Here is a 225,118-nt window from a genome sequence, read left to right on the forward strand (position 1 = left end):
GGTGAGCAGTTCGGGGAGGCTTTCCTGGAACTGGTGAGCATCACGTGATCAAGGCGCCACCGCGCAGCGGAACCTCGGATACCGCACCATCGCCGAACTGGAGTGCCCGGTGGCCGGGTCCGGCGGGTGCTTTCCGTGTTCCCCGGGGCAGGCCGGGTACACGGGGGCGGTCCGCGTCCGATGGAGGTCGCCCATGTCGCAGGGTCCCGATGAGGAGAACCCCAGGCTCGACGAGGAGGTCCGGGAGGCCGAGCGCCGGCTCGCCGACCTCGTCGACTCGACGGAGGACGCGCTGACCGACGACGACGCCCGCGTGCCGGACGACGCCCTCTCTGAGCAGGAGCCGGAGTAGGGCCTGTCCGGCAGACAAAACCGGACAGGCCCGTGGTCCGGGACGGGCTCAGCGCTTGAATGTGAAGGTGAAGTCGCCGGAGAGCTTGCCGCTCAGGCGAACCGTCGAAACGATCTTCCCCTCCTCGCTCAGCCTGTCGACCTCGGCCCGGGAAAGACCGAAGCCCTCGGCGATCAGTCGCGCGGGCCGGACCGGGATGCGCGCCGCGAAGCGGACCGAGACGTCGACCATCTCGCGGTCCAGGTGCGCCGATCCGTTGGTGTCGAGACGCCAGGCGCCGTCCCAGTCCAGGACGAATCGATTGCGGCCCTGCACGGCCGGATCCTGAAGCAGTTCGGCGATCAGGCGACGGTCGTTGTCGTGCAGCCGGTCGAGCAGCTCAGGTCGGATGGTGCGGACTGTCGTCCGCTCCAGGACCGTGAGCTTCACCGTGTCCCCGCACCCGGTGCAGAGCGCGAGGAGCCAGATGTCGATCAGCTTCTGGTTGGCGTTGACGCGGAATTTGCCGCTCGGCCGGAGGTGCGCGGACGCGCACGCGTGGCAACGGCGGCGAACGATGGGCAGGCAGGTGGGCACGACGGCCCATTGAGAGAGCACAGAAGTACACCGTTTCCAGTGAGAAGTCCGCAGCAAGAAGGAGCGCGGCGCACAGGCGCGACGCGCGAATCAGCGCTCGGGAGGTCTCACAGGGTGTACAACGGCACGTCCTCGCCTCGACGACAGGTTGAGGCAGGACGCTAGCGGCGCAAGCGCCGCCACTCCACTGGTTTTCGCGTACCTCTGAGGGCTCGGCCGTCTCAGGCGGCCGGGACCGGCAGCACCACGCCCTCAGCCGCCGATCGGTGCGCCAGCTCGATCAGCTCGACCGTGGCGACCGAGTCGCGCGGGTCCACCGGCATCGGCGTGCCGTCGCGCAACGCCGCCGCCACCTGGGCGTAGAAGCTCTGGTACGCCCCGGGCACGGTCGGCGTCGGGCGCAGGTCACCGTCGACGCCGAGCAGGCCGTACCGCTCCGGCGGGACCTCGCCCCAGCCGGGCTGGTCCGGTCGGCCGCCGTCGTGCAGCGCGGCTTCCTGCACGTCCAGCCCGTAGGTGGTGTAGCCGGCCCGGTCGCCCAGCACCCGCAGCCGCGGCCCGAGCTGAGCGGTGATCGCCCCCATCCACAGGTGCGAGTGCACGCCGTTGGCGTGGGTCAGCGCCACGAACGCGTCGTCGTCGACCTCGGCGCCCGCGCGGCGGCGGTCGACCTCGGCGTAGACCCGCTCGACCGTGCCGAAGAGCTGCACGGCCTGGTCGATGAGGTGCGCGCCCAGGTCGAACAGCGCGCCACCGGCCTCCTCCGGGCCGGCGAGCTCCCGCCAGCCCGGCTTGATCGCCGGACGGAACCGCTCGAACCGGGACTCGAAGCGCAGCACCCGCCCCAGCTCGCCCCGCTCCACGAGCCCGCGGACGGTCAGGAAGTCGCCGTCCCAGCGGCGGTTCTGGAACACCGTCAGCGGCACTCGGAGACGGTCGGCCTCCTCGACCAGCGCCCGGGCGTCGGCGGCGGTGGGGGCCAGGGGCTTGTCGACGACGACCGGCAGGCCGGCCGCGAGGGCCGCCCGCGCCATCGGCACGTGCTGCCGGTTCGGCGTCGCGACCACGACCAGGTCCAGAGCTTCCGGCGTACGCCACAGCTCGTCGGCGTCGTCGACCAGGCGGGCGTCCGGGAAGTGCTGGTGCGCCTGCTCGCGCCGTTGCGGATCGCGCGTCACGATGGCGTCCAGCCGCAGCCCGGGTGTCGCGGCGATCAGCGGTGCGTGGAACACCCGGCCCGCCAACCCGTATCCCAGCAGACCGACCCGCAGCGCCTCCGCCATGCCGTACTCCCATCTCCTGGCCCGCGCCCTGGACCGGCGGCGGTGCCGGTGCTCGAATCTACGCCGCGCCCGGTCGGGCCCGATCGGGGCCCGGCGCTGGTCAGCCCACCGGGTCGGCGCGCAGATAGGTGAGCACGGCGAGCACCCGGCGGTTGGTGTCGTCGCTGGGTGGCAGGTCCAGCTTCAGCAGGATGTTGCCGACGTGCTTGCCGACGGCGGCCTCGGTGACGTGCAGCCGGGCGGCGATCGAGGCGTTGGAGCGCCCCTCGGCGAGCAGCGCCAGCACCTCCCGTTCCCGGGCGGACAGCGCGGCGAGCGGGTCGCGGGGGCGGTGCAGCAGCTGCCGGACCACGTCCGGGTCGATGGCCGTGCCGCCGCCGGCGACCCGGCGCAGCGTGTCGACGAACTCGGTGACCTCGGCGACCCGGTCCTTGAGCAGGTAGCCCACCCGTTGGCCGTCGCCGCTGTCCAGCAGCGCCGCCGCGTACCCGGTCTGCACGTACTGGCTGAGCACCACGACCGGGAGGTGGGGTCGCTCGCCGCGCAGCGCGACGGCCGCGCGCAGCCCGTCGTCGCGGCGGCCCGGCGGCATCCGGATGTCGGTCAACACCAGGTCCGGTTGGTGTTCACGGACCGCCGTCAGCAGCTCGGGCGCGGAGCCGACAGCCGCGCAGACCGCGAAGTCGAAGCGGGTCAGCAGCGCGACCAGGCCCTCGCGCAGCAGCACCTCGTCCTCGGCGAGCACCACCCGGGTCACCGACGACATGGCAGCTCCACCCGGACCACTGTAGGGCCGCCGGACGGGCTGGACAGCAGCAGCCGGCCGCCCACGGCGGCCACCCGGTCGGCGAGCCCGGTCAGGCCGGTGCCCCGGGCCGGGTCGGCGCCGCCGTGGCCGTCGTCGGTCACCTCGACGACGAGGTCCGCGCCGGCCCGGGTGAGGCGTACGTCGGCGCGGGTCGCGCGGGCGTGCCGGGCCACGTTGCCCAGCGCCTCGGAGACCACGAAGTAGGCGGTGGTCTCCACGATCTCCGGCAGCTCACCGGGCAGGTCGGCGTGCACGGTGACCGGGATGGTGGCGGCATCGGCCAGCTCGCGTACCGCGCCGGCCAGGCCGAGGTCGGTGAGGCTCTGCGGGCGGATGCCGTGCACCAACTGCCGCAGCATCACCATCAGACCTCGGGCCTGGTCGTGCGCCACGGCGAGAGGCCGGGCGGCGGGGGATTCCTCGGGTACGTCCAGCCGGGCCAGCCCCAGCTGAAGGCTGAGGCTGGTCAGCCGGGGCTGCGCGCCGTCGTGCAGGTCCCGCTCGATCCGGCGCCGTTCCGCCTCGTACGCGCCGACCAGCCGGGTGCGGGAGCGGGTGACCTCGCGCAGCGCCGCCGCGTCCACCGGGTGGGCCAGCAGCCAGCGGGCCACCGCCGCCTGAACGGCGGCGAGCAGACCGACGGCGTAGCAGAGCACCGGGATCAGCAGCACCCCCACGATCGCGTACGGGACGGCCTCGCCGGTGCTGTCGATCGGCTGCCAGATCACCACCGGCTGGTTGGCGTCGCCGGCCAGCCAGGGGCTGGAGATCATCCCGAGGTCGAGCAGCACCAGCACCAGGAACACCCAGTACGCGACCGGCACGAACCCGCCCAGCCAGAACAGGTATGCCACCTCCCGCCAGGTCGCGGGGCTGCGGTAGCGGGCGGCCAGGCCCGGCCACGGCGACGAGGGCAGCGGACGGTTGTCGACGAGCCGGACCCGCCACCGCTCGACGGCGGCGACCGCGAAGCTCAGGATCGGGGCCAACGCCACCAGGATGACGCTGCCGGAAATCAGGAACAGCATCAGCGCGATGCTCGGCGGTCGGCCCTGCCGCCGGAGCGCGTTGACGGCGGGCAGCATGGGTCCGCCGATGACGAGCAGGCCGACGCCGAGCACCCCGGCGATCGGCACGGTGGTCACCAGGTAGGCCAGCGCGCGCCAGGGCCAGGCGGAGAGCAGCCAGCGGCGCTGGCGCAGCGCCCCGGCCAGGTGCGAAGGGTGTTCCGGAGTCATGCAGCAGACGCTAATCGGGAGCGACCGGGTGCCCCAGCCGTCCAGATCCACTCTTCGGGTATGCCCAGCACTACCGCCGTAGCGGGTGTGCGGGGTCCGGAAACGGGAAGAACGCGCCATCACGCGATCCGTGTGACCTGTGGCGGCGGCGGCTGGAGAGACATTGGGTGCCAGAACCTTCGTGGTGGTCGGCGGTACCAGCGGGCTGGGCCTCGCGGTGGCCCGGCTGCTGGTCGACGAGCACCGCGTCGTGGTGTTCGGCAACGTACCGGCCGAGGTAGCCGCGACGACCGACGAGCTGGGGTGCGACGGCGCGGTCTGCGACGTCTCCTCCTACGAGCAGGTCCGGGACGCGTTCGCCGAGGTGGTGGGGCGCTACGGCACCGTCGACGGGGTCGCGGCCTGCGCGTCGATGTGGGCGGGCGGCGACCTCGGTGACCTGCCCGTGGAGCACATCCGGCGGGCCGTGGAGATCAACGTCCTGGGTACGACGTACCTGCTGCGGGAGGCGCTGGAGCATCTGCACCGGCAGGGCTACGGGAACGTGGTGTACATCGGCGCGATGGCGCTGGCGGCGCCCCGGCCCGGCATCCCGGTCTACCGGGCGACCAAGAGCTACGGCAGCAGCCTCGTCGAGTCACTGGCCCAGGCCCAACACAGCAACCGAATCAAGGTGATGGAGCTGGATCCCGGGCCGATGCCGACCCGCTTGCAGGAACGCGTCGGCGCGGAGTTCCTCGACGAGGTGTACGCCCTGCCCGAGCAGGTCGCCGCCGAGGTCGTCCGGCTGTTGCTGCTGCAACCCGACGACCTCTACGTCTCCGGCGAGCGCGTGCTGCGCGCGGACGGGCGGTGGTGACGGCGGCAGCCGGACCGGGGGATCGTCCGGCCTCCGCGTGGGCGCCCCTGCGCGGCGCCGTCTACCGCAATCTCTGGCTGGCCCTGCTCGCCGCCAACATCGGCACCTGGATGCAGACCGTCGGCGCGCAGTGGCTGCTGATCCACCACTCCAACGCCTCCACGCTTGTCGCGTTGGTGCAGACCGCCAGCCTGCTGCCGGTGCTGCTGCTGGCGCTGCCCGCCGGGGTGCTGGCCGACAGCTTCGACCGTCGGCGCCTGCTGATCGCCGTCCAGCTGTTCCTGGTGGCGGTGGCGGTGGCGTTGACCCTGCTCACCCTGACCGACCGGATGCCGCCGGCCCTGCTGCTCACCCTCACCTTCGCGTTCGGGGTCGGGCAGGCGCTCACCCTGCCGGCCTGGGCGGCGGTGATTCCGGAGCTGGTGCCGCAGGAGCAACTGCGGTCGGCGTCCGCGCTCGGCTCGATAAGCGTGAACGTGGCGCGGGCGGTCGGGCCCGCGGTGGCCGGCGTGCTGATCGCCCGGGCCGGCGTCGCCCCGGTCTTCGGGCTCAACGCGGTGGCGTTCGCCATCTTCGCGGCCGCGCTGTGGCGCTGGCGGCCGGGAAGCGCCCGCGCCGTCGAGGTGCCCGAGCGGTTCACCGCCGCGCTACGGGCGGGCAGCCGCTACGTACGCCACTCGCCGATCGTGCGCCGGCTGCTGCGCCGCGCGTTGGTCTTCGTGATCCCGGCCAGCGCGCTGTGGGCGCTGCTGCCGCTGGTGGCGGCCCGGCGGCTCGGGCTGGGCTCCGGCGGGTACGGGCTGCTGCTGGCCGCCCTCGGGGTGGGCGCCATCGCGGGCGGGGTGCTGCTGGCCGTGATCCGCGCCCGGCTGTCGGCCAACCAGCTCCTGCTGATCGCCGGCGCGCTGTTCACCATCGCGCTGGCGGTCCTCGGCACCGTACGGGTGGTGCCGCTGGTGCTCCTCGCCCTGTTGCCGGCCGGGATGGCCTGGGTGACGGTGCTGGCCAACGTCAACGCCGAGATACAGCTCTTTTTGCCGAGCTGGGTACGGGCCCGGGGGCTGGCCGTCTACCAGGTGTGTTTCGCCGGCGGGCAGGCCGTCGGCGCCCTCGTGTGGGGTCTGGTGGCCGACGTGGGCGGGCTGGTCCTCGCCTACCTCGCGGCGGCGGCGTTGATGTTCGTCGGGACCGTGACGAGCCGGATCTGGCCGCTTCCGGACCTGCGCTCGGTGAACCGCGAACCGTCGGCCTACTGGCCGCAACTGCACCTCGCGCACGAGCCGGACCCGGGCGTGGGACCGGTGCTGGTGACGGTGCAGTACACCGTCCGGCCGGAGCGGACGGGACCGTTCCTCGCGGCCATGGACGTGGTGCGCGGCGCCCGGCAGCGCACCGGCGCGATGCGTTGGGGGCTGTTCCGGCCGGCCGAGACGACGGACCGGTTCATCGAGGTGTACCTGGTGCCGTCCTGGGGCGAGCACCTGCGCCAGCACGGTGGCCGGTTGACGGGTGAGGACCGCGAGGCCGAGGCGCGGGCCCGGGAGCTGACCGACGGCGAGCCGGAGGTGCGCCACCTCGTGCCGGCCGCCGCCGGGCCGGCGCTGACCGACGACCGCGAAGGACTCTGATCTCCGTACGCCCCATCTCGTGGGCGAATTCTGCCCGCGTCATGTGCAGGACGTGACCCCCGTGCTGCGCCACATCGAGGACGGCGAGCTGGATCCCACCCGGGTGAAGCCGTGACGGGTCGGTGCCGGCGCGGTGGCAGAACGGCCTCGCCGGCACCGCCTCGCGGTCGACGTACGTCGTACGACCGCGTTGTTAGGATGGCCGCACCATGGCGAGTGAGCGCAAGGCGACCGCGGATCCGGCCCGCAGCCTGGCCATTCTCTGGCGCACCCGGGAACCGACCAGCCGCAGCGCCGGGCCGGGCCTCAGCGTCGACCGGATCGTCCGGGCCGCGATCGACATCGCCGACGCCGAGGGCCTGGACGCGTTGACCATGCGCCGGGTCGGTGAGGCGTTGGGTGTCGGCACCATGTCCGTCTACACCTACGTGCCGGGCAAGGCCGAACTCGTCGACGTCATGATCGACACCGCGTACGGCGAGATGCCGCGTTCCGCCGTCGAGGGCGACTGGCGGGCCCGGTTGGAGCGGATCGCCCACGACAACCTGGCGCTCTACCAGCGCCACCCGTGGATGCTGCGGGCCGAGACGACCCGTCCGGTGCTCGGCCCGCACCTGGTGGCCAAGTACGACCACGAACTCGGCGCGGTCGCCGACATCGGGCTCACCGACGTCGAGATGGACGCGGTGCTCACCCTCGTCCTCGGGCACGTGAAGAGTTCCGCGCGCGCCGCGTCCGAGGTGGTCGACCTGGAGCGGGAGACCGGCATGACCGACGGCCAGTGGTGGCAGTCGCACGCGCCCTGGCTGGAGACGTTCCTGACGGCCGACAGCTATCCCACCGCGTCCCGGGTCGGCACGGCGGCCGGCCAGCAGCACGGCGGGGCGTACGGCCCGGAGTACGCCTTCGAGTTCGGCCTGCAACGCGTCCTCGACGGCATCTCCGTGGTGGTCGCCGAGCGGGCGGCCAACCGGTAGCCCCGACTTCTGGTGCTATCCGTGCGCCTCCGGCGCTGAGGCGGCGGCCCCGAGCCGAGCGAGGGAGCGGGCGGACGGGCTGCCCGGCTCGGCGTGGTAGACGACCAGCGACTGTGTGGTGCCGCTGATCGTGAACTTCTCGTAGCGCAGCTCCAACTCGCCGACCTGCGGATGGTGAAACACCCGGCGCCCGCCCCCGGCGCGGACGGTGACGTCGTGCCGCGCCCACAACCGCCGGAACAGCTCGCTGCCGGTCGTCAACTCCGCAACCAGCTCGGTGAGCCGTGGATCGTCCACCTCGACCCCCACCTGCGCGCGCAGGCCGGCCACCGCGCTGGCGGCGACCGCCTCCGGCGCCGGATAGAGCGCCGGCACGCTCGGGCCCAGGAAGACCGCACGCAGCAGGTTCACCCCGACCCGGTAGATCGGTGCCAGCGCGGTCGCCATCGGGTTGGCGAAGAGCACGTCCAGGTGCCGGCCGTGCACGAAGGCGGGCGTCCCCGCCCACGAACCCACCAACTGTCGGATGCCCACCGACACCCGCTCCGGGCGCCGTGCCGGGCGGCCAGGAAAACCGGTAACCCGGATATCGCCCGCCGGCCGAGTGACAGTGGGTCACGTAAGCGTGATCGAGAGATGGGACAGAGATGACCGAGCGAATCACGACGCCATTCGGTTTCGCCTCGACCGCCGACGAGGTGCTCGCCGGAGTCGACCTGACCGGTAAGCGGGCCGTCATCACCGGCGGCGCCGCCGGGATCGGCGTCGAGACCGCCCGCTCGCTGGCCGCCGCCGGCGCCGAGGTGGTGCTCGCGGTGCGTCGGGTCGGTGCGGGCGAGCAGGCCGCGGCCGACATCGCGACCAGCATCGGCGCGGACCGGGTCACGGCCCGCGAGCTGGACGTGGCCAACCAGGATTCGGTACGCCGATTCGTCGCCGGCTGGGACGAGCCACTGCACATCCTGGTCAACAACGCGGGGATCATGGCGCTGCCGGAGCTGGAGCGCACCGCCGAGGGCTGGGAGATGCAGTTCGCCACCAACTTCATGGGGCACTACGCGCTGACCGTCGGCCTGCACGACGCCCTCGCCACGGCCGGTGGCGCCCGGGTCGTGTCGGTGAGCTCCAGCGGCAACCTCTTCTCCCCGGTGGTCTTCGACGACCTGCACTTCGCGTTCCGGCCGTACGACCCCCTGCTGGCGTACGGGCAGTCCAAGAGCGCCGAGGCCCTGCTCGCCGTCGAGGCCGACCGCCGCTGGTCCGGCGAGAACATCCACGCCAACGCGTTGAACCCCGGCGCCATCGCGACCGGGCTGCAGAAGCACACCGGCGGGCTGCGTACCCCGAAGGAGCGGCAGAAGACCCCGCAGCAGGGCGCCGCCACCTCGGTGCTGCTCGCCGCGTCCCCGCTGCTCGACGGCGTGGGTGGCCGCTACTTCGAGGACTGCGCCGAGGCCCCGGTCCGGACCGAGCGGCCCGCCGACTACAGCGGCGTGGCGGCGTACGCGGTCGACGCGGGCAACGCCGAGCGGCTCTGGGAGGTGGCGGCGGACCTCGTCGCCGCCGGTGGCGCCGCCCGCTGACCTCGACGGCCCGGCCCCGGCGGAACCCACCCGGCCGGCCGTCACCGGGGGGAGCGCCGGCCGCCACCGGTGCGCGGACACCACCCGGGCGAGTCCGACCCCGAGTTCCGGGCGGCGGTACGCGACCTCATCGCCCGGCTGCGCTCACCGGACGGCGGATGAGCCGGCGGTGGCCGGTCACTGGTCCTCGGGCAGCTGCTCGGACTCCGCGACCACCGCGCGGATCTTGCGTAGGGTGGCGTCCGGGGCGTGCACCGCGGCACGCCACCGGTCGAGCGTGCGGGTTAGCACCCGGACGTGAAACTGCAACTGGTTGACCTGCTCGCGCAGCAGCCCCAGCTCCGATCGCGCGCTCACCGCCTGGCCCTCCAACTCGGTGATCCGTAGCTGCAGCGGCTGCACGAGCGTCAGGGCGGCCTCCGTCAGCGTGTCGGCGGCGTCGGCCTTGAACTTGCCCCGCTGCGACACGACCGTGGCGATGGCGGCCAGACCTGTCGTCCCGCCGAGGATGCCGAGCAGGCTGAGCAGCACCTGAACCCAGTGCGGCGCTTCGGGTGTCGGTGCAGAGATCACGTGACACCTCCCACGACGCGTCGGTGAGTCGCGCACTGGTGGCCGTAGGCGGCCAGACAGCGGAGGTCGACGGCGATCAGGGCGGCCCGCCAGAAGGCGCCCAGTGGCACGGCGCTGATCAACGACGCCGCGACGAGGCCCTGCGAACCGGTCACCGCCACCGCGTACATGCCGATGATGGTGCCGAGCACCAGCACGGACGCGAGCTCGATGCCGAGGCTGGTGGAGAGCCGACCAGGCCACAGGATGCCGAGCAGACCGCCCACGCCGACCACGATCAGCGCGACCTCCCAGCCGAGCTGGACGGGTTCCGGCATGGACAGCTGGACCGACGGTGCTTGAACGTCGAGCACGAGCAGGAGGAACCCACAGATGGGCGTCGTCACCAGGGCGGCGACCTCGAACGGCTGGCTCTTGGCCCGGGAGCGGGGATGTCCCACGGTGACTCCTTGGTCGAGACCGGAACCGTTGGCCCGCCACCGGCCACTGTCGTGTCAGGTCGCACGCGCGATCCGGTTCGCGGGTGGCGATGCTTGTGGACGGTCGATGGTCGAGGCGGTCAGCGACTCGCCGTCGTTGGCTGCCGGTAACTGTCTGTGTAGCATCGGTGACCGGCTCTCGTCCACCTGGTGTAAGGTAGCCCGTTCGCAGGTCAGAGCTGGTTTGCGGGGCGTGTGCGCGGCCTACGCGCGAGGGATCGCCGGCACGGCGGCACCCCTCGCGATCAGTGACGAATAGTGTCGGATATCTTACTTTCAGCGGGTGTCTTCGTCCGACCCGCGTATCAGCGCAGGAGCAGGTCCCGCAGCGCCCGGACCACCACGGTCGGCGCCTCCTCCGCCATGAAGTGGCCGCAGGTGACCGTCTGGTGCTCCAGGTCCGGGGCCCAGGCCCGCCACACCCCCGCCGCGTCGTAGCCGAGCGCCGCGCCCCAGTCCTGCGCAAGCACGGTCACCGGCATCCGCAGCAGGTTGCCGGCCGCCCGGTCGGCCGCGTCGTGGACGACGTCGATGCCGGCCGACGCCCGGTAGTCGGCGACGATCGAGGTGACCGCGTTGCGGGACGCCCGCAGGTACGTGGCACGTACCTCGGCCGGCAGCGCGTCCGGGTCGCGGGTCCAGACGTCGAGGAAATGGTTGAAGAACGCGTCCGGGCTGGCGCTGATCAGTTCCTCGGGCAGGCCCGGCGGCTGCGCCATGAGGTACAGGTGGAAGGCGACCGCGGCGCTGGCGCCGTGCAGCACGTCCCACATGTCCAGGGTGGGCAGCACGTCGAGCAGGGCGAGCCGGCTGATCGCCGCCGGGTGGTCGAGGCCGGCGCGGAACGCGACCAGGGCACCCCGGTCGTGCCCGGCCAGGGCGAAGCGCCCATGGCCGAGCGCGCCGGCCAGCGCCACGACGTCGGCGGCCATGGTCCGCTTGGCGTACGCCGTGCCGTCGCTGTCCAGGGGCTTGTCGCTGTCGCCGTAGCCACGCAGGTCGGGGCAGATGACCGTGTGGTCGGCGGCCAGGTCGGCCGCCACGTGCCGCCACATGAGGTGGGTCTGCGGGAAACCGTGCAACAGCACGACCGGTGGTCCGGAACCACCCACGGCGGCGGTGAGCGTCACGCCGTCGGCGACGGTGACGCGCTGGTAGTCGAATCCGTTGATCCTCGGCTGCACGGAAACCTTCCTGGTGAGCGGGGTCGGCGGGCGGGGCGCCCGTCGCCGCCGTACGTCATCGAGGCTGCCCGGTGGTGATCAGCAGACGGTCAGCGCCGGATCAGTGCGGGCCGGCACGGCCGCCTAGATTGGTGCCATGACCAGGCAACCGACGCCGCCGGTGGGGGTGACGTTCGGCGTACTCGGGCCGGTGACCGCCACCGCCGCGGGCGGCCCGGTCCCGCTGCGGGGACACCGGCAGCGCCTGGTGCTCGCCCGGTTGCTGATCGCCCACGGCCGGGTGGTGCCGGTGGAACGCCTCGTCGACGACCTGTGGGAGGTCCCGCCGGACGGCGCGGTGGGCGCGATCCGCACCTTCGTCGCCGACCTGCGCCGGGCGTTGGAGCCCGACCGGCCGCCCCGGCAGCCACCCCGCCTCCTGGTCACCGAAACCCCGGGGTACGCGCTGCGGGCCGCCCCGGACACGGTGGACGCCGACCGCTTCGAGGCGGCCGTCGGCGAGGCGGGACGGCTGCTGGGCGGGGAACTGCCCGCGCCGGCCCTGACCGCGCTGGACGCGGCGCTCGGGCTGTGGCGGGGTCCCGCGTACGCGGACTGCGCGGGCGCCCTCTGGGCCGTCGCGGAGATCAACCGGTTGAACGAGCTGCGGATGCTCGCCGTCGAGCGGCGCGCCGAGGCGCTGCTCGCGCTGGGTCGTCCGGACGAGGCCGCCGCCGACCTGCCCGCCCACCTCGCCAGTCATCCGCTGCGGGAGGACGCCTGGCGGTTGCTCGCGCTGGCCCGGTACCGCGCCGGCCGGCAGGGCGAGGCGCTGGCCGCGCTGCGCGAGGCCCGCGACGTCCTGGTGGCTGAGCTGGGTCTGGACCCGGGGCCCGAGCTGCGCCGGCTGGAGGGCGACATCCTGGCCCAGGCGCCGCACCTGACCCAGGCCCCCGCCGTGGCCGTGGCAGACCGTGCCGGACCCGTTCGGGACGGTGGGTCCGCAGCGGCGCCGCAGCGACAGTTCGTCGGGCGGGACGCGGAGCTGGAGCGGCTGCGGCACGCGGGCCAGGTCGCCGCCCGGTCCGGCCGGCCCACGCTCGCCCTGCTCAGTGGGGAGCCGGGCGCCGGCAAGACCGCCCTGGCCGAGGCGCTGACCCGGCAGCTCGCCACCGAGGGCTGGACCACTGCCTGGGGCCGCAGTCCCGAGTACGAGGGCGCCCCGGCCGCCTGGCCGTGGACCCAGATCACCGACACGCTCACCGAGCCGTCCGGGTCGGGCGGGCCGGCGGGACCGAGCGAGCTGTCGGGGTCGGGCGAGCCGCTGGACGGCGGTGGGACGGCCGGGACCGGTGGCGCGGGCGACCCCGCCGTGGCCCGGTTCCGTCGGCACCGCGCGGTGGCGTCGTTGGTCTCCGCCGTCGCCGACCGGGGGCCCCTCCTGCTGGTCCTGGACGACCTGCACCGCGCCGACGGCGACACGCTGGATCTGCTCACCGCCCTGCTCGCCGGGCCGCAGCAGGCCACCGGGCCGGTGCTGGTCCTGGGCACCTACCGGGCCACCGAGATCAACCCGGAGCTGACCGCCGCCCTGGCCCGCGCCGCCGGGCTCGAACCGGTGCGCGTATACCTCGGCGGCCTGTCTCCCGAGGCGACCGGCGAGCTGGCCCGCGCCCTCGTCGGAGGGGACCTGGACCCGCCCACCGTCGGGCTGATCCATCACCGCAGCGGCGGCAACCCGTTCTTCGTCCGGGAGCTGGCCCAGTTGTACGCCGGTGCGGGCGGCGCGGCGCTGGCGGCGGTGCCGCCCGGGGTGCGTGATGTCATCCGGCACCGCCTCGCCCAGTTGCCCGCACCGACCCGTACCGTGCTGCGGCAGGCGGCGATGCTCGGCCGGGACGTCGACCCCGCGGTGCTCGGCGCGCTGACCGGCGACCCGGCGGCGCTGCTGGACGCCGTGGATCGCGCGTTGCAGGCCGGGTTCCTGACCGAGCGGGAGCCCGACGGGCGACTGCGGTTCACCCACATCCTGGTCCGCGACACGCTCTACGCGGACCTGTCCGCGGCGCGTCGCGCGGCCTGGCACGCCGCCGTCGCCGAGGCGTTGCGGCGGCGCCAGCCCGTCGACCCCGCCACGCTCGCCCACCACCTGCTGCGTGCCGGCGGCCCGGCAGCCGCCCACCAGGCCGCGGGCTACGCCCGTACCGCCGCCGAACAGGCCGAACGCGCCGGCAACCCGCACGAGGCGGCCCGGCTGTGGGCGCAGGTCATCGACGCGTACGACCGGGCCGGGGGGACCGAGCGGCGCGAGCGGTTGAGCGCGGTGCTGGGTCTGGGGCGGGGGCTGGCGGTGACGGGCCGGGTGGCCGAGGCACGGACGTACCGCGCCGAGGCGATCGCCGACGCCGAGGCGGTCGGTGACCCCCGGCTGACGGCGGAGGTGCTGGCCGGTTTCGACGTGCCCGCCATCTGGACCCGCAACGACGACGACAGGCTCTCCGCGCGGATCGTCGGCGCCGCCGAAAACGCCCTGACCGGCCTCGGCCCGACCGGCTCGGCGCAGCGCAGCCGGCTGCTGAGCACGCTCGCGCTGGAGCTGCGCGGCACCACCGGTGACCGTGGCCGCCGGGCCGCCGCCGAGGCCGAGCGGATCGCCCGGACCGTCGCCGACCCCGGGTTGCTGGCCTTCGCGCTGAATGCGCGTTTCATGCACGCCTTCCACCGCGTCGGGCTGGCCGCCGAGCGGGCCCGGATCGGCGCGGAGCTGATCGACCTGGCCACTGCGCGCCAATTGGTGACCTTCGAGGTGCTGGGTCACCTCATCCTGGTCCAGTCGGGCTGCGCGCGAGCCGACCGGGCCGGCGCGGACGAGCACGCCCGTGCCGCCGACCGCCGCGCCCAGCGGTACGAGTTGCCGCTGGTCGGGGTCTTCACCGGCTGGTACGCCGCGCTGCGCCGGGCGTTGGGCGGCGACCGGGAGGCGGCGGCGACCGCGTACCGGGCGGCCGCCGAACGGCTCCCCGGCGACGCCATGCCGGGTCTGGCCCACGGACTGCTGCCCCTCGCCCTGCTCGGCCTGCGCCTGGCCGAGGCCGTCAGCGCCGATTCGCTGGCGCACGCGCCGACAGGTGCGCGCCGAACGGGCTACGACCAGCCGGTCTCCGGGTCGGCCGGTTAGCGGCCGATCCCCGGGCCGGACGACGAGGACTGGGCGGGCCTGGACTGGGGGCCGCACGAGCCGTGGGTCCGCCCGCTGCTGGTCGCGGCCGAGGGGGACCTCGGCGCCGCCCGAGCGGCCCTGCGGGTCCTCCCGGACGGGCCGCACGACCTGCTGCGGGAGGTGCGGCTGTGCCTCACCGCGCGGGCCGCCCTCGCCGTCGGCGACCGGCCCACCATGGAGCGCGTCGCCGCCGCGCTCCGGCCGGCCGCCGGCGAACTGGCCGCCGGCAGCGGGGTGCTCACCGTCGGCCCGGTGGCCGGGCACCTCGCCGACCTGGCCACCGCCCTGGGCCGCGACGAGGAAGCCGCCGTGCACCGTCGTACCGCCCGCCTGCTCACCGCGCGCGTCCGCACCGCCGATCCGGCCTGACCCGGCCGGGGGCGCGTCCCCCGCGCTCGGACGCCCGGCGACTTGCCCGTTCCTGTGGAACCGGCAACCGGGGTGCGATCAGATGGAACAACCCGGCGTTCGTCGTCGGCCGGGGATCGAGGGGGTACGCCGTGCAGGTGCTCGTCCTGATCGTGGTGGTGGGCGTCACCGTCCTGGTCGGCACCACCCTCGGCGGCCGGTACCGGGTGGCGCCGCCGGTGCTGCTCATCGGGTTCGGGGTGCTGCTCGGGCTGGTGCCGCCGCTGTCCGAGGTGACCCTGGAGCCGGACCTGGTGCTGCTGATCTTCCTGCCCGCGATCCTCTACCGGGAGAGCCTCACCATCAGCCTGCGCGAGATCCGGGCCAACCTGCCGGTGATCGGGCTGCTCGCCGTGGTGCTCGTGGTGCTCACCATGGTCACGGTGTCCCTGACCGCGCAGGCGTTCGGCGTGCACCCGGCAGCCGCCTGGGTGCTCGGCGCGGTCCTCGCGCCGACCGACGCCGCCGCGGTCACCGGCCTGGCCAAGCGCCTGCCCCGGAAGCTGCTCACCACCCTGCACGCGGAGAGTCTGATCAACGACGGCACCGCCCTGGTGATCTTCGGGGTGACCGTGGGTCTGCTCACCCAGAGCGAGAAGCCGGGGGTGCTGGGCATCGGCGAGGAGTTCGTCGGGGCGGGCGTCGGCGGGGTGGTCGCCGGTCTGCTGGTGGGCGCCGCCGTGGTGCTGATCCGCAAGCGGCTCGACGACCCGCTGCGCGAGGGGGCGCTGAGCGTGCTGACACCGTTCGGCGCGTTCCTGCTCGCCGACTCGGTGCACGCCAGCGGTGTGCTGGCCGTCGTGGTCGCCGGCCTGGTGCTGGCGTACGCCGGTCCGCGGGTGATCCGCGCCCGGTCCCGGGTGCTGGCGTACGCGTTCTGGGACCTGTCCACGTTCCTCATCAACGGCGGGCTGTTCGTGCTGCTCGGCACGCAGATCCCCCGGGCGGTGAAGGACATCTCCAGCACCTCGCCGGGCCGGGCCCTGGCGATCGTGCTGGTGGTCACCCCGGTCGTCGTCGCCACCCGGCTGCTGTTCCTCTACCTGACGGCGGAGTCGGCGAAGCTGCGCCGCCGGATGCTGGACGAGGACCAGTCGGCGTCCAACTGGCGGGTGGGGATCGTGGCCGGCTGGTCCGGTTTCCGGGGCGCAGTGTCGCTCGCCGCCGCGCTGGCCGTCCCGACGATGACGGCCGCCGGTACACCGGTGGTCGAACGCGACCTGATCATCTTCGTCACCGCGCTGGTCATCGTCGTGATCATGCTCGTGCAGGGCACCACCCTGCCGCTGGTGGTGCGCTGGGCGGGGCTGACCGGCGACCCCGAACGCGTCGACGAGGCCCGGCAGGCCCGCCTGCGCGCCACCCAGGCCGGCCTGGACGCGCTGCCGCAGGTCGCCGCCGAGGTCGGCGTCGAGGGGGAGGCGGTACGTCGGCTACAGGCCGAGTACCAGCGGCACCTGGCGGACGTCAACGACAGCGGTGGGCGTACCGCCGAGGAACGCCGGCTGGACCGCCGACTGCGCCTCGGCGTCCTGGCCCACAAGCGGCGGGAGCTGACCCGGCTGCGCGACAACCGGGAGATCGACGACCTGGTGCTCCAGGAGCTTCAGGCCGCCCTGGACAACGAGGAGATCCGGCTGCTGGGGCGGGGACCCAACGAGTGAACACCCGCCGGTGCGGCCCGGTCCGGGCCTGACGGATTGGTGACACCGCCCGCCACGCGTGCGGGACATTCGGCCACGTCGTCGGCGGGTACGGTAAGAACCGGTTCGGCGTCCGTCGATGTGTTCGGTCCGCGAGGGGGTGCCCATGACCACCGGAGGGAGCGAGGCCGACCTGCGGGCGGTCACCGAGCGGGAGTTCCTCGACGAGCTGGTGGCGGTCACCCGCGAACGCGTCGCCACCGAGTTCCTCTACCTGATGGCGCAGGACGACGCCGTCATCGGCGTCCAGTGGGAGCAGCCCGGCGTGGACCACCTCCGCCGCTACCGGGTGCGTGACGCCTGCCCGCACTGCGTCGTCCTCGCGGGGGTGTTGGCGCTGGCGCCGATGCTGCCGCTGGACGTGCTGCGCGCCGGGCGCACCCGAGGGCAGTACGAGACGGTGCTTCGCACCGGCCGGCTGCCCCACCTGGCGTTCGCCCGTCCGGCCGGTCCGCCCGGCGCGAGCTGGCTGGGGGACTGCCACGCGGTCGACGGTGACCCGCACTCCGCCGCCGACTGCCCGAGGCACGCCGTGGCCTCGCCCACCGGCGACCCGCTGGAGCTGCGCCTCGGGTCGCTGCCCCGGGCCGTCCGGGAGCTGTACCCGCACGACGGCGCCGCGACCGCCGACCTGGCGCAGCGGTTGCGGATCGCCCAGGACTGGCGGGCCGACGCGCAGGCGGTGGCGAGCGGCATCCGCGAGGCGGCGGCGACCTGGGCGTTCCTGCGCACCTCCTGCGTGCTGGGCGTGCCGGTGCCCGGCGTCAACGGTCTCGTGCTCACCCTGCCACCGGGCCCGGCCCCGGACGACCGGCCCCTGTCCGAGCTGCACGCCGCGACGGTGCGCGCCGTGCCCACCGGTGGCCCGCTGCCCTACCAGGAGCGGGCCTGCCTGCTGCCGGAGCCGGCGTCGGGAACGCACCGCATGCCGACGTACGCCGGCGCAATGGACCTGACCGCCGCGGCGCCGGTGCGTACGCTGCGGCTGCCGTCGCCCCGCCGGCCGCTGAGCACCACCGGCCGGGGCGTGCTGCTGCTCTACGAGGCCCGGCACGCCATGGGCCGGCACGTCGCGAGCGCGCCGGTGCGCGACGCCGCGTACTGGGATTCCGAAGCGGCGTTGAACGTCTTCGAGTTCACTCTGCTGGAGCGGGTCGCCGGGCGGCACTACCAGGAGGCGGTGGCCGCCTACCTTCAGGCGCTGCGCCGGGAGGGCGACCTGCTCACCCGCCCGCACAAGGTGCTCGACCGGCGCCGGCGCAAGGCGCTCTCGCTGGTGTTCGGCGGGCTGGACGACGAGGAGCTGCACCTGTGGGCGTCGGTCGCGTACCGCAACGCCATCCTGGAGCTGCTCGGCGACCTGAAGGCGTTTGCGGTGCACCTGCGCCTCCAGGCCGGCTGAGCGGTCGTCTCAGAGCACCTGGGCGAGGAAGCGGCGGAGCCGGGGATGCTCGGCGCCCTCGAAGATCCTCTCCGGCGGGCCGGCCTCCAGCACCACACCCCGGTCCATGAAGGCGACGGTGTCGGCGACGTGCCGGGCGAAGCCCATCTCGTGGGTGACCACCACCATCGTCATTCCGGCGGCGGACAGGTCGGCCATCACCCCGAGCACCCCCTTGACCAGTTCCGGGTCGAGCGCCGAGGTGGCCTCGTCGAAGAGCATCACCTCGGGCCGCAGCGCCAGCGCCCGGGCGATCGCCACCCGCTGCTGCTGACCACCGGAGAGCTGCGCCGGCCGGGCATCGGCCTTGCCGGCGAGCCCCACCAGCTCCAACTGGGCGCGGGCGACGGCCACCGCCTCGTCCTCGCCGAGCTTGCGCAGCCGGCGCAGCGCCAGGGTGACGTTGCGCAGCACGCTCATGTGCGGGAAGAGGTTGAACTGCTGGAAGACCATGCCCACCCGCTGGCGCAGCGCGTCCGGATCGTCGCGCAGGACGCTGCGCCCGTCCAGCAGCACGTCGCCGCGGTCGGGCTCGATGAGCCGGTTGAGGGTACGCAGCAGAGTGGACTTGCCCGACCCGGACGGCCCGATCACGCAGGCGGTCCCACCGCGCTGCACGGTCAGGTCGACGCCGCGCAGCACGCGGTTCGGCCCGAAGGCCAGGTGGACGTCGCGCGCCTGGAGGCTGACCGAGGTGGTGGTCGCGGTGGTGGTCATCGCCGGTCTCCTTCCGGGGCCCCGGTCAGCGCCGGGTCGTCCTCGTCCTCGTCGTCGGCGGGTGCGGTGGCTGGCCGGCCGTGGCGCAACCGCCGGTCGATCGCGTTCACGACGTGCGTCAGCGGGACGGTCAACGCCAGGTAGAAGAGTCCGGCGAGCAGCAACGCGGACTCGTTGCCGGTGGTGGCCGCATAGTCCTGCCCGATGCGGAACAGCTCCCGCTGGCTGGCCACCAGGCCGAGGAAGTAGACCAGGCTGGAGTCCTTGATCAGCGCGATGAGCTGGTTGACCCAGGCGGGCAGCACCCGCCGGATGCCCTGCGGGATGATCACCAGCCGCATCGCGTCGGCCCAGGAGAAGCCGAGTGCTCGCGCGCCCTCCAACTGGGCCGCCTCCACCGACTGGATGCCGGAGCGGAAGATCTCCCCCATGTACGCCGCCGCGATCAGCGACAGCGCGAGGATGCCCAGCGGGTACGGGTCCGGTCCCCAGACCTGCATGCCGAGTGGTGCCAGCCCGACGCCGATCAGCAGGATCGTCGCCGCGGCCGGCAGCCCTCGGAAGACGTCGGTGTAGACGCGGGCCGGCCAGCGCAGCCACCGGCTGCGGGAGATGCCGGCCACGGCCAGCAGCAGGCCGAACACCGTGCCGAGCAGGGCGGCGGAGACCGCCAGGATCAGCGTGTTGGGCAGCCCGACGGTCAGCATCTCGGGCAACGCCTCGCGCATCGCGTCGGCGTCGAAGAAGGTCTCCCACAGGGTGCTCAACGGATCCATCGGTCGCCTCTCCTACCGCCCCGCTCGCTCGTCACCGGTTCAGGACGCGGCCGACGCCGACGCCGACGGCGCGGCGGACGCCGACGGCGCCGCCACGGTGCCGCTGCCCGGGGTGAAGTCCGCCGGGATCGGGCGGCCCGGGTAGTACTGGGCCTGCAACCGGCTCCAGGTGCCGTCGGCGATCACCTCGTCGAGGCCCTTGTTCAGCGCCTCGCGCAGCTTGTCGCTGCCCTTGGCCACGGCGTACGCGGTCGGCGCCGGGCTGAGCTGCTTGGCCGCCACGGTGATCTTGCCGTTGCTGTCGGCGGCCGACTTCTCGCCGATCTCCGCCGGGGCGATCCACGCGTCGGCGGTGCCCGCCTTGAGCTGGTTGAGCGCGCCGTTGTAGTCCGGCACCCGCACCGGGTCGAGCTGCTTGCCGGTGGCGTAGTCGTCCTGGACGGTGCCCTGCACCACCACGACCCGCTTGCCGGCGAGCTGGTCGAACCCGGTGATCGGCGAGCCGGCCGGCACGTCCAGCCCGAAGTAGCCGAAGTCGTAGCCGTTGCCGAAGTCGACTGTCTTCTTCCGCGCCTCGGTGATCGTGATCGAGGAGCTGCCGACGTCGAACTTGTGGTTGTTGACCTGGGAGAGCAGCGCGGAGAAGTCGGTGCCGACGAACTCGACCTTCAGGCCGAGCTTGCCGGCGACCGCGGTCAGCAGGTCGTTGTCGAAGCCGGTGAACTTACCGTCCTTGAGGTACACGTTCGGTGGGGCGTCGGTCAGCGTGCCGGCCCGCAGCACGCCGGCCTGCGCCAGGCCGTACGGGTTGCCGGCGGTGTCGTTCGAGGCGTCGTCGGTGCCGCAGGCGGTCAGCGCGCCGGCAACCACAAGGGCCGCCCCAACGGCAACGGCACGGCTCAAGCCAGAAGAAAATCGCACGGGTGTCTCCAAAAGGGTGTGTCGACCCGGTCGATCATGAAGTTGTTGCCCCGACACGCCGGTCGGGCGGGCAACAACATCATGATCGACGCGAGGGGTGGGGTGGGCGTGGTGCGCCCGGGGGAGGGAGGGGAGGGGAGGGGTTAGCGCGTGGGGCGGTGGTTACACGCCGCGCTGCACATTCGCATCAGGTCCACGTGGCGACGCCGGGTCAGGGGCGGCGTGAGCCGACCGGCCGGTGGCGTGGGGCTGAGGTTGCGCATACGGTCTCCCGGGTCTGTTGCTGACCTGGGTGCCAGGCCACGCTTGCGCCGGCGTCCTGCCGGTGCCTGGTCTTCACCCGGGGCACCCCACCGCGGAGGAGGGTTGCCGGCCAGCGAGCCGGGGCTTCGCGCTGGCACTCATGACCTGCGCCGAGGCTAGCAGCTCCCACCGGTGGATCGTCCAGCCGTTATGACCACGCTCACCGCCGGCGCCGGTTCGACCGGCAGGTCAACCGGCGTGCACGTGCGGCCGGCGGCGCGGGTCGGGCTCTTGGCGACGCAGGATCTCCCGGGTGACCGAGGCGATGGCGCCCTGCCCGAACGCCAGGTAGCGCAGGAGGTTGCGACCCGGGCCACCCTCGCTCCATTCGAAGTAGATGTGTGGGCGTCGCCTGCTCCGGTCGCGGATCTCCAACAGCAGGGCGGCGAGCGCGGTGGGCACCGAGGAGCCGGTCAGGCTGAGCACCGGGTAGCTGTCGTGCGCCACGCTGCCGCGCACCGGCAGCTCGGTCTCGAAGTCCGACGGGTCGGTGACGTGGACCTCGACGAAGATGACGTCGCTGTCGTCGGGGAAGTCGTTGTCCGCCATGGTCTGTGCCAGCTTGGCGCGGTATTCGGCCGGGTCGCGGCGGTCCGGCTCGTGCGCGATGAGGCGGATCCGACGGGTGGCACGCTCGTCGATCATCCGGGCGGCGACCGGATCCAGCTCGACGTGGTCGACTCGCACCTCGTAGGCCCGTACGAGCCGGGACAGCACCGACACCAGGATCATCCCGCCGATGAAACAGGCGGCGATCTTGACGCCGTCGGGGCGTTCCACGACGTTCGCCAGGGTGGTGTAGACGAAGATCAGCGCGATGGCCCCGAAGGCGTACATCCGCCCCCGCTGCCGCCGTCGTCGCGCCGCGAGGGTCACGGCCGTCGCCGCCGAGGTGATCAACACCAGGACCCCGGTGGCGTACGCGCCGCCCTGCGCGTCCACGCTGGCGGAGAAGATCACCGTGATCAGGAATGCCACCGAGGTGAAGACCAGCACCAGCGGCCGGACCGCCCGCGCCCAGGTAGGGGCCATGCCGTAGCGCGGCAGATACCGGGGTACGAGATTGAGCAGCCCGGCCATCGCCGACGCGCCCGCGAACCACAGGATCCCGATCGTGGACAGGTCGTAGACGGTGCCGAAAACGCCGCCGAGGTGCTGGTGCGCCAGGTAGGCCAGCGCCCGGCCGTTCGCCGGCCCGCCCGGTTTGAACGCCTCCGGCGGGATCAGCACGGTGGTGGTCACACTGCTGGTGATCAGGAAGACGCTCATCGTCGCGGCGGCGGTGGTGAGCAGCCGCCGCGCCCCCCGGATCCGGCCCAGCGGCCGGTCCTCCGAGTCCTCGCGATCCCCCCGGATGTGCGGCATCACGGCCACCCCGGTCTCGAAACCGGACAGGCCCAACGCCAGCTTCGGGAACACCAGCAGGGACAGCCCGACCACCAGCAGGGGATCGCCGTGTCCGGTGCTCAGCGCGGTGGTCCAGTCCCCGACCGCGCTCGGGTGGGTCACCACCCGCCACAGCGCGTCGGCGATCACCACCGCGTTCAGCGCCAGGTAGACCGCGACCAGGACGACGGCGATCCCGATGGCCTCGCCGAATCCCTTGAGGAACACCGCGCCCAGCAATGCCACCAGCAGCAGCGTGATGGCCACCTCGTGTCCCTTGAGCCCGCTCGGCCAGAACGGGTTCTCGTCGAGGTGGGCGGTCGCGTCCGCCGCCGAGAGGGTGATGGTGATGATGAAGTCGGTGGCCGCGAAACCGAGCAGCACCAGCACCAACAGCTTGCCCGGCCAGTAGCTCAGCAGGCGTACGAGCATCGCGATCGAGCCCTCACCGTGCGGGCTCTCCACCGCCACCCGCCGGTACACCGGCAGCGCGCCCAGCAGCGTCACCAGCACCAGCACCAGCGTCGCCACCGGCGACAGCGCCCCGGCCGCGAGCGCCGCGATGCCCGGCTGGTAGCCCAGCGTCGAGAAGTAGTCGACACCGGTCAGGCACATCACCTTCCACCACGGGTGGTGCCGATCCTCAGGCGGGCGGCCGCCCGGGCCGGAATGCCGCGCGGCCCGCTCCGTACCGCCGTCGAGCAGCCAACCGCGCAGCCGCCCGGCGCGCCTGTTGCCCTGCACCGGCGCTTCCCCCGTCCTCCGCCCATGGTCACCGCGAGTATCCGCCCGGCCACACGCGCCCGTCCCCAGGTACGCCGAACCCGCCCGTACCGGGTGGGGACGGCCGGCGAGTCGGAGGGTTTCGGGCCGGGGGCAGGGGGGATGCAGCGCCTCCGGCGCGCCTCGCACCGAATCGTCCGGTCGGGCCGGGAGGCCGCCGGATCGGATGCCACCGGGGAAGGAGCGGGTCATGGTCGGCGGCCGTCGCTTCCGCCCGGGTGGTGGCTTCGGCCGTCAGCTCGACGAGCACGAGACCCGCGTCGGCGTGCCGCCGCCGGAGCCGCCCCCGCCCGCCGGTGGCATGGTGGACAGTGCCGTCTACATCCGGGGACACCGGATCGCGTCGCCGGCCGGCCTCGCCGAGACGTACTCCTGCCTACAGGAGCAGGACGACGCGATGGCCTGGATCGGGTTGTACCGGCCCGACATCGACCAGATCTCCTCGCTGGCGCGCGAGTTCCGCCTGCACGACCTGGCGGTGGAGGACGCGATCAACGCCCACCAGCGACCCAAGCTGGAGCGGTACGGGCACACGCTGTTCGTGGTGTTGCGTGCCGCCCGCTACGACGACCTGCGGGAGGAGGTCGAGTTCTCCGAACTGCACCTGTTCATCGGGCCCGGTTTCGTGGTGACGGTCCGCCACGGGGAGGTCCCCGACCTGGCGGCGGTCCGGCGCCGGATGGAGGCCGACGCGCCGATGCTCGCCCAGGGGCCCGAGGCGGTCCTGTACGCGATCCTCGACCAGGTCGTCGACGGGTACGCGCCGGTGGTCGCCGGGTTGGAGAACGACATCGACGAGATCGAGACCCAGGTCTTCGGGGGTGACCCGAACGCCAGCCGGCGCATCTACGGGCTCAGCCGGGAGGTCATCGAGTTCCAGCGGGCCGCCCGGCCGCTGCTCACCATGCTCGACGCGTTGGCCACCGGCGCCGGCAGCTACGGCACGGACGAGGAGCTGCGCCGCTACCTGCGTGACGTGACCGACCACCTCACCCAGGTTGTCGAGCGGGTGGACGGGTTCCGGCACCTGCTGCAGAACATCCTCACCGTCAACGCCACACTCGTCTCGCAGCAGCAGAACGAGGAGATGCGCAGCCTGACCGCGGCCAGCTACGCGCAGAACGAGGAGTTGAAGAAGGTCTCCTCGTGGGCCGCGATCCTGTTCGCCCCCACGCTCATCGGCACCGTGTACGGCATGAACTTCGTCCACATGCCGGAGCTGAACTGGCGCTTCGGCTACCTGTTCGCGCTGCTGCTGATGCTGCTGGTCTGCGGAACCCTCTATCTGGTCTTCAAGCGCCGCGGCTGGCTCTAGCAGCGGGGCGCGAGGCTCACTCGATGCCGCGCAGGATGTGCCGCTCGTCCTCGCTGTCGTCGTCACCGGCGCCGATGCGACCGAGCAGCACGGCGGCGGCCCAGATGGTCAGGGGCGTGGCCGCCCCGGTCATCCCGCCACCGGTCCGGTCGTGGCTGGTCTGGCTCCGCTCCGTGCGCGGTGGCCTGCGCTGAGCCTGCATGGGCCCTGCCTCTCCTCGTCGAAGCCGCCGCGGGCGGCCCGCTCGCGCGGGTCACCACCGGTACGGCATCCACGTCGAACCATCCCACGCCCGGCCGCATCCGCACCCCCTGTTTTCGGTTTCCCGACTGTCGCCCGCCAAACCGGACATTTCGCCTCGATGGTGCACCCACCGGTCGAGTGGGTAGCGAGGTACAGGTGAGCGGATCTCTCGACACCGGGTCGCCACCGGACGTGGCGCCCTGCCTCGCTACCTCGTCGCGGCGACGCTCGCCTGCGGCGCGGACGCCGGCGCGACCGTGGGAGTGGTGTTGCTGGCCACCGTGTCGCAGGTCGGGGCGACCCGGCCGGCGCTGCTCGGCGTACGCGCCGGACGCCGTGCGGACGCAGGTGTTCGTGTCGACGGCGGCCCTGAAGGTGGCCGCCGGCTCGCTCGGGACCGGGCTGGCCGGTGCGCTCGCCCCGCTGGGTCCGCGTCTGCTGCTGGTGGCCGGGGCATCCATCGCGCTCGCCGCAGCGGTGGCGGCGAGCGTGTCCGCGCGGCGGCGCGTCGACCGCCAGGACGGCTGGGACGTTGACAAACCCTAGGCCAGCGGATGGGTGATGCCGCGGGCGTGGTCGGTGAGGGCCGCGCCGACCACTGTCGCCGCCAGCGGCAGCACCTCCAGGCAGCGGCGCACCGCGGCGGCCATCAGCGTGTTCGGCACCCGCATGGACAGCGTGCAGTGCGGCACCCAGCGCCCCGGCTGGTAGTGCTCGACCAGGGTGATGCCGGCGGCGGCGAGCCGGCCGTGCACCAAGCGGTGGTGCGCCAACAGTTCCGGGGTGGGCGCCGGGCCGAGCCAGAGCACCCGTCCGACGAACTGCCCCGCGTACTGGAAGTCCAGTCGTAGTGGGGCCGCCACGACCGTTCCGCGCAGCGCCTCGGCGACCTGTTCGGGGTCGAAGCGGGGCGCGACCGCGAGCGACACGTGCGGGCGGTGGCGCTGCTCCAGCAGCGAGCGCATGCTCTGCACGCCCTCGGCCTCCAACGCGTCCCACAGCACCCGGATCCGCCGGGTGGCATCCGGGTCCAGATACAGCTCCAGCGCCGCGACCACGTGATCACCGTAGCGGCCGAGATCTGGCTGTCGGTGTCGGGCGGTACGGTGATCGGAAACCGACCAGGAGGCGTGCCCCGTGGACGTGAGTGACCTGTTGACCGAGACGTACGACCGGCTGCCCGACCTCGTCCGCGCGGCGGTCGACGGCCTCACCCCGGAGCAGCTGCGTCGGGCGCCCGGCGAGGGCGCCAACCCGGTCGGGTGGCTGGTCTGGCACCTCACCCGTGTCCAGGACCACCACGTCGCCGACCTGCTCGACGCCGAGCAGATCTGGGTCAGCGGGGACTGGGCGGGGCGGTTCGGGCTCACCGCCGACCCGCACAACACCGGCTACGGCCACACGCCCGCGCAGGTGGCGGAGGTGCGCCCGGAGAGCGCGCAGGCGCTGATCGACTACTACGAGGCGGTTTCGGCGCGTACCGGATCGTTCCTGGCGGGGCTGCGCCCGGCGGACCTGGACCGCGTGGTGGACGAGTCGTGGGACCCGCCGGTCACTCTCGGCGTGCGGCTGGTCAGCATCGCCGACGACGACCTGCAACACGCCGGGCAGGCCGCCTACGTCCGCGGCCTCGTCGAGGCCGTCTGACCCGCGTCCCCCGGTTCACCCGGTTCGGGTGACTCCCGCTCACCCCGCGCCGGGTGATTCTGCGGGGATGCGGGAGGTGACCTGATGGGTACGACGGCGGCGCGGTTCCTGCAGGACCTGGACGCCGGCCGGCGCCCCGACCTGTCCGAGACCACCGCCGGGACGCTGCGGCTGGACATGCGCGGCGACGGCTGTACCGATCACTGGTACCTGACCGTCGCTGACCAGCACGTCCAGGTGACTCGGTCGGCCGACGACGCCGACCTGCTGGTCCGCGCCGATCGGGCGGTCTTCGACGAGTTGGCCAGCGGTCAGCTGCACCTCGCCGAGGCGTTGCTGCGCAACGAGCTGACCGTGCGGGGCGACATGGCACTGCTGTTGCTGCTGCGGCGGATCTTCCCCGGCCCGGCCGACGCCCGGCATCCCCGTGCGCTGGGCCGGGCGGCCCTCGCGAGACAGGAGGGGTCGCGATGAGGCAGGAGCAGGTGCACGTGATCGCCGGCAACGTGTTCGCGATCAGCGACGCCCAGGGCGACATGGAGGTCGACCCGCAGGCGCCGGTCGGGCTCTTCTCGTTCGACACCCGCTTCCTGTCCCGGTGGGTGCTCAGCGTCGACGGGGAACGCCTCAACGCGCTCTCCCGCGACGACATGACGTACTTCGAGACCCGGTTCGTCCTGGTGCCCGGTGCGGCGAGCCACTACGTGGACGCCGACGTGTCGATCATCCGGCACCGCTCGGTGCACGACTGCTTCCACGAGCAGATCACCGTGCTCAACCATTCGCCGAAGCCCGCCGACTTCACCGTGCGGATGGAGGTGGGCGCTGACTTCACCGACATCGCCGAGATCGCCGACGTCGCACGGCCCCGACCGCGGGCCGTCCACGTCGCGGTCGACGCCCACCGTGCGGCACTCGTGCTGCGCTACGAGCGGGAGCGGTTCGGCCGCGTCACCACGGTGCACAGCACCGCCCCCGCCGAGGTCGACGAGGAGGGGCTCACGTTCCGGATCAGCGTTCCGCCCGAGGGGAAGTGGGAGACCACCCTGCACGTCAGCATGACGATGCGGGGCGAGGGTGACCGGGACATCCGCGCCGATCTGGAGTCGCACCAGCAGATGATGCGGCGGGGAATGGGTGACGACCTGACCGCGTGGTTGGCCCGGGCCCCGCAGTTGGTGGCCGAACGGGCGGGCCTGGAGGAGACGTACCAGGGCGCTCTGGCCGCCCTGGCGGCGCTGCGGTACCAGCCGCTGGCGTACACCGACCGGGTGCCGGTCGGCGGCCTGCCGTGGGCGATGGGAATGTGCGGGCGGGACAGCATCATCACCTGCCTGCAGAGCCTGGCGTTCACCCCCGAACTGGCCCGCGCGACGCTGCGGATGCTGGCGCTGCTGCAGGGTGGCCAACTCGACGACGAGCACGACGAGGAGCCGGGCAAGATCCTGGTCCAGTTGCGCTACGGCGAGTTGGCCGCGTTCGGGGAGCGGCCCAACGCGCTGTACTACGGCGCGGCCGACACCACCCCGCTGTTCGTGGTCCTGCTCGACGAGTACGAGCGCTGGTCCGGCGACGCGGAGCTGGTCCGCGAGCTGCGCCACCCGGCCCGGCGGGCGCTGGACTGGATCGACGAGTACGGCGACATGACCGGCGACGGTTACGTGCGCTACCAGCGCCGCAACGAGCGGCACGGCGCGGTGAACCAGTCCTGGAAGGACTCCCGGGACGCGATCGTCGACGCGCACGGGCGGTTGCCCGCGTTTCCCCGCGCCACCTGCGAGTTGCAGGGCTACGCGTACGACGCGAAGCGGCGCGGCGCCCGGCTGGCCCGCGAGTTCTGGGGCGAGCCCGAGTACGCCGACCGGCTCGATCGGGAGGCGGCGGCGCTCAAGGAGCGGTTCAACCGGGACTTCTGGTTGCCGCACCGGGAGTACTACGCGTTGGCGCTGGACCCGTACGGCGAGCAGGTCGACGCCCTGACGTCCAACATCGGGCACCTGCTGTGGAGCGGGATCGTCGCGGACGATCGCGCCGAGGCGGTCGCCGAGCACCTGCTCGGGCCGCGGCTGTTCAGCGGCTGGGGGGTGCGGACGTTCGCCACCGGCCAGCGCCCGTACAACCCGGTGGGCTCGCACCTCGGGGCGGTGTGGCCGTCGGACAACGCCCTGATCGCCGCCGGTCTGCGGCACTACCGTTTCGACACGCACGCGGCCCGGATCGCGGCCGGCATCTTCGACATGGCGCAGACGCTCGGCGGAGCGGTGCCGGAGCTGATCGCCGGCTACGAGCGGAGCCTGACCAAGTATCCGGTCCAGTTGCCCTCGGCCGGTCGTCCCCAGTCGTGGTCCTCGGGCGCGCTGCTGATGTTGCTGGGCACCCTGTTGGGCCTGCGGCCCACCGGCGAGAACCTGCTGGTGAATCCCGCCCTGCCGAGCGGCTTCGGCGGTATCGAGCTGCTCGACATCCCCGGCCGTTGGGGGCACACCGACGCGTACGCCGGTGATCGCTCCACCCAGGCGGAGGCCCGCCCGCGGACCCGGCGGCGACCGTGACTCAGCGGCCGTCGCTCCGGGCTGTCGCACCGCCGGCGTCCTGATCGAGGGACGGGGACACGTGGGCCGGGGGAGGCCGCCGGCGGTGCGCCTGGGCGCGACGGAAATCCTGCACGGCGAGGCTCAGGCCGGCCAGCTCGTCGGGGCGCGGCGCGGCACGCACCGCCGTCAGGAGCAGCACGACCGGACGCGTGTCGGTCGACGGATCGACGGGGAAACCGCCGAGCAGCCGCTCGGCGGTTTCCTGGTTCATCCGGTCCGCGTTCATCTCGTGTCCCTCAGCGCCCACCCCGCGGGCGATGTCACATCGGCGCCCGGAGCGGGAACCGGTGGTGACAGCACGAGGCGAAGCGCCCGAGGGCGGGCCGGGGCTCAGCCCATGGTCTTCGACCCGTCGATCGCCTCACGCAGGATGTCGGCGTGCCCCGCGTGCTGCGACGTCTCGGCGATGAGGTGCAGCAGCACCCGGCGGACCGTCCAGCTCGCACCCGGCTCGAACCAGGGCGCCTGCGGCAGCGGGTGGGCCGCGTCCAGATCGAGGGTGGCGATCAGCTCGTCGGTGTGGGCGGCCACCGCCTGGAACCGCTCGACCAGCCCGGCCAGGGTCTCGCCCGGCGCCATCCGGAACTGACCGACCCAGTCGATCTCCTCGCGCTGCATGGCCTCGGCGCCACCCACGGCGAACAGCATCCACCGCTCCTCGGTGCCGGCGACGTGCTTGATGAGCCCGCCCGGGCAGAGCTCGCTCACGGTGCTGCGGGCGGCGGCCTGCTCGTCGGTCAGCCCGTCGACGGTCTGCAGGAGGAAGCCCCGGTGCCGGCGCAGCGTCTGCAGCAGGTCGGCCCGTTCCCCGGTGAGCTGCGCGGTGCTGGTCATGGTGTTGCCCTTCGGTCGAGGTCCGTCGGGCGCCAGCCTAGGACCGGGCACCGACACTTCGGGGTCGGACACGACGGGAGCGCCGGCCGCCAGCGGTTGCCGATCGGGGCGCGGGACTGTCCACTGAATGACATGGGTGTGATCAAGGTGGGCACGTCGTCCTGGGCGGACCAGACGTTGCTGCGCTCCGGCTGGTATCCGCGCTCGGCCAACACGCCGGCCGGCCGGCTGGCCTACTACGCGGGACGGTTCCCGCTGGTCGAAGTGGACACGTCCTACTACGCCGTTCCGGTGCCGGAGACGACACAGGGCTGGGTCGACGCGACACCCGACGACTTCACCTTCAACGTCAAGGCGTTCAGCCTCTTCACCGGGCATCCCACGCCGGTCGCCGTGCTGCCCCGGGATCTGCGGCCGGCCGGCGGCCCGAGCCGGGTCCGCCGTCGCGATCTGCCCGAGCAGGCGTACGACGAGCTGTGGGCCCGCTTCCGGGCGGCGCTGGACCCGATCGCGGCCGCCGGCAAGCTCGGCGCGGTGCTGTTGCAGTTCCCGCCCTGGTTGGCGCGCGGCGCCGCCGCCGAGCGCCGCATCGTGGAGCTGGCGCAGCGGTGCCGGCAGTGGCGGGTGGCGGTGGAGCTGCGGCACGCCTCCTGGTTCGACGGCGCCGCCGCGGCGGCGACCCTGGACCTGCTACGCGCGCACGACCTGTCCCTGGTCTGCGTCGACATGCCACAGGGGCACCCGTCGTCGGTGCCGCCGATCCTGACGCGGACGGCGGAGCCCGCGATCGTCCGCTTCCACGGCCACAGCGACGCGTGGGGCGACGGCGACAAGCAGGACAAGTTCCGCTACGCGTACGACGAGTCGGAGCTGCGGGACTGGGCCGCGCGGCTGGCGGAGCTGGCCGGCGACGTCGACGACCTGCATGTGCTGTTCAACAACTGCTGCGCCGGGCAGGCCCAGCGCGACGCCACCCGGCTGGCGCAGTTGCTCGCCGAGACCATGCTCGCCGATCCGCGGGTGCCGCCCGGGCCGCGTGGACCGGCCGACGGTCAGACCGTCGCGGCGCGGGCCAGGTCGAGCGGCTGACGGACCGCTGCCCGCGTGCACCCCGTTTGGAGCGGGCACGCGGGCAGCGCCGTTGATCAGGAGCGTCGACCCCGGGTGCGCAGCGCGTCCTGGGACCGCTCGTTGACGTCCGCGTCGTCGGGGAAGCTCCGACCGCTGGGCGCCGGATCCGGTGGCGCTCCCGGCCCGGCCGTCGTCGTACGGGTGGGTTCGACCGAACCGAAGCCGTGCCGTCCGGCCGGACCGCTCCGGCCGGCCGGAGCGCCCGCGCGCCGCTCACCGCGCCGTCCCTCGGGCACCGCTGTCTCCTCGCTGCCCTCGTCCATCGGCGAGTCGTCGTCCGCGCCCCAGGGCGCGTCGGCGTCGAAACCGTCGTCGGCGCGCCACGGTTTGACCGCCTCCGGGACCGGCCGGTCACCGCCGCCTCTGCTGCGTCTCTCGTCTGCCGCCATGGCCACCTCGCTCGTCGGTCCGCCGCTGCCGGCGGACGGATTGCCCGTCCCCGGGCCGGTCCTGCCCGCTCGGCACGCCATAGCGCGTGGCGGGCGCGTGGGGTCGGCCGGCGCCCCGCCGTCGACGGTCCGGTGGGAAGCCGGCCGGCCCGACGCTCAGCGTCCGGCCATGGCCATCTGCCGCTTTCCCATGCCCATGCCCATCTTGCCCATGCCCATCTTGCCCATGCCCATCTTGCCCATGCCCATCTTGGCCATGCCCATCGGCGCGCTGCGCATTCCGCTGGTGCGGCTGAGGATCCCGCGCAGCACCTGACCTGGCTTCTGCTGCTCACTCATGTACGCCGTGACCACGACCAGTGATCCCGTCAGCGCCGGAATCGCCCACTGGAGCAGCTTCATCTGCCGCTGCGAGGAGGCGACGCTGGCCGGCGTCTGGTGGCTGGGTTCCGTGGCGCCGTTCACCGGCGGGCCGCCCGCCTTCTCCAACCGCATGCCGACCAACCGGCTGTAGCCGGTGACCGCGAGCGCGCCGATCGTCAACGCCGTCTTGATGGCGCTGGCCCGGCCGACCCCGCGCTGGGCCACCACCCGTGGGCTCTCCGTGACCAGTTCCCCGACCGCACCGGCCAGGTGCGCGCCGATCGCGGCCGCGTTGACCGGAGTCCACTTCGACCAACCGGCCGAGGCGACCGGAAGTCGCTGGGTCGAGTCGTTGATTTTCGCCGCTGCGCCGTTGACGCCGAAGGCACCCATGAGGGAGCCGCCGAACCAGGCCGCCAGACCCAGATCGTGCATCGAGCGCAGTGCGGTGTGTCGTTCGGACATGTGATCCCCTTCCGCCGTGTCGGGCGAAGCGGCTTACCCGCCGCCCGGGCGGCTAACCCCGTCGCCCGCCGGTCGATCCCCGTCGCGCTGACACGACGGGGACGTACGGGCGTCGCGGTCGGAGACCGCCGCCGGGAGGAGTCGTCCGCGCGGTGGCGGGTAGATCCGTCCGACGCCGACGGAGAGGGGAACGCGATGTCGCAGCCGGATGAGGTCCGCGAGAAGACCCCCAAGACCGACGCGGTGCTCATGCACCCGAACAACGATCCGCACCGGAACACCGCGGAGGTCGCGCCGCGCAAGGACCACGCGCAGATCCAGGTGGAACGCGACGACGAGCTGGTGCCGCTGGACCCGGAGGAGTGAGCGGGGCGGGCCGCCCCGAGCAGCCGGTACGGCTCAGCGGGGCGGCAGGTCCGCGGCGAAACGGGCGATCCGCCCGGCCAGCGGCGCGCTGGCGCGGACCCAGGTGAAATGGTCCAGCGGCGCCCCGGCGTCCGCCACCGTGTACCGCTCGCGGGTCACCGGTGCCGCGGTGAGCTTCGCGCAGAGGTGGTCCATGGTCTCGTGCGGGGTGTACTGGTCGTCGTCCACGCTGATCGCCAGCACCGGTGTGCGCACCGCGCGTACCGCCGCTTCGGTGTCCGTGCCGTCGAGCCGGGGAAAACGGCCGGTCCGCGCGGTGTGTGCCCAGTCGCGGATCACGCCGCGCGCCTGCCGGCCGCCGAAGCCCCAGCCCGGCCAGACGCCGAGCAGCGCCGCGGTGGCGGCGATGCCCTGGGTGTACGGCAGCACGCCGAGCCCTCGGCGACCCGGATAGGTGCGCCAGTACGGGACGCCCACCGCGATCAGCGCCAGAGCGTCCACCGCGTCGCCGCCGTGGCGGGCGAGGTGCAGCAGGGCGGCCTGCCCGCCGAGGGAGTGACCGAGCAGCACCCGGGTACGCCCGTCCAGCCGCGGCTTGAGCGCCGCCAGGACAGCGCCGACGTCGCTGGCCAGCTCGGCGTAGCCGTGCCGGTCGGCGCGGCTCGGGGCGGGCGTGCTCGCTCCGGTGCCCCGCAGATCCGCGACGACCACGGCCAGGCCGGCGGAGCGCAGCGCGGCGGCGAACGGCCGGTAGTAGCGGGCGCGGACCCCCATCGCGGGCCAGATCACCACCACGGGCGCGCCGGGCGGGCCGGCCGGCTCGGGATAGACCTGCATGCCGAGCCGAGCGCCGTCGACGTCGACGAACTCCTGCGCGTACTCCGGATCCCCGTTCACCGGCCCAGCCTACGGCCCGACGTTACCGGCGGGTAGCCGAGGCGGTCCGGACGCGGCGGAGGCCCCGCCGGGTGGCGGGGCCTCCGGTGGCGCGCGACCGGTCAGGAGACGGAGATCGTCCCGTCACCGGCGCGGACACACGACACCGCGCGGGCGGCGGTCACGGCCGCGCCGGCGAGGCACCGGCCGAGCACCTGGTGCCCGGTGGCGTTCGGGTGCCACGACTCCTGGCAGGTCTGGAAGTAGCTGACGCACGTGTTGGCGATCCGCTGAATGGCGATCTTGTCCTTGCCGGCGAGGCTGGTCACGAAGGTGCCGGTCGCGCCGTCCTGCAGCCGGATGGGAGTGGCCAGCGCGCCGGTCGGGCTGGACGTCGACTCGCACAGCCGCGCGCCGTCGAAGGCCCGCTGCACGTTGAGGTAGACCAGGTCGTCGGCGGGGAACTCGGCGGCCAGGGTGTCCCGAGTGGACTTCACGATGCCACCCAGGCCCTGCGAGAAGCGGTGCCCGGGGGCGAGGCTGGCCCGGTGGATCGGGCAACCGGCGGCGTACCGCTCCGCGCCGAGGTCACGGAACTTGTCCCGGGTGTCGTCCCGGCCGTCCTCCTCGTAGTACACCGGGTTCAGGTCCAGCGGCAGCGGGTTGGTGTAGTCCTGGAACACCACCCGGTGCTGGCCGTCCGCGTCCACCTGGTCGAGGGTGGTCAGGATCTGGCGTACGGCGGCGGTGGTCTCCGCGGTCGCGGCGCTGAGCTGTGCGGCGGTGGCCAGGTCGGCGTCGCTGCACGGCTTCTGCTCCACCGGCCCGTTCAGGTACGCCCAGAACTCCCACCAGCCCGTCCAGGCGTCGGCGATGAAGCGGTTGGCGCACGTCTCCGCGACGCTGCCGAAGGTGAACGAGCTGTTGTTGGAACCCAGGCCGATCAGCACGAGGTCGATGTCCTGCGTCTGCGCGACGGCGCGCAGTTGATCGAGCTGGGCGGCCACGGTTCGGCCGTTGGCCCGCGCGCCGGAGGCGGTGGCGATGTCGTGCGGCTGGCCGCCCGAGCAGGCCAGGTTGAACCGGTTCTGGATACCCGGCAGGTTCGCCTGGTTGAGCGAGGCGTTCGCCGACCGGTGGCAGAAGTACGCGTTGTTGTTCGGCGCCGTCCAGCCGGGGAAGCCCTGGGCGACCCCGTTGGCGTCGACCACCGGGGTGTACGCCCCGGCGCCCTCGCCGCTGATGAAGCTGTCGCCGAGCGCCACGGCGGCGGTGGGCAGCGCGGCGGTCGCGGGGGCGGGCAGCGCGACGGCGGTCGACAGCGCTGCCGTGACGATCGTGAGTGCCGCGGCGAGCGCGGTACGGCGGAACCTGGGCATGGGGCTCCCATCCAGCGAAAGATGAAAGATTCTCTGAGAGCGCGATCAGATCACCCCTGTGCGACGGGCGTCAATGGCCCGTAACGGAACCGTTCGATGAAAGACACACACGCCTGGTGCGCGCGGCCGTCGGTTGGTCGGTCGGGCTGCTAGCGGCGGCGCAGCGCGGCGGCGCCGACCGCGTTCAGACCCACACCCCAGATCAGCAGTACGCACAGCCACTGCACCCACCGCAGCACGCTCATCTCGCCGGAGAGCAGGTTGCGCACGCTGCCGAACGGGGTGAGCCACGGCTGCGCCGGGCGCAGGGCTTCCACGGCCCCCAGCAGCGCGAACAGGGCCAGCGGCAGGACGATCGTGGCGAGGAACGCGACCACCGGCGACCGCAGCAGCAGGCCCAGCCCGGTGCCCACGAAGCCGGCGACGATCTGCACCAGCACGCTGCCCACCGCGACAGTTCCGGCGAGCCGCCAGGGCTCGTCCGCGACGTCGGCGGGAGTGAGGGCCAGCGTCGCGGCGCAGATCAGCACTCCCACGACGCCGATCACCGTGGCCGGCAGCACCACCGCGAGCACCGTCGGGACGACGTGGACGGTGCCGGACGCCCGACGCAGGTCGCGCACGAGCAGGATGCCGAAGAGTGGCGTGAGGACCGACATCACGCTCTGCACCGTGCCCGAGAGAGCGGCGAACGTCCGGTCGGTGGGCGCCGCGGCAGCGACCAGCGCCACGGCGCAGAACAGCCCCGCCACCAGGGTGCCCACGAGCAACCACCGCCGGGCCCGCGTGCCGAGGGACCGTCGCAGGGCGTCGCGTGTCGGCTCGTCCACCACGATCACCTTCCGACGGCTGGTCGGGTAGGTGAGCCTACCGTCGACGGTATCCGTGCGTGGTCCCGTGATCACCGCTGTGCCGTATACGGCACCTCGCTCCATTTGTGCTCACCGGATGTGACAGACGTGGACAGTGGCCGATATCGCTCTCTAGAGTTCCCCCGTCTGGCTGTCTTACATCCACGGGGGTTGCGGTGGCCACTGGCCGCTCCATGCATGCTGTCCACATCCAGAGACCGTCCACTCATCACCGACCATCCACGCACCGCCTGCTCGCCGCCGGGATCGCGGCGTCCATCGGCGTCACTCTGCTCGCCGCGCCTGCCTCGGCCGCGTCGGCGACGGTGACGGAGGGCACCGCCCCGCGCGGCACGGCCGGCCGGGAGGCCGTCCAGGCAACCACCACGGCCACGCGTACCGGCCAGCGGGTGGAGGTCGTCTCCGCTCGCACCGAGCTGACCCAGGTCTTCGCCAAGCCGGGCGGAGGCTTCGTGGCCGAGACCGCCGCCGTTCCGCAGCGGATCCGTCAGGGCGACGGATCCTGGTCCGACGTCGACCTGTCGCTGCGGCGCGACGCCACCGGCTTGCGGCCGGCGGTCTCCCCGGCCAATGTGCTGTTCTCGGCCGGTGGGCGCGGTCCCGCGGCCACGTTGACCACCGGGAAGAGCACGATGACGTTGGGCTGGCCGGGCGGGCTGCCCGCGCCGACCGTGTCCGCGGACGCGGCCACCTACCCCGAGGTGCTGCCCGGTGTGGACCTGGTGCTGACGGCCACCCACACCGGCTTCACCCACGTTCTCGTGGTGAAGACCCCGCAGGCCGCGACGAACCCGGCGCTGCGGGAAATCCGCTTCGACCTCGGCGGTGACGCGCGGGTCCGGCGGGAGGCTGACGGCTCGCTGCGGGCGCTCGCCGGTGGTGCCGAGGTGGCACGGGCCGCGACGGCGGAGATGTGGGACTCAACCGGCTCCGTCGGCGCGCCTCGTGCGGCGGCGGCCTCCTCGCCGTCCGGTCCCGGCGTCGCCGCCCGTACCGCCCCCGTGTCGACCGCCGTCGACGAGGCCGGTGACCTCGTGCTGCGCCCGTCGGCAGGCCTGCTCGATCCGGCGAAGGCGACCTTCCCGGTCTACATCGACCCGGCCTGGTCCGCCAGCCCTTCCCGCTGGGCGTACGCCACCAGCAACAACTCCACCAACAGCGACACCACGGCCGCCCGGGTCGGTAAGGACGCCGACTCCGGAGTCACCTACCGCTCCTACTTCGAGTTCCCGATCAGCGCCCTCAGCGGCAAGATCATCAGGTCGGCGTACGTGCAGGTGGTGGCGACCCACACCTGGTCCTGCTTCGACACCCCGACCTACCTCTACCAGTCCGGCGCGATCACGAGCACCCCCCGCACCGCCTGGGCGCCCGCGCTGACCACGCTGCGCGCCTCCGCGAGCTCACACGTCCGCGCAACGGGCTGCATCGACTCGCCGCAGCCGCCGATGAACGTGCGCTTCGCCGGCAGCGTCGCCGCCGGCCTCAGCAGCGCGGCGGCCGCTCACCAGACCTCGATCACCTACGGCCTCTGCGCGTGCAGCGACTCGTCCGGGACCGGCGAGAGCACGGTGGACCGGTGGAAGAAGTTCGATCCGAGCACGGCACGCCTGGTGGTCGACTACGACACCGCGCCCAGCCAGCCCACCGCACTCCAGGCCGGCGGTGCGGCCTGCGTCACGGGCGGCCGCGTCACCCTGGGCACCGCGCCGACCCTCTCCGCCGTCTTCCCCGACGCGGATGCCGGCCAGGTCCTCCAGACGGCGTACGAGCTGTTGGAGATCCCCGCCTCGGGCACCTACGACAGCACCACGCCGCGGATGACCGCGCCGACGGGCTCGACCGTCACGGCCGGCGCCCGGTCCACCACGGCTGCGGTGACCGGCACGGCCAATGGAAAGTCGTACGCCTTCCGGACGCGCAGCGATGACGGCTACCTGCTCAGCCCGTGGTCGGCGTGGTGCGAGTTCTCCATCGACAACCAGCCGCCCACGGTGAGCGTCGACGCGGTCACCAGTCCCGCCCCGCCCGGCCAGCTCTACACCTACAAGCTGCGCTCGCCGGACCTGGACGTGGTCAGCTTCCGCTACGGCTGGAGCAGCCCGCCCACCGAGGAGGCGGAGGCGGGCACCAGCCTCGGCTGGACCGGCAAGACCGTCTCGGTGACCCTGGCCACGCCGGCCTACGGCACCAACACGCTGTACGTCGCCGCGGTGGACAGCGTCGGGAACGTCGGCTACGGCTCGCTTGTTATCCAGGTGCCGACGCCGTAGGGCGGCCGACCACCAACCGGTCACGGCGCGGCTGAGGCGTCGAAACCGGACAACACCACACCGCGTCGAGGCCCGCATCCGCAACGAGGATGCGGGCCTCGACTGCGGGGTGCCGTCGTCGTGTCGCATCTGCCGGTTAGGCTCGCTGCGGCGCGCGCCGGCCGACCGACAGTTCGGACGCGGCAACCACACCGCCGAGACCGGGGAGTACGACCAGTTGACCGCAGAGCCTGACACCCTGTACGGGGCCGATGACCTCACCCACCTTGAGGGGCTGGACGCCGTCCGCAAGCGGCCCGGCATGTACATCGGTTCCACCGACAGCCGTGGCGTGGGTCACCTCGTCAACGAGATCCTCGACAACTCCACCGACGAGGGTGTCGCCGGTCACGCCACCACCGTCGAGGTGATCCTGCACGCCGACGGCTCGGTGCAGGTCGACGACGACGGCCGCGGCATCCCCACCGACGTGCACGCCAAGTCCGGCATCTCCGGCGTCGAGCTGGTGCTGACCCGGCTGCACGCGGGCGGCAAGTTCGGCGGCTCCGGCTACAAGACCTCCGGCGGCCTGCACGGCGTCGGCGCCTCGGCGGTCAACGCGCTGTCCCGCCGCTTCGACGTGACCGTCCGCCGAGCCGGCAAGGTCCACGCGATGTCGTTCCGGCACGGCGTTCCGGGGATCTTCGACGGCGACGGGCCGGACGCGCCCTTCACCGCCGGCCCCGGCCTGCAGGTGGTCGGCGCGATGAAGCGCGGCCAGCGCACCGGCACCTCGATCCGCTGGTGGCACGACGCCCGCTACTTCGAGACCGGCGCGGCGCTCGACGTCGACGCCGTGCGGATGAAGCTGCGTAACACCGCGTTCCTGGTCCCCGGCGTGACGTACCTGCTGCGCGACCTGACCGGCGAGGCCCCCGCCGAGGAGCGGTTCCACTACCCCAACGGGCTCAGCGACATGGTCGAGTTCCTCGCACCGGCCGGCGACCGGCCGGTCTCCGGCATGCTCCTGGTCAACGGCGAGGGGACGTACCGGGAGAACGCTGCCGACGCCAACGGCGTCATGCAGTCCAACGTGCAGCGTCGCGCCGAGGTCGAGGTGGCGTTCCGGTGGGGCACCGGCTACGAGCGCACCGTCGAATGCTTCACCAACACCATTCGCAACGCCCACGGCGGCACCCACCGCAAGGGCTTTGAGCGGGCCCTCGTCCGCACCCTCGCCGACGCCGTCCGCAACACCCGCGGCCTGCTCAAGGCCAAGGAGGAGCCGCCCACCCTGGACGACGTCCTGGAGGGGATGACCGCCGTGGTGCACGTGCGGATCCCCGAGCCGCAGTTCACCTCGCAGACCAAGGACGAGCTGTCCACGACCGGCATCACCAAGGTCATCCAGACCCTGGTCGACGCGCACGTCAAGGCCTGGCTGGAGGACCGGCGCACCAAGGCCGAGGCGCGCGTCGTCCTGCAGAAGATCGTCGACGCGGCGCGGGTGCGGCTCACCCAGAAGCAGCAGAAGGACGCCGCCCGGCGCAAGACCGCCCTGGAGGGCGCGTCCATGCCGCCGAAGCTGGTCGACTGCCGTGCCACCGGGATCGACCGCAGCGAGCTGTTCATCGTGGAGGGCGACAGCGCCCTCGGCACGAGCCGCATGGCCCGCTCCTCGGAGTACCAGGCGCTGCTGCCGATCCGGGGCAAGATCCTCAACGTGCAGAAGGCCAACCTCCAGCAGGTTCTGGACAATGCCGAGTGCGCCGCCATCGTCCAGGTGCTCGGGGCCGGCTCGGGGCGGACGTTCGACCTCGCCGCGCTGCGCTACGGCCGGGTGCTGATCATGGCCGACGCCGACGTGGACGGCGCGCACATCCGTACGCTGCTGATCACCCTCTTCGCCCGTTACATGCGGCCGTTGATCGAGGCCGGTCGGCTCTACGCCGCCATGCCGCCCCTGCACAAGATCACCACCAAGGGGCGCAACCCGCAGACCGTCTACACCTACACCCAGGCCGAGATGGAGGCGACGGTTCGCAAGCTGGAGAAGGCCGGCAAGCAGATCGTCACGCCCATCCCACGCTTCAAGGGCCTCGGTGAGATGGACGCCGACGAGCTGTGGGACACCACGATGAACCCCGCCACCCGCGCCGTCCGCCGGATCACCCTGGACGACGTGGACGCCGCCGAGCGCATCCTCGAACTGCTGATGGGGGAGAAGGTCGAGCCGCGCCGCAACTGGCTCATCGACTCGGCCGACCGCGTCGACCGCGATGCGATCGACGCATGAGCGAGCGGCAGCGAGCGAATATTCGGAACAGTGCGACGGTGCCTCAGGGCGTCGCGCAGCGAAGCGGAGCGACGGCATGAGCGCCGCTGCCGTCCGAGGGGAAAGCTGATTCATGGCACGCCGTAAGGAAAACAAGGTCGACCTCTCCTCGTTCGACCAGGCCGGCGCGCGGGTCTTCGACAACCCGCTGGTCACCGAGGTCTCCGACTCCTACCTGGAGTACGCGTTCTCGGTCATCCACTCCCGCGCCCTGCCCGACGCGCGCGACGGCCTCAAGCCCGTGCACCGGCGCATCCTCTGGTCGATGTACGAGCAGGGCTACCGCCCCGACCGAGGGCATGTGAAGTCCGCACGCATCGTCGGCGACTGCTTCGTCGCCGGCACACTGGTCTCCACGCCCGATGGCCTGCGGCCAATCGAGGAGATCGAGGTCGGAGACCTCGTGCTGGACGGCGAGGGCGCGTCGGTCCCGGTTACCACCGTCTTTCGTAATCCGAATTCTGACCTCGTTCGCGTCACCTGGAGCAATGGGCACACGATGCTCGTCACCCCGGGCCAACGTTTCCGGGTGGTCGCGGATGACCTCTCCGTGCAGTGGGTCGAGGCTCGGGACCTTGCGGGACGCCTTGCGCTGGCCTATGGGAGCCGCCGTACCGAGGTGTCGCCGCATCCTGGCGACGTCTACGACTACGTGCGCGGGCTGCTGGTAGCCGAGGGTTTCCCGGTCGACCGGCACCGCACAGCGGACGGCCGGGTCCGCATCCACATGTGTGACATCGAGCCGCTTGATGTCGCTCATGGCTGGGCTATCGCCAGTGGATTGAACGTCTCCCGCGGAAAGCGTGAGGCTGCCAACCCCCGTCATCGCGACCAGCACATTTTGACTTTCAGCCGTAACCAAGGGCTGTTGGAGGTTACTGAGCCGCTCAGCCGTGACAAGCACGTGCCGCGCGACATCCTGGGCAACCGATCGGCGTGGGCGCCGTTCCTCGCTGGCTTCTTCGATGGCGACGGCTACGTCCGCAAGCGGTTCCGAGAGATGGTTTTCGTCAGCACCAGCAAGCTACTGGTGCGGCAGATATACGCCATGCTCGCCGACCTAGGTCTACACGGGCACTACTGGACCAGCGGTCGTCATTCTGATGGACACCCGCTTCACGGGCTCTCCGTATCCGGACGTGACGCCGCTGATCTCGCCCGGATGTTCCTGCCGTGGGTGCGAATCGGCTACAAGCACGATGGCCTGCAACGGGTTGCGAACATCGACTATCGGTATAGCGGCAAACAAGGCAATGACCGGTTGCCGTACGGCCCGGTGATGGCGGAGCTCACCGCAGCGCATCAGGGTGGCGGATGGTTTCGGGATCAGGCCGGACAGGCGTTTCGTGCCTCGCTCTCGGCAAGCGGCGGCCCGAAGGTGCGGTATGGCAAGGACCGCAACGGCAATCCGCTCGCCGAGCGGTCGTTCCAGTTGGAGCGGGCGGCCCGGGACGGCTGGGTCCAGAAACTCCACCGGCTCGGCTCGCCGCTCGCCGCTCGGCTGGATGCGCTGGTCGGTAGTGCTTTTCTGCGGGTCACCTCGGTCGAGGTGGTGCCGCCCGACGTCACGTACGACATCCAGGTGGGCAGTGACGAACACGCCTTCGTTGCTGAGGGCTACGTGGTGCACAACTGCATGGGTAAGTACCACCCCCACGGTGACACGGCGATCTACGACGCGATGGTCCGCCTCGCGCAGGACTTCTCGCTCAACGTGCCGCTCATCGACGGCCACGGCAACTTTGGATCCCAAGACGACGGTCCGGCTGCCTCAAGATATACAGAAGCGCGGATGTCCCGCGAGGCGATGCTGCTCGTCGGGGAGCTGGGCGAGGACACCGTCGACGTCGAGCCCAACTACGACGGGTCGTTGACGCAGCCCACCGTGCTGCCGGCCGCCTTCCCCAATCTGCTGGTCAACGGCGCGTCCGGGATCGCGGTCGGGATGGCCACCAACATGATCCCGCACAACCTCGCCGAGGTCGTCTCGGCGGCCCGCTGGCTGATCAACCACCCGGACGCCACCCTGGACAAACTCATGGAGTTCGTTCCCGGCCCCGACCTGCCCACCGGAGGCGTGCTGCTCGGCCTGGACGAGGTGCGCCGCGCGTACGAGACGGGGCGCGGCGTGGTGCGGATGCGCGGCAAGGTGGAGATCGGCCCGATCGAGGGCAGCCGGGGCCGCCAGGCGATCACCGTCGTCGAGTTGCCCTACGGCGTCGGCGCGGAGAAGGTCATCGCGGCGATCACCAACGAGGTCACCAAGACCAAGCGGCTGACCGGCATCGCGGACGTCAAGGACCTCACCGACCGGGAGAGCGGCACCCGGTTGGTCGTCGAGTGCAAGGTGGGGGTCAACCCGCAGGCGCTGCTCGCCGACCTCTACCGGTTGACCCCGCTGGAGCAGTCCTTCGGTGTCAACAACCTGGTGCTGGTCGACGGCCAGCCCCGTACCCTCGGGTTGAAGGCGCTGCTGGAGGTCTTCCTGGCCCACCGGTACGACGTGGTCACCCGGCGCAGCTCGTACCGCCGCCGTAAGCGCGAGGAGCGGCTGCACCTGGTCGACGGCCTGCTGATCGCTCTGCTGGACATCGACCGGGTGGTCCGGTTGATCCGCGGCAGCGACGACGCGCAGGCTGCCAAGGACGGGCTGATGAGTCAGTTCGGCCTCTCCGACATCCAGGCGACCTACATCCTGGACACTCCGCTGCGCCGCCTGACCAAGTACGACCGGATCGAGCTGGAGGCGGAGCAGGAGCGGCTGCGCGCCGAGATCACCGAGCTGTCCACGATCCTGGATGACGAGCGGGTGCTCAAGAAGCTGGTCTCCGACGAGCTGGCGGCCGTGGTCAAGCAGTTCGGCACCGAACGGCGGACGACGCTCGTCGACGGCGACCTCAAGGAAGTGCTCGCGGCGTCCGCGCCGGCCGGCCCGCTGGAGGTCGCCGACGACCCGTGCCAGGTCATCCTCTCCGCGACCGGGCTGGTCGCCCGGACCGCGGCCGAGTCGGAGGAGAGCGCCGAGGGGCGCCGGCGCAACGGCCGGGTCAAGCACGACACGGTACGCGCGATCGTGCACTCCACCGCCCGTGGTCGGGTGCTGCTGGTCACCAGCGCGGGTCGCGCCTTCAAGATCGACGTACTGCCGCTGCCGGTGCTGCCCGAGCAGGCCGGCACGGTGTCGCTGCGCGGCGGCATGTCCGCCGCCGAGCTGGTGCCGCTGGAGGCGGGGGAGACCGTGGTCGGTCTGGCGCCGCTCGGCGGTGCGGCGGACACCTCACCCGGGCTGGCGCTGGGCACCCGACAGGGCGTGGTGAAGGTGTGCGCGCCGGAGTGGCCGGTGCGGTCCGACGAGTTCGACGTGATCGGCCTGCGCGACGGTGACGAGGTGGTCGGGGCGACCTGGCTGACCGACGGCGCCGAGACGCTCACCTTCGTCACCTCGGAGGCGTCGTTGCTGCGTTTCGCCGCCGGGCTGGTGCGCCCGCAGGGCCTCAAGGGCGGCGGGATGGCCGGTATCAACCTGCCGGCCGGCGCCCGGGTGGTGTTCTTCGGCGCGGTACGCACCGACGACGCGGGGCACGGCGAGCCGATGGTCGTCACGTCCACCGGTGCGACGGTCAAGGTGACGCCGTTCAAGGCGTACCCCGCGAAGGGCCGGGCGACCGGCGGCGTCCGCGCGCACCGCTTCCTCAAGGACGAGACCGACGTCGCCGTCGCCTGGGTGGGGCCGCGCCCGGTCGGCGCGACCGGCACCGGCGAACCGGTGGAGCTGCCGGCAGCCGACCCCCGCCGCGACGGCAGCGGCTTCGCCGTGATGCTGGGCCCAACGGTGGTAGGCCACCTCATCGAACGCGACTAACCCCACCCCCCAACTCGTTGATCATGAAGTTATTGCCGCGACACGCCGATGGCGGTGGCAACAACTTCATGATCAACGCCGGGGGTGGGGTGGGGTGGGGTGGGGTTAGGCGACGTTGAACGGGCGGAACTGGACGCTCACCCTCGGGCCTACCGGGCGGGTGGTCTTGGGGATGGCGTGTTCCCAGGTGCGCTGGCAGGAGCCGCCCATCACGATCAGGTCGCCGTGGCCCACCGGGAACCGCAGGCTGTCGCCACCGCCGCGCGGGCGCAGCAGCAGCGGCCGAGGTGACCCGAACGAGACGATCGCGACGACGGTGTCGCTGTGCGCGGAGCGGCCGATGGTGTCGCCGTGCCAGGCGACGCTGTCCCGGCCGGAGCGGTAGAGACACATGCCGGCGGTGACGAACGGCTCGCCCAGCTCGGGCGTGTAGTGCCGGGTCAGCGCCGTCCGCGCCGAGGTGAGCACGGGGTGCGGCAGTTGCCGGTCGACGCCGTACCAGCAGAGCAGGCGGGGCACGTCGACCTCGCTGTCGTACATGGTGCGTCGCTCCGCGCGCCACGGCACCTCGGCGAGCAGGGTGTCGAGGACCGCGTCGGAGCCGCGCACCCAGCCGGGGAGGTGGTCGACCCAGGCGCCCCGGCTGAGCTGGTGCCGCCGGAGCTGGCCGGGCAGGGGCCCCAGGGTCGGCTCCGTGTCGGTCAGGTCGAGCATCGACGGCTGGTAGGCGGCCTGCGTCATGCAGCCACCCTAGCAGCACTTTCGTACACCCGTGCTAGGCCGCTGCTGCCGCGTTGTGCTTGGCCACCAGGTCCGGAAGGTCGTCCAGCGCGTCGATGCGGAACAGGCACTGCTCGGCCACGGCCGGCATGTCGAGGATGTGCCCCCACGGGCCGCGCCGGATCAGGCACGTCTTCATGCCGGCCTCGACGGCCGGGCGTACGTCGTTGTCGGGCCGGTCGCCGACGTACAGGATCGACGACGCGTCGCCACCGCCCGCCCGGACGACCCGGTCGAAGAAGGCCGGTGACGGTTTCGCCACGCCCCAACCGGTCGAGGTGCCGATCATGTCCACGGGAAGGTCGAGGGCGTGCAGGAGCGCCTCGGCGTGGGCGGGTTGGTTGCCGGCCAGGCCGACGAACAGGCCCTGCTCCTTGAGCGCGGTCAGGCAGCCGCGCGCGTCGGGGTAGAGATCCTCCTCGCCGAACCACTCGGGTTCGCCGGCGGCGGCGCGACGTTCCAGCTCGGCGGTGAGGTCGAAGTCGGGCCGGAAGGCCCGGAACGTGTCCTGGTAGTCCTGGCCACGGGCGATCACGGCACCGAGGACCGCCGAGAGCGTGTGCCGTGGAACGCCGAACCAGTCCGCCCAGCCCGCGAACTCGCGGGACTCGTCGAGAATCGTCCCGCCGACGTCGAAGAAGACCGCTCTGATCACGTGCGTCCCCCGTTCGCCTGGTCGACGGATCATAAGCGGGAGAACGCGCGTCGTCAGTCCGCGACGGCGGCCGGGCGTACGGCGTCGAACACCGCGTCCACGACCCGAGCCCGGCCCCGGCCGTCCACACCGGACCAGGCCCGCGCGGCCAGCGCCGCGCGGCGCTGCGGCGAGCTGAGCAGCCCGTTGAGGGTCCACGCCGCCGTCGCCCGGGCGGCCCGCCCGGGCACTCCGGGCCCGGTCAGCTCCGGCAGTTCGCCGAGGCCGGCGGCCAGACCGTGCTGGACCACCCGGGCGTACGACTCGCGTTGGTTGTCGACCACGCAGACCAGCGCGGCGGGCGCCCCGAGGCAGCACAGTTCCCAGGTGGAGGTGCCAGCGGCGCTGACCACTAGGTCCGCCCCGGTGATCAGGGCCGGCAGCGAGCCGGTGGGCGGGACGGGACGGACGATCTGCCCCCGCCCGGGGGTGATCGTCTCCAGCTCGGCCTCGATCTCGGGTCGGCCGACGACGACCGTGAGGTCCATCGGGTGTCCGGTGGCCAGCAGCACCCGGGTCAGCACCGGGGCCGCGCCGACCGCGTCGGTGCCGCCGAAGAAGGCCAGCACCCGGGGCCTGCTGACCGCCGTGGCGGGCCGGGGCGTCGCCGGACGGGCGGTCACGACCGAGTCGCGCAGCAGGGCGTACCCGCTGCCGGCGAGCAACCGCCCGGGCAGCGCCGGGAGCTGGGCCCCGAAGTTCTGGTCGAGGTAGAGGTCGGCGTCCTGGCCCCGGCTGTCCCCGTCGATGACGGCGAGGGTGAACACCCCGGCCGCGCGCAGGGCACCCGCGCCGGCCGGGTCCAACTCGTAGGAGTCGACGACCATCACGTCGAGGTCGTGTCGTCGGGCCGCCTCGACCAGCTCGGCCGGCGACTCGGGGCCGGGGTGCAGTCCGATGCCCCGCGCGGCCAGTTCGGCGGTGGCCCAGCCGAGCCGTTCCACAGTGCCGAACACCGCGACGTGGGCGCCTCGGGCCAGGAACTCCTCGGCGAGCGCCAGGCAGCGGACGAGGTGCCCGACTCCGCGCCGCGGCCCGGCGTCGCAGCGCAGTCCGACCCGTAGCGTGCTCAGGACTCCTCCAGCCGCTTCTGGCGTACGTCGGCGTTGAGCGCGCGCAGCCGCGGCTGCCCGTCGAGCCAGTCGGCGAGCTTGGCCAGCGGCACGCTGACGTCGCCGAAATGGTCGGCGACGGCGCTCACCAGCGCCCAGTCCTGCTCGGTGTCGAGGGTCAGCCGCAGCGCCGAACGGTCCGGGGTGAGGGTCACCCCGAGCACCCGGAACACATCCGGATGGGTGTACGCGTACGAGGTGACGTGCACCCGGTGGTGACCGGTGGCGAGCCGGTCGAGGGTCCGCAGGGTCTCCGCGCGGATGATCTCGACGTCCAGCCCGCGGGGCAGGGTCCGGGCGATCGACGTGCTCGCGTAGTCCAGGCCGGGCACGGCCCGGTACACCGAGGCGACCAGCGTGATGATCTCCGGGTCGAGCAGCGGACAGTCGGCGGTGAACCGCATGACCGCGTCGCCGGGGTGTGCGGCGAGCGCGCCCACGAACCGGCCCAGCACGTCGTCGACCGGCCCGCGGTGACACGGCACGCCGAGCCGCCGGCACTCGTCGACCACCGCGTCGTCGACGGTGTCCGTGCTGGTCGCGACCACCAGGTCGGCGAGGACGCCGCTGTCGCGGGCGGCGCGGGCGGCGCGGCCCAGCACGGACCGCCCGGCGAGCGGGCGGAGCACCTTGCCGGGTAGCCGCGACGAGCCCATCCGGGCCTGCACGATCCCGACGATCCGGGGCCCGACGGCCGCTCCCGTGTCGGCCGTCGGGTCCGGTCGGCTCGCCGTCACGGACGCGTTGTCGTCGCCGGTCACTGCTGCTCCTCCTGCCTCGGCGCGAGCGCCGCCCGAGCTCGCCGCTTGGCGGCACGCGCACCCCGCTTGGCCAGCCGGGCCGGGGTGATGGCGAGCCGGCCGACGCGGTAACTGATGGACCCGCTGAGCAGGCCGATCTTCGCCTCGGCCCGGCGCAGCGCCCGCTCCCGGGAGGTGAGCAGCTCGTCGGTCCATCGGGTCAGGGCGGCGAGCCGGCTGATCTCCTCGCGTTGCCGCAGCCACGCCTCCCGCAGCTGCTGGTAGCTGCGCGCGCCGACCGGCGGGTCGGTCGGCTCGACGGCCTGCAGCTCGGCGGCGAGGGTCGCGCGGCCGTTGGCGTCCAGGCCGTGCAGCGTGGCCGCGATCGCCGCCTCGGCCTGCACCGCCTCGGCCACGGTCGCCCGGTCCAGGTCGTGGCCGGCGAGCCCGCCGAGCACCACGGTCAGGCCCGCGACGTCGAGAGTGGACGACCACGGGTGGGCGTACCCGCCGGTGAGCAGGGCCGCCGCGAAGCGCCACAGGCCGCGGGCCAGCACCACGTCGCCGGGCAGCGTGTCGGTGGCCCGCCAGCTCGGGTCGAGCACCGCGTACCGTTCCCCGCTGACCACCATGTTGTCGGTGCTGGCCAGCGCCGCCGCGCCGGCGAGTCGGCCGTCGGCGTCGGCCTGGCCGGCGAGCCAGCCCGCGTACCCGTGCAGCAGCGTGCGCAGCGTCGCCAGGTCGCGGCGCAGCGCGGCGTCGAGCAGCAGGGTGTGCAGCAGCCGCCCGGTCGGCACCGGCCCGGACAGTGCGGCGGGGTCCCGGTACGCGGCTTCGCGGCTGGCGAACGGCGCGGCCGGCGCGCTCGTGCCGGCGCCAGTGCCGGCGGTGTGGCTCCACCGCCAGCCCGACGGGCCGTCGAGCACCTCCAGCACACCGATCCCGGGCTGGCCGGACTGCCCGGTCTGCGCCAGCGCCACCGGCAGGTCCCCGTCGACGGTGGCGTCCGTGGGCCCACCCGGTCGACGGGCCAGCATCAGCCAGGCCGGCGCGAGATCGGCGGCACGCCCGGCGTGCAGGGCGTCCACCGCCAGCCGGGCCGGGTCCTGGAGTACGGTCGCGGTGCCGAAGGCCCCGGCGCAGGCGCCGTGCAGCACCGCGTCGAACAGCCCGCAGCCCGCGCCCCGGTCGAGCTGGTCGGCGTCGAGCAGCGCCGTCGCGGTCGCGCCGTCGGGGTACGCGGCCCAGCAGGCGACCGAGCGCAGCCCGGCGCCGGTGAGCCGCTCGCGCAGTTGGTCCCGGTTGGCGGGGTGCGCCTGGTCCAGCACGCCACCGATCACCCAGGCGGAGTCGTCGCGGGCGGCGTACCAGGGGGTGGTGGCGACCAGCCGGTGCAGCCCGAGCGGGTTGTCCAGGCGCAGCAGCAGCGCGCCGCCGGGGCGTACCGCCGCGACCAGTCGTGCCAGCACGCCGTCCCAGCCCAGCCGGGTGCCCTCCACCGACTCCACCGGGTCCAGTCCGGCGGCGGCGATCACCACGTCGTACGTCTCGTCGTCGGGCAGCCCGGCCGGGCCGCCCACGACCACGCGGGCGGCCCGCTGAGCCAGCGCCACCGCGTCCGGGTGGCTGCGCAGCAGGCAGGTCACCTCGGCGTGGGCGAGCCGGACGAGCAGCGCCGGGTCGTGCGGGCCGGCCAGCAGGACCCGGGCGCCGGGCGGCACGATCCGGGCGGCCAGCGCGGCGAGGGGCCCTCCGTCGGCCAACCGCTCCTTCGGCAGGTCGGACCAGGCCAGCATCTCGCCGCCCGGCAGGGTGATCCGGCCGGCGGGTGCCGTCTCAGTCGTCACTGTCGTCCTCTTCTTCTTCCGGAAGGTTCGCCCAGCCGAGCAGCTCCCGCAGCTCGGGCGGTGTGCAGCGGTGGTCGGTGCCCAGCTCCGCGCGGGCGATCGAGACGGCGGTGGGCAGGTCGACAGTCGCGCCGTGCAGTTCCGGCCACTGCCGCCGGATGCGGGCGGTGCCGCCGAAGGTCGGGTCCTCGTTGGACAGGATCATCGGGTCGCCGTAGACCGCCGGTTCGCAGCCGGCCGCGATGCCGTAGAAGATCGCGCTGGTCAGCCGGTTGGATGCTACCCGCCGGTGCCGGCGCAGCTCGGTCAGCTGCTTGTCGAGGAACTCCGGGTCGGTGTCCTTCCACCAGTGCCCCCGGTAGCCGTGGCAGATCACCCGGAACCCGGCGCGTTCGTAGAGCCGCCGGACGTGGCGCATGCCGTACTCGTGCCAGTAGAGGCACACCGTGACCGGGCCGGGCTCGGTGTCGCGGATGCGGGCGATCAGCTCCCGGTGGTCGCCCTTGACGTGCTGGCCCTCCCAGCCGTGGAACGGGTACCAGATGGTGCCCTCCCGCTCCTGCGCCGGCGGGTTCTCCGGCCGCATGGCCAGCAGGTAGGTGAACGGGGCGCCGATCACGACGACGTTGCGCCGCCCCACCGACCAGGCCCGGCGGCGGGTCTGCTCGGACCAGAGCAGGCTCGGGGTGCCCTCGGCGTACGGGTGGCCCGGCGCCAGGCCGTCGCCGATGTTCCAGCCGTGCTGCACGTACCCGTTGATCCGCGGGGGATGCCGGTCGCCGAGGCCGGCGTAGCGGGCCAGCACGTGGGCGTGGCCGTAGAAGTGGTTCGCGTGGTGCATCAGGTTCCCATCAGGCGGCGGTACGCACCGAGCCGGCCCGCAGGGCCACGGCCAGCGCGTCGATGACGCGGTCCTGGTCGGCGTCGCTGAGTCCCGGGTACAGCGGCAGCGACAGCTGCTGGGTGTAGAACGACTCGGCCACCGGGCACGATCCGCGCCGGTAGCCCAGGTCGGCGAAGGCGGGGTGCCAGTGCACGGGCAGGTAGTTGACCTGCACGCCGATTCCGGCGGCCCGCATCCGGTCGTACACCTCGCGGCGACGCCCGTCGAGCACCCGGATCGGGTAGAGGTGCCAGGCCGGGTCGGCCCACGACTTGCGGGTCGGCAGCAGCACGCCGTCCAGGTCGGCCAGCGCCTCGTCGTAGCGGGCGACCAGTGCGCTCCGGCGGGCCTTGAACGCGGCGAGCCGGCGGAGCTGGCTGCGGCCCAGGGCGCACAGCACGTCCGGCAGGCGGTAGTTCAGCCCGAACTCGTGCACCTCCTGGTGCCAGCCACCCTCGTCGGCGAAGCGCAGCTCGGCGCGGTCGCGGACGACGCCCACGCCGCGGAACCGGCGGGCCCGCTCCAGGATGCGCGGATCCAGCGCGGCGACCGCGCCGCCCTCGGCGGTGGTCAGGTTCTTCGTGGGGAAGAACGAGAACGTGGTCAGGTCGGCGAGCGAGCCCACCGGACGGCCGTGGTACGTCCCGCCGATCGAGTGCGCCGCGTCGGCGAGCAGCACCGCGTCCGAGCCCTCGACCGACGTGCGCAGGGCGTCGTAGTCGGCCGGGTGGCCGGCGTAGTCGACAGCGGAGACGACCTTGGTACGCGAGGTGACCGCCGCGGCGGCCGCGGCCGGGTCCAGGCAGAACGTCTCGTCCTCGACGTCGGCGAACACGATCGTCGCGCCGAGGGCGACGGCGCTGCTGGCGGTCGCCACGAACGTCATCGGCGGGACCACCACCTCGTCGCCCGGTCCCACCCCGGCGGCCGCGTACGCCACGTGCAGCGCCGCGGTGCCGTTGGAGACGCTGGCGACGCCGACCCCGCCGGTCCACCTGGCGAGGTCGGCCTCGAACGCGTCGACCTGCGGCCCGGTGGTGAGCCAGTCGCCGCGCAGCACGTCGGCGACGGCCGCGATGTCGTCCTCGCTGATGGACTGTCGGCCGTACGGGAGCATCGCTGTCATGCGGTGAGGCCGAGCATCTCGCGTAGCTGCTGCACGCTGAGCCACTCGTCGTTGGTGTCCGACTGGTAGGCGAAGCCGTCCGGCACGGGCTCGCAGTCGACCGGCGGCTGGTAGCCCCAGCCGGCGATGGTCGGCTGGACGATGTAGCGGTCCTTGGCGCGCAGCGTCCGCCGGCTGTCGTCCGGGGCGATCATCTCCTCGTGCAGCTTCTCGCCAGGCCGGATGCCGATCTCGTGGGTGGTGGCGTCCGGCGCGACGGCCTCGACCAGGTCGAGGATGCGCATGCTGGGAATGCGCGGCACGAACAGCTCGCCGCCCTGCATCTGGTCGAACGAGTCCATGACGAACTGGACGGCCTGCTCCAGGGTGATCCAGAACCGGGTCATCCGCTTGTCGGTGATCGGCAGGCTCTTGCCCTCGGCGGCCAGCCGGTGGAACAGCGGGACGACCGAACCGCGGCTGCCGACCACGTTGCCGTAGCGGACGACCGCGAACCGGGTCGGGTGGTGCGCGGCGTAGTGGTTGGCCGAGACGAACAGCTTGTCGCCGACCAGCTTGGTGGCGCCGTACAGGTTGATCGGGCTGGACGCCTTGTCCGTGGAGAGCGCGATGACCTTCTTGACGCCGGCCTCGATCGCGGCGTCGACCACGTGCTGCGAGCCGGTGATGTTGGTGGCGATGAACTCCGACGGGTTGTACTCCGCCGTGTCCACCTGCTTGAGCGCGGCGGCGTGCACCACGTGGTCCACGCCGTGCATCGCCCGGGTGAGGCGGTGCCGGTCCCGGATGTCGCCGATGAACCAGCGCAGGCGCGGGTCGTCGCCGAGCTGCTGGCGCAGCTCGTACTGCTTGAGCTCGTCGCGGGAGAAGACCACCACCCGGGCCGGGTCGGCCTCGGTGAGGATGTGCCGGAGGAAGGTCCTGCCGAAGGAACCCGTTCCCCCGGTGATCAGAATGGACGATCCATTCAACTCACTCAATTTGGTGCTCCCGTGATCGTGGATGAACCGGCGGCCCTCGGCCGGCCGACCGGGGTGAGACGCTAACCCCGGCGGGTTAACGCCTCGGCGCTCGCGGGTTAACCGCTGCCCCTGCCGTCGTGAATGGCGAGCAGCGCGCGGGCGAACACTTCCAACCGTCCGGAAAGCGGGCTGACCAGGCCGGAAACGGCCGCTACAGTGGCCGCGCGAGCGACCCGCAGCCTCTGCGCGCCGTCGTTTCCCGCGTTCACCCGACATCCGCACCGCCTCGGTGCGAGCGGGTCATCCCCGAGCGTCACCGGCCGGTAGGCGTGCCCACCGGTGGGCACGCCCGTCCGGCACGGCCGGCAGTTCAGGAGGCGTTGATGACATCCGGCAGCGACGTGATGGAACGGCCCGCGGTCCCGACCGGGACACCGCCCGCGACACCCGCGCGCCGGTGGCTGATGCCGCTGCTGCTGTTCGTCGGCTGGGTGCTCAGCGTCGCCTGGCGGATGTGGCTGTCGCGGCACATCGCACTGCCGATCGCCCACACCGACGAGGACAGCTATCTGAACACCGCCCGCGCCCTCGCTGGTGGACCGGGCGGGTTCAGCAGCGAGAACGACCTGCTCCGCCGCGTCGGCTACCCGATGCTGATCTCGCCCGCGTTCCTCGGCGACCGGGACTTCACCGACAGCTACCGGCTGGTCCAGCTGATCAACGCGATGGTCAACTCGGCGCTGCTGCCACTGGCGTACCTGCTCGGCCGGCGGGTGCTCCGACTGCCCCGCGCGTCCGCGCTGCTCGCGGCGGTGGTGGCGGCCACGCTGCCGGCCACCGCCTTCTACGCCGGTGTCGCCATGATCGACACGGTGATGGCGCCGCTGGTGGTCGCCTGGCTGCTCGCCGTACACCGCTGGATCGAGCGTCCCGGCCCGCTGGCCGCAGCCACCGTCGGCCTGCTGGTGGGCGCGTTCCACCTGCTGCACTCGCGCGGCCTGGTGATCGTGGCGGTGCACGCCGGGCTGGTCCTGCTGCTGTTCGTCCGCCGCCGGATCACCCCCGTCGCGGTGCTCGCGGCGCTGCTGCCGGTGTTGGCCATGGCGCTGGTCAACCAGGCCGGCATCCACGTCCTCGGGGACAAGGTCTACCTGCTGGGCAGCACCCCGGGCGGCGGCACGGTCGCCGCGGTCGCCTCGGCGCAGGGGGTGGTCCGCGTCGCGGCGGCCGTCACCACCCAGCTCTGGTACCTCGTGGTGATCACGTTCGGCCTGGCCGGGGTCGCCTGGGCCGCCGCCGTCCGGGAACTGTGGCGCCCGCGCCACGGCGACGCCATCCGCTGGACGATGGGTGTGGCGGTGGTGGTCACTGTCGGGGTGGCCGGCGGCGCATCGGTGATCCTCGCCGGGATCACCGGCAAGCCGCTGGACGCGATCTACGGCCGCTACGTGCAGATGCTGGCCCCGTTCTGGCTCCTGGTCGGGCTCGGCGTGCTGCTCACCGCGGAGCGTCGGGTGGTGCTGCGCCGGGCGGCGGTCGCGGTGGGCCTGTTGGTCGCCGGTGGCGCGTTGGTCGCCGTCCGACTCGCGTACGTGGCCAGCCGGGGGCACTCGCTGCGCTACGGCGGCTTCGGGGCACCGGACCTGACGGCGTTGACCGGCGGCTGGCGGGAGATGCGCCCGGTGGTCGGGTCGCTGCTCGGCATCGGCGCGTGCGTGCTACTCGTGGCCGCGGTCCGGGTGCCCCGGCTGCGGTTGCCGGTGCTCGGCGCCCTGGTCGTGGTCAACCTCGTCACCATGCAGGTGATCGACCAGCGGCTGGTGCGGCCGATGGCGGCGAGCACCGCGCCGACCCCCCGGGTCGCCGACGTCGGGGTACGCCCCGGCGAGCGCGTCTGGGCCTCCACCGGCGTGCACTACATCCTGCGGTTCAATCTCAGCCACCAGGTGACCTGGACCGATGTGCGGTGGTTCCGCGAGCAGCCGCCCGCGGCCGCGCAGGTGGTGTTCACCCGCTGGGCGCCCGGCCAACCGGACGACTGGGACGGCGCGAAGTACGGCTTCGTCCGGCTCGGCGGCAACGCGCAGCAGCACTGGGCGGCCTGGCGCCGAATCTGACCCGTGGACCCCTTCCGCCCCGGTGGACATCGTGTTTCGTGAACGGCGGATGTCCACCGGGCGGACGGGCGGTTAATAGTGTCGGGCCGGTCCGGAAATTGCGCCGACAATCAGCGCTGGCGGCGGTCCTCGCGCGCCAACGAAATCGGGATGACGGTGATTTCCCGACCCTCGGACAGTTCCTGTCGCGGTGTGCCCTCGACGAATCGGAAACGCCGGTTCATCTGCCGCACCACGGTGTTGTGTTCCAGCACCTCCCCGTCGAGCCGCGCCAGGTGCAGCCCGTCGAAGGCGTACTCCACTGCCTCGGACATGACCCCGAGCCAGGCCGGCAGCGTCTCGCCCCGCTCGGCCAGCCCGTCAGCGTCCAGATAGAAGCCCCACGCGCCGGTACGAGGGCCGTCCAGCCGCAGGTCGAAGAAGGTGACCACGCCGCAGGGCCTGTCGTCGCGGACGTACACCAGCACCCGCCGCGTCGGGTCGTCGCGCACCGCCGACCACCACCGGGCGTGCTCCTCGGCGGTGATTTCGTGGCTGGTCTTGCTGACCTGACGGTTGGTTTCCTGATTACGCCAGGACAACATCAGATGAACGTCGTCCGCCGTCGCTTCGCGCAGCACGTGCTCTCGCTTTCCTGTCTGTTCACGTCCGGTCGGAGCACCTTACCCGGGCCTACCGGGAAAGCAGTTATCCATTCGCTGGGTTGTAGACTCCGGCGCATGAACGAATTGAGTCGCGCGCAGATCCGCGACCTCATGGCTCAAGTGCTGAAGAACCAGGACAAGGAGCTGCCCGCCGACGACGCGGCGCAGCTGCGGGACATCGGCTTCCGGTCACTGGACTTCTCCGAGCTGGCCCTGCGGGTGGAGGACGAGACGGGGGAGGAGCTCAACTTCGACGCCCCTGGCCTGCGCCGCATCGCCACCGTCGGCGACGTCCTCGACTTCCTCGTCGAGCTCCAGCAGCAGTGACCGTCGCGACACCCCGTCCGGCCGCCGCGGGCTCAGAGCCGGCCGGCGTCGACAACCGGCTCGTCGTCGGCGGCGCCCCGCTGACCTGGCGGACGTTGCCGACGCCGACGCTGCCCGACACCGCCGCGGTGCTGGCGCACTCCGCCGGGCACGCGCTCGCCGCCGCGCGGCAGCACGCCGTGCACGGCACCGAGCTGCTGCTCAGCACCGCGAGTCGGGTCGACGCGACGATGCGCGCCGAGCTGCTGGACGCCGGGTTCACCGTCACCGTCCTCGACGACGACGGCGCGCATCCGAGCATGCCGACCCACCCTCGGGCCGCCGAGCCCGGCCGGCTGTGGCTGCTCACCTCCGGGTCGACGGGCCGCCCCAAGCGGGTCGGCCACACCCTCGACACGCTGACCACCGTGCGGGCCGACCAGCCCGACCGGACCTGGCTGTGCCCCTACGCCCCCGGCACGTACGCCTGGTGGCAGGTGGTGACCCTGTCGCTGACCCAGCCCGGTCAGCACCTGGTGGTGGTCGAGCCGGACGAGCTGGACGACTGGCCGGCGGTCGCGGCCGCGCACGGGGTCGACGCCGCGTCCGGCACGCCGACCTTCTGGCGGCGCACCCTCTACCGGGACGCCGCCGCGCTGGCCCGGGTGCCGCTGCGCCAGCTCACCCTGGGCGGGGAGCCGGTGGACCAGGCGATCCTGGACCAGCTGCGGGACGTCTTTCCCGCCGCCCGGATCTCCTGGATCTACGCGTCCTCCGAGGTCGGAGCGTCCATCGTGGTGCACGACGGGCGGGCCGGGTTCCCGGTCGAGTGGCTGGATCGGGAAACCCCGGGCCGACCCACCCTCTCCGTTCACGACGACGAGCTGGTCGTCACCTCGCCGTACCACGGGGCCGGGTTGGCCGGCCCGGTCCGCACCGGGGACCGGGTGCAGGTGGTCGACGGGCGGGTGCTGATCACCGGCCGACTGGACTCCGACGAGATCAACGTCGGCGGCAGCAAGGTCTCCGCCGGTGTGGTCCGCGGCGTGCTGACCGGGCATCCGAACGTGGCGTGGGCCCGGGTCACCGGCCGCCGGGCCCCCGTGCTCGGGCGGATGGTGGTCGCCGACGTGGTCCTCACCCCGGCCGTCGCCGACGGCCTCGCCAACCCGGCCGACCCTTCCGTCAGCGTGCCGGACGAGGCGGCGCTGGTCCGCTGGTGTGCCGACCGGCTGCCCGAGCACGCGGTACCCCGCAGGATCCGCGTGCTGTCCGAGATTCCCGTCAAGGAGACCCTGAAGAGCGATGTCTGACCCCGCCGACACCCAGCTCGTTCCCCCCAGCTCAGTGGTCCTCGTCTCCGGCGGTTCCCGAGGGCTGGGCCTGGCCATCGTCACCGACCTGCTCGACGCGGGCGTACGGGTGGCCGCGTTCGCCCGTACCGTCACCCCGGAGCTGGAGAAGCTCGCCGCCGAGCACCCCGACCGGGTGCACGTCGGCTCGGTCGACGTCACCGACCTGCGTGCCGCCCAGGGCTTCGTCCGCGAGGTGGAGCAGCGTCTCGGCCCGATCGACGGCATCGTCAACAACGCCGCCGTCGGGCAGGACTCCCTGCACGTGCACACCGCCACCGACGACATCGCCCGGATCATCGAGACCAACCTGACCGCGCCCCTGCAACTGACCCGGTTGGTGATCCGCCGGATGCTCGGCAAGGGCCTGCGGGGGCGGATCGTCAACATCACCTCGATCTGCGCGCAGCGCGGCTTTCCGGGCCTGGTCGCGTACTCGGCCACCAAGGGCGGCATGGACGCCGCCACCCGCTCGCTCGCCCGGGAGCTCGGTGGCCGGATGCTGGTCAACGCGGTCGCGCCCGGCTTCTTCGCCTCGGAGATGTCCGCCGTGCTCGGCCCGACGCAGCTCGACCAGATCGTGCGCCGCACCCCGTCCGGCCACCTGACCGAGCCGGTGGAGGTCGTACCGGTGGTGCGGATGCTGCTGCGTGAGCACACCAACATCAACGGCCAGGTCATCGTGGTAGACGGTGCCGCCTCCATCTGACCTGCGGCCGGTACTGCCGCCGGCGCCCGGCCCGGTCGACGCTGGCCCGGTCGACGCTGGCCCGGCCGCGCCGCCGCCGTCGTCCGGGACGGCACGCCCGGTGCCGGGACTGCTCGCCAGCGCCGAACGGCATCTACGGATCGGTACGCCCGCCGAGCTGGCCGACGCGACGACCCGCAGTCACCTCGACGACGGACGCTGCGTCGGCTGGTACGGCCCGCTGGTGCCGGGCTGGCGCGCGGCCATCGACGCGGAGCGCGCCGACGCCCCGGTGCCCCCGGCACTGGCCCGGCGCTTCGGCGCGGGTGACTTCTGGGCCCGGTGGACCCGGGCCGAGTGCTGCTGCAAGTTGGCCGACGTGCCGATCGCGACCTGGTGGCGCCGGCACGGCCTGGGCACTCCGGTGGACGGCACCATCCTCTGGCGCACCCTGCGCGTCGCCGACCTGGTGGTCACCGTCGGCTTCGCCCCCCGCCAGTCCGCCGGACCAACCGGCCGCGACTGACGCTCGGGACGCCGCAGCTGTCGGCCTGTGTCGGTGGCGTCGCGGCTGTTGGTGTTTTGCCGGTGGCGTCGCAGGTGTCGGCGTGCGTCGGTGGCGTCGCGGCCGTTTGGTGTTTTGCCGGTGATGCCGCGGCTGTCGGTGTGCGGCGGTGATGCCGCGGCTGTCGGTGTGCGGCGGTGCTGCCGCAGGTGTCGGTGGTGCCTGTCGAGCTGCCCCGAATATGGGGCAGTACCGGGAGCACACGCCATGCCCCACCTTTGGGGCAGCTCGACAGGACGCAAACAGGGTCGTGCCCGGCGGATCGTGGCCGCTCGCCATGTCTGGCGCAGCCCGGCGCCGGCCGGCCTGGCCCAACCCCGCCGGCATCAGCCCAGGCCCGCGGCTGTCAGCCCAGGCCCCGCGGCTGTCAGCCCAGGCCCCGCCGCTGTCAGCCCAGCTTCGCCGGCATCAGTCCTGCAAGCCAGCTCAGTCCTGCCAGCCCGGCTCGACCGGAGCCAGCTCAGCCCAGCCACACGGTTGAGCTGAGCCGGGCCGGGCCGGTCAGATCAGGTCCCAGCTGAGCGGGGTACCGCGCGGAACGTCGGTGGCGAAGGTGCGGCCCAGCACCCGGTCGATCTCCACCGGAGCCAGCCCACCGGCCGGCCGGATCGACCGGACGTTCCGTGCGGTCACCGGGTCGCCGGCCCGGACGTCCTCGACCACGAACAGCGAACGGCGGAACCGCAGCCCCTCCCGCTCCGCAGGGGTCGGGCCGATCGCGGTGCCACCCAGCGCCGCGTACGCGCGGCCCGACTCGGCGACCAGCGCCGTCAGCTCCGCCGGGTTCAGCGAGAAGTCCGAGTCGACGCCGCCGTCGGCCCGGTCCAGGGTCACGTGCTTCTCGATGAAGCAGGCGCCCAGCGCCACCGAGGCGACCGCCACGCCGATCCCGGGCGTGTGGTCGGAGAGCCCGACCGGGACGTCGAACGCGCCGGCCAGCACCGGCAGGCGGCGCAGGTTGCTGTCGGCGGGCGGCGCCGGGTAGGACGCGGTGCAGGCCAGCAGGACAATGCCCGCCGCGCCACCGTCGCGGGCTGTCCGCACGGCGGCGTCGATCTCGGCCACCGTCGCCATCCCGGTCGAGATCACCATCGGCTTGCCGGTGCTGGCCACCAGCCGGATCAGCGGCAGGTCCACCAGCTCCGAGGAAGCGATCTTGTACGCCGGCGCGTCCAGCGACTCCAGCAGCTCCACGGCGGTCGCGTCGAACGGTGACGAGAAGACCGTCAGCCCCCGCTCGCGGGCCCGGGCGAAGATCGGGGCGTGCCACTCGTACGGAGTGTGCGCCCGCTCGTAGAGGCGGTACAGGTTCTCCCCGCCCCACAGCTCGTGGCCGCTGGAGATGCGGAACGCCGGGGTGTCGACGTCGATCGTGATCGTGTCCGGCAGGTACGTCTGGAGCTTGAGCGCGTGCGCCCCGCTCTCGGCCACCGCGTCGACGATGGCCAGCGCCCGGTCCAGGTCGCCGTTGTGGTTACCGGACATCTCGGCGACCACGAAGGGTCGCTCCCCGGCACCGACCGCGTGCGGTCCGATCTTGATTGTCGCCGTCATTCCGACCTCTGCTCAGGTACGCCCGCACCTGGGTGCGGTGGTGCTGTCGTCGTCCACCCGACGGGCTGACGACCTGGAAAACTCCGGCGCCGGGAGCCGACGTGGCTCCCGGCGTGCGGTGCGGTGCGACGGGTCACGACAGGCGGCCGCCGGCCAGCGCGTCCGACCGGTCCGGGGTGACCTCGCCGGCCGTGTGCCCGGCGTCCGACGTGCTCGCGGGCGCCGCCGGTCGGGAAGGGTCGTCGTCGGCCGGCGGCGATCCGGTGCTCGCGTCGGCGCCACCGGCCGGGCCGGGCCGGCGCAACCGACCCGCGACCCGGTGCGCCTGCCGCAGCGCCGAGTACGCCAGCCAGTCACCGCGCCCCACCAGGCGGTGCTTGAGCCCGGTCACGCCCGAGGGCATCGGGTAGCCGCCGGTGGGCAGGTAGCGGCGGTAGTGCTCGGCGACCCGGTGGAAGAAGGCCCGCCGCAGGTGCGGGTGCAGCCGGTCGTCGTTGCCGACCACCACCAGGTAGTGGCTGATCATCAGCTGGAACAGCTCGGCCTGCAGGCCCTCGTCCGGGTACCGGCGGTTGACCCAGTCCATCAGCCGCTCGTACTGGCTGAACGCGTCGAAGTGCCGGCCGCTGCGGGTGGAGGTGATCGCGCCCTGGCGACCCTGCCGGTACAGGTAGCAGACCCGGTCCAGCACGGAGATCTTCTCCGCGCCGATCAGCAGGGGGTGGCTGAACGGGATGTCCTCGTACCAGCCGGGGAAGAAGCGCAGCTCCAGCTCGTCGAGGAAGGCTCGGCGTACCACCTTGTTCCACGCGGTGTGCTGCACCCCCAGCAGCTGCGGCTGGTCGGCCAGACGGGCCACGCCCGGTACCCCGCGCAGCAGGTGGCTGCTCGCGTCGACCTCCCGCCGGCCGTCCTCGTGCACCCGGAGGTGGTCCAGCATCAGCACGTCGGGCTGGTGCTCGCGCAGCCGGTCCAGCACCGCCGGGATCGTGCCCGGCGGCAGCCAGTCGTCGCTGTCGACGAACCAGACGTACCGGCCGGTGGCCACGTCGAGGCCCGCGTTGCGGGCCAGGCCCAGACCCACGTTCTTGCTCAGGTGTACGACGCGCACGCCGTCGCGGCCGGCGACGTAGGACCGCAGCATCGCACCGCAGCCGTCCGGGGAGGCGTCGTCGACGGCGATCAGCTCGACCGCGTCCGACTCACCCGCTGGGATGTCCGCCCGGATCGACTCGAGGCACTGGTACAGGTACGCCTCGACGCCGTAGACGGGCACGACGATGCTCAGCAGCGGCGCGTGCGTCGGCTCATTGACCACGTCGCCACCTTTGACGACGCGGGTGGCCAGCCCCGGAACCGCACGTGGCGAAGGACTGTGGAATCCCTGAACACCCGCGAAGCGGAAGGTTAACAACGGCCGCCCGGTTCACCCGGGAGTGACCCGGTAGGGTGCCTCGGTGCGGTCCTGTCGGGCCGTCGCGGGCGTCGCCGTCGCGCCGTCCGACGCCGCGCGCCGAGGAGGAGACGTACGTGCTGGTGACCCTGCGGAGCGTCGGGACCCCGGCATGACGAGCACCACCGACGCGCCGGCCGCGCCGCCCGCGCCCGCTGTGGCCCGGCTGCCCTCACTGACCGGGTTGCGGTGGATCGCCGCGTTGCTCGTCTTCGGCTTTCACGCCGGGACGATGCGGATCATCGCCGAGCCGGACTACAAGGCGGTGGTCGACGGGCTGTTCACCCTCGGCCTGTCCGGGGTGCAGTTCTTCTTCATCCTCAGCGGCTTCGTGCTGGTCTGGTCGGCCCGCCCGGGCGACTCCCGGGCAGCCTTCTGGCGGCGGCGGGTCGCGAAGATCTATCCGAACCACCTGGTGCTGTGGGCGGCCGCGCTCCTGGTCGCCTGGTGGTTCGCCGACCCCGTCCTGCCGGCGGCCGCCCTGGAGAACGTGCTGCTGTTGCAGGCGTGGGACCCCCGGCCGGGCTGGTTCTACAGCATCAACACGGTGAGCTGGTCGCTGTCCTGCGAGTTCTTCTTCTACCTGTGCCTGCCGCTGGCGCTGCCCCTGCTGCGCCGCGCCCGGCCGTCGGTGCTCTGGACGCTGATCATCGCGCTGCCGCTGCTGATCCTCGCGCTCTGGCCGGCGCAGCACCTGGTGCCCGAGGTCAGCCGCTGGTGGTTCACCCAGGTCTTCCCGCCGGTGCGGTCGCTGGAGTTCTGGCTGGGCGCGGTGGCGGCGGAACTGATGCTGCGCGGCCTCTGGCGCGGGCCGCGGCTGACGGCGGCCACCGCGATCTTCGTGGTCACCTGGGTGACCGCCGCGCAGTGGATCCCCGCCCAGTGGTGGACCACGCTTCTCGCCATCGCGTACCTGCTGGTGATCACCGCTGCCGCCGACGCGGACGTGCGGGGCCGGCGCTCGCCGTGGCGCTCCCGCCCGCTGATCTGGCTCGGCGAGGTCTCCTTCGCCTTCTACCTGGTGCACGTGCTGGTCATGACGAGCGTGCTGCGGCTCAGCGGCGACTGGGGGACCGGCTTCCGGGGCTGGCGCGGCCCTGCGGTGGTGCTCGGGTTCCTGCTGGTGAATCTGGTGCTCGCCGGGCTGCTGCACCGCTACGTCGAGACCCCGATGATGCGCCGGCTCGCGCCGCGCCGCCCGAAGCGGCCGTCGGCCGTCCCTCCACAGCGCACCGGCGACACCGACGACCGGGCCCCCGGCGCAGGCCGGACCGACGAACGATCGACGTACGCCGACTCGCGCTGACCCATCCGCCCAGGCCGGACGCGGTCGGCGCGGCGTGAGCCGACACGCCCGGCGTCGATGCGCACGGCCGCCGTCGGCGGTAGCGTGGGGACGTGCTTCCGGTCGCGCTCACCTGTCCCCTGTGGTGGGTGGCGCGCTGGGCGACACGGGTGCTGACCAGCCTCGCCGTCATCGCCGCCCTCGCGCTCGGCGCGACCACGGCCCTTCCGGGGTCGCCAACGCCAGCCGCCGCGGCGACGTCCGCAGTCGAGCCGCCCGCGTCGCCCGACCGACCCGCCGCCGTGACCAGCACCGGGCCCGCGACGTCCATCGTCGACGACGACCAGACCGCCGCCCGCGACAGCGCCGCCCAGGAGCGGGCAGCCCGCGACAGCGCCGCCGTTGACGAGTCCGCCGCCGTTGACGAGTCCGCCGCGGCGTGGTCCGCCGACCCGCAGCCCGCGCTGCACGACACTTCGCGCACCCTGGTCGCCACGTCGACCGGTGTGACGCCGGGGCGGGCGGTCTCCGAGCGGTCACCCCGCGCCGACAACCCGGCCGCCCGCGCTCCCCGGGCCCCACCGGAGCACCCAGTCACTGCGGGTCGCTGACCGCGCACCGGCTCCTGACCCGCACCGGGCCACTGACCTCCGCGCCGGCCACTGACCACCGCACCGGCTGCTGAGCCGCCTCGCCGCAGCGCCGAGGCCCCGAGCCGAGCGTCCCGCCAAAGCACCTGTCGACACACCAGTCCGTACCGGCCGACCCGCGGGTCACCGACCCTCGTGCGGCTTCCCCGTCGCAACGCGCATTCTCCCGAGGTGCCGCCCATGGAGACCGTCGTCTTCTACCAGTTCCTGACCGAGGTGCCCCAGGCCGCCGCCATCTGGTCGGCCCTGTTCCTGCTGGCGCTGACCGTTCTCGCCGTGCTGGTCGCCCGCCCGGAGCCGGACTCGACCGCCTCCGAGCCGATGCCGCCGCCGCCCACCGCCCAGGAGGTGGCCGCCGCCGAACTCGCCGACCTGCGCCGCTACGCCGAAGAGGTGGCCGTGGCCGCGGCCCGCGCGGCGCAGACGGCCCGGCGACGACGCGCTGACTGGCTGATCACTCAGGAAGAGGCGCAGGCCGCCTGGTCCCGGTACGACGAGGCGGACACCGCAGCCCGTCGGGTCGCCACCGCCGGGGCGCTGCCGACCCCACGTACCCCGCACACCCCGGCCGAGTACGCGGCCCGGGAGCGCTACCTGCACCGTGCCGCGATGGCGGCGCACTGGCGCGGCGAGTTGACCATGATTCAGCTCGGTGACGTGTTCGGGCACCGGCGCGGCTGGGATCCCCGCCGGCACCCGGTCGAGCAGGAGGTGCTGCTCACCCGGGCGATCCGTGACGCGAGGCTGGCCGACCACCGGGCCGCCGACGAGCGGGAGCGGTCGGCCTGGCGGGACGCGGAGCTGGCCGCCGAGTCGGCACGCACGCTCGCCGAGGAGGCGTACGCGGCGGCGGTCCGGTTGTGGCCGAACCCGCTGCCGTCGCGCCGTACGACGACCCGGGCGTCGCGTTCGGCGGTCGTGACACGCTGGCGTCCGGCCCGGGTCGGTTGAGCCCGATCTGTTATGTGAGGCCCGTCACGGACGATGGAAATCGGGCGACCGGCACCATCGGCGGCCAATGTTCGCGCGATTGTGGCGGCGTTGCCGGCAGCCTGTCCGGTTGTCGCCCGTCGGCGCCTCCGGAACCGGTTGTCCCATCGAGTCACGTCAGCGGCAATACGCGCAGAAATTGGTGCGCCAAACGATGTTTACGCAGGTGGGCGTGGCTTGGCAGGGTCCGCACCGGCCAGTACTGTCGTGCTGTCCGGTGCGGTAACCGATCGCAGGAGGCGACGCCGTGCCGACCCGCTCAATCGTGATCTACGAACCGGGGACCCACAGTAAGTCCGGGGTGAATCCGCGAGCCACGGCCCGCGGTAGGGCGATCTTCCCGCCCGAATCCGTCAGCTAACCCGGTAGGCGGTGACGGAAGGAGTTCCATCCTCGTGCAGCACCTTTCCACCCCTCGGTTGTTCCCCCGCCTCCACGGCGTCGCGGCGCCCCCGCTCATCCGCCTTGTGACGGTGAGCTGACCCCCCGGGTCGCCGCCTTTCCCGCCCGGCCGCGCCGGGCGTTCCCCTGAGCGGTTCACCATCCGCGGACCACGGTTCGCGCGCTGGCGCCTGCCCGGATACCGGCCGAGCCCGGTGTGCCGCTCACCCCCCGAACCGTGGAGGACCCCGTGAAGCACACCCTGCAGCGTCAGCTCCGTCGCCTCGCGACCGAGCGCCCGTACCAGATCGTCGCGGCCTCCGCCGCGGCCCTCGCGATCGCCACCACGACCGGCGCCCTGCTCGCCGGCGCCGACGGCGCCCCGGCCAGCGAGCACACCGCGACCACAGTCGCCGAGATGCGCAGCGACACCATCGCGTCCCGCGACCAGGCGCGCGTCGCGTCCCCCTCGGCCGCGCCGAGCACTGCCGCCCCGGCCACCAGCGCCGCGTCGCCCGCCGCGAAGGCCACGAGCAACCCGGACCTCACCCGTAAGCCGACGCCGCCGAAGCCGCCCGCGACCAAGGTGCTCGACTACGACTACGAGGCGCAGAACACGTACTACAACTGCGGCCCGGCGGCCACCCGCAACGCCCTCAGCGCCACCGGCATCGACCGTACGCAGGAGGAGCTCGGCGCCGAGCTGGGCACCACCGAGATGGGCACCAACTCGGCCGAGGACACCACCCGGGTGCTCAACGCCGAGGTGAAGGGTTCCCCGTACCAGACCCGGATGTTTGCGGGCACGCCCAGCCCGGCGCAGATGGACCGCCTCCAGGCCGACGTCGTCAAGGCCATCACCGACGGCCGGGGCGTGGTGGCCAACGTCGTCGGCGACGCGACCGACACCAATGGCGGCTGGCACTCCTACGGCGGTGGGCACTACATCGCCGTCGTGGGCTACAAGGACAACGGCCGGACCGTGCGGATCGCCGACTCGGCGAACGCGGCCGACCCGGCGTACTGGATCACCACGATCGACCTGGCCAACTGGATCGCCACCCGGGGCTACTCCGCCTGACCCAGGCGCTGACGCCCACGACGCCGCGGGCGCCGTCCCCCACGAGGGGCCGGCGCCCGCGGCGTCTCGCGTCGATGCCGATGACGGCTCTCGTACCGGGCCACGAACCGTGGGAGACTGCGGCCGTGGTGGACGAATCGGTTGGTCACGCCGGTCGCGGGCCGGTCCTGCTGCTGCTGCACGGCATGGGAGCGACGGGCGACGTGTGGCTGCCCTGGGCGCCACTGCTGGAGCAGCACTGGCCAGGGCGGTGGTTGGCGCCGGATCTCGCCGGCCACGGCTGGTCGGCCCCGCTGTCGTCGTACTCCTTCGCGGGTCTGGCCCAGCGGATCGCACAGGGCCTGGCCTTCGACGACCGCATCGTGGTGCTCGGCCACTCGCTGGGTGGGGTGGTCGGCCTGGCGCTGGCGGCCCGCGACGCCGGGCTGCCGGTGGACGCGGTGGTCGGGTTGGGCATCAAGGCGGTCTGGTCACCCGCCGAGCTGGCCCGGGCCGCGGAGCTCGCCGCCCGCCCGCTCGGTTGGTTCGCCAGCCGCACCGAGGCCGCCCGCCGCTACCTGCGGGTCGCCGGCCTCACCGGGCTGGTCCCCCCGGACCACCCGATGGTGGACGCCGGCCTGCGCCAGGTCGACGGCCGGTGGCGGCTCGCGATGGACACGAGCGCGTTCGCCGTCGGCCAGCCCGACCTGACCGCGCTGCTGGCGGCGACCGACGTGCCGGTGGTGCTGGCACGCGGCGAGCACGACCCGATGGTCACCGACGCGCAGCTCAAGGAGTACGGCGTGCCGGTCGCCACGCTGCCCGGTCTCGGCCACAACGCGCACCTGGAGGACCCGGCCGCCGTGCTGGCGCTGCTGGACGCCTACCGCTGAGCTGCTAGACCGGTGCTGACGTGGCCAGGTTCTCCGCCGGCGCCAGCTCTCGGCGCGCTGCCGTCAGGAAAGCCTCGGCGTACGACTCGGCGGGGAAGTCACCCAGGTAGCGGCGGCGGGTGGCCCAGCGCTCCTCGGCCAGCGGGTCGGTGTCCAGCAGCGCGGTGAGTACGGCGTCCACATTCGACATGTCGCGCCGCAGCACGTAACCCGACCCGGCCAACGGGAAACGGTCGGTGAACCGGTCGCCCTCGTCGCCCATGTCGGTCACGGCGTACGGCTTGCCGGAGTAGAGGTAGTCCGAGATCACGCCGGACACGTCGGAGACCAGCGCGTCCGAGCGGTTGACGCACTCGGTCAGGCTCAGCTCCCGGGCCGCCGCGCTGAAGACGTGCTGCCGTCCGCTGCGGGCCCGGTCGGCGGCCAGCAGCTCGGTCAGCCGGCCCAACTGGCGTGCCGACGCCGGGTTCTGCGCCGTGTACGGGTGGGCCCGCAGGATCACCGTGGCACCGCGCTCCAGCAGCCGTCGCAGCAGCTCCTCGGCCACCGGCAGCGAGCAGTAGTCGGCGTCGGCGTGGTGCCCGGTCCAGGTCGGGGTGTAGAGCACCGTCGGGCTCGCGAGGCCGCGCGCCGGCTCCCGGCGTACGTCGATCGACTCGACCTGCGGGCGGCCCACCACCACGAACTTGTCCGCCGGGATCCGCACCCCGGCACGGGCGTACCGGTCGATCGCCGCCGGACCGGCCACGAAGATCCGGTCGAAGATCCCCGAGACCGGGTTGGCGCTCGGCGCCTTGTCGCTGTCGCCGTGGTGCAGCTGGATGTGGGTGAGCTGGGTGAACCGGACGCAGTGGCTGTTCTTCGCCCCGTGGTTGACGTAGAACGCCACCCGCAGGCTCGGCACCAGCGCCTCGTCGATCGCCCGCAGGGTGGGGCAGTAGACCACCGGCGCGTCGGTGGCCGCGGCGATGGGCGCCAGGAACTCCGGCTCGCGCACCAGGACCAGGAACGGCCTGCCGATCCGCTCCAGGTACGGCAGCCACATGGTGACCTGGTATTCCGAGCCGGGCGGCGCGGAGAAGTAGAGCAGGAACTCCGGCTGGTGCCGGCGCAGCGCGCGGGCCACCGGCCCACCGCCGCCGGTGGGCCGGAACCGCCGCCGGGCCAGATCCAGCGCTACCGCCCCGGCGCCGGCGCCCACCAGCAGGCTGACGACGAGCGCCACGGCGGCGGGCAGGGTCAGCGCGGCGGCGAGGGCCCCTGCCGCGAGCAGCCCCAACAGGGCGACGCCGAGCCGGTCGGCGATCAGCGGGGTCCAGGCCCGTACCGGCAGGTTGGCCGCCCGGACCTCCAGGTTGCCGGCGGTCCGCAGCGGCCCCACCAGGAGCACCAGCCCCAGCAGGACCAGCGCCGTGGCGGCCAGCGCCGGGTCGAACCCGTCGTCGAGTCGCCGGGAGTAGCCGACCAGGACCGCCGCGGCGATCAGCGCCGTCTCGGCGACCAGGTCAGCGCCGGGCCGGATCCGCTGCTCGGCGGCCGCCGCGGCCAGCGCCGCGACGGCCAGCGCCAGCCCCCACCCGGTGGCGCCGGTCAGCGCCACCACGACGAACGCCAGCACCGCCAGACCGACGCTCAGGCACCGGGCAAGCAGCTTTCGGACCAGGTCACCACGCATGTCGTTCCGTTCGCCGCCGTCGGAGTTCCGTCGCCCGCGTCAGCTCGCGGAGGTCACGGCCGGCGCCGCCTCGGCCCGCGCCGATTGAGCCGGCACCGACGGACCGTCACCGGGCGCCCGGCGTACGTCGATGACCTGACCGGTCAGGTCGGAGATCAGCACGTCCAGCGACGACTGGGCGACGGCCTCCGCGGCGAGCAGGGTGTTCTCCGGCTCCTCGCCGAACGCCCGGGTCCGCATCGGGGTGGCCGTCCGCTCCGGGTTGATGCAGTTGACCCGGACGCCCACGTCGGCCCACTCGTCGGCAAGCGCCTGGGTCAGGTTGACCAGGGCGGCCTTGGTGGCCGAGTAGAGCGCGTAGCGGGCCCGACCCCGGGTGTACGAGCTGGAGGTGTAGAGCAGCAGCTGGCCCTTGGTCTGCTGGAGGTACGGCAGGGCCTGCCGGGCGATGGTCACCGGACCGACGAAGTTGACCTGCAACACCCGGTCCATCGTCTCCTCGTCCATCTCGGCCAGGGCGCCCTTCTCCAGGATCCCGGCGGTGACGACCACGTGGTCGATCCGGCCGGTGGCCTCGAAGGCGGTCGTCAGCGCGGCCTCGACGTCCTCGGCGCGCTCCACGTGGGTGCCAGTGGTGGAGCGGCTGAACGGGAAGACCTGCGCGCCGTAGCGCCGGGCCAGCTCGGTCAGCTCGTGGCCGATGCCGTAGCTGCCGCCGAACACCACGATGGTGCGGCCGGTCAGCTCCTCGCTGTAGCTGCGGTGGTCGGTCAGCCGGGGCGCCTGCGCCGCGGCGAGCTGGAAGAGCTTGTCCGCCAGGTGCACGTCGACCGGGTGGGTGACCTTGATGTTCTCGTCCGAGCCGTCGATCACCTTGATCGGGGTGCCCGGCAGGTAGCGCAGCACCACGCCGCAGTCGTCGGTGGACGCGAAGTCGGGGTCACCCTCGGCGATCCGGTACGCCTCGCGGATGGTGGGGGAGCGGAACGCCTGCGGGGTCTGTCCCCGGCGCAGCCGGGAGCGCACCGGGATGTCGGTGATGCAGTCGTTCTCGTCCACCTGGATGATCGTGTCGGCGGAGGGGATGGCGACGTCGACGGCGTCGTAGGTCCACAGCGCGTTCACGCACTCGCGGACGATCCGGCCGCTGAGCAGCGGGCGAACCGCGTCGTGGAAGAGGATGTTGCAGTCGGCCGGGCCGACCGCGTCCAGCGCGATCCGGGTGGTCGCGTTGCGGGTGTCGCCACCCTCGATCACCTTCGTGACCTTGCGCAGGCCGGCCTTCTCGACGATCTGCCGGGCGTCCTCGACGTGGCCGGTGGCCATCAGCACGATGATCTCGTCGATCTCCGGAGCGGCCTCGAAGACGGCCAGGGTGTGCTCGATGATCGGCTTACCGGCGATCTTCAGCAGCTGCTTGGGGATGCCGAGGCCCAGCCGGGTCCCGGTGCCGCCGGCCAGCACCACGGCCACTGTCCGCGAGGGCCGCCACGGTGCGGGGGTCTCCGTTGCGGCGTCCGGGCCAGTGGTCTGGTCCTGCGTCATTGCCGGATCCTCACTCTCAGAATTGCGTTAACGGAAGGTTCCGCCCGAGCGGCGACGGAATGAACCTTAACGCGCGGACCGCGCCGCCCCAATGCGGGCGACGCGGTCCTGGTGCCGTGTCGATGCCGGAGGTTGGCCGGCACTCTACTTGCTGTTCGCGTACGCCTCGTATGCGCGGATGACCTCGTCGGTGGGGCCGTCCATCCGGAGAACGCCCGATTCCAGCCAGATCGTCCGTTCGCAGGTGTCACGCACGGACGAGAGTTGGTGGCTGACCAGGAACACCGTGCCGGCGCCCTCGCGCAGCTCGCGTACCCGCTGCTCGCTGCGCTTGCGGAAGCCCTTGTCGCCGGTGGCGAGCGCCTCGTCGATGAGCAGCACGTCGTGCCTCTTGGCGGCGGCGATGGAGAACCGCAGGCGGGCCGCCATCCCGGAGGAGTACGTGCGCATCGGCAGGCTGGCGAAGTCGCCCCGCTCGTTGATCCCGGAGAAGTCGATGATGCCCGCGGCCTGCTTGGCCACCTCGTCGGGGTGCATGCCCATCGCCAGGCAGCCCAGGACGACGTTGCGCTCGCCGGACAGGTCGTTGAGCAGCGCGGCGTTCACGCCGAGCAGCGACGGCTGCCCCTGGGTGTGGATCGCGCCCCGGTTGACCGGCAGCAGGCCGGCGATGGCCCGCAGGATGGTGGACTTGCCGGAGCCGTTGCTGCCGATCAGCCCGATCGCCTCGCCCCGGTACGCGGTGAACGAGACGCCCTTGACCGCGTGCACCTCCCGGACGTTCGGCGCGTTGGTGCGCTTGACCAGCCGGCGCAGCGCGGCCACCGGAGTGGTGCCACCGGTGGCACCCTGGTGGACCCGGTAGATGATGTGTGCGTCGTCCACCACCACGGTGGGGATCCGCTCCTGCGCCAGCACGGGCAGGGACACGGTCGCCTCGTCGGCGGCCCGCAGGGAATCAACCACGGCCGTACTCCTGTTCGCCGCGCCAGAAGTAGATGTAGCCACCGATGCCGGCCACCAACGCCCACCCGGCGGCGACCAGCCAGAGCTGGGTCAGCGACTCGTTGAGCATCGGCGGCTCGTCCAGCAGCGCGTAGCGCGCCAGCTCGATGTAGACCAGCAGCGGGTTGAACTGGACCAGCGTCGCCGCCCAGCCGGGCAGCCGCGCGAAGAGGCTGACGCTGTAGAGCACGCCGGAGCCGTACATCCAGGTACGCATGAGGAACGGCATGACCTGCTTGAGGTCGCTCGCCTTGGAGCCCAGCCGGGCGACGATCAGCACCACGCCGGCGTTGAACACCGCTTGGAGCAGCAGGGCCGGCACCAGCACCAGCCATTTCCAGGTGATCGACTCGCCGGTGACCAGCACGATCCCGATCAGCACCACCATCGAGGCGAGCAGTTGCTGGAACTGGGTCACCGTGGTGGACAGCGGCAGGCTGGCCCGAGGGAAGTGCAGGGCCCGGATCAGCCCGAGATTTCCGCTGATCGACTGGGTGCCCGCCAGCACCGCGCTCTGGGTGAAGTTGAAGATGAACAGGCCGGTGGTCAGGTAGCCGATGAAGTTCGGGATCCGGTCGTTCTGTCCCAGCACCACCCCGAAGATCAGGTAGTAGACCGCGGCGTTGGTCAGCGGGGTGAGCACCTGCCAGAGCTGGCCCAGCTTGGCGTTGCTGTACGAGGCGACCAGCTTGGCGTTGGCGTACGCGGCGATGAAGTGCCGGTAGGCCCAGAGTCGGCGGCTGTACTCGGCGAGGGTGGGTCGCTCACCGGCGACCCGTAGCCCGTGCCGAGCGGCCAGCTGCGCCTGGGTCAGGCCCGTGTCGGGGTCGACCAGCGCGGTGGTGGCCATGGAAATGGCGCTCCGATCTTTCGTGCAGACGGGTTGCTCGCGACGATGGAATCCTAGTGGGAAGGGTGCGCGGGGCGCCGCCTCGCCGCTGCGTGGACAGTAGTCCGAAACACGTCGGGACGCAACCGTAGCGTCGTTGCGCTACTGTAGTGGGCGTGACCTGCGAGAAGAGTCCATGGTGACGACCGAGAAGAGGCGTGTCCCGGCCGGCGCTGCGGTGCTGCGCGACGAGATCACCACGGCCATCCGGCGGGCGCTCATGCAGGAGCTCGCCGCGGTCGGCTACGGCCGGCTCTCCATCGAGGCGGTGGCCCGCCGGGCCGGCGTCAGCAAGACGGCGATCTACCGACGGTGGAGTTCGAAGCTGGACCTGGTGGTGGAGATCGTCGCCGCCGCGGCGCACGGCAAGCTGCCGGTGCTGGACACCGGCACTCTGCGCGGCGACCTCGCGCTGCTGTTCCAGGCGGTGGCGCACGCGCTGCGCCACCCCCTGGCCTCGCAGATCATCCCGGACCTGCTGGCCGAGGCCGCCCGCAACCCGGCCATCGAGGAGACCCTGCGTCAGGTGCTGCACGCCCGCCAGCAGGAGATCGGCGGCCGCCTGGTCACCCGCGCCGTGCAGCGCGGCGAGCTGCCCGCCGACACCGACCCGGACGCCGCCGTCGACCTCATCGTCGGCCCGCTCTACTGGCGGCTCGCCATCGCCCGGCTGCCGCTGACCGACAGCTACCTGGACAACCTGGTCGAATCCGTGGCCGCCGGGCTCGGCGCGACCAGCTCCGTACCGCTGCCCAGGGCGGCGCCGATTCCTGGCTGACCGAGCCCACGACACCACTCGCAGCGGGGCCGGCCGCGCCGCCCTCCTCCGCTAGGCTGCCCACTTGACACCCGGCCGTCACGAAACCGACATCCGTTTTTCGCCCCCACATCCGCCTGACGAGAAGGACGCCCGTGGCCAACGTCGACAGCATCGCCGTCGCGCCCACTGACCCGGACCCGACGCCGCGCCCCGAACAGGTGTCCCGGCTGGGCCAGGGCCCCGACCGGAACCCCGCCGCCCGGGTACGCGCCCTGGTGGCCGCCGCCCCGGCGCTGCTCACCGATGGGGCCGTGGTCGCGTTCGCGCTCTTCACCGTGCTTTACCACGCGGCGTTCCTGGCGGATCTGCGTCCGTCGGTGACCTTCCGGATCTGGCTGGTCGCCTGTGTGCTGGTCGCTGTCGGGGCCGTGCTGCGCGCCCGCCGGCGCCCCGGAGGGATCTTCGGCGAGGAGGAACGGCCCGAGCCGGTCGAATCGGCCGACCCGCAGCCTCCCGTCGACCGCCGTCTGCTGATCGGCGTGCTCGTCGCTGCCGCGGTGGCCGCGGTCACCGCCGGAGTGGCGGGAACCGGTGCGGCCGTCACCTGGTGGATTCCGGCGGTAGCCGGCCTGCTCGCCGCGACCGGTGGGATCCTGCTGCTGCGTCGGGTCTGGCTGAGCGGCCCAACGTCCTCCTCGGTCGCGCCGATGCCCACGGCATCGCAGTCGGCGTACGCGCTCGTCATCTCGGTGCTGGTCGGAATCTCCTCGTTCTTCCTGGCCCGCAACACTCCCGACGACGTCTACTACGTCGGAAAATCAGTCTGGATCGCCGAGCGGGACCTCATCCCGCTCAACGACTTCCTGTTCTCCGAGAACGTCCTGCCGGCGATGGGTTCGCAGCCTCCGATCCCCTCGATCGAGGTGTTCGACGGCGCGCTCGCCCACGTCTTCGGCATCCACGGTGCTTCGGCCACCTGGTACGTGGCGCTACCGATCATGGCGGTCCTGGCGGTGCTCGCGCTGTGGCGACTGACCCACCGGTGGGCGCCGCGTCGACCCGTGCTCGCCTTCACGGTGGCCGTCGCGTACCTGTACCTGGTCGCCGGCGGGGACGCCGCGCTGGGCACGTTCCACCTGCCCCGGCTCTACGAGGGCAAGGGCATGTTCGTGTCGGCCGTCATCCCGCTGATGTGGCTCTACCTGACCGAGTGGTTCGACAACCGCTCCCGGCGCAGCCTGTTCCTCATCGTGGCGCTCTCGATCACCGCCATCGGCCTCACCACCACCGCCGCGATCATCCTGCCGATGCTGGTCGGCGCCGCCGGGTTCGCCATGTTGCTGGTCGGGCGCTGGAAGGCCGCGGTGGTGGCCGGGGTGGCGGCCCTCGCGTACCCGATCGGCTCGCTCGTGGTGTCCCGTCTGCTGCTCGGCGGGCTGACCGCGGACGGCGCGGACGACGCCTTCTTCGACGCGGCGTACACCTACAAGCGGACCCTGCTGTTCGGCGTGGTCGGCGTGATCTCCGGACTGGCTCTCTGGTGCGGCCCGCTGCTGGCCCGTCGACGTACGCCCGCGCTGCTCACCGCAGGTGCGACCGCGGCCCTGAGCGTGCTGTTCGTCCCCGGGGTGTTGGAGGCGTTGAGCGCGCTCAGCGGCATTTCCGTGGTGCTGTGGCGGGTGCCGTGGCTGCTCGCCCTGCCGACACTGATCGGGCTGCTCTGTACGGTCCGGGTGCCGGCGCCCACGCCGGTGCTGCGTCGCGCCGCGGCGGGTGGGATCGCGGTGCTGCTGGTCGCCTCGTTCGCTCTCTTCGCCACCCCGATGTGGTCCGCGAAGAGTTGGGTCGATGTGCACGAGCGGCCCACCTGGAAGCTGCCGCAGCAACGCCAGTCGATCGCCTTCTGGATCAAGGGCTTGGACCGGCCCCCGGGCCTGCTGCTCGCGCCGAAGACCATCATGCGCGCCTCCCTGGTCGTCACCAGCCAGGTCCGGGTCGTCCTTCCGCGCGACTTCTATCTCGTTGAGTACGATCTCAACTCCCAGTTCGCCAAGGACCGGCTGCTGCTCGCGGGCTTCGCCGACGGCGCCACCACCCCGACGTCGACCGAACTCGCGTCAGCGCTCGACCGGCTGGACGTGGGCACCATCTGTGTCTACAACGGAAACCAGTACGCCCGTGAGATGGCACCACAGCTCGGCTACCAGGAGTTCGCCAAGCGTCGGGGACCCGGGGCCATGACCTGTTTTCGGCGGGTCGGCTGAGCACCCGGTCCGCTGAGCGGCCCGTGCGTCGTCCTGGGGTGGTACGCGGACGGCCGGTGCGTTGACCGAAATGTGCGCCCGATACCCGAGCGACACCGCTGGGTCCGTTCGCGTTAAGGTCGCAGTCACCACTACCGCCCGCCGCACGGGGTCTGGATCACCACATCTGTGGCCGGCCGCTCCTGGTGCGCGGTAGGCCATGCGCGACGGGGAGTGTCATCGACGCACCACGGGCATGCGTCCAAGACGGAAATCGTAGGGAGCGAACTCGTTGTTCGGCACGTTGACAGGACGCATCGGAGTGGCCGCCCGCAGCGCGCTGCTGGTGTTGTCCTACCTGGTCATGCTCGTCGCCGGCGTCTTCGGTTGGGTCGGCCTGTTCGCCGTCGCCGGACTGGCGGCGGTGCTCGGCGAGTTCGCCGTCGCCCGCTGGTCCCCGCAGTCGCAGCTGTTGCTGGAGAAGGTCGGCCTGCACTGGTCGTACCGGCAGTTGACCCGGGACCTGGCGGCCGTGCTGCTGGTCGCCGCGGAGGTCACCCTCGACGGCACCGAGCTGAGCCTGCTGCTGATCCTGCCGGCGGCGGTGTGGGTCGTCTCGGTGTTCGCCGGCGCGCTCTCCACCATGATCGACCGTCGTAACCCGCTGTCGGCCCTGGTGCGCAACATCGAGCTGGGCCCGCTGCGCTCGGCCCCTCGGCCGCCGGCCTGGGCGGCGGCGGTCGCGGGCGAGCGGATGCCCCTGCTCAACGTGCTGCTGGTGCCGGCCGCGGTGGCCGCCGCGGTGCAGCACGATTCGATGCCGTTCCTCGTGGCCGCCGCGGTGACGGTGGCGGCGACCGCGGTGGTGGGCGCGATCATCGCGGTGACCTGGCTGCGCGGCCGGGGCTCCGGGCAGGGCCCGTTGCTGCCCGCCGTGCAGCGCTGGCTCGACACGTACCGGCCCGAGGTGGCGCTCTACTTCGCCGGACCGGCCAAGGACGTCTACCAGGCCAACATGTGGCTCGCGCCGACCGAGGCGCTGAACCAGCGCGCGGTGGTGCTGATGCGCAGCCGGGAGGCGTTCAACGAGCTGGCCGACACCCGGCTGCCGGTGATCTGCGTACCGGCCGGGGTGGACTTCATGAACCTCGAACTCGGCAGCGTCCGCGCGGCCCTCTACGCCGCGAACGTCGGCGCGAACATCCACATGCTGCGCGAACCCGGCATGAAGCACGTCTTCGTCGGGCACGGCGACAGCGACAAGCAGGCCAGCGTCAACCCCTACAGCAAGGTGTACGACGAGGTCTGGGTCGCGGGCCTGGCCGGCCGGGAGCGGTACGCCCGCGCCGGGGTGGGCGTGCTCGACGCGGACATCGTCGAGATCGGCCGGCCGCAGCTGGCCGGGGTGCACACCTTCGGCGCCGAGTCGGTGGACCGGCCGTTCACCGTGCTCTACGCGCCCACCTGGGAGGGTTGGCTCGACGACGACCCGTACCACACCTCGCTGGTGCTGATGGGTGAGCGGATCGTCAAGGGCCTGCTGGCCACCAACCCCCGGGTGCGCCTGGTCTACAAGCCGCACCCGCTGACCGGGTCGCGGTCCAAGGCGGCCAAGGCCGTGCACGACCGGATCGTCGAGGCGATCAAGGCCGCCGGCGGCAACCCCAACGCCGCGTCCCTGGACGGCACCGCGCACCTCGTGGTGACCGGCCGTACGCCGGCGCTGTTCGACTGCTTCAACCAGACCGACCTGCTGATCAGCGACGTGTCCAGTGTGGTCTCCGACTTCGTGCAGAGCCAGCGGCCGTACGTGGTGGCCAACCCGGCCGGCCTGCCGGAGGACGAGTTCCGCCGCGAGTACCCGACCGCGCGGGCCGCGTACCTGCTCTCCGCCGACTGTGGCGAGCTGGAGAAGATCGTGGCGGTCACCCGGGCTGGCGACGACCCGATGACCGAGGCACGCCGGGACCTGAAGACCTACCTGCTGGGGCCGGCCGAGGCCAACCCCATGGACCGGTTCGCCGAGGAGATCTCCCGCCTCTGCCGCTGACCCGCGCGTACGACGTCCCGCGCCCGGCCCGACATCAGTCGGACCGGGCGCCGTCGCGTCAGTCGAGCAGGGCGGCGACCGCGTCGGCGACCGGTGTGTCGGCGGGCAACGCGCGGGCCGTCACCACAGCGGTCAGCGGCAGCGGTCCGTACAGGTGCGGGAAGAGCTGCCCGCCCCGCGACGGTTCCCAGCGCAGGGCGTCGCCCAGCCGGTCGGCGTCCACGCCCAGCAGGGTGAGGCCGGTGGCGCCGGCGAAGTGCCGGCGGGCCGTCTCCACCACCTGGTCGGCGGCGGAGAGGTGGATGAAACCGTCCTGCCGGTCCACGGCCGAGCCGGCGACGGCGCCGGCGGCCTGGGCGTCGTCCCACTCGACGGTCGGCAACAGCTTGTAGATCACCTCCGCAGACTACGTCGCCGATGTCGCGCTGCAAGAACGTCGGCCGGTGCGCGTTTCGGCCGTACCGCCGCCGACGCCCGTCGCCGCCCGGCATGCTCAGGTGGAGCGGCCGGAAAGGGGTGGACGATGGCGAGCTACGACGACGACTGGACCGACAGCCAGCGCGGGTTGTACGACGAGTGCTACCGGGCCGGCGGTGAGTGGGCCGAGGACCCGGACACCCCGTCCGACGACGTACAGCATGTGATCAACCTGGCCGAGGCGGACGACGACGCCTTCGACGACGCCGAGATCGACTTCCCGCCCCTGGTCGACGCCGTGACCCAGGCCAGCGGGGTCAACGTCACCAGCGTGCCGGCCCGGCACGACGACCCCGGATTCCGGGGCTTCGCCGACGGCGTCCGCGACGCGGTCGCCGACGACGTCTTCGGTCTGTAGCCGACCCGACCGGGAGGGCGGCCCTCCCGCTCGCGGCACGCTTCTGCCACCATTCGCAGGACGGCTGCGACGGATGGGGGCACGGTGCGGATCCTGCTGGTGGAGGACGACCGCCGGGTGGCCGCCGCGCTCTCCTCCGCACTGACCCGCCGCGGCTACCAGGTCGAGCACGCGGCCACCGTCGCCGCGGCGCTCTCCGCCGCCCCCTGCGACCTGGTGCTGCTCGATCTGACCCTGCCCGACGGGGACGGCACCGACGTGTGTCGCGAGCTGCGCCGACGCAGCAGCCAGCTCGGCATCATCGCGGTGACCGCGCGGGGTGAGGAACGCGACCGGGTGCTCGGGCTGCGCCTCGGCGCGGACGACTACGTGGTCAAACCGTTCTCGATGGTGGAGCTGCAGGCCCGGATCGAGGCGGTGCTGCGCCGGGCCGCGAACGCGGCGCCCGAGCGGCACCTGATCGAGGCGGGGGCGGTGCGCATCGACGTGGCCGCCCGCACGGTGACGGTGGCGGGGCGCGCGGTCACGCTGACCCGCAAGGAGTTCGACGTACTGCTGTCGCTGGCCCGCCAGCCGGGGGTGGCGGTGCCCCGCGACCGCATCCTGCTCGACGCCTGGGGCACCACCTGGGCCGACCGGCACACCGTCGAGGTGCACGTCGGGTCGTTGCGCGGCAAGCTGGGCGACGCGCGCCTGGTGGAGACCGTCCGCGGGGTCGGCTACCGGCTGCGCGATGCGTGAGGGGCCGCCGTGCGCCGTCGACTGGTGATCAGTTATCTGCTGCTGATGGTGCTCGTCCTCATCGCGTTGGAGAGCCCGCTCGCCGTCACCCTGGCCAGCCGGGAGACCGAGCGGGTGCGCGCCGACCGGCTCGCCGACGCCACCCGGTTCGCCTCGCTGGCCGGGCCGGCGTTGCGCGGCGGCGAGCCCGGCCCGATCGGGGCGGAGCTGCGCAGCTACGACGAGCTGTACGGAATCGGCGCGGCGGTCGTCGACCGGGACCGGGGCATCGTCGTCGACTCGGCGAGCTGGCAGTCCACGGGGACCGCCACGGTGCTGGACGTCGCGCTCTCCGGGCAGCAGGCCAGCGCGCCCGAGTCGGTCTGGCCGTGGTCGGCCGGGCCGGTGGTGGTGGCGGTGCCCATCAACGACGGCGGTGAGGTCCTCGGCGCGGTGGTGATCGTGACCCCCGCCGACGAGATCCGCCGGGCCGTGAGCACCTGGTGGCTGCTGCTCACCCTGGCCGGCCTGCTCGTCGTGCTGGCCTGCGTGCTCACCGCGTTCGGGCTGGCCGGTTGGGTGCTGCGCCCGGTGACCGAGCTGGACGCGGTCACCCACGAGATCGCCGAGGGCGACCGGGGCGCGCGCGTGCAGCACCGGCTCGGCCCGCCGGAGCTGCGTCGACTCGCGGCCAGTTTCAACCACATGGCCGACGTGGTCTCCGATGTGATGGACCGACAGCGTGCGTTCGTCGCACACGCCAGCCACCAGCTGCGCAACCCGCTCACCGCGCTGCGGCTGCGGGTGGAGGAGCTGGGTCCCAGCCTCACCGACGCGGACGGGCGCTCCGAGCACCGGTTGGCGCTGGAGGAGACCGACCGGTTGGCGCTGGTGCTCGACGCGCTGCTCACCCTGGCCCGGGCCGAACGGGAGGAGAACGAGCGGGTCACCGTGGACGCCGCCGCCGTGGCCGCGTCCCGGGTGGCCGCGTGGGCGCCGTTGGCCCGGCACCGGTCGATCGCGCTGCGGCTGGCCACCAGCGACGCCCCGGCGTACGCGCGGACCGTGCCGACCGCCGTCGACCAGGCGCTGGACGCGCTGATCGACAACGCGGTGAAGTTCAGCGGGGCCGGCGGGGCGGTGACGGTGACCGTGGCCCGCCGTGACGACGGGGTGGCCCTGGAGGTGCGCGACACCGGCCCGGGGATGACCGAGAGTCAGCTCGGCCAGGCCACCGAGCGGTTCTGGCGAGCGCCGGACGCGCAGAACGTCGACGGCGCCGGGCTCGGCCTGACCATCGCCGCTGTGCTGGTCGACGCCTCCGACGGCCGGCTCACCATGCGGCCGGCCGAGCCGCGCGGGCTGGTCGCCGGCCTGTGGTTCCCGGCTCCCGAGCCCGAGCCCGAGCCGGCGGGGGAGCCGGCGGACGAGGACCCGTCCGTCGACCTGCGGCCCGCCCGGGCCCGGTAGCGGCCCGACCAGGGCGGCGGGCGCCTCTCGGCGCGGCCGGCGACAGTCAGGGTTTGGCGGCCCGGTACCAGGCGGCGGCACCGGGGTGCAGCGGCAGCGGCGCGGTGGCGATCGCCGAGCGGGGGCTCATCCGTCCCGCCGCCGGGTGCGCCGCGCCCAGCTCGGCCCGCCGCTCCATCAGCAGCCGGGTCACCTCCCGCACCAGCGGCTCCGGCAGGTCTGCCCGCACGATGAGGTAGTTCGGGTCGGCGACAGTGGTCACCGGGTTCATGCCGTACACCGAGCGGGGGATGTCCCGGGAGACGTAGACCTGGCCGTAGCGGGCGCGCAGCGGCTCCGTCCACTCACCGAGGTCCACGATCCGGGTGGCGCTGCGCCCGGCCAGCTCCTCGATGCCCCGCACCGGCAGACCGCCGGAAAAGAAGAACGCGTCGATACGCCCCGAGCGCAGGGCCGCCACCGAGTCGTCCAGACCGAGCCGTTCCCGGCGTACCGTGTCGCCACCGAGCCGGGCCACCTCCAGCAGCCGGGTGGCGGTGATCTCGGTGCCGGAGCCGGGCGCGCCCACGGAGACCCGCCGGCCGCGCAGGTCGCCGATCGTGCGGACCGGCCCGCCGTCGGTCGTGACCAGGTGCAGCTGGTCGTCGTACACCCGCGCCACCGCGTCCACCGTCGGGCTCTGCGTCGGGCTGGCGGGCAGCACGTCGGCCTGGGTGAAGCCCAGCTCGGCTGCTCCGGAGCCGACCAGGCGGACGTTCTCCGCCGAGGCGGCGGTGATCACCACGCTGGCCCGTACCCCGGGCAGTTCCCGGTTGAGGATGGTCGCGAGAGACTGCCCGAACGCGTAGTAGACGGCGGTGGGGCTGCCGGTGGCGATCCGGATCGCCACCGGCTCGGCCGGGTCGTCCCGGCAGCCGGCGGCAGTGAGGGCCGCGACCAGCACCAGCGCCGCCGCCCCCGCGCGGCGCGAACCGGCCCGACCCGACGAGGTACGACTCACGCGGTGCACTGTGCGCGCTCCGGCGGGCGCGCGCAAGCCCGTACCCGTCGATGCCGCCGTGGGTGCGGCGCGGGCTCCGCTCAGCAGACCGGGTGGCGGGCCGGCTCGGGCACCGCGCCGCGGGCCGGCTCCATCGACGCGCTGCGCAGGATGCGCGCCCGGTCCGGCCCGTCGGCCACGCTGACCAGGAAACAGCCGGTGCCCGGGCGGAGCACGGCCGGCACGTCGAGCACGGCCGCACTGCGGATCAGCACGGCGGCCAACTCCCGGTCGGTGAGCCGCACACCGAGGATGTGCCGCCGCACGTGCCGCCCGCCGGCCAGCAGCGCTGAGCGCCACGCCGCCGCCGCGAGCCGGGACATCCACCGGCGGCGGGCCGGCGAGGCGCCCGGCACGGGACCGCCCAGCAGCTCCCGACGCCCCTGCCACCAACCGGCATCCACCATCCGGGCGTACGCCCCCCGGTGCTCCGGTGGCACCCAGAGCCGGTGCAGCTCGTAGCGGCGGCGCAGACCGCCGACGGCCACCTCCTGGGTGACCGGAATGTCGAGGCGGGCGAGCAACTGCCGCATCCGCTGCGCGGCGTCCTCCCGGTTGAACTCGACCCCCGGCGCGTGCGACGGCAGCGCGGTGCCCGACCGGGCGCCGGTCGCCGGCGCCGTGCAGCGCAGCAGGCAGGCGGCCTCGAACGCGTCGCCCAGGGTCAGCCAGTCCAGCGGGGGTGGCGTCGCCGGCGAACGGGGCCGGTCGAGCAGGGCGGGATCGCGGGCCAACGGAGGCTCCCTTGTCGGAGTCTGGGTTCCCCTACCGTGGCCCCTGCGCGGCCGTTGCGGAACGCCTCCCGTCCAGCCTTGAGGAAAATTTGCGGCTCCCGCGCCGCTACAGGTCGGTGACCACCAGGTCCACCTGCCGGACCCGACCGGGGACGGCGGGTTCCTCCACCACTGTGTGCTTCAGCTCCCGCAGCGTGCCGATCAGCTCCGCGGCGGTGCGCGGTCGGGCCCCGGCGACCAGCAGGTCACGCACCAGCCGCCCCTTGGTCGCCTTGTTGAAGTGGCTCACGACCGAGCGGACCGGCACACCGTCGACCTCCCGCTCGTGCAGCACCCGTACGGTCACCGTCCGCTCGGCCAGTGCGCCGCGCGGCGTCCAGGTGGCGGCGTACGCGCCGGAGCGCAGGTCCAGCACCGGGCCCCGACCGGCCGCCTCGGGCAGGACCGGCGCCAGCTCCGCGCGCCAGTGCGCCGACAGCGCCCCGACACCCGGCAGGCGCGCGCCGATCGGGCAGCGGTACGGCGGGATCCGGTCGGCGAGACGCACCGCCCCCCACAGGCCGGAGCTGATCAGGATCGACCGGCGGGCCGCCCGCAGCGCCGCCGACGGCAGCGTGGCCAGCTCCAGCGCCTCGTAGAGCACCCCGGTGTAGAGCCGCTCGGCCGGCGCGGTGGCCGCCGCGCGCAACCGGGCGTTGCGGCGCAGCTCGCCCCGCTGGCCGTCGCTGAGCCCGAGCGCCGTCCGCGCCGCCTCCTCGTCCGGCCCGGCGCTGAGCGCGACGAGCGCGTCGAGCACCCGCTCGCGGGCGGGGTTCAGCTCCGGCAGCGAGAGCTTGTCGGGGGTCCACCGCCGTCCGGTGCCGGCGTCGGCCTTCCCCTCCGAGGGCGGCAGCAGGATGAGCATCGGGTCTCCTCGGGCGGGTGAAGCGGCAGCCCGGCCAGCGTACGACCCGCCGCTAGCGCCAGGGCCGCACCGGGGTGTCGGGGTGGTACACGCGATAGCCGCCCACCTCGCGCACCGGTGCGGCGTCGGGCCGGTCGGCGAGCAGCCGGCGCAGCCGCCGGTCCATCGGCGAGTCGATCTCCACCACGTAACCCGGCCGGGCGGCCCGCCCAACCTGCCGCCAGTACGGGCGGTAGCGGTTCTGCCCGGGGGACAGGTCCCCGTCGAGCACCCCGCAGACCACCGTCTCATCGGTGTTGAAGATCAGCCGGTTGCAGGTCCAGTAGTCCCCGTACACCTCGTGCGGCCCGTCGGCGCGCAGCGCGGCGGCCAGCTCCCGGGCCTGACGCTCCTCGGTCCGCGACGCGGCGGCGCCGGTGGTCGCGAAGAGCACGGTGACCACAAGCGTCGTCGCGGCCAACGCCGCCAGCACGGCGGTGGCGAGCGCGCCGGCCAACCGGCCGAGCACGCCCACCGTGCCCCGCCAGCAGGCCAGGGCCGCCACCCAGAGCGGCCACAGCACCGCCGGCAGCGACAGTTGCAGCACCGACAGGTAGCGGGCGTTGGCCAGGGGACTCGTCGCGGCGAGCGGGCTGCGGACGTACGACAGCAGGGTCAACGCCGCGCCGACGACAAGCGCGAGCTGCACCACCGGCCCGACCCGCGCGCCACGCGGCGTGCCGGCGACCCGCGTGCCGGGCCCCGCGGCCTGCCTGTCGCGCGGCATGCTGACGGCCCGGCGGTACGCGAGGAGCGCGAGCGCCGCGGCGGCCACCAGCAGCACCGGGTACAACACGCCGAACCACTGCTGCCACCGGCCGCAGCCGTCGACCGGGCAGAGCCCGTGCGCCAACGGCACCCCCTCCAGCAGGCCGCCCCGGATCCGGTCGGTCCACGGCGGCAGCGGGCCGGCCTTGGTGCTGACCTCCCGGAACACCGTCAGCGAGTCCTCACCCGGCCCGGCGCGCAGGTTGTCGACGATCATCGGCGCGGTCCCGGCCACGAAACCCGCCACCAGCAGCAGTCCGGACCAGCCGAGCAGTTCCCGCCGCACCGCCCAGACCAGGGCCACCGCGGCCACCGCCAGGTACGGCAGGATCAGCCAGTCCGACCAGGCGGCCAGCCCGACCAGCAGCCCGAACAGGGCGACGGTGAGTCGACGGTGGCGCACCGTCCCGGCGGCCAGCCCCACCGTGATCAGCAGCATCAGCAGCACCGCCGGTTTCACCTCCGGCCGGCCGCCGACCACTGTGAGCTGGTCGCGCACCACCCGCTCCGGGCCCAGCGCCAGCAGGCCGACGACGAGGACGGCGAACCACGGCGAGTAGAGCCGGCGGGTGAGCCGGTACACGAGGTAGAGGAAGACCGCGTACAGGGCGAGCATCGGCAGCCGCAGCACCGGCCAGCTCGGCCCGGCCACGGCGAGCAGCGGCGCGGCCAGGTACGACTCCAGCATGCCCATGTAGTGCTGGCCGTAGAGGAAGACTGGGTGTTCCCGGCCCTGCCCGATGTGCAGGGCGGCCAGCCCGAAGGTCGCCTCGTCGCTGTTCGACGCCGGCACGGTGTACAGCGTGAGGACCAGCCGGTACCCGACGCCGACCAGACCGAACAGCAGCGCGACGAGCGCCGGCCGGTCGAGTCGCGGACGCCACCGCCCGCGGTGCTGCTCTGGATGCGACACGACCACGCCCCCGTCGTCGTCCCGACCGGAGTGTTTCACGGACCACGAGCCGGTCGGGGTGGTTCCGCCCAGTCCGGACCGGCTCGCGTGGCCGTGACCGTCGACGTGTGGCAGGGTTGGCGCGTGCCACCCACACCCGCCGGCCAACTGACCGTGCCGAACCTGCACCGGGCCGCGCGGATCGAGGACGCCGTGCACCAGCTCGTGGAGCGTCGGTTGCGGCGCACCGGCTGGCGGATGAACATCGTCGCCTACACCGGCTACGGCCGTCCGGGCTGGGTGCGGGTGATGTGCCGGGTGCTGCTGGGTCGTCCGGACACCCGCCAGCGGGGCCGGCTGGACAAGGTCCGGGGCTGGCGCAGCTTCGCCACCCTGCCCGCCAAGCACGTCACGGTGCAGATCGAGGCCGGCGGGGTGCGGCACGAGGCCCAGGCCGACCGCAGCGGTTTCGTCGACACGCTCGTCGAGGCCGACCTGCCGCCCGGGTGGGGCACCGTCCGGCTCAGCGTGGCGGACGCCGAGCCGGTCGACGCGCCGGTGCGCATCATCGACCCGGACGTGAAGTTCGGCATCCTCTCCGACATCGACGACACGGTGATGGTGACGGCGCTGCCCCGGCCGCTGCTCGCCGCGTGGAACACGTTCGTCCTCGACGAGCACGCCCGCAACGCGGTGCCCGGCATGGCGGTGCTCTACGAGCGACTGGTCACCGCGCATCCCGGCGCCCCGGTCTTCTACCTGTCCACCGGCGCGTGGAACGTGGCGCCGACGCTTACCCGGTTCCTGTCCCGGCACCTCTACCCGGCCGGGCCGCTGCTGCTCACCGACTGGGGTCCGACCGCCGACCGCTGGTTCCGCAGCGGCATGGAGCACAAGCGCTCCACCCTGGCCCGGCTGGCCAAGGAGTTCCCCGACGTGCGCTGGCTGCTGGTCGGCGACGACGGCCAGCACGACCAGGAGATCTACCGGGAGTTCGCCGCCGCCCACCCGGAGAACGTCGCCGGGGTGGCGATCCGCAGGCTGTCCCCGACGCAGTCGGTGCTGGCCGGTAGCCTGCCCGCCCCGGCCGGCCGCCCCTCGTCGGGGCCGGTGGGGCAGAAGTGGCTGTCCGCCCCGGACGGCGCCGGCCTGTGGCAGTTGCTCCGCGACGCCGGCCTGGTCTGAGGCATTCGTTGCCGACCTAGCGGCCTTCGAACACGTCCTCCAGAACCAGTCTCGCCCGACCCGGCACCTCTTCCTCCGGAAAGATCTCGGCGCAGAGACCCAGGGCCTCCTCGGGGCTCGTGAGGCCGAGGTGGTCCACCAGGAAGCGGATGTCTTCGGCATCCCGACGTCGTGCGGCGAGGACTTTCATGGCGAGCAGGTGCTCCGGGGACGCCGCCGAAACCCGCAAGCCCGGATGATCGAAGACGCGTGGTGCCTCCGGATCCCCGCCAGCGGCGACGTACACGCTTGCCTGCTCGTTCAGCCACCACTGCGGCAGCCCGAGTTCATCGGCGACAGCCCGCGCTTCGTCGAGCACGATGCCGTGTGGCTGAAACACGGCATCGATGTCCCTGGTTGCCCGACGGGCGTCGTAAGCGAGTGCCATGGCAGCCCCGCCGAAGATGTACAGGTCGGCGACCACGCCCCGCCTGGCCAGCCGGTCACCGAGCCTGCGGAAGGCGTCCTCGATGGCAGTGCGGTCGAGCAGTGGGTCGTCGGCGCTCACGCGACCTTCAGCTCCTCTGGGGAGATGAACACCCCACGTCGCCGGAACGCCGCAGGCGCGTGCACCACGGCGTCGACGCGGGCAGCGCGGGTGTTGAAGGGGAACCAGAATCGCCGCAGCGACCGCGTCTCGACCCAGGCGGGTGCGCCGCGCCCGTCCCGGGCGGCAAGGTACTCCGTCAGTGCCGCGAGGAAGACGTCCCAGTGGTCGTCACCTGTCGGGGCCGGCTCCTGGATCAGTAGGTCAGCACGATGCTCGGAAGGTTCCCAGCCGTACTCCTCCAGGAACTCCGCTACCAGCCGCCACCGCCTGGTGTCGTCGGCCCCGACGAGCAGGACGCCCAGGTGTGCCATCGTCATTGGCTCGTACCTCGTAGGACGATTGCTCACAGCATCAACGCTAGTACAAGGCTGCGCCAATCCGCCGCAAGGCCCTCCCTGTCGGGGGCAGAGCCAGACGGCACCGAGTGTGGCTACCTGCGCGGGTGGGATAGTCATCCGGGTCTCGGCGCGGACCCCCCGAGGCCGCCCGCCAGATCCGACGCCGCTCCGGCGGGCGGCGGTGGGTTGCCAGGCTTCGCTATGGTCCATGGCGACCCGCCTATCCTGAGCCGGGGAAGCGGGGTGGATGGTGCTGCGGCCGATAGGCCCTTATCCCGATGTCGCGTGTCAACGGCTGGAATCGCCGGTTGGCTTGGCGGACGGTGAGGTCTTTTCCTCTTGATCGAACGTGGTGGTTCGGATTGACCTCGAGCGCTATTCAGCATCGGTACGTGGCGAGGCGTGGATCGTAAGGGTAGCCGTGCAGTAGGGCGATTACCGACAGTGTTTGGCGGCAATGACATGGCGCGGCGCGCAGTTTCCTTAGCGGTGGTGATGGCTGTGATCATGCTGTCGGGATGTGCGGGCAATGGATCGAATGACCCCAGCGGCAGGTCTGACGAGACGGCCGCGCAAGTCCTGGCGGCATACGATCTTCCCCTGCCCGAATGTGCGCGACAGGCAGCCAGCTTCTGGGACAGTCCGGACAACCTGAATAGGAGCCTTGTCTACAGAGGTGCCGTTGACTTGTCGTGTCTGGAGCAGGCGCTGGCGGTGGTCGGCGTCGATCGGGGCGAGTTGCTTCCATACACGCAGTTGCCGGCCTGGTCCGGGTCAATTGGGGAGAGGTTGCCTCAGCGGAGATTGTTGGCACCACGACGATCGTTCCGGCAGCTGCTTCTCGCAAGGAGATGCAGGTGGACGTCCATCTCGTGGAATCGAGCCCTGCGTTGCTCTTCCTCCATGCGATCTGTAGTAGAGCCGCTGAAAATCGGCTGCGCCGGAGGCTTCCACCCTCTTGTCTGGTCAGGAGGCTGATGACGTGGAAGAGTTGACGGCTATCACGCAGACAGCAAGGTGGCGACTGGCGGTGCGGAGCTTCCGGCTTGCCCTCGTCATCTTTCCGTTGTTGATCATCTTGACGTTGCTGGCAGGGTTCGATGACCTGGAAACCACAGTCGAACCGTTGGCCGTGATCCTGTTCGTCATGGGCGGAATTGTGGTGATCACCGGATGGTTTGCGGCGATCCTGCTTGTCCGAGACACCACGAGGATGGCTGTGGGGAAGTCCGGGCTTGTCGATCCGGTTCGCACCTGGCTTATGATGCAGCACCTTGTCAGAGACATCTGCAACTTCCGAAGATGGTGAGACAGGTCGAGCCGGCTCTGGAAACAAGCTGCGCCTTGATCACTTGATGCTGACCAGTTCCAGGAGCCTCCTGGCAACTGGTCAGCATTAAGTGATTATGAGGCTGGGGGCGGTGCTCAGCTCTGGCGGAGCCAGACGACGCCCAGCGGGGGGACCTGGAGGGCCGCGGACGCGACCATGCCGTGCCAGGGCACGTCCTCGGCGTGCACCTCGCCCAGGTTGCCCACGCCCGACCCGCCGTAATGGTGGGCGTCGGTGTTGAGCACCTCCGCCCAGGTGCCGCCGGCCGGCAGGCCGATCCGGTAGTCGTGCAGCGGAGACGCGGAAAAGTTCGCCACGCACACCAGCGTCGAACCGTCCGGGGCGATCCGGACGAAGGACACGGTGTTGTTGGCGACGTCGTCTCCGGCGATCCAGCGGAACCCGGCCGGCTCGGTGTCCTGCGCCCACAGCGCCGGGGTGTCCCGGTAGACCCGGTTCAGGTCACCGACGAGCCGCTGCACGCCGGCGCGGGCCGGGTCGTGCAGCAGGTACCAGTCGAGGCCGCGCTCCTCGCTCCACTCCCGGTCGTCGGCCAGCTCGGAGCCCATGAACAGCAGCTGCTTGCCCGGGTGCGCCCACATGTACGCGAGCAGCGCCCGGACGTTGGCCAGCCGCTGCCAGGTGTCGCCGGGCATCTTGCCGGCCAGGGAGCCCTTGCCGTGCACGACCTCGTCGTGGCTGATCGGCAGCACGTAGTTCTCGCTCCAGGCGTACGCCAGGGAGAACGTCAGCTGGTGGTGGTGGTGCTGGCGGTAGATCGGGTCCTTCGAGGTGTAGAGCAGGGTGTCGTGCATCCAGCCCATGTTCCACTTGAACCCGAAGCCCAGCCCGCCGTCGGCCGTGGGTCGGGTGACGCCCGGCCAGGCGGTGGACTCCTCGGCGATCATCACGACCCCGGCGTGGTGCTTGTAGACGGTCGCGTTCACCTCCTGCATGAGCGCGATGGCCTCCAGGTTCTCCCGACCGCCGTACTGGTTGGGGGCCCACTGGCCCTCGTCGCGGGAGTAGTCCAGGTAGAGCATCGAGGCGACCGCGTCGACCCGCAGCCCGTCGACGTGGAACTGGTCGCACCAGTAGAGCGCGTTGGCGACCAGGAAGTTGCGCACCTCGTTGCGGCCGAAGTCGAAGACGTACGTGCCCCAGTCGGGGTGCTCGCCGCGCCGCGGGTCGGGGTGCTCGTAGAGCGGGGTGCCGTCGAAGCGGGCCAGGGCCCACTCGTCCTTGGGGAAGTGCGCGGGCACCCAGTCCAGGATCACGCCGATGCCGGCGGCGTGCAGGGAGTCGACGAGGTGGCGGAACTCGTCCGGGTCACCGAAGCGGGACGTCGGCGCGTAGTAGCCGGTCACCTGGTAGCCCCAGGAACCGCCGAACGGGTGCTCCATCACCGGCAGCAACTCGACGTGCGTGAAGCCCAGCTCGGTGACGTACGCGGTGAGCTGATCGGCCAGCTCGCGGTAGCCCAGGCCGGGCCGCCAGGAGCCGAGGTGCACCTCGTACACGCTCATCGGCTCCTGGTGCGGCTGGCGCTCGGCCCGGCGGGCCAGCCAGTCCGCGTCGTTCCACCGGTAGGTCGAGTGGTGCACCACCGACGCGGTGGCGGGCGGCACCTCGGCGTACGCGGCCAGGGGGTCGGCCTTGTCCCGCCACTTTCCGTCGGCGCCGAGCACCCGGTACTTGTAGCGGGCACCGACCCGGGCGTTGGGGACGAACAGCTCCCAGACGCCGCTGGAGCCGAGCGACCGCATCGGCCAGCCGTCGTCCGGACCCCAGCCGGTGAAGTCGCCGACCACCCGCACTCCGCGCGCGCTGGGCGCCCAGACGCTGAACGCCACGCCCTCGTCGAAGACCCGGGCGCCGAGCGCGTCCCACAGCCGCTCGTGCCGGCCCTCGCCGATCAGGTGCAGGTCCAGCTCGCCGAGCGTGGGCGGGTAGCGGTACGGGTCGTCGTGGACGGTGCCGTCGACCTCCACCCGGTAGTCGAGCACGGTGCCTTCGATGTGGGTCTCGAAGACGCCCAGGTCGTGCACCCGCTTCATCGGGTGCCGCTCGTCGCCGACGAGCAGCAGCACGTCGCCCGCGCCCCGGCGCATCGTGCGGATCGTCGTCCATCCGTCGGCGGGGTGCGCGCCGAGCAGCGCGTGCGGGTCGTGCGTCACGCCGGTGATCAGCTGGTCCATCGGTCGTCCTTCGGGGCGGCGTCGGTCGGTGCGGAGGCGGACGGGCGGGGCTTCGCCGAGCGGGCCGCGGATGCGCGGGCGGCCGCGGAGCGGGGCGGGGACGGGCGGGCCGCGGGCCGGCGCGCAGCCGCCGTCGTGCCAGCGCCGGCCGTCGGTGCCGGGCTCGTCGGTGCCGGGCTCGTCGGCGCGGTGCCGCCGGACAGGTCGTCCGGGACGTCGGCGACGGTGAGGTCCGCCAGCTCGGCGCCCGCGGGTGCCGGCGCGGCGGGCGGGGTCGGACGGCGGACGGTCAGCACATGCGCCGGTTGCAGGTACGGGTCGAGCCGCACCGCGTTGCGCTGACCCCAGTCGTAGCTGGTGCCGGTCAGCTCGTCGTACACGGTGAACCGCTCGTGCCAGTCGAACCCGAGCTCCGGCATGTCGAGCGTCGTGTTGCCCCACTGCACCACACGTGGGTCGAACGAGCAGATCACGATGACGGTGTTGCCGGTGTCCGGATCGTGTTTCGACCAGCAGAGCAGCGCCGGGTTGTCGATCTCGTGGAAGCGCAGGTTACGGAGCTGGTGCAGGGCCGGGTTGTCGCGGCGTACCCGGTTGAGGGTGGCCAGGAACGGCGCCAGCGAGCGGCCCTGCGCCTCGGCGCCGGCCCAGTCGCGGGGGCGCAGCTCGTACTTCTCGTTGTCCAGGTACTCCTCCGCGCCGGGGCGGGCCACGTGCTCGAACAGTTCGTAGCCCGCGTACAGGCCCCAGGAGGGGGAGAGCAGCGCGGCCAGCACCGCCCGGATCTTGAACATCGGCGGGCCGCCGTGCTGCAACGAGGAGTGCAGGATGTCCGGCGTGTTCGGCCAGAAGTTCGGCCGCATGTGGTCGGCCGACGCGACCAGCTCCTCGCAGTACTCCCGCATCTCGGCGGCCGTCGTGCGCCAGGTGAAATAGGTGTACGACTGCGTGAAGCCGATCTTGCCGAGCCCGTGCATGATGGCCGGCCGGGTGAACGCCTCGGCCAGGAACAGCACGTCCGGGTCGACCTTCTTGACCTCGGCGATCAGCCAGTGCCAGAAGTCGAACGGCTTGGTGTGCGGGTTGTCCACCCGGAAGATCCGGATGCCCTCGCCCACCCAGTGCAGCACCACGCGCAGCACCTCGGCGCGGATGCCGTCGGGGTCGTTGTCGAAGTTGACCGGGTAGATGTCCTGGTACTTCTTCGGCGGGTTCTCCGCGTACGCGATGCTGCCGTCGGCCCGGGTGGTGAACCACTCCGGGTGCTCGGTGACCCACGGGTGGTCCGGCGCGCACTGCAACGCCAGGTCCATCGCCACCTCCAGGCCCTGCGCCGCGGCCGCCTGGATGAAGGCGCGGAAGTCCGCCGGCGTACCCAGGTCGGGGTGGATCGTGTCGTGGCCGCCCTCGGCGGCGCCGATCGCCCACGGCGAGCCCACGTCGGTCGGCCCGGCGGTGAGCGCGTTGTTGCGGCCCTTGCGGTTGATCCGGCCGATCGGGTGGATCGGCGGCAGGTAGAGCACGTCGAAGCCCATCGCCGCCACACCCGGCAGCCGCTCGGTGGCGGTGGCGAAGGTGCCGGAGCGCCCACCCGCCGCTCCTTCGGAGCGCGGGAAGAACTCGTACCAGGCCGAGAAGAGCGCCCGCTTGCGGTCAACCCAGAGGGTGTACGCCTCACCGGCGGTCACCAGCTCCCGCACCGGGTGCTCCCAGAGCAGGTCGGCCAGGGCCAGGGCCGGGTCGACCCGCTGCGGCAACGGCAGGTCGGTGTCGACCAGCGCGGTGAGCGCGTCGGCGACCCGGGGCCGGTCGGCGGCCGGCACCAGCTCCCGGGCGGCGGCCAGCACTCGCGCGCCCTCGGCCAGGTCGTTGGCCAGGTCCTCCGGACCCTGCCCGGCGGCGATCTTCTTGGTCACCGCGTTCTGCCAGGTCAGGTACGGGTCCTGGAACGCCTCGACGGCGAAGGTCCATTCGCCGACCGCGTCCGGCGCGATGGTGGCGTGCCAGCGGTCCTGGCCCGGTTCGCCAGGGCGCATCCGGGTGAACGGGCGTTGCTCGCCGTCCGGGCCGGCCCACACCACGTTGCAGCCCAGCGCGTCGTGCCCCTCCCGGTAGGCGCGCGCCGACACCGGGACCGGCTCGTCGACGACTGCCTTCGCCGGGTATCGCCCGCACGAGACGACGGGGGAGACGTCTTCGATCGGGAACCGTCCTGTCACCCCGCCAACCTACTGTGCGAGATCCCTTCGCGCGCGGCCAAGCACCCCGCTCAGCCCCCCGCGCGGTTCATCGGACGCACCGCGTAACGGTAGGTGTCACGTATCGTTCGTATTACGTGACGGAGGTACAGAGCATGCGGTTGAACAGCAAGGGCCAGGTGACCATCCCGGCCGCGCTGCGAGCCCGTTACAACCTGCACGAGGGCGACGAGGTCGACGTGGTGGAGGAGGGCGGGGCCCTGCGCATCGTGCGCGTACACGGCTCCGACACCCGGGGTCAGCGACTCGTCCGCCACATGCGCGGTCGGGGCAGCGCCAAGGAGACCGAGCACATGTCCACCGAAGAGTTGATGGAGTTGCTGCGTGGCGAGTGAACGGCTCCGCGCGGTGCCGTCGCGTGCATCCGACGCGGTGACGACCCTGGTCGACACCAATGTGCTGCTGGACATCCTGACCGACGACGCCAAGTGGGCGGAGTGGTCCGGCGCCGCCCTCGCCGAGGCCCGCGACGCGGGCAACCTGGTGATCAACCCCATCGTGTACGCCGAGCTGTCGGTCCGTTTCGCCCGCATCGAGGAGTTGGACGAGGCATTGCCGGCAGGGGACTTTCTGCGCGAGGAGCTTCCGTACCTGGCCGGCTTCCTCGCCGGCAAGGCCTACGCGCGGTACCGCAAACTGGGTGGCACGAAGCGGTCGCCGGTAGCAAATTTCTACATCGGCGCGCATGCCGCCGTGTGCCGGTACCACCTGCTGACCCGTGATGGGGCGCGATACCACACGTACTTCCCAACCCTGACGCTGATCACGCCGGTCGACTGACCGCCCCGCCCCGCCCCGCTCCCGGAGCGCAAGCCAAGATCCGCACGCCTTCGGGGAAACTGCTGCCTCAACGCGCGCCGACGCAGCAGTTTCCCCGAAGTTGCGCGGATCTTCACGAGGAGCCTGTGGTTTCAGGCGAGCGGCGACGATCCGTGGCACCTCAGCAGCATCACCCTCGGCGTGTCGCACTGCTCAGCTGACAACGATCAACGAAGTCGGGGTATGTCCTCAGGCTCAGGCGGGCGGGTTCGGCGCCACGAACGAGCCCTTGCCTTGGCGAGTGACGATCCAGCCTCGCTCCTCCAAGATCCGCAGGGCGTAACGCACCGGCCAGGCGCTCGACTGGTACTGCTCTCGCATCTCGGCGATGGAGGGCAGCTTGTCGCCCGGCTGCAACGTGCCGGCCTGAATCGAAGCAGCAACGTCATCGATGATCTGCTCGTACAGCGGTGCTTGCGGCATGGTGGCGCCACCTCTCGTCAGCGCACCGATCTTCGCACTGTGGGTAACTCACCGTGCATGCTCTGTTGACTGTGAAGGCAGTGCCTTCTAAGTTGAGGGCAGGGGATCTCTCGTCAGCAGCGGAGTTCCTCCTGGCAGGGCGGGGCGGTTCCCCCGTGTCGCTCCGCCCTGACCTGCGTCGTTACCACCCCTTCCGCCATGTTCGAGGAGGCACAGTTGGACGAGCGTTCTTCGGATGGGCCGTTGCCGCCGGCGTACCCGGTTGCCGGCGGCCGGCCTCCGCAGCCGGACGGAGACCGGGTGCCCTGTCCGCCGCACCCGACGCGGGCGCCGCTCACCCGGCGGCAGTACACCTACGGACTCGTGATCGCGGTGGTCGTACTCCTGTTGTTTGTGGTCGGGATCGTGCGGTGAGCGCGACGGGCCTGCGGTGAACGAGCTGCCGGTGGGTCGCCGGGTCGCGCAGTGGCGGGTGCGGCGCAACATGACGCAGCAGCAGTTCGCCGACCGGCTCGGCAAGTCGAAGAGTTGGGTGGACAAGGTCGAGCGTGGGGTACGCCGGTTGGAGCGGGTGTCCAACCTCCGGGAGATCGCCGAGACGCTCCGCATCGACGTGGAGGTCCTGCTGGCCACCCGCTCAGCCCGTCCGCAGCCCGTCGCGGCCGGGGTGGACGGGATCCGGGCGGCGTTGGCCCGATACCACCTGCCGGGCTCGACCCAGACGCCCTCCGCCGAGGAGCTGCGAGCCCGTCTGGACCACGCCGACCAGAGCTACCGGCATGCCCGGTACCCGGCGCTACTCGCCCTGCTACCCAGCCTGCTCGACGCCGCGCGTGCGACGCAGGCCGCCCGCGCCGGCGGGGCGGGCGACACACTGCTGGTGTCGGTGTACGCGCTCATCGCCCTGGCGCTGGTGAAGGTCGACCAGGGAGAGCTGGCGTGGCTGGCGGCCGACCGTGGGATCGCCGTCGCCTTCGCCACCAACGATCCCCGGCTCTCCGGTGTCGCCACCGTGCCGTTGAGTCAGGCCCTGCGGTCCCGGGAGCGTCGGCGCTCGGCCGCGGACGTCGCACTCCGAGCCGCGCACGGGATCGAGGCGTCCGGTGCCAATTCCCCGGATGCCGCATCGCTGCGCGGGACGTTGTTGATCCAGGCCGCCCTCGCCGCCGCGCGCGGGGGAGGAGCGCGCAACGCCCATCAGTCCCTCGACCGGGCCGCAGAGCTGGCCCGCACCGTCGACCGCGGTGGTGGCTCCGCTGGGTGTACTGACTTCGGGTCGGCGGCGGTGGAGGCAGCCCGGGTGGTCGTCAAGGCGGCGCTCGGAGATGTCGCGGTGGCGACGGTCCGGCATGAGCGGCTGCTCGCCACCGACGGGTGGCGGTGGCTGTCACCCGAGCACCGGGCCGCGTACCTGCTTGATGTGGCGCGCGTGTACATCCGGGGTGGCGACATGCTCCGGGCCGGCCGCGCGCTGCTCGACGCCGAACGCACCGCGCACGGTGAGGTGCACGACCGGCCGGCGGTGCGGAAGCTGGTTGCCGTCGTGTGGCGGTCCGCCGATGCGCCCACCGGCCTGGCCCAGCTCGCCGCCACTCTCGGCGTCGCCTGACGCGCTGACGGTGAGCCGTTGGTTAGTTGCGCCGGTGGTAGTGGTTGCGGCGGGGGAGTTGTTCGGGGTCGAGCCAGGCGGGTGGGGTGAATTCGGGGTGGCCGTCGCCGCCGAGGTGGACGGTCCAGTCACCGCGGTGAACGTGTCGGTGGTGGTGGCCGCAGAGCAGCACCGCATTGTCGAGGCTGGTGTCGCCGCCGTCGGCCCAGTGCCGGATGTGGTGGCCGTCGCACCAGCGGGGTGGGCGGTCGCAGCCGGGGAACGCGCAACCCCGGTCGCGCAGGACGAGGGCGCGTCGCAGCGGGCCGGTGATGAGGCGGCGTTGCCGGCCGACATCAAGGGGTTGGCCGGCGCCGCCGAGGACGGCGGGGAGGATGACGGCGTCGCAGGCGAGCCGACGCACGGCCTCGGGGGTGAGCTGAAGGCCGGTGTCAAGGGCTCCGGCGCCCAACTGCCGCGTCAACCCGTCGTAGCCGGTGGTGATGACGACCTGCGTGGGGTCACCGCCGTGCTCGGGCAGCTCGCCGGTGCGCAGGGCGAGTCGGCAGACGTCGGCCAGGGCGTCGTGGCGGCGTTGGCCCGGGGTGCGGGTGTCGTCGGGGCCGGCGGGCGCGGTGAGCGGGTCGATGGCGGCGCGCAGCAGGGCCGCAGCCTCAACATCGAGAACGCCGGTGAGGCGCAGCCGACCGTCGGGCTGCTCGCTCACGGTGACGTGCCGGTCGCGGGCGGCCCGTGACTCCTGCGCCCGCAGCGCCGCATCGACGGCGGCGTCAGCGATCTCCGGGGCGACGTGGTCGAGGATGCGGGTGCCGAGCTTGCGCAACAGGGCGGCGTCGAACTGCGCCGCCCAGTCGACGAGGACACCGACGGCCTTGTCGGCGGCCTCCGCGCCAGCGACGGCGTGCACGGTCTCGACCGTGCCGGAGATGACCCGCACCTGCTCCACGTCGACCGCGCCGCCGACCAACGCGTCACGCACCCCGGATGGAGCGGCGTCGAGCGCTGCGGCCAACTCGACCAGCCGCCGGGCGGCACCGACCCCGAGCCGCAACCGGTCCCGCAGCCACACCGCCGTTGACGACGCGCCCTGCGCCGTCGCGGTGCCTCGACCGTCCAGCTCGCGCACGAGGGTCAACTTGACCGCGGCCAGGCGTTGCTCAAGGCGGTGCGTCGCATCCAGCGCCGCCACGAGATCGCGCTCGTTGGCAGCCCAGGCGGCCGTGTCGAAGCAGGCCGCCACGGCGGCCTCGGCCTGCTCCAACGCATCGATCACAGTAGGAGACTAGAACACCTGTACGACACTTTCCGGAGACCGTTCGTGGTCCCGTCGGAGCGGATCGCCACCCCGTCGAAACGCGCCGAGGTGACGTAGCCTCCCGCCATGATCGAACGGGTGAAGGTCGCGGTTGTCGGTGTCGGCAACAACACGTCGGCACTGGTGCAGGGGCTTGCTCTCTACCGCCAGAGCGGCAGCCTGGTCGGCATTCGCCGGCCGGTGATCGACGGGCTCGGGGTGGGGGACATCGACGTCGTGGCGGCTTTCGCCACCTCCGCGGAGAAGATCGGCCGGGATCTGACCGAGGCGATCTTTCTGGCGCCCAACAACTTCCCTCGGCTGGACTGCGACCTGCCCGAAGCGGGTGTGCCGGTCACGAAGGGCCTCGTCGACGCGACCGAGGTGCAGCGGGTGGCAGCGGCGCTGGCAGGGGCGGAGGTGCTCCTCTACTCGGCGCCGAGCGGCCGGCCAGAGACCGCCCAGGCGTACGCCGAGGCAGCTCACACGGCGGGTGTCGCCTTCATCAACACCACCTCCGACCCGGTAGCGCGCGATCCACGCTGGATCGACAGGTTCGAGGCAGCCGGTCTACCGCTACTCGGTGACGACCTGGCCAGCCAGTTCGGCACCTCGGTGCTGCACAACGCGCTGCTGCGGCTGCTGGCGGAGCGGGGCCTCACCCTGGTCAGCTCCTACCAGGTCAATCTGGGCGGCACCGAAGACTTCCGCAACCTGGTCGAAAGCCCCAACACCAAGAAGCAGTCCAAGCTCAACGCCCTGTCGGGCGCCGACAGCGTCGAGGTCGCCCCGCTCGGGTACCTGCCGCATCTCGCGTCGCAGAAGGTGGCCCACCTCAACCTTGAGGCGCAGGGTTGGGGTGAGACAGCGGTGAGCCTCGACGTGAAGCTGAAGGTGCACGATCCGAGTGGCGCTGCGGGGGTCAACATCGACCTCATCCGCATCGCCGCCAGCGCGCTCCGGAACGGGCGTGGTGGTTACTGCGCCGAAGCGACGTCGTTGCTCAAGTCGCCGCCGGGGACGGCGATCTGAGGCCGGGGGTGAGCAGGCGTTTCATCCGCTCGTACTCGGCGGTCATCTCCGGGGTGGCGAGGACGTCGTCGAGGTCGGCCGAGACCTGGAAGCCGACCTCCTCGACGGAGCGGATGGCCAACTCGTACAGCTCCTCGCGCCGGTCCTCCTCCAGGTAGGTGGTCCAGTGTTCGAGCGCGGTGAGGACGATCAGGATCCCCTGATCCAGGTCGCCGTCGGCGAGGATGCCCGCGTCGATCCGCGTCAACCGTGCGCGGAGCTCCGTCGCGTCGGCCGTCCGGACGTTCTCGCGGGCGCTGGTTAGCGCCGCCCACGCGTCCTCGGTCAGTTCGTCGTCCGAGGCGGTGTCGAGCAGTTCGCTCCGGACCAGCCGGGTGACCGTCTCCAGGCCGAAGACGCGCAGCTTGGCCTCGTCAGCCTCGACGACCAACTGGAGGATCGCCGCTTCGAGTTCGTCGTACCGCATCTCGCCGGCTTCCTCAGGCCGCGCCGACGGAGCGGTAGACCTCCAGGGTCTGGCGGGCGATGGCGTCCCAGGAGAAGTGCTCAACGGCGCGCCGACGGCCGGCCAGGCCGAACCGCTCGGTGCGGGCCGGGTCGGCGAGCAGCGTGTTGATCGCCGACGCCAGGTCGGCCACGAAACGGTCCGGGGCCAGAGGAGTCCCGGACCCGTCGGTGGCCTGCTCGATCGGCACCAGCAGGCCGGTCTCGTCGTCGGCCACCACCTCGGGGATGCCGCCGGTGGCGGTCGCCACCACAGCCGTCTCGCAGGCCATCGCCTCCAGGTTGACGATGCCCATCGGCTCGTACACCGAGGGGCAGACGAAGACTGTCGCGTGGGTGAGCACCTGGATCACCTCGGGCTTGGGCAGCATCTCGGCCACCCAGACCACGCCGGAGCGGTTGGCCCGCAGCTCGGCGACCAGCTCTTCCACTTCGGCGGCGATCTCGGCCGTGTCGGGTGCGCCGGCGAGCAGCACGAGCTGGGTGTCGGCCGGCAGCTCCCGGGCCGCCCGCAACAGGTACGGCAGGCCCTTCTGCCGGGTGATCCTTCCCACATAGACCACGCTGGGCAGCGCCGGGTCGATGCCGAGCCGCTCCAGCACGTCGGTGCCGGAGTCCGGGGCGTACTGCACGGTGTCGATGCCGTTGTAGACCACCCGGACCCGGTCCGGGTCGATCTGCGGGTAGGCGGCGAGCACGTCGTTGCGCATTCCCGCACTGACCGCGATCACCGCGTCGGCGGCCTCCATCGCGGTGCGCTCGATCCAGGAGGAGAGCGTGTAGCCGCCGCCGAGCTGCTCGGCCTTCCACGGTCGCAGCGGCTCCAGGCTGTGCGCGGTCAGCACGTGCGGCACCCCGTGCAGCAGCTTCGCGGTGTGCCCGGCCAGGTTCGCGTACCACGTGTGGCTGTGCACCACGTCGGTGCCGGCGGTGCCGGCGGCCATCTCCAGGTCCACACCCATCGTCCGCAACGCGGCGTTCGCGCCGGTCAGGCCGGGCGGATCGGCGTACGCCGTGACGCCCGGCTCGGTGCGCGGCAGGCCGAAGCAGTGCACGCGTACGTCGGTGAGGTGGCGCAACTCCCGGGCCAGGTACTCGACGTGCACGCCCGCGCCGCCGTAGACCTCCGGTGGGTACTCGCGGGTGAGCAGATCGACGCGCAGCGGGGTGGGTTCCGTCATGACCCCGCACCCTAGTGCAGAAGACTCCCCGTACGAGTGGTGAAGTGCGACGCGGGTGGATAGCGTCTGGGCATGGCTGCCAAGGTGCTCGCGATCGTCCTGGCGGGTGGGGAGGGCAAGCGCCTGATGCCACTCACCACGGACCGGGCCAAGCCGGCCGTCCCGTTCGGCGGGATGTACCGCATGGTCGATTTCGTCCTCTCCAACCTGGCCAACGCCGGCTATCTCAAGATCGTCGTGCTGACCCAGTACAAGTCCCACTCCCTCGACCGACACATCACCAAGACCTGGCGGATGTCCACCCTTCTCGGCAACTACGTCACCCCGGTGCCCGCGCAGCAGCGTCGTGGTCCGTGGTGGTTCGCCGGCTCGGCCGACGCCATCTACCAGAGCTTCAACCTCATCAACGACGAGCAGCCCGACTACGTGATCGTCTTCGGCGCCGACCACATCTACCGGATGGACCCGCGGCAGATGGTGGAGGACCACATCGCCTCCGGCGCGGCGGTCACCGTCGCCGGCATCCGTCAGCCCCTCTCGATGGCCGACCAGTTCGGTGTCATCGAGGTCGGCGAGGACGGCCGGAAGATCCGTGCGTTCCGTGAGAAGCCCACCGACGCGGTCGGCCTGCCGGACGCGCCCGACGAGATCTACGCCTCGATGGGCAACTACGTCTTCACCACCCGCGCTCTGTGCGAGGTGGTCGAGCGGGACGCGGCGGACAAGTCCAGCAAGCACGACATGGGCGGCAGCATCATCCCGATGCTCGTCGAGCGGGGCGAGGCGAACGTCTACGACTTCCGTGACAACGAGGTGCCGGGCAGCACCGACCGGGACCGCGGCTACTGGCGCGACGTCGGGACGCTCGACTCGTTCTACGACGCGCACATGGATCTGATCAACGTGCACCCCGTCTTCAACCTCTACAACTTCGAGTGGCCGATCTACACGGAGCAGCCGCCGTGGCCGCCCGCGAAGTTCGTCCACCAGTGGGGTGAGCGGGTCGGCCGCGCGGTCGGCTCGATGGTCTCGCCGGGTGTGGTGATCTCCGGCTCGCTGGTGGAGAACTCGATCGTGTCGCCGAAGGTGCGGGTGCACTCCTGGGCGCACGTCGAGGGCTCGGTGCTGATGGAGGGTGTCGAGATCGGCCGGCACGCGGTGGTTCGCCGGGCCATCCTGGACAAGAACGTGTTCGTCCCCGAGGGCGCCGAGATCGGCGTCGACCTGGAGAAGGACCGGCAGCGTTACACCGTCTCCGACAACGGCATCGTGGTGATCGGCAAGGGCCAGCGGGTCGAGCTGTGACCGTCGCACTATCAAGGAGGTAGACCCCGTGACCCATCCCCGTGCCGGCCAGCCCGCCGAGCCCGCCGACCTGGTCGACGTGCCGCGCCTGGTGACCGCCTACTACGCCGAGCATCCGGACCCCGCGGACCCGGCGCAGCAGGTGTCCTTCGGCACCTCCGGCCACCGGGGCTCCAGCCTGCGCAACGCGTTCAACTCCGACCACATCCTCGCGGTCACCCAGGCGCTCTGCGACTACCGGCGGGAGCAGGGCCTCGACGGCCCGCTGTTCCTGGCCCGGGACACGCACGCGCTCTCCGCGCCGGCCGCCGTGGACGCGCTGGAGGTGCTCGCCGCCAACGGGGTCACCGTGCTGGTCGACAGCCGCGACGGCTACACCCCCACCCCGGCGCTGTCGCACGCGATCCTCACCCACAACCGGGGCCGCACCAGCGGGCTCGCCGACGGCATCGTCATCACCCCGTCACACAACCCGCCCGACGACGGGGGCTTCAAGTACAACCCCACCAACGGCGGGCCGGCCGACACCGACGTCACCCGCTGGATCCAGGACCGCGCCAACGCGATCCTCGCCGCCGGGCTCAAGGACGTCCGCCGGATCACCTACGCGCGGGCCCGGGCCGCCGACACCACCGGGGAGTACGACTTCCTCGCGCACTACGTCGACGACCTGCCGGCGGCGATCGACATCGACGCCATCCGCGACGCCGGGGTGCGGATCGGCGCGGACCCGCTCGGCGGGGCCAGCGTGGCGTACTGGGGCGAGATCGCCGAGCGGCACCGGCTGGACCTGACGGTGGTCAACCCGACGGTCGACCCGACCTGGCGGTTCATGACCCTGGACGGGGACGGCAAGATCCGGATGGACTGCTCCTCGCCGAACGCGATGGCGTCCCTGATCGCCGCCCGCGCCGACTACCAGATCTCCACGGGCAACGACGCCGACGCCGACCGGCACGGCATCGTCACCCCCGACGCCGGCCTGATGAATCCCAACCACTTCCTGGCGGTGGCGATCGGGCACCTGTTCCGCACCCGCGCCAACTGGGGTCCGGCCGCCGCGGTGGGCAAGACCCTGGTCTCCTCCTCGATGATCGACCGGGTGGCCGCCGACCTGGGCCGGCCGCTGCTGGAGGTGCCGGTCGGCTTCAAGTGGTTCGTGCCCGGCCTGCTCGACGGTTCGGTCGGCTTCGGCGGTGAGGAGAGCGCCGGGGCGTCGTTCCTGCGCCGCGACGGCTCCACCTGGACCACCGACAAGGACGGCATCCTGCTCTGCCTGCTGGCCTCCGAGATCCTGGCCACGACCGGGCGCAGCCCGAGCGAGCACTGGGCGGAGCTGGCCGAGCGGTTCGGCGCGCCCGCGTACGCCCGGATCGACGCCCCGGCCACCCGGGAGCAGAAGGCCGTGCTCGCCAAGCTCTCCCCGGACCAGGTCGACGCCACCGAGCTGGCCGGTGAGCCGATCACCGCGACCCTGACCACCGCCCCCGGCAACGGCGCACCGATCGGCGGCCTGAAGGTCACCACGGAGTCCGGCTGGTTCGCCGCCCGCCCGTCCGGCACCGAGGACGTCTACAAGATCTACGCCGAGTCCTTCCAGGGCCCGGAGCACCTCCGCCGTCTCCAGCAGGAGGCCCAGGACCTGGTCACGCAGGTTCTCGGCTGAGCGGTCGGGCTTCTACCTCGAACGCGGCGGGGCCGACGCCAGAAGGCGTCGGCCCCGTTTCCGCGAGGTCAGCGAGCCAGCGGTACGCCCCCGCGCCGTTGGGGGAGCGAGCCGTGCGGGCTGCCACAGAGCCGGGCGAGCTGATCGACGACCTTGGCAGGTTCGTCGAACGGATCCAGTCCACTGACCTCGAGGGGGTCCAGGGCCGGAACGGTCACGTGCGAGATCAGCGGGTGCAGTGGCCGGTGGTCGGCCTCGCCCTGACCGAGCAGGTCCTCGTGCAGCTTCTCCCCCGGGCGTAGCCCGGTGTAGACGATCGGGACCGGAGTGGCCGACCGCTCGACCATGCGGCGGGCGAGGTCGTCGATCCGGACCGGCTCGCCCATGTCGAGCACCAGGGCCTCCCCGTCGCGGCCGATGGCGGCCGCCTGGAGGACCAGGTGCACCGCCTCCTGCACCGTCATCAGGTACCGGGTCACGTTGGGGTCGGTGACTGTCAGCGGCTGCCTCGCCTCGATCTGCCGTTGGAAGGCAGTAACCACCGAGCCCCGGCTGCTCAGGACGTTGCCGAACCGGACGCTCAGGAAGGTGCCCGGGTAGGTCGCCGCAGCGTGCGCGGTCAGCATCTCGGTGATGCGCTTTGAGTAGCCGAGCACGCTGATCGGGTCGGCGGCCTTGTCGGTGGAGATGTTGACGAAACGGGCGACGTCCCGGCACGCGTCCAGCACGCTGAGCGTTCCCCAGACGTTGGTCTTGACCGCCTCGCCCGGGTGCCGTTCCAGCAGGGTCAGGTGCTTCAGCGCGGCGGCGTGGAAGACGATCTCGGGGCGGCGTTCCCGCATGATGCGTCGGATACCTTCGTCGTCCCGCAGGTCGGCGAGGATGAGTTCGGGGCCGTCCAGCAGCGCACGTCCGGTGAGCGACATCTGGAGGCTGTGCAGGGCCGACTCGTCCCGGTCCAGCATCATCAGCTCACCGGGGTTGGCCCGCATGATCTGCCGGCACAACTCCGAGCCGATCGAGCCTCCGGCGCCGGTGACCAGAACGCGTCGACCGGTGAGCCCGTTGTCGTCCAAGGTCAGGTCGCCGACCACCTGGCGTCGGCCGAGCAGGTCGCTGATCTGGACGTCCCGCACGTCGCTGACAGTGATCCGGTGATCCACCAGATCCCGGACCGGTGGCAGGACCTTGAACGCTGCGCCGGTGCGCAGGGTCGCCTCCCGCACCTCGCGGATCAGCGTGGCGTCGGCGTTGGCCACCGCGAAGATCACTGTGGTGGCGCCGGTGCGGCGGATCACGTCGACGAGGTGCTGCCGGCCGCCCAGCACCGGGACACCGGCGATGCGGAGGTCGTGTTTGCCCGGGTCGTCGTCGAGCGCGCCGACGGGCAGGTAGCGGCCCTTCGGGTCGCTGAGCATCGCGCGCACCAGCCCCTGCCCGGCCTCGCCGAGGCCGAAGAGCAGCACCGGGGTGGCCGAGCGGGCGTCCGGTCGCATCGCACGGTCCCGTCGGTGGCGGTGCAGGAGCCGGCAGCTGAGCATCAGCAGCAGCGCCAGCGCGGCACCGATCACCGGGGTGCTGGCCGGCACCGGGCGTTCGCCAAGCGTGAGAAGGGCGACGAGGACGATCGCCGCGGTGGTGGCGGTGGTGCCGGCGAGGCCACGAACCTCCTCGACGGTGCCGAGGGGTTGACGACCGGAACGGATGCGACGCAGCGCGCTGACGCCGACGTGCAGCACGGCGGCCCCGCCGCCGAGCAGTACCGCGTTGACCGCCTGGTCGATGGTGAGAGCCAACTCGTACCTCGCCCAGCCTGCGACCGTGAACCCGCCGACCCAGCCGAGGGCGTCGGCGGCGAGGAAGACGGCGGTCCGACGACGACTCACCCTGGCCCGGCCGGTGGCTGGTGATGTCGTTGGCTCAACCCGTTGTATCTCCGGCGGCATCTACGACTCCCTGTCCTGTCCGTGGCCGGGGGTGACCCAGGGCAGGTCAGGGGGCCACACACGTCCCCTAACTGCTTAACGGATTTTGCGACACGGAATCCGGTTTTCACATTTCCATAACCGTTTGTCTGATTCAGTGTCGGGAAGCCCGACGAAAGTGCCGTTACCGGCGAGGCTCCTCGCGGCGGCCGAGCTGGCGACGCAGGCTCTCGGGAAGCAACTCGCGAAGCTGCTCCGGCAACAGGGGAAGATCCAGCAGCCCCAGCTTGAGCTGATTGCGTTCCTGGTGGCGGCGCGGATCGAGGCGGACCACCAGGCCGGCGCCGTGGCGGTAGTGCACCTCCACCGCACCCGTCGTCGACCTGTTGCGGATCACCCGCCCGTCCACCTCCACCGAGACCGGCCCGGACCCGGGCCGCAGGTCCAGCCGCACCGTCTCCTCCGGCGAGAGCACCACCGACCGGGAGATGCCGGCCATCGGAGCGCTCGGCGTCACCACCACGGCCCGCGTCGCCGGCGAGATCAGGGGTCCACCGGCGGCGTAGCTGTAGGCGGTCGACCCGGTCGGGGTGCACACGACCACCGCGTCACAGCGGTAGTAGCCGTACTGTTGCCCGTCCACGCTCAGGTTCGCGCTGACGAAGCCCTGCCCCGGATGGCGGACCAGCGCGATGTCGTTGAACGCGACGACGTCGTCGCCGCACACCGTGCAGGCCAGGCAGCTGTGTGCCTCGATGGTGTACTCCCCGGTCAGCAGTCGGGCCAGCGCCGCCGGCAGGTCCGGCGGTTCGACCTCCACGAGGAACCCCAGCTTGCCCAGGTGTACGCCGAGCACCGGCTTCGGGTCGTGGACGGCCAGCCGCAGCGCGCCCAGCATCGTGCCGTCCCCGCCGATGGCGACCAGCATGTCCGACCCGGCGGCCAGCTCCTCCTCCGGCACCCCCCGGACCGGCTCGGGCACCCGGTGCCGGTCCTGTTCGCGAACCGCCAGGACGGCGTGGTGCTCGGCGGCCCAGGCCACGATCGTGCCCACCACCGGGGACACGTCCCGGGTGGGATGGAGCACCAGCCCGAGCCGGAACCGATCCATGTTCCCAGCTCATCACAGTTTGGGCGGCCGCACGGGCCGACCCGCGACGACCGCGTACGCAAGGGCGTTTCGCCCGGTCGGTTGGTTCGTTGGGTCAGGAGCGACCAACAACATCCCAAAGGGGGCGCGCGCGATGACCTGGCCCGGGGCTGCCCTCGACCCCGGCGGGCCGACCGGTGGAACCGAGGCGCGGACGGATCGGCCAACCAGGGACGGGGCGTCGGCTGCCCACCGGGATCTCGTCGGTCGGGTGCTCCGCTGCTACCCGGTGACCGTCGTCGTGCTCGCCCCGTACGCGCTGCTCATCCTGCCGACAGCGGTCTTCTACCGGAATCCGGAGACCGGCTTCATCGTCTCCCTGGTCGGGCTCGCGGTGCTGGGCAGCGCCGCCGTGGAAACGGTCGGGCGGCTGCTCGGGCGGCCCGACCCGCGCTGGCGGGAGGGCTTCCGGCGCGCCCACGCCCGGTACCCGCGGCTCTACCCGGTGGCCATCGTGGTCACGCTGACCAGCATCACCGCCAACGTGCTCGGGGCCCACCTCGGGCGCGGCACCATCGTCAACCAGGTCGCCGGTGACCTGACCGACGGGCCACTTGCAATGGTGAGCACGCTCTTCTCGGGGTGGACAGCCCTGGGCTTCGCGTTGCTGGTGGCCAGCCACCTGAGCGGTCGGCTGTCGCGGGTGAAACTGTACGGCTGGCTGGCCGTCCTCGTCGGCGCGGAGCTCTACGTCGCCCTGCTGACGGCAGTCACCGCTCCGCTGGTCGCGCTGGCGTTCTTCATGGCTGCCACCGGAGCGCTCTGCGGCGTCTTCCGACTGCGTTACCTGGTGGTCTGTGCGGTGGTGCTCTTCCTCGCCTGGCCGGCCGTGTTCGAACACCGCAACAACATTCGGGAGGATCGCGGCGTCGCGGTGGACACCACTGTCACCGCCACGGACCGACTGCGGTTGGACAGTCAGCTCAGTGTGGTGGCGGGCTTCGACGTCCCGGTCGACCTGGGTCAGCCCGGGGTCACCGACTACCTGCGGTACGGGCTGGTGCCCCGGGTGCTGGACCCGGACCGGCCGGTGCTCTCCACCGGGCAGCGGATCAACCTGTACATCGGCGGTGGGTCGACGTCGGCCTACACCTTCCTGCTGCTGGGCAACATCTGGTTCTTCGACGGCCCGGTCGGCGTGGTCGCCGTGCACGCCTTCTGGGCCGCGGTGGCGGCAATGCTGCTGCGCTGGCGGGGGCCGCCCGGCCCGGTCCGGCTGAGCCTCTTCTGCCTGGTGCTCTTCGACCCGCTGCTCTGGTCCAACACCTACCCGGACTCCACCATCAGTTTTCTGCAGCACGTGGTGGCGGCGCTGCCGGTCTTCGTCCTCCTGGGGCTCACCCGCCGCCCCCTGCACGGGGCCCGCAAGAACGCGGGCACCGGCCGACTGCCCACCGCCCGCGGCGCGATCCGGTGACCGTACGGGTGGGCCGGCACGCGGTCGGCCGGCACGCCGTCGGCCGGGCCGACGCTCCGGACGGTCCACGCACCGGTCGCCGGGCGCTGCTCGCGCTGGTCGTCGGCGGGCTCTCCAGCGGCGGCAACCTGCTGCTGGCGATCACCGTGACCCGACTGGAGTCGGTCGGCGGGCTGGGTCAGTTCGCCCTGGCCTTCTCGTTCTACATCGTCGGCTCCGGGTTGGTGCGGAGCACAGTGACCGACACCGTGCTGGCCACCGGGATCGGGGTCGCGCCGGCCGCCCGGCGGGCGATCCTGCTCGGCCTCGTCGGTGGCTCCCTGGTCGGCGCGGCCGGCGTGGCGTACGGCTCGACCTACCTGCTGTTCGCGGGCCTCGCCCTGCCCGGGTTGGTCCTCTACGACTACACCAAGGCGGTCGCCGTCGGCATCGGCGCTCCCTCGGCGGCGATGGCCCAGGAGATCGCCTGGGCGGTGCTCACCGGGTGTGCCGCGCTGGCCGGCCTGCTCCGGGTGATCGACGCGCCGTACGTCTTCGCCCTGTGGGCCGTCGGCGGCGCTCTGATCGGCGTGGTCGTGTCGGCCCGGCGCCGGTACGCGCTGGTGCCCGGCTGGCGGGTCGGCCGCGCCGAGAGCCGCGTCGCGGCGGGGTTCGGTGCGCAGTTCCTGCTGACCACCGGGTCGGCGCAGCTGGCGCTGACCGCTGTGGCGTTGGTCGCCGGCACGGCGGTGGTCGGCGCGTTGAGCGCCGGGCGCACGCTGCTGGGGCCGGTCAACCTGGTGCTGTCGACCGCGGCCACGCTGATCCTGCCGCAGTTGGCCCGCACCCGGGCCGAGTCCCGCGCGGTGCGGACTCGGGCGGCTGTCCGGCTCGCGCTGCTCGTGGCCGCCGCCGTTCTGCCGTTGACCATCGTGGTCGCCCTCTTGCCGGACGCGGTCGGGAAGGAACTGCTCGGCGCCAACTGGACCGTCGCCCGGAGCCTGCTGGTACTGCTCGCGCTGGAGAGCCTGCTCGCCGTGCCGGCCACGATCGGCTTCGCCGGGCTGCGGATCGAGCGGGCGAGCCGGCGGGCGATAGTGCTCGGCATCCTGCTCGGCGGGCTCCGTGTGCCGGCGGTCGTCGCCGGGGCGGTCCTGTTCGGCGCGCCCGGGGCGGCCGGCGCGCTTGTCGTGCTGGCCCTGCTCAGCGCGGTGGCCTGGGGCGGCAGCTATCTCCTGCTGCTGTCCGACCGGGCGGTGGAGCGCCCACCGGTCGTCCAACCGGTCTGACCGCCGGACCCGCGCCGACGGGGTCGGCGCGGGTCGGGTGACGGGTCGGGTGGCGGGTCAGGCGATGGTGGCCAGGGCGGCGCGGACGCGCTCCACCACGGCCTTGACCGCCGGTTCGGCCAGATCGGCGTACGTGGGCAGGTTGATGCCGCGCCGACTCAGGTCCTCGGTCACCGGACAGTCCGCGCCCGGATCACGATGCGCGGGTAGGTCCGGGATCGGCACGAAGAACGGGCGGGTCTCCACGCCGAGCCGGGCGAGCGCCCGGGCCAGCGCGTCCCGGGACGTCGCGTCCTCCTCGGCCCCCACGAGGAAGGCCGCCATCCAGGGCGCCCGGCGAACTCCGGCGGCCACCGGCTGCGCCGACAGCGCCGGCTCGTCGGCCAACTGCTCCTCGTAGCCGGCGATCACCCGGTCCCGAAGGGCGATGATCTCGTCGGCCCGCTCCAGTTGGGCGCAGAGCACCGCGGCGCACAGGTTCGTCATCCGGTAGTTGTAGCCCAGCACCGGGAAGTAGTACCGCCGGTGCGGATCCATGCCCTGGTTACGCAGCAGGCGCATCCGGTCGGCCAGGGCCGCGTCGGAGGTGGTCACGCAGCCGCCCTCGCCGGAGGTGAGCACCTTGTTGCCGAAGAACGAGAACGTTGTGACGTCGGCGAGCGATCCGGTGGGCCGCCCGTCGAGGGTGGCGCCGAACGACTCGGCCGCGTCGGCGACCAGGAGCAGACCGTGCCGGTCGCAGAGCTGGCGCAGCGCGGTGTAGTCGGCCGGGTGCCCGTACAGGTCGACGGCGATGACCGCCCGGGTATGCGGGCCGATCGCGGCGCGTACCCCGGCGGGGTCGACACACCAGCTCTCCGGTAGGACGTCCACACAGATGGCGCGCGCGCCGCAGTACGCGACGGCGTTGGCCGTCGCCACGTAGGTCAGCGCAGGCACGATCACCTCGTCCCCCGGCCCGATGCCGGCCGCCGCGAGGACCAGGTGCAGCGCGACAGTGCCGTTGCTGGTCGTCACGGCGGTGTCGGCGGCGCAGCGACGGGCGAAACGCTCCTCGAAGTCACGCAGGTACGGGCCCTGTGAGGAGATCCACCCGCTCCGCAGCGCGTCGAGGACGTACCGCTCCTCCAACGTGGAGAGGCTCGGTCGGGCCACCGGATAGGTGTCCTCCGCGATGCTCATGTTCCAACCTCTCCGCTGTCGACGGCGTCGTTCGCGGCCTCGGCGACGAACGGGGACCGTGGCACCGGACCCGATCCGCCCCGCGCGGCCCAGCTCAGGACGTCCAGGTAGTCGCGCCCGGTGGCCGCCCAGGTACGCCCGGCCAGCCGGTCGTTCGCCCGCCGCGAGGCGGCGGCGTAACGTTCCCGCTCGCCCAGCAGGTGCCGCACCGCGGCGGCCAGGGACAGTGGATCCCGCGCCCGGAAGACCGCCGCCTCGGCGCGATTGAACTCCAGCTGGTCGAGCAGCGGCTCGACGTCGGCGCAGGCGACCGGGAGACCCCAGGTGAACGCCTCCAGCAGCGCGCCGCTGGCCGCCTCCCAGAGCGAGGGTACGACCACCGCGTCCGCTCGGGCGTAGATGGCGTTCAGCTCGTCCAGGCTGACGTAGCCGGGGAAGGACACCCGGCCGCGCAGGTCGGGTTGCGCGGCGCGGGCGAGCAACCGGCTCGCCTCGGGCTCGACCAGCGGCCCCGGACAGATCAGGCGGCACTCCGGCAGCAGCGCCATCGCCTCCAGCAGGGTCGCGTGGTTCTTGTGCTCCGCGGTGGACGACGGATAGACCAGCAGCCCCGGTTCGGGCCGCACGTGCGCCTGCTCCGGTGCGGGTTGGAACGCCGGGGTGGGGATGAGCACGGTCCGCTCCGCGGCCTCCGGGAAGAGGCGCAGGGTCTCCCGGTACGGATGGGGCCAGGTCACCACGATCGCCGCCGCGTGGGCCACATTCTCCCGGATCACCGCCGCGAAGCCGGGGGCGTGGAACTCGGCCCCCAGGTGGCGCAGGTCGTGCAGGACGACGACCGATCTGGTCGACCCGATCGGCGCACAGTGGAACGGGAACAGGGTGACGTCGACGTCGGTGTGCCGCATGACGGACCGTTGCCGGATGGCGTTGACGGCCGTGCGGACCGTACGGGAGTTGCGCACGGCCCGCGGCGTCCACCGGCGCAGCAGTTGGCCGGTGGGGTTGTCGGAACGGAGCGGCTGCGCCACCTCGGTCCAGCCGATCCGCGCGTCGGGCACCTGGTCCCGCCACTCGGCCAGCGTGCCCCGCAGGATGTTCACCCGCAGGTCGCAGGAGTCGTCGGCGGCCATACCGGTCAGCAGGCCGTAGGTGAAGGCTTCGAGCCCCGCGGCGTGACCGGGGCGGATGGGTGCGGCGTCGACCGCGACCCTCACCGGTCCACCCGGATCAGTCGGCCCATCCGCTCGTCCTCGAGGAGCTGCCGGTCGGCGTCGACCATGACCCGGACCAGGTCGCTGAAGAGCGTCTTCGGGGCCCAGCCCAGCTTGCGTCGGGCCTTCGAGTAGTCGCCGATGAGGGCGTCGACCTCCGCCGGGCGGAAGTAGGCGGGGTCCAGCTCTACGTACCGCTGCCAGTCCAACCCGACCCGGTCGAACGCGGCCTCGACGAACTCGCGCACTGTGTGGCCCTCGCCGGTGGCGACCACGTAGTCGTCCGGGGTGTCCTGCTGGAGGGCGAGCCACATCGCCTCGACGTACTCCGGTGCGTAGCCCCAGTCCCGAACGGCGTCCAGGTTGCCCAGGTAGAGCTTGTCCTGGATGCCGGCCTCGATCCGCGCCACCGCACGAGTGATCTTGCGGGTCACGAAGTTCTCGCCCCGGCGTGGGCTCTCGTGGTTGAACAGGATGCCGTTGGCGCAGAACATGTTCCAGGACTCGCGGTAGTTCACCGCCGACCAGTAGGCGTACGCCTTCGCGCACGCGTACGGGCTGCGCGGGTGGAACGGGGTTTCCTCGCGTTGCGGCGGCGGGCTCGAGCCGAACATCTCCGACGAGGACGCCTGATAGAACCGGCAACCGACGTCGGCGGAGCGGGCCGCCTCCATCATGCGCAGAGCCCCGAGCCCGGTGACGTCCGCCGTGTACCCGGGGATGTCGAAGGAGACCCGGACGTGGCTCTGCGCGCCCAGGTTGTAGATCTCGTGGGGGCGGATGTCGCGGATCAGCGCGGTCAGCGAGGCGGGATCGGAGAGGTCGCTGTAGTGGAGGAAGAGTCGGGCGTCACCGCTGCGCGGATGGACGTCCACGTGGTCGATCCGCTCGGTGTTGAAAGAGGACGACCGCCGTTTGATGCCGTGCACCGTGTATCCCTTGTCGAGCAGGAACTCCGACAGGTAACTGCCGTCCTGACCGGTGATGCCGGATATGAGTGCCGTTCGTGACATGAAGTCCCTCTCCTGCTGGGCCGGTTTTCCCCGCCGAATCCTTATATCGCTCTCGGAGTCGGCACTCCTGCGGTTTCATGTAACTGGCGGAATTTATTCTTTGCGGCCCCTGCGCAGCCCAGTCGCGGCAGCTCAGTTCGGAGGAGGGCTCAGTCACGGATCGAGCATCCGATCGTTAGGCGAATCGATCCTGTGGCACGAGCGAGGAGCGAGGATGGCCGGCGATCCCACCCCCGCGGCGGACACCCGAGAAAGGCCGGCGACTGTCGACGAGAGCAAATTCCACGTCCTGGTGACCGCCGGCTATTTCGCTCCCGGTTGGCGGGCTGGAGGGCCCGTCCGGTCCATTTCCGAGGTGCTCGCCCTGGCCAGTGACGACATTGAGACGTCAATGCTGACCCGTGACCGCGACCTCGGTTGCCGCGACCCCTATCCGGGGCTCTCCGGTCGCTGGGCCCGGGTCGGCCGGACGAACGTCTTCTATCTCGGCGTACGTCGGCCGGGGCACTGGCGGTCGCTCTGGCGCTCGCTACGCGTCGGCCGGTACGACCTGCTGTACGTCAACAGCGTCTGGTCGACCTTCTCCATCCTGCCGATGGCCGCGGCCCGGCTCGGTCTGCTGCGGGTGGGCCGCATCCTGGTCGCCCCCCGGGGTGAGTTCGGCGCGGCGGCGCTCCAGGTGCACCGACTCCGTAAGCGGATCTTCCTGACCGCCTGGCGGCGGATGCTGCTCGACCCTCGGGTGCTGTGGCACGCCACCACGCCGGTCGAGGCCAACGACATCCAGCGGGTGCTGCCCCGGGCGCGGATCGGTGTCGTCGCGGTCAGCCGGGGCCCCGAGCCGGACGAGTCGCCGGTCGCGACACCCGCGACCCACCACGCGCGGCTGGTCTTCATCGGGCGGATCTCGCCCATGAAGAACCTCGACCTGGTGCTGGCCTCGCTCGCCTTCGTGCCGGTGCCGGTGCCGGTGCGGCTGGACATCTACGGCCCGGTGGAGGACCAGGCGTACTGGCGACGCTGCCGGGAGCACCTGGCCGAGCTGCCCGAGTCGGTCACCGTCAGTTATCGGGGTGAGCTGCCACCCGAGCAGGTCCGCGCGACCTTCTTCCGCTACGACGCGTTCGTCATGCCGACCCGGGGGGAGAACTACGGCAACGCCATCGCAGAGAGCCTCTCCGCGTGCTGCCCGGTGCTCTGCTCCGACCGGACACCCTGGACGGCGGTGCTGCGCGACGGCGGCGGGCTGGTCCTCACCGAGCTGACCGCGGCGGCGTTGGGTGCCCTCGTCACCCAGGTGGCGACCGCCACCCCCGAGCAGCGGCACGCGGCCCGGGTCGAGGCGGGAGAGGCCTACCGCCGTTGGCGGGCGAGCCGGGCGCCGATCAGCGTCCTCGACCAGGCGTGGCGGGTGATCCGCGACCCTGCGTACCGGGTGCCGCCGCAGGGGCGGACCCCGTGAGCCGTACCCGGCCCTGCCTTCCACGACCCGCACATCTGCCACCAGGAGGCGTCAAGTGACCCGCGTGATGACCGTCGTCGGAACCAGGCCGGAGATCATCCGACTGGCCCGGGTGATCGACGCGCTCGATCGGACCGTGGACCACACGTTGGTGCACACGGGACAGAACTGGGACCCGTCCCTCTCCGACGTCTTCTTCAGCGAGCTGGGGGTCCGAGCGCCGAATCTCTTCCTGCGCGCCGACACCCAATCGCTCGGCAGCCTCCTCGGCGCCGTCCTGGTCGGCACCGAGAAGGCGATCGCCGAGCTGCGCCCGGACGCGTTGCTGGTGCTCGGTGACACCAACAGCGCGATCTCGGCGCTGATGGCCCGGCGGATGAACGTGCCGGTGTACCACATGGAGGCCGGCAACCGCTGCTTCGACCTGAACGTGCCGGAGGAGACCAACCGGTGCATGGTCGACCACATCGCCGACTTCAACCTGGTCTACTCGGAACACGCTCGACGCAACCTGCTCGCCGAGGGGCTGCATCCGCGCCGCATCCTGCACACCGGCTCACCCATGCGCGAGGTGCTCGACCACTACCGACGGCAGATCGAGCGGTCCACCGTGCTGGCCCAACTCGAACTCGAACCGGGCGGCTACTTCGTCGTCAGCGCCCACCGGCAGGAGAACGTCGACCACCCGGACCGGCTCCGTCGGCTGCTGGAGTGCCTGCGGGTGGTCCGCGACGAGTGGCGGCTGCCGCTGCTGGTCTCCACGCATCCGCGTACCCGCAAACGGCTTGAGGCGCTGGCGGGCGACGGCCTGCACCTCGACGGCGTGGCCTTCCACGAGCCGTTCGGCTTCTTCGACTACGTGACCCTGCAACGGCATGCCCGATGCACCCTCTCCGACAGCGGCACGGTCAGCGAGGAGGCCGCGATTCTCGGGTTCCCGGCGGTGACCCTGCGCGAGTCCATCGAGCGTCCGGAGGCAATGGACAGCGGGGCGATCGTGATGACCGGCCTGGAGCCCGACGGGGTCGTCGAGGCCATCCGGGTGGTGGTGGCGCAGGTGGCCGAGGGTTCGGTCGCCTGTCCGCTCGACTACCAGGTCCCCGACACGTCACGCCGGGTGGTCGACTTCATCCTGTCGACGGTGCGCCGCCATCACGACTGGGCGGGCATCCGCCGCTGAGCCGGCCGCCGGCCGGGCCGGCACACCCGTCACCACGACACCCGGGGGGACATCGCGCGTCACGCAGGCGCCGGCGCCCACTGTGGCGTCCCGGCCGACGGTCAGCTTCGGCAGGATCGCGGCGGTGGTGCCCACCAGGACGCCGTCCCCCAGCCGGCAGTACCCGGAGACCGCGGCGAGCGGATTGACCGAGACGTAGTCGCCGAGCACACTGTCGTGCCCAACCGTGCAGTTCTGGTTGAGGTGCACATGCCGCCCCAGCAGCACGTTCGTGGTCACCCGGGCGCCACCGGCGACGAACAACCCCTGCTGGTGGACGCAGTCGGGGCCGATCTCGGCGGCCGGATGCACCACTGTGGCCGCCGGCAGGCCGTACCGGGCGATGGTCTGGTCGGTCTCGCGACGCAACCTCGGATGCCCGACACCGAGCACCACGTGGGTGCTGGCGGGTTGGGCGGCCAGCCACCGGGTCGGGCCGAGGAAGGCGACGCCGAGGCGGTGTACCGCCTCGACATTGGACTCGGTGGGGTAGTCGTCGACGAAGCCCAGCATCCGCCACGGCGGTGCATCCTTCGCAATGGTGTTCAACAGCCGAATTACCCCATATGCCTCACGGCCCATGCCGCCCGCGCCTACGATCACTACGTCGGTCGTCAACCGCGGCTCCCTCGGCTACGGAGAACGCTGGCCGCTCTCCGTAATCTGAACCGGTTACCGGTGCCGATGGTGACGGGCGAGTGCCGGCGCTCCCGTCAATCCTCGCGTGTGCCAGGCACTGGCGTGCCCGCGCCGACGCCGGGACAGCAGTCTGGAAGGTGAGCCGAAGGTGAATGAGTTGGCAGGAACGCGTCTCCCCGACCGAGCCGAGACACCACAGAGGACGGCGCGATCCACGACCGCGCCCGGGTACCGGGTGCTCGCCACCGCTCGCGTGTTCGAGCCAGGCTTTCGCGGCGGCGGGCCGATCCGCTCCCTGCGGTTCATCCTCGACACCCTGCCGGACGACCTCGACGTCACACTGGTCACCGGGGACCGGGACCTCTGCTCGTCCGCACCCTACCCGGGCCTGTCCGGTCGACTGGTGCGGCGCGACGACCGCTGCGCCGTCTTCTACCTCGGCCCGTTCGCGCTGCGGCATTGGGTCCGACTCGCGCGGCACGTCCGGTCCCGCCCGGTCGATCTGATCTACGTCAACAGCCTCTGGTCGCTCTTCTCGGTGCTGCCGATCCTGGCGGTGGCGCTGCGACTGGTACGCGTCCGCGCCATCATGCTGGCCCCGCGCGGCGAGCTCTCTCCCGGCGCGCTCGCCATCAAGTCGCGCAAGAAGCGACTCTTCCTGGCGGTCTGGGCCCCGCTGCTGCGTCGGCTCGACGTGCGCTGGCAGGCGTGCAGCTGGCTGGAGGAGAAGCAGATCCGCGCCGCCATGCCCTGGGCGCAGATCATGGTGAATGGCAACGAGTGCCCCATCCCGGAGCTGCCGGCGCCCCGGGCCGTAGCCCACGACGGGCCGCTGCGGTTGGTGTTCGTCGGCCGGATCTCCCCGATGAAGAACCTCACCAGGGCGTTGGAGGCGGTCGCCGGCGCCACGCACCCGCTGGAGTTCGACATCTACGGTCCGCGGGAGGACGAGCAGTACTGGGCGGGCTGCCGGCGCCTCATCGACGCGATGCCCGACCACGTCCGGGTCCGCTACCTCGGGGAACTCGAGGCGGACGAGGTGATGGCGACCTTCAGCCGATACGACGCCTTCCTCTTCCCCACGCTGGGCGAGAACTACGGGCACGTCATCCTGGAGAGCCTGGCGTCCGGCTGCCCGGTGGTCTGCTCCGACGCGACGCCGTTCAGCGAGTTGATCGCCGACGGCGGGGGAGCGGTGGTCCGGCCGGCAACCGCGGCCGCGCTGAGCGAGACCCTCGACCGGCTGGCCGACCGCTCGGCCGGGGAGCGCGCCGAGGCGAAGGAGACCGCGGGCCGGCGGTACCAGCTCTGGCGACAGCAGCTCCGGGAACTCAACGTGCTGGACCACGCCCGGCGATTCTGCGCCTGACCCGGCTCGCCGTCACTCGGGCTGGAGCTACCTCGTTGCAATGGTGGGGCCCGCGTGGGTGGGTCCGTCGTCCGCCACCCCGGTAGGCCCGATGAGCGAGGACAGCACGTGCCCAGTCGCGTTCGTACGATGGTCCGACGAGTCCGGGACCACCTGGCCGCCACCCGTGACCCCGAGGCGTTCGCGCGGTCCCTGGGGGTGAAGCTGACCGGACGGGTCAGGTTCTACGGCGTCAGCCGGGCGATGTTCGGCTCGGAGCCGTGGCTGATCACCATCGGGAACAACGTCTACATCACCTCCGAGGTGCAGTTCGTCACGCACGACGGCGGCACCCTGATCCTGCGCAAGGACCATCCCGACCTGGACTGGACCGCCCCGATCACGATCGGCGACGACGTCTACATCGGGATGCGGTCGATGATCCTGGCCGGCGTCACCATCGGAAACCGGTGCGTCATCGGGGCGGGCTCGGTCGTCACGCGCGACATCCCGGACAACACGGTGGCGGCCGGTGTCCCGGCGCGACCGCTGCGGACCACCGACGAGTACCTCGAACGGTTGCAGGCCAAGTCGCTTGGCATCGGGCACCTTCCCGTCCCGGAGAAGCACGAGGCGATGAAGAGGATCTACGGGGTCACCACCGTCTGACCCCGCCCGCCGGCCGCGACCGACAGCTCAGGCCCGCCGGTACGCGACCCGTGGTGGCGGCAGTTGGTGGACGCCGGCGATGGTGATCGCCCCCAACGCGCCGGTCGTCCCGGTCACCTCGTAACCGAACCGGTCCCCGGTCATCGCCGCCGAACTGGTGCCGAGGTTGAGGGTGGTGACGGCGCCGGCGCTGCTGGCCCGCAACGTGGGCGGGGTGACACCTCTCGTCTGCCACACGTGCCCGTACCAGTGCCAGCCCGCCGGCAGCACCACGGGGACACTCAACACCGACTCCTTGACCCCGACGGATGTCACGGCGACGCTGCCGAAGTCGGCGATCGGGCCGAGGACGGCGGGACGTCCGGTCGCCGGATCGTGCGCGTACACGCCGTGCCGCATGGTCCCGGTTCCCGTCGCGGTGACCTCGACGCACACCCGGTCGACCGGGGTGGGCTCCGCCAGGTACATCGGGTGCAGCAGCAGCGACTGGTAGCTGCCGGTGTAGGTGACGGGCTCGGTCGGGCCGGCGAGGACGAGGAAGTAGCTACCGCGCGGGCCGGTCACCCCGGGGAGCGGCCCCACCGACGCCGGGTCGGGTTCCGCGCGCCACATCCCGTACCCGGTGGGGACCGGCATGCTGTACGAGATCCCGCCGACGGCGACCCGGTCCGGCACGGTGAGGTTCGTCGGGCCGGCCGGGACCAGCAGCCGGTGGAACAGCTGCGGAGCCGCCATCTGGGCTTGGGCGACCGCCTCGACCCGTTCGATCATCACGAAGTCGTCTGTGGAGTCCGACACGACGATCTCGGTGGCCGCCGAGGGCGGCGCCAGGTAGCGCCGGTAGGCGGTACCGGTCACGGATTCGCCGGCCTCCATGGTGCGACCCCACACCAACTGCGGATAGTTCTTCTTCAGGCTGGAGGTGATGAACCAGCCCTTGGCCGTGGTGTAGCGGGCCCGGATCTCGGGCACGCCGTCGGCGACCGGCAGCAACCCGACGGCGATGCCCCACTGCTGGACCTGGCCGCTGTTCACCACCCACTGGGTCATGCTGCTCGCCGGAATCAGCCGGTTCGTCAGGGTCGCCGGGGTGAAGTCGGTGAGAGCCGCGAGCGTGTCGATGTTCGCCCACACCGACCAGTTCAGGCCGCCGGCCGTGCCGACGTTCGGCATGAACTGCCGGCGGCTACCGCCGGCCACCGGGGTCAACGGACCGCACTGGGTCACTCCGGCGTTCAGGGTGAACCGCTCCAGCGCGGCTACCGTCTGCCCGACCAGCAGGCCGCCCTGCGACCAGCGGTAGACGTTCGAGATGCGGCACAGGGACGGGATCCGCGACAGGATCGTGGCGATGGGTGTGCCGATGTTCGCCCTGGCTGTGTCGATCATCCCCCGGTAGGACGGGATCAGGTAGGACTCCCGGATCGTCAGCTCCTGCCCGGTGGACCGGCCGTCCGGCACCGGTCGTCCGTCCAGCTCGACAGCCACCGTGTGGGAGTGGGTGGCCGGGCGGATCTGCACGTCGGGCGTCAGACCCGTGATCGGCACGGTGGCCGTGTGGGTCGCCCCCGACAGGTGGGTGAGCGGCGCGGCCGGCTTGACCCGGGCGCCCTGCGCGATGCCGTCGACGATCGTGTACGGGTTGCCGAAGAGCAGGCTGTTCGCGTTGGTGATGGCCAGCAGGGTGAAGGTGCGTGTTCCGTCGGTCCACTGCGAGCCGACGTCGACTGTCGTCTTGCCGTGGTTGGTGACGACGATCTGGTTGCCGACGTTGTAGCCGTGGTTGCCGCCGACGTACGACCAGCCGGTGTTGATCGGGCAGTTGTCGTCGGCGGTGTCATGGATCTTCGTCCCGACGGCGGACATCACCGGCCACACCTGGGCGTCGGTAGCGGTCGAGGGCACCAGGGTGACCTGGGGGAGACCGGCGTGCCACATGCCGACCATCGCCTCGGCGTACGCCAGGTTGGCGGGCATGACCAGGTCACGGGTGCTGTCGAAGCGCGACCGGACGGACATCAGGGCATTGGACCGGTAGACGATCAGCTCGGGCATGTCGGCACCTCCACCGCGAACACGCTGACGACGAACCTCACTGTGCGCCTTCGGAGCGGAGTTGCCCCTTTTCGGTCAGCACCCGGACAGAGTGAATTTTTCGCCGTCGCCGTCACGCCGGCGGTGTTCAGTCGATGAACAGGTGTTCTGGCGTAAACGGGGGTTTTTATGCGCATTTTAATCACCGGCGGAGCCGGTTTCATCGGGTCCAACCTGGCCCGCGCCGCGATGGTCGAGCCCACCATCCGTGGGGTCACCGTTCTCGACGATTTCTCGGTCGGGCTACGGACCAACCTCGACGGGCTGGACGTCGAGCTGATCGAGGGCTCAATCCTGGACCCGGCCGCCCTGGACGCCGCGATGACAGGCTGCGAGGCGGTGGTCCACCTGGCCGCGCTGCCCAGTGTCCCCCGCTCGCTGAGCGACCCGTTGGCCTCCCACCACGCGAACGCGACCGGCACCCTGATGGTGGTGGAGGCGGCCCGGCGACACCGGGTCGGGCACGTCCTCGTCGCGTCGTCCTCGTCGGTGTACGGCATGAACCCGGCGCTGCCCAAGACCGAGCTGACCTGGACCCGCCCGATGAGCCCGTACGCGGCCAGCAAGCTCGCCACCGAGGCGTACGCCCTGGCCCACCAGGCGTCGTTCGGGCTGCCGACGTTGGCCTTCCGCTTCTTCAACGTGTTCGGCCCGGGGCAGCGCCACGACCACGCGTACGCGGCCGTGATCCCCCGTTTCGTGCACGCCGCGCTGCGCGAGGAACCCGCCGTGGTGCACGGCGACGGGACGCAGTCGCGCGACTTCACCTACGTCGGCACGGTCTGCGACGTCATCGTCGACGCGCTCCGCCGCCGGGTACACCACCCGCACCCGGTCAACCTCGCCTTCGGCGCCCGGGCCAGCCTGTTGCGGGTCCTCGACGAGCTTGAGTGGTTGTGCGGCAGGCCGATCGCCCGCGAGTACGCGCCGCCGCGAACCGGCGACGTGGCGCACTCCCTGGCCGACAACGCCACGCTGCGGCAGCTGTTCCCGGACGTCGCACCGGTCGCCCGTTCGGAGGGCCTGCGCGCGACCGTGGAGTGGATGGCCGGTCGGTTGGACGCCGAGCGTGCCGTAGCCGCCGCACCTCGGTGACCCGGGCAGCGAGTCGGGCCGTACCGGAGTCGGTGGTCCCGGCGGCGGCGGCGGTCGCGACTGCCGCGCCCGGCGCGCCGACCTCGGCGGCGTCGAAGGATCGGGACCGCACGGTCACCGTGGGCATCGCCGCCGCGATGGTGGCGAAGGGTATCGGCCTGGCCGCCCCCCTGGTCATCACCCCGGCCTGCTTCCGGTTTCTCGGCGACCAGCGGTACGGCCTGTGGATGGCGGTCACCGCCCTCACCGGGATGGCGTGGTTCGCCGATCTGGGGCTGGGCAACGGGCTGCTCACCCGGCTCAGTCACCTGGCCGACGACCCCCGGCAACAGGCCCGGGAGGTCTCCAGCGCGTTCGCCACCCTCGGCGTGGTCGCGGTGGCGCTGCTGGTGGGTCTCGTGCTGGTGGTCCCCGCGGTGCCCTGGGCCGGGCTGTTCAACGTCAGTGACCCGGGTGTCGCCGCGGAGGCGTCCGCCCTGGTCCTGCTCTGCTTCGGCGCCTTCGTGGTCAACATTCCGCTCTCACTGATCCAGCGGATCCAGTACGCCCGCGGCCAGGTGGTACAGAGCAACATCTGGCAGTCGGCCGGGGCGCTGGCGGCCATGGTGGCCGTGCTCGGCACCATCGCCGCCGGGTGGGAACCACTGGCGGTGATCGCCTGCGCGGTGCTGGCCGTGCCGGTGACCAACCTGCTCAACTGCGTGACCTACTTCTGGTTCCAGGATCGCGGGCCGCGGCCCGGCCCGAAACTCGTGCACCGGGCCACCGCCGTCGGTCTGCTCCGGCTGGGTCTGCGGTTCTTCGCACTCACCACGATGTCGGCGATCGCGCTGAACGTGGACAGCCCGCTGGTCGCTAACGTCCTCGGGCCCACCACGGCGGCGCACTACGCGGTGGTGGGAAAGCTGTTCGGCGCCCTGTCGATCTTCGTGGGGCTGGTCGGCATGACGGTCTGGCCGGTCAACGGCGCGGCTCTGGCCCGGGGCGAGGTGGCCTGGGTGCGTCGCAACACGCAACGCATGGTGCTGCTCTACGGCGTGATCGTGGGGACGATCGGGGTCGTGCTGGTCGGCTACGGACACCGGCTGATCGACCTCTGGGTGGGCGGCATCGATCGCGCCGAAATCCCGGTCAGCGTCCTGATCGGGCTGGCGAGCTGGTCCCTTTTGATCGCGGTCACCTCCCCGCTGATCCTGGTGCAGAACAGCATCGGGCTGCTCCGGCCACAGTTCGTCGGCTGGGCCACGTTCCTGCTGCTGGCCACCGCTCTCAAGGTCTGGGCACTGCGGGAGTTCGGGCTCGCCGGTCTGCCGGTGGCGGCCTGCCTCGCCTACGTGCTCACCATGTGGCCGGCCGCGCTGGTGGGGTACCGCCGGGCGCTGCGCAGGGGAGAGCCGACGTGACCGGGGAGTGCCGGGTGCTGCGGGTCGTCGGTGAGCTGAACTTCGGCGGCACCGAGATGCGGACCGCCGAACTGCTGCCCCGGCTCTCCGCCGCCGGCGTCCAGGTGCACCTGGTGACGCTCAGCGACCGGATCGGTCCCGGCCCGCTGGCCGGCGTGGTCGGCCGGCACGGCGGCTCGGTCACCCCGATCCCGCTCGACCTCCGCTTCGCCGCCCGCTTCCTGGGCCTGCTGCGGCGGCTGCGACCGGACGTGGTGCACGTCGACTGCGCCAACTTCTCCGGGGTGCTGCTCGCGCTCGCCGCCCTGTGCGGTGTGCGTGGCCGCGTCGCCCACTTCCGGGGGGACGACAACCAGCACCGCAACCTGCGCCGACGCGTCTACCGCTGGATCTGTGGACGGTTGCTGCGGATCTCCGCCACCGACATCCTCGGCGTCTCGCCCAGCTCGCTCACCTTCGCCTACGATCCGCGCTGGCGCGACGACCCCCGCTGTCAGGTGGTCCTCAACGGACTCGACCTGGACCGGCTCCGCCTACCCAGCCCGGACGACCTACGCGAGTTGATCGGCGCGCGCCCGGCCGAGCTGGTCTGCGTCAGCGTCGGCCGGGCCTCGCCGGAGAAGCGGCGCTGGCTCCTGCCGCCGATCCTCGCCGAGCTGCGGGCCCGGGGAGTGGAGGCGCACGCCGTCCTCGTCGGGCCGGGCGACGACGCCGACGACGAGCGCGTCCGGGTGGCCGCGGCCGCCGCCGGTCTCGCCGACCGGGTGCACCTGCTGGGCCCGCGTGACGACGTGGGCGGGCTGTTGAGCCAGGCCGACGTGGTGATCCACCCGTCCTGCCTGGAAGGGCTGCCCGGGGGCGTGCTGGAGCCCGTCGCGTTGGGCGTCGGGACGGTGGCCGCCGACCTGCCGGGGGTGCGTTTCATCGACGAGCACCTGCCCGGCGTGACCATCGTCGACACCGATGCCGCGCCGCGGCGGTGGGCGAGCGCGGTGTGCGCGGCGGCGGCGTACACCGAGCAGACCTCGGCCTCGGCGGCGGCGGACCGGTTCGCGCGCAGCGTCTTCGCCATCGACACGGCGGCCGCCACCCACCTGACGATCTACCGACGGTGGGCGTCGGCCCGCCCGCACCGCCCGGTGCGACCCCGACCGCCAGCCTTCTCGACACGAGGAGAGAGATGAACGACCAGACGACCGTGATCGGCCGGCAACCACTTCTGGACGCGGGATCGACCGGGCGGGCCGGCCGGCCGCGTCCCCTGCTGGTGGGCGCGTACGCCTTCCCACACGGGGACGCCACCTCGAACCGACTGTTGCAACTCGCCCGGTCCGCCGCGCCCGACGGCACGCAGACGCTTGTCGTCAACGACTGGCCCTGCGAGGTGGCTGTCCCGGCCGGGCAGTCCGGCGTGGCCGGCATCGACCTGGTCACCCTGCGGATCCGGGGTCGGCACCACCTCACCCGCGCGTCGGCCCGGCTGGCCCGACCGCTGCGGGTGCTGCGGGCGGTCCGCCGGGCCGGCGTGGGGCGCGGCGAGGTGAGCGTCGTGCTGTTGCCGATGGCCCTGCTGACCCTCGGCAACTGGGCGACCCTGCGCCTCGTGCTGCGCTGCCCGGTGGTGGTGGACGCCAGCGAGCGCCACGACCGACACCAGTTCCGCCGCGGCTGGCTCACCCCGTACTTCGTCCGGCACCGCTGGTCGACGTTCCTGGCGACCCGGCTCGTCGACCGGGCCACTGCGGTCTCCACCACGCTGGCCGACTACCTGACGGGCCACGGCCTGGACGTGCTGGTGGTGCCGCCGCAGGTGGACTGCGACGAGTTCCGGGCGCCGCAACCACCAGCGATCAGCGACGGCCTGCGCCTGCTCTACGCCGGCGCTCCCGGGCGCAAGGACATGCTCGACGTGATCCTGCGGGGGATCAGCCGGCTCGCCCCGGAGCACCAGCGTCGGGTCAGCCTCACCATCGCCGGGGTCAGCGCCGCGGACGCCGCCGCCCACTCGGACCTGGACGTCGGGGTGCTGGACGCGGTCTCGGCCGACGTGCGGTTCCTCGGTCGCGTCCCGCGCGAGACCGTGCTGACCCTGCTGTCGGAGTCGCACTTCTCGATGCTGGTCCGCCCCTCCGGCGGTTACGCCGCCAACGGATTTCCGTCCAAGGTGCCGGAGAGTCTCGCCGCCGGATGCCCGGTGCTGCTCAACCACACCAGTGACCTGGCCGCCTACGTGCACGACGGGGTCGAGGGGTTGGTGCTCGACGGCAACGGCCCGGACGATATCCGGTCGGCGATCGAGCGGGCGCTGCGGCTGCGGGACGAGGAGTGGACGGCGATGAGCGCGGCGGCCCGGTCGCGGGCCCGCGAGTCGTTCGACTACCGGGCCTGGCGGGACCGGGTGAGCGCCTTCGTGACGGCGGGCCGGGACAACTGAGCCGACGCCCCTCGGCTCGACCGCCCTTGGGAAACAGCTAGCGCAGCACGGCGGTGGGTCGGCGCGGCGCCTCGTCGTCGAACACGCCGGCCCGCCGCTGGCGTGCCTCCGCGTGGGGCAGGCCGGCGCGGACGGCGGCGTCCCGGTCGACGGGGTTCCGCTTTTTCGGCAGGTGCAGCAGCGCGGCGGCGACCACGGTCCAGAACACGTACGGGTAGGTCTGGCCGGTGCCGAACATCGCCGACTCGGTGACCTGGATCAGCAGGCCGGTGACGACGAGCCAGACCAGACCCGCGTCGGCCCGGCGTACCGGCGCCCGCAGGACTACCCGCCCGGCGGCCAGCAGCAGCAGTAGCAGCGGCGGCACGGCGGCAAGCCCCAACTCCAGCAGCAACTGGAGGTAGCTGTTGTGCACCACGCTGACGCCGACGGCGCCGAAGAACTCGTCGGCGCTGGCGAGCTCGAACAGGTGGTTCCGCGACGCGTACCCGAAGCCCAGCGTGGGGCGGTTCTGCCACCACAGGTCGATCGTCGCCTGCCACATCTGGGTCCGCCCGTTGGACAGGTCGCCGCCGGTCGGGTCGGTGAAACGCAGCGCGAACTGGCGCATCCAGGGTGCGGCGAAGATGGTGGGCAGCAGGTTCAGCAGCTGTGCCATCAGCAGCAGGGCGGTCACCCCCGCGGCCAGCCGGACCATCCGGCCGAACCCGTAGCGCAGCACCAGCCAGAGCGCGCCGACGAGCACGGCGATCAGCGCGGTACGCGACTGGGACAGCAGGAGGCTGGCGGCGGCCGGCATCATGCCGAGCAGTGCGACGTGCCGCCGGGACTGCCGGTAGACCGCCCAGCCCAACGGGATCGTCAGGGCGCAGACGATGCCGAGCATGTTCGGGTTGTTGAAGAGGCCCTGGAACCGGGTGACGCTGGAGGTCGCCGCGACGAGCGTGCCGTCGGCGAAGCCGATGCCGAGACTGACCACGATGGACGCCGTGAGGACCAGGTAGACCACGTGCAGGTCAGCCATCATGACCGTCCGGTCTGGCCACCGCCGCCGGATGAGGACGTGCACCAGGGCGGCCAGCAGCAGCAGCGCGACACCCCGCTGGAGGGTCTCCATCGGAACCACCGACCAGGCGAAGCTCACCGTGGCGAGGCCGGCCATCGCCCAGAGCGCCGCGACGAACACGCGGGTCCAGACATCGGTGCGGGCCGGCGTTCGGCCCGGTAGGCAGAGCCCCCAGAGGACCAGGCCGGCGACCGCCGCGTACCGGGGATAGAAGCTGGCCTCGACCAGCGCCGGCATATTGGACGAGGCGCAGACCAGGAGGCCCATGGTCAGGGCCAGCATCCACCGCCAGCCGTCCACCCGCCGGGTGAAGGCGAGCAGCAGCACCAGCGCCACCAACCCGGTCGCGACCAACGGGACGGTGATGGCCGCGATGGTGGTGACCACCACGAGACACGCCGCGCCGACGAGCAGGCCCAGTTGGCCTATCCGGTTTCCCACGTGATGTCCTTCGAAGTCCGGCCGCTGGCGATGCCGGCGGTCGTCGGGTGGACAGCCCTCAGCGAGGCGCGTCCTGTAGGCCCGGTTGGGCCGGTTCGACAGCCCAGCGGGCCCTGGCGGCGTGCATCGCCCGGATCATGTCCGGCCAGTTCGGTGGCCGATAGCCGGTGGCCTGGGCGAGAGCGTCCGCGTTCATCGACCGGTCGCAGGTGAACTGGTCGTCCGGCACGATGTCGCCGGGCCACCCGTACACCTCGGCGATCAGGCGGAGCAGGTCGTACTTGGAGATCGGCTCGGCGGCCACGTGGTAGAGCCCGGTCAGCTCCGTGCGGGGCAGGATCACCGTCCGGAGCAGGCAGGCGAACTCGACTGTCGTCACGCCGCTGTAGACGGCCCGGGTGAAGCCGCGTACCTGCCCCCGCTGGGAGAGGAACCAGTCCACAAGCGAGCGGTTCGTGACCAGCTCGTGTCCGATGATCGATGTGCGGAGGGTGAGCGCGGAACCGCCACGCGCCTCACCCAGCAGCTTGGACCGCCCGTAGAGGTCGGGTGGGTCCGGCAGGTCGTCCTCGACGTAGCCGCCCCGCCGGCCGGAGAAGACGCAGTCGGTGCTGACGTGGATCAGGCGGCTGCCGAGTTGCCCGCAGGCGTCGGCGAGCAGGTGCGGGAAGAGCGCGTTGAGCGTGACCGTCTGCACCGCGTCCTGCACGTCCGGGCGTTGCTTGATCACACCCACGCAGTTGACCACGACGTCCGGCCGCAGGTCCTCGATAAGCTGCCGGAGCTGGCCGAACCGGGTCGCGTCGACGGCCGGGGTGATCCGGTCGAGCAGGCGCCGGGGGTACCACCCCGCGCGGTCCTCGATGCTCCGGGCAACGCCGTGGACGTCGAGGTCCGGAGCATCGCTGAGCTCGCGGATGACCGCGTGGCCGAGCATGCCGGTGACGCCGACGACGAGGACCCGTCGGGTCGGGCGCGGCTCCTCCTCGCCGGGACCGCTGCGTCGGCGGGGGACCAGCTCCGGTCGCTGGCCACCGGTACCGGTGCTCATGCCGTTACGACCGCCGCCGCCGCGGCCTCCACCTGCGCCCGCACCTCGGGCAGCGTCAGCAGCAGCGCCTCGATCTCCGGTACGGACAGCCGCCGGGCGTTGTGCGAGTGGAAGTCGGCCAGGTTGCCGCTCTCGACGTCACCCTCCTCGAAGTAGAGGGAGTAGTTGAGGTCGCGACTGTCCACCGGCACCCGGAGGAACTCGCCGAGATCCTCGACGTGGGCGAGCTCCTCGCGGCTGGCCAGGGTCTCGTACAGCTTCTCCCCGTGCCGGATGCCGAGCACGTTGAACTTCGCCGGGACCCGGAACAGGTTGCACAGCGCGGTGGCCAGGTCGCCGATGGTGCAGGCGTCGGCCTTGCGGATGAAGACGTCACCCGGCTGGCCGTACCGGAAGGCGTGCTCCACCAGGTCGACCGACTGCGGCAGGGACATCAGGAACCGGGTCATCGACGGCTCGGTGACCGTCGGCAGCCCGCCCCGCAGGATCTGGTCGATGAACAGCGGGATCACTGATCCGCGCGAGTACATGACGTTGCCGTAGCGCACACAGCAGACCCGGGTACGGGCGTGGGGATTGTTGCGGGAGTGCGCCTGCGCGACCTTCTCCATGAGGGCCTTGGTCATGCCCATCGCGTTGACCGGATAGACGGCCTTGTCGGTGCTCAGCAGCACCAGCGCCTCGACGCCGACCCGCTCGCAGGCGTCCACCACGTTCGTGCTGCCGAGCACATTGGTGCGCACGGCCTCCATCGGGAAGAACTCGCACGAGGGAACCTGCTTGAGAGCCGCGGCGTGAAAGACGAACTCCATTCCCCGCGCGGCCTTGAGTACGCTGTCGTAGTCCCGGACGTCGCCGACGTAGTAGCGGACCCGGTCGTCACCGAGGCGGTGCCGCATCGCGTCCTGTTTCGACTCGTCACGGCTGAATACGCGCACCTCGGCGGCCCCGGCGTCGAGCAGTCGGGAGACCATCGTCTGGCCGAAGGATCCGGTGCCACCGGTGATCAGGAATCGCCGGTCCGAAAGCGAGGAAACCACATCTTCTCCTGCCTGTTTCCCGGGGTGCCGTCCTCGGGAAACGGATTCTCGTCGAACGCGACCCTACGCGTGCACAAGAGACGCCGTGACCTCTTCCGGCAAAAGGAGTTCGAGTCGGGTTCGCTGTTCTCAACCGCCCCGCCGACAAATATGTGAACCGCGCTCGGTGCTGTCGAAGTGGCTGTTCGGCTTCCATTGTCGACGCGCCTGAACCGCTTATCGTGAAAGTCGGAGTTGGTGCTTGGAAAAGGTGGTATGCGTACTCCTATGCCAAAAGTTGCTCTCCACGCGGCGCACCCGCGCGCCGGTGCTTCCGACCTGACGACCGGTCGGGAATCACCTCCGGACGGCACTACGACACGGCGACCCTACGATCGCTGGAAGCGGCTGCTCGACGTCCTCGGCGCTCTTCTCGTCCTGCTGCTCGGCGCTCCCGTGCTGGCGCTGGTGGCCCTGGTCGTGCTGGTGGCGCACGGGCGGCCGGTGCTGTTCCGGCACACCCGCCCCGGGCTGCACGGCAAGCTGTTCGAGGTGGTCAAGTTCCGGACGATGCGCCACCCCGACCCGGACCGGGGGCTGGTGAGCGACGCGGACCGCCTGACCCGGGTGGGCCGCTGGCTGCGGGCCAGCAGCCTCGACGAGTTGCCGGAGTTCTGGAACGTGCTGCGGGGCGAGATGAGCGTGGTCGGTCCCCGCCCGCACCTCGTCCGCTACCTCAGCCTCTACAACTCCGAACAGGCCCGTCGGCACGACGTGCGACCGGGCATCACCGGGCTGGCCCAGGTACGCGGCCGTAACGCGCTGGACTGGGGCGCGAAGTTCGCCTACGACGTCGAGTACGTCGACCGCCGGTCCTTCCTGCTGGACCTGCGGATCGTCCTGGCCACCGTCTGGGTGGTGCTCAGCCGCCAGGGAATCTCCGCGCCGGGGGCCGCCACCTGGCACGAGTTCACCGGCAACCCGCCCGCGCGGGCGACCGCCGACCACGACTCCGCCCACCGGCGATGAACCGGGTCCTGCTGTTGGGCGCCGGTGGATTCCTCGGCCGGCACATCCGGACGGCGCTGGCCGCCCACACCACCGTCCGGTCGATCACCCGGGCGGAGTGTGACCTGGTCCGGATCGAGCTGCGCGACCTGACCGCGCTGGTCGCCCGGGAGCGACCGGACACGGTGGTGACGGCGGCCGGACGGATCGTCGGCTCCGGGTACGACTTCGTGCAGGCGCACGTCGTGGCCACCGCGAAACTGATCGAGGCGGTGGCCGCCGCCGCCCCCGGTGCCCGCCTGATCCGCATCGGCTCGGCCGCCGAGTACGGCACCGTGCCGCACGGCCTCGCCGTCACCGAGGAGTACCCGGGCACACCCGTCAGCGAGTACGGGCTCAGCCACCTGGCCGCCACCCGGTTGGCGGAGTTGGCGGGCGGGGCCGGCCGACTCGACACGATGGTGTTGCGGATCTTCAACCCGGTCGGCCCGGGAATGCCGCCGGGCAACGTGCTCACTCGGGTGACCGCGATGGTGAGGTCGGCGGTCGCCACCGGAACAAAGGAGATCGCCATGGGCCTGCACGACACGTACCGGGACTTCGTCGACGTGCGGGACGTCGCCACGGCGGTCCTCGCCGCCGCGCACTGCCGGCCGGGGCCCGCGCGGGTCTTCAACGTGGGCAGCGGAAAGGCGGTGGCGACGCGCGACGTCGTCCAACTGCTGGCCGAGGTGTCCGGCTTCTCCGGTGACATCCGCGACGGCAGCTTCGCGCCGGATGCCAGCCGCTCGGCCGCCGTGCCCTGGATGTGCGCCGACATCGAACGCGCGAACCGGGTGCTCGGGTGGGCGCCCGCGTACGACCTCGGTGAGTCGCTGACCACGCTGTGGCAGGCCGACGGCGAGCAGTCCACCCGCCCCGTCGCCGGCTCAGCGGCACGGTGAGGCCCATGCGGATCGGCCTGCTCACCCAGTGGTTCGACCCGGAGCCGGGCGCCGCCGCCCTCCCCGGAATGCTCGCCCGCGCCCTCGCCCACCGGGGGCACGAGGTCCAGGTCGTCACCGGCTTCCCCAACTACCCCACCGGCGAGTTGGCGCCCGGCTACCGGGTGACCCGCCGCCTCGACGAGGTCGACGGGCCGACCCGGATCCGCCGGGTGGCCCTCTATCCCAGCCACGACCGTTCCGCCCTGCGACGGATGGCCAACTACGGCTCGTTCGCCGCCTCCGCGCTGGTCTCCGGCACGTCGGCGCTGCGCGGCCTGGACGCCCTCTGGGTCGGGAACTCACCGATCAGCGTGGCCGTGCCCATGTGGTTCACCCGGTATGTGCAGCGGGTGCCGGTGCTGCTGCACGTGCTGGACCTGTGGCCCGACAGCGCGGTGGCCAGCGGCTTCCTCGGCACCGACCGGGTGTCACGGATGATCGAGCGGGGAATGGCCGGCTGGTGCGGTGGGATGTACCGCAGCGCCGGCCGGATCGCGTACGTCTCGCCCGGCGCCGCCGACCTGCTCGCCAGCCGGGGCGTACCCCGGGAGAAGCTCGTCCACATTCCAGTGTGGGCAGACGAGACACCGCGTACCGGCGTCGCGGACCTGCGCGCCGAACTCGGGCTCCGCGACGACCAGGTGGTGCTGGTGTACGCCGGCACGCTGGGCGAGGCGCAGGGGCTCGACCCACTCATCGACGCCTGCGCCCGGCTCCGCGACCCGCGGCTGGTCTGCCTGATCGCCGGCTCCGGAACCACCGAGGAGCGGCTACGACGCCGGGCCGAGGAAGCGAACGTGACACACGTGCGGTTCCTCGGGCGGGTGCCCCGGGAACGGATGCCCGCGCTGATGGCCATCGGTGACGCGCACTACGTGAGCCTGCGGCCCGGCGGCATGTCGGCGTACACGATGCCGAGCAAGGTGCAGGCCACCCTCGCCGCCGGGCGGGCCCTGCTGGTCGCCGCGGAGGGGGACGCCGCCGCCGTCGCACGGGACAGCGGGGCGGGCATCACCGCGCGACCGGGTGACCCCGACTCGATCGCCGATGCCCTGCGGGAACTCTGCGACCTGGGCCGGGAGAAGCTTGAGCTGCTCGGTCAGGCCGGTCGGGCGCACTACGACCGGGTCTTCTCCCTTGCCGCCGGCGCCGAGCGGGTCGAGCGGGCGCTGCGCGAGGCGATGGAGAGTCACCGGCGGCGCTGACCCCGGTGCAGCAGTCTCCGACAAGGCCGAGGCGCACGTTGTGACCTCGGCCTTGTGCAGCTCCCGGTCACGACGGAGCGAGCTGTAGAGTCGCGACGGCCGGTCGGGCGAGGGAAGCGCCGGCCGGACCGGCGAGGGGATGGCGCGTGCTGCACCTGAGGGTGATCACCCCGGAGAGCAGATCGACGGAGGTCGTCGACCTGCTCTCCGCAGAGGCGGGGGTGACTCACCTCGCTGTGCTGCCTGGTGCCGCCCGGCAACCGCAGGGTGATCTCATCCTCTGCGACGTGGTGCGGGAGAGCGCCGACCGCGTGCTGCGGGAGTTGCGGCGGATCGGCGTGGACACCAGCGGCGGCATCGCGGCCGAGGACATCGAGCTGACCATCTCCGCGGCGGCCGACCGGGCGGCGGACCGGGCACCGGGCAGTGGCGCGGACGCGGTGGTCTGGGACGAGATCGCCGCGAAGACCGGCGAGCAGACGGAACTGTCCGGCACGTACCTCGTACTGATCGTGGTGGCCACCATGATCGCCGGCATCGGGGTGCTGCTGGACCAGCCGATTCTCATCGTCGGGGCGATGGTCGTCGGTCCGGAGTTCGGCCCCCTCGCCGCGCTGTGCGTGGCGTTGCTGCGCCGCCGGCTCGGGGTGATCGGCCGCTCGGTGCAGGCTCTCGTGGTCGGCTTCCTGGCGGCCATGGTGGCGACCGTGCTGAGCACCTGGGCGCTGACCGCAGCCGGCCTGGTCAGTCGGGAGATGCTGCTCGCCGAACGCCCGCTCACCGACTTCATCTGGCGACCGGACGCGCTGTCCTGGGTGGTCGGTCTACTCGCCGGCGTGGCCGGAATGCTCTCGTTGACCTCGAAGAAGTCCGGCAGCCTGGTCGGGGTGCTGATCTCGGTGACGACGGTCCCGGCCGCGGCGAACGTGGCGGTGGCCGCCGCCTACGGAGTGTGGGACGAGGCCGGCGGCTCGGCACTCCAACTGGTGATCAACCTGGGTGCGATCGTCCTGGCCGGACTGCTCACGCTCGTGGTGCAGCAGCTCTGGTGGTGGAACCTGGCCCGTCGGTCCCGTCGGCCAGCCGCCGGTTGAGCAGCGTCCGCAGCGGGATCGACTCGCCGTCGCGGCCGCCCGCCCCCACCACCAACGGTGGCGGGCTGGGCTCCGGGTCAGCGCCGAACAGCCGGGCCCGCAGACCGCCCGGCACGGTCAGCAGGTGGAACCGCCCGGCCACGTCCACCGCCCGGCTCTCGGCCCGGTCGACGTACCAGCCGGTCAGCCGGGTCCGGTAGCGCCCGCGCCCGTCGTAACCCCTGGCGACCAGGCGCGTGGTGGGCAGCCCGCACCGGGTGGCCTCGGCCACGAACCAGGCCACCAGCTCCGCGGCCTGCGCCTGCTCGGCGGCCCGCCGCCGCGCGTCCGCGTCGGCGTGCGCCCGCACCGCGCGCTGCTGCCGCTCCCGCCACTCGCGGCCGTCGTCCTCACCCACGAGCCGACGGTACGCCCCGACTCAGTCGAGCACGGCCCGAAGGGTGTGCCGGGCGATGTCGGCCATCACCGGGTTGGTGTCGACGTAGTACGGCAGCGCGTTGATCGCCTGCGCCAGGGCCCAGCCGCGCCCCCGCTCCCAGGTGGCGTCGTCCACGCCCAACGCCCGCCGGTACGTCTCCCGCGACCCGGGGTCCAACAGGTTCCACGCCGGCATCAGATCCACCGCGGGGTCGCCGACCTGGACCAACTCCAGGTCGATGACCGCGGCCAGCCGCCCATCGCGCACGAGCAGGTTGCCCGGCATCAGGTCGGCGTGGATCCATACGTCGACCGGGTCGTCCCGGCGCGCGTTCCGGCACCGGTCCCACACCTCGGCGAGCGCGGCGGTGTCGGTGAGTTCGCCGCTGACGGCGAGGGCTGCCCGTACGTCGGCATCCTGGTCCGCCAGGGGCCCGCCCCGGCCGAACCCCGGCCACGACCGTCCGCCGGTGTCGACGCCGTGCAGGGCGACCACGACGGTGGCCAGGTCACGGGCGAAGACCTCCGGGTCGTCGATCCGATCGGGCTGGGCCGTCTCCCCGGGAATGAACCGGTACGCCGTCCACCACCCGGGGTACCCGTCACCCGGCGCACCGAGGGCGAGCGGTTCGGGCACCGCGATCGGCAGGTGCGCGGCGAGCAGCACAGCGTGTTCCTGCTCCTGCCGCAGCGTGTCGCGCAGCGCGGGGTCGGCGGAGGGGCGCAGCGGAAACCGCAGCACGAATTCCGTGCCGAGCCGGAACAGGGCGTTCACGGTGCCGGCCGAACGGAGGGGGCGCACCGGCAGACCTCGCCAGCGCGGAAACTGTTCGGCCACCAGCGCGGCAACCACGTCCGCGCTCACGTCCACCTGGTCGGCATGCATCCGCACCGCGAGATCATCACCCAGAAGCCCGCCGACACGCGACCCGTTTCCCGCCCGCCTCGCCGCCCGCCTCGCCGCCCGCCTCGCCGCCCGCCTCGCCGGCTGCCGCTGGCTGGCGCGGTCACGGATGGCCGCGCTCGGCACCCGACCTTCGAACGCCCCCTGTCGAGCTGCCCCAGATCTGGGGCGGGCTCGCCTGGAAAGGCCGACAACTCCAGATCTTGGACAGTTTCCGTCCGCGCCGAACGGAAACTGTCCAAGATCTGCACCGAAACCGGGAGCCGCAGGCGCCCAGCCAGGCCGTGGGTCGGGCGGGCGGTTGGGGGCGTGGGGCAGCTCGCGCGCCCCACCGGTGGGGCAGCTCGACAGTGCCCGCCGATGGCCCGGCGAGTCGGTCACCGCGCGACCGGGCTCGGGAGGCGCCGAGGATGACCGCCCCTGCGGGGCATCCCCGGCGCTTCCTCGCGCTGGCTGACGGATCAGGCCAATCCTGCGCGGCGCAGAGCCTCCGCCATCGCGTCGTTCGCTGGCGCCGGCGCGCCCTGCCGCTGCTGCCCGCCCCGTGCGCCCTGGCCGCCGCGACCGCCGGACCCGCCGCGACCGCCGGAACCGCCCTGGCCGCCACCGGACCCGCCGCGACCGTCCTGCCCGCCGCGTCCGCCCTGCGGCGCGCGCTGCGCCGGGCCGCCACGCCCCTCCTGGCTCGTCCGACCGCCGCCACCGGCGGCGGCGGGCTCGTCGTCCAGGCGCAGGGTCAGCGAGATCCGCTTGCGGGGTACGTCCACGTCGAGCACCCTGACCTTGACCACGTCGCCGGACTTGACCACCTCGCGGGGGTCCTTCACGAAGGTCCGGGACATCGCCGACACGTGCACCAGACCGTCCTGGTGGACCCCGACGTCGACGAACGCGCCGAAGGCGGCCACGTTGGTGACCACACCCTCCAGCACCATGCCCGGCGTCAGGTCACCGATCTTCTCCACGCCTTCGACGAAGGTGGCGGTGCGGAACTCCGGTCGCGGGTCGCGGCCCGGCTTCTCCAACTCGGCGAGGATGTCGGTGACGGTGGGCAGGCCGAACCGGTCGTCGACGAAGTCCGTGGCCCGCAGCCCGCGCAGGATCGCGCTCCGGCCGATCACCGAGCGCAGGTCCTGACCGGTGCTGGCGAGGATGCGCCGCACCACCGGGTACGCCTCGGGGTGCACGCTGGAGGAGTCCAGCGGGTCGTCGCCGTCGGGGATGCGCAGGAAGCCGGCGCACTGCTCGAACGCCTTCGGCCCGAGCCGGGCCACCTTCTTCAGCTCGGTCCGCGAGCGGAACGGCCCGTTGGCGTCCCGGTGCAGCACGATGTTCTCGGCCAGCCCGGCCCCGATCCCGGAAACCCGGGTCAGCAGCGGCGCGGACGCGGTGTTGACGTCCACGCCGACCGCGTTGACGCAGTCCTCCACGACCGCGTCCAGCGACCGGGACAGCTTCACCTCGGACAGGTCGTGCTGGTACTGCCCGACGCCGATCGAGCGTGGGTCGATCTTGACCAGCTCGGCGAGCGGGTCCTGGAGGCGGCGGGCGATGGAGACCGCGCCGCGCAGCGACACGTCCATCCCCGGCAGCTCCTGTGAGGCGTACGCGGACGCGGAGTAGACCGACGCGCCGGCCTCGGAGACCATCACCTTGGTCAGGTTGAGCTGCGGGTGCCGCTTGATCAGGTCGCCGGCCAGCTTGTCGGTCTCCCGCGAGGCGGTGCCGTTGCCGATCGCGACCAGCTCCACCCCGTGCGCCCCGGCCAGCCGGGCCAGGGTCTCGATCGACGCGTCCCACTGTCGACGTGGCTCGTGCGGGTAGATCGTGTCGGTGGCGAGCACCTTGCCGGTGGCGTCCACCACTGCCACCTTTACCCCCGTGCGCAGGCCCGGGTCCAGTCCCATCGTGGGCCGGGTGCCGGCCGGCGCGGCAAGCAGCAGGTCACGCAGGTTGGTGGCGAAGACCCGTACGGCCTCCTCCTCGGCCGCCTGCCACAGCCGCATCCGCAGGTCGGCCCCGAGGTGGATGAGGATCCGGGTACGCCACGCCCAGCGGACCGTGTCGGCCAGCCAGCGGTCGGCCGGGCGGCCGGCGTCGGATACCCCGAACCGACCGGCGATCACCGCCTCGTACCGGCTCGGGCCCGTCGGCACGGCGTCCGCCTCGCCGGCCTCCTCGGGTTCCATGGTCAGGTCGAGCACGCCCTCCTTCTCGCCCCGCAACATCGCCAGGATCCGGTGCGAGGGCAGCTTCGGGTACGGCTCGGAGAAGTCGAAGTAGTCGGAGAACTTGGCGCCGGCCGTCTCCTGACCCTCGCGTACCCGCGACACCAGACGGCCCCGCGACCACATCTGCTCGCGCAGCGTGCCGATCAGGTCGGCGTCCTCGGCGAAGGTCTCGATGAGGATCGCCCGCGCGCCCTCCAGCGCGGCGGCGGCGTCGGCGACACCCTTGTCCGCGTCGACGAACCCGGCGGCCGTGGCTCGCGGATCCTGGCTCGGGTCGGCCAGCAGCGTCTCGGCCAGCGGCGCCAACCCGGCCTCGCGGGCGATCTGCGCCCGGGTCCGCCGCTTCGGCTTGTACGGCAGGTAGATGTCCTCCAGCCGCGACTTCGAGTCGGCGGCCATGATCTGCGCTTCCAGGGCCTCGTCCAGCTTGCCCTGCCCGCGGATCGACTCCAGCACGGCGGCCCGCCGCTCGTCCAGCTCCCGCAGGTAGCGCAGCCGCTCCTCCAGGGTGCGCAGCTGGGTGTCGTCGAGCAGGCCGGTGGCCTCCTTGCGGTAGCGGGCGATGAACGGCACTGTGGCGCCGCCGTCGAGCAGCTCCACGGCCGCCCGCACCTGACGCTCGGCCACGCCGAGCTCGTCGGCGATCCGCTGATGAACAGACTGGGTCACGATCTCGATCCGCCTTCAACTCGATCCGCCTTTAAAAAGCGGGTACCGCCTGCATTGTGCCGGGCGCCCCCGGCCGCTGTCGCCGCGCCCGGCCGGGTACACCGTCTCGCCCACCGCGCCCGTCCGGGTTGATCCGTCGACAACCCCCGCCGGGCCTGCGCTAGCGTGGCGATCATGGAATCACCTGCGGAGCCGCGCGCCCGGCGGCTCTTCGGCGGCAGCGCCCGGGCCCTCGGCGACCTCACGGCCAACCCGTTCCGCGCCGACCGGGACCGGATCGTCGGCTCGCCGTTCTTCGCCCGGCTCGGCGGGGTCACCCAGGTGATCAGCCCGGTCGGTTCCGGGTTGCTGGTGCACAACCGGCTCACGCACAGCCTGAAGGTCGCCCAGGTGGCCCGGGCGATCGCCGAGCGCCTGACGGCCGACGACAGGTGGCGCGGCCTGCTGGACAAGCTCGGCGGCTGCGACCCCGACGTGGTGGAGGCCGCGGCGCTCGCCCACGACCTCGGCCACCCGCCGTTCGGGCATCTGGGGGAGCGGGTGCTCGACCGGCTGGCCCGCCAGCGCCTCGGCCTCGCCGACGGGTTCGAGGGCAACGCCCAGTCGTACCGGATCGTCACGAGCACCGAGATCCGGGGCGCGGCCACCACCGGGCTGGACCTGACCGCCGCGGTCCGCGCGGCGATGCTGAAGTACCCGTGGACGCGGCTGGACTATCCCGACCCGCACCCGCGCCTGCTGGACCCGCCGCCCCGCGGCGCCACCCCGCCGCCGGACGACCCGGAGAGCGGCTCGTTGAAGTTCGGGGCGTACCGGACCGAGCTGGACGACCTGCGGCAGGCTCGGGAGCCGTTCGCCGGCCGCATCCCGGACTGGCAGCAGACCGTGGAGGCGTCCGTCATGGACACCGCTGACGACATCGCGTACGCCATCCACGACGTGGAGGACTTCTACCGGGTCGGTGTGCTCCAGCAGGGTGCGGTGTCGGCCGAGCTGATGGCGTGGCAGCGCGAGAGCGGGCACTTCCGGGCGATCACCGATGCCGCGATGGCCACCGCCTCCCGGCGGCCCGGTGCCGCCATCGAGCGGCTGCGCCGGCAGCTGCACCGCAAGGACGCCTGGATCGCCGACGACGACGCGTTCGCCGCCGCCGTCGAGCACGTCCGCGAGGAGTTGGTGGACGGGCTGCTGGCGATGCCGTTCGACGGCTCGATCGAGGCGGAGCAGTACGTGTCGCGGTTCTCCGCCCGCTGGTCCACCCGTTTCGTCGAGGCGATCACGGTGACCGACCAGCCGTCGGTGCGCTCCGGGTACGTGCTGCTCGGCTGCGCGCAGTGGCACGAGGTGCAGGTGCTCAAGTTCGTCCACCACCGGTTCGTGCTGGCCCGCCCCGATCTGGCCCTGCACCAGCGTGGTCAGGCCCGGCTGCTGGGCACCCTCGTCGAGGCGCTGTGGGAGTGGCTGCTCGACCCGGAGGAGGAGTCCCGGCTGCCCCGTCGGCTGCACGACCTGGTCGAGCTGGCCGAGGCGGAGCTGCACCCGCGTACGCCGCACCGGATCGGCCGCGCCCGGGGCCGCGCCATCGTGGACTTCGTCGCGCAGCTCACCGACGGCCAGGCGGTCGCGATGCTGGACGCGCTCTCCGGCCGCTCCGGCGCGCTCTGGACCGACGCCTTCGTGCTCTGACCCGACCGTCAGGCCGGGCCCGCGCTGGCCTGACGATGTCAGGCCGTGCCCGCACTGGCCCTGACGACGTCAGGCCGTGCCTGCGCTGGCCTGAGGACGTCAGGCGACGGACTGCCACCACCCGTCGACGGCGGGCGGGTCGTCGACGACCACCCGCTCGCCGGGGCGGGGCACGGCCAGTCGGACGTCGCGGGCCTTCGCCTCGGCCCACAGCCGGTTCACCGGCTCGGACCAGTCGTGCAGGGCCAGGTTGAACGTCGCCCAGTGCACCGGGATGAACAGCCCGCCGCGCAGGTCCAGGTGGGCGTCGACCGCCTCCTCCGGGAACATGTGGATGGTCGGCCACGCCCGGTCGTACGCGCCGATCTGCATCAGCGTCACGTCGAACGGCCCGTGCTCCGCACCGATCGCCGCGTACCCGGCGAAGTAGCCGGAGTCGCCGGTGTAGAAGACCTTGCGTCGGGTCCCGGCGACCACCCAGGAACTCCAGAGTGTGCCGTCGCGACGCAGCCCTCGGCCGGAGAAGTGCTGGGCGGCGGTGGCGGTGATCTCCAACCCGTCGACCCGGTGCGACTCGGACCAGTCCAGCTCGATGATCCGCTCGGCGGGCACACCCCACCGGTCCAGGTGGGCGCCCACCCCGAGCGGCACCACGAACGGTGCCGACTGCCCGGCCACCAGCGCCCGCACGGTGGGCATGTCCAGGTGGTCGTAGTGGTCGTGGGAGATCAGGATGGCGTCCAGCGGGGGAAGCTCGTCCAGGCGTACCGGCGGCTCGTGCAGCCGGCGCGGCCCGACCAGCCCGGACGGCGAGCAGCGGTCACTCCACACCGGGTCGAGCAGGACCCGCCGACCCTCGATCTCGATGAGCGCCGAGGCGTGGCCGTACCAGACGATGTTCAGCTCGTCGGCGGTGTCGGCGGCCGGCGACGCGCTGGGGCGCGACAGCGGCACGGGCGCGGTGGGCCGCCGCTTCTGCTTTCCGAAGATCAGCTCCCGGACCAGGTTGCGACCCGGCTCGGCGACCATCGTGCGGGTGTCGGCCTGGTTGTGGAAGGTCCCGTCGCGAAACTGTGGCGAGCGGGCCGCCCGTTCGGCGCGGGCGCCGGCGAGCCGGCCGCCGAGCGCCGCGGGCACGTCCCGGGCCACCCAGGCCAGGCCGGCGAGCGCGGCCAGCCCTGCCGTTCCCCGCATCCGTCGCCCGAGCGACCGTTGCCCGTTCGTGCGTTCCGCTGGCGCCATCGCCGTCCCTCCGCCGTGTCCCGCACTACACGGTAGTTCCCCCGGGCGGTTCCCGCCCCGGCGGTCGCCCGCACCGGGCCGGTCGTCACCCGACGACCGACCCGGCAGCGGGATCAGCCGCCGTTGCTGGGTCGGCGGGCGGTCGTCCGGTACGCCGTGCCGGTGCCGCCGAGACGGTCCACCGCTGCCAGGAACTTCGGACCCATGGCGGCCCGGGCCTGCACCGCCGGGTGGGTCGCGCCGAAGTTGTCCGGGTCGGCCTGCCCGTCGGCGAAGAGCGCGTAGGTCAGCACCGCCGCGCCGGACCGGTCGAAGATCACCCCGGCCTCGTGCCGGGCGTCGGCGAACCAGCCCGCCTTGGTGGCGATCCGGGCCCGCTCGTCCGACGACATGGTGCGCCGGATGCCGTCGGTGAAGGCCACCGGGGAGCGCAGCAACCCGAGCAGGTACGCCGTCGAGGCCGGCGACAGCAGCGTGCCGGCGACCAGGGCGCGTAGCAGGTCGTGGGTCTCCCGGGGGGTGCTGGTGCCGAGGAAGAACCGGTTCGGGTTGGCCACCGGCTCGACCTGGGTGGTCGGGAAACCCTTGCCCACCAGGATCGAGTTGATCTCGGCGGCAGGGGCGACCAGCCCGCACAACCGCACCGCCGTGTCGTCGGAGACGGTCAGCAGGTTGGCCAGCACGTGCCCGATGGTCACGCTGCTGGGGTACACGCCGTCCAGGCTGAAGATGCCATCGCCGCCCGGCACCACGATCGAGGCGGTCACCTCGACCCGCTGGTCCAGCGCCAGCAGCCCGCGGTCCACCTTGTCCAACACCGCCGTGGCCACCGCGATCTTGTTGACGCTGTACGCCTCGATCCGCCGGTCCGCGTCCGCCGTCACCGCGACGACCGGCGGGCCCGCCGGGTCGGCCACACTGACGTACGCCTGCCAGTTGCCACCGGCCTCGGTGCTGTACCGGGTGAAGGCGGCGGCGACCCGGTTGGCAGCCCGAGCCGGGGTGGTCGGCGCACCCTCGGTGCTCTCAGCGGCGCTGGCCGGAGCGGCCGCGCCGAGCACCGTACCGGCAGTGGCCACTGTGCCCAGTCCGAGTGCCGTCCTGCGGTTCAGTCGGAGGGTCAATCGTCTCTCCCATCGTGGGGCGCCGGAGCGCTTGCCGGCCCACCACCCTAGGCGAGTTGATCGACGCACGATGCCCCCAGAGAAGTCCCGAACGATCCCGAACAGGTCAGCCGTGCCGTCGGCGCAGCACGGCGCCGACCACGCCGGCGGCCGCCCCGCGGAGCCGCGCGGCCGGCCCGCGAGGCTGCACTGCCGGGCCGGACCTGGCGCGGACGAACTGCCGCGGGTCGGGCAGGTGGCCGCCGCGGACCGACTCGCCGGCCGGGTTCGGGGCGAAGACCGTGCCGTCGTGCGCCGGGACCGGCCGCCCGCTCAGGCCGGCCAGCCGCATCAACGGCCCGACCAGCACGTCGTAGACGCCCGGCAGCACCGTGAAACCGGCCCGCAGCACCACGTTCAGCCGGCCCACCGATACCTCCCGACGGGGACGGTCCACACAGTCGACGATGGCCCGGGCCACCCGCTGTGGCCCGGCGACCGGCGGTGGGGGCCGGCCGACCCGACCGAGGTAATTGGCCGCCTGCTGGTACACCGGAGTGTCCACACTGCCCGGATTGACCAGGCACAGCCGGATCTCCGGGCTGTCCCGCAGCTCCTGCTGGATCGTCCGGGCCAACCCCTGCAACCCCCACTTGCTGGTCACGTAGGCGCTCATGCACGGAGCGGTGATGTGCCCGAGCACCGACCCGGTGAGGATCAGCGTGCCGGCGCCGGTGGCCCGGAAGTGCCGCAGCGCCACCCGGGCCGCACCCGCGGCGGCCAGCAGATCGGTCCGCACCACCTGCTCGAACACCCGCTCCGGCACCTCGTCGAAACGCCCGTAGGCCATCACCGCCGCGGTGTGCACCCAGACGTCGATGCGGCCGAACCGCTCGATCGCCGCCTCCGCCAGCGCCTCCAGCGCGCCCGCCTCGGTGACGTCCGTCGGTACGGTCAGAACCTCGACGTCGGCGCACTCCGCGCGTACCTCGGCAAGGGTCTGCGGCGCGCGGGCCGCGAGCACCAGGCGGTCGCCGCGCTCGGCGAACGCCCGGGCCGTCGCCCGGCCGATTCCGCTGGTCGCGCCCGCGACCACCACCACCCGGCTCATGGTGCGAGCACGACCTTGATGCAGCCGTCCTCCTTCTTCTGAAACATGTCGTACGCCCGGGGCGCCTCGCTCAGCGGCAGCCGGTGGGTGCGCAGGTCCTCCACGCCCAGGGGGTCGTCGTCGCCGGAGAGCAGCGGCAGGATCTCGTCGGTCCACCGGCGCACATGGCACTGCCCCATGCGCAACTGGATGCCCCGGTCGAACATCTCCATCATCGGCATCGGGTCGGCCTCGCCGCCGTAGACGCCGGAGAGCGACACGGTGCCGCCGCGACGGACCGCCTTCACGGCGGCGTGCAGGACGGCGAGCCGGTCCGTGCCGACCCGGTCGGTCATCGTCTGGGCGAGCTTGTCCGGCAGCAGCCCGACGGCCGCGTGGGCCAGCTTTCCGACCGGCGAGCCGTGCGCCTCCATGCCGACCGCGTCGATGACGGCGTCCGGCCCGCGCCCGTCGACCAGGTCGATCAGCGCGCCCGGCACGTCGGACAACTCGCGGACGTCGAGCACCTCGATCCCGTGCCGGCGAGCCAGCTCCAACCGCTCGGGCACCAGGTCCAGTCCGATGACCCGGCCGGCGCCGAGGTGACGGCCGATCCGGGCGCAGAACTGGCCGACCGGTCCCAGCCCGAATACGGCAAGCGTGCCGCCCGGTGGCGTGTCCGCGTACCTCACCGCCTGCCAGGCCGTCGGCAGGATGTCGGAGAGGTAAAGTAACCGCTCGTCGGCGCCGCTCTGCGGGATGACGATCGGTCCGAAGTGGGCCTGCGGAACGCGCAGGTACTCGGCCTGCCCCCCGGGCACCGAACCGTACAGCGAGGTGTAGCCGAACAGCGCCGCGCCCTTGCCCTCGCCGGTCACCTGGGTCGTCTCACACTGGGCGTAGAGCTGGCGGCGGCACATCCAGCAGCTGCCGCACGAGATGTTGAACGGCACCACCACCCGGTCGCCGGGCTTGAGCCCGGTCACCTCCGACCCGACCTCCTCGACGATGCCCATCGGCTCGTGACCCAGGACGTCGCCGGGCTTCAGGTACGGCCCCAGCACCTCGTACAGGTGCAGGTCGGAGCCGCAGATCGCCGTAGACGTGATCTTGACGATGGCATCGGTCGGCTCCTCGATCCGGGGATCCGGCACCTCCTCGACCCGTACGTCCCGCTTGCCGTGCCAGGTCAACGCCTTCATGTCCGGCTGCCCTCCCTCGGTCCTGCCTGACTGCTACCCGGGGGAGGACGGTTGAACCGGCTGCGACCGACGGCCGTGTCGGTGCTTTCGGCTGGCGTTGGCTGGCGTTGGCTGGCTTGCTGGCTTGGCGGGCTTGGCGGGCTTGGTGGTGGTTGCGGTTGGGGCTGGGGGCGACCGTGCCCGGCTCCGGGCGGTCAGGCTTGATCCCTGCGCCGGGCACGGTCGCCCCCAGCCCGCGCTGGTCGCCGTCCGTGCGTTCGCTGCTGACGCCGTTCGTGGACTGGGCTGGGTCGTGCGTGCGTTCGGGTTGGCGTGCCGTTCGTGGTCGGGGCGGGTCCTGGTGCGTGTGCTCGCTGCTGGCGCCGTTCGTGGTCTGGGCTGGGTCGTGCGTGCGTTCGGGCTGGCGTGGCCGTTCGCGGTTCGTGTTGGGTTGCCGTGCGTGCGGTCGGGGTTGGCGTGGCCGTTCGTGGTCGGGGCTGGGCGGCTGTCGGTGTGTTCGTCGCTGGGCGCGGTGGTCGCTGGCCCGTGCGGGGGTGGCCGCAATGTGCTCCTGCCCCGATGGGGAGGCGGTCGCCTCTTGATCGACTCGGGTTCCAGGAAGTCGGGGTGTCGTGGGCGCCGGGACAGCCCGACTTCCTGGAACCCGAGTCGATCTGGTCGTGCTGCCCGTCTAACGCCCCCGGAGGTGGCGAAAATCGCGGGCATTCACCCTTTTTGTCAACCGCGCTGGACCGAAGCGGCACGTACGCCGAGGGTGCGGCGGCATGATCGACTCCGTTTCGCCGATGCGGCGGCATCCCAGCCCTCGGATACCGCCGCATCGGCGATATGGAGTGGATCTTGCGCTCGGGCCAGGCCCACCGGGCCAGGGCCGGGGCGGGGCGGGCCGGAGTCGGACCGGGACGGTCGCTGCGTTCGGCGGGTGCCCACCGAACGCCTGACCGCCGTGCCCCGAGGGTCGGGGCACGGCGGTCAGGGTGGCCAGGAGTGGCTAGAAAGGGCCGGGTTGGCCGGGGCGGCGGGTCAGGAGCCGGGGGTGTTGCCGCCCTTCGTGGTGGCCGCGAGGTAGTCGCGGTTGAGCCGGCCGATCGTGTTCAGCGGAATGCCCTTCGGGCAGGCCACCGTGCACTCGCCGGCGTTGGTGCAGCCGCCGAAACCGGCCTCGTCGTGCGCGTCGACCATGCCGATCACCCGGGTGTAGCGCTCCGGCTGGCCCTGAGGCAGCAGCGAGAGCTGGGTGAGCTTGGCGGCGGTGAAGAGCATGCCGGAGCCGTTCGGGCAGGCCGCCACGCACGCGCCGCAGCCGATGCAGGCGGCCGACTCGAAGGCGGCGTCCGCGTTGGCCTTGGCGACCGGGGTGGAGTGCGCCTCGGGTGCGCTGCCGGTCGGCGCGGTGATGTAGCCACCGGCAGCGATGATCTTGTCGAAGGCGCCCCGGTTGACCACCAGGTCCTTGATGACCGGGAAGGCGCTGGCCCGCCACGGTTCGATGTCGATCGTCTCGCCGTCGGTGAACTGCCGCATGTGCAGTTGGCAGGCGGTGGTGCCGCGCTGCGGCCCGTGCGCGTCACCGTTGATCATCAGGCCGCACATGCCGCAGATGCCTTCGCGGCAGTCGTGGTCGAACGCCACCGGGTCCTCGCCGTCGAGGATCAGCCGCTCGTTGAGCACGTCGAGCATCTCCAGGAACGACATGTCCGGGGACACGTCGTTGACCGGGTAGGTCACCATCCGACCCTTGTCCTCAGGGCCCTTCTGGCGCCAGATGCGCAGGGTCAGGTTCACTTGTAGCTCCGCTGCGTGGGGTGGACGTATTCGAACTTCAGGTCTTCCTTGTGCAGGACCGAGGGCTCACCGGTGGCGGTGAACTCCCAGGCCGCCACGTACGCGAACCGGTCGTCGTCGCGCTGCGCCTCACCGTCGGGGGTCTGGTACTCGGCCCGGAAGTGCCCTCCGCAGGACTCCTCGCGGTGCAGGGCATCGATGCACATCAGCTCGGCCAGCTCGAAGAAGTCGGCCACCCGGCCGGCCTTCTCCAGCGACTGGTTCAGCTCCTCGCCCGTGCCGGACACCTTGACCCGCTGCCAGAACGCGTCGCGCAGGTCGCGGATCTCGCCGATCGCCTTGCGCAGCCCGGCCTCGCTGCGCTCCATGCCGCAGTGCTCCCACATGATCTGGCCCAGCTCACGGTGGAAGGAGTCCACGGTCCGGTCCCCGTTGACGGCCAGCAGCCGCTGGATCCGGTCCTCGACGTCGGTACGCGCCTCGACCGCCGCCGGGTGGCTGGCGTCGACCTTCTCCAGCGGGCCCGAGGCCAGGTAGTTGGCGATCGTGGTGGGCAGCACGAAGTAGCCGTCGGCCAGGCCCTGCATCAGCGCCGAGGCGCCGAGGCGGTTCGCGCCGTGGTCGGAGAAGTTCGCCTCGCCGATCACGAACAGGCCCGGGATGCTCGACTGGAGGTCGTAGTCGACCCACAGGCCACCCATCGTGTAGTGCACGGCGGGGTAGATCCGCATCGGCACCTCGTACGGGTCCTCGCCGGTGATCCGCTCGTACATCTCGAAGAGGTTGCCGTACTTGGCCTCGATGGCCTTGCGGCCCAGCCGGCCGATCGCGTCGGCGAAGTCGAGGTAGACGCCGAGCTTGGTCGGCCCGACGCCCCGACCCTCGTCGCACACGTTCTTCGCGGCGCGGGAGGCGATGTCGCGGGGGACCAGGTTGCCGAAGGAGGGGTAGATCCGCTCGAGGTAGTAGTCCCGCTCGTCCTCCGGAATGTCGCGCGGGTTGCGGTCGTCGCCCTTGGTCTTCGGCACCCAGACCCGGCCGTCGTTGCGCAGCGACTCGCTCATCAGCGTCAGCTTCGACTGGTGGTCGCCGGAGACGGGGATGCAGGTCGGGTGGATCTGCGTGTAGCAGGGGTTGGCGAAGTACGCGCCCTTGCGGTGCGCCCGCCAGGTGGCGGTGACGTTGCAGCCCTTGGCGTTGGTGGAGAGGTAGAAGACGTTGCCGTAGCCGCCGGAGGCGAGCACGACCGCGTCGGCCATCTCGGTGCTGATCTCGCCGGTGACCAGGTCGCGGACGACGATGCCGCGGGCCTTGCCGTCGACGATGACCAGCTCCAGCATCTCGTGCCGGGAGTTCATCTCGACGTTGCCCAGGCCGATCTGCCGCTCCAGGGCCTGGTACGCGCCGAGCAGCAGCTGCTGGCCCGTCTGACCCCGGGCGTAGAAGGTGCGCTGCACCTGGGCGCCGCCAAAGGATCGGGTGTCCAGCAGGCCGCCGTACTCGCGGGCGAACGGCACGCCCTGGGCGACGCACTGGTCGATGATGTTGACCGACACCTCGGCCAGGCGGTGCACGTTCGACTCCCGGGAGCGGAAGTCGCCGCCCTTGACGGTGTCGTAGAACAGCCGGTGCACCGAGTCGCCGTCGTTGCGGTAGTTCTTCGCGGCGTTGATGCCGCCCTGCGCGGCGATCGAGTGCGCCCGGCGCGGGCTGTCCTGGTAGCAGTAGGACTTGACGTGGTAGCCCTGCTCGGCCAGCGTCGCCGCGGCCGAGCCGCCGGCCAGGCCGGTGCCGACCACGATCACGGTCATCTTGCGGCGGTTGGCCGGGTTGACCAGCTTGGCCTCGAAGCGCCGGGTCTCCCAGCGCTTCTCGATCGGGCCGGCGGGAGCCTTCGTGTCGGCGATCGGGTCGCCCTCGGTGAAGAGTTCCATGTCAGGACACCAATCCGGTGAGAACGGCGAACGGGACCACCAGGTATCCGGCGCAGAGCACCACGGCGAAGACGAGCGCGGCGTTGCGCGCCCGACGCTCGCCCCGGGGCGTCTGCTGGCCGAGGCTGCGGAACGCGCTGAACGCGCCGTGGCGCAGGTGGAAGCCGAGCGTGACGATCGCCAGGGTGTAGAAGAGCGTGACGTACCAGCGCTCCGGCGCGAAGTCGGCGACGACGTTGCCGTAGGGCTTGCCCTCGTTGCCGACCGGGTTGAGCGTGCCGGTGGTCAGGTCCAGGAGGTGGTAGATCACGAACAGCAGGATGATCACGCCACCCCAGCGCATGGTGCGGGCCGCGTAGCTGCCCCGGACCTTCTTGCGGTGGGCGTACTTCACCGGTCGGGCGGCGCGGGCGCGCAACGCCAGCACGGTGGCGGCCCAGATGTGGGCGACGACGGCCACCACGAGGACGGTGCGCAGGATCCACAGGAACCAGACACCGGGCAGCAGCGGCTTGCCGATGTCGCGCAGCCAGTGCGCGTAGTGGTCGAACGAGGTCTCCCCCGTGAACACCTTCAGGTTCCCGAGCATGTGCGCGATCAGGAACAGCACCAGCAGGATGCCCGTCACCGCCATGACGGCCTTGAGGCCGACGTTCGAGCGAATGGGCGACCGAGTTTTCGTCATTACCACGGGACCGACGCTAGGAGCACTTCGATCAGTCGTCCAATGCATCAAACTCGCAGTGTTAATAGCCTTAGGCTATGTAGATGCAGCTCCATCAGCTCCGGTACTTCGTTGCGGTGGCCGAAGTACGACATTTCACCCAAGCCGCCGACATCGTCGGCATCACTCAGCCTTCTCTCAGTAAGCAAATTCACGCTCTGGAGACCGACCTCGGGGCACCGCTGTTCGAGCGGGTACGGGGCAACATCGCCCTCACCGCGGCCGGCGAGGTGCTCCTGCCGTTGGCGACCCGGATCCTCGCCGACGTGGAGACCGCGACCCGGGAGGTGCAGGAGCTGGTCGGGCTCCGGCGGGGTCGCGTCCGGCTCGGCGCGACCCCGAGCCTCGCCACCTCGCTCGCCCCGCCCGTTCTGCGCCGGTTCCGCGACGCGCATCCCACCGTCGACCTACGCGTCGAGGAGGGCGGCTCGCAGGATCTCGTCCGGAACCTGCTCCGCGGTGACCTCGACCTGGCCCTGATCATCATGCCGGCCCAGGGCGCGGACCCGGGCCTGCGGGTCGACCCGATCCTGCGGGAGAGCCTGGTGGTGGCCTCGGTGGGGGAGGTGCCCACCGCGTCGCCGACCGGCGAGCTGCGCATCACCGACCTGCGCGACCAGCCGATGGTGATGTTCCGCGAGGGCTACGACCTGCGCGACGCCACCATCCAGGCGTGCCGCGAGGCGGGCTTCGAACCGAGCTTCGCGGTGGACGGCGGTGAGATGGACGCGGTGCTCAGCTTCGTCGAGGCGGGGCTCGGCATCGCGCTGGTGCCGGGCATCGTGCTGGCCCGCAGGCCGGGCGTGCGGATCACGCCCCTCGCTCCGCCCGGGGTGCGGCGGACCATCGCGGTGGCCCGCCGCCGCGACATCGTGCCGACCCACGCGGGTCGGGAACTGCGGCGGATCCTGCTCGACTACATCCAGTCGGCGATCGACCGGGGCGAGCTTCCGCCCGGCGTGGAACCACTGTGAAGCCCTCAGGCCCGGCCGGCCGCCGTCGCGTCCGGCCGGTCCGTCGGTCTCAGCGGCCCTCGGCGTCGTCCATCGCCCGGTAGATCCGCTGTTCGGAGACGGGGTACGGGGTGCCCAGCGCCTGGGCGAAGACGTTCACCCGCAACTCCTCGATCATCCAGCGGATCTGCCGGACGGCCGCCTCCTGCCGGCGTGCCGGCGGCAGGGCGGCGAGCAGGTCGTCGTACTCCTTCTGCACCACCGCGATCCGGTCCTGCTGCTGCCGGTCCCGCTGGGGGTTGCCGCCCAGGCGGTCCAGCCGGCGCTCGATGGCGGTCAGGTAGCGCAGCAGGTCGGGCAGGCGGGCGTACCCGGTCTCGGTGATGAAACCGGCGTGCACCAGCCCGGCGAGCTGCTTGCGGATGTCGGCGAGCGCGGCCACCACGGCGAGGTTGCGGGTGGCGCCGAGTCGCTGTTCGACGGCGTACGCGGCGGCGAGCACCCGGCGGACCCGGTCCATCACCTCGACGACGGTGTCGACCAGGTCGGCGCGAACCCTCTCGCGCAGCGCCGCGAACCCCTCGGCGTCCCACGCCGGCCCACCGGCGTCGCCGATCAGCCGGTCGATGGCCGCGCCCGCCGCGTCCTCGATCAGCTCCTGCACGCCGCCGTGCGGGTTGCGACTCAGCGCCAGCTTCGCCTCGTTGCTGAGCCGGCCCTGGAGGAACCGGGCCGGGGACGGCACGGTGAGCCGCAGCAATCGGCGGGTGCCCGCCCAGTGCGCCGCCTCCGCCTCGGCGGGGGAGTCGAACACCTTCACCCCGACCGTGGCGCCCTCGTCGACAAGCGCCGGGTACGCGGTCACCGCGTAGCCGGCGCGGACCTGCTCGATGGTCCGAGGCAGGGTGCCGATGCTCCACTCGCGCAGGCCCGTCCGGGCGACCTCCGGCGCGGCGGCCGCCACCACCTGGCGTACCTCCTGGCGCAGTTGACGTTGCAGGGCCGGCAGGTCCTTGCCCTCGGCGACCGGCTTCTCGTCGTCGCCGAGGACCCGGAAGGTGACCCGCAGGTGTGCGGGCAGCTTGCCCGGCTCCCAGGCGTCGCGGGGCACGGTGACGCCGGTCATCCGCCGCAGTTGGCGGGTGAGCGCGTCCAGCAACGGCTCCTCGCCGGGTGTGATCGCGGCGAGCGCGGCCCGCGCGTAGTCCGGCACCGGCACGAAGTTGCGGCGGATCGGCTTGGGCAGCGAGCGGATCAGCGCGATCACCGTCTCCTCGCGCAGCCCCGGCACCTGCCAGTCGAACGTCTCCGCCGGCACCTGGTTGAGCAGCGGCAGCGGGATGTCCACGGTGACGCCGTCGGTCGGCGTGCCCGGCTCGAACCGGTAGGTCAGCGGCAGACTCACCCCGTCGGCCTGCCACTCGTCGGGGTAGTCGCTCTCGTCCACCCCGGCCCGGCCGTCGTTGATGAGCAGTTCGCGGGTGAAGGTGAGCAGGTCGGGCTGGTCCCGGCGGGTGTTCTTCCACCAGCTGTCGAAGTGCCGGCCGGAGGACACGTCGGCCGGAATCCGCTGGTCGTAGAAGCCGAAGATGGTTTCGTCGTCGACCAGGATGTCCCGGCGTCGCGCCCGGCTCTCCAGCTCCTCGATCTCGGCGAGCAGGCGCTTGTTGTCCGCCCAGAACCGGTGGTGCGTCTGCCAGTCGCCCTCGACGAGGGCGTGCCGGATGAACAGCTCCCGACTCAGCGCCGGGTCGATCCGCCCGAAGTTGACCTTGCGGGAGGTGACCAGGGGGATGCCGTACAGGGTGACCTTCTCGTAGGCCATCACCGCGGCCTGCTTCTTTTCCCAGTGCGGCTCGCTGTAGCTGCGCTTGACCAGGTGCTGCGCGAGCGGCTCGACCCACTCCGGCTCGATCCGGCCGGCGATGCGGCCCCAGAGCCGGGAGGTCTCCACCAGCTCGGCGGCCATCACCCAGCGCGGCGGCTTCTTGAACAACGCCGACCCGGGGAAGAGCGCGAACTTCGCGCCCCGCGCTCCCAGGTACTCGTGCTTCTGGGTGTCCTTCAGCCCGATGTGCGACAGCAGACCCGGCAGCAGCGACTGGTGCACCTTCGGGGTGTCGATCTCCTCCGGCAGGTCCGCGCCACCGCGCCGGCCCCGGCCGGCATCCGCCTCGTCCGAGGTGTCGCGCGCCGGCCGCCCACCCCGCCGGTCGCTCTCCGCCGGGGTACGCAGCACCTGGCGCAACTGGCTGACGATGTCCTGCCACTCGCGGATCCGCAGGTAGTTCAGGTACTCCGCCTTGCACATCCGGCGGAACGCGCTGGACGACAGCTCCCGCTGCTGCTCGCGCAGGTAGCGCCACAGGTTGAGGTACGCGACGAAGTCCGACTCCTTGTCGGCGAACCGGGCGTGCGCCTGGTCGGCCTGGGCCTGCTTCTCCGCCGGCCGTTCGCGCGGGTCCTGGATGGAGAGCGCGGCGGCGATCACCAGCACCTCGGTGGCGCAACCGTTGCGTTCGCCCTCGACCACCATCCGGGCCAGGCGGGGGTCGACCGGTAGCTGGGCCAGCCGCCGGCCCAGCGCGGTGAGCCGCTTCGCCGGGTCGGCCTCGGTCGGGTCCAGCGCGCCCAGCTCGTGCAGCAGGTTGACGCCGTCGGTGATGTTGCGCTTGTCCGGCGGGTCGATGAACGGGAACGCCGCCAGGTCGCCGAGCCCGATCGCGGTCATCTGGAGGATGACCGACGCCAGGTTGGTGCGCAGGATCTCCGGGTCGGTGAACTCGGGGCGGGACAGGAAGTCCTGCTCGTCGTAGAGGCGGATGCAGATGCCGTCGGACGTCCGCCCGCAGCGGCCCTTGCGCTGGTTGGCCGACGCCTGGGAGACCGGCTCGATCGGCAGCCGCTGCACCTTGAGCCGACTGGAGTAGCGGGAGATGCGGGCGGTGCCCGGGTCGACCACGTACTTGATCCCGGGCACGGTCAGCGAGGTCTCCGCGACGTTGGTGGCGAGCACCACCCGGCGCGAGCTGTGCGCGGCGAAGACCCGGTGCTGCTCGGCGCTGGACAGCCGGGCGTACAGGGGCAGGATCTCGGTGCCGAGCAGGGAGCGCTTCTTCTGTACCAGCTTGCCCAGCGCGTCGGCGGTGTCGCGGATCTCCCGCTCGCCGCTGAGGAAGACCAGGATGTCGCCGGGGCCCTCGGCCGCCAGCTCCTCGACGGCGTCGCCGATCGCCTGGATCTGGTCGCGGACGTTCTCCTCGTCGCCGTCGCCCTCCTCCTCGCCGTCGGCGACCTCGACCAGCGGCCGGTAGCGCACCTCCACCGGGTAGGTGCGCCCGGAGACCTCGACCACCGGCGCGGGCACGCCCTGCGGCTCGTCGGCCGTGGGCGGGCCGGCGAAGTGCCGGGCGAAGCGGTCGGTCTCGATGGTCGCCGAGGTGATGATCACCTTGAGGTCGGGACGCCGGGGCAGCAGCTCCCGCAGGTACCCGAGGATGAAGTCGATGTTGAGGCTGCGCTCGTGCGCCTCGTCGATGATCAACGTGTCGTACTGGCGCAGCATCCGGTCGGTCTGCAACTCGGCCAGCAGGATGCCGTCGGTCATCAGCTTCACCAGGCTGCGCTCGCTGACCTGGTCGGTGAAGCGCACCTTGTAGCCGACCACGTCACCCAGCTCGGTGCCCAGCTCGTCGGCGATGCGGTCGGCCACCGTCCGGGCGGCCAACCGCCGAGGCTGGGTGTGCCCGATCAGGCCGTGCACCCCGCGCCCCAGCTCCAGGCAGATCTTGGGGATCTGGGTCGTCTTGCCGGAGCCGGTCTCGCCGGCCACGATCACCACCTGGTGATCACGGATGGCGGCGGCGATGTCGTCCTTGCGCTCGCTGACCGGCAACCCGGCCGGGTACGTGATCACCGGCACCGCCGCCCGTCGGGCGGCCAGCCGTTGCTCGGCCCGGGTCAGCTCGGCGGTGATCTCGGTCAGCGCCGCATCCCGGCGCTGCGGGTCGCGCAGCTTGCGGGCACCGTCGAGGCGCCGCTGGAGCCGGCGCTGGTCGCGGAACATCAGGGGAGTGAGGCGGCGGTGCAGCTCGCGGACGGGATCGGTCGCGGCGGAGGCGGCTGGATTCTGCATGTCGTGCCCAAGGATAGGCAGCGCGGCGGCGGATCGCCCCTGGGTTACCGCGCGAGGGGTGCGGCAGCGCGGGGACGGCCGTCTAGAGTTGCGGCCGACGTCGAGCGCTGGGGGGCCGGGATGGAGCTGCGGGACACCGACCGGGCGTTGGTGCAGGCCGCCACGGCGGTCGCCAAACTGCGGTGCCGCAGCCAGCGCCATACCGGCGCGTCGGCCGCCCGGACCGCTGACGGGCGGGTGTTCTCCGGCGTGAACGTCCAGCACGATAAAGGGGACATCTGCGCGGAACTGGTCGTGATCGGCACCGCCGCCACGCAGGGCGTGACCGAGTTGGAGACGATCGTCACGGTCACCGACCGGGGACGCGAGGTCGTCGAGCCGTGCGACCGGTGCGGGCAGGTGCTCGCCGCCTACTTTCCGTCGCTGCGAGTGATCGTCGGCGAGGGGGACGACCTGCGGGTGGTCCCGATCGAGGGCCTGCTCGGCTGACGAGCTCGGCTGGCCTCAGTCGCCGGAGGCCGCCTCCAGCATCGACCGGGGCATCGGCACGCTCTCGAACCGCACGTTGCCCTCCGGCACCATCCAACTCGTCACCCGTGCGACGAGCAGGCCGGCGCGGACGGCCGGATCGTCGGCGTAGAGCGCGCGCACCTCGTCCGGGGAGATCGAGAACACGACGAAGCCCCGTAGCTGGCCGTCGTCGGCGTCCAGGAACGGCCCGGCCGCCAGCACCAGCCCCTGCTCCACGAACCCCGCCTGGTGGGCCAGGTGGGCGCTCTGCACCCGGTCGATCGCCTCCGGTGGCAGGTCCGGCGGATCCGACGGCCGGACCAGGAGGACGACCGTGTGCTGGTCGAATCGCATGGTCACACCCTATGGCGCGATGGGCGCGGCGGCCGGGGACGGCGCGAACCGGAGGCGTCCGCTTCGGTATCGACCGACGCCGGTTAGGTCACTTTCTGCAGGTCGGCTAAGGTTAGGCGAACCTAAGCTCGAACGTGCAGGAGGCTCGTGACCACCCTCGTCGACCGGCCGACGCCGGCCCGCAACCGGTCCGGTGCCCGTACCGGCCGACGGGTGGCCGTCACCGTCGGGGCGGCACTGGTGCTGCTGCTCGCCGTGCTGGCGAGCTTCGCGCTGGGCAGCCGGCCACTCGGTGTGGATGCGGTCTGGCACGCCCTCGTCGCGCCGGACGGCAGCGACGCGAGCACGATCGTCCGGGAACTGCGCATGCCGCGTACCGCCCTGGGCCTCGCTGTCGGGCTCGCGCTCGCCGTGGCCGGGGTGCTGTTCCAGGCGCTCACCCGCAACCCCCTCGCCGAGCCCCGCATCCTCGGCATCAGCGCCGGCGCGTCGTTCGGCGTGGTGCTCGCCATCTCCGTCTTCGGCGTCGGCACACTCGCCGGCTACGTCTGGTTCGGCATCGCCGGGGCACTGGTCGCCGGGCTGCTGGTCTTCGCCATCGCCAGCCGGGCCCGCGAGGGCGCGAGCCCGGTCACCCTCGCGCTGGTCGGCGCGGCGCTCGACGCCAGTCTCGCCTCCGGGGTGTACGCGCTGCTCAGTATCGACGCCCGCACCTTCGAGGAGTACCGGTTCTGGGTCGTCGGCGGGTTGGCCGGCCGGGACCTCGGCGTCACCGCCCAGGTGTTGCCGTTCGTCCTCGTCGGGCTGCTGCTGGCGGCGCTGGTGGCCCGGGGCCTGGACGCGCTGGCTCTCGGCGACGACGTGGCCCGAGGGCTGGGCCACCGCATCGGGCTGGTCCGCCTCACCGGTGGCCTCGCCGCGGTGCTGCTGACCGGCGCCGCGGTGGCCGCCGCCGGACCGGTCGCCTTCGTCGGGCTGGCCGTGCCGCACCTGGCCCGCGCCCTGGTCGGCGCGGACCACCGCTGGACCCTCGCCGTCTCCGCCCTGCTCGGGCCCGCGTTGCTGCTCGGCGCCGACGTCGTCGGCCGGCTCGTCGCCCCGCCCGGCGAGATACCGGCCGGGATCATCACCGCCCTGCTCGGCGCGCCGCTGCTGGCCGTGCTGGTCCGCCGCGCCCGGGTGGTGACCGCGTGACGACCACCCAGCGCCCGGTCCCCGGCCCGGCCGGCCCCGCCGCCTCGGCCGGTGGCGGCTCCGCACGGCTGCCGGGGCGGTCACTGCTGCGGGTCGGCCCGGTCAGTTTGCAGATCCGCCGCCGGTCGGTGCTGGTCGCCGCCGTGCTGACCGTGCTGCTCCTGCTCGCGATGCTGCTCAGCCTGTCCCTGGGCACCCCGTACGTCGCCCCGGCCGACGTGCTGCGCGCGCTCTCCGGGGCTGGCACCCCGTACGACCTCGTTGTCCTTGATCTGCGGTTGCCCCGGATCGTGCTGGCCGCGGTGGCCGGGGCGGCCTTCGGCGTGGCCGGCACGCTGATCCAGAGCGTGGCGCGCAACCCCCTCGCGAGCCCGGACGTCATCGGCATCACCCAGGGCGCCGGCCTCGCCGCGACCGTGGCGCTGACCAGCGGTGCGGCGGCGGTGCTGGTGGCGCCGAGCGCGCTGGTCGGCGGCCTGCTGGCGGCGGTGCTGCTGTTCGCCCTCGGCGCCCGGCACGGACTGGCCGCGCAGCGGTTCGTCCTCGCCGGCGTGGCGGTCGCGTTCGCCTTCCGGGCGCTCACCGAGGTGGTCATGCTCACCGCCGACCCGATCGACGGCCTGCGGGCGCAGATCTGGCTGATCGGCACCCTCGCCGGCAAGGGCTGGACCGAGGCCGCCTGGATCGCCGGCACCCTGCTGGTGCTGCTGCCGGTGCTCGCCTGGGCCGGCTGGGCCCTGAACAGCACCGCCCTGGACGACGACACCGCGCGCGGCGTCGGGCTGCGTCCGGTGGCCCGCCGGATCGGGCTCGCCGGCACCGGCGTGCTCGTCGCCGCGATGGTCACCGCCCAGGTCGGCGCCGTCGACTTCGTGGCGCTCGTCGCACCTCAACTGGCCCGCCGGCTGGTCCGCGCCGAACGGCCCCCGCTGGTCTGCGCCGCGCTGCTCGGCGCGCTGCTGCTGGTGCTGGCCGACCTGGCCGGTCGGCGGCTGTTCGCACCCACCCAACTGCCGGCCGGTGTGCTGACCGCCGCGATCGGCGGCCCGTACCTGATCTTCCTGTTGCTTCGTGGACGGCGGCCGTCGTCGTGACGCCCTCAAGGAGTCGTGTGATGCTCTCCACCCGCGACCTGGTCGTCGGCTACGACGAGAGGACCGTGCTCGACGGGCTCACCCTGGACCTGCCGACCGACGCGTTCACCGTCATCGTCGGCCCCAACGCCTGCGGCAAGTCCACCCTGCTGCGCACGATGGCCCGGCTGCTCACCCCGCGACGCGGCACGGTCCTGCTGGACGGCGCCGCCATCCGTGACCTGCCCACCCGCGACGTGGCCCGTCGGCTCGGCGTCCTGCCGCAGAGCCCGCTGGTGCCCGAGGGCGTCACCGTGGCCGACCTGGTCGGGCGCGGCCGACAGCCGTACCAGCGGTGGTGGCGGCAGTGGTCGTCGTCCGACGGCGCGGCGGTGGACGAGGCGATGACCATGGCGGACGTGGCCGACCTGGCCGACCGGCCGGTGGACAGCCTCTCCGGCGGCCAGCGGCAACGCGTGTGGATCGCCATGACCCTGGCCCAGGACACCGACGCCCTGCTGCTGGACGAACCGACCACCTTCCTCGACCTGGCCCACCAGGTGGAGGTGCTGGACCTGCTGCACCGGCTACGCGTCGAGCGCGGCCGCACCGTGGTCGCCGTGCTGCACGACCTCAACCAGGCCGCCCGCTACGCCGACCACCTGATCGCGATGCGCGCCGGCGCGGTGGTGGCTGCCGGGCCGCCCCGGGAGATCCTCACCGCGGACCTGGTCCGGGACGTCTTCGGGCTGGCCTGCGTCGTCGTCCCCTGCCCGGTCACCGGAGCGCCGCTCGTGGTGCCCGCGCACACGGGCGGCCCCGCCGCCCGGCCGTCGGGCCCTGGTGCCCCGTCCGCTGACGCGGGCGACCCCGATTCGTCGACGGCGTCCGTCCCGGACGCCCGACCCGCCACCGGCGACGCGGCGACCCCGCTCGCCGGCACGTACCCCTCGAAAGGACTCTGATGCGTCGTCTCGTCGCCGCTCTCGCCGCGGCCGTCGCCCTCGGGGCCGGCCTCACCGCCTGCGGTGAGAGCGACCCGGTCGCCGGCTCCGCCACCGGGGAGACCCGGGAGATCACCCACGCCATGGGCACCACCAAGGTCCCGGCCGACCCCAAGCGCGTCGTCGTGCTCGACACCGACAAGATCGACACGGCGCTCTCGCTGGGCATCACCCCCGTCGGCGCCGCCACCGCCGGTGAGGCGAAGAGCTGGCCGACGTACTTCGGCGCGGACAAGCTCGCCGGCATCAAGGAGGTCGGGGTGCTCACCGAGCCCGACCTGGAGGCGATCAACGCACTCAAGCCGGACCTCATCCTCGGCAGCAAGTTCCGCCAGGAGAAGTTCTACGACGAGCTGGCCGCCATCGCGCCCACCGTGTTCACCGACAAGGTGGGCATCACCTGGAAGGACAACTTCCTCCTCGACGGCAAGGCGCTCGGCCGGGAGCAGCAGGCCAAGGACCTGCTTGGCGCGTACGAGAAGCGGGCCAAGGACTTCGGCGCCACCCTCGGCGACCCCGCCGCGCGCAAGGTGTCGATCGTGCGGTTCATCCCGGGCAACATCCGGGTGTACGGCCCGGACTCCTTCTCCGGCATCGTCATCGGCGACACCGGCCTCGGCCGCCCCGAGCGGCAGTTGCTCGCCAACAAGGAGGACAAGCGCTTCGACCTGGTCAGCCCCGAGCGGATCAACGAGGTCGACGGCGACGTCATCTTCGTGACCGCGTACGGCGACAAGGCCGCTGCCGAGCAGGCCAAGGTGGCCGGCGGCACTCTCTGGAAGGGCCTCGGCGCGGTCAAGGCCGGCAAGGCGTACCCGGTCTCCGACGAGGTCTGGATGACCGGCATCGGCGTCGGCGCCGCCAACAAGATCCTCGACGACCTGGCCAAGTACCTCCCCGCCGCCTGACAAAGCCCCCAGACGCGGGTGCCCACGCAATCGCGGCCCCAAGATCCGCGCAGTTTCGGGGAAACTGCTGCCTCACCAGCTCGCGAGGCAGCAGGATCCCTGAAGTTGCGCGGATCTTGGCCGTTGTGGTCAGCGGGGGTGGGCGCCGGCGCGAGAAGCCAGGGCTTGGCGGAGTTCGGTCAGGAAGCCGGTGAAGTCCTCGCGGAATCGCTTCGCGGTGACGTGCAGAACGATCCAGTCCTCACCGAGTAGACGGTTGAGGCGACGCCGGTCGCGGTGGAACTGCTCGGGATCGTGGTGCCACAATCCGTCGTACTCGACTGTCACTTTGAGATGCGGCCAGGCCAGGTCGAGACGAGCCAGGAACTTCCCGTCCCGCTCCACGACGAACTGGGTCACGGGAGTAGTGACCCCGGCGAGCACGATCCGCACCCGCAGTCGGGACTCCGGCATCGACTCCGCCCCGGCGTCGGCCAGCTCGACCACCCTTGCCATGCTTCTCCAGCCCCGCTTACCGATCTGCGCTCGGGCGTCCGTGTGCAGTTGGGCGAGATCCACCAGGTGTTGGTGGGCAAAGCGGTCCACAATGGCGACGGCCTCCTCTGTCGGCAGCCACTGGGCCAGATCCCAACAGGTGCGCGTCGGCGTGGTCAGCGGGACGCCCTGGCGTACCGCCACGTCGGTGCTGGCGAGCGTGCCGGTGTGCACGACGAACCCCGATACCGGCCCGAATCGCTGACCGGCGGGCACAAGCACCTCCACGGGCTGCGCGTCGGCGGCCGATGCGGCGCCGTAGAGCACTGCCGCGCTGCGGCCAGCGATCACCACGCCCGGTGGCAGCACCCACCGTGCCGCGGCGGCGCAGCGAGTGCGATGGGTGAGCGTCAGGTTGGCATCCGCGTACACGTCCCGAAACACGGGGCGCCATGCCGCGCTGCGCAACTCCGTCCGGGTGAGCAGGCCTTGAGCGACGACGTGAGAGCCGCGGAAGACGCGCCCCTGCAGCCTCGCCGGCCGTCGTGGGGAAACAGGCATGACCTCACCCTGACCGCCGGAACTGCCCGTTGGCAGCCCCTGTGGATAACCCCTTGCGCTCCGGGAACGCCAAGATCCGCGCAACTTCCGGGTTCTTGCTGCCTCCCGACATCCTGAAGCAGCAGCATCCCTGAAGTTGCGCGGATCTTGGTGAATGTGGGGTCTGGGAGGCGGGCGCGGCGAGGGTGGGTCGTTAGGCGGCGGTGGACCAGATGGCGCGGAAGGCGGCGGCTTCGCCGGCCAGCCAGCGTTCGATCTGCTCGGGCTTGGCGTCGGAGGGCATGCGGTGGGCCTGGCCTCGGCGGACGTCGACCAGGACCGGCTCGGCGTGCGGAAGGACCGCGTCCATGTGTCGGGCCATCAGGTGCAGGGTGGCGAGCACCGACTCCTCGGTCGGCGGGGCCTCGTCGAAGTGCAGGCGGACCGCTTCGGCGCGGCCGTCGGCGTGGCGTACCCCGAAATGGGGGTTGATCTTGACGGGTAGGTCGCCCAGCATGGCCAGGGCGTCGCGGGTCTGGGCGAGGTCGACGGCGGCCGGGTCGCCGAGGGAGTGCAGCCAGGCCGTGGCGCCGGGGACGAGCGCCTGGTAGAGCGGGCGCCAGCGCGGCTTGACCACGTCAACCACCCCGGTCAGGTGGGTGCCGCCGGTGTGAAAGGCGATGTCGGCCTTGAGCGCCTTGACGAACTGGCCGTGCGGGTTGAAGCCGGACCGGCTGGCGCGCTGCTTGCGCAGCCCGCCGACGAAGGTCGCCTTGGTGGGGCCGGTGCGGTCGACGTAGCGGGTGAAACCGAGCAGTGTGGCGTAGGGGGTGATGGGCGTGGAGGTGGGCGCGGTCACGGGCGTCCTCCCAGGTCAGGATCTTTATTAGTACATACATTCTAATCGACAGGTCTGACATTGCCCAGCGAAGTTGAGGGGTGGACCGCTGTCCCGTCCGCCGATAGGTGGCCAGTCCGATCGAAGGTGGCCAGCGGCGCCGTCCCGGAGATGCTGCCCGCGACAGAGGCAGGTCCGGGCTAACTTCAAGATCGGCATCGACGGAAGCCGGTGCGCCGGGGTGGGCGCCGTCCGGCCTGGTCATTCCGGTCGGAACGCTCCGGCCGGTTCGCCGCGGATCTGCCAGCCCAGAGCGGAGTAGAGCCCTCGCCCGTCGGCGGTGGCGAATAGCAGCCCCGTGGTCAGGCCTTCGTCCAGGGCTCGGTTAGCGAGGATGGACATCACGGCGCGGCGCGCTTGAGAGAGGACGAAGAGGCGCTCATCGAACCATGATCATGATCCTCGGCTGGATTACGGGCGGGAGAGCTCGTCCTCGACGAACGTGGGCTTGGCCAGCGTGAACGCCGGGATGGCCGCCACGAGGGCGACGGCGAGCAGGAACAGCAGCGGAAGGGTCCACCCGCCGCTCACGTCGTGCAGCAGGCCGACGAGCAGTGGACCGAGCGCGCCGAGCGCGTACGCGACCCCCTGGGCAAAGCCGCTCAGCGCGACGGTGCCGGCCTGGGTTCGGGTGCGTACGTTGATGAGCACGAGGCTGACCGGGAACAGGATCGAACCCGAGCCGATAAGCAGCACCCAGAGCAGTGTGAGGGTCGCGGGCGCGAGCAGCAGGCCGAGGTAGCCGAGCGCGAAGCTGGCGATACCGGCGGCGATTAGCCGGCCGACACCCTGCAGCCGCGTGACGAGCAGGGGCGCAACGAGCGCGATGGGCGCGCTGATGATGCCGGTGACGGCGAGCAGCGCACCGGCTTCGGTCGGCGTCGAGTCGGCGATGTCGCCGAGGATCTCGGGCAGCCACGCGAAACACGCGTAGGTAAGGATCGTGCTGGTCGAGAACACGACGGTGATCGATAGGGCCGTGCGGGACCGCCACAGTCGCGTGACGAGGGTGGTGGGCGAGGACTCGACGGCGTCGGCATCCGGGAGTCGGCGGCGGCGCTCCCGCGCGATGGTGACGAGCCACGGAACGAGCGCGACCCCCGAGCTCGCCGCCCAGATGCCGAGCGAGAACCGCCACCCGACCTGCTCGGCGACCGGGGCGGCGACCGCCGCGGGCAGGGCCGTGCTCACGCCCAGGATGCAGACGTAGACGGCGGTCAGCAGCGCTACCCGGTCGGGGAAGTAGCGCCGCACGATCGGCGGCAGCAGCACATTGCCGATGCCCGTGCCGGCGAGCGCGACGACACTGCCGACGAGCAGCACCGCGTAGTCCGGGGCGGCCGCGCGCACGAGATGGCCGACGGTCATGAGCAGCAGCGCCAGCACGATGCCGCCGTCGAGGCCGATGCCGCGGGCGACGCGCGGCGCGACGAACCCCGATACCGCCAGCAGGATCGGTGGCAACGTGCCGAGCAGCCCGGCGCCGATGTTCGATATCGGGATGTCCGCCCGGATGTCACCGAGGATCGGTGACATCACCGCAACCGTCTGGCGCAGGGTGAGCGCGACGAGCACGATGCCCAGCAGCGCGGCCGCGCGTCCCGCCCACAAGGTAAGGGGCCGGTCCTCTGTCATCCCCTTACTCTAGTGTTCCAGTCGAGATCGTGATCATCGCGGTTCGGTGAGCGCCTGGAAGGCGGATGGCTGTTCAGTTCCGCGCCGCGCCCCCGGCGGCTCAGCTGCTCGGGGTGGCATGGGGTACGGCGTCCGCGCCGAGTTGTCCCAGTCCTGGCCGACGCCACGACTGCTGGCCAGTTACCTGCGGGACCGGACAGCCGCGCCCTGGAGACAGGACGTTTCGTCCGGTCGGGTGAGTGACACGGGTCACTGTCGGTGGGTCTTCGGCGGTAGCATCTGCCCGAGCTCACCGGCCGTTCCCATCCCGGAGTGACGCGGCGTAGGGGCACCCGTATCCGGCATCAGGGCGTCGCGCCGGCCGGGTCGATCCACTCCCGCTCACCTCATCGCAGGAGCATCCGTGATCAATGTCCGATCGTGGCGACGGCGAGCACTGGCTGCCCTCGGGGCGGTTGTGGTCAGCCTCGCCGGGACGCTGGCCTTCATGCCCACGGCGAACGCAGATCCCCCGGGTTTCACCGTCAACCACGAGGCACGGTGCATGGCCGACGGCACCTACCAGATCCAGTGGACCGTCCTTGCCGAGACCGCCCCGACCGACGCGACGCGATACCGGTTCGTCAAGGTCGAGGTGTATCCGCCCGACACCAGCATCGACCCCATCGCTGCCAGCCCCGAAGGCGTCTTCCCGCATTCCCTGGGCAAGCCGGTGACCGGCACCCAGACCCTGCCGGGCACCGCCACCTTCGCCGACCTGGCCGTGTGGGTGCAGTGGGACGACGGCTACTCCGAGACGTCCGGCGTCGCCGCTGGCGCCCCGCTCGACGGCAGGTGCGGGCAGCCGCCCACCGATCCGACGGCCAGTTTCCAGCCTCGGTGCGACGGCACCGTGCTGGTCGACCTGGCTAACCCGCCCGCCGGGCGGACGGTCGATGTGGTGCTCGCGACCTACCCCAAGGGCTACTCACGAACCGTCTCGCTGGCGCCGGGAGCGACGGCGAAGGGCATCGTGGTTCCCCGGGGATACGACTTCTTCTCGGTGACCGTCGCGGGCGCGAGCGAGGCGTTCGCCGTGTACTCCTGGGAGTTCGATCCGGGTCACTGCGTCGTCCCGGACATCCGTGCCCGCTCGACCTGCGAAAAGCTCGTCATCGCGGTGTCGGGACCGAATGTCGGTGTGAACTCGTTGGTCCTCTTCAATCCCAACCACGGCCCGGAGCAGCGGCGGCTCGTCGAAATGGGCACCACCGTCGACGTGTCCTTCCCGGCCGTCGCGGGGTTGGCCGTCGCGCTTCGGTCGGACGCGTTCGATCCGCAGGCCAGCCACCTCAACGGTCCGTACAGGTGGGAGCAGCCCGCCGGTTGTGCCGACGGCGGGGGAGGCGGCCTGCCGGTGACCGGTCAGTCGACCGGCGGCGTGCTCGCCGCCGCCGGTCTGCTGCTGGTCGCGGGCGCGACCCTGTTCGTCGTGGCTCGTCGCCGTCGGATCTGGTTCACCGTCTGACGGGCGACGACGCGTCAGAGCTGGCCGACGTCCGTGATCCGGACGACCGCCGCCCCGACCTCGTCCGAGGCGACGAGGTCGATCTCCGCGCTGATGCCCCAGTCGTGGTCGCCGTCCGGGTCGTCGAAGATCTGCCGGACGGTCCACCGCTCCCGGCCCTGCTCGATCATCAGCAGCGCCGGGCCACGGGCGTCCGGCCCGACGCCGATCGAGTCGTACGCCTCGAAGTACGGCGCGAGGGCGTCGGCCCACGCGTCGTAGTCCCAGCCGTCCTCGGCGTCCAGCTCGGCGAGCAGGTCCCAGCGGCGCAGCGCGGCCAGCTCGACCCGGCGGAACAGCGCGTTGCGCACCAGCACCCGGAACGCCCGCGCGTTGCGGGTCACCGCCGGTGGCCGGTCGGTCAGGGAGGCGTGCGCCTGGGCGACCTCGGCCACGTCGGACGGGTTGCGCAGCCGCTCCCACTCGTCGATGAGGCTGGAGTCGACCTGGCGGACCAGCTCGCCGAGCCACTCGATGAGGTCGATCAGCTCCTCGGTCTTGGCGTCCTCGGGCACGGTCTGGCGCAGCGTCTTGTACGCGTCGGCCAGATAGCGCAGGACCAGACCCTCCGAGCGGGTCAGCCCGTAGAACTGCACGTACTCGGTGAAGGTCATGGCCCGCTCGTACATGTCCCGGACGACGGCCTTGGGGGAGAGCTGGTGGTCGGCGACCCACGGGTGGCCCTGCCGGTACATCTCGTACGCGGCCTCCAGCAGCTCGGCGAGGGGCTTCGGGTGGGTCACCTCGTCGAGCAGTTCGAGGCGGGCCTCGTACTCGATGCCCTCGGCCTTCATCGCGGCGACGGCCTCGCCGCGGGCCTTGAACTGCTGCGCGGACAGGATCTGCCGGGGGTCGTCGAGGATCGACTCGATCACGCTCAGCACGTCGAGCGCGTACGACGGGGACTCGGCGTCGAGCAGTTCGATGGTGGCCAGGGCGAGGGGGGAGAGCGGCTGGTTGAGCGCGAAGTCGAGTTGGAGGTCGACGGTGAGGCGGATCCGCCGGCCCGTCTCGTCGGGCTCGGGCAGCTCCTCGACCACCCCGCCGGCGCGCAGGGCCCGGTAGATGGCGATGGCCCGGCGGATGTGCCGGCGCTGGGCGGCCGGCTCCTCGTGGTTGTCGGTGAGCAGGTGCCGCATCGCCGTGAAGGCGTCCCCGGGGCGGCCGATGACGTTGAGCAGCATCGAGTGGCTGACTCCGAAGCTGGAGGTCAGCGGCTCCGGCTCGGCGTCGACGAGCCGGTCGAAGGTGGGCTGGCCCCAGCCGATCGAGCCCTCCGGCGGCTTCTTGCGGACCACCTTGCGGCGCTTCTTCGGGTCGTCGCCGGCCTTGGCGAGCGCCTTCTCGTTGTCGATGACGTGCTCGGGGGCCTGCACCACGACCCGGCCGATGGTGTCGTAGCCGGCCCGGCCGGCCCGCCCGGCGATCTGGTGGAACTCGCGGTTCTTGAGCAGCCGGGTACGCACCCCGTCGTACTTGGACAGGCCGGTGAACAGCACGGTGCGGATCGGCACGTTGATGCCGACGCCGAGGGTGTCGGTGCCGCAGATGACCTTGAGCAGGCCGGCCTGCGCGAGGGTTTCCACGAGCCGGCGGTACTTGGGCAGCATGCCGGCGTGGTGCACGCCGATGCCGTGCCGGACCAACCGGGACAGCGTCTTGCCGAAGCCGGAGGTGAACCGGAAACCGCCGATCGCCTGGGCGATCATGTCCTTCTCGGCGCGGGTGCAGACGTTCACGCTCATCAGCGCCTGGGCGCGTTCCAGCGCGGCGGCCTGGGTGAAGTGCACGACGTACACCGGGGCCTGCTTGGTCTCCAGCAGCTCCTCGAGCGTCTCGTGCAGCGGGGTCATCGCGTACGAGAAGATCAGCGGGACCGGCCGCTCCACCGAGCGCACGACGGCGGTCGGCCGCCCGGTGCGCCGGGTCAGGTCGTCGACGAACCGGGTGGTGTCCCCCAGGGTGGCGGACATCAGGACGAACTGGGCCTGCGGCAGCTCGATGATCGGCACTTGCCAGGCCCAGCCCCGATCGGGCTCGGCGTAGAAGTGGAACTCATCCATGATCACCTGGCCGACGTCGGCCTTGGCGCCCTCGCGCAGCGCGAGGTTGGCCAGGATCTCCGCGGTGCAGCAGATGATCGGGGCGTCGGCGTTGACGCTGGCGTCGCCGGTGAGCATGCCGACGTTCTCGGCGCCGAAGACCTCGCAGAGCGCGAAGAACTTCTCCGACACCAGGGCCTTGATCGGCGCGGTGTAGAAGGTCGTCCGGCTGTCCGCGAGGGCCGCGAAGTGCGCGGCGATGGCCACCAGGCTCTTGCCCGAGCCGGTGGGTGTGTTCATGATCAGGTTGGCACCGGAGACGATCTCGATGACCGCCTCCTCCTGATGGGGATAGAGGTCGAGGCCGCGCTCCTTCGCCCAACTGGCGAACGCGTCGAAGAGGGTGTCGGGGTCGGCGCTTGTCGGCAGCGCGGCGGTGAGCGTCATATCCCATCCATGGTGCCTGGATCATGCCCCCGCGCGCCAACCCGACCTCCGCCGGGCACCCGTCCGGGCCGGCTCGTCACCGTCGGCGGTAGATCAGGTCGGCCACCGGCCGCCCGGCGATGATCGCCCGCCGCTCGAACTTCGTCACCGGGCGGTGCGCCGGACGCGGCGCGAAGCCGCCGTACGCGTCGACGAGCTCCGGGTCCGCGTCCAGGGTCTCCCGCATCGCCTCGGCGTACTCGGCCCAGTCGGTCGCGCAGTGCAGCGTCCCGCCGGGGACCAGCCGGGAGCGCAGCAGCGCCACGTGCGCCGGCTGGATGATCCGCCGCTTGTGGTGGCGGGCCTTCGGCCAGGGGTCGGGAAAGAAGATGTGCACGGCGTCCAGGACGCCCTCCGGCAGGCCGCTGACCAGCTCCAACGCGTCGCCCTGGGCCACCCGTACGTTGCCGAGGTCACTGCGGTCCACCAGGTCGAGCAGGTTCGCGATTCCCGGCGTGTGCACCTCGACCGCCAGATAATCTCGATCCGGGTCGGCGGCGGCCATCGCGGCGGTGCTGTCGCCCATGCCCGAGCCGATCTCCAGCACCACCGGGGCCCGACGGCCGAACAGGGCGGTCAGGTCGACGGGCTCGCCCGACACGTCCCGGCCGTAGGACGACCAGAGCCGCTCCAGCGCGTCGGTCTGGCGGCCGCTCATCCGGCCCCGTCGGGGGTGGAAGGTGCGGATCGTCCGGCCCGCGGGCGGGACGGTGGCGGGGTCAGGGTCGGTGGTGGTCACAGCGACCCGAGCGTACGCGACGTCGTCCGCGGATCGGATGTGATGTGCGACCGGTAATGAGAGGATCGATCTGGTACGGCAGGCCGGGTGGTCCGCTGCCCGGCGCGGTCCTACGGCGTCGAGAGGGGGCATCGTGGCAGTGACCCGCGGCGGCGTGACCCTGTCGATGGTGACCGTGCTCGCCGGCCCCCTGCTGGCCGCCCTCCCCGCACACGCCGCACACGCCGCTGGCGGTCCGGTGGCCGCCGCGTCGGTGCTCGCCGCGCCGGCTGCCCTCGTCTCCGTCGCCGCCGTGCCCGGTGCGCTCGTCTCCGCTGGTCTCGTGCCCGTCGCCCGCCCGCTCGTGCTCGTCGCGCCGGCGCCCGGGGGTCAGCCCGAGGGCCAACCCGGAGGCGCGCCCCAGCCCGCTCCGCCGGTGGACGTCTTCGTCGAGGTGAGCCCCAGCACGGTGCAGCCCGGCTACCTGGTCGGCATCCGGGCCAGCTGTCGGGACAACTCGGTGGGCGCCACCGTCGTCTCCGACGCGTTCGGCGCGGTCGGCGTGCAACCGCAGCGCGGCGTGCTCACCGCCGCGCCGATGGTCCGCGAGCGCACCCGCCCCGGCAACTACCGGGTCAAGTTGGAGTGCCGCGACGGTGAGACCGCGTCGACCATGCTCCAGGTGGTCAAGAAGGTGCCGTCGCCCCAGCCCAGCCGAGGCCCGGCCACCGGTTTCGGTGGCAGCGCCGGGGGGATGACCGGCAACCTGCTGCTGCCCGGCGGCGCGGCGTTGACCATCACCGGGCTGATCCTCGCCGTGATGGCCCTGCGTCGACCCCGTACCGTCCGTGGCGTCGCGCGCCGCTGAGCCCGCCATGGAAATCTTCCGCCCCACACCCCCGCCCGCCGGCTCCCGCCCGCCCCCGGGTTCCCGCCCGCCCGCCAGTTCGTGGTCGCCCGACGACGCAGAGCCGCCCGCGGGCTCGCGTCCGGCGCGCGATTCGCGTGTCCCCGCCGACCGGCCACCGGTCGCCGACCGACCACCGGTGGCCGCCCGTCCGCCGACCGCCGTCGCTCCTCGGCGCAGCCGTCCGTCGGGCCGTAGCCCCTGGTCGGTGCCGCTGGCGGTGGTGCTGGTCCTGGCGGGCGTCTTCGCCACCGGGGCGGGACTGGGCCGCTCGGTCGGCCCGTTCGACTGGGCCCCGGCAGGTGGTGACCGCCCGGCCCGCAGCGAGACGGTCGGGTTGTCGGCCAGTCGCCCGGTGCGGCTCACCGTCCCGGCGATCAAGGTGGCGGCGCCGGTGGCGCCCGTCGGGCAGGCGCGGGACGGCACGATCGCCGTACCGCCGCTGGAACGGCACAACGAGACCGGCTGGTACGACCGTGGGCCGACGCCCGGCGAGCCCGGTCCGGCGGTCATCGTGGGGCACGTGGACACCAAGAGCGGCCCGTCGGTCTTCTACGACCTGGGCAAGCTGAAGCCCGGTGACCTGATCGAGGTGGCCCGCGCGGACCGGTCGACGGTGGTGTTCAAGGTCGACACCGTCGAGCACTTCCCGAAGGACCGGCTGCCCGCCGAGCGGATCTACGGCCACGACGGCCCCGCCGGCCTGCGGCTGATCACCTGCGGTGGCCAGTTCATCGGCGGTCGTACCGGCTACGCCGACAACGTGATCGCCTTCGCCACCCTCCAGTCGTCGCGCAAGCCCTGACCCGCGCCCGCCGGGCCGCGTCAGCTCAGGAAGTCCAGGAGTTGGCGGGTGGTCTCGTCGGGGGCCTCTTCCGGGATGAAGTGTCCGACCGGCACCGGCCCGCCGCGCACGTCGTCGGCCCACTCCCGCCAGATCGCGAACTCTTCGAACCCGTCGAACATGGCCGGACGCTATCAGCGCACGTCGCCGCCCGGGCGGGTTCCGTCGAGCCCGGGATCGTCGGCAGAGGTGGTCAGGGCTGGGGGACGTGCAGGGCCACCTCGAACTCCAGGAGGCTGGCGCCGGTGGAGACCGGCGGGCGGGGCTTGTCGCCGGGGGCGGCGGCGTGGGCCTCGCGCGACGGGCCGGAGGCCCAGGCCTGGTACGCCTCCTCGCTCTCCCACCTCGTGTAGACGAAGTAGCGGGTCTCGCCGGACACCGGCCGGAGCAGTTCGAAGCCGAGGAAGCCGGGGGAGTTCTCCACCGCGCCGGCCCGCGCCGCGAACCGCTTCTCCAACTCGGGGCCGGCGCCGGGCGGAACCTCGATTGCGTTGATCTTCACGACTGCCATCTGCCCACCCTAGCCAGCGCCGGCGCTCAGAACGCCTCGACGGCGGGGACCAGATCCGCGTCGACCACGATCGGGGCGTGATCGGAGGGGCCCTTGCCCTTGCGGGCCTCCCGGTCCACGTACGCCGAGCGGACCGCCCGGGTGAACGGCGCCGAGGCGTACACCAGGTCGATCCGCATGCCCTTGTTCTGGTGGAACATCCCGGCGCGGTAGTCCCAGTAGGTGAACGGGTGCGGCCCCTTCATCGGGGTCGGCACCACGTCGCTGAGCCCGAGGTCGCGCAGCGCGGCCAGGGCGGCCCGCTCGGCCGGGGTGACGTGCGTGGAGTGGGTGAAGACGGCCGGGTCCCAGACGTCGGCGTCGGTCGGGGCGACGTTGAAGTCGCCGCAGACGGCCAGCGGCAGGCCACCGGCGAGCTCCGCCTCCAACGCGTCGCGCAGCGCCGCGAACCAGGCCAGCTTGTACGCGTAGTGCGGGTCGTCCGGCGTCCGGCCGTTGGGCACGTACACCGACCAGACCCGCAGCCCGCCGCAGGTGGCGGAGATGGCCCGGGCCTCCGGTGCGGGAAAGCCCGGCTCACCCGCGAAGCCGACGCGGACGTCGTCCAGGCCGACCCGGGACAGGATCGCCACCCCGTTCCAGCGGCCGTCGCTGTGGCTGGCCACGGTGTAGCCCAGCTCGCCCACCTCGGCCACCGGGAACGCGCCGTCCGGGCACTTCGTCTCCTGCAGGCAGACGACGTCGGGCCCGGTGCCGGCCAGCCACTCCAACAGCCGGGGCAGCCGGGCCTTCACCGAGTTCACGTTCCAGGTCGCCAGGCGCATGTCTCCACCCTGCCGCATCCGGTGCCGTGTCGCCGGGTCAGCTGCCCGGGGTGTCGCCGGGACGGGTCTGTTCGGCCAGGAACCGTTCCAGCTCCGCGCCGAGCTCGTCGGCGGTGGGCAGCGGACCGGCGTCGGGGGCGAGCAGGTTCCGCTCGCCGCGACCCCGGGCGAACGCGTCGTACTGCTCCTCCAGGGCCTGGACCAGGGCGGCAGCGTCCTCGGTCTGGGCGACCTGCCGGTCGATCTCCACCCGGACCACCTCGGCGGCCGAGCGCAGCCCGTCGCCGGGCAGCAGCAGCCCCGTGCTGCGCGACACCGCGCTCAGCAGCACCTCGGCAGCGGCCGGGTACTCGGTCTGGGCCACATAGTGCGGCACGTGCGCGGCGAACCCGAGCGCGTCGCGACCCTGCTCGCCGAGGCGGAACTCCAGCAGGTGACCGACGCTGCCGGGCACCTGGACCCGTTGCAGCCAGGGCTCGTACCCGCTGATCAACTCCGGACGGGTGGCGTGGGCGGTCACGCCGGTCGGCCGGGTGTGTGGCACCGCCATCGGGATCGAGTTGAGCCCGACGGTGAGCCGTACGTCCAAGCGGGCGGCGAGCCCCGCGACGGCGGCGGTGAACCGCTCCCACTGCAGGTCCGGCTCGGGGCCGGTGAGCAGCAGGAAGGGTGTCTCGTCGTCGTCGTTGAGCAGGTGCAGCTCCAGCTTGGGGGCGTCGAAGCTCTCCCAGTGGTCCTCGACGAAGGTCATCACCGGTCGCCGGGAGCGGTAGTCGAAGAGCTGGTCCACGTCGAAGGTGGCGATCGGCCGCCCCTCGAGCGAGGTGAGCAGCTGCTCGCGGGCCAGCCGGCTGGCGTTGCCGGCGTCCACGAACCCGGTCAGGGCCTGGACCAGGACCGGCTGCCCGAGGTCGGGCAGATCGTCGGTGAGCTGATAGAGCTCGTGTGGGTCGAGCACCGGTGCGGACCTCCCTGGAATGTGCCTACGCGGATGCCGGCGCGGTGGACGGCACCCGATTCGGGCAACGTACCCGCCATCCTGGCGCATTCCTGCGTCGGGCGATCCGTCGACCGCCGACTGGGCGCGATCGGACGAACCACCCGATTACGCCGAACGGCCGATGGGCGGTTCGGCCCAAAGGCCGAGTTTGTCGATCATGTCGGTCCGCGCGGCCCGATGTCCGCACCTGTCGCCGTCCGTGCCGGCCCACGTGCCGCGCCGGTTTCCTCCGGTACGCGAGGTCCGTTCCCCGGGCGGGTCGACCCGCCCCGCTCGTCCACCCGAGGACCCCGATTCTGTGGCGAGGGCCACGTGATCACTGTGGGTGATTGGGGTTTCCGCCTGCCTAGCCTCGGTTGATGCGTGACGACGGCACCCTCGACGACCCGTACGCCCCGAGCAGCCCCACTACCGAAATGGAGGAAGGCACCTCAGCCGAACGGACAACCGCCGCGAGTCGGCTTCGGGCGTACGCCCGCGACCTGACCGGTCGACGCCGCGCCCAGGTGGCCCTCGCCACCGGCGTGGTCTGCTGCCTCGCTCTGGCCGCCGTCGCACAGGTCCGCGACGAGACCGCCGGCGCGGCGACGCGGGTCGACTCGAGCGCCGAGCTGGCGCAGCGCGCCGAGCAGGAGCGCGCGTCCCGCTCTCTCGACCGCGCCGCGACCCCCGCTGCCGCCCCCTCTGCCACCCCGTCCGCCTCCGCGACCTCCGCCGACCCGGACACCACCTCGCGTGCCCGCACGGTCGCCCCGGCGCAGCCGACCGACCCGGCGCCGGTCGCCGGCCTGGACGACGACCAGATGGAGAACGCCGAGGCGATCGTCCGTACCGGACGCAAGATGGGTGTCCCGCGCCGTGGCCTCGTCATCGCGGTGGCGACCGCCATGCAGGAGAGCAACCTCTACAACGTCGCCAGCGGCGTGCTGCCGGAGTCGCAGGACTACCCGCACCAGGGCGTCGGCTGGGACCACGACTCGGTCGGTCTGTTCCAGCAGCGCTCCAGCAGCGGCTGGGGCCCGGTCGGCCGGCTGATGGACCCCGAGTTCGCCACCCGGCAGTTCCTCAGCGCGCTGGAACAGGTGCCCGGCTGGCAGCAGATGCGGCTCACCGACGCCGCGCAGGCGGTGCAGGTCTCCGCGTACCCCGAGCACTACCAGCAGCACGAGTGGCGGGCCACCCGGGTGGTCGACGCCATCGTGCCGGCCAGGCGGTAGCCTACCGACCACTGTGGACGGTGAGGGTTGAGCCTGTCGCGTCCCGGGTACATCCGTTGCGGGTTCGGGGTACACATGACTGAGGGATCACCGACAGGAGGACGTTATGTCTTTGATGCAGCGGATCAGCACCTTCCTGAGATCGCCCAAGGGTCAGCAGCTGGTGGACCGGGGTCGGCGCGAGCTGGCCAAGCCCGCCAACCAGCAGAAGCTCAAGGGGTTGGCGGCGCGACTGTCCAACCGCCGTCGCTGACCGCGCCACCGGCCGTCCTGCCCGTACCCACCCCTGGGGAGACCCGGTGACCGACACCCCGCCCAGCGGCGGTCAGCCCGCCGCGCCCACGCCCGAGCCGTCGGCCGGCCTGCCGGCCGCGCCGGCGGCCGCGCCCGAGGGCCCGCCGGCCCGACTCTGGGACCGGATGCGCGACGATCCGCAGTACGCCCCGGAGCACCTCGCCCTGGAGGCGGTGCGCCGGCTCGGGCCGGAGGCCGCGCAGTGGGCCGCCCGCGCCCGCAGCGAGCACCCCGGTGTCTCGTCCGACGTCCTGGCCGACCAGGCGGCCCGCAAGTTCGTCAACCTGGCTCGCCTGTCCGGGGCGGTCTCCGGAGCGGCCGGGCTGCCCGGCGCCGTCCTCGACGTCGGCGTGCTGGCCTGGACCCAGGCGCGCATGGTCCTGCACATCGCCGCCGCGTACGACGTCGACCCGCTACACAGCGACCGGGCCACCGACCTGCTCGTGCTCCAGCGGGTGCACAAGGTCGCCGAGAGCGCCCGCCTGGCGCTCGGGGTGGCCGCCGGCCGGGAACGCGCCGACGCGCTCTTCGGCCTGGGCGGCCAGCGCCCGCTGGGGCGGGTCATGTTGCAGCTCGGCGTCCGGCTGGCGCAGATGGCCGGCGTTCGGGCCGCCAAGCGACTCGTCGCCAAGATCGTTCCGGGTGCGGCGATCGTGCTCGGCACCTGGGCCAACTCGTCCGCCACCAAAGACCTGGCCGAGCGCTCCCGGGCGCTCTACCGTCGGCGCGGCACCGCGGTCCCGGAGCCCCGCCGCTCCTGAACCGCCCTCGGGTGGTTCAGTCGGCCAGGCCGGACGAGCGCCAGGTCACCTCGGCCAGCCGGCCCTGACCGGTGGCGTTGGGGTGGAACCAGTCCAGCGGGTTGAGCAGGTCCAGGGTGAAGCGGACCTTGTGCGCCGCGCCCCCGTCGTGCCGGCAGCGCGAGCCGTACGCCCGGCAGGCCGCCACCAACTGCGCGTTGTACGCGTCGATCCGGGCCCGGACGGCGGCCCGGCGGGCCTTGTCGGCGGGCGCCGTCGACGTCGCGTTGGCCAGTAGCGCCGGGCAGATGCCCCGCCGCCACGCTCGTGCCGCCCGCGCGTCGCCGTGCCCCACCTCCCAGAGCCGGTAGAGGTCGGGGATGCTCACCACCAGCACCCGGGCCTTCGGCCGGCCGGTCCGCAACACCCGCAGGCCCCGGTCGACGTCGGCCCGGAACTGGGTCACCGGGGTCATCGCGTCCACGCCGCCCCGACAGATGTCGTTGGCGCCGATCAGCACGGTGACGTAGTCGGCGCGGTCGCGTACGGCCGCCTGGGCCTGGCCTTCGAGGGCGTCGGCGCGGGCGCCGGGCCGGGCGTGGTTGTACGCCTTGCCGCGGATCGCGGGATTCTGGTCGAGCAGCCGGCGATAGTGGCTCTGCACCCGCAGGCCGTCCCCGGTCGACCAGGAGTTGCGCTCGCAGGAGGTGAGCACCAGGCAGGAGGCGAAGCCGGTGCTGATCGAGTCGCCGAGCGCGGCGATGCCGCCGGGCCCGCCGGACGACGGCGGGCTCTTCGTGGGACGGGGGGAGGCCGACGTGCCGCCCTCGCAGGCCAGCGCGACCAGCGCGGCGAGACAGGCCAGGGCGGCAACCCAGCGTCGAGGCATGACATCCCCCGTCTCGCAGCACAGAGCGACAGCGCGGTAACTCTATGCGCTGGACGTGGTCGGGCGGGAAGTTGCTGTCGGGTATGTGGCCGAGCGCCGTCGAAAGAGCCGCATGAGTGCTATAAGCGCCACCAGCGCGCGCGATTGCTACCGGTTAACAGCGCCGATCGGGGGTAGCTCAGGAGGTATGACGAGATCGCAGCCCCGGCGTGCCCGTGGCACGGTCGGCCACGCGTACAGCGCGCTGAACCTCCGGCTCACCCTCGCCGGCTTCGGGTTGGTGATCATGGTGCTGTTCGCGGTGCTGGCGTTCTGGGCGGGGCTCGCCTGGCTCGGCGTGCTCTGCGCGATCTTCGCAGTCGTCGCCGTGGTCGACCTGGTCGTGATCCAGCGCCGCCGCGCCGCTCGCCGCCGTGAGGAGCCGGGCGTACGACACTCGCTGTTCGAGTGACAGGAGGACGAGATGCCCCACATCGCCACCACCAACCCCGCCACCGGCCAGGTGCTCAAAACCTACGAGGCGATGTCCACCGAACAGCTCGACGCCGCCATCGAGCGCACCAACCTCGCGTACCGGCAGCTGCGCGGCACCACCGTCGACCAGCGCGCCCGGTGGATGAACGCCGCCGCCGACCTGCTGGACGCCGAGCGCGACGAGATCGCCCGGATCATGACCACGGAGATGGGCAAGACGTACGTCGCGGCCCAGGCCGAGGTGACCAAGTGCGCCATGGCCGCCCGCTTCTACGCCGACAAGGCGCCCGCGTTCCTCGCCGACCAGCCGGCCGACGCCGCCGCCGTGAAGGCGACCCGGGCGTTCATCCGCTACCAGCCGATCGGTGTGGTGCTCGCGGTGATGCCGTGGAACTTCCCGCTCTGGCAGGTGATGCGCTTCGCCGCCCCGGCGCTGATGGCCGGCAACACCGGCCTGCTCAAGCACGCCTCGAACGTGCCGCAGACGGCGCTGCTGCTGGAGGACGTGTTCCGTCGCGCCGGCTTCCCCGAGGGGGCGTTCACCACAGTGCTGGTGGGCTCGGACGCTGTCGAGCGGATCCTCGCCGACCCCCGGGTCCGCGCCGCCACCCTCACCGGCAGTGAGGCGGCCGGGCGCTCCATCGCCCAGATCGCCGGCCGGGAGGTCAAGAAGACCGTGCTGGAGCTGGGCGGCAGCGACCCGTTCGTGGTGATGCCCTCGGCCGACCTGGACGCCGCCGCCGAGGTGGCCACCACGGCCCGCTGCCAGAACAACGGCCAGTCCTGCATCGCCGCCAAGCGGTTCATCGTGCACACCGACGTCTTCGACGCCTTTGCCGAGAAGTTCGCCGCGAACATGGCCGCGCTGCGCGTCGGCGACCCCATGGGCCCGGGCACCGACGTGGGTCCGCTGGCCAGCGAACGGGGTCGCGACGAGGTGCACGCCCAGGTGCGCGACGCGGTGGACAAGGGCGCGACGGTGCTCTGCGGCGGCGAGCTGCCCGCCGGCGACGGGTGGTACTACCCGCCGACCGTGGTCACCGACCTCACGCCGCAGATGCGGATGTGGTCCGAGGAGGTCTTCGGGCCGGTCGCCGGCCTGTACCGGGTGTCCTCGTACGAGGGGGCGATCGAGGTGGCCAACGGGACCAGCTTCGGCCTCGGGTCGAACGCCTGGACCCGGGACGCGGCCGAGCAGGAGCGCTTCGCCACCGACCTGGACGCCGGCAACGTCTTCATCAACGGGATGACCACCTCCTACCCGGAGCTGCCGTTCGGCGGCGTGAAGAACTCCGGCTACGGCCGGGAGCTGTCCGAGCTGGGCATGCGGGAGTTCTGCAACATCAAGACGGTCTGGGTGGGCGAGGGCGCGGCTTCCGCCGGCGCCGGCGCGCACGCCGAGTAGCTTCCCGCGCGGCACGCATCACCGGACGCCGTCATGGGTAGGAAGTGCGCCCATGACGTCGTTCGGATTCCACGCCTCCCACGAGCAGATCCCTCCGCGCGCCCTGCTGGAGGCGGTGATGCACGCCGAGCGGGCCGGCTTCGACGCCGCCATGTGCTCCGACCACTTCTCCCCGTGGAGCGCCCGGCAGGGCGAGTCCGGCTTCGCCTGGTCCTGGCTGGGCGCCGCGCTGCAGGCCACCGGCATGCCGTTCGGCGTCGTCAACGCCCCCGGCCAGCGGTACCACCCGGCGATCATCGCGCAGGCGATCGGCACCCTCGGCGCGATGTACCCGGGTCGGTTCTGGGCCGCGCTGGGCACCGGCGAGGCCAGCAACGAGCACATCACCGGCGACCCGTGGCCGCGCAAGGACGTCCGCGCCGCCCGGCTGCGCGAGTGCGTAGACGTGATCCGGGCGCTGCTGGCCGGCGAGGAGGTCAGCCACGACGGTCTGGTCCGGGTGGACCGGGCCCGGCTGTGGACCCGACCCGAAGAGCCGCCCGCGCTGGTCGGCGCGGCCGTCAGCGTGGCCACGGCCCGCTGGTGCGCCGAGTGGGCCGACGGGCTGATCACCGTGAACGCGCCGGTGGAGCACCTGCGCGAGATGATCGACGCGTACCGGGACGCCGGTGGCCGCGGCCCGCTGCACCTCCAGGTGCACGTCTCCTGGGCGCCGGAGCAGGCGCAGGCCGAGGCGCTCGCGTACGACCAGTGGCGCAGCAACGTCTTCGTCCCTCCGGTCTGCTGGGACCTGGAGACCGTCGAGCACTTCGACGTCGTCTCGGCCGACGTGCCACCCGAGCGGATCGCCCAGGTGGTGAACATCTCGGCCGATCTGGGCCGGCACGTCGGCTGGCTGGAGGAGTACGTGGCGCTCGGCTTCGACCAGATCGCCCTGCACCACGTCGGGCAGGAGCAGCGCGGGTTCATCGACGCGTTCGGCGCCGAGGTGCTGCCGAAGCTGCGCCCGGGCGGCTGATCGGGCGTCGGCCGACCGACCCCTAGGCTCGTACCCCATGGAAAGCCTGTTTCCGGTCGTCGTCTTCCTGGCGATCGCCACCCTGGGCGCGGCGCTGGCCCGCCGGCTCGGCCTGCTCGCGCCGATCGTGCTGGTCGTACTCGGCCTGGGGCTCTCGTTCGTGCCGGGCTTCCCGCAGATCCGGCTCGAACCGGAGCTGGTGCTGATCGGCATCCTGCCGCCGTTGCTGTACGTCGCGGCGTTGGAGACGTCGGTGCCGGCCTTCAAGAACAACATCCGGCCGATCCTGCTGCTCGCCGTGGGCCTGGTGCTGTTCACCGCGTTCGCGGTGGGCGTCGTGCTGCACCTGCTGCTGCCGCAGGTCCCGTTCGCGATCTGCCTGGCCCTCGGCGCGGTGGTTGCCCCGCCGGACGCCGTGGCCGCCACGGCCGTCGCCCGCCGCGTCGGGCTGCCCCGCCGGGTGGTCACGATCCTGGAGGGGGAGAGCCTGGTCAACGACGCCACCGCGCTGGTACTGCTGCGGGTCGCGACCATGGCCTCCATCGGCACGGCCGTCGGCACCGACAAGATCGCCCTCGAGGTGCTGCGGTCCACCGGCGGCGGCATCCTGATCGGGGCGCTCGGGGCGCTGGTGTTCGGCTTCCTGCACCGGCGGATCAGCGACCCGCTGCTGGACAACGCGCTGTCGTTGATCATCCCGTTCGCGGTGGTGTTCACCGCCGAGCACCTGCACGCCTCCGGTGTGGTCGCGGTGGTCGTCACCGGTCTGGTGCTCGGGCACAAGCTGCCGCAACTGCTGTCGGCGGCGTCCCGGTTGCAGGTCGGCGCGTTCTGGCGGCTGGTCCGGTTCCTGCTGGAGGGACTGGTCTTCCTGCTGGTCGGGCTGCAACTGCGGGAGGTGCTGCGCGAGCTCGACGAGCCGACCGGCTCGCTCATCCTGATCACCTTCGCGGTGCTCGCCACCGTCTTCCTGACCCGGTTCGTGTGGCTCTTCCCGGCCACCTACCTGGCCCGGTTGGTTCCCCGGATCCGCCGTCGGGATCCGGCCCCGTCACCGAAGTTCCCGATCATCATCGGGTGGGCCGGAATGCGGGGCGTGGTGACGCTCGCCGCCGCCCTGGCCCTCCCGCTGACCCTGGCCGACGACGAGCCGTACCCCCGGGCCCTGTTCATCTGGTTGGCCTTCGCGGTGATCGTGGTCACCCTGGTCGGTCAGGGCGCCACGCTGCCGCTGGTCGCCCGGCGGTTGAAGCTGCCCCAGGACGACCCGGTGCAGGACGCGTTGTCGGCCGCCGGGGTGCAGCAGCAGGCCAGCAGGGCCGCACGGGACCGGTTGGAGGAGTTGGCCGAGAGCGCACCGGGGTCCGTGGTGGATCGGCTGCGCCGGGTGCAGGAGGACCGCACCAACATGGCCTGGGAACGGCTCGGCGGCGACGAGCGGGAGACCCCGTCGCAGGCGTACGGTCGGCTGCGACAAGAGATGATCGACGCCGAGCGGGACGTGTTCCGCGCCGCCCGGGACGCCGGTCGAATTCCTGAGGAGGTGCTGGTGCGGGCCTATCGTGACCTGGACCTGGAAGAGTCGTTGCTGCGGCAGGAGGTCGAGCAGTGAGCTGTCAGCACCTGGCCGAGGCCGGCACCGCCGAGCCGCGCACCCCCGACGAGTGCGCCGACTGCGTCGCCATCGGCGACACCTACTGGGTGCACCTGCGTACGTGCCTGAGCTGCGGCCAGGTCGGCTGCTGCGACTCGTCGCCGAACCAGCACGCGAGCAAGCACTTCGCGTCCACCGGCCACCCGGTGATCCGCTCGGCGCAGCCCGGCGAGGCCTGGCGCTGGTGCTTCGTCGACGAGGAGATCGGCTGACCGGTCCCGGACGGCGCTGGCCGGCCTGGCGCTCGGCCACCGCTCACCGGCCGCCGGTCCGGAGCGGCGTCGCGGGGCGGCCGGCCAGGGCCCACCGGGTGAGCGCGGGGCTGGCCAGGCCCACCACGGCGAAGAGCGCGCCGACGGCCAGCCAACCGGGCGTCCCGCCGTCGAGCACCACGAGCGTCAACAGGGCCGGGCCGGCGGCGCGGGCCAGACCGGCCAGCATGCCGTCCGCTCCCTGGTAGGCGCCGACCGCGTCCGGCGGGGCGAGGTCGTAGGTGAGTCCCGCTCCACCAGCGCTGTGCCACAGGTCACCGGCGGTGTAGACGACGGTGGCGACCAGCAGCAGTGCGACAGCCGCAGCGGTGGGCAGGCGGGCGGTGGCCGCGTACAGCAGCATCGCGGCGGCCAGCACCAGGCCGGCCCGGCGCATCGTCCGCGCCGCCGCAGCGGCGGTGTCCGCGCCCCGGCTCAGCCGTACCGCCAGCAGGACGGTGAGCACCGTGTTGGTCAGCAGCACCGCCGACACGACCGGCGGGGGCGCTCCGACCACGGTCACCGCCCAGAGCGGCACCACCAGCGTGAGGACCGTCTGATGCAGGGCGAGCACCGCCGACGCGCCACTGACCGCGAGGAAACGGCCGTCACGCAGCGGCCGTCCACGGCGGGCAGTGACCGTCGGGGCCGGCACGGTCGTGGGCTGCGCAGCCGGGGCTGGCACGGTCGGGCGCTGCGCGGTCGTGGGCTGTGCGGTTGGGGCCGGCGCGGTTGTGGGCTGCGCGGTTGGGGGACAGGCCGGCAGCCGCAACAGCAGCGCCGCCGACACGAGATAGGTGGCCGCGTTGCCAGCCACCAGGATCTGGTACGCCAGGTGCGTGTCGGCGGCCAGCGCGAACCCGGCCAGACCCGCCCCGACCGCGATGCCCAGGTTCGCCACCGCCCGTAGCGTGGCGAAGGCGTGCACCCGACCCTGCGGGCCGGCGACGGCGGCGACCAGCGCGGCGCGGACCGCGAGGTTGCCCGAGGTCAGCAGCAGGTCGAGCACCGCCACGACCAGGAACACCGGAAACGAGCCGACCAGCAGGTACGTTGCCGCGACCACAGCCTGGAGCACCTGGAGGACGGCTCGCAGCGTACGCGGGTCGCGCCGGTCGGCCAGACTGCCGAGCGGCACGCTGGCGGTCAACCCGACCAGCCCGGCGACGCTGAGCCCGACGCCCACCTGGGCGGCGGACAGCCCCACGTCCCGGGTGAGATAGATGGCCGCGCCGGTCAGCCACAGTCCCGAACCGACGGTGTTCGCCAACGTGGCGAGGGAGAGGGTGCGCAGCCGCCCGGCCGGCGGCAGCGGCGACACACCCCGCATCAGCGTGAGATGACCATGGCCGAGGCGGAGTCGATGACCCGGTCGCTGTGGGTGGCCGGGTCGCCGTCGGTGGCCTGGGCGCAGCGCGTGGCCCGGTTGTTCCCGGTGGCCCGTTCGAACGTGTCGCCGTTGACAGTCATGGTGGCGACGCTAGGCAGGCCGGGCGGAGTTGGCGGTCCCGAAAGACGCGAGGCCGGTCACACCGCCCCGCCACGATGGTGTGGATCCGAGGGCCCCGGTCGTCACAGCTGGTGGGCTGGGCCGCGGTCACGTCCGCCGGTGGTAGTGGTTGCGGCGGGGGAGTTGGTCGGGGTCGAGCCAGGCCGGTGGAATGAATTCGGGGTGGCCGTCGAGGCCCAACCGGACGGTCCAGTCGCCGTGGTGGAGGTGTCGGTGGTGGTGCCCGCAGAGGAGCACTGCGTTGGGCAGGCTGGTGTCGCCGCCGTCGGCCCAGTGTCGGATGTGGTGGGCGTCGCACCAGCGGGGTGGGCGGTCGCAGCCGGGGAAGGCGCAGCCGCGGTCGCGCAGGACGAGGGCGCGTCGCAGCGGGCCGGTGATGAGGCGGCGTTGTCGGCCGACGTCGAGGGTCTGGCCGGCGCTGCCGAGGACGGCGGGGAGGATGGCGGCGTCGCAGGCGAGGCGGCGGACCGTCTCCGGGGTGAGGCGGGGGCCGGTGTCGAGGGTGCCGGCGTCGAGCTGCCGGGCCAGCGTGTCGAAGCTGGTGGTGACGACGATCTGCGCGGGCTCGCCGCCGTGCTCGGGTAGCTCGCCGGTGCGCAGGGTGAGGCGGCAGAGGTCGGCGAGGGCGTCGTGGCGGCGTTGCCCGGGACTGCGCGCGTCGTCCGGGCCGGACGGCGCGGTCAGCGGGTCGATCGCGGCGCGGAGCAGGCCGCCGGCCTCGGCGTCCAGGGTGCCGCTCAGCCGCAGGCGGCCGTCCGACAGCTCGGACAGGGTGACGTGACGGTCCCGGTCGGAGCGGCGGGCCTCGGCCTCCAACGCGGCCCGGGCAGCGGCTTCGGCGACCTCCGGTGCGACATGGTCGAGGATCCGGGTGCCCAGCTTGCGCAGGAGAGTCGGCTCGAACTGCCCGGCCCACCCGACCAGCACGCCGACCGCCTTGTCGGCGGCCTCGGCGCCGGCGGCCATGTGCACCGTGCTGACCGTGTCGCCGATGACGCGGGCCTGCTCCACTGTGATGTCGCCGCCGGCCAGAGCGGCGCGCACCCCCGGCGCTCCGGTGTCCAGCGCGCTGGCGAGGTCGACCAGGCGGCGGGCGGCGGAGACCGTGAGTCGTAGCCGCTCACGCAACCAGACGGCCGTCGAGGACGCGCCCTGCGCCTGGGCCGTGCCGCGGCCGTCCAGCTCACGCACGAGGGCCAGCTGCACGGCCGCCAGGCGCTGCTCAAGCCGGTGCGCGGTGTCGAGTGCCGCGACGAGGTCGGGCTCGGTGAGTGCCCAGGCCGGCGCGTCGACGCACGCCGCGACCGCCGCCTCAGCCTGCGTCAACTCCTCCACCATGGACCGAGAATAGAACAGGCGTACGACAACTTTGATGCATGCCTACATCGGCGGTCGTCTCATGCGGCTGAGGCTGGGTGCCGGCTGCTCGCCGACCCTGACGCACGCTGAAGCGGCCCACACCTGCCGGGTGCGGGCCGCACTGCTGTCCCGATTGGCGCCGGCCGTCAGATCGACAATGGAAGCGGGCCTCAGGGCATGCCGCCGGAGTCGCTGGCGACGCCGCTGTCGTAGGCCCGGTTGTCGTCCCCGCCGTAGCCCTCGCCGCGCAGACTGCCACGGCGCTGGCGGCGCTGCTCGTGTCCGCTGGTCCGGATCGCCTGGCGGGCTCGGCGCATCGTCTCCTCGGGCCCGTCGGCCCGGGTGCGGCGACGGCGCCGCAGTGCGAAGACCGGCAGGACGGCCAGCAGTAGCGCTGCCGCCGCCCCGGCCAGGAGCCACGTTCGTCCATCCATGCTCGTGATGGTAGGTACGCAGGTCCAGCCGAGCTGGTGGCCGCCCGGGGGAGGGCGGCCACCAGCCGTGCCTGCTCAGGACAGCGAGCAGGGGTTTCCGTTGACGGTGACCAGACCCGGCCTGGGGTTGGCGCCGCCGTTGGTCGTGGCGTTGAAGCCGAACGTCACCGTGCCGCCGGGCGCGATCTTGGCGTTGTACGACTCGTTGCGTGCCGTCACCGTCGCGCCGGACTGGGTGACCTTCGCCATCCAGGCCTCCCGGACGCGCTGGTCACCGGTGAACGCGAACCGCACGCTCCAGCCGTTGACGGCCGTGGCACCGGTGTTGCGGATGGTCAGCTGGGCGGTGAAGCCGGTGCCGCCCTGCCAGGTGCCGTAGTTGGCGTAGTTCACCGAGCAGGTGACGGCCGGTACCGCGCCGGCCTCGCCCTGGTCGGCCAGGAACGAGGAGATCCAGGCCAACGCCGAGTTCCAGTTGATCGCGACCTCGTTGGTCGAGTACGAGTTGATGTCGTCGACGTAGCAGAACATCGGCTTGCAGCCGGCGAGCAACTGCGCCGCGAACGGATCCTGCAGCGCCGCGTTCGCGCCACCGGCGAGGGAGCCGTCGGGCGGGCGGGGCAGGTCGGGGTTGAGCTGGTGGCCGAAGATCCGGCTGTGCTGGTTCTGCGCGTTGTGTTCGCCCCACCCGGTGACGTAGGAGATGTTCAGGGCGTTGTGGCCGAGGATGTAGTCCATGGCCTGGACGGCGCCGTCGCGGTAGCTGGCGTCGCGGGTCAGGTCGAAGGCGGTGGCCAGGACGATGGCGTTGTTGATGATGCTGCTGTTGCCGCCCCAGAAGTAGCTGTTGGCGTCACCGGGCATCGGCAGCCCGTACGCCTGCCGGCGCAGCTCGGCCAGGTACGCGTCGGCGGCGCCGGTGACCGAGGCGCGGACCCGGGTCAGCTCGGCGGCCGGCAGCCCGCTCGGCACGGTGGCCAGGTCGAGGCGGCCGAGCGCCGCGACGCTCTGCCAGCCGAAGCCCCGCGGGTCGAACACGTCGCCGGTGTGGTGCGGCGAGGCGCTCAGGTCGGTCAGGTAGGTCTGCTCCCCGGTGCTGAGGTACAGCTCGACCGCCGCCCAGTAGAACTCGTCGGTGACGTTGCCGTCGTCGTACGCGCCGCCGCCGGTGCCGTCGTTGGGGCTGGCGTACACCGCGGGATGGGCCTTGGCGGCGGCGTAGGCCGTCTTCGCGGCAGTGGCGCAGCGGCGGGCGAACGCCGCGTCGTAGGGGGCGAACAGCCGCGCGCACTGGGCGGCGGTGGCGGCCAGGTTGAGGGTGGCCGCGGTCGACGGCGGGTGCAGCTCACGTGGCTGCGGGTCGTCCTGCGGGGCGAGCGGCAGCCCGGTCCAGTTCTGGTCGTGGATCTTGTGGTGGACCATGCCGGCGAGGGGCTTGCCGGCCGGCACCTGCATGCGCAGCAGGAACTCCAGCTCCCAGCGGGCCTCGTCGAGGATGTCCGGCACGCCGTTGCCGCGCTCGGGCACCCGCAGCGAGCCGTCGGCCAGCCTCGCGCCGCCGTCGGCGGTGGCCGCCGTCTTGGTCCGCTCGAACGTGTTGAGCAGCTGGTAGGTGGCGATGCCGCCGTTGACCACGTACTTGCCGTGGTCGCCGGCGTCGTACCAGCCGCCGCGCACGTCGAGGGAGTAGTCGCAGACGCCGGGCTGGCAGGGCACGGTGGTGTCGCCCCGGTTGGGCGCGACGCCGAGGTGGCCGGCCGGGCGGGCGTACTCGTCGCCGATCAGGTCACCGTCGATGGCGATGCCGCTGCGCTGGGCGTAGAAGAACTGCAACGAGTCGGCGCGCAGCCGGTCGTAGAGGGTGCCGGAGATGTCGAACGGGTGGCTGGTCTCGCCGTCGACGGTGAGCGTCAGCCCCGCTCCCGGGGTGCGGTAGCTGGAGAAGTCGACGGTCTGCACGTTCTGCCCGGAGGCGGCGTCCACGCCACGCGTGGTGGTGGTGCCGCTGGCCAGGACCGCGCCGGCGGCCGAGCGGAGCTGCCAGGGCAGCGGCGCGGTCGCCTCGGTGACCACAGTGGCGTTCTTCGGCCCGCCCGGCAGGTAGCCGACCTGGTTGACGCGGACGCGGGGCCCGGTGTCCGGCTCGTACGGCGCGGGTGGCTCGCCGCCGCGCAGCGACACGCTGTCGAGGCAGATTGTCTGCGCCTGCGCGCTGCCGCCGACCTGGAAGATGAGCTGGGCGTTCTGGTTGTCGTCCGGGACGGTGAAGGTCGACTCGACGCGCCGGACGGTGCCGGTGGCGGCGGCGTCCACGGCGGCGTACGTGGTGTACGGGGCGCTGCCGAGCTGGAGCACGGCCTTGACGGCGGTGCCGGGCGTGGCGGTGATGTCGAAGCCGAGCGTGTACTCGGCGCCGGCGATCAGCGGCACGCCGTCCTGGCCGATGCCGGCGTCCCACGGGTTGGCGAGTCCACCGGGGACGGCGGCGCAGAGCCGGCCGTCGGTGACCGCGAGCGGGTTGGTGCCGTAGGAGAACCACGGGCTCACGCCCGCGCTGAAATCCCCGTTGTCGATCTGCTCGGGGGCGTCCGGTGGAGGATCGGCGTAGGCCGCTCCGGCGCCCGCGCCGGTGAGGGCCAGGGTGGTCGCCGCAGCCAGGAGGAGGCGACGTTTGGATGGCGTCACGGGGTAGTCCTTCCGGGACGGGAGGTGAGGCAGGTGGCGGTGGCGACCTGGGAGCGCTCCCAGGTTGCGGCTCGATGTTTCCAGTGGCGGTACCTCCTGTCAATTGATCCGACTGGATGGGATCTGCCGTCCGACGAGGGTGCAAGGAGCGCGAGGCGACGGAACGCGAGACGTGAGATTGGCCGCGCCACGCCCCGTCGTCCTGATCTCCTAGAGACAACTGCGCCCTTCGCCTGGCAGGCTGCCTCCCATGACCCTGAAGCTGCGTTCCGTGGGAACGAGCGACCGTGGGCTGATCCGCAGCGGAAACCAGGACGCCCTGCACGCCGGCACCTGGCTCGTCGCCGTCGCCGACGGCATGGGCGGAATGGCCGCCGGTGACCTGGCCAGCTCGCTCACCATCGACGCGGTCGCTCCGCTGGATGTGGAGACACCCGAGGACGCTCTGGTGGCCGCCCTGCAGGACGGCATCGCGCTGGCCACCGCCCGCATCCGGCAGGCGGTCGCCGACGACCCCGAGCGCCAGGGCATGGGCACCACGCTGACCGCCCTGCTCTTCGCGCGTACCGGCAGCTGCCTGGCCCTCGCCCACGTCGGTGACTCGCGGGCCTACCTGTTCCGCGAGGGTGTGCTCAAGCAGGTCACCCGCGACGACACCTTCGTCCAGATGCTCGTCGACCAGGGCGTGATCACCGCGGACCAGGCGAGCAGCCACCCGCGCCGGGCGGTCGTCACCCAGGCGTTGCAGGGTGAGGACGTCTCCCCGTCGTACGCGACGATGGTGCCCCGGGCCGGCGACCGGTGGCTGCTGTGCAGCGACGGCCTCTCCAACGTCGTCCGCCCGGACACCCTGGTCGAGGTGCTCACCGGCTACCCGGACCGGTCCGCCTGCGCCGGCAAGCTGATCGACCTGGCGCTGCACGCGGGCGGGCCGGACAACGTCACAGTGGTGGTGGCCGACGTCGTCGAGGAGTAGCCCCTCCTCAGCGCCGACGCGGCGCGGCACGCCGGGTTGGCGTCGCCGTGCCCGGGTCCTCCGGCCACGGATGTCGGGGATAGCGGCCGCGCAGCTCCGAGCGGACCTGCGGATAGCCGGTACGCCAGAACGACGCGAGATCCGCGGTGACCGCCACCGGGCGGCCGGCGGGGGAGAGCAGGTGCAGCAGCACCGGCACCCGGCCGCCTCCGACGCGCGGGGCCGCCGGCCAGCCGAACGTCTCCTGAAGCTTGACCGCCAGCACCGGCGCCGCCGGATCGGCGTAGTCGACCCGTATCCGCGAGCCGCTGGGCACCTCGATGCGTTCCGGCGCCAGCTCGTCGAGGCGCGCGGCCTGGGCCCACGGCAACAGCCGGCGCAGCGCCGAGGTCACGTCCACACGGCTCAGGTCGGCGCGTCGCCGGGCAGCGGCCAGTTCCGGCCCCAGCCACGTCGGGGCGGTCGCGAGCAGCGCCTCGTCGCTGACGTCGGGCCACTCGTCGCCGAGGTGGTGCCGGCAGAACGCCATCCGCTCGCGCAGCCCCCGTGCCGCAGGCGTCCACGGCAGCAGCCCCAGCCCCTCCTGGCGCAGGCCGGACAGCAGCGCCGCCGCCACCTCCGCCCGGTCCGGGCGGTCCAGCCGCCGCGCCACCAGCTCGATCGCGCCCAGCCGGGTCACCTCCCGGGCCACCACGTCCCCGTCGGACCAGCCCACCTCGCGGCGCGTGGACAGCAGCGGGCCGGCCGCCTCTCGGGCGGTCGCCTCGTCCAGGGGGGTGGCCCGACGGATCCGCGCCGACGGCGCGCCGGGGCGGCGGTCGGCGACGGCCACCGCGAGCCAGTCGGACCCGGCCAGCCCCGATCCGACCGCCAGCTCCGCGGCGGTCCCACCCGTCATGAGGTACGCGGACCCGCCCGGCCGCCGCACCCGGGCCAGCCGCTCGGGGTACGCGAGACCGACCAGCAGCCCGGCGGCGAGATCGTCGGTGAGTCCGCCCGAGGCGGCCCGCCCACCGGCGGGCAGCGCGGCGCGTAACCGGCGTACCTCGGTGCGCCAGCGGGCCGTGGCACCCGCGTCGGTCCCGGCGCGCAGCCGACGCCAGCCGGCCACCAGGTCGTCGCCCGGGCCGGCCGCGCTCTCCTCGGCGAGCAGGGCCACCACCTCGGCGGCGCGGTCCGCGCCGACCCGACCGGCGCCGTCGAGCAGCGCACGAGCCAGCCGCGGGTGCGCCCCGGCGGAGGCGATCACCCGGCCCCGCCCGGTGATCCGGCCCGTCCCGTCGACCGCGCCCAGCGTCTCGAGGGTGTCCCGGGCCACCGCCATCGCCGCGGCCGGCGGCGGATCGGGCAGCGCCAGCCCGACGCCGTCGGGGCGCCCCCAGGCGGCCAGCTCCAACGCGAACCCGGTCAGGTCGGCGGTGGCGATCTCCGGCTCCGGCCGGGCGGGCAGCCGCTCGTGGGTCGCCTCGGACCAGCAGCGGTAGACGTACCCCGGGGCCTCCCGGCCGGCCCGGCCAGCCCGCTGGGTGGCGGCGGCCCGGGAGACCGGCACGGTGATCAGCGCGCCCAGTCCACGGGCCAGATCGATGCGGGGCACCCGGGAGAGTCCGGCGTCCACCACCACCCGCACGCCCGGCACGGTGAGGCTCGTCTCGGCCAGCGCGGTGGACAGCACCACGCGACGCCGGCCGTCGGGGGTACCGGGCCGCAGGGCCGCGTCCTGCTCGGCGGCGCGCTGGCGACCGTGCAACGGCAGCAGGTCGACGGTGTCCCGCAGGTCGCCGAGCCGTCCGGCGACCGCCGCGATCTCACCGGCCCCAGGCAGGAAGACCAGCACGTCGCCGTCGTGCTCGCGTAGCGCCCGCCGGACCGTGGCGGCCACGTGGTCGAGCAGGGCGCGGTCCACCGGCCCGGCCCCCGGCGGCGCGACCGGCCGCGGCGGCGGCGCCCAGATCCGCCGTACCGGGTGCAGCGCCGACTCGGCCCGGACCACCGGGGCGGCGGCGGTCCCGCCGAGCAGCGCGGCGAACCGGTCGGTGTCCGGCGTGGCGGACATCGCGAGCAGCCACAGGTCCGGTCGGAGGGTGGCCCGGGCCTCCACCGTGAACGCGAGTGCGAGGTCGGCGTCGAGCTGCCGCTCGTGGCACTCGTCGAGCAGCACCGCACCGGTGCCGGGCAGCTCCGGGTCGTGGTGCAGCCGGCGGACCAGCAGGCCGGTGGTGACCACCTCGATCCGGGTGGCCGGGCCGACCCGACGCTCGCCGCGTACGGCGTAGCCGACCCGGTCGCCGACGCGCTCGCCGAGCAGCTCGGCCATCCGCCGGGCCGCGGCGCGTGCCGCCACCCGCCGGGGTTGGGCGATCACCACCCGTCCGTCGACCCGGTCGGCCACCGCCAACGGCGCGAGAGTGGTCTTGCCGGTGCCCGGCGGGGCCACCAGGACCGCGGCGCCGGCCGCGTCGAGCGCGGTCAGCAGCGCCGGCAACGCCGGACGGACCGGCAGGTCCAGGGTTACGTCGGAGAGCACGGCCCAGTCTCGCACCGGTGCGGGGGACTCAGCCGCGACGGACCTCGGGAAGACCGTGCAGGAACGAACGCCAGGCGGCCGAGCCGAACGCGAGCACCGGGCCGGAGCGATCCTTGCTGTCCCGGACGGCGACCCGACCGTCGACTGTCGCGACCTCCACGCAGTTGCCGTTGCCACTGCTGCGCGTGCTGGTGCGCCAGTCCGCCCGGGTCAGGTCGAGCGCCGTCATCCGTGGTACCTCTCGTCTGCGTCGGCGTGCCGCAGACGCGGTCACGCAAAGTTACGAGAAGCCTCCTTGAGGTGGGTCAGCGACGCCCCCGGATCGAGTGCCATCCGGCACAGCTCCTCGTGCAGAAGGCTATACCCGAGCACATGATCGGCATCCTCCAGAGCCAGGCCCATCGTAAGGTTATCCAGGTAAACCACTGACGCGTCGGCGGCGTCGGCGAAGTTGAGGATCACGTACGGGGTGGTCATCGCCGGATGCTCGCCGGCCGCGAACGGCAGTACCTGAATTGTCACGTTGGGTAACTGGGCGATGTGGCTCATGTGGGCCAGTTGCTCGGCCATCACGGCGGGGCCGCCGACCGGGCGCAGCAACACGGCCTCGTTGAGCACCACCGACAACCCGACGGGGTCCTCGCGGCGCAGCACCTCCTGGCGGCGCAGCCGGGCCGCGACCTTGCGCTCCACGCCGTCCTCGCCGGCCGTGCGGCGGAAGATCGCCCGGGCGTACGCCTCGGTCTGCAGCAGTCCGGGCACCGACTCGGCCTCGTACGTGCGCAGCGCCGCCGCCTCCGCCTCCAGTCCGACGTAGAACTCGAACCACTCCGGCAACACGTCGCTGTAGTTCTGCCACCAGCCGCGCTGCTGCGCGCCCCGGGCGATCTCGATCAGCGCCTCGGCGTCCGCGCCGGTGACCTGGTACAGGGCGAGCGCCGCCCGCACGTCGCGGGGCTTGATGCCGATCTGCGCGGTCTCGATCCGGGACAGGTTGCTCTTGGACATGTCGAGCTGGCGGGCGGCCACGTCGAGGGTCATGCCCGCCCGTTCCCGGAGCTGGCGGAGCTCGCGTGCGATGCGCCGACGGCGCACGGTGGGGCTGGCGGCGGGCCGGATGGTGGAGGCGGCGGTCACCGTCCGAGTCTGTCACGACAAGATCCGCAGGTCGCGCCTGCACGGAGTGCAACTTTCAAATCTGGGAGTTGCGTTGCAGTAGCCGTCGGTGCATCCTTTTCCGGGCGCAAACACTGTGGACACAGCCGAGCGGGAGGACCGTTTGCTCATCGCCGACGAGTTCTTTCTCATCGCCCACAACGACACCCGCGGCAAGGCCAAGCTCCACCCGGCGGCGACCGGCCTCGGCCTGGCCGCCGGGCTCCTCGGTGAGCTGACCCTCTACGGGCACATCACCGTCTCGGGTGGACAGGTCACCGTCATCGACCGGCGCCCACCCGCCGACGCGCTGGCGCACACCGTGCTCGACCAGTTGATCGGTGAGTCGCAGCACCGGGCCGTGAACGTCTGGCTCAGCTTTCTGGCGCAGAGCGCGACGACCTCGGTGGGCGAGCGGCTCGCCCGGGCCGGCGTACTGCGCCGCCACGAGAGCCGGCGGCTGCTCCGTACCTCGGTCAGCTATCTGCCGATCGACCTCAACGCCGTGGCCTGGCCGGCCACCCGGCTGCGGGCGCTGCTGGAACGCCCCGACCCGCCGAGCGTGCCGGACGCGCTGCTGCTCGGCCTGGTCGTGGCCGCCGGGCTGACCCGCGAGGTGCTGTGGAGCGCCGGCCCCCGCGCCCACCACCGGCTGAACGTCCTCATCCCCGCGCTACCGGCGCCCCTGAAGGAGCTCGTCGGGCACACCGAGGCCGCCGTCGGCGCAGCCGTGCTGCGCGGCATCCCCTGATTCCCCCGGTAACCCCAACCCCTCCCCCTCGACAACCGGAGTAGTCGTATGCCATCGACATCGACAGTCGACCGACCCAGCAATGTCTCCGAAGCCCTCGCGAGGGGACGCCTCGGCGTCCCCTCGGTCATCTTCTTCGTCCTGTCCGCAGCCGCGCCGCTGACCGTGGTGGCCGGCGTCGTCACCACCGGCTACGGCGTCATCGGCGTGACCGGCATCCCGCTGGCCTTCCTGGTGGTCGCCGCAGTGCTCGCACTGTTCTCGGTCGGCTACGTGGCGATGTCCCGCCAGGTCGAGAACGCCGGCGCCTTCTACGCCTACATCTCGCGTGGCCTCGGCCGGCCGGCCGGCGTCGGCGCCGCCTGGGTGGCGCTGATCGCGTACAACGCGCTCCAGGTCGGGCTCTACGGCACCATCGGCGTCGCGGCCGAGCCGGTGCTCGACCGGATCTTCGGCGGACACCCGCACTGGTCGATCGTCGCCCTCGTGGCGTGGGCGCTGGTCGGCCTGCTCGGCCTGCTGCGGGTCGACATCAACGGCCTGGTGCTCGCCGCGTTGCTGGTCGCGGAGATCGTGGTCATCCTCGTCTTCGACCTGGGCCAGCTCGGCAACCCGGCCGACGGTCAGGTGAGCTTCGCCGCCCTGTCGCCGGACAACCTCTTCGTGCCGGGGGTGGGCGCGGTGCTGGTGCTGGCCATCCTCGGGTTCGTCGGCTTCGAGTCCGCGGTGGTGTTCAGCGAGGAGAGCAAGGACCCGAAGCGGACGGTGCCGCTGGCGACGTACCTCTCGGTGGCGATCATCGCCGGGCTGTACGCGCTCTCGTCCTGGACCATGACCGTCGCCGTCGGGCCGGACAAGATCGTCGCTGAGGCCGGGGAGCAGAGCGTCGGGCTGATCTTCAACCTGGCCGCCGCCCAGCTCGGCGACACCGCGGTCACCATCGGGCAGGCGCTCTTCCTGACCTCGGTGCTCGCCGCGATGATCTCGTTCCACAACACCACGGCCCGCTACACCTTCGCGCTGGGCCGGGAGCGGGTGCTGCCGGCGGTGTTCGGGCAGACCTCGCCGCGGACCGGCTCGCCCCGGGCCGCGTCGCTGGCACAGAGCGTCCTCGGCCTGCTGGTCATCCTGCTCTACACCGTCAACGGCTGGGACCCGGTGGTCCAGCTGTTCTTCTGGGGCGGCACCACCGGCGGGTTCGGCGTCCTGCTGCTCATCGCCACCACCTCGGTGGCGGTGATCGCCTACTTCGTCCGACACGGCGGCGAGACCCTCTGGCGCCGGGCCATCGCACCCGGCCTGGCCACCGTCGCACTCGTCGTGATCATCTGGTTGGCCGTGTCGAACTTCGCCAACCTGCTCGGCGTCGCACCCGACTCCAACCTGCGCTGGGAGCTGCCCGCCGTCTACCCGGTGGCGGCCGCGCTGGGCATCGCGTGGGCGCTGCTGCTGCGCGCCAACCGTCCGGACACGTACGCCCGGATCGGTCTCGGCGCGGCGAGCGCTGCGGCGGCCGTGCGGTCGGGGGAGCAGCCGGCGCCGACGCCGGCTGGTGCGGAGGTGTCCCGATGAGCGTGGCCATCGAACGGCTCGGGCCGCAGGACACGGCGCTGGTCGCCAACCGGATCGCCGAGGCGTTCACGGCCCTGGAGGTGACCTCCTGGCTGGTGCCCGACGCGAGCAAGCGCGAGGCCGTGCTGGCCGGGGACTTCGAGATCCTGGTCGACCACGCGATGCGGCACGGGTTCGTGCACGCCACCGCGGACCGGGCCGGAGTCGCGGTCTGGTTTCCGTCGGTCGGTGAGCCGGCCCCGCCGCCGCCTGACTACGACGCCCGGCTCGCCGCCGCGTGCGGCGAGTGGACCGACCGGTTCCAGCATCTCGACGAGTTGTTCGCGGCGAACCACCCGCATCCGGACCACCACCACATGGCCTTCCTGGCCGTGCAGCCGGGACGGCAGGGGCACGGGTTGGGCACCGCGTTGATGAGGCACCACCACGCCTGGTTGGACGCCAACGGGATGCCTGCCTACCTGGAGGCGAGCAGCCCGCGCAGCCGGGACCTGTACGCGCGGCACGGTTACCGGGCCGGCGAGCCCTTCCGGGTGCCCGACGGCACGCCGTTCTGGCCGATGTGGCGGGAGCCCGCCGGCCGCTGACGGGACCGGCCGGGCCGCTGCCCCTGAGGGAGCGACCCGGCCGGTGCGCCGTTCGAACGTCCCGACACACGATGAAGGGCCGGGTCCACGCTGACCCGGCCCTTCATCGTGTGGTGCCTAGTACGTGCCGTCGAGCTGGCCGCGCAGCTTGGTCAGCGCCCGGGCCAGCAGCCGGGAGACGTGCATCTGCGAGACGCCGATCTGGTCGGCGATCTGCGACTGGGTCAGGTTGCCGTAGAACCGCAGGGTGAGGATCTTCTGCTCGCGCTCGTCGAGCGTGGCCAGCGCGGGGCCGAGGGCGACCCGCAGCTCGGCCAGCTCGAACTCGTTGTCCTCGCCGCCGAGCATGTCACCCAGCTCGGTGGCCCGCTCGCCGTCGCCGGTCGGGGTGGACAGCGACACCGCGTTGTACGCGCGGGCGCCCTCCAGGCCCTCCAGGACCTCTTCCTCGGTGAGCTTGAGGTGGGCGGCGATGTCGGCGACCGTCGGCGAGCGGCCGAGGGTCTGCAGCAGCGAGCTGTTGGCGTCGGAGATGGCCAGCCGCAGCTCCTGGAGGCGGCGCGGCACCCGGATGTCCCAGGTGCGGTCGCGGAAGTGCCGCTTGAGCTCGCCGATGATGGTGGGGATCGCGTAGCCGGCGAAGTCGACACCGCGGGACGGGTCGAACTTGTCGATGGCCTTGATGAGGCCGACGGCGGCGGTCTGCGCCAGGTCGTCGGTCGGCTCGCCCCGCCCGCTGTAGCGGTGGGCGAGGTGGTTGGCCAGCGGCAGCCAGGCCTCGATCGCGCGGTCCCGCAGAGCGGCGCGCGACGGGTGGTTGGCCGGCAGTGCGGCCATGGCGTTGAGCAGGTCGGCGGCGCTGTCGGTGAGCGCCCGCGGGTCCAGCTTGGTGGTGCTCGTCTGCTCGGCAGTCGTGCTGCTCGCCTGCTCGGTGATCGTTGGCGCGGTCATGGGTGGTCCTCCCTGCACCTCGTCCGCGGACAAAAAGACGTGACGCTTTGGTTTAGCTTCGAATGGGCCGTTCGGGACTCACCTTAACCTGATCGGCTCCGAGAAATCTAGCCGAAAGGTTGATGTACTTAAGGCGTGTTGAACCACAAAACGCGCAAAAGCGGCAGCCGTCGAGCAGGTTGTGGGGTCTCTTACCCATGTGCCGGGCGATCCTGCGGCACCCGGTCGTCCCTCTGGGCCCAACCGGTCGGTGCCGCACCCTCCGCCAAGTGGTCAACATGAAATCCGACATTCGGGCGGCAGTGTCAACTATCCGTCGTTGTCCCGTCGGCGGGACCGGCCGTAGCGTCGCTGGGTAGACACCCGGTTCGGAGGCACCATGCTCGATCCAGCGGCTCCCCAGCTCGTCGTGAACAGTCGCACCCTGTACTTCAGCTGGTTGCCAGCGGATCCTGACGCGGTCGCCGCACTCGTCCCCGCCGGGCTGCGTCCCCGTGCGGACCGGCAGGTGTTCCTCAACCAGTACGTCGTCGAGGACGAGACGCAGACCTCCGGCTTCGGCGCCTACTCGTTGACGTACCTCGGCGTCTCACTCGCGGGCGTGGACGCGCCCGGGGGGCTCAACCCGGGCGGCTGGTGGACCCACTACGTGGCCTCCAGCCGGCTGGTCCGCGAGTACGCCACCGCGCGGGGCGCCCCGGTGCTCGCCGGTCATACCAGGATCGAGGTGAGCGGCGAGGCGCTGCTCGCCGAGACCGAGGCGGACGGGGCGCCGCTGATCCGCGCCCGGTGTCGGGTGGGGGAGACCGGTCACGTGATCAGCAGCGGGCACCACCGCTACTTCACGTGCCGCGACGGCCAACTGCTCAGCTCGGTCTACCCGTTCGTGGCCGAGCCGGTCGCGCCGTTCGAGATCGAGTCGGTGGAGTTCCTGCAACCCCGGCACCCGATGTACGCGCTGCGCCCCGCCAACCCGCTGACCATCGGCTTCGGCTACTTCTCGCCGCGCTCCTCGTTCGCCTACCCCGGCGGCCTGACCGTGCACCCGGGCGGCGCCGGCCTGCCCGAGCCGGCCCGGCAGGTTCACCAGGTGCCGGCCAGCCTGGCGCGCAGCGGCCTGCCGTCCGGGTCGTAGACCAGCCGGTACACCGGCAGCGCCCAGGTGCGGATGTACCAGGGCAGCCGCTCGGGGCGGTGCGGGCGCAGCCGGCCGGGCGGACGATCGCCGACCTGGCCGCCGTCGTACCACCGTTGCAGTTCGTCGGCTGCGGCCGTGATGGCCGCGACGGCGTCGGCCGGGTCGAGCAGGTCGGCGTCGTCCGTGCCGTCCGGGTCCCGGTCCAGGTGCTCGCGCCAGAGCCGCAGCCGCAGGTCCCGGGCGTAGGCGCGTGCCCCGTCGCCGAGGCCCGCCGGGTCGGTGGGCGTCCGCTCGTCGCGCGTGTCGTCGAGCACCGCACAGGACAACTCGCTGTCGTGCGTCCAGGAGCGGCGGTTGAAGTTGTCGCTGCCGACGCTGGCCCAGACGTCGTCGACCACGCAGACCTTCGCGTGCACGTAGACCGGGGTGCCGGCGTGGTTCTCCACGTCGAACACGTGCACCCGGTCCGGCGCGGCACGCTCGCACAGCGACAGCGCCTGCTCCCGGCCGACCATGTTGGGTGGCAGGGCGAGCCGGCCGTCCACGTCCGGGTGCCGGGGCACCACGGCGACCAGGTGCAGCTCGGGATTCTCCCGCAGCGCCTGGGCGAACAGGTTGGCCACCTCGGTCGACCAGAGGTACTGGTCCTCCAGGTAGATGAGCCGTCGCGCGCGGTGGACCGCCTTGGTGTAGCCCCGGGCCACGGTCCGCTCGCCGTCGGGCGCGAAGGAGTAGCGCGGCCGGACGGCGGGGTAGGTGCGCAGCACCTGGATCTGGTGCGGCCCGCACTCGGGCGGGTCGGCGGGCTGCTCGGGCAGCGGGTCCGGCCGCAGGTCCGCGCCGCGCAACCGATCCCGCAGATACGCCATCGGGTTCTCCGAGTCCAGCGGCATCGGGTCGGTCCAGCGCTCCCGGAACACGGTGTCCAGCGCGCCGACCACCGGGCCGCGCACCGCGAGCTGCACGTCGTGCCAGGGCGGGTTCGAGCCGTACCGGGAAGACATCTGCACCGGCTGCGGGTCACCGCCGTGCGCGGCGTCGTCGCGGCGACTGTGGCACAGGTCGATCCCACCGGCGAAGGCGATGTCCCGCTCCGGGTCGCCCGGGTGCCGCAGCACCACCAGCTTCTGGTGGTGCGAACCGCCGCGGCGGACCCGCTGGTCGAGCAGCACCTCGCCGCCGGCCGCCGAAATCGTCTCGCTGAGGTTGCGGTTCTCCGCCTCGCTGTAGGCCAGCGCGTCCAGGTGTGAGCGCCAGATCAGCCCCTTGACCACCACGCCCCGCTGGGCGGCCTGGGCGAAGAGCTGGGCCACTGTGGGGCCGTCGGGGCGCAGCCGCTGGTCCGGGTCGCCCCGCCAGTCGGTGAAGAAGAGGTGGTCACCGTCGGTCAGCGCCTCCACCTCCTCGACCAGCCGGTCGAAGTACGCCGCGCCGTGAATCAACGGCTCGGCGAGGTTTCCTCTGGTCCAAACGGGTAACCCAGAGACCGGGTTGGCGCGTTCCTGTGCGCTGAGGAACCAGTCCTGTAACGGCACGTCCAGCCCCCCGGAGGTCGACAACGTCCTCACGGTAGGACCCCCGAGGCGGGTCCGCATGCCAGGCCGGCCGAACGGTGACCTGGATGACGACGCGAGCACGACCGAACAGCCGAGGAGGCCACACCATGCACCGCGAGACGACGAACCCCGTGACCGAGTACCGCGAGCCGGCGGTGGAGAGCGAACGGGGTGCGCTGGTAGCGGTGTTGCTGATGGTGATTCTGGGCGTCGCGGGGATTTTCGCGGTCTCGTAAGGCCGCGGCGGGTCAGCCGGATCGGCTCCGGTGCGCCGATCGTCTCCAGATCGGCGATGTGGGGGCTTCCTCGCGACGAGATGCCCCCACGTCGCCGATCTGGAGTAGATCAAGGGGAGGGCGAGGCGACTCGCTTTCGCATTACGTGCACGGGCAGAGACGGGTTCGCCGCTGCGGCCTCGGCCAGCTCGGCGTGGCCGAGCAACTCGACGATTCGGTCCACCGGTAGTCGAGGGCATACCGCCATCGCCTGGCGTACTGCGGCGTCGGGGTCGTGGGTGAGTCGGTCGATGAGCGCCGGATCCGCCTGTGGGTCGTGGGCGACGAGCCGCCGGACCGCTGGATCCTGGTCGTCGGCGAACCGGGCCAGCGCCGCAGTCGGGAAGTTCGGCAGAGCCAGCAGCCGATAGCGGTCGCACCGGCGGTGCTCGTACTCGCGGAACACCCGCAGCAGCAGGTCGGGTGGTGCGGCCGGATGGTGGTGGGCGAGGAGGGTTCTTACATCGGGATCGGGGTCGTCGGCGAGCGCGGCGACGACGTCGGCGGGCAGTCGCGGATCGACCGCGGCCCGCCGGCGCAGCAGCGGGTTGACCGACGAGGCGATGCGCACCGATTCCGCCAACGGCGGCAGTGGTGGGGGCGGCAACACCGACCGGTGGTGCCAGCAGAGGCCGGTCCGGCGGTCCCACGGTGCCGTGGTCAGGTCGATGTCGATCGCCGCGCGGTCCACCTCGCTGAGCGCGGGATGGACGGAGACGGCGGTGCGGACGGACACGTCCGGATCAGCGGCGAGCCGCGCCAGTTGCGAGCTGGTCAGGTCGTCGCGCCGGGCGAGGCCGCACCGGACATCTGCCGAAGGGTGGCCGAGCAACGCCTCGACCACCTCCGGCGGCAGTGTCGGGTTGGTCGCCATCGCGTCGGCGCCCTGCCGGCCGTCCCGGTCGGCAAGCACGTACTCGATGAGCGCGGGCGCGAGCCGCAGGTCGCTCAGCATGCCTCGGTACGCGTACCCGTTGCCGGGCAGGTCCGCAGGCTCCTGTGCCCGTTCCCGCTCGGCGAAGAAGTGGGCCGTCGCCGCCCGTACCTCCGGTACGTCGTCGTGCAGCAGGACTTCGCGCAACTGCTCGCGGGACGTCTCGTGCACGCTGCCGAGCAGGTCGACCGCGGCGGCGCGTACAAGGGGTTCTGGATGGGTGGCGATGCTGCGGACCGCACGCCGGTCGCGCGTCCCCAGGTCGATGACCTCGCCGCGCAGCTCGGTCGGTGTCATGAGGCCACGCCGGAAGTACCCGAGGAGCTGGTCCACGGACCGCATGAACGCGCGGTCCGGCAATGCCAGGCCCGGATCCTCGCGAACGAGTTCGACGACGCGGTGCTCGGGGTCGTCCGCGAGGCGGAGCCGGATCGCCGGGTCGACGTGTGGGTTGGCCGCGAGCGCGCCGCGTACGCGGGCCACGGGGTGACGCGTCGCCGCCGCGACGACCGCAGGCGGCAGGTCGGCCCGTCGCCGGAATGCTGCCGGAACGGCCTCGGCGTGGTCATCGAGGAGGCGCAGCAGCACGTCGAGCGGTGCCGCCGGATTGCCCGCCAAACCCCGCGCCACCGGGTCTCCAGCCGGACCGTCCAGCCAGAGGTTGCCGCGGATGTAGACGACCCTGGGGCTGCCAAGGTGGCCGTCGTTCGTCGAAGAATCGGCGGTCGGTCGGAGCGTCGTCCAAGAGTCGTCGGTAATCACGATCAGCGAGGTTATAGCGGCGAAACCCCAGCTCAACAGGGCTTTTCGCCCGACTGACAGCAGTCCGGGCCCCGATGTAGGCTGGGCGTGGCATCACTCTGCGGAACTCTGCGCACGGTGTCCATCGTGCACGTCGGCTCCCGACCATGATGGTCGAACGCCCGGCCGTCGGTGACGTGTCGCGGCGAGCTGACCTCCGGCCGCCGACAGAACCAAACCCTCCCGTACCGGCACGACCCCGGCCCGCCTCACCCACCATCGCTGGCAATCTTGGACACTTTCCGTTAGCAGCTAACGGAAAGTGTCCAAGATCTACCCTGCTGGCTGCCTCCCTCGCCCCGGGACGGCGTCGCCGGCGCGGTTTTCGACCATCAGGCGCGCCAACACCTTCGCGCACGGAACCCTTGGAATAGCACGGGAGAACGTACGCGGCATGGCACTGTCCCATGAGCAGTCGATCGAACTCATAAGGGAAGTGGCAGGGACATGGAGTTGACCGGCGCACGCTGGCGTAAGAGCACCCGCAGCGGTAGCAATCAAGGGGCCTGCGTCGAGGTTGCCGACAACCTGCCCGGCGTCGTTGGCGTTCGGGACTCGAAGGACCAGGCCGGCCCCGCGCTGGTCTTCAGCCCGGCGGCCTGGCGGGCGTTCGTCGACATGGCGAAGGCACACCAAGCCGCCTGACCAGTGCTACGCAAAGGCCCCCGGTGCGAACCGGGGGCCTTTCGCATGGGTCAGGGTCAGGGACGCGGGCCCTGGCCGTCGGTGTGCGGCACCCGCTCGGTGGGGATCACGCCGAGCCGGCCGGCCTTGAAGTCCTCGAACGCCTGGAGCAGCTCGTCGCGGGTGTTCATCACGAACGGGCCGTACTGTGCCACCGGCTCCCGGATGGGCTGACCGCCCATGATGTAGAGGTCCAGCGCCGGGGTGTTGCTGTCCTGCGTGGGGTCCGCGCTGAAGCGCAGGGCGTCGCCCGGACCGTGCACCGCGAGCTGACCGGTGCGGACCGGCCGGCGCTCGACGCCGACGGTGCCGCGCCCGCCGAGGACGTACACCAGGGCGTTGAAGTCGGGGTTCCAGGGCAGGTCGACCTGCGCGCCCGGCTGCACCGTGACGTGGGTGATGGTGATCGGCGTGAACGTCGACCCCGGGCCCCGGTGCCCGGCCACCTCACCGGCGATGACCCGGATCAGCGCGCCGCCGTCGGGCGTGGTGAGCAAAGCCGACTCCCGGCCCCGGATGTCCTGGTAGCGGGGCGGGTTCATCTTGGCCGCGCGGGGCAGGTTGACCCAGAGCTGCGTGCCGTGGAAGAGCCCGCCGCTCAGCACGAGGTGCTCCGGCGGGGCCTCGATGTGCAGCAGGCCGCTGCCGGCCGTCATCCACTGGGTGTCGCCGTCGGTGATGGTGCCACCGCCGCCGTGCGAGTCCTGGTGGTCGAAGACGCCGTCGATGATGTACGTGACGGTCTCGAAGCCGCGGTGCGGGTGCCACGGGGTGCCCTTCGGCTCGCCCGGCGCGTAGTCCACCTCGCCCATCTGATCGAGGTGGATGAACGGGTCCAGGTCGGTCGTCGAGACCCCGGCGAAGGCCCGGCGGACCGGGAAGCCCTCACCCTCGAAGCCGCTGGGCGCGGTGGTCACCGTGCGGACCTTGCGGAAGCTGGTGGACTCGTCGAGCTTGGGCAGGCGGGGCAGGACGAGGACGTTGTCGACGGTGATCGCGGGCATCGGGGGCTCCTTAACGTGTGGCGTGGGTGTTGCTCGACGTGGTGCCGGCCGCCCGCAGGCGGCGGCCGAGCCGGTCGAAGACCCGGGTGAGGCAGGCGACCTCGGCGTCGTCGAGGTCGTCCATCAGGTGGGTACGCACCGACGCCAGGTGGTGGGGTGCGGCTTCGGACAGGGTGAGCAGTCCGGCGGCGGTGAGCACGGCCTCGCTGCCGCGTCGGTCGTCCGGGCAGGCCTCCTTGCTGACCAGCCCGCGCCGCTGCATCGAGGAGATCTGGTACGTCAGTCGGCTGGGGGAGAAGACCAGCCGGCCGGCCAGCTCGCCCATCCGCAGTCGTTGCCCCGGCGCCTCGGAGAGCAGGACCAGCACGTGGTAGTCGGCGAAGGTGAGGTCGCTGTCGGCGCGCAGGTCGTCTTCCAGCTGGGTGAACAGGCGCTGGCTGGCCTCGATGTAGGCACGCCAGGCGGCCGCTCGGGTGCTGTCCAGGCTCTCGGTCACGCCCATCACGATAGCGCTAGTTCAAAATTTAACTAGTGCTGTCGCGCGTTTTCTGCGTCACGTCTGTCCGGTTGGTGGTGTGCTTCGTACAGCTTTGAACAAAGCTCGGGGTAATTGGGCGGCGGCGCCGGCGCGGGGTGTGCCAGACTCCGGCTTCGTGGAACACGTGGAGCTCGCCGCCGACGACCTGCTGCTGCGTCCGTGGCAAGAGGCGGACGCCCCGGCGGTGCGCGACGCCCTGCGCGACCCGGCCATCGCGCAGTGGAACCCGCAGGGTGGCGGCCCGGTCGACGACCAGGCCGCCCTGCTCTGGGTGCGTCGCCGGGCCGACTGGTCGGCCGGTGACCACGCCTCCATGGCGGTGACCAACGCCGCCGACGGCGAGCTGCTCGGCTCGGTGTCGCTGCACCACATCCACCACGGCGACGCCTCCATCGGCTACTGGACGATGCCGGCGGCGCGCGGGCGCGGGGTGGCGACGCGGGCTGTCATCCGGCTCACCGAGTGGGCGTTCGGCGACCTTCGGCTGCACCGGGTGGAGCTGTGCCACGCGGTGGCCAACACGGCGTCCTGCCGGGTCGCCGAGCGGGCCGGCTATCTCGCCGAGGGGACGCTGCGCGAGGCGTACCAGTACGGCGACGGCCGCCGCTACGACGAGCACCTGCACGCCCGCCTGGCCACCGACCGCTAGTCGAAGGGTCCGCGTCGACGGCCGGACCAGATATGGGGCAGCTCGACAGGGGGCGAACCTGCCCGGCCGGGGCGGTCGTGCTGACCGGCTGATCGGACCGGCGCGGCCCCACCGGGGTGCCGGCCGGCTTCCCCCGCTACTCGGTGACCTTGCGCAGGAACGCCGCGAGGTGGCTGGTGGTGCGGTCGATCTTCTCGGCCAGGGTGATGGTCTCGTCGATCCGCCGCCCGGCGTCCTTCTTGCCGCGCAGGTAGAGCGAGCAGGCCAGGTCGGAGCAGACGTACGCGCCCACGGAGTTGCCCTGCCGGCCGTCCCGACCGGCCTTGCGGGCCGTCATCAACGAGACGCCGTCGCCGGTGTGGGTGGTCAGGCAGAAGGAACACATGCTGCGCCGGACCCGCCCGGTCTGCTGTGGCGCCACCCGCAGCGCGACCCCGACGAGGCCGTCGTCGGCCTCGGCGATCAGGTAGGCCCGCTGCGGCGCGGCGGCCTCGCGCCAGCCGAGGAAGTCCAGGTCGTCCCAGGGACGCATTTCAAGATCGTTCGGTACGGCCAGCCGCTTCGCCTCGCCCTGCGTGCAGTTGACGAGGGAGGCGCGGATGGCGGGCTCGGTGAGGGCTAACATAGGCATCAGCCTAGCTCCCCTAGGCAACCGATTAACAAGACTAGATTTTGGGGTGTGGTGCGTGGCACGTGCCGGAGTGACCGCCGAGCGACTGGTCCTGGCGGCGGCCGACCTGGCCGACGAGGTGGGCGTCGAGAACGTGACAGTCGCCGCGCTCGCGCGGCACTTCGGCGTGAAGGACGCGAGCCTGTACTTCCACATCAGGAGCGCCCATGACCTGCGGGTCAGGATCGCCCTGCTGGCGCTCGCCGAGCTGGCCGACCGGGTCGCCGAGGCGCTCGCCGGCCGGGCCGGCAAGGACGCGCTGGTCGCCTTCGCCAACGCGTACCGGGACTACGCGACACGGCATCCGGGCCGCTACGCCGCGATGCAGATCGACCTCGACCCCGAGACGGCCGCCGCGAGCGCGGGCGTCCGGCACGCCGAGATGACCCGGGCGATCCTGCGCGGCTACCGGCTCTCCGAGCCGGACCAGACCGACGCCGTCCGGATGATGCACAGCACGTTCCACGGCTTCGTGAGCCTGGAGCGGACCGGCGGTTTCCGCCACACCCCGCGCTCGACGGACGAATCCTGGGCCCGCGCCCTCGACGCCCTCGACGCCGTCCTGAGCAACTGGCCTCGGGAGTGACGGCCGGGTGGGCACCCGTCGTGCGCCCACCCGGCCGGCTCCACCCTCGGATCAGGGTGTCGCGGGCGGGCGTCGCCGCGCGGTCCGCTGTCGGAGCAGGACGAAGCCCAGGCCAGCCAGGAACCAGGTGGCGAGGACGGCCAGGGGCACCAGCGTGTGCGAGCCGTTGAAGTAACCGAAGTTGTTGACCGCGCGCACGGCCGCGCCCGGCGGGAGCTTCGCGGAGATCGCCTGCGCCCATCCCGGCAGCAGGTCGATCCCGATGGTCGCTCCGCTCGTCGCGTTGCCGATGGTGGTGAGGGTGAGCACGGCGAGCGCGATTCCGATCGGGCCGAGCCAGGCCCCGAGGGCCTTCGTCGTGAAGGCGCTGGCGGCCGACAGCAGGATGAGCGACAGGGCGAGCAGCGGGAACGGTGCCGTCAGTGACCCGTAGACCGGGCCGGCGACCGTCGCCGCGATCACGCCGATCGCGACGGCGAATCCGCCCATGGCATAGAGCCGGTGCCGCAGGCGCACCTTCGCGGTGGCCGCGGTGAGCCCCTGCGCGAGGACGAACGACGAGAGGGTGACCCCGAACACCACGTAGAAGGCGGACAACCCGCGGCTGTCGTAGCTCGCCAGCGGCACGATGTCGTTCTCCTGGACGGTCGCGCCGGCCTGCCTGGCGAGACCGGCGGCGAGTTGCCGGGCGGCGCCGCTCTCGCTGAATCCGCTCGCGCCGGCGTAGTCGAGCGTCAGCGTGCCGGGGGAGGTCGCGCCGAGCACCGCGACGGCGTCGCCGTCGCGGACCAGGGCCGTGCCGTCCTCGACGGTGGTCACCGGCGTGACGGCGACGGCATCGCCGAACCCGGCCTGTGCGGTGGTGGCCAGCTGCTCACCGACCACCGCGATCGGCAGGTGGCGCGGCTCGGGACCGCGTTGCAGCCCGACGTAGACGGCGATGAAGGCCGTACCGATGATCAGCCCGGTGAGCACGAGAGAGAGCCAGGCTCGGCGGTGGGTGACGACGGGCGTTTCCCGCTCGGTACGTGGTTCGGGTGGCGACGTCATGGGTGCTTCCTCGGGTAGTGTGGTTTGAATGTCCAACCAGACGAACCGTAGCACCGGTGGTTTGAATTCCAAACCGTCTCGGGACACGCTCGCTGTGGCGCTCGACGCGGTCAACGACAGGTGGTCGCTGCACATCGTGCGGGCGCTCGCCTTCGGGGCCTCCCGCTACACCGAGATCCTGCGAGCGGTCGGCGCGCCCCGGGACGTGCTCGCCGCCCGGCTGCGAAAGCTCGCCGAGACCGGCATCCTGCAGGCGCGATCGACCGAGGACGGCAAGGTCGCCGGGTACGAACTCACCCAGAAGGGTAGGGACCTCGGGCAGGTCATCCTCGTGCTCAAGCGCTGGGGCGACACCTACAGCGACGCCGAGGTACCCAAGGTCGACTTCATCCACGACGTGTGCGGTGAGGTGTTCGTCGCCGAGGTCTGCTGCCAGGCGTGCGGCAGGCCCCTGCGGTCCGGAGAGTTGTCAATCGATCAGGAGTCCGCCGCATGCTGACCGATCTGGAACTGGCCGACTGGCGGGAGCGGGTGGCCCGGCTGTACCTGTCCGACGTCGACCTCGCCGGCTTCCGCGCCGGCCGCGACGAGCTCTTCGCCACCCACCCGCAGAGCCCGATACCGCCGGCCGAGCGGCCCGGCTTCACCGGTGTGCGCTACTTCGCGCCGAACCCGGAGGCCGTGGTGGAGGCGCCCCTGCGACCGGCCAGCGGCGAGCTGCGGGTGGACACCGGCGGCCCGGACGGGGTCGTCGCGTACCGGCGGGTGGCGGTGGCCGAGACGCCGTGGGGGCCGCTCACGCTGTGGTGGATCGAGGCGTACGGGGGTGGGCTCTTCGTGCCGCTGCGCGACGGCACCTGCGGGCAGGAGACCTACGGCGGGGGGCGGTACCTCACCGACACGGTGAAGGGCACCTTCGGCCGGGGCGTCGAGCTGCTGCCCGGTGACCGGGTCCGGCTGGACGCCAACTACCTCTACAACCCCAGCTGCGCGTACGACGACCGCTGGGCCTGCCCCCTCGCGCCGCCGGAGAACCGGGTCGACGTGCCACTGCGGGCCGGCGAGCTGGCGTACCACGAATGACCGGCCGCCCCGGCGGACTGCCGGGACGGCCGGTCGTGCCGGTGGTTCAGCGGGAATTCGCCGGCGTTGAGCCGGGCACCTGCATCCGGCCCAGCAGTTGCCGGGCCTGATCGGCGAGCTGTGCGTCGACGGTCACCGCGTACTGGCCGGCGCGCAGGGAGCTGGCCGAGGTGAAGTCGCGCTGCCCGCCGGTCATCGCGTGCGCCACCGCGCCGAACACGGCGCCCCAGATCGCGCCGATGACCAGGCCGACCAGGATCACCGCCAGCCAGTTGCCGACGGTGAAGATGCCGAACAGCAGGCCGATGAAGAGCCCGAACCAGGCTCCGGTGCCGGCGCCGAGCAGGGCCGCGCGGCCGGTGGTCATCCGCCCGAGCACCGTCTCCACCAGCGTGAGGTTCGTGCCGACGATGGCGCTGTGCTTTACCGGGAAGCGGTTGTCGGCCAGGTAGTCGACCACCTTCTGCGCGGACGGATAGTCCGGATACGAGCCGATCGTCACTGTGGGTGGGCCGCTCTCCGGCCCGTGCCCGTCCCCGGCCGGCGTCGACAGGCGGCCTGCCGGCCCGGACGGAAGCACGTCGCCACTGGTTGCGCCGGGCCGCCACGCGGCGGCCGGCCCCGAAGCTGAGGTCATGAGCATCCTCCCTCGTCAGCCGACCGCGTTCCCGCCAGTGCCGGGCGGTAACGCCCGCCGCCGGAGTGGGGTGCGTGTCTCCGGTGAGGCATGTGCGGGGACGGTCCGGGTAGGCAGTCCGGTGCAGAGCGGACAGATCAGCGACCACGGGTTCCTCGCCGACGGCCGCACGGCCGCGTTGGTGGACCGCTCGGGCTCGGTGAACTGGTGGTGCCCGGGCCGGTTCGACGCGCCGTCGGTGTTCGCGCGGCTGATCGGCGAGGACGCCGGACACTGGTCGATCTGCCGGAGGCCGACTTCACCGTCGAACGCTGCTACCTCGACGGCACCCTCGTGCTGCGGACCGTCTTCCACACCGCGCAGGGCGAGGTGGAGCTGACCGACGCGCTCGCCCTGGAGCTCGGCGCGGGAGAGCGCCCTGGAGGCGGTCGGCGGGGCCAGCCGGCTCGCCCTGGTCAGTGGCCTGCGGCTGACCTGCGGCGAGGGCGAGGCCACCGCGACGTTCACCGTCCGCGCCGGCACGACCCACAACTTCACCCTCGGGTACGCCCCGACCTACGACGCGCCGCGCCGCAGGTGCCCGAAGCCGACCGGACCATCGCCGACACGGCCGAAGGATGGCGCTCCTGGGGCCGGCAGCACGCGTACAACGGGATCTACGCCGAGCACGTGCGGCGCAGCGCGTTGGTGGTGCAGGGCATGACGTACCGACCCAGCGGCGCGGTGGTGGCGTCGGTGACCACCTCGCTGCCGGAGAAGCTCGGCGGGGACCGGAACTACGACTACCGCTACGTGTGGGTGCGCGACTTCAGCCTGACGCCGCGGGCGCTGTGGCGGACGGCGTGTTACGACGAGGTACAGCGGCAGTTCGCCTGGTTGGGTCGCGCGATGGGCCGGATCGACGAGGAGCCGGTGCCCATCATGTACGGGGTGCTGGGGGAGCGGGACCTCACCGAGCACCGCCTGGATCAGCTCGCCGGCTACCGCGACAGCCCGCCGGTGATGATCGGCAACGACGCGTGGCGGCAGCGGCAGACCGACATCTTCGGTGAGGCGTTGGACGCGGCCTGGCTGATGCGCGACCGGCTGGAACCGTTGGAGCCGGACGTCTACCACCTGCTCCGGTCGCTCGCCGACAAGGCGGAGCGGGACTGGAAGCTGCCGGACGCGGGGATGTGGGAGGAGCGCGGGATCGAACGCCACCACGTGTCCTCGAAGGTGCAGTGCTGGTCGGCCCTGGACCGGGCGGTCCGCTTCGGCGAACGACTCGGTCAGCCGCAGGACGTGGCCCGCTGGGCGGCCGCCCGCGACGAGGTGCGCACGGAGGTGCTGCAACGCGGGTGGAGCGACCGGCTCGGGGCGTACACCGGGAGTTTCGAATCCGACGACCTGGACGCGTCGGTGCTGGTGATGCCGCTGGTGGGGTTCCTCCCGGCCGACGATGAGCGGATGCGTTCGACGGTCCGCGCGGTGGAGGCGCAGCTGTCGCACGACGGCCTGCTGCGGCGCTGGAACGGCGACCCGGCGGGGTTTCTCATCTGCTCGTTCTGGCTGGTGTGCTGCCTGGCGCTGGCCGGCGAGCGGGACCGGGCGCACGAGTTGTTCGACGCGCTGGCCGGGCGGGTCAACGACCTGGGACTGTTCGCCGAGCAGGTCGACCCGTCGACCGGGGAGCAGTTGGGCAACTTTCCCCAGGCGTTCTCGCACATCGGCCTGATCAACGCCGCCGGTGTGCTCAGTGACGTCGAGCAGAACCCGGGGCTGCGTCGCCGCGGTATGCCGCCCGGGTACTTCACACCGACGTCGCGCCGAGCTGCCCGGAGCTGAGCGCCCCCACGAGCGTCCCCGGGTGGACGGCGCCCGCTCGGGGGATGATGCCGGCATGAGGCTGGTGCTCACGGCGGACACGCATCTCCCCAAGCGGGCCCGGGACCTCCCGGGGCCGCTGTGGACGGCGATCGAGGCGGCGGACGTCGTCCTGCACGCCGGCGACTGGGTCGACGAGTCGCTGCTGGACGCCATGACCGCCCGCGCGCGGCGGCTGATCGGCGTGTACGGCAACAACGACGGCCCGGCGCTACGCGCCCGGCTGCCGGAGGTGGCCCGCGTCGACCTCGACGGGCTACGGGTCGCCGTGGTGCACGAGACCGGCCCCCGTACCGGCCGGGAACAGCGGTGCGCGGCCCGCTTTCCCGACGTCGACCTGCTGGTCTTCGGGCACTCGCACATCCCCTGGGACAGCGTGGCGCCCGGTGGGCTGCGCCTGCTCAACCCCGGGTCGCCCACCGACCGCCGATCCCAGCCGCACGCCACCTATCTGGAGGCCGAGACAACCCAGGCCCGACTGACGCGGGTCCGGCTGCACACCCTGCCGCGCCCCTGACCGCCGAGCTACTGGCCGCGACCCGTCTCGGCCTGCAGTTCGTCGATCCGCTTGGACGCCTCGGCCTTGGTCAGGTCGTCCGGCAGCGTCGCGTCCGCCTCCCGGGCCAGCGTGGCCAGGTACGACTCCTGGGCCGCGGTGGGCGGCTCGTCGCCGGTGACCCACTCGTCCGGGTCCTTGATCGCGCCGCGCGGGTCGGCCTGGTCGTTGCTGTGGTCCGTCATCATCATCACCCTCTCTTCGAACAGGTGTGCCAGTACCCCGATCACCGCCGGTTCATGCCCGTCCGTGGCGACCGCCGGCACCTACGATCAACGGATGAGCGTGAACTCCTCGGGCGTGGCGGTGGTCGGGGCGGGCATCGCCGGGGTGGCCTGCGCGGTGGAGTTGGGCCGGGCCGGGGTGTCGGTTCAGGTCCGTGAACGGGGGCACGTTTGCGGCGGCCGGATGGCCAGCAAACGCTTCGACGGCCGCCCCGCCGACATCGGCGCCGCGTACTTCACCGCCAGCGACCCGGACTTCGCCGCCGTGGTCGACGAGTGGCGTGCCGCCGGCCTGGTCCGGGAGTGGACCGACACCTTCTGGTCGTACGACACCAACGGCCGCCACGACGTGCCCGGTCCGCTGCGCTACGCCGCGCCACGCGGGCTGCGGTCGCTTGTCGAACACCTGGCCGGCGCGGTGCCGGTGACCGTCGACCGGCTGGTGCTCGCCGTGGAGCCGGGGCCGGCCGTCGACGGCGAGCCGTACGCGGCGGTCGCCCTGGCCATGCCGGGGCCGCAGGCCGCCCTGCTGCTCGATCCCGCCCTGGCCGACGCCACCCGGGTCGTGCAGGAGCAGACCTGGTCGCCGGCCTTGGCCGCGGTGCTGCGTTTCCCGTCCCGGCGCTGGCCGCACTTTCACGGCGCGTTCGTCAACGACCATCCGGTGCTCTCGCTCATCTGCGACGACGGCGACCGGCGCGGTGACGACGCGCCGGTGCTGGTGGCGCACACCGTGCCGGAGTTCGCCGCCCGGCACCTGGCCCAGCCTTCCGGCGCCGGACCGGCGATCGAGCAGGCCGTCCGGGACCTGCTGGGGCTGGCCGAGGCGGCCACCGACGTGCACGTGCACCGCTGGACGTACGCCAAGCCGGCCGGCGACCTCACCGGGAACACCCACCACCTCGACGCCGACGGGATCGGTCTGGCCGGCGACGCGTTCGGCAAGCCCCGCGTGCAGAGCGCCTGGCGCTCCGGCCGCGACCTCGGTCGCGCGCTGGCCGCCCGCCTGGGTTGAGCGCCGCTGCCCCCTCCTCAGGGGTGCCCGGCGGCGGCGACCGGCCGGGCCTCGGGTTCGGACGGGTCCTCGGTCCGCTCACCCTCGCGGTCCAGCAACTGCATGACCGGGGTCGCCGCGACGCCGTGCACCACCACGGAGACGAGCACCACCAGCCCGACGGTCGCCCACAACAGCTCCGCCTGTGGAAAGTCCGCCTTCGTGGTGGCGTACGCCAGGTAGTAGAACGAGCCCACCCCGCGGATGCCGAACAGCGAGATCACCCAGTGCTCGGCCGGCCGGCCGGGCGCGCCGCGCAGCGACAACCAGCCGACGGCCGGCCGGATCAGGAAGACCAGCGCCAGCCCGACGGCGGCCGCCGGCCAGGTCAGCGGGGCGAGCAGACCGCCCACGATCGCGCCGCCGAGCAGCAGCAACAACACCAGGGTGAGCAACCGCTCGACCTGCTCGGCGAAGTCGTGCAGCACCGAATGGAACTCGTGGGTCCGCTCGGCGGCCCGGATGGCCCGCGCGGCCACGAACACCGCCAGGAAGCCGTACCCGCCGGCCACCTCCACCAGCCCGTACGCCAGGAAGGTGGCGGCCAGCGCCAGGAAACCCTCGGCGTGCCGGGCCAGCCGCAGCTCGCTGGGCGCCCGGAAGAACAGCTTGCCGAGCAGCCAGCCGATGAGCAGGCCGCCCCCCACACCGACGCCCACCTTCCAGAGCACGTCGACGGTGAACCACTCGGCCACCCACGCGCGCGGGGCGAGGCTGGTCGAGGCGATCGCGATGGCCGCGTAGACGAACGGGAACGCCAGACCGTCGTTGAGGCCCGCCTCCGAGGTCAGGGCGAAACGGACCTCGTCCTCGGAGTCCTCCACATCGGTCGGCTCGCCGACCTGCACGTCGGCGGCGAGCACCGGATCGGTCGGCGCCAGCGCGGCGCCCAGCAGCAGCGCCGCGGCCGGCACCAGGCCAGCCCACCACCACCCGAGCAGCGCCACCGCCGCGATGCACAACGGCATCGCGATGGCCAGCAGCCGCCAGGTGGAGGACCACCGGGCCCAGCTCAACGGCCGGTCGATCTTCAACCCGGCGCCCATCAGGGCGACGATCACCCCGATCTCGGTCAGGTGGGTGGTCAGCTCGGGGTGGGCCAGCGGGTCCGGTGTCGGTAGTCCGACCGGCAGCAGGAAGACCAGCATGCCGAGGGTGAGGAACGCGATGGGCATGGACAACGGGCGGCGCTCCAACACCCGGGGCAGGATGCCCGCGAGCAGCGCGCCCAGGCCCACAAGCGCGAACGCGACGTCTACCGGCTCCACGGACACCACCCTTTCGCCGCACCCGCGCGGCGCGGGCAGGTGGCCACAGACCATGCCCCGGAAGACTTCCGGCTATGCGTGTGCGCCCCGGTGAACCGGAGTGAGTCTCACCTCGGCCGGATGAGCGGGGAATCCGCCAGCTCGGCCAGCAGCGCGGCCGGGTCGTCGTACACCGCCACCGCGCCGGCGCCGGCGAGTTCCCCCCGGCTGGTGCCGCCGCAGGTCAACCCGACGCAGGGAATGTCCAGTTTGCCGGCCGCGGCGACGTCCCAGACCGAGTCGCCGACGAAGACGACGCGCTCGGCGGGCAGCCCGGACTGCTCCAGCGCCGCCTCGAGAATGTCCGGTGCCGGCTTGCTCTCCTGCGCGTCCGCCGAGGAGGTGACGGTGTCCACCACGTCGTCGGCGTTCAGGGCCCGGCGCAGCGCACCCACCTCGTGTTCCGCGGCGGAGGTGGCGAGCACCACCCGCAGCCCCCGCTCGGCGCACGCCCGCAGCAGGTCCGCCGCCCCGGGCAGCGGAGTCAGCCGCTCCCAGTACTCGGTGTACAGGGTGTTGTGCGCCTCGCGGAGCTTCGGGTCGTCGTCGCGGTCGCGCTCGGGGCCGAGCAGGTGGTCCAGCAGCTTGTCCGAGCCCATCCCGATCGAGCGGTGCACGGTCGCCATCGGCACCGGGTGGTCGGCCTGGCGCAGCGCCTCCCACCAGCTCACCGTGTGCAGGTAGGTGGTGTCGACAAGCGTCCCGTCGATGTCGAAGAGCACCCCGTGGGGTTGTTCGGTGGCCATGGGCGCACTCCTACCCGTTCGGCGGCCGGCTGATTCGTCCGGGTTCGGCGACGCCGGTCGACCTCAGCGCGGCTCGGCCGGCGGGACGAGGATCTCGAACCAGACCGTCGAGCCGCGCACCGACGGATCGGTGCCCCACGCGTCGCTCAGCTCCTCGATCAGGCCCAGCCCGCGCCCGCGACTGCTCAACGTGTCCGTGCGGGCCCGGGTCACGGTGCCCCGGGTGCCGGAATCGGCGACCGAGACCAGCAGCCGCTCCGGACTGAGATCGATCTCCACGCGGGCGGCCGTGCCGGCGTGCAGCAGCGCGTTGGTGGTCAGCTCGCTGGTGCACAGCACCGCCGCGCCGATCACCGACTCGGGCACCTGCCACTCGGTGAGCTGGCCGGTCATCCAGTGTCGGACCCGGCTGGGCGCGGTCGGCTCGGCCGGCACCTCCATCGCCGCCGACCGGCTCGGCTTGAGCGCGTGCTCGACCGCCAGCACGGCCACGTCGTCCTCGGTGCCGCCGGACACGGCGGCGGTGGCCACCGCGCAGAGGGCGCGGGGATCACTGGTGCCGGCCTTGGCCACGGCGTCACCGAGGGCGTCCAGCCCGGCGGTGAGGCTCTGCCGCCGCCGCTCCACCACGCCGTCGCTGAACAACAGCAGGGTGTCGCCGGGAGGGAATGCGACCGTGACGGTGGTCGGGCGCCCGCCCAGCCCCAGCGGGGGACCGGCCGGCAGGTCCACGTACTCGGCGTGCGACCGGCCGTCCGCGGAGCACCGGCGGATCAGCGGGGCGGGATGACCGGCGCTGGCCAGGGTCAGCTCCCGGCGCTCGGCGTCGATGACCCCGAACGCCACGGTGACGAACAGCTCGTGGGTGCCGGCCTCCACGCCGAGGCTGGCCACGAGCCGGTCCAGCCCGGCCAGCACCGCGTCCGGCGCCGGGTCGGCCAGGGCCAGCGCCCGCAGCGCCGCCCGCACCTGCCCCATCCGCGCCGCGGCCTGCACGTCGTGCCCGGCGACGTCGCCCAGCACCACGCCGAGCGCGCCGGTGGGCAGCAGGAACGCGTCGTAGAAGTCACCGCCGGCCGCGTTGCCGTCCACCCCCGGGTCGTAGCGGGCCGCGATCCGCAGCCGGGGCAGGTCGGGAAGGTGCTCCGGCAGCATGCTGCGTTGCAGCAACTGGGCGGTGCCGTGCTGGGTCTCGAACCGCCGGGCCCGCTCCGCGGCCTGACCGATCAGCTCCGCCGAGGCGGCCAGCAGCGCCCGCTCGGCCGCCGACCAGGAGTGCGGCACCTGGTAGCCGACCGTCAACCCACCCCGGATCACCGAGGTGCCCAGCGGCAGCACGGCCATCGACCGGATCTTCTGGTCGTGGCGGTCCACGGCGGTCTCGCGCAGCGGCTGCCCGTCACGGGTGAACGACGACTCGCCCGAGCGGGCCGCGAGCGCGACCGGGCCCAGCCAGTCCGCCGGCGTCCGCCGCCACAGCGGCGGCAACCGCTCGTCAGCCTCGTCCATCAGCTCGCCGCGGACCCGGCGCACCATCCGCCAGCCACCGCCACCCTCGTCGACCACGAACGAGACCCGGTCGGCGTCGAACGTGGTGATGGTGTGGCGCAGCGCGACCCGGGCCACGTCGTCGAGGGTGAGGGTGCCGGCGAGCGCGGCGGCGACGTCGCTGAGACTCTGCAACTGCTCGGTCACGTGGGTGGTTTCGGCGGCCACCGTCAGGATTCCCACGATCTGCCCAGCGCTGTCACGGACGGCCGAGTGACCCCGGGTGAAGACCACCTGCTCGACCACCCCGGAGCTGTCCCGCATCAGGGGGAGCGTGGACTCCTTCTCCAGGAAGGGCACGCCCTGCCGGTAGGCGCGCTCGATCACGTCACCGAAGCCGGGCAGCGACCAGATTTCGGCGTACACCTGGGCGGCCGGTCGACCGAGGGCAGCGGGGTGTTTGCTGCCCAACAACTCGGCATAGCCGTCGTTGTAGAGCAGGACGAGGTCGTCGCCGTACGCCAGTGCCATCGGCATCGGCGAGGCGAGGATCAGCTCGACCACGGCCCGGACCGCCGGATCCCACCCCTCGCGCGGGCCGAGGGCGGTGGCGGACCAGTCGTGGGCGAGCACGGCGGCCGCACCGGGCCCGGTGGATTCGCCGGGGACCGGGATTGCTGGCGTGGGGACTCGCCCGACCGTTCCTGGCATGTTCGCAGCCTAGCCGGCCGTCGGCCAGCCGCATCCGATCATGTGCGCGGGTCGCGGCCGGCCCCGGCGGGGTGACTGTTAGGGCAGGTCAGGACCCCTGTTTGACGACTTGTCGGAAAAATGGCAGTGAGCCGCGCGGACTGCCGCACCGGTGGCCGGGTATGCCCCCGGCGCAGTCCATGCGACAGGAGGGACATCATGCTGAAAACCCTCGCGGTTCGGCAGGCCGACATCGGCGATGCCATCGCCGACACCTGGAGGTCGGTGCTGCTCTTCATCCCGAAGGCAGTGGCCTTCATCGTCATCCTCGTGGTCGGCTGGATCATCGCCAGAGCGGTCCTCAAGATCGTGGATGCGGTGCTGGAACGGGTGCATTTCGACGAGGCCGTCGAACGCGGAGGCATCAAACGGGCACTGGAGAGAACGAAGTACGACGCCAGCGACATCCTGGCCAGGTTGGCGTACTACGCCGTCCTGCTGTTCACCCTGCAGTTCGCCTTCGGAGTCTGGGGGCCCAACGCGATCAGTAACCTGATCAGCGGTGTGGTGGCCTGGCTGCCGCGCGCGTTCGTCGCGATCGTCATCGTGGTGATCGCGGCCGCGATCGCCAACGCCGCCCGCGATCTGGTCACCGGGGCGCTGGGCGGGCTCTCGTACGGCAAGGTCCTGGCCGACCTGACGGCGATCTTCATCATCGCGCTCGGCGTGATCGCCGCGCTGAACCAGGTGGGTATCGCCACCACGGTCACCACTCCGGTGCTGATCGCGGTGCTCGCCACGGTCGCCGGCATCCTGATCGTCGGCGTCGGCGGTGGTCTGGTGAAGCCCATGCAGAACCGCTGGGACGGCTGGCTCGACCGGGCCGCCCAGGAAGCCCGGGCGATGCAGGAGCATCGGCGGGCCACCTCGGCCGGGCGCGGCGACATGGAGCGGCAGATGGCCGACCGTGGCGGCGACCGGACCCAGGCCATGCCCCGGGTCGACGAGCAGTCGACGATGTCCGGTGGGCGCGGCACGTACCAGTCCGGTGCGGCCGACGAGACCCAGCAGTACCGCCCGTAGCGGGGCGCGACGGCACGATCGTGAGGGGAAGGGCGTCCGCGTTGCGCGGGCGCCCTCTCCGCGTCGCGAGCCGTACGGGGTGACCGGGTGGGTCAGGAACGGTCGAGCGAACGGGCCAGCGCGCAGACGGCGACGAGCCGGGTGAGCGGCCACTCCGGCTCGCTCCAGTCCACCGGGCCCCGCGGCGGCGTCCACCCGTGCTCCAGGGCGGCCTCGCGTACCCCCTCGGCGTAGCCGGCGAGCGTCGCGGCGGTCAACGGCCGCCGGTCGCCGTCCAGGCTGTCCCGCACGGCGGCGGCGTGCTGGTCGACCAGCGCCAGCAGTCCGGGACGCGCGGCGGCGGCGGCGAGGCCGGCGGTGCCCACGGAGACGGTGAGGGCGGCCAGGGTGGACCGCGCCGAGTCGACGGCGGTCCGGGAGGCGACCCGGTTGAACGGCACACGCATGGTGACCGAGGCTAACCGACCGGTCACCGGGCCGGCCTCGGCCGCTCGGCGGGTGTCGGTTGTGCCACCGGACGAGTCGGGCTGGCCGCGGGGGTTGATCCGGCACAGACGGGGCAGCAGGAGAGGGACGGCGCAGCCCGGCACAGAGCACGGACGGCGCCGGGTGGGGCGGCAGACAGCAGGGAGGCACCGATGGGGGAACCGACGGACGGGCCGGACGAGCGGCACCGGCGGCCGGCAGGGGTGAGCGACGAGACGGTCGCGGCGCTGGGCAAGCTCAGCGAGGCGCTGGAGTGCGTGGAACGGGCCCGTGGGCACCTGTACTCGCTGCACCAGTTGATCGGGCACGCCGACCTGATGCTCGACGACGCGGTGGAGCAGTTCCGCGCCGCCGGACATCCACACATCGCCGAACGTATCGACGCCGAACTGCTCGGCCGCAACGTGATTGCCGGCCGGTGGACGTTCCAGATCGTCGAGGACTTCGACGACGGCTACCACGCGCTGTTCCGCGAACTGGACCGGCAGGCCCGTGACGAGTTGGTGGGCGGGCGACGCCATCTGTTCGAGGCGGAGATGAAGGAGCGCCGCCGCACCCGGGGCCGACCGGGACACGAGGCCCGGCCGGTCGGCGAGGGCTAGTCGCCGGTCGCGTTGGCCGGCCGACGCCGGGCGGCGTCGTCGGCGATGATCACGGTCGCCACCATGAGCGCGACGCAGAGGCTGAACAGCCAGGACTCGTCGGAGACGAGCCAGGCCGACACGGGCGCCTGCAGCGCGGCGAGCAGGAAGCCGAGCCAGGCGAGGCGGCGCTGACGCGTGGAGAGGATTCCGGAGCCTTGATGCATCCCGAAATTCTTACGCGAACTGGCCCCTTTGCCGTCCTCCGATCGGCCGATTCTGGCTGAGCTGTCCGCATTCTCAACCGTCCGGACACCAGTTCTTGTCGCGGCGCACGGGCGGCTCCCGCCGCCGGTAAGGTGCGCTGCGGCAGGATGGGGTCCCGTGTCCACCTCGCCCGCGCCGCCCCGCGCCACGCTGCTCCTGCTGGCCTATCTCGCGTTCGTCAGCCTCGGCCTGCCCGACGGACTGCTCGGCGTCGGCTGGCCGTCGATCCGCGCGGACTTCGGCGTACCCACCGAGGCGGTCGGACTGCTGCTCACCGCAGGCACGGTCGGCTATCTCGCCTCCAGCGTGCTGGCCGGGTTCACGCTGGCCCGCCTCGGCGTGGGCGCGCTGCTCGCCGGCAGCACCCTGCTGGCCAGCCTGGCGCTGACCGGCTACGCCGTGAGCCCCGGGCTGGCCGTGCTCGTGGGCTGCGCGCTGGTGCTCGGGCTGGGCTCCGGTGCGATCGACTCCGGGCTCAACGCGTACGCCGCCGGGGCCTTCGGCCCGCGACACATGAACTGGCTGCACGCCTTCTTCGGCCTCGGCGTGGCGATCGGGCCACTGATCATGACGGCGGCGCTCAGCGCCGGGCTGGCCTGGCGGTGGGGGTACGGCATCGTGGCCGGCGCCCAACTCGCTCTCGCCACCGCGTTCGCGCTCACCGTACGCGCGTGGCAGCGTCGCGCTCCCGCTCCCGAGCCGGGCGTGGGGACGACCGACGCCGCGCCCGCGGTCCGGGTGCCGGTCCTGGCCACGCTGCGGCTGCCGGCGGTCTGGTCCGGGGCACTGGCCTTCGCGCTGTACGTCGCCATCGAGGTGTCCGCCGGACTCTGGGCGTTCCTGCTGCTCACCCAGGGGCGCGGCCTGAGCGCCGCCGTGGCGGGCGGCTGCGTCTCCGCGTACTGGGGCAGCCTCTTCGTCGGCCGGGTGGTCCAGGGCGTGGTCGCCGAGCGGCTGGGGCCCCGGCTGGTGTTGCGGGTCAGCCTGGGCGGCATGGCCCTCGGTGCGGCGCTGATAGCGGTGCCCGGGTCGGCCGTGCTGGCCGTGCTCGGCCTGGTCGTGCTGGGGTTCGCCGCCGCGCCGGTGTTCCCCCTGCTCACCCTCACCACCGCCGACCGGGTCGGCGCGGCGCACGCGGACCGGGCCATCGGGTTGCAGATCGGTGCCGCCGGTGTCGGCGCGGCGCTCGTCCCGACAGGCCTCGGCGTGCTGATCAGCAACGTGTCGGTGCAGGTGCTCGGCCCGGCCCTGGTGGTGCTCGCGCTGGCGTTGATCGTGCTCTACGAACTGGGCGCCCGCCGGCCCGCCGCCGGAAGCGGGCCGGAGCAGCCCGGCCCCGGCTCCGATGCGTCCGGGTTCGCAGCGGCCGGGCCCGCCGCGTCCGAGCCCGCCGCGTCCGGGGCGCCGGCCCAGTCCCGGACCGCTCTGCCCGACGCGGACTATCCGTTGTCCGGTCCGGTCCGGCCGGTCGTCGACGGGCGGTAGGCGCGCTGCGGGTCGGTCGGCTCCCGCCCGGCGCCCTCGGCCTCTCCGCCACGGTCGGCCGCCGCGGGCCCGTGCCCGAAGGCGGCCTCCTCACCGGCGTCGTTGCCGGTCACGTCGTCGGCCTGCCCGTCGATGCTGGAGCCCGCCACGGCGCGCTCCAACTCCTCCAGCGGAAGCCGTTCCTCGTCGCGCCACACCCTGTCGTCCGTCATGACTTCAGCCGTACCCGGGCGCGATGATCGCAAACGGGTACCAGCCGGCCCGAGACACGACGATGGCCGCCGGGAACTCCGGCGGCCATCCTCGGTCGGTTCGCGGGATCACGGCTGCGGGCGGTCCACCGAGCCACGCCAGGCGCCGGTCTCCTGACCGCGCCGCTCGATGAACGTCTTGAACCGCTCCAGATCGCCCTTGGCCCGCCGGTCGACGATGCCGAGCTTGTCGCCGGCCTGCTCGACCACCCCGTGCGGCTCGAACTCGAGCTGGAGGGTGACCCGGGTCTTGCCCTCGTCCAGGCGGTGGAAGGTCACCACACCGGCCTGCTGGGTGCCGCCGGTGGAGCGCCAGGCGACCCGCTCGTCGGGCAGCTGCTCGGTGATCTCGGCGTCGAACTCGCGCTTCACGCCGGCGATGTCCACCGTCCAGTGGGTCATCGTCTCGGAGAGCTGCCGGACCTCCTGCACGCCCTCCATGAACTGGGGGAACTCCTCGAACTGCGTCCACTGGTCGTACGCGGTGCGCACGGGTACGGAGACCTCGACGTGTTCGGTGACGCCACTCATCAGGAACCCTCCTCTGGTCGCGGGTGATGGCCGGATCGGGGGACGATCCTGCTCACCAGCGAGTTGTCTCGTTCTTGTTGCCGAGCGCGGCCCACACCTCGGAGACCGTCTGGTACTCGGTGCCCTCGGGCAGCCGCTCCAGCGCCGCCACGATGTCGTCGGGCGCCTCGTTCTCCCGGGCGCTGGCGATGAGCACCAGTCGGTCGCCGGGCAGCGCGCTCATGGAGATGAACCGGCCGAGCCGGCTGCGCTGCTCGACGTCGGTGGAACTCATCCCCTGCGGCGTGCCGGTGCGCAGGTCGCCCGCCGGTGCCGTGGTGGTCTCCGGCTGGTCCTCGCCGGCCGGTTCCGGCACCCGGGACTCGTCGACCCGAGAGCCACCGGTCCCCGGCCCCTGCACGAGGCCGCTGACCTCCTGGCTCATCTGCTCGTCGATCCTCGGTCCGTGCTTGCTGTTGCCACGCTCCATGCCTTCTGCGCTACCCGGCACCCCGCCCGGTAAACCGGCACCGCGTCACGAACCGGCCCCCGGGCCGGACATCCGGGCGGACAACCGGCGCGGAGATCCAGCGCGGACATCCGGGCGGACAACCGGCGCGGACATCCGGGCGGACAACCGGCCCTCAGGAAGCGGCCGCCTTCCGCGGTGGCAGCACCGGCTCCGCCGGGTCCGGATCGCCCGCCTGCAACTGCCGGCCGCGCTGCACCTCGGCGTTGATCTGCACCCCGAGCATCAGGGCGGAGTTGGACAGGTAGAGCCAGACCAGGAACGCGATGGCCGCGCCCAGGCTCCCGTACGTCGTGTTGTACGAGGCGAACTTGGCCACGTAGAGGCCGAAGCCGAAGGAGACCGCCGCCCAGGAGACCAGGGCCACCGCGCCGCCGGGGGTGAGCCAGCGGAAGCGGGGCTGGCGCACGTTCGGGGCGATCCAGAACAGCAGGGACAGCAGCACCGCCATGACTATGGCGAGCACCGGCCACTTCGCCACGCTCCACACCGTCCGGGCCAGGCCGCCGGCGTGGATCAGGTCGCCGACCGCGTCGGTGACCGGGCCGCTGACGATCAGCGCGAGGGCGACCACCGCGAGCAGCACCAACGTCACCGCGGCCAAGCCGATCTGCACCGGCCGCAGCTTCCAGACCGGCCGACCCTCGGTCACCCCGTAGATCGCGTTGGAGGCACGGGTGAACGCCCCGATGAAGCCCGACGCCGACCACAGCGCGCCGAGCAGACCGAAACTCAGCAGCACCTTCACGTTGCTCTGCTGAACCACCACGGCCCGGATCACCCCGACCACGCCGCCGTCCTTGTCAGCCACCACCGATCCGGCACCCACCTGCTTGGCGAGGTCGACAACCGTGTCCAGGGTCCGCTCGCCGTCGGAGACCAGACCGACCAGGGCCACCACCACGATGGCGGACGGAAAGAGCGCCAGCACCCCGTAGTAGGTGAGTGCGGCGGCCCAGTCGGAGCAGTTGTCGTTGACGAAGTTCGTCACGCTGCGCACCAGCACCCCGCGCCAGGTCCGCCAGCTCAGCTGCCGCATCCGCCGGGGCACCGGCGCACCCGGCGTGTCGGCGCGCGTCGTACCGGGCTCCGTGGTCGTCATGCCCGCTCCCTGTTCCCCGGCCACCGGATGACCGGTCATCCGGTCGGGCCTGGCCCGGCCGGTACCCGAAGCGGGAAATCGACAAACCCGGGGCCGACGCCGCCGTGGTGCGGCCCCGCCCGCGACGCGTTTGCCACCCCGCCCGCGGGGAACGGTGACAGTGATTCTGTCGACACGGAGGAGGACGAGATGCCCGGGCGCGAGGACCTGCCCAGCACGCTGCGACGCTCCCCGGACAAGGCGCAGCGGACCTGGGAGAAGACACACGACTCGGCGGTGGAGACCTACGGCGAGGGCGAGCGGTCGCACCGCACCGCCTTCGCGGCGGTGAAGCACCAGTTCGAGAAGGTGGGCGACCACTGGGAGCCGAAGGGCCGTAAGGGCCCGAGCGACCGGCAGGCCGCTGGCGGCGGCCCGGAGCGGCGCGCACCCACCGCCGGTGGGGTGGACGCCAACGCCAGCAAGGACCACCTCATGTCGGTGGCCCGCAAGCTGGACGTACCCGGTCGGTCGAGCATGACCAAGCCGGAGCTGGTCACGGCCATCGAGAAGGCCAACGACCGGGCCACCCGCAAGGCTCGCGGCGACTGACCCACGCACAGCGTGCTACGGGCGGACGCCACCCCGGCCTCCGCCCGTAGCGTTCACCAGTGACCGCCGCCGGGCGCCTCGATGTGCACCGCCTTCGTGGCGCTGAACTCGTCCAGCAGCTCCGGGCCGTACCCGAAGCCCTGCCCGCTGGCCCGGCGCGGATGCGCGGCACCGCCGGGCGCCCCGCCGAACACCGAGTTGACTTTCACGGTGCCCACCGGCAGTTCCCGCCACGCCCGCTGCGCATGGCTCATCGACGCGGTCAGCACCGTCGCGGCCAGCCCGTACTCCGAGTCCGCCGCGCAGGTCAGCGCCTCGTCGAAGGAGTCGACCACCACCACCGGGGCGACCGGCCCGAACGTCTCCTCCCGTACCAGCACCATGTCGTGCCGGCAGTCGGTGACCACGGTCGCCGGGTAGTACGCCCCGGGCCCGTCCGGCACCTCCCCACCGGTACGCACCCGCGCGCCGGCCGCCGCCGCCGCGCTCACCTGCCCGTGCACGTGGTCGCGGTGCCGCCGGTCGACGAGCGGGCCCAGCTCGGTGCCCGGGTCCCGACCCGGCCCGACCCGCAGTGCGCCGGCCCGCCGCACCAGCGCCGCCACGAAGTCGTCGGCCACCTCCCGGTGTACGTAGATCCGTTCCACCGCGACGCAGATCTGCCCGGCGTTCGCGAACGCCCCGAGCGCGGCCTGCTCCGCCGCCCAGTCGGGGTCGACACCCGCGTCGACGACCAACGGGTCGCTGCCGCCGTTCTCCAGCAGCACCTTCGCGCCGGTACGGGCCGCGGCGGCGGCGATCTTCCGCCCGGTGGCTGTGGAACCGACGTGCGCGACCACGTCCACGTCCTGTGTGGCCAGTGCCGCGCCGACCTCCGGACCACCGGTGAGCAGGGACAGCACCCCGGCCGGCAGCGCCGCGTCCAGGGCGCGCGTCAGCAGCCAACCCGTCGCCGGCGTTCGCTCGCTGGGCTTGTAGAGCACCACGTTGCCGGTGACCAGGGCCGCGCCGAGCAGTCCGCAGGACACCGCCACCGGGTCGTTCCAGGGGGTGATGACGGCGACCACGCCCCGGGGCTGGGGCGTCATGAAGTCCACCGCGTCCGTCGCGCCGTTCAGCGTCCGCCCGCCGCGTAGCGGGGCCAGCTCCGCGTACTGTCGCAGGGTGCCGATCCCCGCCTCGACGCCGCCGCGGGCGTCCGCGAGCGGCTTGCCCATCTCCGCGGTGACCGCCGCCGCCAGCTCGTCGGTGACGGCCGCGACCGCGTCCGCGGCCCGGTGCAGCGCCGCCGCCCGCTCCGCCGGCGCGGTCGCCGCCCACTGCGCGGTCGCGTCCCGCGCCGCCTGGGCCGCCTTGCCGACCTCGTCGGCCGTGGCGACCGGCACGGAGCTGACCGGTTCGCCGTCCGCCGGATCGTGGACGACCAGCTCGCCGCCGGCCCCGCCCGCGCCCCACACCCCGCCCACCAGCTGCGCAACCGTGTACATGCGGCGCTGGATGCCCCGGCCCCGGCGAGACAAACGCGTTTCGCCCGGTTGCGCGCCGGGTAGGCGGATCGGGTGACTACCACCGGCGCGCAGAGCGCGGACGCCGTCGTCGTCGGCGCCGGGCACAACGGCCTGGTCGCGGCGAACCTGCTGGCCGACGCCGGTTGGGACGTGGTGGTGCTGGAGGCGACCGCCGTACCCGGCGGCGCGGTGCAGTCCGCCGAGGTGACCGCCCCGGGCTACCTGAGCGACCTCTACAGCTCGTTCTACCCCCTGGGGTACGCCTCGCCGGTGCTGAACGGCCTCGACCTGGGCCGGTACGGGCTGTCCTGGCGGCACGCCCCGGACGTGCTGGCACACCTGCTGCCCGACGGCCGGGCGGCGGTGATCAACCGGGATCCGGACGTCACGGCTGCCTCGCTGGAGCAGTTCGCCCCCGGCGACGGGAAGCGCTGGCTGAACGCGTACACCGACTGGCTCGACGTGGCCGAGCCGATGCTCACCACCATCACCACGCCGTTCCCCCCGGTGCGCGGCGGCCTGGGCCTGCTGCGCCGGCTGCGGGTCGCGGGCGCCCTGCGGCTGGCCCGCCGACTCGTGGTGCCGGTGCGCAAGCTCGGCGACGAGCTGTTCGATGGTCCGGGCGGGCCGGCGCTGCTCGCCGGCTGCGCCCTGCACACCGACCTGTCGCCCGAGGAGGCCGGCTCCGGCGTGTACGGCTGGCTGCTGGCCATGCTCGGCCAGCAGGTTGGCTGGCCGGTGCCCGACGGCGGCGCGCGGCAGATCACCAACGCGCTGGTGGCCCGCCTGTCCGAGCGCGGTGGCCGCATCCTCTACGGCGCGCGGGTCGACCGGGTGCTCACCGCGCGCGGCCGGGCGATGGGCGTCCGCACCGAGGGCGGCGCGCTGTGGCGGGCCCGCCGGGCTGTCCTCGCCGACGTGCCGGCCCCGGCCCTCTACCTCGACCTGGTCGGGGCTTCGGTGCTGCCGTCGCGGCTGGTCGAGGACCTGGCGCACTTCCGGTGGGACGGCTCGACGCTGAAGGTGGACTGGGCGCTCTCCGCTCCGGTGCCGTGGACCAACCGGGAGGTCGCCGGCGCCGGCACCGTGCATCTCGGCGCGGACCTCGACGGGCTGACCCGCTACGCCGGCGAGCTCGCCCGCGGCGAACTGCCCCGCGACCCGTTCCTGCTGGTCGGGCAGATGTCCGTGGCCGACCCGAGCCACTCACCGCCGGGCACCGAGTCGCTGTGGTCGTACACCCACCTGCCGTTCCGGCGGGACTGGCGGGCTGAGGAGATCGCTGGGCACGTGCAGCGCATGGAGGACGTGCTGGAGGCGGCGGCCCCGGGCTTCCGGCAGCTCATCGTGGGACGGCACGTGGCCGGGCCCGCCGAGCTGGAGAAGGGCGACCCGAGCCTGGTCGGGGGCGCGCTCGGCGGGGGCACCGCCGCCGCGTACCAGCAGCTGTTCCTGCGCCCGATTCCCGGCCTGGGCCGGGCGGACACCCCGGTGGACCGGCTCTTTCTGGCCAGCTCGTCGGCGCACCCGGGCGGTGGGGTGCACGGCGCACCGGGCGCGAACGCGGCCCGCGCGGCCCTGGCCCGCGACCGTGCCCTGACCGGCGCCGCCTACGCGGCGGCGATCGCCACCGCCCACCGGGCCGTCTACCCCCCGACCTGATGCGGTGATCAAGAGGTTTGCGTCAGATTCCGGCTCGCCGGTGACGCAAACCTCTTGATCACCGCTGGGGGCGGGGTCAGTTGGTGATGTTGCGGTGTTTGCTGCGCAGGCGGAACGGCATCAGCGCGCTCTCGACCTTGGTCGCCGTGGTCATCTTGGAGACGCCGTCGCGCCGCTCCTCGAAGCGGATCGGGACCTCCAGGATCGTGTGGCCCAGCTTGGTCGCCAGGTAGTGCATCTCGACCTGGAAGCTGTAGCCGTTGGACTGCACGCGGTGCAGGCCGATGTCCTTCAGCGCGTCGGCCCGCCAGATCTTGAAACCGGCGGTCAGGTCCCGGATGCGCACCCGCAGCAGCGTGTGCACGTAGAGGTTCGCCCATCCGCTGAGTGCGCGCCGGTACAGCGGCCAGTTCTCGTCCAGCTCGCCACCGGGCACGTACCGGGAGCCGATCACCACGCCGGCCTGGGTGGAGAGCAGCGCGCCCAGCATCCCCGGCAGCGCCTCCGGCGGGTGCGACAGGTCGGCGTCCATCTGTGCCACGAACTCGGCGCCGCCATCGAGAGCCCGGGTCATCCCGTCGACGTACGCCCGGCCCAGGCCCTCCTTGCCGGCCCGGTGCATCACCTCGATCCGCTCCGGATACTCGATGGCCAGCTTGTCGGCCACCTCGCCGGTGCCGTCGGGGGAGTTGTCGTCGGCGACGAGGATGCGCAGCCCCGGCAGCGGCAGCGCGAGCAGCCGCTCGACCAGCGCCGGGAGGTTGCCCGCCTCGTTGTAGGTGGGCACGACGACGGTCAGGTGTGCGTCTCGCCACGGCGACGGCAGTTGGACGGGCTCGATCATGTCGGACATCCTCGGTTTGCGGACAGGGCTACCTGAGAGGGTAGCCAGTTGCCCGATCCGGATTGAAAAGGCTCCCCGTCGATCGGGCCGGCCGCAGGTGGCGGCGCGCTCAGCGCAGGCGACGGGCCATCGCGGTGAGGGCCATCGCGCGGCCCACACCGGCGCTCGCGCCGGTCACCACCACCGTCTGCCCCGTCACCGGGAGCCCTTCTGCCGGGTGGCGATGTCGGAGAGCCGGTCCAGCGTCTCCCGGTTGCGCAGGTGCAGCACCAGGTCGTTGATCTTGTTGCGGATCCAGCGCAGCGGGCCGGCCGCGAAGTCCTCACCGAGGCGGACGCGGGTGGCGTCGCCGTCGACCGGCTCCAGGGTGAACGCCACGATCGCCTCGCCGGCCGGCCACAGGCCGGCGCGCAGCACCAGCCGGTGCGGCGGCTCGCAGGCCAGCACCGTCGAGGCGTCCTGCAACGAGAACGGCCACGGCCCGGCCCGGTGGTGCAGTTGGCTGCCCACCCGTGGCCAGGCGTCGTCCACGTCGCGCACGTGCGCGGTCCCGACCACCCAGTCGCTGTACGTCCACCCGTCGGCCAGCACGTCGAACACCCGCTGCGGGGGAGCGTCGATTACTTTCTCCACTATCGCCACTGGGCTCCCATACCCGCCTCGCGACGGAGGTTAACGGGCCGGCGGGTTAGCTTCTCGGAAGCGGCGGGTAAGGCCGACCGGGGCACCGCCGCCGGCGTTGGCCCACGGCGCCGACGACGACGTTTACTCCTCGGGGCGCCGGGAACCCGCCGGCTGTGCGACAGGACCAGGAGGATCCGTATCAGCGCAGGTCAGCCCGGGTTTACGCCGGTGTTGGCCGGGCTGGCCACGGGCCTGCTGAACCCCCCGGGGGAGTCCTGTACGACGCGGTCCTGCTCGACCGCGACGGCACGCTGATCGAGGATGTGCCGTACAACGGCGACCCGGAGAAGGTCCGTCCGGTCCCGGGGGCGCGGGCGGCGCTGGACCGGCTGCGGGCCGCCGGGTTGCGCCTGGCGGTGGTGACCAACCAGTCGGGTCTGGCCCGGGGCTACTTCAGCGAGGAGCAGATGCGGGCGGTGCATGCCCGCGTGGAGGAGCTGCTGGGTGGCTTCGACGCCTGGCTGGTCTGCCCGCACGACGACTCCGACCGATGCGACTGCCGTAAACCGGCGCCCGGTCTGGTGCACGCCGCCGCCCGCGAGCTGGGCACGAGCGCGTCGCGCTGTGTGCTGGTGGGTGACATCGGCCGCGACGTGGACGCGGCACTGGCCGCCGGTGCGGCCGGGGTGCTGGTGCCCACCCCGGTGACCCGACCGGAGGAGATCGCCGCCGCCGGCTGGGTGGCCGCGGACCTGCCCTCGGCGGTGGACGAGATCCTGCGCCGCCAGCGGGCCGTGCAACCCGCCGAGGCCGGCGAGCGGGTGGGCACGGCGTTGGTGGTGCGCTCGGATTCGGCCGGGGACGTGCTCGTCACCGGGCCGGCGATCCGCGCCGTCGCGGCCGGCGCGCGGCGGGTGGTGCTGCTCTGCGGGCCCCGTGGACGCGCCGCCGCCGAGCTGCTGCCCGGCGTCGACGAGATCATCGAGCACCCGCTGCCGTGGATCGACCCCGCGCCGGCGCCGATCGACCCGGACGCCATGCGGGGCCTGACCGCCCGTCTCGCCGCCGTCGGCGCGGACGAGGCGGTGGTGTTCACGTCGTTCCACCAGTCCGCCCTGCCGCTCGCGTTGCTGCTGCGGATGGCCGGGATCAACCGGATCGCCGCGATCAGCGACGACTACCCGGGCTCCCTGGTGGACATCCGCCACCGGGTGCCGGTGGGCGTCCCCGAACCCGAGCGGGCGCTCTCCCTCGCCGCCGCCGCCGGCTACCGGCTGCCGGTCGGCGACGAACCCGTGCTCCGGCTCCGGGGCGACACCGTGGCACTGCGCCCGGCCGCTGCCGGTGACCCCGGTTACGTGGTGCTGCACCCCGGGTCGGCCGCGTCGAGCCGGGCCTGCCCGACCGAGCTGGCGGCGCGGATCGCCGCGGCGCTGACCGCCGCCGGGCATCGGGTGCTGGTCACCGGCGGGCCCGACGAGCGTACGGTCACCGCCCGGGTCGCGGCGGCGGGCGGCACCGACCTGGGCGGCCGGACCGACCTGGCCGGGCTGGCCGCGCTCGTCGCGGACGCCGCCGCCGTGGTGGTCGGCAACACCGGGCCCGCGCACCTGGCCGCCGCGGCCGGGGTGCCGGTCGTGAGCCTCTTCGCGCCGACCGTCCCTTTCGGGCAGTGGGGGCCCTACCGGGTGCCCACCGTCCGGCTCGGCGACGCGGGCGCGCCCTGCCGTGACACCCGGGCGGCCAGCTGCCCGGTCCCGGGGCACCCGTGCCTCAGCGGCCTCGACCCGGCCGAGGTGGTCGAGGCGGTACGCACGCTCGTGCCCAGCGGTGGTGGCAACCGATGAACATCCTGCTCTGGCACGTGCACGGCTCCTGGACCACGTCCTTCGTGCACGGCAGCCACCGCTACCTGATCCCCACCACACCCGACCGTGGTCCGTACGGCCTCGGCCGGGCCCGCACCTACCCGTGGCCGGACAGCGCCGTCGAGGTGGCCCCCGACGACCTGCCCGGCAGCGACGTCGACCTGGTCGTCCTGCAACGTCCAGAGGAGATCGACCTGGCCGAGCAGTGGCTCGGGCGGCGCCCCGGGCGTGATGTGCCCGCCATCTACGTCGAGCACAACACCCCCAAGGGCGACGTGCCGAACACCCGCCACCCGATGGCCGACCGCGCCGACCTGCTCGTCGCCCACGTCACCGGGTTCAACCAGATCTTCTGGGACACCGGCGCGACCCGCACCAGGGTGGTCGATCACGGCATCGTCGCGCCGACCGTGTCGTACACGGGTGAACTGGACCGGCTCGCCGTGGTGATCAACGAACCGGTGCGGCGGGGCCGGGTGACCGGCACGGACCTGCTGCCCGAGTTCGCCGAGATCGCGCCGCTGGACGTGTTCGGCATGGGCGTCGCGGGTCTCGCCGACCATCTCGGGCTGTCCGCCGACCGGCTCACCAGCCACGACGACGTACCCCAGGACCGGATGCACGCCGAGCTGGCCCGCCGGCGCGCGTACCTGCACCTGTGCCGCTGGACCTCCCTCGGGCTCAGCCTCATCGAGGCGATGACGATCGGCATGCCGGTCGTCGCGCTCGCCACCACCGAGGCGGTGACCGCGGTGCCACCGGAGGCGGGGGCGCTCGCCACCCGGATGGACACCCTGCTCGACGCCGCCCGCCGGTTCATCGCCGAGCCGGCGGCCGCACGTCAGGCCGGCGTGGCGGCACGGGCCGCCGCGCGGGACAGGTACGGCCTCGACCGTTTCCTCGCTGACTGGGACCGGCTGCTGGAGGAGGAAGTATGCGGATCGCGATGATCTCGGAGCACGCCAGCCCGCTCGCCATCCTCGGAGGCGAGGACGCCGGCGGCCAGAACACGCACGTCGCCGAGCTGTCAGCCGCGCTCGCCGCCGCCGGGCACGAGGTGCGGGTCTACACCCGCCGCGACGCCCTCGACCTGCCGGTGACCGTGCGCGCCCCGGACGGGTACGACGTGGTGCACGTGCCGGCCGGTCCGGCCGAGCCGGTCGCAAAGGACGCGTTGCTGCCGCACATGCGCGAGTTCAGCCGCTGGCTCATCGAGCGGTGGCGCGGCGGGGACTGGACGCCCGAGGTGATCCACGCGCACTTCTGGATGAGTGGCCTGGCCGCGTTGACCGCCGGTCGGCAGACCGGGGTGCCGG

206 protein-coding genes, 3 pseudogenes and 2 riboswitches (1 of these 211 only partly in view) are annotated in these 225,118 nt (G+C 72.4%); of the genes and pseudogenes, 99 read left to right on the plus strand and 110 right to left on the minus strand.

Annotated elements, in window-relative coordinates:
- Window positions 1–193 precede the first annotated feature (193 nt).
- Window positions 194–352, plus strand: coding sequence for a hypothetical protein (locus ACFYPH_RS13960; protein ID WP_354855062.1), 159 nt, complete (start codon window positions 194–196; stop codon window positions 350–352).
- Window positions 353–400: 48 nt separating this feature from the next.
- Here ACFYPH_RS13960 and ACFYPH_RS13965 read toward each other — a convergent pair whose 3' ends face one another.
- The 4 genes from ACFYPH_RS13965 to ACFYPH_RS13980 all read right to left on the minus strand — a co-directional run bounded on the left by ACFYPH_RS13965 (window position 401) and on the right by ACFYPH_RS13980 (window position 4,257).
- Complete coding sequence (locus tag ACFYPH_RS13965; protein ID WP_355068120.1) at window positions 401–949, minus strand: DUF1062 domain-containing protein; 549 nt, start codon at window positions 947–949, stop codon at window positions 401–403.
- Window positions 950–1,149: 200 nt separating this feature from the next.
- Window positions 1,150–2,211 (minus strand): Gfo/Idh/MocA family oxidoreductase, encoded by a 1,062-nt coding sequence (locus ACFYPH_RS13970; protein ID WP_355068121.1) that lies wholly within the window; start codon window positions 2,209–2,211, stop codon window positions 1,150–1,152.
- A 100-nt stretch (window positions 2,212–2,311) separates the two neighbouring features.
- Complete coding sequence (locus ACFYPH_RS13975) at window positions 2,312–2,977, minus strand: response regulator transcription factor (protein ID WP_354855065.1); 666 nt, start codon at window positions 2,975–2,977, stop codon at window positions 2,312–2,314.
- Entirely contained in the window at window positions 2,965–4,257 is a 1,293-nt protein-coding gene (locus ACFYPH_RS13980; RefSeq protein ID WP_355068123.1) for a sensor domain-containing protein, read from the minus strand. The genes ACFYPH_RS13975 and ACFYPH_RS13980 overlap by 13 nt, the downstream gene beginning before the upstream one ends.
- Before the next feature lie 163 nt (window positions 4,258–4,420).
- Here ACFYPH_RS13980 and ACFYPH_RS13985 point away from each other — a divergent pair, with 163 nt between their 5' ends.
- The 3 genes from ACFYPH_RS13985 (at window position 4,421) to ACFYPH_RS13995 (ending at window position 7,721) form a co-directional block, all read left to right on the plus strand.
- Window positions 4,421–5,116, plus strand: a complete 696-nt coding sequence (locus ACFYPH_RS13985; protein WP_354855067.1) for an SDR family oxidoreductase — start codon at window positions 4,421–4,423, stop codon at window positions 5,114–5,116.
- Window positions 5,110–6,744, plus strand: a complete 1,635-nt coding sequence (locus ACFYPH_RS13990) for an MFS transporter (RefSeq protein WP_354855068.1) — start codon at window positions 5,110–5,112, stop codon at window positions 6,742–6,744. The genes ACFYPH_RS13985 and ACFYPH_RS13990 overlap by 7 nt, the downstream gene beginning before the upstream one ends.
- A 209-nt stretch (window positions 6,745–6,953) precedes the next feature.
- Window positions 6,954–7,721: a TetR/AcrR family transcriptional regulator gene (locus ACFYPH_RS13995; protein ID WP_355068125.1), complete on the plus strand. Its 768-nt coding sequence runs from the start codon at window positions 6,954–6,956 to the stop codon at window positions 7,719–7,721.
- A gap of 15 nt (window positions 7,722–7,736) precedes the next feature.
- On the opposite strand, the gene ACFYPH_RS14000 is transcribed toward ACFYPH_RS13995, so the two are convergent.
- Complete coding sequence (locus ACFYPH_RS14000; RefSeq protein WP_387181753.1) at window positions 7,737–8,255, minus strand: hypothetical protein; 519 nt, start codon at window positions 8,253–8,255, stop codon at window positions 7,737–7,739.
- A 113-nt stretch (window positions 8,256–8,368) separates the two neighbouring features.
- Between ACFYPH_RS14000 and ACFYPH_RS14005 the strand changes: the two genes are divergently transcribed.
- Window positions 8,369–9,304 carry an SDR family NAD(P)-dependent oxidoreductase gene (locus ACFYPH_RS14005; RefSeq protein WP_387181756.1) on the plus strand — a complete coding sequence of 312 codons (936 nt, stop codon included), beginning with the start codon at window positions 8,369–8,371 and terminating at the stop codon, window positions 9,302–9,304.
- Window positions 9,305–9,481: 177 nt separating this feature from the next.
- Here the strand turns inward: ACFYPH_RS14005 and ACFYPH_RS14010 are convergent, their stop codons facing one another.
- The 3 genes from ACFYPH_RS14010 to ACFYPH_RS14020 form a co-directional block, all read right to left on the minus strand.
- Window positions 9,482–9,877 carry a hypothetical protein gene (locus tag ACFYPH_RS14010; protein WP_355068131.1) on the minus strand — a complete coding sequence of 132 codons (396 nt, stop codon included), beginning with the start codon at window positions 9,875–9,877 and terminating at the stop codon, window positions 9,482–9,484.
- Window positions 9,874–10,317: a hypothetical protein gene (locus ACFYPH_RS14015; protein WP_387181759.1), complete on the minus strand. Its 444-nt coding sequence runs from the start codon at window positions 10,315–10,317 to the stop codon at window positions 9,874–9,876. Before ACFYPH_RS14015 ends, ACFYPH_RS14010 begins: the two co-directional genes overlap by 4 nt.
- A gap of 344 nt (window positions 10,318–10,661) precedes the next feature.
- Window positions 10,662–11,540, minus strand: a complete 879-nt coding sequence (locus ACFYPH_RS14020) for an alpha/beta hydrolase (RefSeq protein ID WP_354855074.1) — start codon at window positions 11,538–11,540, stop codon at window positions 10,662–10,664.
- 136 nt (window positions 11,541–11,676) lie between these two features.
- Here ACFYPH_RS14020 and ACFYPH_RS14025 point away from each other — a divergent pair, with 136 nt between their 5' ends.
- The 4 genes from ACFYPH_RS14025 to ACFYPH_RS14040 all read left to right on the plus strand — a co-directional run bounded on the left by ACFYPH_RS14025 (window position 11,677) and on the right by ACFYPH_RS14040 (window position 18,252).
- Window positions 11,677–14,697: a BTAD domain-containing putative transcriptional regulator gene (locus tag ACFYPH_RS14025; RefSeq protein WP_387181763.1), complete on the plus strand. Its 3,021-nt coding sequence runs from the start codon at window positions 11,677–11,679 to the stop codon at window positions 14,695–14,697.
- 162 nt (window positions 14,698–14,859) lie between these two features.
- The gene (locus ACFYPH_RS14030) at window positions 14,860–15,108 is read left to right on the plus strand and encodes a hypothetical protein (protein WP_387181767.1); all 249 of its coding nucleotides are present in this window, start codon (window positions 14,860–14,862) and stop codon (window positions 15,106–15,108) included.
- A 131-nt stretch (window positions 15,109–15,239) separates the two neighbouring features.
- Window positions 15,240–16,811: a Na+/H+ antiporter gene (locus tag ACFYPH_RS14035; RefSeq protein WP_355068138.1), complete on the plus strand. Its 1,572-nt coding sequence runs from the start codon at window positions 15,240–15,242 to the stop codon at window positions 16,809–16,811.
- Between the two features lie 145 nt (window positions 16,812–16,956).
- Window positions 16,957–18,252: a hypothetical protein gene (locus ACFYPH_RS14040; RefSeq protein WP_387181771.1), complete on the plus strand. Its 1,296-nt coding sequence runs from the start codon at window positions 16,957–16,959 to the stop codon at window positions 18,250–18,252.
- Between the two features lie 9 nt (window positions 18,253–18,261).
- On the opposite strand, the gene ACFYPH_RS14045 is transcribed toward ACFYPH_RS14040, so the two are convergent.
- The 4 genes from ACFYPH_RS14045 to ACFYPH_RS14060 form a co-directional block, all read right to left on the minus strand.
- Window positions 18,262–19,008, minus strand: a complete 747-nt coding sequence (locus tag ACFYPH_RS14045; RefSeq protein WP_354855078.1) for an amino acid ABC transporter ATP-binding protein — start codon at window positions 19,006–19,008, stop codon at window positions 18,262–18,264.
- Window positions 19,005–19,784, minus strand: a complete 780-nt coding sequence (locus ACFYPH_RS14050; RefSeq protein WP_355136034.1) for an amino acid ABC transporter permease — start codon at window positions 19,782–19,784, stop codon at window positions 19,005–19,007. The genes ACFYPH_RS14045 and ACFYPH_RS14050 overlap by 4 nt, the downstream gene beginning before the upstream one ends.
- A gap of 39 nt (window positions 19,785–19,823) precedes the next feature.
- On the minus strand, window positions 19,824–20,654 hold the full coding sequence (locus ACFYPH_RS14055; protein WP_354855080.1) for an ABC transporter substrate-binding protein: 831 nt from the start codon (window positions 20,652–20,654) through the stop codon (window positions 19,824–19,826).
- A 348-nt stretch (window positions 20,655–21,002) separates the two neighbouring features.
- A riboswitch (SAM riboswitch) is annotated at window positions 21,003–21,114 on the minus strand.
- Between the two features lie 83 nt (window positions 21,115–21,197).
- On the minus strand, window positions 21,198–23,138 hold the full coding sequence (locus ACFYPH_RS14060; RefSeq protein ID WP_387181776.1) for an amino acid transporter: 1,941 nt from the start codon (window positions 23,136–23,138) through the stop codon (window positions 21,198–21,200).
- Window positions 23,139–23,367: 229 nt separating this feature from the next.
- On the opposite strand from ACFYPH_RS14060, the gene corA reads away from it, so the two are divergent.
- The gene (corA, locus tag ACFYPH_RS14065) at window positions 23,368–24,492 is read left to right on the plus strand and encodes a magnesium/cobalt transporter CorA (protein WP_355068145.1); all 1,125 of its coding nucleotides are present in this window, start codon (window positions 23,368–23,370) and stop codon (window positions 24,490–24,492) included.
- Between the two features lie 16 nt (window positions 24,493–24,508).
- On the opposite strand, the gene ACFYPH_RS14070 is transcribed toward corA, so the two are convergent.
- Window positions 24,509–24,694 carry a hypothetical protein gene (locus tag ACFYPH_RS14070; protein WP_007457747.1) on the minus strand — a complete coding sequence of 62 codons (186 nt, stop codon included), beginning with the start codon at window positions 24,692–24,694 and terminating at the stop codon, window positions 24,509–24,511.
- Window positions 24,695–25,071: 377 nt separating this feature from the next.
- On the opposite strand from ACFYPH_RS14070, the gene ACFYPH_RS14075 reads away from it, so the two are divergent.
- Window positions 25,072–25,281: a hypothetical protein gene (locus ACFYPH_RS14075; protein ID WP_387181780.1), complete on the plus strand. Its 210-nt coding sequence runs from the start codon at window positions 25,072–25,074 to the stop codon at window positions 25,279–25,281.
- Here ACFYPH_RS14075 and ACFYPH_RS14080 read toward each other — a convergent pair.
- A complete protein-coding gene (locus ACFYPH_RS14080) occupies window positions 25,278–25,793 on the minus strand; it encodes a 2'-5' RNA ligase family protein (protein ID WP_354855084.1) in 516 nt (171 codons plus the stop codon). The two genes, ACFYPH_RS14075 and ACFYPH_RS14080, sit on opposite strands and share 4 nt — an antisense overlap.
- Window positions 25,794–25,872: 79 nt before the next feature.
- On the opposite strand from ACFYPH_RS14080, the gene ACFYPH_RS14085 reads away from it, so the two are divergent.
- The 3 genes from ACFYPH_RS14085 to ACFYPH_RS14095 all read left to right on the plus strand — a co-directional run bounded on the left by ACFYPH_RS14085 (window position 25,873) and on the right by ACFYPH_RS14095 (window position 28,934).
- On the plus strand, window positions 25,873–26,382 hold the full coding sequence (locus ACFYPH_RS14085; protein ID WP_387181784.1) for a DinB family protein: 510 nt from the start codon (window positions 25,873–25,875) through the stop codon (window positions 26,380–26,382).
- Window positions 26,383–26,466: 84 nt separating this feature from the next.
- Complete coding sequence (locus ACFYPH_RS14090; protein WP_354855086.1) at window positions 26,467–26,856, plus strand: SCP2 sterol-binding domain-containing protein; 390 nt, start codon at window positions 26,467–26,469, stop codon at window positions 26,854–26,856.
- Entirely contained in the window at window positions 26,853–28,934 is a 2,082-nt protein-coding gene (locus ACFYPH_RS14095) for a glycogen debranching N-terminal domain-containing protein (protein WP_387181787.1), read from the plus strand. The genes ACFYPH_RS14090 and ACFYPH_RS14095 overlap by 4 nt, the downstream gene beginning before the upstream one ends.
- Before the next feature lies 1 nt (window position 28,935).
- Here the strand turns inward: ACFYPH_RS14095 and ACFYPH_RS14100 are convergent, their stop codons facing one another.
- Both ACFYPH_RS14100 and ACFYPH_RS14105 read right to left on the minus strand, forming a co-directional pair.
- Window positions 28,936–29,202 (minus strand): hypothetical protein, encoded by a 267-nt coding sequence (locus ACFYPH_RS14100; RefSeq protein ID WP_354855088.1) that lies wholly within the window; start codon window positions 29,200–29,202, stop codon window positions 28,936–28,938.
- 104 nt (window positions 29,203–29,306) lie between these two features.
- Entirely contained in the window at window positions 29,307–29,810 is a 504-nt protein-coding gene (locus tag ACFYPH_RS14105) for a DinB family protein (RefSeq protein WP_355068150.1), read from the minus strand.
- A gap of 132 nt (window positions 29,811–29,942) precedes the next feature.
- Here ACFYPH_RS14105 and ACFYPH_RS14110 point away from each other — a divergent pair, with 132 nt between their 5' ends.
- Window positions 29,943–30,899: a DUF72 domain-containing protein gene (locus ACFYPH_RS14110; protein WP_387181792.1), complete on the plus strand. Its 957-nt coding sequence runs from the start codon at window positions 29,943–29,945 to the stop codon at window positions 30,897–30,899.
- 56 nt (window positions 30,900–30,955) lie between these two features.
- Here the strand turns inward: ACFYPH_RS14110 and ACFYPH_RS14115 are convergent, their stop codons facing one another.
- Both ACFYPH_RS14115 and ACFYPH_RS14120 read right to left on the minus strand, forming a co-directional pair.
- Window positions 30,956–31,330: a hypothetical protein gene (locus ACFYPH_RS14115; RefSeq protein ID WP_354855091.1), complete on the minus strand. Its 375-nt coding sequence runs from the start codon at window positions 31,328–31,330 to the stop codon at window positions 30,956–30,958.
- A gap of 156 nt (window positions 31,331–31,486) precedes the next feature.
- Window positions 31,487–32,158 (minus strand): hypothetical protein, encoded by a 672-nt coding sequence (locus tag ACFYPH_RS14120; protein ID WP_387181795.1) that lies wholly within the window; start codon window positions 32,156–32,158, stop codon window positions 31,487–31,489.
- A gap of 195 nt (window positions 32,159–32,353) precedes the next feature.
- On the opposite strand from ACFYPH_RS14120, the gene ACFYPH_RS14125 reads away from it, so the two are divergent.
- On the plus strand, window positions 32,354–32,524 hold the full coding sequence (locus tag ACFYPH_RS14125; RefSeq protein ID WP_354855093.1) for a hypothetical protein: 171 nt from the start codon (window positions 32,354–32,356) through the stop codon (window positions 32,522–32,524).
- Between the two features lie 33 nt (window positions 32,525–32,557).
- Here ACFYPH_RS14125 and ACFYPH_RS14130 read toward each other — a convergent pair whose 3' ends face one another.
- From ACFYPH_RS14130 to ACFYPH_RS14140, 3 genes are all read right to left on the minus strand, one after another.
- The gene (locus tag ACFYPH_RS14130) at window positions 32,558–33,361 is read right to left on the minus strand and encodes an alpha/beta fold hydrolase (RefSeq protein WP_387182328.1); all 804 of its coding nucleotides are present in this window, start codon (window positions 33,359–33,361) and stop codon (window positions 32,558–32,560) included.
- A gap of 161 nt (window positions 33,362–33,522) precedes the next feature.
- The gene (locus tag ACFYPH_RS14135; RefSeq protein WP_354855095.1) at window positions 33,523–34,779 is read right to left on the minus strand and encodes a hypothetical protein; all 1,257 of its coding nucleotides are present in this window, start codon (window positions 34,777–34,779) and stop codon (window positions 33,523–33,525) included.
- A gap of 149 nt (window positions 34,780–34,928) precedes the next feature.
- On the minus strand, window positions 34,929–35,609 hold the full coding sequence (locus ACFYPH_RS14140) for a hypothetical protein (protein ID WP_387181799.1): 681 nt from the start codon (window positions 35,607–35,609) through the stop codon (window positions 34,929–34,931).
- A gap of 215 nt (window positions 35,610–35,824) precedes the next feature.
- On the opposite strand from ACFYPH_RS14140, the gene ACFYPH_RS14145 reads away from it, so the two are divergent.
- The 5 genes and pseudogenes from ACFYPH_RS14145 to ACFYPH_RS14165 all read left to right on the plus strand — a co-directional run bounded on the left by ACFYPH_RS14145 (window position 35,825) and on the right by ACFYPH_RS14165 (window position 44,100).
- On the plus strand, window positions 35,825–37,924 hold the full coding sequence (locus tag ACFYPH_RS14145; protein WP_355068158.1) for a hypothetical protein: 2,100 nt from the start codon (window positions 35,825–35,827) through the stop codon (window positions 37,922–37,924).
- Between the two features lie 145 nt (window positions 37,925–38,069).
- Window positions 38,070–40,199: a type IIA DNA topoisomerase subunit B gene (locus tag ACFYPH_RS14150; RefSeq protein ID WP_387182331.1), complete on the plus strand. Its 2,130-nt coding sequence runs from the start codon at window positions 38,070–38,072 to the stop codon at window positions 40,197–40,199.
- 112 nt (window positions 40,200–40,311) lie between these two features.
- Window positions 40,312–40,740, plus strand: a pseudogene (locus ACFYPH_RS14155) (DNA gyrase subunit A); the annotation flags it as partial.
- Window positions 40,738–41,373 (plus strand): annotated as a pseudogene (locus ACFYPH_RS14160) (LAGLIDADG family homing endonuclease); the annotation flags it as partial. The pseudogenes ACFYPH_RS14155 and ACFYPH_RS14160, both read left to right, overlap by 3 nt.
- Window positions 41,374–41,517: 144 nt before the next feature.
- Complete coding sequence (locus ACFYPH_RS14165; RefSeq protein ID WP_354855120.1) at window positions 41,518–44,100, plus strand: DNA topoisomerase (ATP-hydrolyzing); 2,583 nt, start codon at window positions 41,518–41,520, stop codon at window positions 44,098–44,100.
- 105 nt (window positions 44,101–44,205) lie between these two features.
- Here ACFYPH_RS14165 and ACFYPH_RS14170 read toward each other — a convergent pair whose 3' ends face one another.
- The 8 genes from ACFYPH_RS14170 to pseB form a co-directional block, all read right to left on the minus strand.
- Entirely contained in the window at window positions 44,206–44,841 is a 636-nt protein-coding gene (locus ACFYPH_RS14170; protein WP_354855099.1) for an alpha-ketoglutarate-dependent dioxygenase AlkB, read from the minus strand.
- Window positions 44,842–44,875: 34 nt separating this feature from the next.
- Window positions 44,876–45,535 carry an HAD family hydrolase gene (locus ACFYPH_RS14175; protein WP_387181802.1) on the minus strand — a complete coding sequence of 220 codons (660 nt, stop codon included), beginning with the start codon at window positions 45,533–45,535 and terminating at the stop codon, window positions 44,876–44,878.
- Between the two features lie 53 nt (window positions 45,536–45,588).
- Window positions 45,589–46,647, minus strand: coding sequence for a PseG/SpsG family protein (locus tag ACFYPH_RS14180; protein WP_387182334.1), 1,059 nt, complete (start codon window positions 46,645–46,647; stop codon window positions 45,589–45,591).
- Window positions 46,644–47,366 carry a cytidylyltransferase domain-containing protein gene (locus ACFYPH_RS14185; protein ID WP_387182337.1) on the minus strand — a complete coding sequence of 241 codons (723 nt, stop codon included), beginning with the start codon at window positions 47,364–47,366 and terminating at the stop codon, window positions 46,644–46,646. The genes ACFYPH_RS14180 and ACFYPH_RS14185 overlap by 4 nt, the downstream gene beginning before the upstream one ends.
- A 77-nt stretch (window positions 47,367–47,443) precedes the next feature.
- On the minus strand, window positions 47,444–49,273 hold the full coding sequence (locus ACFYPH_RS14190) for a class I SAM-dependent methyltransferase (protein ID WP_387181804.1): 1,830 nt from the start codon (window positions 49,271–49,273) through the stop codon (window positions 47,444–47,446).
- Complete coding sequence (locus tag ACFYPH_RS14195) at window positions 49,263–50,114, minus strand: hypothetical protein (RefSeq protein WP_387181806.1); 852 nt, start codon at window positions 50,112–50,114, stop codon at window positions 49,263–49,265. The genes ACFYPH_RS14190 and ACFYPH_RS14195 overlap by 11 nt, the downstream gene beginning before the upstream one ends.
- Before the next feature lie 10 nt (window positions 50,115–50,124).
- On the minus strand, window positions 50,125–51,282 hold the full coding sequence (locus ACFYPH_RS14200) for a DegT/DnrJ/EryC1/StrS family aminotransferase (protein WP_387181808.1): 1,158 nt from the start codon (window positions 51,280–51,282) through the stop codon (window positions 50,125–50,127).
- Window positions 51,279–52,262 (minus strand): UDP-N-acetylglucosamine 4,6-dehydratase (inverting), encoded by a 984-nt coding sequence (gene pseB, locus ACFYPH_RS14205; RefSeq protein WP_354855104.1) that lies wholly within the window; start codon window positions 52,260–52,262, stop codon window positions 51,279–51,281. Before pseB ends, ACFYPH_RS14200 begins: the two co-directional genes overlap by 4 nt.
- A gap of 365 nt (window positions 52,263–52,627) precedes the next feature.
- On the opposite strand from pseB, the gene ACFYPH_RS14210 reads away from it, so the two are divergent.
- On the plus strand, window positions 52,628–54,361 hold the full coding sequence (locus tag ACFYPH_RS14210) for a hypothetical protein (RefSeq protein WP_387181811.1): 1,734 nt from the start codon (window positions 52,628–52,630) through the stop codon (window positions 54,359–54,361).
- 110 nt (window positions 54,362–54,471) lie between these two features.
- Here the strand turns inward: ACFYPH_RS14210 and ACFYPH_RS14215 are convergent, their stop codons facing one another.
- Window positions 54,472–54,981, minus strand: coding sequence for a GNAT family N-acetyltransferase (locus ACFYPH_RS14215; RefSeq protein ID WP_354855106.1), 510 nt, complete (start codon window positions 54,979–54,981; stop codon window positions 54,472–54,474).
- A 99-nt stretch (window positions 54,982–55,080) separates the two neighbouring features.
- Between ACFYPH_RS14215 and ACFYPH_RS14220 the strand changes: the two genes are divergently transcribed.
- Genes ACFYPH_RS14220 through ACFYPH_RS14235 form a run of 4 tightly spaced genes read left to right on the plus strand, consistent with a single transcriptional unit; the run spans window position 55,081 to window position 57,877 of the window.
- Window positions 55,081–55,332 carry an acyl carrier protein gene (locus ACFYPH_RS14220; RefSeq protein ID WP_354855107.1) on the plus strand — a complete coding sequence of 84 codons (252 nt, stop codon included), beginning with the start codon at window positions 55,081–55,083 and terminating at the stop codon, window positions 55,330–55,332.
- Window positions 55,329–56,624 (plus strand): AMP-binding protein, encoded by a 1,296-nt coding sequence (locus ACFYPH_RS14225; RefSeq protein ID WP_387181814.1) that lies wholly within the window; start codon window positions 55,329–55,331, stop codon window positions 56,622–56,624. The genes ACFYPH_RS14220 and ACFYPH_RS14225 overlap by 4 nt, the downstream gene beginning before the upstream one ends.
- Window positions 56,617–57,372 carry an SDR family NAD(P)-dependent oxidoreductase gene (locus ACFYPH_RS14230; protein WP_354855109.1) on the plus strand — a complete coding sequence of 252 codons (756 nt, stop codon included), beginning with the start codon at window positions 56,617–56,619 and terminating at the stop codon, window positions 57,370–57,372. Before ACFYPH_RS14225 ends, ACFYPH_RS14230 begins: the two co-directional genes overlap by 8 nt.
- A complete protein-coding gene (locus ACFYPH_RS14235) occupies window positions 57,356–57,877 on the plus strand; it encodes a hypothetical protein (RefSeq protein ID WP_387181817.1) in 522 nt (173 codons plus the stop codon). Before ACFYPH_RS14230 ends, ACFYPH_RS14235 begins: the two co-directional genes overlap by 17 nt.
- Window positions 57,878–58,417: 540 nt before the next feature.
- Here the strand turns inward: ACFYPH_RS14235 and pseI are convergent.
- Window positions 58,418–59,470 (minus strand): pseudaminic acid synthase, encoded by a 1,053-nt coding sequence (gene pseI, locus ACFYPH_RS14240; protein WP_387181820.1) that lies wholly within the window; start codon window positions 59,468–59,470, stop codon window positions 58,418–58,420.
- A gap of 133 nt (window positions 59,471–59,603) precedes the next feature.
- Complete coding sequence (locus tag ACFYPH_RS14245; protein ID WP_387181823.1) at window positions 59,604–60,788, minus strand: glycosyltransferase family 2 protein; 1,185 nt, start codon at window positions 60,786–60,788, stop codon at window positions 59,604–59,606.
- Between the two features lie 247 nt (window positions 60,789–61,035).
- Between ACFYPH_RS14245 and ACFYPH_RS14250 the strand changes: the two genes are divergently transcribed.
- The 5 genes from ACFYPH_RS14250 (at window position 61,036) to ACFYPH_RS14270 (ending at window position 66,182) form a co-directional block, all read left to right on the plus strand.
- A complete protein-coding gene (locus ACFYPH_RS14250; protein ID WP_363940655.1) occupies window positions 61,036–62,229 on the plus strand; it encodes an acyltransferase in 1,194 nt (397 codons plus the stop codon).
- Between the two features lie 92 nt (window positions 62,230–62,321).
- Window positions 62,322–62,819, plus strand: a complete 498-nt coding sequence (locus tag ACFYPH_RS14255; protein WP_387181826.1) for a hypothetical protein — start codon at window positions 62,322–62,324, stop codon at window positions 62,817–62,819.
- 219 nt (window positions 62,820–63,038) lie between these two features.
- Window positions 63,039–63,809: a hypothetical protein gene (locus ACFYPH_RS14260; protein WP_387181828.1), complete on the plus strand. Its 771-nt coding sequence runs from the start codon at window positions 63,039–63,041 to the stop codon at window positions 63,807–63,809.
- 285 nt (window positions 63,810–64,094) lie between these two features.
- Window positions 64,095–64,235: riboswitch (cyclic di-AMP (ydaO/yuaA leader) on the plus strand.
- A 232-nt stretch (window positions 64,236–64,467) separates the two neighbouring features.
- The gene (locus ACFYPH_RS14265; RefSeq protein ID WP_354855116.1) at window positions 64,468–65,310 is read left to right on the plus strand and encodes a C39 family peptidase; all 843 of its coding nucleotides are present in this window, start codon (window positions 64,468–64,470) and stop codon (window positions 65,308–65,310) included.
- A 125-nt stretch (window positions 65,311–65,435) separates the two neighbouring features.
- Entirely contained in the window at window positions 65,436–66,182 is a 747-nt protein-coding gene (locus ACFYPH_RS14270) for an alpha/beta hydrolase (RefSeq protein WP_354862087.1), read from the plus strand.
- A 4-nt stretch (window positions 66,183–66,186) separates the two neighbouring features.
- Here ACFYPH_RS14270 and ACFYPH_RS14275 read toward each other — a convergent pair whose 3' ends face one another.
- From ACFYPH_RS14275 to ACFYPH_RS14290, 4 genes are all read right to left on the minus strand, one after another.
- Complete coding sequence (locus ACFYPH_RS14275; RefSeq protein ID WP_387181832.1) at window positions 66,187–67,857, minus strand: CDP-glycerol glycerophosphotransferase family protein; 1,671 nt, start codon at window positions 67,855–67,857, stop codon at window positions 66,187–66,189.
- A 39-nt stretch (window positions 67,858–67,896) separates the two neighbouring features.
- Window positions 67,897–69,402: a D-ribitol-5-phosphate cytidylyltransferase gene (locus ACFYPH_RS14280; RefSeq protein ID WP_387181835.1), complete on the minus strand. Its 1,506-nt coding sequence runs from the start codon at window positions 69,400–69,402 to the stop codon at window positions 67,897–67,899.
- 144 nt (window positions 69,403–69,546) lie between these two features.
- The gene (locus ACFYPH_RS14285; protein ID WP_354862102.1) at window positions 69,547–70,356 is read right to left on the minus strand and encodes an ABC transporter ATP-binding protein; all 810 of its coding nucleotides are present in this window, start codon (window positions 70,354–70,356) and stop codon (window positions 69,547–69,549) included.
- Window positions 70,357–70,360: 4 nt separating this feature from the next.
- Window positions 70,361–71,257 (minus strand): ABC transporter permease, encoded by an 897-nt coding sequence (locus tag ACFYPH_RS14290; protein ID WP_354862092.1) that lies wholly within the window; start codon window positions 71,255–71,257, stop codon window positions 70,361–70,363.
- A gap of 217 nt (window positions 71,258–71,474) precedes the next feature.
- Between ACFYPH_RS14290 and ACFYPH_RS14295 the strand changes: the two genes are divergently transcribed.
- From ACFYPH_RS14295 to ACFYPH_RS14305, 3 genes are all read left to right on the plus strand, one after another.
- The gene (locus ACFYPH_RS14295; protein WP_354862104.1) at window positions 71,475–72,074 is read left to right on the plus strand and encodes a TetR/AcrR family transcriptional regulator; all 600 of its coding nucleotides are present in this window, start codon (window positions 71,475–71,477) and stop codon (window positions 72,072–72,074) included.
- A gap of 134 nt (window positions 72,075–72,208) precedes the next feature.
- On the plus strand, window positions 72,209–74,320 hold the full coding sequence (locus ACFYPH_RS14300) for a DUF6077 domain-containing protein (protein ID WP_354862093.1): 2,112 nt from the start codon (window positions 72,209–72,211) through the stop codon (window positions 74,318–74,320).
- Window positions 74,321–74,591: 271 nt separating this feature from the next.
- Entirely contained in the window at window positions 74,592–76,349 is a 1,758-nt protein-coding gene (locus ACFYPH_RS14305; RefSeq protein WP_387181839.1) for a CDP-glycerol glycerophosphotransferase family protein, read from the plus strand.
- 58 nt (window positions 76,350–76,407) lie between these two features.
- Here the strand turns inward: ACFYPH_RS14305 and ACFYPH_RS14310 are convergent, their stop codons facing one another.
- Window positions 76,408–76,746, minus strand: coding sequence for a DUF952 domain-containing protein (locus ACFYPH_RS14310; protein WP_354862097.1), 339 nt, complete (start codon window positions 76,744–76,746; stop codon window positions 76,408–76,410).
- A 126-nt stretch (window positions 76,747–76,872) separates the two neighbouring features.
- Between ACFYPH_RS14310 and ACFYPH_RS14315 the strand changes: the two genes are divergently transcribed.
- The 3 genes from ACFYPH_RS14315 (at window position 76,873) to ACFYPH_RS14325 (ending at window position 79,374) form a co-directional block, all read left to right on the plus strand.
- Window positions 76,873–77,184: a hypothetical protein gene (locus tag ACFYPH_RS14315; protein WP_007457840.1), complete on the plus strand. Its 312-nt coding sequence runs from the start codon at window positions 76,873–76,875 to the stop codon at window positions 77,182–77,184.
- A gap of 84 nt (window positions 77,185–77,268) precedes the next feature.
- The gene (locus ACFYPH_RS14320) at window positions 77,269–77,925 is read left to right on the plus strand and encodes a response regulator transcription factor (RefSeq protein WP_039907784.1); all 657 of its coding nucleotides are present in this window, start codon (window positions 77,269–77,271) and stop codon (window positions 77,923–77,925) included.
- Window positions 77,926–77,934: 9 nt separating this feature from the next.
- Window positions 77,935–79,374, plus strand: a complete 1,440-nt coding sequence (locus ACFYPH_RS14325; RefSeq protein WP_387181844.1) for an ATP-binding protein — start codon at window positions 77,935–77,937, stop codon at window positions 79,372–79,374.
- A 46-nt stretch (window positions 79,375–79,420) separates the two neighbouring features.
- Here the strand turns inward: ACFYPH_RS14325 and ACFYPH_RS14330 are convergent, their stop codons facing one another.
- The 4 genes from ACFYPH_RS14330 to ACFYPH_RS14345 form a co-directional block, all read right to left on the minus strand.
- A complete protein-coding gene (locus ACFYPH_RS14330) occupies window positions 79,421–80,383 on the minus strand; it encodes a TAXI family TRAP transporter solute-binding subunit (protein WP_387181847.1) in 963 nt (320 codons plus the stop codon).
- Between the two features lie 71 nt (window positions 80,384–80,454).
- Window positions 80,455–81,147 carry a hypothetical protein gene (locus ACFYPH_RS14335; RefSeq protein ID WP_363936670.1) on the minus strand — a complete coding sequence of 231 codons (693 nt, stop codon included), beginning with the start codon at window positions 81,145–81,147 and terminating at the stop codon, window positions 80,455–80,457.
- Between the two features lie 106 nt (window positions 81,148–81,253).
- Complete coding sequence (yaaA, locus tag ACFYPH_RS14340) at window positions 81,254–82,051, minus strand: peroxide stress protein YaaA (protein WP_387181850.1); 798 nt, start codon at window positions 82,049–82,051, stop codon at window positions 81,254–81,256.
- A 52-nt stretch (window positions 82,052–82,103) separates the two neighbouring features.
- Complete coding sequence (locus ACFYPH_RS14345) at window positions 82,104–83,771, minus strand: ArnT family glycosyltransferase (RefSeq protein WP_387181853.1); 1,668 nt, start codon at window positions 83,769–83,771, stop codon at window positions 82,104–82,106.
- Window positions 83,772–83,894: 123 nt separating this feature from the next.
- Between ACFYPH_RS14345 and ACFYPH_RS14350 the strand changes: the two genes are divergently transcribed.
- On the plus strand, window positions 83,895–84,935 hold the full coding sequence (locus ACFYPH_RS14350; protein WP_387181856.1) for an App1 family protein: 1,041 nt from the start codon (window positions 83,895–83,897) through the stop codon (window positions 84,933–84,935).
- Between the two features lie 16 nt (window positions 84,936–84,951).
- Here the strand turns inward: ACFYPH_RS14350 and ACFYPH_RS14355 are convergent, their stop codons facing one another.
- Together ACFYPH_RS14355 and ACFYPH_RS14360 are read right to left on the minus strand one after the other, a co-directional pair.
- Window positions 84,952–85,482: a DUF6036 family nucleotidyltransferase gene (locus tag ACFYPH_RS14355; RefSeq protein WP_354856705.1), complete on the minus strand. Its 531-nt coding sequence runs from the start codon at window positions 85,480–85,482 to the stop codon at window positions 84,952–84,954.
- Window positions 85,479–85,841, minus strand: coding sequence for a hypothetical protein (locus tag ACFYPH_RS14360; protein WP_354856706.1), 363 nt, complete (start codon window positions 85,839–85,841; stop codon window positions 85,479–85,481). The genes ACFYPH_RS14355 and ACFYPH_RS14360 overlap by 4 nt, the downstream gene beginning before the upstream one ends.
- A gap of 1,003 nt (window positions 85,842–86,844) precedes the next feature.
- On the opposite strand from ACFYPH_RS14360, the gene ACFYPH_RS14365 reads away from it, so the two are divergent.
- Window positions 86,845–87,171, plus strand: coding sequence for a hypothetical protein (locus tag ACFYPH_RS14365; RefSeq protein WP_387181859.1), 327 nt, complete (start codon window positions 86,845–86,847; stop codon window positions 87,169–87,171).
- 116 nt (window positions 87,172–87,287) lie between these two features.
- Here the strand turns inward: ACFYPH_RS14365 and glgB are convergent, their stop codons facing one another.
- Window positions 87,288–89,390: a 1,4-alpha-glucan branching protein GlgB gene (glgB, locus tag ACFYPH_RS14370; RefSeq protein WP_354856709.1), complete on the minus strand. Its 2,103-nt coding sequence runs from the start codon at window positions 89,388–89,390 to the stop codon at window positions 87,288–87,290.
- On the minus strand, window positions 89,378–91,609 hold the full coding sequence (locus ACFYPH_RS14375; protein WP_387181863.1) for a maltotransferase domain-containing protein: 2,232 nt from the start codon (window positions 91,607–91,609) through the stop codon (window positions 89,378–89,380). The genes glgB and ACFYPH_RS14375 overlap by 13 nt, the downstream gene beginning before the upstream one ends.
- A gap of 116 nt (window positions 91,610–91,725) precedes the next feature.
- On the opposite strand from ACFYPH_RS14375, the gene ACFYPH_RS14380 reads away from it, so the two are divergent.
- Both ACFYPH_RS14380 and ACFYPH_RS14385 read left to right on the plus strand, forming a co-directional pair.
- On the plus strand, window positions 91,726–91,983 hold the full coding sequence (locus ACFYPH_RS14380; RefSeq protein ID WP_354856713.1) for an AbrB/MazE/SpoVT family DNA-binding domain-containing protein: 258 nt from the start codon (window positions 91,726–91,728) through the stop codon (window positions 91,981–91,983).
- Window positions 91,973–92,428, plus strand: a complete 456-nt coding sequence (locus ACFYPH_RS14385; protein WP_387181867.1) for a type II toxin-antitoxin system VapC family toxin — start codon at window positions 91,973–91,975, stop codon at window positions 92,426–92,428. Before ACFYPH_RS14380 ends, ACFYPH_RS14385 begins: the two co-directional genes overlap by 11 nt.
- Window positions 92,429–92,662: 234 nt before the next feature.
- On the opposite strand, the gene ACFYPH_RS14390 is transcribed toward ACFYPH_RS14385, so the two are convergent.
- A complete protein-coding gene (locus ACFYPH_RS14390; RefSeq protein ID WP_354856718.1) occupies window positions 92,663–92,890 on the minus strand; it encodes a winged helix-turn-helix domain-containing protein in 228 nt (75 codons plus the stop codon).
- Between the two features lie 430 nt (window positions 92,891–93,320).
- Here ACFYPH_RS14390 and ACFYPH_RS14395 point away from each other — a divergent pair, with 430 nt between their 5' ends.
- Complete coding sequence (locus ACFYPH_RS14395) at window positions 93,321–94,499, plus strand: helix-turn-helix domain-containing protein (RefSeq protein WP_387181870.1); 1,179 nt, start codon at window positions 93,321–93,323, stop codon at window positions 94,497–94,499.
- Between the two features lie 22 nt (window positions 94,500–94,521).
- Here the strand turns inward: ACFYPH_RS14395 and ACFYPH_RS14400 are convergent, their stop codons facing one another.
- Entirely contained in the window at window positions 94,522–95,772 is a 1,251-nt protein-coding gene (locus ACFYPH_RS14400; RefSeq protein WP_387181872.1) for a DUF222 domain-containing protein, read from the minus strand.
- Between the two features lie 108 nt (window positions 95,773–95,880).
- Here ACFYPH_RS14400 and ACFYPH_RS14405 point away from each other — a divergent pair, with 108 nt between their 5' ends.
- The gene (locus ACFYPH_RS14405; protein ID WP_387181874.1) at window positions 95,881–96,825 is read left to right on the plus strand and encodes an inositol-3-phosphate synthase; all 945 of its coding nucleotides are present in this window, start codon (window positions 95,881–95,883) and stop codon (window positions 96,823–96,825) included.
- Here the strand turns inward: ACFYPH_RS14405 and ACFYPH_RS14410 are convergent.
- Together ACFYPH_RS14410 and glgA are read right to left on the minus strand one after the other, a co-directional pair.
- Window positions 96,797–97,291: a hypothetical protein gene (locus tag ACFYPH_RS14410; protein WP_387181877.1), complete on the minus strand. Its 495-nt coding sequence runs from the start codon at window positions 97,289–97,291 to the stop codon at window positions 96,797–96,799. The genes ACFYPH_RS14405 and ACFYPH_RS14410 overlap by 29 nt on opposite strands.
- A 13-nt stretch (window positions 97,292–97,304) precedes the next feature.
- On the minus strand, window positions 97,305–98,510 hold the full coding sequence (gene glgA / locus ACFYPH_RS14415; RefSeq protein WP_387181880.1) for a glycogen synthase: 1,206 nt from the start codon (window positions 98,508–98,510) through the stop codon (window positions 97,305–97,307).
- 72 nt (window positions 98,511–98,582) lie between these two features.
- Between glgA and glgC the strand changes: the two genes are divergently transcribed.
- Complete coding sequence (gene glgC / locus ACFYPH_RS14420) at window positions 98,583–99,815, plus strand: glucose-1-phosphate adenylyltransferase (RefSeq protein ID WP_354856733.1); 1,233 nt, start codon at window positions 98,583–98,585, stop codon at window positions 99,813–99,815.
- A gap of 28 nt (window positions 99,816–99,843) precedes the next feature.
- Window positions 99,844–101,481 (plus strand): phosphoglucomutase (alpha-D-glucose-1,6-bisphosphate-dependent), encoded by a 1,638-nt coding sequence (gene pgm / locus ACFYPH_RS14425; RefSeq protein ID WP_387181882.1) that lies wholly within the window; start codon window positions 99,844–99,846, stop codon window positions 101,479–101,481.
- 68 nt (window positions 101,482–101,549) lie between these two features.
- On the opposite strand, the gene ACFYPH_RS14430 is transcribed toward pgm, so the two are convergent.
- Window positions 101,550–103,427, minus strand: a complete 1,878-nt coding sequence (locus ACFYPH_RS14430; RefSeq protein WP_354856736.1) for a nucleoside-diphosphate sugar epimerase/dehydratase — start codon at window positions 103,425–103,427, stop codon at window positions 101,550–101,552.
- 163 nt (window positions 103,428–103,590) lie between these two features.
- Complete coding sequence (locus tag ACFYPH_RS14435) at window positions 103,591–104,517, minus strand: NAD(+)/NADH kinase (protein WP_354856738.1); 927 nt, start codon at window positions 104,515–104,517, stop codon at window positions 103,591–103,593.
- 250 nt (window positions 104,518–104,767) lie between these two features.
- On the opposite strand from ACFYPH_RS14435, the gene ACFYPH_RS14440 reads away from it, so the two are divergent.
- Window positions 104,768–105,973, plus strand: a complete 1,206-nt coding sequence (locus ACFYPH_RS14440; protein ID WP_354856740.1) for a hypothetical protein — start codon at window positions 104,768–104,770, stop codon at window positions 105,971–105,973.
- The gene (locus ACFYPH_RS14445; protein ID WP_387181885.1) at window positions 105,970–107,241 is read left to right on the plus strand and encodes a hypothetical protein; all 1,272 of its coding nucleotides are present in this window, start codon (window positions 105,970–105,972) and stop codon (window positions 107,239–107,241) included. The genes ACFYPH_RS14440 and ACFYPH_RS14445 overlap by 4 nt, the downstream gene beginning before the upstream one ends.
- A gap of 57 nt (window positions 107,242–107,298) precedes the next feature.
- Here the strand turns inward: ACFYPH_RS14445 and ACFYPH_RS14450 are convergent, their stop codons facing one another.
- From ACFYPH_RS14450 to gmd, 3 genes are read right to left on the minus strand one after another with little or no spacing between them, the layout of a single operon-like run.
- Window positions 107,299–108,423: a DegT/DnrJ/EryC1/StrS family aminotransferase gene (locus tag ACFYPH_RS14450; protein ID WP_363936239.1), complete on the minus strand. Its 1,125-nt coding sequence runs from the start codon at window positions 108,421–108,423 to the stop codon at window positions 107,299–107,301.
- Window positions 108,420–109,640: a glycosyltransferase gene (locus tag ACFYPH_RS14455; protein ID WP_387181889.1), complete on the minus strand. Its 1,221-nt coding sequence runs from the start codon at window positions 109,638–109,640 to the stop codon at window positions 108,420–108,422. Before ACFYPH_RS14455 ends, ACFYPH_RS14450 begins: the two co-directional genes overlap by 4 nt.
- Window positions 109,637–110,650, minus strand: coding sequence for a GDP-mannose 4,6-dehydratase (gene gmd, locus ACFYPH_RS14460; protein WP_354856749.1), 1,014 nt, complete (start codon window positions 110,648–110,650; stop codon window positions 109,637–109,639). The genes ACFYPH_RS14455 and gmd overlap by 4 nt, the downstream gene beginning before the upstream one ends.
- Window positions 110,651–110,864: 214 nt before the next feature.
- On the opposite strand from gmd, the gene ACFYPH_RS14465 reads away from it, so the two are divergent.
- Together ACFYPH_RS14465 and wecB are read left to right on the plus strand one after the other, a co-directional pair.
- Window positions 110,865–112,112 carry a glycosyltransferase gene (locus ACFYPH_RS14465; protein WP_355136133.1) on the plus strand — a complete coding sequence of 416 codons (1,248 nt, stop codon included), beginning with the start codon at window positions 110,865–110,867 and terminating at the stop codon, window positions 112,110–112,112.
- 55 nt (window positions 112,113–112,167) lie between these two features.
- On the plus strand, window positions 112,168–113,292 hold the full coding sequence (gene wecB / locus ACFYPH_RS14470; RefSeq protein WP_355067308.1) for a non-hydrolyzing UDP-N-acetylglucosamine 2-epimerase: 1,125 nt from the start codon (window positions 112,168–112,170) through the stop codon (window positions 113,290–113,292).
- Here the strand turns inward: wecB and ACFYPH_RS14475 are convergent.
- Window positions 113,221–113,934 (minus strand): acetyltransferase, encoded by a 714-nt coding sequence (locus ACFYPH_RS14475; protein WP_355067372.1) that lies wholly within the window; start codon window positions 113,932–113,934, stop codon window positions 113,221–113,223. The genes wecB and ACFYPH_RS14475 overlap by 72 nt on opposite strands.
- A gap of 289 nt (window positions 113,935–114,223) precedes the next feature.
- Here ACFYPH_RS14475 and ACFYPH_RS14480 point away from each other — a divergent pair, with 289 nt between their 5' ends.
- Both ACFYPH_RS14480 and ACFYPH_RS14485 read left to right on the plus strand, forming a co-directional pair.
- Window positions 114,224–115,339 (plus strand): glycosyltransferase, encoded by a 1,116-nt coding sequence (locus tag ACFYPH_RS14480; RefSeq protein WP_355067306.1) that lies wholly within the window; start codon window positions 114,224–114,226, stop codon window positions 115,337–115,339.
- A gap of 129 nt (window positions 115,340–115,468) precedes the next feature.
- Window positions 115,469–115,987, plus strand: a complete 519-nt coding sequence (locus ACFYPH_RS14485) for an acyltransferase (protein WP_387181894.1) — start codon at window positions 115,469–115,471, stop codon at window positions 115,985–115,987.
- A 27-nt stretch (window positions 115,988–116,014) separates the two neighbouring features.
- Here the strand turns inward: ACFYPH_RS14485 and ACFYPH_RS14490 are convergent, their stop codons facing one another.
- Window positions 116,015–118,042: a hypothetical protein gene (locus tag ACFYPH_RS14490; protein WP_387181897.1), complete on the minus strand. Its 2,028-nt coding sequence runs from the start codon at window positions 118,040–118,042 to the stop codon at window positions 116,015–116,017.
- A gap of 168 nt (window positions 118,043–118,210) precedes the next feature.
- Here ACFYPH_RS14490 and ACFYPH_RS14495 point away from each other — a divergent pair, with 168 nt between their 5' ends.
- From ACFYPH_RS14495 to ACFYPH_RS14510, 4 genes are read left to right on the plus strand one after another with little or no spacing between them, the layout of a single operon-like run.
- The gene (locus tag ACFYPH_RS14495; RefSeq protein WP_387181900.1) at window positions 118,211–119,176 is read left to right on the plus strand and encodes an NAD-dependent epimerase/dehydratase family protein; all 966 of its coding nucleotides are present in this window, start codon (window positions 118,211–118,213) and stop codon (window positions 119,174–119,176) included.
- Window positions 119,173–120,579, plus strand: a complete 1,407-nt coding sequence (locus tag ACFYPH_RS14500) for a lipopolysaccharide biosynthesis protein (protein WP_387181902.1) — start codon at window positions 119,173–119,175, stop codon at window positions 120,577–120,579. The genes ACFYPH_RS14495 and ACFYPH_RS14500 overlap by 4 nt, the downstream gene beginning before the upstream one ends.
- Window positions 120,576–121,763, plus strand: coding sequence for a glycosyltransferase (locus ACFYPH_RS14505; RefSeq protein WP_387181905.1), 1,188 nt, complete (start codon window positions 120,576–120,578; stop codon window positions 121,761–121,763). The genes ACFYPH_RS14500 and ACFYPH_RS14505 overlap by 4 nt, the downstream gene beginning before the upstream one ends.
- Window positions 121,760–123,013 (plus strand): glycosyltransferase, encoded by a 1,254-nt coding sequence (locus ACFYPH_RS14510; RefSeq protein ID WP_387181908.1) that lies wholly within the window; start codon window positions 121,760–121,762, stop codon window positions 123,011–123,013. The genes ACFYPH_RS14505 and ACFYPH_RS14510 overlap by 4 nt, the downstream gene beginning before the upstream one ends.
- 37 nt (window positions 123,014–123,050) lie before the next feature.
- Here the strand turns inward: ACFYPH_RS14510 and ACFYPH_RS14515 are convergent, their stop codons facing one another.
- The 3 genes from ACFYPH_RS14515 to ACFYPH_RS14525 are packed head-to-tail and all read right to left on the minus strand — an operon-like array spanning window position 123,051 to window position 126,611.
- Window positions 123,051–124,520 (minus strand): O-antigen ligase family protein, encoded by a 1,470-nt coding sequence (locus tag ACFYPH_RS14515; protein ID WP_354856771.1) that lies wholly within the window; start codon window positions 124,518–124,520, stop codon window positions 123,051–123,053.
- Window positions 124,521–124,578: 58 nt separating this feature from the next.
- Window positions 124,579–125,571, minus strand: a complete 993-nt coding sequence (locus ACFYPH_RS14520) for an SDR family oxidoreductase (protein WP_354856773.1) — start codon at window positions 125,569–125,571, stop codon at window positions 124,579–124,581.
- The gene (locus ACFYPH_RS14525; protein WP_387181912.1) at window positions 125,568–126,611 is read right to left on the minus strand and encodes a polysaccharide biosynthesis protein; all 1,044 of its coding nucleotides are present in this window, start codon (window positions 126,609–126,611) and stop codon (window positions 125,568–125,570) included. Before ACFYPH_RS14525 ends, ACFYPH_RS14520 begins: the two co-directional genes overlap by 4 nt.
- A gap of 267 nt (window positions 126,612–126,878) precedes the next feature.
- Between ACFYPH_RS14525 and ACFYPH_RS14530 the strand changes: the two genes are divergently transcribed.
- The 4 genes from ACFYPH_RS14530 to ACFYPH_RS14545 all read left to right on the plus strand — a co-directional run bounded on the left by ACFYPH_RS14530 (window position 126,879) and on the right by ACFYPH_RS14545 (window position 130,883).
- Window positions 126,879–127,619, plus strand: a complete 741-nt coding sequence (locus ACFYPH_RS14530) for a sugar transferase (protein ID WP_387181915.1) — start codon at window positions 126,879–126,881, stop codon at window positions 127,617–127,619.
- Window positions 127,616–128,542 carry an NAD-dependent epimerase/dehydratase family protein gene (locus ACFYPH_RS14535; protein WP_387181918.1) on the plus strand — a complete coding sequence of 309 codons (927 nt, stop codon included), beginning with the start codon at window positions 127,616–127,618 and terminating at the stop codon, window positions 128,540–128,542. Before ACFYPH_RS14530 ends, ACFYPH_RS14535 begins: the two co-directional genes overlap by 4 nt.
- A gap of 5 nt (window positions 128,543–128,547) precedes the next feature.
- A complete protein-coding gene (locus ACFYPH_RS14540) occupies window positions 128,548–129,789 on the plus strand; it encodes a glycosyltransferase family 4 protein (protein WP_387181921.1) in 1,242 nt (413 codons plus the stop codon).
- A gap of 146 nt (window positions 129,790–129,935) precedes the next feature.
- On the plus strand, window positions 129,936–130,883 hold the full coding sequence (locus ACFYPH_RS14545; protein ID WP_387181924.1) for a DUF389 domain-containing protein: 948 nt from the start codon (window positions 129,936–129,938) through the stop codon (window positions 130,881–130,883).
- Here the strand turns inward: ACFYPH_RS14545 and ACFYPH_RS14550 are convergent.
- The 3 genes from ACFYPH_RS14550 to ACFYPH_RS14560 form a co-directional block, all read right to left on the minus strand.
- Window positions 130,813–131,280 (minus strand): hypothetical protein, encoded by a 468-nt coding sequence (locus tag ACFYPH_RS14550; RefSeq protein WP_387181927.1) that lies wholly within the window; start codon window positions 131,278–131,280, stop codon window positions 130,813–130,815. The two genes, ACFYPH_RS14545 and ACFYPH_RS14550, sit on opposite strands and share 71 nt — an antisense overlap.
- A gap of 21 nt (window positions 131,281–131,301) precedes the next feature.
- A complete protein-coding gene (locus ACFYPH_RS14555; protein WP_387182342.1) occupies window positions 131,302–132,186 on the minus strand; it encodes an aminoglycoside phosphotransferase family protein in 885 nt (294 codons plus the stop codon).
- A 479-nt stretch (window positions 132,187–132,665) separates the two neighbouring features.
- Entirely contained in the window at window positions 132,666–135,104 is a 2,439-nt protein-coding gene (locus ACFYPH_RS14560) for a Tex family protein (protein WP_387181930.1), read from the minus strand.
- A gap of 174 nt (window positions 135,105–135,278) precedes the next feature.
- On the opposite strand from ACFYPH_RS14560, the gene ACFYPH_RS14565 reads away from it, so the two are divergent.
- Window positions 135,279–136,790 carry a dGTP triphosphohydrolase gene (locus ACFYPH_RS14565; RefSeq protein WP_355067292.1) on the plus strand — a complete coding sequence of 504 codons (1,512 nt, stop codon included), beginning with the start codon at window positions 135,279–135,281 and terminating at the stop codon, window positions 136,788–136,790.
- A 99-nt stretch (window positions 136,791–136,889) separates the two neighbouring features.
- On the opposite strand, the gene ACFYPH_RS14570 is transcribed toward ACFYPH_RS14565, so the two are convergent.
- From ACFYPH_RS14570 to ACFYPH_RS14600, 7 genes are all read right to left on the minus strand, one after another.
- Window positions 136,890–138,032 carry an MBL fold metallo-hydrolase gene (locus ACFYPH_RS14570; RefSeq protein ID WP_355136165.1) on the minus strand — a complete coding sequence of 381 codons (1,143 nt, stop codon included), beginning with the start codon at window positions 138,030–138,032 and terminating at the stop codon, window positions 136,890–136,892.
- A gap of 113 nt (window positions 138,033–138,145) precedes the next feature.
- Window positions 138,146–139,156: a serine hydrolase gene (locus ACFYPH_RS14575; RefSeq protein ID WP_387181934.1), complete on the minus strand. Its 1,011-nt coding sequence runs from the start codon at window positions 139,154–139,156 to the stop codon at window positions 138,146–138,148.
- Window positions 139,157–139,262: 106 nt separating this feature from the next.
- Complete coding sequence (locus ACFYPH_RS14580) at window positions 139,263–140,246, minus strand: SDR family NAD(P)-dependent oxidoreductase (RefSeq protein ID WP_387181937.1); 984 nt, start codon at window positions 140,244–140,246, stop codon at window positions 139,263–139,265.
- Window positions 140,243–141,427, minus strand: coding sequence for a zinc-dependent alcohol dehydrogenase (locus tag ACFYPH_RS14585; RefSeq protein ID WP_387181940.1), 1,185 nt, complete (start codon window positions 141,425–141,427; stop codon window positions 140,243–140,245). The genes ACFYPH_RS14580 and ACFYPH_RS14585 overlap by 4 nt, the downstream gene beginning before the upstream one ends.
- 1,023 nt (window positions 141,428–142,450) lie before the next feature.
- A complete protein-coding gene (locus ACFYPH_RS14590) occupies window positions 142,451–143,212 on the minus strand; it encodes a succinate dehydrogenase/fumarate reductase iron-sulfur subunit (RefSeq protein WP_354858349.1) in 762 nt (253 codons plus the stop codon).
- On the minus strand, window positions 143,209–145,146 hold the full coding sequence (locus tag ACFYPH_RS14595; RefSeq protein ID WP_387181943.1) for a fumarate reductase/succinate dehydrogenase flavoprotein subunit: 1,938 nt from the start codon (window positions 145,144–145,146) through the stop codon (window positions 143,209–143,211). Before ACFYPH_RS14595 ends, ACFYPH_RS14590 begins: the two co-directional genes overlap by 4 nt.
- Before the next feature lies 1 nt (window position 145,147).
- Window positions 145,148–145,831, minus strand: coding sequence for a succinate dehydrogenase cytochrome b subunit (locus tag ACFYPH_RS14600; RefSeq protein WP_354858344.1), 684 nt, complete (start codon window positions 145,829–145,831; stop codon window positions 145,148–145,150).
- A gap of 83 nt (window positions 145,832–145,914) precedes the next feature.
- Here ACFYPH_RS14600 and ACFYPH_RS14605 point away from each other — a divergent pair, with 83 nt between their 5' ends.
- Window positions 145,915–146,844, plus strand: a complete 930-nt coding sequence (locus ACFYPH_RS14605) for a LysR family transcriptional regulator (protein ID WP_354858343.1) — start codon at window positions 145,915–145,917, stop codon at window positions 146,842–146,844.
- A gap of 49 nt (window positions 146,845–146,893) precedes the next feature.
- On the opposite strand, the gene hrpA is transcribed toward ACFYPH_RS14605, so the two are convergent.
- Entirely contained in the window at window positions 146,894–150,958 is a 4,065-nt protein-coding gene (gene hrpA, locus ACFYPH_RS14610; protein ID WP_387181947.1) for an ATP-dependent RNA helicase HrpA, read from the minus strand.
- 120 nt (window positions 150,959–151,078) lie between these two features.
- Here hrpA and ACFYPH_RS14615 point away from each other — a divergent pair, with 120 nt between their 5' ends.
- The gene (locus tag ACFYPH_RS14615) at window positions 151,079–151,447 is read left to right on the plus strand and encodes a cytidine deaminase (RefSeq protein WP_354858340.1); all 369 of its coding nucleotides are present in this window, start codon (window positions 151,079–151,081) and stop codon (window positions 151,445–151,447) included.
- Between the two features lie 15 nt (window positions 151,448–151,462).
- On the opposite strand, the gene ACFYPH_RS14620 is transcribed toward ACFYPH_RS14615, so the two are convergent.
- Window positions 151,463–151,822 carry a YciI family protein gene (locus ACFYPH_RS14620; protein WP_354858338.1) on the minus strand — a complete coding sequence of 120 codons (360 nt, stop codon included), beginning with the start codon at window positions 151,820–151,822 and terminating at the stop codon, window positions 151,463–151,465.
- 147 nt (window positions 151,823–151,969) lie between these two features.
- Here ACFYPH_RS14620 and ACFYPH_RS14625 point away from each other — a divergent pair, with 147 nt between their 5' ends.
- The 4 genes from ACFYPH_RS14625 to ACFYPH_RS14640 are packed head-to-tail and all read left to right on the plus strand — an operon-like array spanning window position 151,970 to window position 156,001.
- Window positions 151,970–153,016: an iron ABC transporter permease gene (locus ACFYPH_RS14625; protein ID WP_354858335.1), complete on the plus strand. Its 1,047-nt coding sequence runs from the start codon at window positions 151,970–151,972 to the stop codon at window positions 153,014–153,016.
- Window positions 153,013–154,110 carry a FecCD family ABC transporter permease gene (locus ACFYPH_RS14630; RefSeq protein ID WP_387181952.1) on the plus strand — a complete coding sequence of 366 codons (1,098 nt, stop codon included), beginning with the start codon at window positions 153,013–153,015 and terminating at the stop codon, window positions 154,108–154,110. Before ACFYPH_RS14625 ends, ACFYPH_RS14630 begins: the two co-directional genes overlap by 4 nt.
- A 20-nt stretch (window positions 154,111–154,130) precedes the next feature.
- A complete protein-coding gene (locus tag ACFYPH_RS14635) occupies window positions 154,131–155,054 on the plus strand; it encodes an ABC transporter ATP-binding protein (protein WP_387181955.1) in 924 nt (307 codons plus the stop codon).
- On the plus strand, window positions 155,054–156,001 hold the full coding sequence (locus ACFYPH_RS14640; RefSeq protein WP_355065575.1) for an iron-siderophore ABC transporter substrate-binding protein: 948 nt from the start codon (window positions 155,054–155,056) through the stop codon (window positions 155,999–156,001). Before ACFYPH_RS14635 ends, ACFYPH_RS14640 begins: the two co-directional genes overlap by 1 nt.
- A gap of 129 nt (window positions 156,002–156,130) precedes the next feature.
- Here the strand turns inward: ACFYPH_RS14640 and ACFYPH_RS14645 are convergent, their stop codons facing one another.
- The 3 genes from ACFYPH_RS14645 to ACFYPH_RS14655 form a co-directional block, all read right to left on the minus strand.
- Window positions 156,131–156,919 carry a type IV toxin-antitoxin system AbiEi family antitoxin gene (locus tag ACFYPH_RS14645; RefSeq protein WP_387181958.1) on the minus strand — a complete coding sequence of 263 codons (789 nt, stop codon included), beginning with the start codon at window positions 156,917–156,919 and terminating at the stop codon, window positions 156,131–156,133.
- Between the two features lie 310 nt (window positions 156,920–157,229).
- Window positions 157,230–157,874, minus strand: a complete 645-nt coding sequence (locus tag ACFYPH_RS14650) for a hypothetical protein (protein WP_387181960.1) — start codon at window positions 157,872–157,874, stop codon at window positions 157,230–157,232.
- A 450-nt stretch (window positions 157,875–158,324) separates the two neighbouring features.
- Window positions 158,325–159,488, minus strand: a complete 1,164-nt coding sequence (locus ACFYPH_RS14655; RefSeq protein WP_387181963.1) for a CynX/NimT family MFS transporter — start codon at window positions 159,486–159,488, stop codon at window positions 158,325–158,327.
- A gap of 463 nt (window positions 159,489–159,951) precedes the next feature.
- On the opposite strand from ACFYPH_RS14655, the gene ACFYPH_RS14660 reads away from it, so the two are divergent.
- A complete protein-coding gene (locus ACFYPH_RS14660; RefSeq protein WP_354858321.1) occupies window positions 159,952–161,055 on the plus strand; it encodes an LPXTG cell wall anchor domain-containing protein in 1,104 nt (367 codons plus the stop codon).
- 14 nt (window positions 161,056–161,069) lie between these two features.
- Here the strand turns inward: ACFYPH_RS14660 and ACFYPH_RS14665 are convergent, their stop codons facing one another.
- Both ACFYPH_RS14665 and trmB read right to left on the minus strand, forming a co-directional pair.
- A complete protein-coding gene (locus ACFYPH_RS14665) occupies window positions 161,070–163,583 on the minus strand; it encodes a DUF3516 domain-containing protein (protein WP_355065582.1) in 2,514 nt (837 codons plus the stop codon).
- A 76-nt stretch (window positions 163,584–163,659) separates the two neighbouring features.
- Window positions 163,660–164,361 (minus strand): tRNA (guanosine(46)-N7)-methyltransferase TrmB, encoded by a 702-nt coding sequence (trmB, locus tag ACFYPH_RS14670; RefSeq protein ID WP_387181968.1) that lies wholly within the window; start codon window positions 164,359–164,361, stop codon window positions 163,660–163,662.
- Between the two features lie 130 nt (window positions 164,362–164,491).
- On the opposite strand from trmB, the gene ACFYPH_RS14675 reads away from it, so the two are divergent.
- Both ACFYPH_RS14675 and ACFYPH_RS14680 read left to right on the plus strand, forming a co-directional pair.
- Entirely contained in the window at window positions 164,492–165,208 is a 717-nt protein-coding gene (locus tag ACFYPH_RS14675) for a hypothetical protein (RefSeq protein WP_354858356.1), read from the plus strand.
- Window positions 165,209–165,386: 178 nt separating this feature from the next.
- Window positions 165,387–166,052 (plus strand): class F sortase, encoded by a 666-nt coding sequence (locus tag ACFYPH_RS14680; RefSeq protein ID WP_355065584.1) that lies wholly within the window; start codon window positions 165,387–165,389, stop codon window positions 166,050–166,052.
- Between the two features lie 20 nt (window positions 166,053–166,072).
- On the opposite strand, the gene ACFYPH_RS14685 is transcribed toward ACFYPH_RS14680, so the two are convergent.
- The 4 genes from ACFYPH_RS14685 to ACFYPH_RS14700 all read right to left on the minus strand — a co-directional run bounded on the left by ACFYPH_RS14685 (window position 166,073) and on the right by ACFYPH_RS14700 (window position 168,384).
- A complete protein-coding gene (locus ACFYPH_RS14685; protein WP_354858314.1) occupies window positions 166,073–166,213 on the minus strand; it encodes a hydrolase in 141 nt (46 codons plus the stop codon).
- A gap of 71 nt (window positions 166,214–166,284) precedes the next feature.
- Window positions 166,285–166,602, minus strand: coding sequence for an antibiotic biosynthesis monooxygenase (locus ACFYPH_RS14690; protein WP_354858312.1), 318 nt, complete (start codon window positions 166,600–166,602; stop codon window positions 166,285–166,287).
- Window positions 166,603–166,628: 26 nt separating this feature from the next.
- Window positions 166,629–167,426 carry an exodeoxyribonuclease III gene (locus tag ACFYPH_RS14695; RefSeq protein ID WP_354858311.1) on the minus strand — a complete coding sequence of 266 codons (798 nt, stop codon included), beginning with the start codon at window positions 167,424–167,426 and terminating at the stop codon, window positions 166,629–166,631.
- Between the two features lie 37 nt (window positions 167,427–167,463).
- Window positions 167,464–168,384, minus strand: coding sequence for a PAC2 family protein (locus ACFYPH_RS14700; protein WP_354858309.1), 921 nt, complete (start codon window positions 168,382–168,384; stop codon window positions 167,464–167,466).
- A gap of 401 nt (window positions 168,385–168,785) precedes the next feature.
- Between ACFYPH_RS14700 and ACFYPH_RS14705 the strand changes: the two genes are divergently transcribed.
- The 3 genes from ACFYPH_RS14705 (at window position 168,786) to ACFYPH_RS14715 (ending at window position 170,698) form a co-directional block, all read left to right on the plus strand.
- Window positions 168,786–169,643, plus strand: coding sequence for a peptidase M23 (locus ACFYPH_RS14705; RefSeq protein WP_363935910.1), 858 nt, complete (start codon window positions 168,786–168,788; stop codon window positions 169,641–169,643).
- A gap of 106 nt (window positions 169,644–169,749) precedes the next feature.
- Window positions 169,750–169,896, plus strand: coding sequence for a hypothetical protein (locus tag ACFYPH_RS14710; protein WP_354858304.1), 147 nt, complete (start codon window positions 169,750–169,752; stop codon window positions 169,894–169,896).
- A 46-nt stretch (window positions 169,897–169,942) separates the two neighbouring features.
- The gene (locus tag ACFYPH_RS14715) at window positions 169,943–170,698 is read left to right on the plus strand and encodes an EcsC family protein (RefSeq protein WP_387181975.1); all 756 of its coding nucleotides are present in this window, start codon (window positions 169,943–169,945) and stop codon (window positions 170,696–170,698) included.
- Between the two features lie 16 nt (window positions 170,699–170,714).
- Here the strand turns inward: ACFYPH_RS14715 and ACFYPH_RS14720 are convergent, their stop codons facing one another.
- The gene (locus ACFYPH_RS14720; RefSeq protein WP_355065590.1) at window positions 170,715–171,566 is read right to left on the minus strand and encodes a GDSL-type esterase/lipase family protein; all 852 of its coding nucleotides are present in this window, start codon (window positions 171,564–171,566) and stop codon (window positions 170,715–170,717) included.
- A gap of 187 nt (window positions 171,567–171,753) precedes the next feature.
- On the opposite strand from ACFYPH_RS14720, the gene ACFYPH_RS14725 reads away from it, so the two are divergent.
- Genes ACFYPH_RS14725 through ACFYPH_RS14745 form a run of 5 tightly spaced genes read left to right on the plus strand, consistent with a single transcriptional unit; the run spans window position 171,754 to window position 176,329 of the window.
- Complete coding sequence (locus tag ACFYPH_RS14725) at window positions 171,754–172,017, plus strand: DUF6343 family protein (RefSeq protein WP_354858297.1); 264 nt, start codon at window positions 171,754–171,756, stop codon at window positions 172,015–172,017.
- Between the two features lie 12 nt (window positions 172,018–172,029).
- Window positions 172,030–173,445 carry an NADP-dependent succinic semialdehyde dehydrogenase gene (locus ACFYPH_RS14730; protein ID WP_387181979.1) on the plus strand — a complete coding sequence of 472 codons (1,416 nt, stop codon included), beginning with the start codon at window positions 172,030–172,032 and terminating at the stop codon, window positions 173,443–173,445.
- 52 nt (window positions 173,446–173,497) lie between these two features.
- Entirely contained in the window at window positions 173,498–174,463 is a 966-nt protein-coding gene (locus ACFYPH_RS14735) for a TIGR03885 family FMN-dependent LLM class oxidoreductase (RefSeq protein WP_355065594.1), read from the plus strand.
- 37 nt (window positions 174,464–174,500) lie between these two features.
- Window positions 174,501–176,075 carry a Na+/H+ antiporter gene (locus tag ACFYPH_RS14740; protein WP_363935921.1) on the plus strand — a complete coding sequence of 525 codons (1,575 nt, stop codon included), beginning with the start codon at window positions 174,501–174,503 and terminating at the stop codon, window positions 176,073–176,075.
- Entirely contained in the window at window positions 176,072–176,329 is a 258-nt protein-coding gene (locus tag ACFYPH_RS14745; RefSeq protein ID WP_363935924.1) for a UBP-type zinc finger domain-containing protein, read from the plus strand. The genes ACFYPH_RS14740 and ACFYPH_RS14745 overlap by 4 nt, the downstream gene beginning before the upstream one ends.
- 43 nt (window positions 176,330–176,372) lie before the next feature.
- On the opposite strand, the gene ACFYPH_RS14750 is transcribed toward ACFYPH_RS14745, so the two are convergent.
- The 5 genes from ACFYPH_RS14750 to ACFYPH_RS14770 all read right to left on the minus strand — a co-directional run bounded on the left by ACFYPH_RS14750 (window position 176,373) and on the right by ACFYPH_RS14770 (window position 182,356).
- On the minus strand, window positions 176,373–177,698 hold the full coding sequence (locus tag ACFYPH_RS14750) for an MFS transporter (RefSeq protein ID WP_387181984.1): 1,326 nt from the start codon (window positions 177,696–177,698) through the stop codon (window positions 176,373–176,375).
- Window positions 177,698–177,838 carry a hypothetical protein gene (locus ACFYPH_RS14755; protein ID WP_387181987.1) on the minus strand — a complete coding sequence of 47 codons (141 nt, stop codon included), beginning with the start codon at window positions 177,836–177,838 and terminating at the stop codon, window positions 177,698–177,700. Before ACFYPH_RS14755 ends, ACFYPH_RS14750 begins: the two co-directional genes overlap by 1 nt.
- 127 nt (window positions 177,839–177,965) lie before the next feature.
- Entirely contained in the window at window positions 177,966–179,216 is a 1,251-nt protein-coding gene (locus ACFYPH_RS14760) for a DUF222 domain-containing protein (protein ID WP_387181990.1), read from the minus strand.
- 191 nt (window positions 179,217–179,407) lie between these two features.
- Window positions 179,408–179,671 (minus strand): hypothetical protein, encoded by a 264-nt coding sequence (locus ACFYPH_RS14765; RefSeq protein ID WP_387181992.1) that lies wholly within the window; start codon window positions 179,669–179,671, stop codon window positions 179,408–179,410.
- Window positions 179,672–179,746: 75 nt separating this feature from the next.
- Window positions 179,747–182,356 (minus strand): glycoside hydrolase family 9 protein, encoded by a 2,610-nt coding sequence (locus ACFYPH_RS14770; protein WP_387181995.1) that lies wholly within the window; start codon window positions 182,354–182,356, stop codon window positions 179,747–179,749.
- A gap of 250 nt (window positions 182,357–182,606) precedes the next feature.
- On the opposite strand from ACFYPH_RS14770, the gene ACFYPH_RS14775 reads away from it, so the two are divergent.
- Window positions 182,607–183,332 (plus strand): protein phosphatase 2C domain-containing protein, encoded by a 726-nt coding sequence (locus ACFYPH_RS14775; RefSeq protein ID WP_354858276.1) that lies wholly within the window; start codon window positions 182,607–182,609, stop codon window positions 183,330–183,332.
- A 7-nt stretch (window positions 183,333–183,339) separates the two neighbouring features.
- Here the strand turns inward: ACFYPH_RS14775 and hrpB are convergent, their stop codons facing one another.
- Genes hrpB through ACFYPH_RS14790 form a run of 3 tightly spaced genes read right to left on the minus strand, consistent with a single transcriptional unit; the run spans window position 183,340 to window position 186,954 of the window.
- Entirely contained in the window at window positions 183,340–185,859 is a 2,520-nt protein-coding gene (gene hrpB / locus ACFYPH_RS14780; protein WP_387182346.1) for an ATP-dependent helicase HrpB, read from the minus strand.
- Between the two features lie 28 nt (window positions 185,860–185,887).
- Window positions 185,888–186,088 (minus strand): DUF397 domain-containing protein, encoded by a 201-nt coding sequence (locus ACFYPH_RS14785; RefSeq protein ID WP_354858273.1) that lies wholly within the window; start codon window positions 186,086–186,088, stop codon window positions 185,888–185,890.
- A gap of 41 nt (window positions 186,089–186,129) precedes the next feature.
- Window positions 186,130–186,954 carry a helix-turn-helix transcriptional regulator gene (locus ACFYPH_RS14790; protein ID WP_355065765.1) on the minus strand — a complete coding sequence of 275 codons (825 nt, stop codon included), beginning with the start codon at window positions 186,952–186,954 and terminating at the stop codon, window positions 186,130–186,132.
- A gap of 184 nt (window positions 186,955–187,138) precedes the next feature.
- Between ACFYPH_RS14790 and ACFYPH_RS14795 the strand changes: the two genes are divergently transcribed.
- Genes ACFYPH_RS14795 through ACFYPH_RS14805 form a run of 3 tightly spaced genes read left to right on the plus strand, consistent with a single transcriptional unit; the run spans window position 187,139 to window position 189,924 of the window.
- Window positions 187,139–187,765, plus strand: a complete 627-nt coding sequence (locus ACFYPH_RS14795) for a GPP34 family phosphoprotein (protein WP_354858351.1) — start codon at window positions 187,139–187,141, stop codon at window positions 187,763–187,765.
- 48 nt (window positions 187,766–187,813) lie between these two features.
- Window positions 187,814–189,337, plus strand: coding sequence for an APC family permease (locus tag ACFYPH_RS14800; RefSeq protein WP_355136219.1), 1,524 nt, complete (start codon window positions 187,814–187,816; stop codon window positions 189,335–189,337).
- Window positions 189,334–189,924, plus strand: coding sequence for a GNAT family N-acetyltransferase (locus ACFYPH_RS14805; protein ID WP_387181999.1), 591 nt, complete (start codon window positions 189,334–189,336; stop codon window positions 189,922–189,924). Before ACFYPH_RS14800 ends, ACFYPH_RS14805 begins: the two co-directional genes overlap by 4 nt.
- 117 nt (window positions 189,925–190,041) lie before the next feature.
- On the opposite strand, the gene ACFYPH_RS14810 is transcribed toward ACFYPH_RS14805, so the two are convergent.
- A complete protein-coding gene (locus ACFYPH_RS14810) occupies window positions 190,042–190,875 on the minus strand; it encodes a SigB/SigF/SigG family RNA polymerase sigma factor (protein WP_387182002.1) in 834 nt (277 codons plus the stop codon).
- Window positions 190,876–191,254: 379 nt separating this feature from the next.
- Here ACFYPH_RS14810 and ACFYPH_RS14815 point away from each other — a divergent pair, with 379 nt between their 5' ends.
- Window positions 191,255–192,010: a hypothetical protein gene (locus ACFYPH_RS14815; RefSeq protein WP_387182005.1), complete on the plus strand. Its 756-nt coding sequence runs from the start codon at window positions 191,255–191,257 to the stop codon at window positions 192,008–192,010.
- On the opposite strand, the gene ACFYPH_RS14820 is transcribed toward ACFYPH_RS14815, so the two are convergent.
- Window positions 191,959–193,548, minus strand: coding sequence for a phospholipase D-like domain-containing protein (locus ACFYPH_RS14820; RefSeq protein ID WP_354860188.1), 1,590 nt, complete (start codon window positions 193,546–193,548; stop codon window positions 191,959–191,961). The genes ACFYPH_RS14815 and ACFYPH_RS14820 overlap by 52 nt on opposite strands.
- A 128-nt stretch (window positions 193,549–193,676) precedes the next feature.
- On the opposite strand from ACFYPH_RS14820, the gene ACFYPH_RS14825 reads away from it, so the two are divergent.
- A complete protein-coding gene (locus ACFYPH_RS14825) occupies window positions 193,677–193,805 on the plus strand; it encodes a hypothetical protein (protein WP_354860174.1) in 129 nt (42 codons plus the stop codon).
- Between the two features lie 109 nt (window positions 193,806–193,914).
- On the opposite strand, the gene ACFYPH_RS14830 is transcribed toward ACFYPH_RS14825, so the two are convergent.
- Entirely contained in the window at window positions 193,915–195,408 is a 1,494-nt protein-coding gene (locus ACFYPH_RS14830; protein WP_387182008.1) for a hypothetical protein, read from the minus strand.
- 618 nt (window positions 195,409–196,026) lie between these two features.
- Between ACFYPH_RS14830 and ACFYPH_RS14835 the strand changes: the two genes are divergently transcribed.
- Complete coding sequence (locus ACFYPH_RS14835; protein ID WP_387182012.1) at window positions 196,027–196,224, plus strand: DUF397 domain-containing protein; 198 nt, start codon at window positions 196,027–196,029, stop codon at window positions 196,222–196,224.
- Window positions 196,225–196,280: 56 nt separating this feature from the next.
- Here ACFYPH_RS14835 and ACFYPH_RS14840 read toward each other — a convergent pair whose 3' ends face one another.
- Complete coding sequence (locus tag ACFYPH_RS14840; RefSeq protein ID WP_354860165.1) at window positions 196,281–197,267, minus strand: pirin family protein; 987 nt, start codon at window positions 197,265–197,267, stop codon at window positions 196,281–196,283.
- A 10-nt stretch (window positions 197,268–197,277) separates the two neighbouring features.
- Window positions 197,278–197,763, minus strand: coding sequence for a MarR family transcriptional regulator (locus ACFYPH_RS14845; protein WP_354860163.1), 486 nt, complete (start codon window positions 197,761–197,763; stop codon window positions 197,278–197,280).
- A gap of 157 nt (window positions 197,764–197,920) precedes the next feature.
- Here ACFYPH_RS14845 and ACFYPH_RS14850 point away from each other — a divergent pair, with 157 nt between their 5' ends.
- Window positions 197,921–198,454, plus strand: a complete 534-nt coding sequence (locus ACFYPH_RS14850) for a GNAT family N-acetyltransferase (RefSeq protein WP_355065614.1) — start codon at window positions 197,921–197,923, stop codon at window positions 198,452–198,454.
- Between the two features lie 136 nt (window positions 198,455–198,590).
- Here the strand turns inward: ACFYPH_RS14850 and ACFYPH_RS14855 are convergent, their stop codons facing one another.
- A complete protein-coding gene (locus tag ACFYPH_RS14855; protein ID WP_354860158.1) occupies window positions 198,591–199,085 on the minus strand; it encodes an FBP domain-containing protein in 495 nt (164 codons plus the stop codon).
- 55 nt (window positions 199,086–199,140) lie between these two features.
- Between ACFYPH_RS14855 and ACFYPH_RS14860 the strand changes: the two genes are divergently transcribed.
- Window positions 199,141–199,710, plus strand: a complete 570-nt coding sequence (locus tag ACFYPH_RS14860; RefSeq protein WP_387182017.1) for a TetR/AcrR family transcriptional regulator — start codon at window positions 199,141–199,143, stop codon at window positions 199,708–199,710.
- Between the two features lie 51 nt (window positions 199,711–199,761).
- Here the strand turns inward: ACFYPH_RS14860 and ACFYPH_RS14865 are convergent, their stop codons facing one another.
- Window positions 199,762–200,760, minus strand: coding sequence for a hypothetical protein (locus tag ACFYPH_RS14865; RefSeq protein WP_363935771.1), 999 nt, complete (start codon window positions 200,758–200,760; stop codon window positions 199,762–199,764).
- A gap of 94 nt (window positions 200,761–200,854) precedes the next feature.
- On the opposite strand from ACFYPH_RS14865, the gene ACFYPH_RS14870 reads away from it, so the two are divergent.
- Together ACFYPH_RS14870 and ACFYPH_RS14875 are read left to right on the plus strand one after the other, a co-directional pair.
- Complete coding sequence (locus ACFYPH_RS14870; RefSeq protein WP_354860150.1) at window positions 200,855–201,259, plus strand: helix-turn-helix domain-containing protein; 405 nt, start codon at window positions 200,855–200,857, stop codon at window positions 201,257–201,259.
- The gene (locus ACFYPH_RS14875; protein ID WP_355136498.1) at window positions 201,256–201,843 is read left to right on the plus strand and encodes a DUF1684 domain-containing protein; all 588 of its coding nucleotides are present in this window, start codon (window positions 201,256–201,258) and stop codon (window positions 201,841–201,843) included. Before ACFYPH_RS14870 ends, ACFYPH_RS14875 begins: the two co-directional genes overlap by 4 nt.
- Before the next feature lie 46 nt (window positions 201,844–201,889).
- On the opposite strand, the gene ACFYPH_RS14880 is transcribed toward ACFYPH_RS14875, so the two are convergent.
- On the minus strand, window positions 201,890–202,480 hold the full coding sequence (locus ACFYPH_RS14880) for a general stress protein (protein ID WP_387182021.1): 591 nt from the start codon (window positions 202,478–202,480) through the stop codon (window positions 201,890–201,892).
- A 121-nt stretch (window positions 202,481–202,601) separates the two neighbouring features.
- Here ACFYPH_RS14880 and ACFYPH_RS14885 point away from each other — a divergent pair.
- Window positions 202,602–204,307 (plus strand): annotated as a pseudogene (locus ACFYPH_RS14885) (glycoside hydrolase family 15 protein).
- 55 nt (window positions 204,308–204,362) lie between these two features.
- Complete coding sequence (locus ACFYPH_RS14890; protein ID WP_355065620.1) at window positions 204,363–204,863, plus strand: metallophosphoesterase; 501 nt, start codon at window positions 204,363–204,365, stop codon at window positions 204,861–204,863.
- 8 nt (window positions 204,864–204,871) lie between these two features.
- Here ACFYPH_RS14890 and ACFYPH_RS14895 read toward each other — a convergent pair whose 3' ends face one another.
- Window positions 204,872–205,090, minus strand: a complete 219-nt coding sequence (locus ACFYPH_RS14895) for a DUF3072 domain-containing protein (RefSeq protein ID WP_354860183.1) — start codon at window positions 205,088–205,090, stop codon at window positions 204,872–204,874.
- A 112-nt stretch (window positions 205,091–205,202) separates the two neighbouring features.
- Here ACFYPH_RS14895 and ACFYPH_RS14900 point away from each other — a divergent pair, with 112 nt between their 5' ends.
- Complete coding sequence (locus ACFYPH_RS14900) at window positions 205,203–206,141, plus strand: NAD(P)/FAD-dependent oxidoreductase (protein WP_387182351.1); 939 nt, start codon at window positions 205,203–205,205, stop codon at window positions 206,139–206,141.
- A 17-nt stretch (window positions 206,142–206,158) separates the two neighbouring features.
- On the opposite strand, the gene ACFYPH_RS14905 is transcribed toward ACFYPH_RS14900, so the two are convergent.
- From ACFYPH_RS14905 to ACFYPH_RS14915, 3 genes are all read right to left on the minus strand, one after another.
- A complete protein-coding gene (locus ACFYPH_RS14905; protein WP_354860143.1) occupies window positions 206,159–207,448 on the minus strand; it encodes a cation:proton antiporter in 1,290 nt (429 codons plus the stop codon).
- A gap of 107 nt (window positions 207,449–207,555) precedes the next feature.
- Window positions 207,556–208,233: an HAD family hydrolase gene (locus tag ACFYPH_RS14910; RefSeq protein WP_387182026.1), complete on the minus strand. Its 678-nt coding sequence runs from the start codon at window positions 208,231–208,233 to the stop codon at window positions 207,556–207,558.
- Between the two features lie 63 nt (window positions 208,234–208,296).
- Window positions 208,297–210,432 carry a SpoIIE family protein phosphatase gene (locus ACFYPH_RS14915; protein WP_387182029.1) on the minus strand — a complete coding sequence of 712 codons (2,136 nt, stop codon included), beginning with the start codon at window positions 210,430–210,432 and terminating at the stop codon, window positions 208,297–208,299.
- Window positions 210,433–210,630: 198 nt separating this feature from the next.
- Between ACFYPH_RS14915 and ACFYPH_RS14920 the strand changes: the two genes are divergently transcribed.
- On the plus strand, window positions 210,631–211,494 hold the full coding sequence (locus ACFYPH_RS14920) for a hypothetical protein (RefSeq protein ID WP_354860136.1): 864 nt from the start codon (window positions 210,631–210,633) through the stop codon (window positions 211,492–211,494).
- Between the two features lie 92 nt (window positions 211,495–211,586).
- On the opposite strand, the gene ACFYPH_RS14925 is transcribed toward ACFYPH_RS14920, so the two are convergent.
- Entirely contained in the window at window positions 211,587–211,940 is a 354-nt protein-coding gene (locus tag ACFYPH_RS14925) for a DUF6401 family natural product biosynthesis protein (protein WP_355136235.1), read from the minus strand.
- A 192-nt stretch (window positions 211,941–212,132) separates the two neighbouring features.
- Here ACFYPH_RS14925 and ACFYPH_RS14930 point away from each other — a divergent pair, with 192 nt between their 5' ends.
- Window positions 212,133–212,582, plus strand: a complete 450-nt coding sequence (locus ACFYPH_RS14930) for a hypothetical protein (protein ID WP_354860132.1) — start codon at window positions 212,133–212,135, stop codon at window positions 212,580–212,582.
- Here ACFYPH_RS14930 and ACFYPH_RS14935 read toward each other — a convergent pair.
- Window positions 212,579–212,788, minus strand: a complete 210-nt coding sequence (locus ACFYPH_RS14935) for a hypothetical protein (protein WP_354860130.1) — start codon at window positions 212,786–212,788, stop codon at window positions 212,579–212,581. The two genes, ACFYPH_RS14930 and ACFYPH_RS14935, sit on opposite strands and share 4 nt — an antisense overlap.
- A 157-nt stretch (window positions 212,789–212,945) precedes the next feature.
- On the opposite strand from ACFYPH_RS14935, the gene ACFYPH_RS14940 reads away from it, so the two are divergent.
- A complete protein-coding gene (locus tag ACFYPH_RS14940; protein WP_387182034.1) occupies window positions 212,946–214,313 on the plus strand; it encodes an MFS transporter in 1,368 nt (455 codons plus the stop codon).
- Here ACFYPH_RS14940 and ACFYPH_RS14945 read toward each other — a convergent pair.
- From ACFYPH_RS14945 to ACFYPH_RS14960, 4 genes are all read right to left on the minus strand, one after another.
- A complete protein-coding gene (locus ACFYPH_RS14945; RefSeq protein ID WP_354860125.1) occupies window positions 214,268–214,525 on the minus strand; it encodes a hypothetical protein in 258 nt (85 codons plus the stop codon). The two genes, ACFYPH_RS14940 and ACFYPH_RS14945, sit on opposite strands and share 46 nt — an antisense overlap.
- A gap of 108 nt (window positions 214,526–214,633) precedes the next feature.
- Complete coding sequence (locus ACFYPH_RS14950) at window positions 214,634–215,095, minus strand: SRPBCC family protein (RefSeq protein ID WP_387182038.1); 462 nt, start codon at window positions 215,093–215,095, stop codon at window positions 214,634–214,636.
- A 52-nt stretch (window positions 215,096–215,147) separates the two neighbouring features.
- Window positions 215,148–215,564 carry a DUF2795 domain-containing protein gene (locus ACFYPH_RS14955; protein WP_354860120.1) on the minus strand — a complete coding sequence of 139 codons (417 nt, stop codon included), beginning with the start codon at window positions 215,562–215,564 and terminating at the stop codon, window positions 215,148–215,150.
- Between the two features lie 154 nt (window positions 215,565–215,718).
- Window positions 215,719–216,705 carry a YihY/virulence factor BrkB family protein gene (locus tag ACFYPH_RS14960; protein WP_354860119.1) on the minus strand — a complete coding sequence of 329 codons (987 nt, stop codon included), beginning with the start codon at window positions 216,703–216,705 and terminating at the stop codon, window positions 215,719–215,721.
- Between the two features lie 189 nt (window positions 216,706–216,894).
- Between ACFYPH_RS14960 and ACFYPH_RS14965 the strand changes: the two genes are divergently transcribed.
- On the plus strand, window positions 216,895–217,296 hold the full coding sequence (locus tag ACFYPH_RS14965) for a ChaB family protein (protein WP_354860117.1): 402 nt from the start codon (window positions 216,895–216,897) through the stop codon (window positions 217,294–217,296).
- A gap of 53 nt (window positions 217,297–217,349) precedes the next feature.
- On the opposite strand, the gene ACFYPH_RS14970 is transcribed toward ACFYPH_RS14965, so the two are convergent.
- On the minus strand, window positions 217,350–218,783 hold the full coding sequence (locus ACFYPH_RS14970; RefSeq protein WP_387182042.1) for an aldehyde dehydrogenase family protein: 1,434 nt from the start codon (window positions 218,781–218,783) through the stop codon (window positions 217,350–217,352).
- Between the two features lie 72 nt (window positions 218,784–218,855).
- Between ACFYPH_RS14970 and ACFYPH_RS14975 the strand changes: the two genes are divergently transcribed.
- The gene (locus ACFYPH_RS14975; RefSeq protein ID WP_387182045.1) at window positions 218,856–220,466 is read left to right on the plus strand and encodes a phytoene desaturase family protein; all 1,611 of its coding nucleotides are present in this window, start codon (window positions 218,856–218,858) and stop codon (window positions 220,464–220,466) included.
- A 76-nt stretch (window positions 220,467–220,542) separates the two neighbouring features.
- Here the strand turns inward: ACFYPH_RS14975 and ACFYPH_RS14980 are convergent, their stop codons facing one another.
- On the minus strand, window positions 220,543–221,310 hold the full coding sequence (locus ACFYPH_RS14980; protein ID WP_355136243.1) for a polyprenol monophosphomannose synthase: 768 nt from the start codon (window positions 221,308–221,310) through the stop codon (window positions 220,543–220,545).
- Window positions 221,311–221,505: 195 nt separating this feature from the next.
- Entirely contained in the window at window positions 221,506–221,952 is a 447-nt protein-coding gene (locus tag ACFYPH_RS14985; protein ID WP_355136245.1) for an SRPBCC family protein, read from the minus strand.
- A gap of 155 nt (window positions 221,953–222,107) precedes the next feature.
- Between ACFYPH_RS14985 and ACFYPH_RS14990 the strand changes: the two genes are divergently transcribed.
- The 3 genes in view from ACFYPH_RS14990 to ACFYPH_RS15000 are tightly spaced (each overlapping or abutting the next) and all read left to right on the plus strand, a layout consistent with a single transcriptional unit that may run on beyond the window.
- Entirely contained in the window at window positions 222,108–223,781 is a 1,674-nt protein-coding gene (locus ACFYPH_RS14990) for an HAD-IIIA family hydrolase (protein ID WP_387182048.1), read from the plus strand.
- Window positions 223,778–224,752, plus strand: a complete 975-nt coding sequence (locus tag ACFYPH_RS14995; RefSeq protein WP_355136247.1) for a glycosyltransferase — start codon at window positions 223,778–223,780, stop codon at window positions 224,750–224,752. The genes ACFYPH_RS14990 and ACFYPH_RS14995 overlap by 4 nt, the downstream gene beginning before the upstream one ends.
- Window positions 224,737–225,118, plus strand: the beginning of a protein-coding gene (locus tag ACFYPH_RS15000; protein WP_387182052.1) for a glycosyltransferase. 836 nt of this gene lie beyond the right edge of the window; only the first 382 of its 1,218 coding nucleotides appear in the window; the start codon lies at window positions 224,737–224,739; its stop codon lies off the right edge, out of view. Before ACFYPH_RS14995 ends, ACFYPH_RS15000 begins: the two co-directional genes overlap by 16 nt.

Source organism: Micromonospora sp. NPDC005252, from assembly GCF_042872475.1.
GTDB lineage: Bacteria > Actinomycetota > Actinomycetes > Mycobacteriales > Micromonosporaceae > Micromonospora.

Bases quoted from the DNA above. Each gene is read 5' to 3' on its own strand.
- ACFYPH_RS13960 (WP_354855062.1), top strand. From the start codon at position 194: ATGTCGCAGGGTCCCGATGAGGAGAACCCCAGGCTCGACGAGGAGGTC.
- ACFYPH_RS13970 (WP_355068121.1), bottom strand. From the start codon at position 2,211: ATGGCGGAGGCGCTGCGGGTCGGTCTGCTGGGATACGGGTTGGCGGGC.
- ACFYPH_RS13975 (WP_354855065.1), bottom strand. From the start codon at position 2,977: ATGTCGTCGGTGACCCGGGTGGTGCTCGCCGAGGACGAGGTGCTGCTG.
- ACFYPH_RS13980 (WP_355068123.1), bottom strand. From the start codon at position 4,257: ATGACTCCGGAACACCCTTCGCACCTGGCCGGGGCGCTGCGCCAGCGC.
- ACFYPH_RS13995 (WP_355068125.1), top strand. From the start codon at position 6,954: ATGGCGAGTGAGCGCAAGGCGACCGCGGATCCGGCCCGCAGCCTGGCC.
- ACFYPH_RS14005 (WP_387181756.1), top strand. From the start codon at position 8,369: ATGACCGAGCGAATCACGACGCCATTCGGTTTCGCCTCGACCGCCGAC.
- ACFYPH_RS14025 (WP_387181763.1), top strand. From the start codon at position 11,677: ATGACCAGGCAACCGACGCCGCCGGTGGGGGTGACGTTCGGCGTACTC.
- ACFYPH_RS14040 (WP_387181771.1), top strand. From the start codon at position 16,957: ATGACCACCGGAGGGAGCGAGGCCGACCTGCGGGCGGTCACCGAGCGG.
- ACFYPH_RS14045 (WP_354855078.1), bottom strand. From the start codon at position 19,008: ATGACCACCACCGCGACCACCACCTCGGTCAGCCTCCAGGCGCGCGAC.
- ACFYPH_RS14050 (WP_355136034.1), bottom strand. From the start codon at position 19,784: ATGGATCCGTTGAGCACCCTGTGGGAGACCTTCTTCGACGCCGACGCG.
- corA (WP_355068145.1), top strand. From the start codon at position 23,368: ATGGTCGGCGGCCGTCGCTTCCGCCCGGGTGGTGGCTTCGGCCGTCAG.
- ACFYPH_RS14070 (WP_007457747.1), bottom strand. From the start codon at position 24,694: ATGCAGGCTCAGCGCAGGCCACCGCGCACGGAGCGGAGCCAGACCAGC.
- ACFYPH_RS14090 (WP_354855086.1), top strand. From the start codon at position 26,467: ATGGGTACGACGGCGGCGCGGTTCCTGCAGGACCTGGACGCCGGCCGG.
- ACFYPH_RS14095 (WP_387181787.1), top strand. From the start codon at position 26,853: ATGAGGCAGGAGCAGGTGCACGTGATCGCCGGCAACGTGTTCGCGATC.
- ACFYPH_RS14100 (WP_354855088.1), bottom strand. From the start codon at position 29,202: ATGAACGCGGACCGGATGAACCAGGAAACCGCCGAGCGGCTGCTCGGC.
- ACFYPH_RS14105 (WP_355068150.1), bottom strand. From the start codon at position 29,810: ATGACCAGCACCGCGCAGCTCACCGGGGAACGGGCCGACCTGCTGCAG.
- ACFYPH_RS14110 (WP_387181792.1), top strand. From the start codon at position 29,943: ATGGGTGTGATCAAGGTGGGCACGTCGTCCTGGGCGGACCAGACGTTG.
- ACFYPH_RS14115 (WP_354855091.1), bottom strand. From the start codon at position 31,330: ATGGCGGCAGACGAGAGACGCAGCAGAGGCGGCGGTGACCGGCCGGTC.
- ACFYPH_RS14120 (WP_387181795.1), bottom strand. From the start codon at position 32,158: ATGTCCGAACGACACACCGCACTGCGCTCGATGCACGATCTGGGTCTG.
- ACFYPH_RS14125 (WP_354855093.1), top strand. From the start codon at position 32,354: ATGTCGCAGCCGGATGAGGTCCGCGAGAAGACCCCCAAGACCGACGCG.
- ACFYPH_RS14130 (WP_387182328.1), bottom strand. From the start codon at position 33,361: ATGCAGGTCTATCCCGAGCCGGCCGGCCCGCCCGGCGCGCCCGTGGTG.
- ACFYPH_RS14135 (WP_354855095.1), bottom strand. From the start codon at position 34,779: ATGCCCAGGTTCCGCCGTACCGCGCTCGCCGCGGCACTCACGATCGTC.
- ACFYPH_RS14145 (WP_355068158.1), top strand. From the start codon at position 35,825: ATGCATGCTGTCCACATCCAGAGACCGTCCACTCATCACCGACCATCC.
- ACFYPH_RS14165 (WP_354855120.1), top strand. From the start codon at position 41,518: ATGGCGGAGCTCACCGCAGCGCATCAGGGTGGCGGATGGTTTCGGGAT.
- ACFYPH_RS14170 (WP_354855099.1), bottom strand. From the start codon at position 44,841: ATGACGCAGGCCGCCTACCAGCCGTCGATGCTCGACCTGACCGACACG.
- ACFYPH_RS14195 (WP_387181806.1), bottom strand. From the start codon at position 50,114: ATGCACCACGCGAACCACTTCTACGGCCACGCCCACGTGCTGGCCCGC.
- ACFYPH_RS14200 (WP_387181808.1), bottom strand. From the start codon at position 51,282: ATGACAGCGATGCTCCCGTACGGCCGACAGTCCATCAGCGAGGACGAC.
- ACFYPH_RS14210 (WP_387181811.1), top strand. From the start codon at position 52,628: ATGACATCCGGCAGCGACGTGATGGAACGGCCCGCGGTCCCGACCGGG.
- ACFYPH_RS14220 (WP_354855107.1), top strand. From the start codon at position 55,081: ATGAACGAATTGAGTCGCGCGCAGATCCGCGACCTCATGGCTCAAGTG.
- ACFYPH_RS14230 (WP_354855109.1), top strand. From the start codon at position 56,617: ATGTCTGACCCCGCCGACACCCAGCTCGTTCCCCCCAGCTCAGTGGTC.
- pseI (WP_387181820.1), bottom strand. From the start codon at position 59,470: ATGACGGCGACAATCAAGATCGGACCGCACGCGGTCGGTGCCGGGGAG.
- ACFYPH_RS14250 (WP_363940655.1), top strand. From the start codon at position 61,036: ATGACGAGCACCACCGACGCGCCGGCCGCGCCGCCCGCGCCCGCTGTG.
- ACFYPH_RS14260 (WP_387181828.1), top strand. From the start codon at position 63,039: ATGGAGACCGTCGTCTTCTACCAGTTCCTGACCGAGGTGCCCCAGGCC.
- ACFYPH_RS14275 (WP_387181832.1), bottom strand. From the start codon at position 67,857: ATGCGTGGTGACCTGGTCCGAAAGCTGCTTGCCCGGTGCCTGAGCGTC.
- ACFYPH_RS14280 (WP_387181835.1), bottom strand. From the start codon at position 69,402: ATGACGCAGGACCAGACCACTGGCCCGGACGCCGCAACGGAGACCCCC.
- ACFYPH_RS14290 (WP_354862092.1), bottom strand. From the start codon at position 71,257: ATGGCCACCACCGCGCTGGTCGACCCCGACACGGGCCTGACCCAGGCG.
- ACFYPH_RS14315 (WP_007457840.1), top strand. From the start codon at position 76,873: ATGGCGAGCTACGACGACGACTGGACCGACAGCCAGCGCGGGTTGTAC.
- yaaA (WP_387181850.1), bottom strand. From the start codon at position 82,051: ATGCTCATCCTGCTGCCGCCCTCGGAGGGGAAGGCCGACGCCGGCACC.
- ACFYPH_RS14360 (WP_354856706.1), bottom strand. From the start codon at position 85,841: ATGACGATGGCACACCTGGGCGTCCTGCTCGTCGGGGCCGACGACACC.
- glgB (WP_354856709.1), bottom strand. From the start codon at position 89,390: ATGGACCAGCTGATCACCGGCGTGACGCACGACCCGCACGCGCTGCTC.
- ACFYPH_RS14390 (WP_354856718.1), bottom strand. From the start codon at position 92,890: ATGCCGCAAGCACCGCTGTACGAGCAGATCATCGATGACGTTGCTGCT.
- ACFYPH_RS14405 (WP_387181874.1), top strand. From the start codon at position 95,881: ATGATCGAACGGGTGAAGGTCGCGGTTGTCGGTGTCGGCAACAACACG.
- ACFYPH_RS14410 (WP_387181877.1), bottom strand. From the start codon at position 97,291: ATGCGGTACGACGAACTCGAAGCGGCGATCCTCCAGTTGGTCGTCGAG.
- glgA (WP_387181880.1), bottom strand. From the start codon at position 98,510: ATGACGGAACCCACCCCGCTGCGCGTCGATCTGCTCACCCGCGAGTAC.
- glgC (WP_354856733.1), top strand. From the start codon at position 98,583: ATGGCTGCCAAGGTGCTCGCGATCGTCCTGGCGGGTGGGGAGGGCAAG.
- ACFYPH_RS14430 (WP_354856736.1), bottom strand. From the start codon at position 103,427: ATGCCGCCGGAGATACAACGGGTTGAGCCAACGACATCACCAGCCACC.
- ACFYPH_RS14435 (WP_354856738.1), bottom strand. From the start codon at position 104,517: ATGGATCGGTTCCGGCTCGGGCTGGTGCTCCATCCCACCCGGGACGTG.
- ACFYPH_RS14450 (WP_363936239.1), bottom strand. From the start codon at position 108,423: ATGAGCATCGCGGAGGACACCTATCCGGTGGCCCGACCGAGCCTCTCC.
- gmd (WP_354856749.1), bottom strand. From the start codon at position 110,650: ATGTCACGAACGGCACTCATATCCGGCATCACCGGTCAGGACGGCAGT.
- ACFYPH_RS14465 (WP_355136133.1), top strand. From the start codon at position 110,865: ATGGCCGGCGATCCCACCCCCGCGGCGGACACCCGAGAAAGGCCGGCG.
- ACFYPH_RS14485 (WP_387181894.1), top strand. From the start codon at position 115,469: ATGGTCCGACGAGTCCGGGACCACCTGGCCGCCACCCGTGACCCCGAG.
- ACFYPH_RS14490 (WP_387181897.1), bottom strand. From the start codon at position 118,042: ATGCCCGAGCTGATCGTCTACCGGTCCAATGCCCTGATGTCCGTCCGG.
- ACFYPH_RS14495 (WP_387181900.1), top strand. From the start codon at position 118,211: ATGCGCATTTTAATCACCGGCGGAGCCGGTTTCATCGGGTCCAACCTG.
- ACFYPH_RS14510 (WP_387181908.1), top strand. From the start codon at position 121,760: ATGAACGACCAGACGACCGTGATCGGCCGGCAACCACTTCTGGACGCG.
- ACFYPH_RS14520 (WP_354856773.1), bottom strand. From the start codon at position 125,571: ATGAGCACCGGTACCGGTGGCCAGCGACCGGAGCTGGTCCCCCGCCGA.
- ACFYPH_RS14530 (WP_387181915.1), top strand. From the start codon at position 126,879: ATGCCAAAAGTTGCTCTCCACGCGGCGCACCCGCGCGCCGGTGCTTCC.
- ACFYPH_RS14535 (WP_387181918.1), top strand. From the start codon at position 127,616: ATGAACCGGGTCCTGCTGTTGGGCGCCGGTGGATTCCTCGGCCGGCAC.
- ACFYPH_RS14540 (WP_387181921.1), top strand. From the start codon at position 128,548: ATGCGGATCGGCCTGCTCACCCAGTGGTTCGACCCGGAGCCGGGCGCC.
- ACFYPH_RS14555 (WP_387182342.1), bottom strand. From the start codon at position 132,186: ATGCATGCCGACCAGGTGGACGTGAGCGCGGACGTGGTTGCCGCGCTG.
- ACFYPH_RS14565 (WP_355067292.1), top strand. From the start codon at position 135,279: ATGGAATCACCTGCGGAGCCGCGCGCCCGGCGGCTCTTCGGCGGCAGC.
- ACFYPH_RS14570 (WP_355136165.1), bottom strand. From the start codon at position 138,032: ATGGCGCCAGCGGAACGCACGAACGGGCAACGGTCGCTCGGGCGACGG.
- ACFYPH_RS14580 (WP_387181937.1), bottom strand. From the start codon at position 140,246: ATGAGCCGGGTGGTGGTGGTCGCGGGCGCGACCAGCGGAATCGGCCGG.
- ACFYPH_RS14585 (WP_387181940.1), bottom strand. From the start codon at position 141,427: ATGAAGGCGTTGACCTGGCACGGCAAGCGGGACGTACGGGTCGAGGAG.
- ACFYPH_RS14595 (WP_387181943.1), bottom strand. From the start codon at position 145,146: ATGGAACTCTTCACCGAGGGCGACCCGATCGCCGACACGAAGGCTCCC.
- ACFYPH_RS14600 (WP_354858344.1), bottom strand. From the start codon at position 145,831: ATGACGAAAACTCGGTCGCCCATTCGCTCGAACGTCGGCCTCAAGGCC.
- ACFYPH_RS14605 (WP_354858343.1), top strand. From the start codon at position 145,915: ATGCAGCTCCATCAGCTCCGGTACTTCGTTGCGGTGGCCGAAGTACGA.
- hrpA (WP_387181947.1), bottom strand. From the start codon at position 150,958: ATGCAGAATCCAGCCGCCTCCGCCGCGACCGATCCCGTCCGCGAGCTG.
- ACFYPH_RS14615 (WP_354858340.1), top strand. From the start codon at position 151,079: ATGGAGCTGCGGGACACCGACCGGGCGTTGGTGCAGGCCGCCACGGCG.
- ACFYPH_RS14620 (WP_354858338.1), bottom strand. From the start codon at position 151,822: ATGCGATTCGACCAGCACACGGTCGTCCTCCTGGTCCGGCCGTCGGAT.
- ACFYPH_RS14635 (WP_387181955.1), top strand. From the start codon at position 154,131: ATGCTCTCCACCCGCGACCTGGTCGTCGGCTACGACGAGAGGACCGTG.
- ACFYPH_RS14640 (WP_355065575.1), top strand. From the start codon at position 155,054: ATGCGTCGTCTCGTCGCCGCTCTCGCCGCGGCCGTCGCCCTCGGGGCC.
- ACFYPH_RS14665 (WP_355065582.1), bottom strand. From the start codon at position 163,583: ATGACGCTCACCGCCGCGCTGCCGACAAGCGCCGACCCCGACACCCTC.
- ACFYPH_RS14685 (WP_354858314.1), bottom strand. From the start codon at position 166,213: ATGTTCGACGGGTTCGAAGAGTTCGCGATCTGGCGGGAGTGGGCCGAC.
- ACFYPH_RS14690 (WP_354858312.1), bottom strand. From the start codon at position 166,602: ATGGCAGTCGTGAAGATCAACGCAATCGAGGTTCCGCCCGGCGCCGGC.
- ACFYPH_RS14695 (WP_354858311.1), bottom strand. From the start codon at position 167,426: ATGCGCCTGGCGACCTGGAACGTGAACTCGGTGAAGGCCCGGCTGCCC.
- ACFYPH_RS14705 (WP_363935910.1), top strand. From the start codon at position 168,786: ATGCGTGACGACGGCACCCTCGACGACCCGTACGCCCCGAGCAGCCCC.
- ACFYPH_RS14710 (WP_354858304.1), top strand. From the start codon at position 169,750: ATGTCTTTGATGCAGCGGATCAGCACCTTCCTGAGATCGCCCAAGGGT.
- ACFYPH_RS14720 (WP_355065590.1), bottom strand. From the start codon at position 171,566: ATGCCTCGACGCTGGGTTGCCGCCCTGGCCTGTCTCGCCGCGCTGGTC.
- ACFYPH_RS14725 (WP_354858297.1), top strand. From the start codon at position 171,754: ATGACGAGATCGCAGCCCCGGCGTGCCCGTGGCACGGTCGGCCACGCG.
- ACFYPH_RS14730 (WP_387181979.1), top strand. From the start codon at position 172,030: ATGCCCCACATCGCCACCACCAACCCCGCCACCGGCCAGGTGCTCAAA.
- ACFYPH_RS14735 (WP_355065594.1), top strand. From the start codon at position 173,498: ATGACGTCGTTCGGATTCCACGCCTCCCACGAGCAGATCCCTCCGCGC.
- ACFYPH_RS14740 (WP_363935921.1), top strand. From the start codon at position 174,501: ATGGAAAGCCTGTTTCCGGTCGTCGTCTTCCTGGCGATCGCCACCCTG.
- ACFYPH_RS14750 (WP_387181984.1), bottom strand. From the start codon at position 177,698: ATGCGGGGTGTGTCGCCGCTGCCGCCGGCCGGGCGGCTGCGCACCCTC.
- ACFYPH_RS14755 (WP_387181987.1), bottom strand. From the start codon at position 177,838: ATGACTGTCAACGGCGACACGTTCGAACGGGCCACCGGGAACAACCGG.
- ACFYPH_RS14760 (WP_387181990.1), bottom strand. From the start codon at position 179,216: ATGGTGGAGGAGTTGACGCAGGCTGAGGCGGCGGTCGCGGCGTGCGTC.
- ACFYPH_RS14765 (WP_387181992.1), bottom strand. From the start codon at position 179,671: ATGGATGGACGAACGTGGCTCCTGGCCGGGGCGGCGGCAGCGCTACTG.
- ACFYPH_RS14775 (WP_354858276.1), top strand. From the start codon at position 182,607: ATGACCCTGAAGCTGCGTTCCGTGGGAACGAGCGACCGTGGGCTGATC.
- ACFYPH_RS14785 (WP_354858273.1), bottom strand. From the start codon at position 186,088: ATGACGGCGCTCGACCTGACCCGGGCGGACTGGCGCACCAGCACGCGC.
- ACFYPH_RS14800 (WP_355136219.1), top strand. From the start codon at position 187,814: ATGCCATCGACATCGACAGTCGACCGACCCAGCAATGTCTCCGAAGCC.
- ACFYPH_RS14805 (WP_387181999.1), top strand. From the start codon at position 189,334: ATGAGCGTGGCCATCGAACGGCTCGGGCCGCAGGACACGGCGCTGGTC.
- ACFYPH_RS14810 (WP_387182002.1), bottom strand. From the start codon at position 190,875: ATGACCGCGCCAACGATCACCGAGCAGGCGAGCAGCACGACTGCCGAG.
- ACFYPH_RS14815 (WP_387182005.1), top strand. From the start codon at position 191,255: ATGCTCGATCCAGCGGCTCCCCAGCTCGTCGTGAACAGTCGCACCCTG.
- ACFYPH_RS14825 (WP_354860174.1), top strand. From the start codon at position 193,677: ATGCACCGCGAGACGACGAACCCCGTGACCGAGTACCGCGAGCCGGCG.
- ACFYPH_RS14835 (WP_387182012.1), top strand. From the start codon at position 196,027: ATGGAGTTGACCGGCGCACGCTGGCGTAAGAGCACCCGCAGCGGTAGC.
- ACFYPH_RS14840 (WP_354860165.1), bottom strand. From the start codon at position 197,267: ATGCCCGCGATCACCGTCGACAACGTCCTCGTCCTGCCCCGCCTGCCC.
- ACFYPH_RS14855 (WP_354860158.1), bottom strand. From the start codon at position 199,085: ATGCCTATGTTAGCCCTCACCGAGCCCGCCATCCGCGCCTCCCTCGTC.
- ACFYPH_RS14865 (WP_363935771.1), bottom strand. From the start codon at position 200,760: ATGACGTCGCCACCCGAACCACGTACCGAGCGGGAAACGCCCGTCGTC.
- ACFYPH_RS14880 (WP_387182021.1), bottom strand. From the start codon at position 202,480: ATGACCTCAGCTTCGGGGCCGGCCGCCGCGTGGCGGCCCGGCGCAACC.
- ACFYPH_RS14890 (WP_355065620.1), top strand. From the start codon at position 204,363: ATGAGGCTGGTGCTCACGGCGGACACGCATCTCCCCAAGCGGGCCCGG.
- ACFYPH_RS14895 (WP_354860183.1), bottom strand. From the start codon at position 205,090: ATGATGACGGACCACAGCAACGACCAGGCCGACCCGCGCGGCGCGATC.
- ACFYPH_RS14910 (WP_387182026.1), bottom strand. From the start codon at position 208,233: ATGGCCACCGAACAACCCCACGGGGTGCTCTTCGACATCGACGGGACG.
- ACFYPH_RS14915 (WP_387182029.1), bottom strand. From the start codon at position 210,432: ATGCCAGGAACGGTCGGGCGAGTCCCCACGCCAGCAATCCCGGTCCCC.
- ACFYPH_RS14920 (WP_354860136.1), top strand. From the start codon at position 210,631: ATGCTGAAAACCCTCGCGGTTCGGCAGGCCGACATCGGCGATGCCATC.
- ACFYPH_RS14925 (WP_355136235.1), bottom strand. From the start codon at position 211,940: ATGCGTGTGCCGTTCAACCGGGTCGCCTCCCGGACCGCCGTCGACTCG.
- ACFYPH_RS14930 (WP_354860132.1), top strand. From the start codon at position 212,133: ATGGGGGAACCGACGGACGGGCCGGACGAGCGGCACCGGCGGCCGGCA.
- ACFYPH_RS14935 (WP_354860130.1), bottom strand. From the start codon at position 212,788: ATGCATCAAGGCTCCGGAATCCTCTCCACGCGTCAGCGCCGCCTCGCC.
- ACFYPH_RS14945 (WP_354860125.1), bottom strand. From the start codon at position 214,525: ATGACGGACGACAGGGTGTGGCGCGACGAGGAACGGCTTCCGCTGGAG.
- ACFYPH_RS14950 (WP_387182038.1), bottom strand. From the start codon at position 215,095: ATGAGTGGCGTCACCGAACACGTCGAGGTCTCCGTACCCGTGCGCACC.
- ACFYPH_RS14955 (WP_354860120.1), bottom strand. From the start codon at position 215,564: ATGGAGCGTGGCAACAGCAAGCACGGACCGAGGATCGACGAGCAGATG.
- ACFYPH_RS14960 (WP_354860119.1), bottom strand. From the start codon at position 216,705: ATGACGACCACGGAGCCCGGTACGACGCGCGCCGACACGCCGGGTGCG.
- ACFYPH_RS14965 (WP_354860117.1), top strand. From the start codon at position 216,895: ATGCCCGGGCGCGAGGACCTGCCCAGCACGCTGCGACGCTCCCCGGAC.
- ACFYPH_RS14970 (WP_387182042.1), bottom strand. From the start codon at position 218,783: ATGTACACGGTTGCGCAGCTGGTGGGCGGGGTGTGGGGCGCGGGCGGG.
- ACFYPH_RS14980 (WP_355136243.1), bottom strand. From the start codon at position 221,310: ATGATCGAGCCCGTCCAACTGCCGTCGCCGTGGCGAGACGCACACCTG.
- ACFYPH_RS14995 (WP_355136247.1), top strand. From the start codon at position 223,778: ATGAACATCCTGCTCTGGCACGTGCACGGCTCCTGGACCACGTCCTTC.